The organism is Paenibacillus sp. JT22N7 (assembly GCF_059383875.1).
The window spans coordinates 230,686-461,371 of record NZ_JBXENY010000004.1; the positions used below are offsets into that span (position 1 = coordinate 230,686).

Here is a 230,686-nt window from a genome sequence, read left to right on the forward strand (position 1 = left end):
TGCTGAACAGCCGTTCATCCGTGCTTGCCAGCAGCTTTTTCGCCTGCTCCACACGTACGCCATTCAAATAATGCAGCGGAATTTCGCCTGTCAGCTCCTTGAATAGACGGGAATAGCGCCAGCGCACGATGCCTGCATGGTCAGCAAGCTTGTCTACCGTCAGCTCTTCCCGGAAGTTTTGCCGAATATGGGCAATGGACTGTTCCATCGCTCGCCTTTCGCCGCTTTCTGTGCGCAGAGGCAAGTTTTGCTGCATGATGAACAATAAAAGCTGCTGAAATCGGATCGCATGACGGAAAGCCTCCAGCTCGTCCTCCACGTCCCGCTTATCATGGAGCGCCTGCAGCTCACTCATGCAGTAGGAGAAGGGCTTGCAGGATACCTCGCCCAGACATGGAAAGGAGGCTTCCCCCGGTTCCGCTCCAATTCCATCAAAGGCAATATAGTAGAACGACACCCCCTCTTCTCCGCCCTCAAAACCACCAGCTGCAAACTCCATCCTCGTACCCGGGCCAAAAATAAAACAGGCTCCATGGCCCAGAGCATGCTGCTCTCTATTCACGTACAGCGTTCCCGATCCACCCGTCACTATCATGATGATATGTTCATCAGCGGTGGGCAGCACCTGCTCCTGCCCATTTTTTACGTTCCTATATTGTATCGCAGCCAGCCTATAGAAAATTGCATGGCGCAGCTGCGGCTTATTCCCCTCGTTGCTCACTTCATATCCCCCTTAGGATGTTTTGGCAAACAGCACGCGTTATGCCCGCACATGCCAAAGTAAATGAGAATGATTTTCACAACTAGTATAAATGAAAAAAGAAAGCCCATCAATGCACCGATGGGCCTTCCCTCTTTATTTCTTGAATAGCGCACTTGCTAGAGCGCTGCTTATTTCACGAACATTTTCAAAATATCATCAATTTTCATCGAATTTGCTGTTATCGCACCAGATTGCCAATACGATCTTTCCACTCGGTGTACATGCCCTGCCTTCACTGCGGGAATAGCCTTCCACATACTGCTGTCCAGAAGCTTCAGCGCTTCCTGATTTTCAGGTGAATCCCAAGTTCCGTTGGACAGTAAAATAATAATGTGGTCGGCATCCAGATCCGGCAGGCTTTCCTCTGATAAAACCTGTTGAAATTCTTCCATTTCCTTCGACCATGTATTTGGCGTAAGACCCAACTGGGAGTATAGAGAGCCAATAAAACGGTTGTTCACACCGAACAGCGCGAACGTACTATCATCGACATTCAAACGTATGACCGCTACGGACTCATCGCCAAGCGCTGTATTGAGCTTGTCCTTGGCATCGGCTATTTTCTGCTCGTAAGCATTAATCACCGTTTCTCCCTGTTCCTTCATATTCATTACATCTGCAATGGTGGTCAAAATCGCTTTAGAATCAAACAAAATATTTTCTGGCAGCCGGTAGGTAGGCGCTATTTTAGAAAATAAATCGTATTTGGCCTTGTCTGCCCAGCCGTCCAATATAATCAAGTCCGGCTCCATATCAAGCAGCACTTCAATATCGCCCGTAATATCAAACGTCGGCAAATCCAGCTTCAAATATTCCTGCGTTCCCCAAAGCGGGTGATACCACTGGACAACTGGCGTTACGCCAAGCGCCGTCAAATAGTCCTCCAAATAAAGTGCCGCTACGCGCTTCGGATGCGCCGGAACTGTTACCTCGCCAAACTCGTCCTGGAGCACTCGCGTTTCCGCTTCCTGCTCCGCAGCTGCCGGCTCATCCGCTGCCGCAGGAGATGGGCTAACAGTGGCCGCTGCATCGCTAGCCCCCTTATTAACAGCTGTCTCGCCTTGCGAACCGCAACCCGCGAGCGCTATGATAACGGCTAACGCCACTAACATGAGCGCCGTCATTTTACTTTTAAACCTCTTTTTCCCCCATCGCAACATCTCTGTTCGACTCCCCTCTAAATCAGTGATTATCATTATCAAACAACTTGATCAAGTGTAGCCCATCGCCCGTCCTGCCTACAATGCACATACGCTACAATTTTCTTATACAAACGCTAACCGCTTACCCTATCCGTCCAGATACAGTCCACCTAATCCATTCCCTGCAAAATTTTTGTTAAAAACATGCATTTATGGGTATGCAGCCGCGCTTTCATATGACATATGTCATATAGCTGAACTGACGTTTATGACTTATGGCGCATGACGTTTCTCTTTACAATATAAATATAGCTAGCAGGATGCAGGCACCTTGAACAAAGGACGTACATCCCGTTATTGAAGGAGGAGCTTCATTATGGATCAGAAAGCCAAGCAAGCGAGCTTGAAAAAGAGCCTTGCCCCTTACGAAAAAGTGAATATGAAAACCAGCATACAACAATTAATCAATACTTTACTCCCACTCGGCTTTTTCTGGTACGCGGCGTATGCCGTCATGCCGATCTCCTATTTGCTCACGATCGTTTTTTCCTTAATTACTGCAGGCTTTGTCATTCGGACCTTTATTATTTGCCATGATTGCTGCCACGGTTCTTTCTTTAAGAGCAAACGGGCAAATGCTATCGTCGGCACGATTACAGGGATCATTACTCTCGTCCCTTTCCAACAGTGGAAATACAGCCACTCCATCCATCATGCAACGAGCAGCAATCTCGACAAGCGTGGTATTGGCGACATTTGGATTATGACCGTAGATGAATATATTGCAGCAACGCCTTTGCGCCGCCTTTTCTATCGGATTTACCGCCATCCGGTCGTCATGTTTGGCCTTGGCCCGATTGCCGTGTTTCTGATCCAATACCGTTTCAACCGTAAAGGCGCTAGACGTCAGGAACGCCTCAACACGTATTTGATCAATGCTTCAATTGTTGCTTTATATGCAGGTCTTAGCTGGCTTCTGGGCTGGCAGGCATTTGTCATGGTACAGCTGCCCGTTATGTTTCTCTCTGGACTGTTCGGCATTTGGCTGTTCTACGTCCAGCATCAGTTCGAGGATACGTATTTTGAAAATGAAGATGAGTGGAGCTACGTGAAAGCAGCCGTCGAAGGCAGCTCCTATTACAAGCTTCCCCGTCCATTGCAATGGATTACCGGCAACATTGGCTTCCATCATGTGCATCACCTGAGCCCGAAAGTGCCTAACTATTATTTGGAGGATGCGCACAACTCCTCCGTTCCCCTTCAGCAGGCAACGACAATTACTCTTAAAACAAGCTTGACTGCCTTGCGTTTTCGCCTGTGGGACGAAGAGAATAAAATGTTCGTCAGCTTTAAAGGCTTGAAGCACCGTCTGCGCAAGCCGCGTGCGGCAAGCACCAAGCTCGATACTCGGCGCGTAGGCTAGCAGGTACGAAGATACAAGCACGAAAGAGGCTGCGCGGAACCAAATGCGCGAGCCTCTTTTATGTTAAAATAGCTTCAAAGCAGCTCTCATTGCTGCAACAGCGATTTAAAAAGGCGGGACGCATATGCAAAAATGGCATCATATTTTTCATAAAAATACGGGAATCAGCCCTTACGTATGGGTTGTTTTCTACATCCTGCCCTTCTACTTTATATTCCGCAACTCATCGCCCTACCAAGCGACGTCCGGCATTGTGATGATCGTTTTATTTTTCATCTGTTATATGCTTTCCTTCGTATCCAAGGGCTGGCAGGTTTATTTCTGGACCAGCATCCAAATTATTATTTCCATTGCGATGACGCTCATGTTCGGTTATGTGTATTTCTCGATTTTTCTCGCTTATTTTATCGGCAATATCCAGAACCGCATCGGCTTCTTTACGCTGTATTCCATTCATATCGTCACGACCTTCCTGAGCATCAACTTTGGGCTGGCTGTGCAAAATCCGGTCTTTCTCGCCCAGTTCCCCTTCGTGCTCATTAGCTTGATCGGCGTTATTCTGCTTCCGGTCAATACGTACAACCGCAACAAGCGGGACAAGCTCGAAGGGGAGCTTGAGCATGCCAACAAGCGGATTTCAGAGCTCGTCAAGCTGGAGGAGCGGCAGCGGATCGCCCGCGACCTGCATGATACGATTGGACAGAAGCTGTCGCTTATAGGGCTGAAAAGCGATCTAGCGGGCAAGCTGATGCAGAAAAACCCCGCCAAGGCGCAGGAGGAAATCGATGATGTGCGCCAAACGGCGCGCACCGCGCTCAAGGAAGTGCGGGAGCTTGTCACCGAAATGCGTGGAACACGGCTTGAGGATGAGCTTTTTCGGGTAAAGCAAATTTTGAAGGCTGCCGATATTCAGCTTCTTGTAGAAGGCGATCCGGCGCATACCGACACTTCACTGCTTGCCGAAAATGTCGTCAGCATGTGCCTCAAGGAAGCTGTTACTAATATCGTCAAGCACAGCTCCGCCACCAAGTGCCTGGTCGAGATTGAACCGACCCGCACAGAGCTCATTGTCCGCGTTCAGGATAATGGCACGGGCATTGCTACAGGCGGCAAGGAGTCGCGCAGCTATTACCGGGGAAATGGCCTTAGGGGCATGAAGGAAAGACTGGAGTTTATTAATGGCAGCCTGGACATTATTTGCGGAGACGGCACGATGCTCGTCATTAAAGCGCCCAATGTCGTCCAGAAGCCGGAAAAGGAGCCCACGCTATGATCAGAATTGTTATCGCCGAAGACCAGCGGATGCTGCTGGGGGCACTTGCTTCCCTGCTTGATCTGGAGGATGATATGACCGTGGTTGGCAAAGCTGGCAACGGTGAAGAAGCGATCACGCTCGTCCAGCTTCACAAGCCGGACATTTGCATTATGGACATTGAAATGCCGGTCAAGAGCGGGCTGGAGGCAGCGGAAGAAATGCGCCAGTTAGGCTGTAAGGTCATCATTTTGACCACCTTCGCCAGAAGCGGCTATTTCGACCGTGCGCTCAAGGCCGGCGTGTGCGGCTATTTGCTCAAGGACAGCCCTAGCGAGGAGCTGGCGAGCTCCATACGCAGCGTCATGACAGGCCGCCGCATTTATGCGCCCGAGCTGGTGGACGACGCCTACGGGCAGGAAAACCCGCTCACCGAACGGGAGAAGGAAGTTCTCGGCCTCATCGCCGACGGCAAAAATACGAAGGAAATCGCCGACCAGCTTTATTTGACCAATGGCACCGTGCGCAATTATATTTCGGTCATTTTGGATAAGCTGGGCGTGAGCAATCGAATTGAGGCGATTACCCGTTTTAAGGAGAAGGGCTGGTTTAAATAAAAAAGCATGTTCTTTCCCGCAGCAGCGGTACGGAACATACTTTTCAAGGGTTCGCCGAGCTTATCTTGCCGTTTGGCCTCTTTTATTTTTAAAAAGCTGGCACAACCGCCACGCCGTATTTGTCCTGAATGAACTTTTTCACCTCGGGCGACACGAGCACCGCATCCAGCTTCTTAATTTCTTCGCGGTTCTCATCCCCGCTGCGGACGACGATAATGTTGGCGTAAGGCGATTCTGCATCCTCGCGGAACAGCGCATTGTTCGGATCAATGCCCGCCTCCAAAACCAGGTTCGTGTTGATAATGGCGCCATCTACGTCAGGCAATACCCTTGGCAAAGTTGCAGAATCCACTTCCTCAAACTTGAGATTTTTAGGATTGTCTACGATGTCCTTCGGCGTTGCCTCGTACGTATTTTCCAAGCCTTCCTTCAGCTTGATCAGCCCTTGCTGCTCGAGCAGCACCAGCGCCCTGTATTCATTCGATGGGTTGTTCGGAATCGCAATCGTTGCGCCATCCGCAATGTCATCCTTCGCTTTCAGCTTCTCGGAATAAAAGCCAATCGGCTCGACATGCACCTTCGCGGTTACCGCAAAATCATACCCCTTCTCCCCTTTAATCGAGTCCAGATACGGAACGTGCTGGAAGTAGTTCGCATCGATCTGCTTCTCAAACAGCGCCGGATTGAGCTGGCCTTCATCATCGAGCACAACGACTTCCAAATTAACGCCCTGCTCCTTCAGCAACGGCTTTACAAACTCCAATATCTCAGCATGCGGCACTGGCGCAGCACCTACTTTAAGCGTAACTGCCTCTTGCGGGGCAGCCGAAGCAGAAGCTTCCGGCGACTGGGTTTGCTCGGCAGGGCTTGCAGCTGCGCTCGCTTCCGGCGAGCTTGCCGGGGCATTATTTGCTGCGGTGCCGCAGCCTGAGATGATAAGGCTGAACATCAGAATAAGGGCGGATATAAAGGTCCATTTCGTTGTTTTCATGGTTATACTCCTGCTTTCTCTATTTAGGTTTGAGGGCCGCTATAGCTACCCTAGATGACGCTTTTTCAAAATCGCTTTAGCTACGCTATCGCCTGACAGCTGAATCGCCTGCACTAACAAAATAATGACGATAACAGTCGCAATTAAAATATCTTCGCGGAACCGCTGATAGCCGAAGCGGATCGCCAGACTGCCAAGTCCCCCTGCGCCAATCGCTCCTGCTACCGCTGTAAATTCCGTAATCGCAATGACAGCGATGGTCATCCCCCGAACAAGCGCCGGAAGCGCTTCGGGAATCAGCACGCGGAATATAATGGTTAGCGGCGTCGCTCCCATCGCTTTGGCCGCTTCTATTTTGCCCGCGCTCACCTCCTTTAAGGAGTTTTCAATAATGCGGCCTAGAAACGGCGAGGCCCCAATCGATAAAGCGACGATGGCTGCTGTCGGGCCAAGCGAGGTGCCTACAATTAGCCGGGACAACGGCAGCAGCAGCACGATTAAAATAATAAAGGGCAGCGAGCGCACGCCATTAATCGCCGTCCCAATGATTTTATTGATGATCGGCGCCTCCAAAATGCCGCCCTTCTCGCTGACGACTAGCGTAATGCCTAGCAAAATGCCAATGATTAAAGCAAATACCGAAGACCAAGCAACCATATACAGCGTCTTCAGCAGTCCCTCCCATAGCAGCTCGAACAGATCATCTCTCATATTCCTGCTCCCAGCCCCTCCATGATCGACCGTTTGTCACGATAATAATCGATGATGCTGACGAAACGCCGGGCGGTGTAGCTGACGGGGTTCATAAACAGCTTGTCGACCGTCCCTGTCTCGACGATAGAGCCATGCTCGATGACCGCCATATGGCGGCAAATATGCTGAAGCACATCCAGCTCGTGTGTAATTAAGACGATAGTCAGCTTCAGCTTGCGGTTAATATCCTGGAGCAGCTCCAGAATGGAGTAGGTCGTCTGCGGATCAAGCGCCGAGGTCGCCTCATCGCTGAGCAGCACATCCGGCTCATTCACAAGCGCCCGGGCAATGCCCACCCGCTGCTTCTGGCCGCCGCTGAGCTGGGACGGATACATATGCTCCTTGTCGGTCAGCCCGACCAGCTCCAGCATCTCCCGCACGCGCTCCCGAATGAACGGCTTTGGATAACCGGCCACTTGAAGCGGAAACGCGACATTTTGAAACACATTTTGTGAATCCAGCAAATTAAACTGTTGAAAAATCATTCCAATCTTCCGCCTAGCCAGCCGCAGCTCCTTGCCAGACAGATCCGTCAGCACCTTGCCGCCAATTTCGATCGAGCCCGAATCAGGCTCCTCGAGCCGGTTCAGACAGCGGATCAATGATGATTTGCCTGCCCCGCTAAAGCCGATAATGCCGAATATATCCCCCTTATCAATCGTCAGATTAATGTCATTCAAGGCGGTAATCGTGCTGCTTCCGCTTGTATAGGTTTTGTGCAAATCCTTTATGACGATCATGCGGAAAAACTCCTCTCCTCCCTGATAAGGTGAAACGGCTGTCACCTGTCACCGTCCTTTGGCGGCGCGGCGCGTTTCAGTCCGAGAAATATAGAGAAAGTATGGCGAAATCATATACTTTCCTATATTTAAATAAAAAAAACCAAACTTCAGCACCGTTCAATCTGCTCGGTGGAGAGTTTAGTTTCCAGTGTTCTGGTCAACTAGTTATGGGCTGATCGCCCAAAAACCAACTATTCCTATTTGATTTATAAATTTAAAGCAATTGCCTGGCGGTGTCAACTTCTTTTTTTGGCAATAATCGGGATTGACGCTAGAAAATGAAGGTGATAAATTAAAGCAAACTATTCCACCCTGTTCACTTATATTATACATATTTATCAAGGAGGAGCTTGACATGTCCCAACAAACTGCGGGAAAAAGCCGGCAAATAAAATTATCTGCTTATTTGGTTGGCACAGGCATGCATGTGGCGGGCTGGCGCCATCCCTATGCACAGCCGGATGCCAGCATCGATATCGACTATTACCGGAAGCTCGCCCAAACCGCTGAGCGCGGGAAATTCGACATCGCTTTTATCGCGGACAGCCTGGCGATTAATGAGCAGTCTCATCCAAACATACTAAACCGGTTCGAGCCGATCACACTGATTACAGCTTTAGCATGCGCCACGACGCATATCGGCGTAGTCGCCACCGCCTCAACCTCTTATATTGAGCCGTTCAATTTGGCTCGGCTGCTTCTGTCTGCCGATCAGATCAGCAAGGGGCGGGTTGGCTGGAACATCGTAACTACAAGGGATCTGTCAGGGAATACGGCGCGCAATTTTGGTCGGGATGAGCATTTCGAGCATAGTCTTCGCTACAAGCGGGCGGAGGAATTTCTCGAGGTTGTGCAAGGGTTATGGGATTCTTGGGAGGACGATGCCTTCGTCCGCGACAAGAAATCAGGGCAGTTTTTCCACAAGGAGAAGCTGCATCGGCTTCAGCATCAAGGCGAGTTTTTCTCGGTGGAAGGGCCGCTAAATATTAGCCGCTCGCGGCAGGGGCATCCTGTGCTCGTGCAGGCCGGAAGCTCTGAGGCCGGGCAGGACTTCGCCTCGCGAACGGCGGAAGTCATCTTCTCTATCAAGCACAGCAAGGAGGAAGCACAGGCATTCTATCAATCGTTTAAAGGGAAAGCTGCTAAATGGGGGCGCGCACCTGAGGATATATATATTTTGCAAGGCATATCGCCGATTATTGGCGATACCGAGGAGGAAGCGCGGGCGAAGCTTAAGGAGCTTGAAGCGTTGATTACAGAGGAGCAGGGCATCGGCTTTCTGGCGGATTATTTTCAGGCAATCGATTTCTCTGGCTATACGCTGGAATCACGCGCTCGCGAGGTCGGGCTCGACCGCATTAAGCTGAACAAAACGGACTACCTCAAGCACCAGCCAGTTATTGCAAGGGAAAACCCGACGCTGCGCGAGGTGTATTCCTTTCTCACAGGCTCGTTCAGCGGGGATCATCTCGTCGGCACCGCCGAGAAAATCGCGGACACTTTGGAGGAATGGTTCGCCGAGCAGGCGGCTGACGGCTTTATGCTCATGGCTCCGCTGCTGCCGGATGGGCTGGAGCTGTTTGTCGACCTTGTCGTGCCGATTTTGCAGCAGCGCGGCCTTTTCCGCACTGAATATGAAGGCGCTACCCTGCGGGAGCATTTTAACCTGCCGCTGCCGCGCAATCGCTTTACTAAAGCAACGAGCCATTGATACGCAAAACCGCCGCCCCCTAGGTAGAGCTAAGGAAATCGGCGGCGGTTATTTATATTTGGAGCTGGGGAAGCCTAGCCAGCCCCAAATAGCCCTATCGCTTCGGCTCTGCAAGCCCTTCGTTAAAGCTGTCGCATAGCTGAAATAGCTCATCCGCTCGCGCAAGCTGCTCCAGCCAATGCGAGGGAATGGACGACAGACCATAATAGATGCCTGCAAGACCGCCTGTTACCGCACCTGTCGTGTCCGTATCCTCACCCAAGTTAATAGCGCGAAGTACCGCTGCATCAAAGCTGTCGGTCGTCAGCAGGCTCCAGATGCTGGCTTCCAGCGTGTGCATGACATAGCCTGACGAAGCAATGCTGTCCTCCTTCAGGCTTGCCAACTGCCCGCTAAGCAGACGTTCAAAACGATCCAGATCGCTGTGGCCCGCATAAAACAGCTGGATTGTCCGATTCGTTGCCGCATAACTCTCCTGAGGGCTGTGGCCCTTCAACAATTGCACGGCATACTCCGTGTAATAGACACAGGCCATAATCGATATAGGATGCCTGTGGGTTAGCGATGAAACCCTGCCAACCGCAGCCGACCGTTCCTCTATGCTAGCATCATGCATCCAATAGGCCATCGGCAAAATACGCATCAATGAACCGTTGCCATTGCTGTATTCGCCGCTGCCGCCCGCCAATTCAGGCTCTGCCCCACGCGCAAGACGGTCGATCGCCTCGCTAGTCGCTATGCCAATATCAAATACCTCGCCATGCGGCGTCCAGCGCTCGCCCCGCTTCCATTCCACGAAGCGGCTCGCAATATCATGCACCTCTACGCTTTTGCAATAAGCAAGGCTCTCCACCAGACATAAGGTCAAGGAAGCATCATCCGACCAAGTGCCCGGCGGCTGCTGATGCGAGCCATAACCGACCATGTCCGTTAAAGGTGCTTTCTCTAGTGCCTTTCGATTGCAAAACTCCACAGGAACGCCTAATGCATCCCCAATACAAAGCCCTATTAACCCTGCTTGAATAGATAGATTCATTTCGTAAACCTCCTGCTGCTGCCAGCTTGGTCTAGCGGTTTCGTAAATCAGCTTCGCTTACTTCCCAACAAGACCATTATGCACAAGCCCGCGAAAAAAAGGCAAATGCTGCGGATGGCATGCAATGAGGTATGGCTCACTGCTCATGCCCGCGAATGGCCTGCCATCATAATCGGTAATGACGCCGCCAGCCTCGCGCACCATAAGCATCCCCGAATAAAGATCCTCGCCCTCCGAGTTGTACAAAATAATCGCATCCAAATCGCCCTTCGCCAGCATGCTCCATTGCAAGGTAGGCGCCCACAACCGCATCATTCGCTTCGTGTTTGCATCAATATGCTGGCGCAGCCTTACTGCCCGCTGCTCCTGCTGTACTTTATGCCCTTGAATCCAGCCGACCGTCGCTCTCTTGAAGGGACGCGGCTCGCCCATTCGAATGATTCGCCCATTGCAGCGAAAGCCGCCGCTTGCCACCGCCTCATACAAGCGGTCCGTCAGCGGCTCATAAATGACCGCCATAACCGCTTCGCGCTGATACATGAGCGTAATGGATACGGCAAATAACGGCATCCCGACCGCGAAATTATTCGTCCCATCCAACGGATCAACCAACCACAGCCAGTCACTGGCCAAGCGGTTGTCCCCCGCCTCCTCCGAAATCACTTGATGTCCCGGAAACGCCTGCTTAATTTTGCCCAAAATGATCGCTTCCGCCCTGTGGTCGGCTTCGGTCACCAAGTCGCCGGAGTCGTCTTTATGCTGAAAGGCACTGGAATCCAGCTTTTCAAAAAGCTTTTTCAGCAGCGCTCCTGCCTCCCTCGCCGCCAAAGCTGCCACTCGCTGTGCTTCTCTTACAATCGTTGTATCCAAATGTAATCCCCCTATTTTCGTTTATTGGTTGAACTGGACACCCAGCATCTAAGAGAACAAAACAAAATCCTTCTTGCAGATCAGAAGGATTTCATGGTTGAGATTATTTTCGGACTCCTATTTCGAATAGAGGCAATGAATCCAAACGGCACCTACGTATTGTTGTTTTGATCAGGGCCTGTAGGCAGATTGGGCAGTGGAGGCGGCGTCATATTGGATTGCGGGCTCGCGCTTCCAGAGTTGAACGGGCTGTTAATTGGGCTGCTGGACGGGCTAAAATTGGACTGCGGCCCCGGCGCATAGCCGTTTCCTGCTGGCCCCTTCGTTAAATCCAGCTCTGTCTTCTCTTCGACGATCAGCTCCAAGCCGCCGAATTTCTTGGCCAATACGCCGTACAAAAGAGCAACCAACATACTAATTGCACCATAAATTCCGATTAGAAAAACCGGCATCAGTATATACGGAACTCCTATTGCCAGTAAGGTAGGCTCTTGAGCGACTACTCCTATCAATGTAAAAATAATACCGAGTAAAAATAACAGCACAGAAGGAATAATCATCATATACGCCGTCGCTTTAAAAGCACTGACCGTACCTATCCCTTTAATTTCCAATTTTTTCATCATTTCAGCTCCTAGTTATGTTTTTGTGCTTTCTTTTTTTCGCAGCAGCCACTAGGTAAAATTCACCAAAAAGTGACAAATTCCTGCTTGCGGCTCAAAAAAAGCAAAAAGCCGCGAACACCACCCATAAGGCAGGCATTCACGGCTTATCCTATTGCTCGACCGCTGTTATTATGCTTTCGCTGGATCGAAAGAGCTTTTCAGCGAAACGATGCGGTTGAAAACAAGCTTCTCCGGCGTCGTATCCTTCGGATCCACATTGAAATAGCCGTGGCGGAAAAACTGGAACTTCGCCTGTCCTTCGGCATCCTTCATGTTCGGCTCTACGAAGCCTTGAAGCAGCTCCAGATTGTTCGGGTTGATGCATTCAAGGAATGGCTTGCCATCCTCTTCTGCTTCATTCGTAATCAGAGGCTCGAACAAGCGGAAGTCCGCAGGCACCGCCTGCGACGCTTCAACCCAGTGAATGGTTCCCTTCACCTTGCGGGCGTTAAAGCCCGAGCCGCTTTTCGTTGCCGGATCGTATGTGCAGCGAAGCTCAATAACGTCGCCGGCTTCATTTTTCACAACCTCTTGGCAAGTAATGAAATATGCATGCTTCAAACGCACCTCATTGCCAGGGAACAGGCGGAAATATTTATTTGGCGGATTTTCCATAAAATCGTCCTGCTCAATATAAATCTCGCGGCCAAACGGAATTTGGCGCATGCCCATTTCTTCGTTCTCGGCGTTATTTTCTGCATCCAGCAGCTCGGTTTGGCCTTCTGGATAGTTCGTAATGACGACTTTGAGCGGTCGCAATACAGCCATCGTACGAAGCGCCTTAAGCTTAAGATCCTCGCGGATAAAATGCTCCAGCATCCGCTCATCGACCGTGCTGTTCGCCTTGGCAACCCCGATTTCGCGGCAGAAGGCGCGAATCGCTTCCGCTGTAAAGCCTTTGCGGCGCAGACCGCTAATCGTCGGCATGCGCGGATCATCCCAGCCAGTTACAACTTCCTCATCCACAAGCTGCTTCAGCTTTCTTTTGCTCATCACGGTATTAGTAACGTTCAGACGAGCGAACTCGTATTGACGAGGCACCGCCGGCATCTCGCATTCAGCGACCGCCCAATCATAGAGCGGGCGGTGATCGGCGAACTCCAGCGTACAGATGGAATGGGTAATGCCTTCAATCGCATCGCTGATCGGATGCGCATAATCGTACATCGGATAAATGCACCACGCATCGCCAGTCCGATGATGGTGGGCATGAGCGATACGGTACAGCACCGGATCACGCAGATTAATATTCGGCGAAGCCATATCGATCTTTGCTCTCAGCACCTTGGAGCCGTCAGGAAATTCTCCGGCACGCATACGGGCAAACAGATCGAGATTTTCTTCTGCGCTGCGCTCACGGTAAGGGCTGTTTTGTCCCGGCTGCGTCAGCGTTCCACGAGTCTCGCGAATTTGCTCGGCGGACAAGTCGCATACGTATGCTTTGCCTTTGTTAATGAGCAGCACCGCCCGATTGTAAAGCTCTTCGAAATAGTCCGAGGCAAAACGAAGCTCGTCCCAATCAAAGCCCAGCCACTTCACGTCCTCTTGAATCGAATCGACGTATTCGGTATCTTCCTTGACCGGGTTCGTATCGTCAAAGCGCAGATTCGTTCTGCCTTTGAAATCGTCAGCCAGCTCAAAATTCAGACAAATCGACTTCGCATGTCCAATATGCAAATAGCCATTCGGCTCCGGCGGAAAGCGCGTCACGATTTCCTGGACATGGCCGGTCTTCAAATCTTCGCTCACAATATTTTTTATAAAGTTAGAGGATGACAGCTTTGTGTCCACGTTGTTTTCCATTGTGACCAACCTTTCCCACGAAAAATAGATATCTTTCTATAATACACAAAATCCCGCAAAATTATAAGATCATCGGACCGGATAATAAAATAGATGGCATGTGATCAACCTTTGTTTTCATAGGTTCTATTAATCATGTATTTGCTCGCGGCACGGCGTGCGCTGCCAGAGGCTGGGGCAACCTGAACGGATGGTGAAGACATCATGACTGGGAAGCCGATCGTTATTTTTCCCTACAGCCGTTTTGGAGCGTTCCCGGCGGCGGAGCGCGATTGGCTGGCTAAGCTCGGAAAGCAGCGCCAAATCTACATGGTCGCCGAGGATGCGCTCCCTGACTGGGCAATCGCCGCAGCAATTGCTCCCCTATCGCTCGCTCGTCTGCCTGAGCTGGATTGGGACAGCACTTGCGCGCTAGTGCTCCATCCTTGCTGGACGCATATTGCAGCACCGCTGGCAACGCGTTGCCTGATTGCCTACTTTCCCGATTCAGAGCCCCAGGAAGAAGAGCGATGGCGCTCCTACCGCAGTTGGCTGTGCGCGCGGGCGACGCTCGTCATTGCCTATACGGAGGCATATTATTTGGAGCAGGCCTTTTGCCGTGACGATGTTTTTCTGCTTGATGGCACCGACGAAACGTCCGATCTGCTGGCGAGACAAGCGATTGAATGGCATTTGGACGGCTATGCCTCGAAGACGCTCATACGGCTGCAGCAGCGCTACCGCGCGATTTGGCATGAGGAGCAAGCCGACAAGACGCGTGCGGCTGGCCCGTCTGCTGCAGGAAAAGAGCGGCTGGCGGATCAGCTTTTTTCCCATGCGTTATACCGTTACTTGATCGGCGAAAGCTTGCGAGCGCAGAGCGAGCTGCTCGCCGCCTTCGAGCAAGCAGTGCTGGATGGGCGCGAGCAGGCGCTGCAGCATATTTATCGGTTTCGTTCCGCCATGCAGCTCGAGCTGGGATTGACGGATGATGCGGTGCGCACCTATCTGTATACTGCGCTCACCGAAGAGGAGCAGCGGCAGGGCGAGCGGCTGCTCCGATGGCTGGATGGTGGCAAGCGCCTATTAGCCAAGGCGCTGCTGTACCGGCTCAACGATGATTATCGCTCCGCGATTGCCCTGCTTGAGCCACAGCAAGCCGAGCCGGAAGCCCGCAGGCTGCTTGCGGAGCTTTATTTGCAAAGCGGCAGACTGGAATGTGCCTACCTGCTGCTGGCGAAGGAACCGCTCGGCAGCATAGCTGAACGCGAGCAGTTTCAACTGATGACCAGCACGGTGCTGCTGCTGCAGGGCAAGCGCCATGAAGCGATTCACAGCTGCCTTATCGCGGCGGAGACTAACAACAAAGCACTTAGCAGCATCATTGAACTCGCCAAGCTCGATAGCATCGTAATGGAGCAGGCGCACCATCACGGCAGGGAGGTTCAGCCATGAGCGGCTTGGAGCCATTTCGTATTCCGCGCAAAATATCAGGCAATAAGCTCACCGCTATCATGCAGGTACGCAATGAGGAAGGCCGTTATTTGGAGACGCTGCTTGCCGACCTGTCCAGCTTCGTCGATGAAATTGTCATTGTGGACGATGCCAGCACCGATGCAACCGTCGCGATATGCAGCGCCAGCCGCAAAGTCGTGAAGCTGGTAGAAAACGAGGAGCGGTTGTTCGGCTGCGAATGGCGGCTGCGCCAAATGCTCTGGCGCGCAGCCGAAGAAACCGAGCCGGATTAGCTGCTTGCGGTCGATGCGGACGAATTTTATGAGGATGCTGCCAAGGCTGAGATGCGGAGCCTGATTAATCAGGGCGAGTACGACTGGTTTGCTTTTCGAAAGTATGATTTCTGGGGCTCAGCAACGCATTACCGGGAGGATGCCTTGTGGAATTTGCATCAACGTCCGACGGTGGCGCTCGCTCGCTACTTGCCAGGCTACCATTATGCCTACCCGCAATGGGCGCAGCATGCGCCTCGTCTTCCGCTTACCTGCTGCGCGCTTCCCGGAGCGCAGACCGAACTGCGCATCAAGCATTTCGGCTGGGCAGGATGCGCGGGGGAGCGCCTTCGCAAATATGAGCGGCATATGCAGCTTGACCCGGATGGCAAATGGCGCAGCCTTGCCCACTATGCCTCGATTCTTGATGCGAACCCCCGGCTTGTTCGCTGGGAGGAGCGAGGGATATCAAAGGGAGAATGACACGGGCAGCCTAGCTCCAAATCATTGACGATATAAAACCTTTTCAGAGGTCTTTCCCTGGCTTTAATAAGGAAGCGACCTCCGTCCGATGAAACTTAGGACGAAGGCCGCTTCCTTTTTTTATTGCAGCATTTTTATAGCAGCTTCTCAATATCTTCCTTCATGCTGAGCGGCTCCTCGGTCGATTCGAAACGCTTGACGACACGGCCTTCACGGTCAATGAGGAACTTGGTGAAGTTCCATTTGATCGAGTCTCCATCCATAAAATGCGGCAGCTTTTCGGTCAAAAATGCGCTTAGCATTTTGCCGCTTGCTTCCGTTGTATCAAACCCGTTAAACGGCGCCTCTGCCGTCAAATAGTTGAATAGCGGGTGTGCTGTTTCATCACGCACATCCGTCTTCGCGAACAGCGGGAAGGTTACGCCGTAGTTCAGCTGGCAAAAGCTTTGTACATCCGAGTTTTCGCCCGGCTCCTGCTCGCCAAATTGATTGCTCGGGAATCCGAGTATTTCCAGACCTTGATCCTTGTACTGCTCATAAAGCTTTTGCAAATCAGCATATTGTGGCGTAAAGCCGCATTTGCTTGCCGTATTAGCAATAATAACAACCTTGCCTTTATAATCCTCCAGGCTAACCGTCTTTCCTGTTATCGTATCCGCTTGATAAGTGTAAATAGACATGAATGCACACTCCTATTAGTAGGTTTATTTTTCTGTCTTCCAACCTGTTTTCCCGTCTGCCTCCACGCTTGGCAGCTGTTGCGGAGCACACTATCCGCTAGTCCGCATTGGACTTATTGCCCAGCCAATCTACAAACAGCCCATAATCCTGCTCCACTTGATCCGCATAGGACATCGCCCACTCTGCAATGAAGCGGCTAAAGGCCTCTTCGTCACTGCCCATCGCTTTAACGATTGCCTGCTCGCTGTGATAATCCAGAACGCCGCTTTGCACATCCCGATCTGCACGGGCATGCAGCTTCGCGGTCAGCTTGCCCATCGTCTCTGTCACGATTCGCATATCCTCAGCGGTCTCCAGCGATTCGAGCTTGAGCCGCTTCTTATAAGGGGAGCGCTCACGCACATAAAACTGCCTGTTGCCAATCGTCAGGTGACCGAGATACGGATCAGCCTCATGGTGCATCGCCTGCTGGGTCATCGTCACGCGTTTGCCCTGATGCTCAAACGCTGTCCAGAACGAATCATCATAGGGCAGAAAATAAGCCGGAACCGCAACGCGCACCTCTTTCACTTCCAGCACAATATCATCCTCGTGCCCTTGCTCGCTGCTGCCCGCTTCAATCAGTACATAAAAACGGTCCAGCCCGATCGAGGCTGTTCCAGAGCCATGCTTAACCGCTATATCTTTAATGTGATAATGGGCAGCCTCCTGCGCATCATCAGCATGCAGGCTTTCCACATATTGCGGCCAAGCCTCAAGAAGCGCAGCACGCTCTTTTTCCGTTGGAGCGACGATTTCTTCCGTATGGGCGAACTTGCGATGCTCCTGAACGAGCGCCGTAACCTTTTCCAAAAAATGCTGCTCCTGACGCTTCTGCAGCTTGCGAAGCAGCTTCCTGACCTTGCCGCTTGCCCGCCCTTCATCCATCGTGAACGAAGCCGGATCATCCTTGCCCTTAACGAATTTCCACATTTGTTTTACATAGGCGCGCAGATAAGCTTCCATTTGCTCCTTCTGGGCTTCCTCCGACTCGCCTTTCATGCGGCCCACAAGTGCGATGCTGACCGACATGCGCAGCAAATCATATAAATACGAGCCCAAATAGCCCTCGTCAAAATCATTCACATCATAGACAAGCGTCCCCTGCTCGTTACGGAAAGCCCCAAAATTTTCGAAATGCAAATCTCCCTGAATCCAGGTTGGACGCTCTGCCGGCGTGTGATAGGGAAACCATTCCCTTGTGACATCCATATAAAATAAATAGGCGCTGCCGCGAAAAAAGGAAAACGGGCTTAGCGACATTTTGCGGTACTTTTCCTCGCGCTTCTCGCTGCCCAGTCTCATGATTTTATGATCAAATTCAGTAAGAACGGCGGTAATCGTCCGTTTCCGAAGCCTCTTTTGCGTAAGCTTTACACGTTCTGTCAATGATCCGTCCATTTCGGTTCCCCCTTAGGCAGCTCTACCCTTTATCCGACTCCATCTATGAAGAAAGCTTGTACAATCTGAGATAATCATTGACCATCGCCAGCCGCCACGGAATAATCATGCCGAAGGCCACGAGATAGAACATCGCCCCCGTCTGCGGAATCGACATATATTGCTCCACAACGCTGTGCAGTGCCATTCGAATAATGAATAAGGTCAGCATGATGAAAATAAAAGCTTTGGAACGCCTGACATAAATATCGGCATCAATACGCTCCAGCCGGGTCGATACGACCAGCGGAAAAGAAAATATCAATAGGCCTGTCCCGAATGCCGCGACCCCCCAGCCCCATGGAATATGAGTCATAGGTGCCAGGAACATCATAAAACCGGTCGACATGCCGACTGGCGGGATAATGATTTTACGAAGGGTAGTCGGCTGCTTGCCTGCCCGGATACGCAATAAGATGAGCATAAGCCCTGCGATAGCCGACATTATAATGAAGCCTACCTGAATCGTTTCAGTAGACAGCTGCACCGCCCTTTTCCCCCTTGCTCTTAAAAGAATGCCTTTTCTTTCTTTATCCTACTTCAAAAAACAGGCCGCTGCAAATATTGTCTAATCTCTTAAAACCGCTGGTTCTAGCGCGTTCTGAATGAAGCGGTCAACACCTCGGATGGCGTTCATTTGTGACAAGAGAAATAAGGAACCCAGGGCGGTTGTGAGACAAACGCCCCGCTTTGGCGCCAAAATCGTATTCGCGAACAGGCCAAATTCACAGCATCTATGCGCCTGCCGAGCATCCATACGGCACGGTTCACAAAACAGCAGACGATGCATACCGCGCCGAGCTGACCGAGCTGCTGGAGGATGATGATTAGATAGGGCCTTTATTTGTAACAACAGCATTGAAACCACAAATAATAGAAAAAGCTATGCAATCAACGCTCACTTATTCAACTGGTGCGCGTTCATTCAATCCGTTAAACCATGGCAATCATTTTTAATTAAAAGACAGAGTAATGCGCACATTGTATTCATAATGTACATAATATATAATACACTGTAAATAATATTAATAGAAAGAGGTGTTGAAAATGGCACAAACCAATATCAATATTCGTATGGATGAAGACCTCAAAAAAGAGGCGGAGTCTCTATTTTCGGATTTGGGGCTGAATATGACTACGGCGGTAAATATCTTTGTTCGTCAGTCCATACGCCAAGGTGGAATTCCTTTTGAAATCACAACCCAAACAGATCCTTTCTATAATCCGGCCAACCTGAGAAGGTTGAAGCAATCCATCCAACAAATGGAGCTATGAAGGGATTGGAAAGCCAGAGACGCTTCGCGGGGATCTATCCGGATATTGGAGTCGTCGCATTGATGATACCAATCGCTTAGTCTATCGGATTCAAAATGGCATGATTGAATTTTATGCTTTTCGCACACATTATGGGGATAAATAGTGCTTCAACAAATAATAGAAAAAGCTATCCCTGAAGCCGTTCAAAAACGGTGTAGGGGATAGCTTTTGTCATGGCCTGCCTTGTATTCAATGCTAGCTCTAGGCAGTATTTATACGAATCTAATTATAGTAATTAACGGTAGGCGCAGGCTCGATTCCATTTGCATAGTAGAAATTCAAGTCGCTGACAAAATCAATAACCTTGTTCGTATTCAAGTCATAAACTAAAATTTGGGGATTTCCGAGCATGTCCAGCAAGCCAAATCGTCTTGGCGTTGTATACCCTTTCGTATCAACAAAGGTTTGAAAATACTGCGTTGGAGGGCCAGAGGCGAAGGACGAATAGTGATACGTGAATAATGTATCTTCCTTCAATACTATAAGTACGGCATTGTTGGAGCTTGCATAAGTAGAATGATAGTCTACCGCCGTTGTAATATAATTCACTCGTGCATCTGAAATGCTATGAGTGCGTGATTGATAGTTGCCTCCATAAGAAAAATAATACTCTCTCTCCCAATCCAATTGCGGGTTCGTATTCGCAGCATAGGTCGTATTGGCAACCTGCTTATTGTTGAGATATAAATCATTATTCGAATACTTCCATACCACGGATTGCAAAAGATTTGAAACGCTATTATATGATATGGCGCCATTTGGAGCGGAAGCATTGGACTGGATAGTATAGGTGTCTCCTACTGTGCCCATAGAAGTAACTAATAGTCCAAAGTCGGCAGCCGGCAAATTGTTGGCAGCTGACAGATTGCCGCTTGTATTGCCGATGCCTGTCGGATAAGCCGTTCCCGTACTCCAATCAATCTGGTACAAATCTACACGGTAGCTGGCATTGGCAGATTGAGTCCGAAAAATGATGCTGCGTGCTGTCGCCAAACTAAAGAAATAAAAATTTTGCGGATTGCTCGCCGTTAATGAGCTGCTATGGAACAGGATATCTCCTTCCACATTATAATTTAAGCGGCTTGCCGCATTTGCTGGATTCGGTTTTTTCAAAAGATCGGACGCACTGAGCGCTACACCGCTTTCCCAATCGGTTTGAATGCTTTCTACTTCCCCGATTAAATCAGGTTCTGCTTGAACAGCGGGCAGCAATTCCGGTTGATTAAAAGTGACGGCTTCGGCTGAAATAGGAAGAGCCATTACGAAAAACAGCATGAGAACTAAAAAAGGCGTAGTCACGTACTTTCTTTTCATTGTCTTTTCCTCCATCTTTTTCGATTTTTCATTTCCGTAAAATTCCCATAAAACTACCATAACTGATTATTCCCCATTAAAAAAATATACCCCTCCCTTATCTGCCTATTAGGTTCCAATCAATTATGTTATAAAATAAGGAAATTATGTTAATCTCAATTCATATTTTAATATAGTTACCAATAACATTCAATACAAATTTATACAAAAATACTTTTTATAATACCACAATGATTACTAGGATTAGGCTGCATGACGCTAAGGATAAAGCTTGACGGCGGTTCCAGCCTCGTTTTAAAATATAGTTAGTCGACAAACTAATTTCTGCATGATGTTCAAAAAGAGAGGGGTGCCGCTATGCCATTTCGCAGAGGGCCTGACCATATTACGCGGATTTTCCGCCATTTAACCCGTCAGCATCAGAAGCAGCTGCATGCCCAGCTCCAGGATTATGATCTTTATCCGGGGCAGCCGCCGCTGATGTTCGCCTTGGAGCGTGGACCGGGACGAAGCCAGAACGAGCTGGCACAGGAGCTTGATATTAAAGCGGCAACGCTGACCGTGATGCTGAACCGGATGGAGAAGAACGGCATTGTCCGCAGGGAAGCCGATCAACGAGATCAGCGCGTATCGCGCATTTTTATGACCGACAAAGGAAAAGCGATGCTTGGCAAGCTGCGCGAGACGCTTCACCTTCTAGAGGAGCAGTCGCTGCAAGGCTTCAGCGAGGAAGAAAAACAAATCCTCAAAGGGATGCTGCACCGAATTGGCGATAATATAAACGCGATGAACCCTGCCGAGGGAAATCAGGATTAGAGGAAGTGGACGATGTTCAAGCTTGCGCGATATTTAAAACCTCACTGGGTCGCTGTATTGCTTGCCCCATTGCTGATGGTTTTGGAAGTATGCATGGACCTGCTCCAGCCTAAGCTGATGGCGAGCATTGTCGATGAAGGCATCATTAAAGGCGATTTAAGCCATATCAAAATAACAGGCTTATATATGCTTGCAGCCGCATTAGTTGGCCTGATTGGCGGGGTTGGCTGCACCGTATACTCCAGCATTGCCTCGCAAAAATTCGGAGCCGATCTGCGCGGCGATTTATTCCGCAAGGTACAGACGTTTTCCTTTCGAAACCTGGATGAGCTTAAGACCGGATCGTTGATTACGCGGCTTACGAGCGATATTGTCCAGCTACAGACAATGGTGCAAATGCTGCTGCGCATTTTTGTCAGGTCGCCAATGCTGGCCATTGGCAGCATTATTATGACGATTACTATTAGCCCGAAGCTGGCGCTCATTCTGGCCATTGTCGTTCCGCTGCTGTTCATCGTTATGTTTGCGCTGATTCGCTCTACTCTGCCGCTGTTTGCGAGCATGCAGTCGAAGCTGGATGCGGTAAATACGGTGCTGCAAGAAAACTTTACCGGCATCCGGGTCGCCAAAGCATTTGTCCGCTCCACCTATGAAAACGAGCGGTTTGGCCGTGCGAATCGGGATTATACGGGCTCGGCTATTAAGGCGATGCAATTGGTCGCCATTAATATGCCGATTCTCACTTTTATTTTGAATGCGGCGATTGCTGCCGTGCTCTGGTATGGCGGTCTTGATGTGCAAAAAGGTACGCTGCCCGTCGGCGATTTAATTGCTTTTATTAATTATGTGACACAGGTTATGATGTCGCTGTCGATGATTGGGATGATGCTCGTCCGCTTCTCGACGGCGAAGGTTTCTGCACAGCGCGTGCAGGAGGTGCTTGACACGTCATCGGAAATTCGCTCAGCCGAATCGGCTGCCCAACATAACGATACAACGGGAGAAGTGGCGTTCGAGCATGTTTCATTCGCTTATGCGGGCATAGCTGCGGCAGAGAAGGCGTATGAGCTGCGCGACATTAGCTTTACAGCTAAGCCGGGACAGAAGCTCGCTTTGATTGGAGCAACCGGATCAGGCAAGTCTACGCTGGTCAGCCTGATTCCTCGGTTGTACGAAGCCACACAAGGGCGCGTGCTTCTGGACGGTGTTGATGTGCGCGACATTGAGCTTAATAGCCTGCGCAGCCATATTGGCATCGTGCTTCAGGAGTCGATTTTGTTCACGGGCACCATTCGTGAAAATATTTGCTTCGGCAAGCCAGAGGCCACCGAAGCCGAAATGCTTGCCGCCGCCAAGGCAGCGGCGGCGCATGATTTTATTACCCGCCTTCCCGAAGGGTACGACACGCAGCTTGGCCAGCGCGGCGTCAATTTGTCCGGCGGGCAGAAGCAGCGGCTGTCGATCGCTCGTGCGCTGCTGCTCCAGCCATCGGTGCTCATTCTCGATGACAGCACGAGCGCCATCGATATGAGAACGGAGGCGCAGATCCAAGCGGCGCTAAGGCAGCTGATGAAAGGACGCACCAGCATTATGATTGCGCAGCGCATTTCCTCCGTCATCGACGCCGATCATATTATTGTGCTCGATGATGGGCAAATTGCCGCAGAGGGCACCCATAACGAGCTGCTGCGCACCTCTGAGCTTTATCAAGAAATTTACCAGTCGCAGGCTGGCAAGGAGGCGACCGTTCATGGCTGATTCTAAGCATTTCTCTCCTAGTGAGCGCCCGCCAGCGTCAGCGCCGGCTCTGCCGAACCTTGGGATGCGCGGCGGTCCTCCGGGCATTCCAACCGCAAAAGCCAAGCCCAAAAATACGCTCCAGACGCTGCGCCGTATTTGGAACTACTTGAGCCGCTACCGCACAACGTTAATAAGCGTGCTGCTTGCAACAATAGGCGCAACGCTACTGTCTCTCGCCGCGCCGTATCTCATTGGCCACGCCATCGACCAATACATCATTCCGCGCAGCTATGACGGACTGCTGTCGCTATGCTTCCTGCTGCTTGCTGTATATGCAGGCAGCTCTGTGCTGACCTGGCTTCAGCAGAAGCTGGTTGTGAGCGCATCCCAAAATACGGTGCTGGACATGCGCCGCGACCTGTTCGGCCGACTGCAGCTGCTGCCGCTTCGCTTCTTCGACGGCAAGACGAACGGCGAGCTGATGAGCCGGACAACGAACGATATTGAAAATGTGTCCAGTACGCTCAGCCAAAGCGTCACGCAGCTGTTGTCCAGCGTCATCATGCTTGCCGGATCACTCGCCATTATGCTGTCGCTCAATCTATGGCTGACCCTGCTTAGCATGGTAACGATACCGTTCGTGCTGTTGTTCACTAAGAAGGTGGCGGGCTTCACCCGCCGTTTCTTCTCCAAGCAGCAGCAGCATTTGGGCGAGCTGAATGGCTTTATTGAGGAAACGGTAGCCGGGCAAAAGGTGGTGCAGGTGTACCGCCGCGAGCAGCGGGCTGCGGAGCAATTCGATAAAATGAACGGCGAGCTGACGAATGCGAGCATTCAAGCGCAAATTTATTCAGGAACAATCGGCCCCTTCATGAACGTCATGAACAATCTCAGCTTTGCCCTTATCGCTGCCGTTGGCGGCTGGATGGCGCTGCATCACTGGACGACCGTCGGCATCATTGTCAGCTTCCTGAACTACTCGAAGCAATTCCAGCGCCCTTTGAACGAGCTTGCGAATCAGTTTAACTTGCTGCAATCTGCTGTGGCGAGCGCCGAGCGCGTATTTGAGCTGATCGATACCGATACGGAATACGAAGGCGATGGCACCAAGCAGCTTGCAGCATGCAGCGGCCATGTCCGCTTCGACGACGTATCGTTCAGCTACCGCGAAGGCCATCCGATCTTGAGCCATGTATCGCTCGAGGCCAAGCCTGGACAGATGATCGCTCTCGTTGGTCCGACCGGAGCCGGCAAAACAACGATCATTAATTTGCTAACGCGCTTTTATGATATTGACCATGGCAAAATTACAATCGATGATGCCAATATTCGCGAGCTGGACCGAAACAGCCTGCGCCGCCAGCTTGGCATTGTGCTCCAGGATGCCTATGTGTTCTCCGATACCGTTCGTGAAAATTTGCGTTACGGTCGGCTGGACGCCTCCGACGCGGAGATTGAGCAAGCAGCGCGGCTGGCGAACGCCCACAGCTTTATCAGCAAGCTGCCTCAGGGCTATGACACGCCGCTCACCGCTGGTGGCGGCAACCTCAGCCAAGGGCAGCGGCAGCTGCTGACCATCGCCCGCGCTGTGCTTGCCGATCCGTCCATCCTCATTCTGGATGAGGCGACAAGCAGCATTGATACGCGGACGGAAATGCATATACAGGCCGCCATGCGCAAGCTGATGGAAGGGCGCACCAGCTTTGTGATCGCCCACCGTCTCAGCACGATTCGCCAGGCGGATCAAATTCTCGTCATTGCGGACGGCGGCATTAAAGAGCGCGGCACGCATGACGAGCTATTAGAACAGCAAGGCTTCTACTATGAGCTGTATATGAGCCAGTTCCAGCGCAGCGGCTAGAGCCGCAAGCAAGGGCAAAGAAGGCGAGCGGAGATCACTCCGCTCGCCTTTGCTTTATTTTCAGCATGGTTTGCCTATTTGATAAAATCGTTCTCAGCTGCTTCTACTTTTTTAACCCGCCTGACAAAATGAGCAGCAGCTGCCGTTTGGGAAGGAACATATGCGCGGCCACATACAAGAGCAATGGCGGCAGGGCAATCCAATAGCCGTACAGCCCCCCAATTGTTCTCATGACTGCCTCTCCTGATTGGCTGAGTATCTCCGCGCTTCGTGTCATTTGCATAAACATCATTACAGGCGACCGATGAGTATCTGTAATGTACAGATAGGAAGGCACGAAGTTGCCGTAATTCAGTGCTGTTTGAAGCAGCAGCATGCCGCCTGCAGCGGACAGCAGCGTGAGAATAGACAGCTTGGCCTCCAGCCGCAGCACAGCGGCGACCGCCCAAACTGCCGCTGCCGAGAAGCTGGTGACTGTTACAACGGCAAACAACGTATTCAACATTCCCATCTCTCGAATGGTCATATAACTGGATATTTTAAACGGTTGAATGGTTAACAGGGTAATAATTGAAAGGGCAATAGAAGCTGACCACACGATTATTTTTTGCTTGGATCTAAAGGCCCCAGCCATCGCCATTGCAATCACGGCCGGCGGAATCGCTCCTGCCAGCGAAATGAGGAAATATAATAAAATAGAGGAGCCAAAAGACGGCCATCCCTGCTCTGGCAATGGCTCAAACGAGCCGCCTTCCACCCAATAAGGCAGAAAATAAATGATTGTAAATAGTGCAAAAACCACAGCTGCTGTAATGGCGCGTCCCGCATAACCAACCTTTTTCTCTAGCTCTCGTTCTCCGCAGAAAGTCGCCTTGTAAAGCAGGCGCAGCGGAATGAACAGGAGCAGCAAAGACACGGCTGACAGCAGCATTTGCAGTACATTGGCGGCGGCGCTGGAACTGAAGTTGGCCTGCATCAGTCCTGATCTTAATATATACATGTCCAACACATCCGTTGAGCCCATAGTCACCGGATTCGACAACAGAAAGGTCATGGAAAACAAACCGCTGCCTATAAAGGCAAGCGATGAGAGGGCAAACAGGCCTGCCCCTTTGACTGGCAGCCAAGCATCCCTGCGGCTCCGGCCCTCACCCGCAGCAAAGATGATAGCGATAGGTATACCCGCATATTTCAAAGCGCTGAGCAGCGGATGCAGAATGCTCATTACCGATTCCTGCAAAAATGGCTCGCTGCCAAGCACATACATCCACCAATGGCTGTAGACGCTAGCAGGTACAAAAACAATCAAGGCTCCCAGCATAACGACTCCCTGCCGCACCTTGGAAGGCAAGGCAAGCAGGGCATACCCCGCTAGAGCCCCAAGCACAAATACGAGGCCCGCAAACTTCAGGTTAAAGGTGACTGTGTTGCCTACGACATGCATAAACTCAGATGATTCCATTAAAGCTCGCAAATGTTGAAGCCCCACCCAAGCCGAGTCCGTCATGCCAGCAAACGGTTTATAATCCTTCATGCTCATCATGATTTCTTTTCCAAAGCCAACCAATGCCATCAATAAACCGATACCCAAAACAATCAAAGAAACTAGCGTATAAACCTTTGATCCTGTAGTCTCGCTATCATTATTGGTTGGAACTACATGCCCGGCATACGGGTTCTCAGTACTCATCGCTGTTCACATCCCGTTCTTTTATAATCGCCATTTCCGAAACAATATTAACCATAAAACGCATTTATTACAACACCTTTATAAAGTTTGTGAAAATAGGAATTTTGATTTCCGCCCCTTCGCGATGGAAGCATTGCTCCTTAGTGGAGTACTCATCAAAAAACCTGTCCACTCCAATAAATGAGCCTTTTCCCGATATTGATCAGGAGAAGGCTCGTTGATTTTTTGCTATAATCTATTGAGGGAAGCGCCTTTCGGCAGCTTCTGCGTTCAAATTCATCAGTGGGAGTGTTAACTCGGCATGATCATCAAATTCATTCGTTTGCGTTAATGAGAGGTACAGAAGGATGAGCCAAGCTTTTTTCGTGCAAAGGAGCTAGGTTTATTTATCTGTGCCTACTTTCATTTACTCAAATCAAATGAATGAGGTGCTTTTTGCAATGCGTGAAAATAGAAAAAAGCTCGCGGTGGCGTTAACCTCCCCCGCTTATTCCAATTTGCTCCGCTGCCCGATGTGCACAGGCTCCATGCAGCTGCGGGACGGCCGAAGCCTGGTGTGCAGCAGCAAGCATAGCTACGATCTTTCGAAGCATGGCTATGTCCATTTTCTAAGCCGCCCTGTGCGTACAAAATACGAAAAAACGCTATTCGAGGCGCGGAAAAAGGTGATGGACAGCGGCTTCTTCGCTCCCGTCCTCTCCCATATTTCCGAGAGCATAAACGGCTCATGGCAGGATCGGACTGGGCCTATCAGGCTGCTGGACGCTGGATGCGGGGAAGGCTCGCATTTGTCCGTGCTTCAGCAGCAGCTCAGCCGCAATTCAGATACTGCGGTGCTGGCGGCAGGCCTAGATATTTCCAAGGAGGCAATAGCGCTTGCTTCGAAAAATAACGGCGAAGCATTCTGGTGCGTCGCAGACTTGGCTTACAGCCCATTTGCCGACCACTCCTTTGATTTCATCGTCAATATCCTATCACCTTCCAATTATGCCGAGTTCCAGCGGCTGCTTGCTGATACAGGCAATGTCATTAAAGTTTTTCCTGGACCTGATTATTTAAAGGAGCTGCGCTCCTTGCTATACAACAGCACGGATAGCAGTCACAGCACGAATCTTAAGAGGAACGTTTACGATAATCTTGCGACTATAGAGCGTTTTAGCGAATATTTTGAAGTGCTGGGCAGCCGGCGGCTGCACTACCGCTTTCTTTTGCACCAGCCGCTGATTGAGCCTTTCATTGCTATGACGCCATTGTCCTGGAGAATGAAAGAATCGCTTGTAAAGCAAATAAAACAGAGGCCTACGCTTGAAGTAACAGTCGACTTGACGGTCATCATTGGGGGGAGAAAAACGGCTGTTTACTAGCAGCTGCAGCATAATTTCCCAACTGCTTGATGCAGGAGGAAAATAAATAAAAGCAAACAGGCGGAGCCCCCATTGATCAGGGTACCCGCCTGTTTTTCTTGCCTTTTTTCTGCCATTTGTCTGCTGCTTCATTCTTCTATTCCATATAAAAGCATCCTTTTCCGCTGTACCCTGAGTCTGCTTAACGCTGCGGCATATGCTTGCGAATATCTACGCCCAGCCCTTCAGACAGTCTCATCCCCAGCTCCACGTTGGCCCGGAAAAAGTTGCAAATGGCACGCAGCTGAATATCCGCGTTCGTCTGCCCCAAATCATTGATCAAATTTTTCACCAAGTTGTCCTGCTGTGGTTCCGCAAGGGAAAGATAACGTTCGCCTGCCTGCGTAAAATCATCGGTTTTATCGATTTTCTGGCGACCGGCAAAGCCGTGAACAGGAACAGCATGGTCGGCGTGGTCCTGCCCAGCTTCCTGCGGGCTTGTGCTCAAGCTGTTCGGCTCATAATTGACGCTGGAGGAATCGGCTTTCATCGTCATCGCTCCGTCACGCTGATGGTTGCGGGCAGGCGCATACGGGCAGTTGACTGGAATATGCAAATAATTCGCGCCCAGACGGTAACGCTGCGTATCCGGATAGGAGAATAAACGGCCTTGCAGCAATTTGTCCTCCGACGGCTCAATGCCCGGCACCAAAGCGCTCGGCGAGAATGCCGACTGCTCTACCTCGGCAAAATAATTTTCCGGGTTGCGATCAAGTGTCATCGTACCGACTTTATGCAGCGGGTACATATCCTCCGGCCACGTCTTGGTCGGATCGAGCGGATCAAAGGAGTAGCGCTCCATATGCTCAGGAGGCAGCAGCTGCACATGCAAATCCCATTCCGGGAAATCTCCTTTTGCAATGGAATCGTGCAAATCCCTTGTCGCATGGTTAAAATCGCGCCCTTGCATCTCCGAAGCCTCCTCAGCGGTGAAATTGCGCACCCCCTGCTTCGATTTCCAGTGGTATTTCACGTAGGTCAGCTTGCCTTCGGCATTAATCCACTTGAACGCATGCACGCCAAAGCCATCCATTTCCCGGTAGGTCGCAGGCGTGCCATCGTCGGAAAACAGCCATGTCAGCATATGCGTCGATTCCGGCGACAGCGTCATAAAATCCCAATAGCGGCCAGGCTCCTGCACATTCGTCTGCGGCGACGGCTTCAGTGAATGCACCATATCCGGAAATTTCATCGCATCGCGAATGAAGAATACCGGAAGATGGTTGCCCACAATGTCCATATTGCCCTCTTGCGTATAAAACTTCACCGCAAAGCCGCGCGGATCACGCGCCGTCTCAGGTGAACCCGTTCCATGAATGACGGTCGAAAACCGGACAAATACCGGCGTCTCCACTCCCGCCTCCTGCAAGAAATGAGCTTTCGTATGAGCAGCCATGCTGTTCTCTACGCGGAATACGCCGTGCGCGCCAGCGCCTCTGGCATGGACAACCCGCTCTGGAATACGCTCGCGGTCAAAATGCGCCAGCTTCTCCAGCAGATGATAGTCCTCCAGCAGCGTAGGGCCGCGCTGTCCGGCCGTGCGCGAATTTTGGTTATCGGCAACAGGCGCGCCTTGATTGGTCGTCATGTAGTTCGCATTAGATTGATGATTCGTATTCGTTACATTCGTCTTATTGGTCATCGTTATTACCTCCGAGTTGGATTTAGACTTGGTCTAAATATTTAACCTTATTATAGCGAGACCAAACGATGCCTGTCATGAATTTTAGATGAACGTATGATGAAGATCGGATGAACACCATTTCATATAAAAAATACCACTGAGGGCTGCTATACCCCCAGTGGTATTTTCATTAAGATGAAGCTGCCTCATCCGCCAGCCGATAGCCCGCGCCGCGCACCGTCACAATATATTTCGGCGCTACTGCGCTGTCCTTCAGCTTCTTGCGGAGCGACTTAATATGCACATCTACTACGTTGCTGCCGCCGAGAAACTGGCTGCCCCATACGGAATCGAACATCGTCTCGCGTGAGAGCACGGAGCCGTCGGACGTAATAAACATGAGCAGCAGATCGTATTCTGTCTTTGTCAGATCAATGCGCTGCTCGCCGCGGAAAACGGCCATTCTTTTCAGATCGACCGTCAGATCTTTATAATGGTAGCCGGATACGACCACTGGGCTCGATTGCGGCTGCTGCTCCATCATGCGGTTGATTTGGTTAACGGCCTCCTGCGGCACTGCCGGCCATTCAATCATAGCTGCGGCATCAGGCAGCAGATGGCGGATCACCCCTGCCGAAGCGCCTGCGAGGAACAAAATCGGCACTCCCTTAAGATGGGCCGTGTGCTGCAAAGCAGCCTGCAGCGCTTCTACCGCATCCGTGTGGCCTTGGACATACGGCGTCGCATCATAGATCAGCAGCTCGGGCTGCAAACTATGCACGAACGCTCTATTCAAATCGTGCAGCGTAAATAGATCAAAGCAATCTGCGGCAAGCAGCTGCAGAAGGCTATGCACCCGCTGCGGGAACGGACTGACAACCATAACCCGCTTCGTCATGGAGCAGACCGCACCTTCCAGCAGCATATCTGCGTCCGCCTGCTCCGTGAAACCCGGCTCAAAGCCGTCCTGATTCAGCCCGGCAAGCTTATTTCCATTTAAAGCTGTCTGTTTGTCCTCATTCGTTACGATTGGCTCGCGCATGACTCGCAAACCCCCTCTAACACAATATGTGAATGGTGAATAATGAACCTCGTTTCCTCCGCAACTCGGCGCGTCCATTCCTGCGGCACCTCAATCATCACTTCTTCAATACGCCCACATTTGCTGCACATGACATGCTGGTGCTCTTCCGTACGCCCATCGTAACGGCTAACCGCCTCACCAAGCTTGAGCTCGCGGATCACCCCTGCATCGGTTAAATAACGAAGCGAATTGTATACCGTTCCGTAAGCAAAGTTAAAGCCTTTGCTCCGCAAACGTTCAATAATATCAGCTGCTGCCGGATGGTCGTGAGATTGCTGGATCACGTCCAAAATCGCCTTGCGCTGAACCGTTAAGTTTAGTTTTGCCATAAGGCCTTCATTCCTTCAATTTTTGATTTAGACTAAGTATAATTATGTTGTCAAAATCAGTCAACCCCACCTCTATGCCCTTATGGCCTATTGCCAAAATCAAGCTGAATCCAAGTGCTCAAGACTTTGGAATCATTTTGCGAAAAATAAGGAATTGTAATATTCTGAATATTTACAAATTTCAAATAATAAGATATGATGTACCTATCCTAATCGAGAGGGGATAGCCCGTTGGAGTAGCGTAAGCGAAGCATGTCACCCATTTAAACGGAGAGGAGATTGCAAGGATCATCCGGACATGCGGGAACTCACCATAATGAGCAAGCGAGAAGGTTGCACCGTCACCCAGTCTAGCAATACCAATAATTCAAGCAATACTTAACTTTGATAGTTTGGTTTTCAATGAGAGTTCATTCGGTTATGGCAAGTGCAATAATGAATGGAAGTTGTACATGGAAATGCGAACTTTGGAATGGAGCGTTTGAATAAATTGAATAGAAGTGAGTCAGAAAGTTAAAGGGATTCCGGTTATCATCGATAAGCGGAATCCCTTTATGCTGCCTACAGAATCGGTGAGAGCAGCCGGCTGATCGACTCCTTGAAGCGTTCAAAGAGCGGACGCTTTGCAAACTCGTCTTTCTGTAGCTTGATACTATTTTCAATATCCACCTCGAAAATCTCCTTTAATTGTCCCGCTGTACTTTCCTCATAAATAAAAGCGTTCATCTCAAAATTCAGCTTAAAGCTGCGAATATCAATATTCGCTGTTCCCACCGAAGCGATCTTGCCATCGATGACAATTGTTTTGGCATGCAGGAAGCCTTTTTCATACAAATAGCATTCAATGCCGCCTGCCAGCAGCTCGGCAATATAAGCGCGGGTCGCCCAATAAACAAAGAAATGATCGCGTTTTTTCGGAATCATAACCTGCACCTTCACACCGGATTGGACGGCAATTTTCAGGGCGGTCATTAAGCTTTCGTCTGGCACAAAATAAGGCGTCTGCAAGCAAATCGACCGTTTTGCCGAATAAATCATTTTAATATAAGCATCTTTAATTTGCTGATCCTCGGAATCTGGGCCGCTGGCTACAACCTGCATCCCAATGCCGCCGCCTTCTTTGATTACCGGAAAATAGCTGCTATTCAGCTCCACCGTGCCTGACGACGCGAGATTCCAATCCATGAGAAACTGTGCCTGCATTTGATGCACCGCATGTCCATTCACCCGCAAATGCGTGTCCCTCCACTCGCCGAAATGCTTGTCCAAGCCCAAATATTCGTCTCCCACATTAAATCCGCCAATATAGCCGGTCATGCCGTCGATAATAGCCAGCTTGCGATGATTGCGATAGTTCAGCTTTAAATTTACATAAGGAATGCGCGAGGGGAAAAAGGCTTGCGCTTTGCCGCCTGCTTCCCGCAGCTTGTTGAAAAACGACCGCGGCAGTCCCGAGCTCCCGATGTGATCATAGAGAAACTTGACCTCTACGCCTTGCTGCGCTTTCGCTACCAACGCTCTGAGCAGCCTGTTGCCCAGCACATCATTACGCACAATGTAATACACCAGATGAATATGATGCTCTGCGGAGGAGATATCCGCAATCAGCGCGTCGAATTTTTCGTTGCCCTCGGTATAAATGCGAATGGCGTTATTTTGCGAGAACAAGGCGTAGCTGCTGACCAAATTCATAAAAATCATATCCCGGTAGTCGTTCGTCTCGGCATCATGAAAAACAGTATTGCGATCCTGAAGCTGAAGCTTCTGCCGATCCACGGTATCTTCTATGATGCGCTGGCTGTCTCCGAGCAGCTTGAACAATTTGCGCTTGCGCAGCTGCTGGCCGAGAATCAAATAAAGAATAAAACCGAATACAGGAATGAAAGATAATACCATAATCCAAGCCCAAGTAGAGCTGACGTTGCGTCTCTCCAAGAAGACAAGGGCGAAAGCGAGCAATATATTCAGCAAGGTGAAGATGAAATAAAAGTCTTGATACGTAGTCATCGCTAAAGCTCCCTCGTTATGCCATTTACAACATGCACATTTTTTTATAATTAATCAAATCATACTCTATGGGCGGTATATGTTCAAACATGAAAGTATGCTACAATTTTTCAAAAGAACTGCTGGAGCGGCATGGGAGGAACAACAATGGACTTACGCAAGCTACGATTGGACGAACCTGCGCTGGGAACTTTCAGTGAAGAACGAGACGAATATGAACGGGACTATGCCCGCTTGATTCAATCCCCCGCTTTTCGCAGGCTGCAGGGAAAATCACAGGTGTTCGGCGCTGGTTCTGGCGATTATTACCGCACGCGGCTGACGCACTCGCTTGAAGTTTCCCAAATCGCCCGTGAGGTTGCGCGGAGACTGGGCAAGCAATATGCCTTTTTAGCTAAAAAAGAACATCCCGGCCTGATGCTCGATCCCGCCGTCGTCGAAATTGCGGCGCTGGCCCATGATCTGGGCCATCCGCCATTCGGCCACAAAGGCGAAGAGGTGCTCGATCACCTGCTTCATGAAGAGCATGGCATGACCTATGAAGGTAATGCGCAAAACTTCCGCATCCTCATGTTTCTGGAGAAGCGCGCCGGCAGCGGCAGCGGGCTTGATCTGACCGCAGCCGTGCTGCTGGCTACGAATAAATACCCTTATTCGCTGGATGAGCCCGGACGTCTTAAAGGGCTGTACAGCTCCGAATGGGCAGATATTGAGCAGCTGCGCCATTCTTGGAAAATGCCCAAGGGCCGTTCCACCCTCGAAGCACAGCTGATGGATTTATGCGATGATATCGCTTATTCCACCCATGATATTGAGGATGGCATCCGTGCAGGCAAAATCCAGATGAATCGTACGTTTTTTGAAGATCAGCGCCTGATTGACCATCTGGTACAGGAAATTGTTGAGGACCAAGGCAATATGGAGGTTGGCTGGCATCAGGTGGACATTCCCGCGATGGTGAAGAAGGTGCTCGCCGCTTATTTGGAGCAATGGGAAGAGCTGTATGCGCTGTACGATCAGGAAACGTCGCGCACGCGCAGGGAGATGAAAGCGCGCTGGGTCAGCGTTTTTGCCGGAAAGGTCGGCATTATTGACTCCTCTACACCAGGCTGGAAGAAGGTTACCTTCGTCAAGGACGGACAGCAGGATCTGGAGCTGCTGCGGACGATGGAAATTCTCAAGAAGCTGGCATGGGTGACGCTGATTAAAGATTTCCGCGTCCAGCGTCTGCAAAAACGCAGCGAAATTATGATCCGCAGACTGTGGGAGAGCTTCCGCATCCCCGAGCACGGACGGCTCATCATTCCGCCAGACTGGATTGCCAATTATGAGCAGCATAAGCAAAACTGGACTTGGCCGCGCTTCGTCGCGGATTATATTTCCGGCATGACCGATGCTTATGCGGAGAAGGTCTACGCTGAGCTTTATGCTAGTAAATCGGGCTCGATCTATGAAATGGACTAGCGTTAATTTAAAGCGTCGTTCTAGCATTGGTGAAAAAAGAGGCTGCGCTGCATGAAAAGATTGGCTTCCGATCGTCATTGCCCTTGAATGTCATCGAATGAGCCACCACAGGTGGACATTCAAGGGCAAAAACGAACGTTAACGCTTCTACAGTCCAACCTTTTCATTCCGCTCCGCCTTTTTCACCATGCTTCTAGAAAAAACATTTTAAATATGCCGCTTAAGTGTGTTACTTAAGCAAAAAAGAGATGAAGCGCGTCAGCCTCATCTCTTTCTTTTTTCCAAAATGAATTCGGAAGCCTCTTCATATTAATAAACCGCACGACAAGTCTTGAAACGTTTTATTCACAGTCACTCTTACATTGTAAGATGCAGCAAAAACAATGCAGCAAAAGCAAACCAAGTATCCTTCCTGTTTCTAAAATTTCCGCTGGACAGCCTTCTTAAGCCGGATTAATCTCAGCGCTGCAAGCCAGCTCCGTTATATAGTCGAAGAAACGCTCCGGCTCCACATCGTACACGAGGCTGACCGGACGGCCATCCGCCGCTTCTATGGTGCGCCCTTGGCTGGGGCCATGCGCGATCGCCTTGCTGTGGACCGTCTTCATCGAGACGAGGCTTGAATCGCCCACCGTTGCCGTTGTTAGAACATCCCACAGGTAATACGTCGAATTCGTCTCCATATATACAAGCGGCGGACAGGCGGCGTAACATTGCCCGACAAAATCCATACCCTCATGACGGCGCAGCGAAGCCCAGCGATTGCGAATCGGCACCGTCAGCGGCACCTTATTCGTGCTTTCCAAAGCAACGAGGAAGATCGGAATTTCGCTGGCCCATACCCGCTCTACCGCTTCCGGGTCCCAGAACGCATTCCACTCTGCGGTACCATCATGCTCCGGCTCCTGCACATTGCCTTTCTCATTGAACGTTCCGCCCATCCAGACGAGCTTCTCGATTTTCGCTTCAATATCCGGGGCCTCATCTAATGCACGGGCTAAATCCGTCAGCGGTCCAGTGAACAGCAGCGTTGTTTTCTCATCCGAGGCGCGAATCGCTTCAATCATATTAAGATGGGCCGGCAGCTCCGCCTCACGCGTCTTAATCTGCTCCGGCTCGTTAAGGATCGGCAGCGCGTCGACGAAAAAGGTATGCATCCGCCATTCCGCAGGAAATGGATTGCGCCCGCGAGAATTGGATCTCGCTACCTCGACGCTTGCCGAGGCATCGCCGCGTCCAAAGCGGTCAATGATTTTGCGGCTGGCTTTCATGCCGGGCTCCAAATAGCCATCAGCCGGGATGACCGATACACCGACTAGCTCTACCTCTTTCATTTGCAAAACTAGAAATAAAGAAACGAGATCATCTACTCCCGCATCATGATTGTAATAAAGCCTGGTTCCCATCAGCATCCATTCCCTTCACTTGTATAAATTGATCCTTAATTTGTCCATCCTATAGCTGAGGAGGTGAGCTGTCAATGGCAAAGGACGTATTGTGCTTTCGTCAATTCCTGCAAGTTCTGAACCGCCGGCAACCACTGCGGAGCTGCTTCGATTTTTGTAGCAAGCAACCGCGGCAAGCGGGCGTCCGAATCTGCGGAAACAGACTGCCGCACATTCGAGGCAAAGATCTAGATATCGTTCTGAAGCGGATAGCAAAGCGGCAATATTTTCACAGAAAAAAGCAGCGTCTACCCGCCTGAGCTCATGCCCAGACTCGGTAAACGCTGCATTTCCGCTATTATTTGCTTACTGGAATGGCGTTGTAATATTCCTCCAGCGTCTCGTCGTTATCCGTCAATTCCTTCGCCAGCGCCTTGCCTACATAACGAAGATGCCACGGCTCGTATTTATAGCCGGTAATTTTATCTTTGCCTTCAGGATAACGGATTATAAAGCCATATTCATAGGCATGCTTGCCCAGCCATACCGCCTCATCCGTACCGCCAAAGCAGCTTTCGGCTGCACATTTGCCGTCGCTTCCAGACACGTCAATCGCAAGCCCAGTCTGATGCTCGCTCGTCCCCGGGATAGCGCTGTACGTTCTGGCTTTCTCCAGGCCATCCTTTTTCACATAACGATCGAACAGCGCCTTTTGGGTCGCTTGCGAACGGTAGGCCGACACACCAGCTAAATAAATTTTGTCCTTCTTCGCTCCTGCAAACAGCTCTTCCAAAGCGTCCGCCGCTACTTTGCGCATTTTGCGCTTATCGATTTTCTCGCTGAAAATAAATGCCACATCCGGATATACCAGCTCGGAAGGCTCGTAATCATCCGGCAGCTTGTTTTGCTTATTCACTAGCGCCGTGACGCTTTCCGGCTCCGCTACAACGGCTAAGCCTTCATCCAAATCGCCAGAAGAGCTGCCGCTGGAAGGCTTTGCTGTTGCCTTCGGCGTTGCTGTCGGCTCTGGGGTCGGCTTCACAGTCGGAGATGGTGTAGGAGCAGGCGTTGCCTCTTGCGTTTCTTCTGCTGTTGCCGTTTCTGTCGCCTCCGGCGTCGTACTTTCCTCGATCGGCGATACGGATGGCGAAGCGTCCACCTCGGCACTCGCTTCCACTGTTGGCGCAACAACTGCCGCTGTATCACCTGGCGCTTGAGCCGCCGTTTTATCAAACTTCACAATTACTATAACAGCCATCGCAATTAGGCATAAAGATAACAAAATAACGACCGCTCTTCTGCGTTTTCTCTTCATGATGCACTCCTTATATGGTTTAATTTACAGGAAAAAGGGTAATAAACGATTAGTCTGTTCTTTTTATACTATACCTAATAGACTTCAATCTGTCTTAAAAGGTTGCCGAAATTTCCTATGTAATTTTTGTGAGCCTCCTCCGCGAATATGCGGCATAGGGCTAATTTTGCATTTTGACATTCTACTATAGGAAGAGGCATAATAAGTATGAATTTATCGTAAATTTACGAGGGACTCGGCCTTAATTTGTCGAGGGAAGGTAGGCGATACTTTGACTTTATCTGCACCAAAACGTCTGTTCAGCACCAGACCGATTATTGTTTTCTCCATTATTGTTCTTTTCAAAAGCTTTCTTACTTGGATGGTTGTATTCGGAAGCCCGTCGTGGAGCACCTTGTTCAAGGAGGTTCCATTTGCGTTAATCGTCTTTTGCCTCATTGAGTGGTTCGCAACAAAACGCAAGCTGACGTATTATTTAACAGCGAATTTGCTAATAACAGCCATTCTCTTTGCTGTGCTGATGTACTATAAATATTACGGCGTCATCGTCACCACCTCTGCCCTAAAGCAGGTCAATCAGGTAACGGCGGTTAGCAACAGCGTATTTTCACTGATGGACCCGTATTATTTACTCGTCTTTATTGATGTAATCCTTATGTTTTATTTTCTCGTTCGCAAGCAGAAGGCGCAGTATTGGAAAACCGCCAGCCAGACTCGTGTGAGCAAAAGAATGCTAACGACCGTCTTCGCGGTATCGCTCGGCCTGTGCCTATTCAACATTTTGCCGAATAGCGCGAGCATGAATGAAATTGTGAAAGCCGAGCAAATGGGCATCCTGAATTATGAGGCCTATACGATTTTTGGCAAAAAAGAACCCGAGCTTGTTGATTCCTCTACCATTACGCAGGAGAAGATCAACAGCCTCAAGACGCTTGAGCCTGTCGCTGCGCCGCAGCTGCAAGGGGCTGCCAAAGGCAAAAACCTAATTATTATCCAGCTGGAATCATTCCAAAATTTCCTCATCGACCTCACCATTGACGGCAAGGAAATTACGCCGAATATGAATAAGCTGGCGAAGGACAACTATTATTTCAAGCATTTTTACCAAGGCGTGGGTCAGGGCAATACGTCTGATGCTGAATTCATTGTAAACACGTCCTATTATATTCCGCCTAATGGCGCAGCTACCCAAGTGTATGCTGGCAAGGTGCTGCCGAGCCTGCCGCGGGTTTTGACGGAAAACGGCTATGATACGGCGACGTTCCATACGAATGTCGTGGAGTTTTGGAACCGTGGCGAGCTGTATCAGGCGCTTGGCTTCAATCGCTATTATGATAAAGCCTTTTTCGGTGAGGACGATACGGTGTTTTTCGGCGCTTCCGATGAGGTGCTTTATAAGAAAACAGCGGCTGAGCTGGAGAAAATGGATAGCAAGGAACAGCCATTTTATGCTCAAGTCATTTCGATGACCGCTCACCACCCCTTCACCATACCGGATACGAAGTATAAAATGGAGCTGCCTGAGCGTTACGAGGGCACGTTCGTCGGCGACTACATTCGCGCCCAGAACTATGCGGATTACGTGCTTGGCCAATTTATTGACGATCTCAAGCAGCGCGGCCTCTGGGATGACAGCCTAATCGTGTTATACGGCGACCATCTGGGCTTGCCGATTTATTCGCTGGATCGCGATGATAAAGCGCTAATGGAAGAAATTTACGGTTATGAGTACAGCTATACCGATATGATTAATATTCCGCTTATTATTGCTTCTCCGGGCATTACCTCGCCGAAGGAGTTTGACCAGCTTGGCGGGCAGGTTGATTTGCTGCCGACGGTTTCGAACTTGCTTGGTGTTTCGCTGGATAAGCAAATTCATTTCGGCCAAGATCTGCTGAACAGCAGCTCGTATAACCTGCTGCCACAGCGCTATTATTTGCCGACAGGCTCCTTTGTCAGCAGCAAAGAGCTATTCCTGTCCGGCAGCGGCTACGACGATGGCACCCATCACCCGCTCGCAGGCGATGGCATGGAAAGCGCCAAGAAAGCAACCGAGGATGAATACAACCGCGCGCTGGAGCTGCTCCAGCTCTCCGACAGCTACGTTAGCCAGCTGCCAGACCGCGAACCGCAGAAATGACGCAAATAAGCGGCAGGCGGGATCAGAGCATAATGCTCTAATCCTGCCTGCCGCTTTATTTTTCACAAAATCGCTTGTCATCTATCATGCTGTTTGCCTGCCGCGCCTGTTAGGCCTGTTTCGCCGCCTCCAGCACTTCCTGCACATGGCCCTCAACGACGACACTGCGCCATTCTTTCGCCAGCTTGCCCTCCTCGTCGATCAGAAAGGTTGAACGCTCGATGCCCATAAATTCCTCGCCATTACGGCTGCGCAGCTTCCATACGCCAAACTGCTCGGCAACCTGATTTTCCGTATCCGAGAGCAGCAAGAAAGGCAGCTCATGAGCAGCAATGAACTGATCATGTGACGCCAGATCGTCAGGGCTGATGCCTATGACTTCGGTATTGAACGTCTTGAATTGTCCATTGTAATCTCTAAAGTCACACGATTCCGTCGTACAGCCCGGTGTCATATCCCGCGGATAAAAATAAATGACCAGCTTCTTGCCCTTATAGTCCTGCAGCGATACGTCCTTGCCATTCGAGGCTGGCAATGTAAAATTCTCAACCTGTTGTCCAATTTGCACTTGCGTCATGTTCAATCAGCTCCTTCGTATTGGATATTTCCACTTGCTTTGCTTACTCAAACAACGATAGCATGTCCATCAGCGAGATGCTACAAACTCATAGAAAAGCGGTGTGTTCATCACAAACTCGCGAATTTGCTGCTTATCGGCATAAAGGGAATAAGCAAGCGTCAGCTTCATAAGCGCCGCGTCCACCGACATATTTTCGATAAAGGCCACTCCCGCCTGCTGCAAAGCGACCGACGACGCGTATAGCGTCTCCGAGCTGTCCTTGAGCGGACACAAATACAAGTCTACGCTATGCTGGGCACAATACCCGGCGAATGCAAGCAGGGAATGGCGCTCGCTCGCACTCGTATTCGCCGTGCTGGAGTGGAACAGATCGTGAACGACAGCCTTCGGCGCTTTTTGCCCAAAATCAAAATAGTCATAGGTCATGCCCAAAAACGGCTTCACATACAGCAGGCCCGATTGCAGCTTATCCTTGCCAGCGGTGAACGGGCTCGGGGCAGGCTTGCGAGAACGCAGCTCCTGTGCAGATGGGTTGTAAGGATGCTCGTTGACGATCAGCTTGCCCTCGCTCATGATGCCGTAATGCACGTCATACGGGCATTCCAATTGGTCCGTGAACGACACCGCTTGCGTGACGCGTGTACCCAAATACACGATAGCCTCGCCTGCACTATTTTCATAGACGACGTAGACGCCCTTCAGCTTCTCGCCATCTATGAACTCAACGGCCGAGGCGAAGTTGCGCAGTCCATTGCTGCGCGGATCGCCAAGCGGATAGTTGCTGGCCACCAGCACAATCGGGATGGAACTATCACACAGAATATAGCTAAGCATTGCAGCCGAATAAGCAAGCGTATCCGAGCCATGGGTGACGATAATGCCGTCATATTGGGACAAGTCCGCGCTGCGGATCGTTTCAATCAACACATTCCAATCGTCTGGCACCAGATTTTCGCTGAGAATATTCAGCGGCTGCACACATTCCAGCTTTACAGACTCGCGGTAACGGGGGCCCGATTGATAGCCTTCAATAATCGCATAGGAGCCTGCTTCACGCACGCTAATCGCTCCTGCGCCAGATTTGCTGCCAATCGTCCCACCCGTGAAAATAACTAGAAGATTGCTCACTTGGTTTCCTCCATATCCAGCAGCTTTGAAGGTCGCCCTTCGCACCAGCCGCCTGTTCATACCAGTTCCCATTCATTCTACTATCTTCTCCGCAAGCTGTCTAAACCTATACGATCCTACAGGAAAAACAGGATAAGTTACCCGCTTTTTGCCGCGATACCCCGATTTTTCGCAGCGCCTGGCTTTTTCTTGACGGTCGCCCGTCCCAAAAACAAGCCTACAGTAACGATTAACGTCGCACCATACATGAACTGCACAAGGCCAAGCTGTGTATCCGTTCCAGCCAATATGCCGTGAAACAAAGCCAATAAATAGATCGGGTAGGCGAGCATATGGATAGCGAGCCACACTTTCCGCTTCAGCTTCGGACGCAGGTCCGAGGTCAAAATCAGCACGAGCATGCCATAAAGCGCAAGCGTACCTATGCCATATATCACCGGATGATCATGCGCGGTAAAAGGAATCAGCAGCTCGCCCCATGTAAATGGCGTGTACGTATCAATGACGAGCACCGCCATATGCAGCAGCGCCAGCAGCGTTCCCCCATTCGTGAAACGGATATGCCAATTGTACACGCGGGCTTTGCTGGGTCCTTTCACAAACGGATAGCTGTACAGCATGCCCAGCGACATGCCGACGAACAGCATCAAGTAAGAGCCAATGCCGAGCACCCGCGTCATTTGCCATGTCGGCCAGCTCAAAATCCATTCTGTCATGCTGACTCCTCCTTTTCGCATTCGATTTCGCTTCCGCTGCTGGCTCTACCCCTAGCCTCCGCGGTTCCCGCTCTATGCAGCGGCTCACGGATATTCCACTCCAAGCCGGACTTGCGGCTTTTACCATATTTCACAATCTCGCCGCCGCTCATGAAAATAACGGCTTCACAGTCACGCGCATGCTCGTCCATCAGCCGCAAGCCTTGATCGCGGCCGGCGATGCACAGCGTCTTCGCCCATATTTCACAAGCGACGGCATCGGGACCCGCAACCGTCGCCTGAACGACATCGCTGACGCTTGGCTGCATCGTCAGCGGATCGATCAAATGATGCGCGGCCGAGCTGCCCGTTCCCCACTGCCTGCCCAGCGTCCCTGAGGTCGCAACTGCGCCGTTAGCCAGCAGCAGTTCCCCAACCGTTGCTCCAGCTTCCCATGGATGCTGGAGATCAATAATGGCTGGCTGCGCCGCTGCGTCCCCGCTGTTCCACGCATACAGATCGCCTCCGGCATTGACGATGCCTGCCGGAATCCGCCTGCTGCGCCTCAGCCAATCGGCGAGCTTCTGCACGGCCCAGCCTTTGGCGATGCCGCCGGCGTCGATACTCGTTCCCTCGGCGAGCTTCACCGCCTTCATGCCATAGTCCAGCTCCAGCTCGCCAGCAGGGCTCAGCTTCCGCCGCTCAGCCCCGCCAGCTCCCGCCTGGAACTCCGCCGCGTGCTCGAAAGATTCCGTATAGCCGGACGCTTCCAGCCCCGGCAGTATCCGCAGGTCGAACACCCCTGCCGTCAGACGGCGATAGCCTTCCGCCGCTGCAATAACCTCAAACAGCCAGTCCGACACGACGACCCAGTTGCCTGCCGAGCGGCCAAGCCTGCACCACTCGCTATCCGGGCGGAAGCGGCTAAACCGCTGCTCCACTGCCTCAAACCAGTCGCGAGCGCGGTCTGCATAATAGGCCGTTGTGCGGCGCTCATCCGCTGCATAATCCAGTATAATCTCGACATTCGTATTCATCGCCCGAAACCGTATCGTCCCCCGCCCGCTCATCGTTAGGACCTGCCTGACTGCGAGCGCATGCCGCCCGAGCTGCTGGAGCTGCCGCTTCCACTGCTGCTCCGATTGTCCACGCTGCCGCGATTGCCTGAGCTGGAGCTATCCGATCCACTTTCGCTGGAGCTGTCTGACCAGCTGCTGCCGTTATTCCAATCCGAGCTGCCGCTGCCGCTGTCGCTAGATCCCGTGGACATCCACTGGTCCACCGTATCCTGCTGATCGCCCTGCTGCTCCGTTCCGGAGGTTGTGCTGCCTTCGGCCGCCGCTGTTTGCGCCGCCTGAAAAGCTGCTGTATTTTGCACCGTACTGAATAATATAAAAATGCCCGCCGCGCCTGCGGCTCCAAGCTGCCATTTTAACCATTTCGAATTTCCGCTCATCCTTCTCCACCTACCCTACTCGTTGTAGTTTAGCTAAGTATAGGAAGGCAAGATGAAAACAGCGTTAAATGAATCTGAAGAAATGCTAAAAGAAAATACTGCTGCTCTACGACACGAATTAAACCTGTATATAACAAAAAAAAGAATGCGGCCCCAAGACCGCATTCCTCACCTAGAAAGCAAAAACTTCTCCTGCCACTGCCTCGTCAAATCGCCGCGCCCCTACTTCTTCGCCACATACTTGCGAATATCAAATGCAACCGCAGCAACAATAATCATCCCTTTAATAATGAGCTGCCAGTACGGGCTTACGCCGACAAAGGTCAGACCGTAGTTGATGACGCTGAAAATGAGCACTCCGGCGAGTATGCCGCGCACGCGCCCGACACCGCCTGCGGTCGATACGCCGCCGACGACGCAGGCCGCAATCGCATCCAGCTCGTACATATTGCCGTAATTGTTCGTGGCTCCCCCCGTGCGGGCAGCCTCCAGCACGCCTGCCAGCCCATACAGCGCGCCAGCAATCGCATAAATATAAATCAAATTGCGCGATACATTAATGCCCGATACATTAGCCGCTTGGATATTGCCGCCGATGGCGTACATGTTTTTGCCCAGCCGCGTGTTGTTGAAGATGACCCAGACGATAAACGAGACAACAATCGCTATGATGACGATATACGGGATCGAATACGTGCCGTTCGGCCCGATATACCCGGTCCCCAGCTTGCTGAATTCCTTGCTTAAGCCTCCGATTGGCTGCGACTGGTTCGGCTTCATATCGAAGTAAAACGAGTTTACGCCATATACGATAACCATTGAGCCAAGCGTCGCAATAAACGGTGGAACATGAAATTTTGCGACAATAATGCCGTTGATCAAGCCAAAAATCAAACCGACGACAATCGCCAGTATAATCGGCACGATAATCGGCAGCTCCGGCAAATTTGGGAAAAACTTGCGCGGATAATCCGACATTTGCAGCATCGACGCAGAGACGACGGCGCTCAGGCCAACTATCCGCCCAGCAGACAAATCCGTTCCGCCCGTAATCAGCACAAACGCTACGCCTAGAGCGATTATGACCCGCGTCGACGATTGCAGCAAAATATCCCGCAGCGTCGTAATGCCGATAAAATTCGGGTCAGCAACTGCTATGCCAATAATAAGCAGAACCAATATAATATAAATCGCATTTTGGGAGAAAAAATGCTTAACTCCTTTTGCATCCAGTGCATTCATCGTATTCACTCCTCCAAGTTGTCCTGCCCGCTACTACTGTGCGGCAAGCCGCATAATTTCTTCTTCCGTCGCCGCTTTGCCGTCTACGATGCCGGATATGCGCCCCTCGCGCATGACGATGATGCGGTCGGACATGCCGATCAGCTCCGGCATTTCGGAGGAAATCATAATGATGCTTTTGCCCTGCTTGGCAAGCTCGATCATGAACGAATAAATTTCATATTTCGCTCCGATATCGATGCCGCGCGTCGGTTCGTCCAGCAGCAGCACCTCCGGGTCGGTCAGCAGCCATCTGGCGAGCAGCACCTTCTGCTGGTTGCCGCCGGACAAGTTGCGAATGAGCTGCTTGGTCGATGGCGTTTTGACCCGAAACTTCTCTACGCTCTGCTGCGACACTTCGCCTATCCGCGCATTGCTAATTAAACCATAGGGCGTCTTGAACCTGCCCAAGTTCGCAATGACTGTATTTTCCGCAATCGTCAGCACCGGAAAAATCCCCGTCACCCGCCGCTCCTCGGTGAGCAGCGCAATACCCTGGCGAATGGCGTCCGATGGCGCCTTCAGCTTTATTTTTTTGCCATGCAGATGAATGCTGCCCCGCTTAAGCGCCCGCATCCCGAACAGCGCTTCTATCACCTCGGTCCGCTGCGCTCCTACAAGCCCGCCGAGTCCCAAAATCTCGCCCTTGCGCAGCTCGAACGAAACATCCTTAAACGAATGCGGATGCACGGAGGTCAAGCCTTCTGCCCGCAGCAGCACCTCGCCCGGCACGTTCGTCCGCTCTGGATAACGATTCGATAAATCCCTGCCCACCATGCGGGTAATGATTTTATCAATCGTCAGCTCCTTCGCTTCCCATGTGCCGACATGCTTGCCATCTCGCATAATGGTTACATCATCTGAAATACGCAATATCTCTTCCATTTTGTGGGATATATAAATAATTGATACACCGCGCCGCCGCAGCTCATTAATGATGCGGAACAGCTGCTCCACTTCATTTCCGGTGAGCGAGGAGGTCGGTTCGTCCATGACGATGACCTTCGAGTGGAACGATACCGCTTTGGCGATTTCCAGCGATTGAATTTTCGATACGGACAAGTCGCCTACCTTTTGTTTCGGATGAATATCCATCTCCAGATCTTTGAGCAGCTTCACCGTATCCTCCTGCATTTTGCGGTGGTTGATGAATTGCAAAGGCCCTAGACCTCTGGTCGGGAATCGCCCGAGCCAGATATTTTCCATGACGTCGCGCTGCGGCACCGGGTTCAGCTCCTGATGGATCATCGACACCCCGAGAGCCAGCGCGTCCTTCGAGCTGTTGATGTGCACATGCTGCCCGGCAAGCATGATTTCGCCGCCATCGGGCTTGTAGATGCCGAACAGGCATTTCATCAGCGTCGATTTTCCTGCACCATTTTCACCCATCAAGGCATGTACCGTACCGGGGCGCAGCTTCAGCGTCACATCGTCGAGCGCCTTCACGCCGGGAAAAGATTTGGAGATGTTATTCATCTCTAGCACATAAGCCGGATGCTCTGGCATTTGTATAACACCCCTTTACAAACAATTAAGTTAAAGTTATCCAGTAAATAACCGTGTTTAAACGGCACTGCCAGCCTTTGGAGGCAATGCTCGTTTTGCTGCAAGCGTAAACGGCTGTCGCCCTCTGACGGCAAAGCTACGTTTCGCGATGAAATATAGAGAAAGGATGAAAAACCATATGCTTTCCTATATTTCAAGCGTAAACGGCTGTCGCCGTCCTCTGACGGCAAAGCTTCGTTTCGCGATGAAATATAGAGAAAGGATGAAAAACCATATGCTTTCCTATATTTCAAGCGTAAACGGCTGTCGCCGTCCTCTGGCGGCAAAGCTACCGTTTAAAAAAAGCAAGGGCAGCGCCAGCCTTATGCTTCCCTTGCTCCTTTCGTACCGCTTTATTCCGCTCGCCCTCTCAGGCGACTATTTCAGCACTTGATCCTTGTTCTCGCTCGTTACCTTCTGGTATGGAATCCACACGTATTTGCCATCGGTAATGTCGAAGCCGGTGTTATCCTTGCTCGGCGTTTCGCCAGCAGCCAGTACGCGGGACAACTCGACCGTCGCCTTGCCTTGGTTCACCGCATCGTTGAGCACTGTGCCGAGCAGCGTGCCTTCATCCAGCGCCTGAATCGCAGGAGCCGTAGCATCTACGCCGACAACCGGAATATATTTATCGCCTGTAAAATAGCCCGCCGCCTTCAGCGCTTCAATCGCACCGAGCGCCATATCATCGTTGTTGGCGAGGACGGCTTCGATTTTATCGCCATGGGAAGCGATGAACGCAGCCATTTTTTCCTGGCCTTTTACCCGGTCCCACATCGCTGTGTCCTCTGCCAGCTTCTCGACCTTGATGCCTGCATCCTCAATCGCCTGCACGGAAAACTTCGTCCGCAGCTCGGCATCCTGATGGCCCGGCTCGCCCTTGAGCATGACGTATTGCAGTACGCCGTCCCCATTCTTATCCGCTTCCGGATGTGCCTTCCAGTAATCAACGATGAGATCGCCGGACATCGTGCCCGACTCCTCCGCCTTCGCTCCGACAAAATACACCTTATCCCATTTCGCCATATCATCCGCAAGCGGCTCGCGGTTAACGAAGACGACCGGAATGTCCGCTGCTTTGCCTTTATCAATAATGACGCCCGCTGCTGTGCGGTCTACCGGGTTAATGATCATCGATTTGACCTTCTTCGTGATGAATAGGTCAACCTTGTCATTTTGCGTCGGCTGCGAGTTTTGGCTGTCTACGATATCCACCTGCACCTTGCCTGCCGCTGCTTCCGTAATCGCGTTGCGGACGCCTGTCATAAACGTATCGTCAAACTTGTAAATCGCGACCCCAACCTTCGGCTGGTCGCCCTCGCTTCCCCCTGCGTTGCCGTTTGATGCCGAGCAGCCTGCCGCTACCGTCAATGCGCCGATCAGCAGCGCAGCCGTTACCTTTTTCATTTCATCATGACCTCCCCATTTTTAGTTCATGCTGATGAGCGTGTGCAGCTCTGTTTCTCTTTCGTGTCCTCATTATGGCTGAAACGGGGCCGGAAACGAATGTAAAATCCTCATCATTTTTATTAAAATCCTCCTTACTTCTGGATAAAGGGAAACAGCACCCGCTGATTTTCAGGCCAAAACATCGTGTCGCTATTTACCAGCTTGGCTTCCATCGCTACATGCAGTGGCACTTCCTCGCCCCGCAAAGCGAGTACGGCGTTTTTGATGCCAAGATAGCCGATGCTGAACGGATTTTGCACCAGCACCGCTTGCAGCTGATCCTCCTGCAGCAGCTCAAGCAGCTCCATGGAGCTGTCAAAGGCGACAATTTTAATTTTGCCGCCGAGCCCCCGCTGCTTCACCTCAAGGGCAGCTGATACGGCGGCTTGGACATTAAGCGCCAATATGCCATCCACCTGCTGCTCGTCCAGCAAGCTGCTGACGACGCTTCGGCAGTTGCCGTCAGCCTCCAAGCAGGGCTCAATGCCGATAAGCGCCATGCCGCTTTCCTCGGCAAGCGCCTCCTTAATGCCCTCTTCGCGGCGCAGCTGGTTGTTGTCCCCAAGGCCGTCCGTCAGCAGGGCGACGCTGCCTTTGCCTGCCAGCAGCTCGCTCATTTTGAGGGCAACCGCTCGTCCCGCCTGATGATGATTAATCGTGATGCTCGAGCTGATGCCCGCTTCCTCCGTCTCCGTGTCAATCGCAATGAGCGGAATCCGTGCTGCCTTGCTAGCCTCGACAATGCCGGTCGTAACCGCTTCGTCTCCGGAGGCAAATACGACCGCATCAGGATGATGCACCAGCGCAAGCTTTGCCGTCTCCAAAAGCTGCTCCGGGCTGCCCTGCTTATCCGGTCCGGAAATATGCAGCGTCACATTAAACTCCTTCGATGCGGCTTCGGCGCCCATGACGACGGAGTTCCAGTAGTCGCCGTCCAGCCGCTTGAGCAGCAGGCTGATGTCGATATTTTCACGCTGAATGGCATTGTCCTCTGCCGTATGCGTCGTGCAGGAGCCCAGCAGCAGCGCACCCATAGCCACCATGCACAGCATAGTGATCCGTCCCAACCTGCGTTTTACGCTCATCCTTCCTCACTCCTCTCGTCGGCTTCAGCACCGGCTGGCTTGAACGGGAAACGTATCGTCACGGTCGTTCCCTCCTCCAGCTCGCTCTCAAACTGCAAGCCATACGGCTCGCCGTAAAACAGCCGAATCCGCTCATGCACATTGCGCACGCCTACGCCGGAGCCCGCGCCGGAAGCCGCACTGGATGCAGAACTCGATGCAAAATTGGCGGAGGTTGACCTTTTAGAAGCCTCTGGAGCAGCCCCTCCAATGAAGCCGTCACGATCAGCCTTACGGTCTCCAGCATATCCAGACGGCTTGGCGGTACTACCGCTGGTCTCTCCCGTGAGCAGCGCCGCCAGCTGCTCGCCGCTCATCCCGAGCCCATTATCGCTCACCTGCAAGTACACTTGCCCAGCCTCGATCCATGCCCGAACGGTAATCAACCCTTTATCGACAGACGGCTCAATGCCGTGCATAATGGCATTTTCCAGCAGCGGCTGCAAAATCAGCTTGAGCGACAAGCTGGGCAGCGCGGCCTCTTCGACGTCAAACACATAATCGAATTTATTTTTGAAACGGATATTTTGAATGATGAGATAGTTCCGCGCATGCTCCAGCTCGCTCGCCAGCGGAATCATCGGCTTGCCTTTGCTAAGGCTGATGCGGAACAGCTTCGACAAGGAGGTAATCGTCGTCACCACCTCCTCGTTGCGGTTCATGCCGACCATGCGCACGACCGTATTGAGCGTGTTGTATAAAAAATGCGGATTAATTTGCGATTGCAGCGCCTCAAACTCATATTTGCGCTTCGCCTCCTGCTCCACAACAATTTGCTGCATCAGCTCGCGGATTCGCGCTACCATCAAATTGAAGCGTCTGGACAGCTGCTCTACTTCCAGCGGCCCGCGAATGGTCGTCATCGTATGGAAATCGCCGCGCTCGACATTTTTCATCGACTTCTCCAGCTGCCGGATCGGACGGGCAATAATGCGCGAAATAAGCCACGACAGCGCAATGACGAATACAAGCAAAAGCAGCAGCAGATTCAGCAAATAATCGTTCAGCTCGCGCTTTGTCGTAATAATCTCATCGGTAAAGGACACTCCGACCACCTTCCAGCCGATGTTGCCGATCGTTTGCACCGTAATCATTTTATCCTCGTCTCCGGATTCGTCATGAAAGCTGCCGAACGTATATTTCAGCGCCTGCTCGACGTTTTCGCTTTTCAGCCCGGCGTAGATGAGCTGCTGCTGCGGATGGTACACCATATTGCCCGCACTTTCGTCCACAATGTAGACGTAGCCCTTCTTCCCGAGCACAACCCGCGAGGACAGCTGATTGATTTTGTTAAAATTGACGTCCAGCAGCAGCACGCCATGCTCCGTTTTCCCGCCCCTTACTACGGTAATGCCTTTGCTCAGCGAGACAACCCATTTGTACTGCATTTTGTACATGTTCTGCACATGCGGCAGCGAGTAGCTGAGATGGTTCGGCGTTTGAAGCGCGCTCTGGAACCAGCGCTGATTGTAAAGACTCAAATTTTCCTTGAGCGCAACGCCGGGAATGCTCATCATCACCTCGCCGTCATGCCCGATGACGGCCAGCGACACAATTTCTCCCCGAATGCCGATGATCGTATTCAGCTGGCTGCGCAGCTCTTCTTCGTTCACATCGCCGCTGCGGCTGATTGTATCGTGGAGAACGCCGTAAATTTCCGACATGCCCTGGATATAATCCTCCAAATTGTAGCTGACCTGATCGACGACCTGCTGGGTATTGCGCAGCGCATTCGTCTCTGCCGTCTGCGAAAACTTGTTGAACAGCAGCACGCTGACCATTATAATCGCCGCAGCCGCAAATACCGACAGCGCCACTGAAATGAGAAACTGGATGCTGCGCTTCCTCATGGCGCATCCGTATTCATCGCCTGATTGCGATAATCCTTGGCAGAGACGCCGACATTTTTCTTAAAGCACAGTGAAAAATAATTCGGGTCCGAGAAGCCGACCTTCTCGGCAATTTCGAACGTCTTCAGCTCCGTCGCCCGCAGCAGCTCCTTCGCCGCCTCCATCCGCAGCTGAAGCAAATAACCGCCGAAGGTAAGCTTCACCTCCTTCTTGAACAGGCTGCTGAAATATCCCGCGCTAATATGCAAATGGCTGCACAGCCGGGCAATCGACAGCTCACTGTCATGGAAGTTTGCTTTCGTGTAACGCACCGCTTCCTCGACCAGCTGCTTGTAGGAGCTTTGCCTGCGGCTGGCGATATGATGGCGAATTTTCTCGCAGAGCGACATGTACCAGCTTCTCGTCTCCGCCAGCCCGCTAAGCTGCTGCAGCTCCGCATAAATTTGCAGCTCGTATCCCACAATATCGTACAGGTTCAGCCCTGCCTCCCTCACCAGCTTCATGACCGCCGTCATCATCTCCAGCATGTAAAGCTGGTATTCCCGGTAAGCGGCATGGACGCCTTCAATCTCGTCAAAAAGCGCAGCCAGCAGCTGCTCCAGCTCCTCATGCGTGCCTACGCGCAGGCAGCGAATGAGCGCCTGCTCCTTGAGCTCGTCAAATTGCAGCTCCTCCACATAGCGCGTCTCTACATCGTCAATGCAGATGATCCGGTTGCTGCCCACCAAATTATGATAATCGAGCGCCTGCTGCGCCTCCTCATAGCCCTGCTTTAGCTGCGCGACATCCGCCAGCGTTGAGCTGACCCCAATCGTCACGGGAAAACGCAAGTATTTCTGAATATTTTGCAGCATTTCAGCAAGCCCGCCCAGCGTCCGCTCCATCAGCTCTTGCGCGCTTCCTCCCCGTCCAACTGCGAGCAGCGCCACCCGATCCTGATGCAGAAAAACTTTGCCCAGCCCGAGTCTGCCCCACACCTCTTCCGCCACATTGCGCAGGGCAAACAGCTTGAGGTCGAGATCGCTGGAGGCCGCAAGCGAGCTTTCCGCTGCGCGGAGCGGCAATCCGGGAAGCGCTTCCAATACATGCGTGTGCAGCACGGACACAATGTACGCCTCTCCCGCTAAATCCAGCTCATATTTCTCTAGCTTCTCCTCAATATGCCGCAGCGGAAGCTTGCGGGTGAGCAGCGACGACAGGAACAGCTCCTTTACGACCGGCAGGCTCGTACGGTAATGCTCCTGCAAAAGCTGCATATTTTCCCGCTTCTCGCGCTCATCGTTCAGCCGCTCCTTCACCTTGTCCATCACCTCAAGCAGCTGCTGCGCGGAAAATGGCTTTAAAATATACTCATCCACCTGCAAGCCGATCGCCTGCTTCGCATATTCAAATTCATCATAGCCGGAAAAAATAACGATGCGCGTCAGCGGATACGTCTTCCTCGTCCATTCCGCCAGCTCCAAGCCGTTCATATACGGCATGCTAATATCCGTCGCTACGATGTCCGGTTCCAGACGCTCAATCAGCTCCATCGCTTCCCTGCCGTTCGCCGCCGTATCTACAATTTCAAAGCCATGGCGCTCCCATGCAATTTCGTGCAGCAGCCCGCTGCGCGTCTCTTCTTCATCATCTACCAGCAGCACTTTATACATCGTTCATCCCCCCGCTATTTAAATACGCGGCCGAGCAGCCGCAAACACCTGATTCTGTCAGCATGCTATTTATCATATTCGTTTCCTTGTTTTCTGGAAAGAGGGGGTGCTTTGAGTAAACAAGCGTAAACGGCTGAAGCCGTCCTTTGGCGGCAAAGCTACCGTTTCGCGATGAAATATAGAGAAAGGAAGAAAAAAATCATATGCTTTCCTATATTTTAAAGAAATCGCGAGATAAATCGACCTTGCTAAAGATAAATCTCGTTGTAAGCGTTTAAAATCAAACTAATCCGCTGCATTCGCTCTCTTTTGCGGCGTAAGCTTCCTTTACAGCAATCGCGGCGGGGGAGTATGATTCATAGCATGCATGAACCTTTTTTTGAAATATAAGAATTTATAAGTTTTGCACTTATAAATAGGCTTATATTTCTCGGACTGAAACGCGCTGCGCCGCCAAAGGAAGGCGATAGCCGTTTCACCTTGAAATATAGGAAAGTATAGGTTTTCGTTATCCTTTCTCTATATTTCTAAGGGCAAAGCTCTTCGCTCGTCCCAGAAGGACGACGAAGTCGTTTTTGCTTGATCGCTGAGTCTTCGCCCAATAGGCGAAGAGCGGGGGAACCAAACGCACTGCAGCCATCCGATGTGAGAGTCGGAAGCTGGCAGCGCAGGGGTGAATCGTTTGCAGGAGTGTCATGAAACTTCAGGCAAATGTAGGGCGACTCTCACCGCCCGAATCCGACAGCTAACCTCGTAAGCGCAGGTGTAGAGAGGAATGGTGAACGATTGTGACCTTGTAAATCAGGCCACAGAGCGTCATACGCCTCTGTGGTTTTTTGTTGTCTTTTTTTCGAAAATAACACTCGCAACATCGGCAGGCATTTTGTTTCAAACGCTGAGTTCTGCACTGCCGCAGAAACGGGGGAACCATCGACGGCTCTCTGTCGTTGTCCAATGGACAATTGCAGGGAACGTCACGGGGTGAATCGCAAGGGCACGATAAGTGCCAAGCGTAGGGCGTCTCTCGCGCCCGAATCCGACAGCTAACCTCGCAAGCGTCAACGGGAGAGGCCACACTTACACTTATCGCAGGCGAATCAGGGGCGTATGATGCCCGGATGAAGGAAGCTGCGGGTGAAGAGTCCTCTTTGCCCAAGGCTTCTTTTTTGCTGCCTTTTTTTCCAAAATGACTAGGGATAAAACGAAATAAGGAGCGCTGCAGCTATGCTGGATATCGGAATGGCTTTGACCTTAATCGCAGCTTTCGGGCTGATTGCCGGATTTATACGCTGGTGCGATCGGTCCATTAGCGAAACGGAGGAACGGGGATGATTCTCATATTGCTCGTTACAGGAGCTTTGCTGGTGTATCTCGTCTACGCCTTGCTCCATCCGGAAAAATTTTAGCAAATAACGTTTCATCATTTATAGCAAGGGAGGAACAGCTGTGGACGTCTTGCAAATGGCGGTAGTCGTCGGCATGATCATGCTGATCGCAAAGCCGCTTGGGCATTATTTATATTCCGTGTTTTCAAACGTTCCAAACCGTACTGACAAGCTGTTTGGACGAATCGAAGCGCTCATATATGCAGTAATCGGGCTCAAAAATCGCCAAGGCATGAGCTGGAAAAGATATGCGCTCAGCTTTATTACACTCAATTTCGTGCTCGTAGCTGTCAGCTATGTACTGCTGAGGGTGCAAAGCGGTCTGCCGCTTAACCCGAATGGAATCGGCGGCATGGAGCCGACACTCGTCCTAAATACGGTCATCAGCTTTATGACCAATACGAATCTCCAGCATTACAGCGGCGAATCAGGGCTGACGTATTTTGCGCAAATGGCCGTCATTACGATGATGATGTTTACGTCCGCCGCTACCGGCTTTTCCGTTGCTGTCGCCTTCGTGCGCGGCATTACGAGCAAAGGCGGAACGCTCGGCAACTTTTTCGAGGATTTCGTCAAAGCACATACGCGGATTTTCTTCCCGCTCGCTATTATCATTACGCTGCTGCTTGTGGCGCTGCAAGTGCCGCAAACGCTTAGCCCTACCTTGACCGTTACGACACTCGAGGGCGCGGTTCAGCATATCGCCATCGGGCCAGTCGCCTCGCTGGAGTCGATTAAGCATCTTGGCACGAATGGCGGCGGTTTTTTCGGAGTCAACTCCGCCCATCCGTTCGAAAATCCCAACCCGCTGACGAATGTCATTGAGATTTTGTCCATGTGGGCACTGCCTGCCGCGCTGCCCTTCATGTATGGCCGGTTTGCGAAAAGCAGCAAGCAGGGCTGGGTTATTTTTTCGGCGATGATGGCGCTGTTTCTGATCTTTCTTACGATTTCCTATACGGCTGAAAAAAGCGGCAACCCGCTGATCGCCACACTCGGCATCGACGCTTCGCAAGGCAGCATGGAGGGCAAGGAGGTTCGCTTCGGCATCGCCCAGTCCGCGCTGTTCACGACGGTGACGACGGCGGCCACGACCGGCTCGGTCAATTCGATGCACGATACGCTCACTCCGCTTGGCGGGCTCGTTCCCCTTGCCCAAATGATGCTGAACGTCGTCTTCGGCGGCAAAGGCGTCGGGCTCGTCAATATGCTGATGTATGCGATGCTGACGGTGTTCATCTGCGGGCTGATGGTCGGACGGACACCAGAATTTCTCGGACGAAAAATAGAGCCGCGCGAAATGAAGCTCATTGCCATTGCCATTCTCGTGCATCCGTTTATTATTCTCGCGCCAACGGCAGCGGCTTTTCTAACCGACCTGGGGCAAGGCGCTATATCCAATTCGGGCTTTCATGGCATTACGCAGGTGCTTTATGAATATACGTCCTCGGCCGCCAACAACGGCTCCGGGTTTGAGGGGCTGGCCGACAATACGCCGTTCTGGAATATAACGACCGGGCTTGTGATGTTTTTCGGCCGATATATGTCGATGATTGCGCTGCTTGCTGTTGCCGGATCACTCAGCCGCAAGCAGTGGGTGCCGGAGACGATTGGCACGTTCCGAACGGACAATTCGCTGTTTGCGGTTATGCTAATGGGCGTCGTTATTTTGATCGGCGCGCTCACGTTTCTGCCCGTCATTGTCACAGGGCCAATTGCCGAGTTTTTAACGATCCGTTAAAGGGAAATGAGGGGTAAGCGTTATGAATGACCAACGTGCTAAAAAACTGTTCACCGGACCGCTCGTGACTGAGGCGCTAAAGATGAGCCTCCTCAAGCTGAATCCGGTCCATATGATGAAAAATCCGGTCATGTTCGTTGTCGAGATTGGAACGCTGATCGTTCTGCTCATGACCCTATTTCCAGGGTACTTCGACTCGCAGGATCGCATCGGCTTCAACTTGACTGTTTTTATTATTTTGCTCTTTACGGTGCTGTTCGCGAACTTTGCCGAAGCGTTAGCCGAAGGCCGCGGGAAAGCACAGGCTGGCTCGCTGAAAAAAACGAAGCAGGAAATTATGGCGAATAAGCTGCTGGGCGACAGCATTCAAATCGTCCCTTCTACGGAGCTGCGCAAAGGGGATATCGTTATCGTCTCGCAAGGGGAAATGATTCCCGGCGACGGCGAGGTCATTGAAGGCCTCGCTTCCGTCGATGAATCGGCTATTACCGGCGAATCGGCACCCGTCATCAAGGAGGCGGGCGGCGACTTCAACTCCGTGACGGGCGGAACGCGGGTCATCAGCGACCGCATCAAAATGCGAATCACGAGCGAGCCCGGTGAAACGTTCATCGACCGGATGATCGCGCTCGTCGAAGGCGCGAAGCGGCAGAAAACGCCGAATGAAATTGCCCTGAACACGCTGCTGATAAGCCTGACGATTATTTTCCTCATCGTCGTCGTCACGCTTGGCCCGATTGTCGCTTATGTGGACGTCAATTTGGAAATTCCCGTGCTCATCGCGCTGCTCGTCTGCCTCATTCCGACGACAATCGGCGGCCTGCTGTCCGCCATCGGCATCGCCGGCATGGACCGGGTCACCCAGTTCAATGTGCTGGCCATGTCCGGGAAGGCGGTCGAAGCAGCTGGCGACATTAATACGATGATTTTGGATAAAACCGGAACGATCACCTTCGGCAATCGGATGGCTAGCGAAATCAATCCGGTGGGCACTGCTGGGGCAGATGAGGCAGCGGCATGGGCCGCTATTTCCTCCCTGCAGGATGAAACGCCGGAAGGCCGCTCGGTGCTGGAATGGATGAAAAAGCATGATAAAACCTACGATGCCGCGCTTGGCGAAGGCGGTCAATTCGTTCCCTTTCAGGCCGAGACGCGGATGAGCGGCATCGATTTGGCCGATGGACGGCTCGTGCGCAAAGGAGCAGTTGAAGCGATTCGCAGCTGGGTGCTCGCCCAAGGAGGAGACATACCCGCTGATTTGGCTCAGGAGACGGAGCGGATTGCCAAGGAAGGCGGCACGCCGCTCGCTATCGCCGTCGATCAGCACATATTCGGCTTGATTTATTTGAAGGATACGGTCAAGCCTGGCATGAAGGAACGGTTCGACCAGCTGCGAGCGATGGGCATCAAAACGATTATGTGTACGGGCGATAATCCGTTTACGGCGGCAACTATCGCCAGAGAAGCGGGCGTCGACGATTTTATTGCCGAAAGCAAGCCGGAGGATAAAATCGCCGTCATCCGGCGCGAGCAGGCGGAAGGCAAGCTCGTCGCCATGACGGGGGACGGGACGAATGACGCGCCCGCACTCGCGCAGGCCGATGTCGGCCTGGCGATGAACAGCGGCACGACGGCGGCGAAGGAAGCTGCCAATATGGTGGATTTGGACTCCGATCCTTCCAAAATTATAGAGGTCGTTTCGATCGGCAAGCAGCTGCTTATGACGCGCGGCGCGCTCACGACCTTCAGCATTGCCAATGACGTAGCCAAATATTTCGCCATCATTCCCGCGATGTTTATGCTGGCGATTCCGCAAATGCAGGCGCTGAATGTGATGCAGCTTGGCTCTCCGCTGTCGGCGATTTTGTCCGCGCTCATCTTTAATGCGATCATTATTCCGCTGCTCATTCCGCTAGCGATGAAAGGCGTCGCCTATCGTCCGCTCAGCGCCGCCCGCCTGCTCAGCCGCAATTTGCTCATTTACGGGCTCGGCGGCATGATCGCGCCGTTCATCGGCATTAAGCTCATCGACATGATGGTTCATATTTGGATTTAACGCCGTCCAGATCGGCTGCGGCCTATTAATGAAACGAACCTTTAATTAGAAAGAAGGGAATTGTGCTATGCATGCTATTTTAAAAGGAAAACGTCCATCGTCACCTATGCCATCCGCTTCGTCTTCATCAGTGCCGCCCTCCCCATCTTCCGTAATCGGGATGTCGCTGCGCGCCAGCCTGCTGTTTCTGCTCCTTTGCGGTATCGTGTATCCGCTTGTGAGCACAGGCGCCGCGCAGCTGCTGTTCCCGGCCCAGGCCAATGGCAGCCTGCTCAAGGACAGCGCAGGCAACGTCGTTGGTTCGTCGCTGATCGGTCAGCCTTTCACCGATCAGCGCTATTTTCAGGGGCGGGTGTCGAGCATTGACTATAAGGCGGAAGCTTCCGGCTCTAACAACTATGCCCCTTCGAACCCGGAGCTGCTGGCTCGCATGAAAGCATCTATCGCCCAGTGGCAGCAGGATAATCCCGAGGTGCCGATTGCTCAGCTGCCGCTTGCATTAATAACGAACTCCGGCTCCGGGCTTGACCCGGATATTACGCCGCAGTCGGCTATCGTACAAATTGCAAGAATTAGCAAGCTGACAGGACTGCCGAAGGCAGAGCTTGAAGAACTTGTGCACGCGCATACGAAAGGACGCGAGCTCGGCCTATTCGGTGACAAGCGCGTAAATGTGCTGGAGCTGAATCTGGCTTTATCCACACGAATCGCCAAATAAAAAAGAAGGCGGGAGCAGAATGCCACCGTATCAACGCAAGACGCCAGAGGAGATATTGGCTTCTATCTCCCGGCTGCATAAGGGACGCCTGAAAATCATTATTGGCTCGGTCGCAGGCTCCGGGAAAACGTATCATCTGCTGCAGGAAGGCCAGCTGCTGAAGCAGCAGGGCATTGATGTCGTCATTTGCGCCTTAACGCCAGCTCCAAGTACAAATAGGAATCAAGCCGCGCTTGAGTCTGAGCTGGAGCATGTCCCGAGCATTAAGTGGCAGCGCGATGGCAAGGAGCAGCAGGATTTGCCGCTGGAGACGCTGCTCGCCCGCAACCCGGAGGTCGTGCTCGTCGATGGCCTCGCCCATCGCAACCGTACGTGCGCCCGTTTCCAGACGCGGCTGGAGGACATTCAATATTTGCTGGAGCATGGCATCAGCATCATTACGACGATTAATGTCTACGAGCTGGAGGGCGAGGACGGGGTTATTTTCAAAATGACGGGCATTCGCGCGGAGGAGACGGTTCCGGCGGACACGCTGGAATGGGCCGATGAGGTTCGCCTCATTGATGTCTCTCCTGAGACGATGCTGAGCCGGATGGAAGAGGGACTGCTCGGCAGCTCCCTCCATCCGGCTATGCGGCTGCCCGGCAATCTGGCTGTTCTGCGTGAAGTCGCTCTCTGCCTCATGGCAGAGGGTGTTCACGAAACGCTGGAAAAGCACCGCGAAGCGCTGGGCTTAAGCGGCCCATCAGGAGCAGCCGAGCGGATTGTCGTATCAGCGCAATATCACTTCAATGGCTCCCTATATGTGCGCCGGGGCCAGCAAATTGCCAAGCGGCTGCATGGCGAGCTCGCCGTTGTCACCTTTCTGCTGCCGGGCCGCAGCTTGTCGAAGGAGCAGCAAACGATCAAACGCTCGATGCAAAAGCTGGTGGCGAAGGTCGGCGGCGCATTCGAGGAGCTCCCTCTGGCGCATGCGCGCAAGCTGCCTGCCGCACTTGTGGCATATGCAACGCGGCAGCATGCGACGCGCATTGTGATGGGCCATTCCAAGAAGAAAGCATGGCAGGAGCGTCTGCAAGGCTCTATCGTCAACCGCGTGCTCCGCAAAATACGGAACATCGACGTGTTTGTGATGACGGATCGGGCGGAGCATGAGGGAGAGCGGATTTTGCCCGTTAAAACCCGCTGGGGCGGGCAGGAGGCGCTTTTTCATCGTCTGGACTCCCGCGAGATGGAGGAACAGGCCCAGCGCATGCGACGCGGCACGTTCAAAATTTATATCGGAGCCGCTCCTGGCGTCGGGAAAACGTACAAAATGCTCCAGGAGGGCAACATTCTTAAGCGTAAAGGCGTAGATGTCGTCATTGGCTGGCTGGAAACGCATGGACGCAAGGAAACGGCCGAGCAGGTCGGCGACTTGGCGATTTTGCCCCGGGCAGTTATTCCCTATGGGGCAGCGCGGCTTGAGGAAATGGATACAACGGCTGTTATCGCGCGCCGCCCCGAGGTTGTGCTGGTCGATGAGCTTGCCCATACGAATGTGCCGGGGAGTACGCTTAAGAAAAGGTACGAAGATATTTTGCTGCTGCTGGAAAACGGGATTTCCGTTATTTCCACCGTGAACGTGCAGCATGTGGAAAGCTTGAATGACGCGGTGGAGCAATTGACCGGTGTGCGGGTGAGAGAAACGGTGCCGGACGCGATTTTACAAATGGCGAATGAAATCGAGCTCATTGACGTTACGCCCCAAATGCTGGCGCAGCGCATGCGCGACGGCAAAATTTACAAGCAGGAAAAGGTGGAGCAGGCGCTGGGCTCTTTTTTCAAAATCGGCAATTTGATTGCCTTGCGAGAGCTGGCGCTGCGCGAAATTGCGGATGATGTCGATGAACGGCTGGAGTCGTGGGAACGCGGCCCTTCGCTTCGGGGACCTTGGCGCAAGCGCGAGGTGATTTTTGTATGCATCGATTTGGGTGATCAGGCGGAAAGGCTGATTCGCCGCGGCTTTCGCATCGCTCATCGCTTGAAGGCAGAATGGCATGTCCATTATGTGCACAGCCGTAAAATTCAGCAAACCGAGGTGCAGCAAAAGCGGCTTGATGCGCTGCGGCAGCTGTGCGAGCGGCTTGGCGGCCAGCTGGCGGTAAGTGCGGCAGATAGACGCCAGGAAATTAGCGGAATTTTGCTGAAACAGATGGCTGACCTGCAAGCGACCCAGCTCATTATTGGACAATCGAGCCGGCCGCCGTGGCAAATGCTCGTCCGCAAAACGATTGTGCAGGATTTGCTGCGCTCCGCCAGACATTTGGATATGCTCATTGTCGCCAAATGGGAAACAGAGCCCATGCCGCCTAATCTCGGCACAGGCCCTGTTGATGATTTATAAACAGGCTTACTTACGGGGGACGACTATCCTTCCAAACGCTAGGCTCTGCGGCTCAGGCTCAGGTTCAAGCTAAGGCTTAAGCTAAAGCTTAAGCGGCATTGCCGCGTCTTTTTTTGGAAGGATTGCCTAATAAGCCGTGTTTCCGGATTGACTGGTTTTGCCGGATGCAAAACCTTTGAACAGCGTCGGCACGCCAGAATAGCGCGTGTTTGTTATTTTGCCCGTTGTGGAGCTGCTGTCTGTACGCAAAATGGAATCCTTCACCTTGGAAATATCGCTATTTGAAACATTCATGGATACCGAATAAGAGGTGCCGCCATTTTGACGAACGAGCTTGCCGATGTCATTGGCCTTGAAATTTTTAATATTGATCGTGCCGGATGCATTCATTTGGAACACCTTGTCATAGGCTTTATATGCGCCGCCGCCTGTAATATTAACGGTACCGGAAGATTTTAGAGTCAAAGCGTCCTCGCCTACATCCTGCCAAGTCACATTCTCAATATTGCAGCTGCCATAGCAGTGAACGCCGTCGGCAGCAGGAGCGCCGATAATGACATTTTTCAGCGTTGCGCCTGCCTCCAGACGGAATACCGGCTTCTGATTCTCAGCCTGGCTGCCATCCCCTAACGTACTCGGGTTCGCGACAAAAACTTTGCCTTTGCCGTCATAGGTCGTATTTTTAGGAACAATAATGGTAGCGTTTACAACTTCTGCCGCTGATACAGGGGCAGGCTGCACACCAGCAATTGCAATAATAAGGGCCAAAGATAATAGAGCACCAATCCATTTTTTCATCGAATAAACTCTCCTTTATTCCATTTAATTTGGTTGTGGTGAAGCCTCATTCTTTAATGCCGCTATATTTATGCAAATAGATGTGCACCTCCGTTTGCATCTACAAGAAGACTACCTAATTTTTGCCATTACAGGAATAATCATTAGCTCAGTAGTTGTCCACTCCGCCGGGAATCCCTTATTTCTGTAACAATTTTCGCCTTTACCTGTGAGGAATGTCACAATCGACTGTGTCCCTCCTGTGTTATTCTAACCTCAGTAAGCAGCAAGAGGAGTGAATGCTCATGGAAACTGAACCGCTACGCAAGGTCGAGCAACTCGCACACAAGAAGCATATGATTTTTCAGCAAAGCCGCATCCGGTATATTTCCAGGTCCATGCTCGCCAGCATGTTCATTGGCTTTGGCGTTATAGTCGCCTTTAAGACGGGTAACTTTTTTTACGCCGAGCATTCTCCACTCGCTTATCCGATGGCCGCGCTAACGTTCGGAGCTGCGATTATTCTCATCGCATACGGCGGCGGCGACTTGTTTACCGGCAATACGTTTTATTATTCGTTTACCGCGCTCCGGCGCAAGCTCAAATGGACCGACGCCATCAAAATGTGGCTGACCAGCTACGCTGGCAACCTGCTTGGCGCAGCCGTGTTCGCCCTGCTCATTATGACAACCGGACTGTTCGACAGCGAGAAGGTCAATACGTTCCTGCTCAGTGTCGTCGAAGCGAAAATGCATACGTCGTCGATGGAGCTTTTTTTCCGGGCGATTTTATGTAACTGGCTAGTCTGTCTCGCCTTTTTCATCCCGATGGGCATGAAGCATGACGGGGCAAAAATGTTTTCCATGATGCTGTTCGTCTTCTGCTTCTTTATTTCGGGCTACGAGCATAGCATTGCCAACATGTGCACCTTTGCTATTGCACTAGTCGTCGACCATCCAGACACGATTACTTACGGCGGCGTCATTCACAATCTTGTGCCTGTCACACTGGGCAATCTGATTGGCGGCGGCGTATTAATGGGATATATGTATTATTTCGTGAACAAGCCTTATTTCGACAAAGAGGATCACGCGCAAGAGCAAGAACAGAAGGAATTGCAGAAGTAATTCAGGAGTAATGGCAAAAGCAAAACTAGAAGCAACTACACCATTAGACGGGGAGAGATCGGAAATGAAAAAATCAAGAATTGTTGTCATTGGCGCTGGGGCTGTAGGCTCAACAACCGCTTATACACTGCTGCTTCGCAATCGCATGGATGAGCTGGTGCTTATCGATGCCAATGAGAAGAAAGCGATCGGCGATGCGCTCGACATGAACCACGGCATGCCGTTCCTTGGCGGCACGAAGGTATGGGCAGGCACTTACGAGGACTGCAAAGGCGCGGACATCATTATTATTACGGCCGGTGTGGCCCAGCGTCCAGGCGAAGAGCGTATTCAGCTGCTGAAGCGCAACGTAGCGATTTTTGACCAAATTATTGATGAGGTCTTGAAATATAATGACGATGGCATTCTGCTGATCGCCTCGAACCCAGTGGACGTCATGAGCTACTTCTCCTTGCGAAAATCGCGCTGGCCCGTTAACCGCGTCATCGGTTCAGGCACGCTGCTCGACAGCGCACGCTTCCGCTATCTGATTGGCGAAGAGCTGAACATTGATCCGCGCAGCGTCCACGCCCCAATTATCGGGGAGCATGGCGATTCCGAGCTGCCGGTATGGAGCCTGTCGAACGTTGCGGGTACAGAGCTCGGACTGAACGACGAACAGAAAGAACGGATTTTCACCGGCACACGCGATGCCGCTTACCAAATTATCGAAGCAAAAGGCGCGACGTATTACGCCATCGCTCTGGCACTCGACCGCATCTGTACCGCGATTCTGCAAGATGAAGGCGCCGTGCTGAACGTATCGACCCTGCTCGACAACTACCTCGGCGTATCCGATGTATACATCGGCGTTCCATGCGTCGTTGATCGCAGCGGTATCCGCAACGTTCTGGAGCTGACACTGTCGGACGAAGAAACGGCGCTGTTCCAGAAGTCGGCGAACAAGCTGAAAGGCTTGATTGAGTCGATTCGGGATGAGATGGAATAGAACAGAATAAGAAATACAGAACAGTCTGCCGCTTAATATCGGCAGACTGTTCTTAATTACAATAGTTTTAATTAATTCGACATTTATCGATGCACGATCCGATCCAATCGTTCTGAAATCCCCTCTACGTATCGTGTATCGATATCGTCATTCATTTTTTCAATCATTTTCAAATATTGCCGATATTGCTCGTTAAGCTCTCTCATTCGCCGCTTGCTCCGAAGCATACACAAGCCTTGAAAAAACCAGTCGCGTTTCTTCCACTTCACCGGTTCAATCCGAAATAACTGATGTTTGTCCAAATACTCCTTCTGTATGTCGAATTGGGCATACGTCCGCAGCCTGTCTTCCATTTCCAGCTTAATCTCCTCCAGCCTAATTGCGAGCAGCTCGTAATCCGGGTTTGGGCGATACGCTCTGGCACTTAGAAGATGCCGCTTGGCAGATTGCGCTGCCTCCAGTATCTGCTGTCTGTTCGCATATCTGTGTTTCAGCAACACAGCCACCTTTCTTGCAATGAAATAACGCTGCCGTCTATTCCGATTTACATATAGACTAAACTTATCCCATAACCCTAGTTGTGGGTATTGAGCAATAAATGTAATCGCTGCAAACCGTTCGCTGCCCCCTTGACCGGAAAGCTGCTTGTCGTCAAGCTGCTGCTCCACCTCCGTAAAATAGGCATGTAAATGATGGAAATACCGCTCCAGCTCCTGCTCGGCATATACGCCTCTACCCTTCGCCCAACTAAGAAACGTATAAATAATAACATCGACTATTATAAATGTAGCAAAAACACTATTGATCTCGTTCATAATCTTAAATGAAGACTGAATCGTAAAAGCCAAAAAAGCAATTGTGTATACGACTATGCGCAAGTAATTGTAGCTGAAAATGGTGTTTAACCGCAGAAACTTTCGTACAATTCGATGGCCACCAATTTTTAAGAACAGTGGACTGTATACGAACTGTGTCATTATTTTAATGCAATAAGCAAATAAGATAACGAAAAACGTAATCGATTGATAGCCCAAAATATCTGACGCTTTCAGCTTAGCCGAATCCACCAGAAATGCAGAGGCATTAAATTCGAGAGCGAAAAAGGAAAACAACAACTCCATCGACCGTTGAAACAATATAGAAATTGCTGGAATCACACTGTAAAGCCCTATAACTAAAAGCACGGAGACTAGCAGCAGAATCGTACTGTTCATGCTGATAATCAATATGTAATAAATAAAATGAATCGCGTAAGTCAAAATATTAATAACAATTTTATGTACTGGTGCCCACCAGATAATAAATTTCTTATATGATTCGACGTGGTCTTCGGCCCATTTGGATAGCGTGGCCAGTATATACCAAAAACCAATTAACCAAATGACAAGCCCAGCCATACTTCGGAACATATGCCAAATGCCAAGCAGACGTTTCCCCGTCCCCAATTCTTTATTAAACATCTGCTTTATGAAGTCCGCATACACTTCCTGAATGCCAAACAACTGCTTCATAATTGGAATGCAGGATAATACGAGCAAGATGAACACGAGTATCGGCACTATTTTTTTAATGCTCCCATTCCATTTCATACGCGAGCCCCCTTTATAGAAATATCGCGACGCCGTCGTTCTCTCCTCAATTTCATTGTTAGTCTACGGCAAAAAGCTCCTGCGTTCCTTCACCATCCGAATTTCTAAATAACTGCCGATAAACCAAGCAACAGAGCCTGCGGCAACCCAAACAATAATAGACCAGGCCGAAAACGAGCAAATAACGAGCCAGAAAGCAAATACTATTTCGGATAAGAGAATAGCAAAGGCGTTGCCATGCTCGCGCAGATGCCTGTAAGATTCAATATATTCGCTCAAATGACGACTGCCCTGCCATTCATCGCTGATCTCTTTCTCTTTCCCTTTTCCTGTCACCTTCCTTTCTCTTTCGGAACGCAAACGGCTTAACTCCACATAGAAATAAAAGAGCTTGCTCAAAGCTTTGAATTTTCGCATTCCCGGATAAATAATCAGCCGTACTGCATGCAAAATCAAAATCAACATACTGGCGATATACATGTAGAGAAAGCCAAAAACAGCAATAATAATTGCGGCCAGCACCGTCAAACCATCCGTTTTCAAGCGAATTTCCCCTGATCCCGTTAATGCCTCAGCCTTTTGCAACTCCACTTTATTGCCACCGATGGTCAAATCAAGCTCATTAATGTCTATGTCCCTCGTTGTTTCAAACAAGAGGCTGTAAAAGTAGCTAAGATCGGGCTTGCTATCATCGTTGTGTGCTTTGGGAAAATAAGCCCGATTCATTTCGTTCTGATAATTCATAGCTAGAATAAATAAAATCAGTGCGCCAAATATAGTTCCTGCCAAATACCGAATCAGATAAAACTCCCAAAATCGATTTCCCATCGCCTATTATCCTCTTTCTGCCTGAAGCTGGTTTCTGCAAACAAATTTATTCATGACCGCGCGTTAAATATGGAAATTCTACATTTTATACCATAAACCCTTTTTCTTATAGTTCGAAAGGACGATGTTTCGGCAATATTTTGTCTATTACTGTCGGACTGATTTCCTATAAAAACCCTCTGCAAGCCAAAAAACGATACCTCTTTTTTAGAGATATCGTTTTGTATAGCTATTTTACGCTAAGCTTTATTCGTGATCTTCACCGTCGCAGTTGCCGCATCCCAAGCCGCATCCATATCCAGCCCTTCGGAAATGAATCTCACTGGCACGAGCGTCCGGCCGTTCACCACCGAAGCGGGAACATCCAGCGTCACCGCTGTTCCATTCACATAAGCCGTCGTGCTGCCAATCGTGAGCGTAACCGTGCGGTCGTCCTTGACCGCTGTAATTTTTTTCGTTGCTGCATCCCATTTCACTTCAGCGCCAAAGGCTTCGAAGATGCCGCGAAGCGGAACGAGCACCCGCCCTGATTGATTAACCGGCTCCTGTTTGTCGAAGCTCACTTTGCTGCCATTTAAAAGGACGGAAATAGCTCCCGCTGCTGTAACTGGAGTCGTTGTCGACGGCAGTGGCGTCACGGCCAGCCCCAGCTGCTCCTGCAAGTTAGCCAGTCTGTTGAGCGCAAAAGTCATCAGCGACCCAGCCGCCATCGAGCCCATTCCTTGACCGCCTTGCCCTTGGCCTGCTCCTTGACCTGGACCCTGTCCAGCAGCAGCTTGTCCAGTTGCTGTACCATTGCCTGCGGCAGCATCTGTCGCAGTCGTATTACTAGTGCTTCCTGTCGCGGTTCCCGCATTGTCCGGTCTAGCTGCAGTCGTGCCATCCGGCATCGTCGGCGGTGTCATACCAGCATCATCAGGAGGCGTCATGCCTTCCATTGCTCCACCGCCTGTAGCAGAATAAGCTACATTAGATTCAAACTGCTCTACCGTATAAAATTTAGTCGGATCAGCCGTTACGCTTGGCCGAATAATATCAGCCAGCTCGGTAATGCGATCCTCGATTCCGCCCAGATAGTCCACCAGCTCATTTACATAGGTCAAATATTTGGCCTTATACTCTGGCACTTCCAGCAAATTCCCTATCATGGGGACGCTGTCCATGCTGATGCCCAAGACAGGCACATCAACCGAGGCAGTTGTCGCATTTGTATTGGTAGCTGCCGTCGTTGTGGACGTCGTTGTTGCCGTGGATGTCGTAGTTGTGGTCGCAGTTCCCGCAGTTCCCGCTGCTGCCGCATTGCGACCGGCCCCGCCTCCGCCACCGGAATAGCCGTTAAATGACATATTGAAATCCCATGGCAGGACACTGAATTTTCCATCTGCATCGCCGTACAGCATATAGTTATGGCCCTTATCGCCATTATAGCTGTCGTAGTTGCCCAGTACAGCGTTGCCCGCAATGTATTTCAAGGCCGAGTCTACATCGAGTACGTCCTCGATATTCCCTTTCTCGCCAGCAGGCATATCATTCAGCACGCTAATAAAATTTTTCAACGATGCTTTATCATCCTCTGTGCCAAGCTCATACGTCAGCGTCTCATAGTCGCCGTCTTCCTCATATTGCAGATAGCTTTTCTCGTCCGTATCGTAGAGCACGCCATCGTTGTAATCTTCGCCATAATTTCTTTCCATATAGCTGTCATCAATAGCTTCAACACCTACATAGAAGCCATACAATTCACCATTGATATACAGGTTCGTAAACACTGTCAGCGGGGCATCCAGCCCGATCGAGCGCAAAGCTTCGTAATGCAAATATTCACGTAAAAAAGAAGGATCTGCGTAGCTGTTGTTCAGCACCATTTTATCCAGTCCGAGCAGCGTTTGTTCTTTATCGTATTTGTCGAATTTCAAGCGAAAGCTGTAGCGGTCGGAATCCGTCATGCTGGCAACGGCCTTCAAGGTCAAATTGCCTTTGGTCGAAAATCCTACGTTGCTCAGCACATTGCCGTCTACGTCTACCGTTACCTTTTTATACTCCTTATCCAAGGGGCTGGCCAAAATGCTTTCCCAATCGTCGTCCGCGATCGTCACGTTCACATTAATGATTTTGTCCCCTTCAAATAGAGACTCATATTTTTGCGCAATGCCCGTCTCTGCAGCATAAACCGCCGACTTGCTCCCGATTGCTCCAAAACCCGATACGGCAATCGTTAGCGACAGAGCGGTAACCGCAACCTTCTTCCACATCTTTTTCAAATTCATAATTTGGATGACTCCTCCTTCAAACCAGATTTCAATTCCAGTCTTAAGGCTAAAGTATGAAGATTAAGTAAATCTTAGGTGAAATTGAAGGTTTGCTGAAAGTTGCTGGTACGCGGCGAAAAAGGCAGGGGGAGCGGCGGCTGTACGCAAAAAAACTCAAGCAGCCGCTCTGCTTGAGTTTTTAGCAATGCCTAGCCTAAGCTTGTTAAGCTCAGGTCGGGTCGAACCAGGGCCTGCTGGGTCAAAAAAGCGGCGAGCCCGCTTTGACCGGATGCAGCAGCGGCTCAAAGCCGGCAACACGCGCCTCGATGACGTCGCCATCGCGAATGACGGCTGCGCCAGGCGTCCCTGTCAAAATCACATCGCCGGGCAGCAGCGTCATGACCTGCGAATGAAAGGCGACGAGGAACGCCGGCTGATAAATCATGTTAGCCAGCACATTGCGATGGGCAAGCTCGCCATTATGCCAGGTTTCCACTGCCAGCTGGGGCAAGTCCGCGATTTCATCTCGCGTAATCAGCTCCGAGCCGAAGCCAAAAAAGGTATCAAAGCTTTTGGCCCGCGTCAGGAAACGCTGATGCTTGGCATGAATATCCGCTGCCGTAACATCGACTGATACGGCAAAACCTGCTACGCAGTCCAGCGCCTCGGCTTCGGTTATATTTTTGCATGTACGCCCGATAATGATTGCCAGCTCAGCCTCCGCCGTCACATGCTCCGTCTGCTGGGCAGGCAGCTCAATTGCTGCATTTGGGCCGATAAGCGACGTATCCGGCTTCATAAAGCTGACCGGATCAGCTTCAGCGAATAGTATCTCGCGCTCGGCCGCTTCCTTCACATAATTCATGCCGATACCCCAAATTTTTCGGGGATGGCGGTATAATGGCGCAACTGCCAATGCTTCGCTTGGCACTGATTCCAGCTGCGCAAGCTTATTGCTGCCTCCATCGTTATACCATGCCGTCAACGCATCCAGCTGCCCCTCTTGCAGCAGATCAAACACGTTGATGGGCCAATGCGTATGCTCCAACTGATTAATCGTATGGAGCCGCACATAGCGACCGTCAATGTTGATGCACGCTTGCTCGACACCCTCGTAATGGATCGTCACCAGCTTCATCTATTTTGCCGCCTCCCCTTCGTTTCCGCTGCCTGGCTGTTCGCTTCGTTCCCATAATTCCGCATGCTGCGCTATCCATCGCAGCAGCTTCAAATCCTGTCCTGCCCCTGCAATAATGGATAAACCAATTGGCGCTCCATCCACCTCGCCAACCGGCAGCGTTACTTGCGGCAAGCCTGACAGCCCTGCTATACAGCACAGCTGCATCGTTAGAGCACGCTGCTTGTCTGCCGCTTCTCCACTAATGTCGCGGTCCGGCGCCGTTCCGGGAATGGTTGGGATAACAAGCAGGCTATCTGTTCCGAGCAGCTCTCGCAGCTTGGCACGAATGCTGCGCTGTTCCTCTACCTTTTGCTCGCCATCTTCCTTGCGCAAAGTGCTTGCCCATCGAAATCGCTGCGCTATCCCCGGGCCAAAAGCAGGCTGCTCGCGCGTAATCCAATCGCCATGTGTTTGCCAAATTTCCAAACCTTGAATCGTGCGGAACGCTTCAAGCCATTGCTCCAGCCCTTCAGGGGCAAGCGTCAGCCGCTCGGTATTTGCGATAACGGCCTCCAGTTCAGCAACGAGTGGTCTCAGCTGTAGTGCGCTAGCAGAATCCGCCTTGCTCCATGCATCTTCTGCGATCAGCAAGCGGCTGAACAGCTTTACATTCGCAGCGTCCGCTGCGTCTGTTGTTTCCGTTTTGTCCGCTGCCACCTCTGCACGCTCGCTCGCCACTCCTAATGCCGGCTCACCAGTCTCCACGGCATCCGATTCCGCAGCAGCAGCTGCACCGCCCTCCACTCGGGTGGCCGCCTCCGCAGCAAGCAGCAGCTCGCCAACCTTCAGCAGCAGCGTGCTGTCCCGTGCCATCCAGCCTACCGTATCAAAGCTCGGAGCCAGAGGAATGACGCCATCCATCGCAACTGCGCCATGCGTCGGCCTAAAACCATAGACGCCGCAATAGGCGGAGGGTACGCGAACCGAGCCGCCTGTATCCGTCCCGAGCGCAAAATTCACTGCCCCCGCTGCAACGGCTACGGCAGAACCGCTGGAAGAGCCCCCCGGTATGCGACCCGGCGCAAGCGGGTTAATCGGCGTGCCGTAATGGGCGTTTTGCCCATTGATGCTGTACATTAATTCATCGGTATGCGTTGCTCCGGTCAGTGCCGCTCCCGCGTCAAGCAGCCGTTCTATGGTTGAGGCGGTATGCTCTGCCGCTTCGTGCGTGCGCAGCCAGTCGGGGTTGCCCGCGCTGCTTATATGCCCTTTAATCGCGAACACATCCTTAACCGCAAAACGGAGGCCATCTAGTTTGCCTGTATGAGTTGCTGGAAGCGTGAGCTCCGGCTTAATAAAAGCATGGAATGTATCCATAATTTTATGCTGCATGATTGCTGTCTCTCCTGTCCAACCTGTTCCGCCTATATTCTAGCGATCAGGCCGATTTCGGTATCTTTGCCTACAACCAACTCCGCACTCGCGGCTGAAAAATGGGCTGCCCATTACAGCCGATCTGCTTTACTCTTTGCCATACGTTTTGCACACACTTCCGAGTCGAGCCGCTTACCAGCCAATTGCCGCGCCATCGCTGCGCGGATCAGCTCCGCCGCTAAGGACGCCGTCCTTGCTAATCGTGATCGCATGGGCGTGGCCCATAATGCCGTCAAACTCTTTCATGCGGCGAACATCATGCCCGGCTTTCTCAAGCTGCTCCGTAACCTCGTCTGCTAGGCGGCTCTCTACTTTCAGCTCCTGTGTTTGCGCTCCCCATGTGCGGCCCCACACCCAGCGCGGCTCATTCACCGCCTGCTGCGGATTCATGCCAAAATCAATCATCCGCGTAAGGATCGCCACCTGTGTCTGCGGCTGCCCTTCGCCGCCCTGCGTGCCGAACAGATGGCTTGGCTTGCCATTCAGGCACGCCATGGCGGGCATCAGCGTATGGAAAGTCCGCTTGCGCGGCTCCAAACGGTTCACGTGCTGGGGCTCCAACGAGAAGAAGGACCCTCTATTTTGCAGCAAAATGCCCGTATCCCCAGCTACAACGCCTGAGCCAAACTCAAAATACAAGCTCTGAATGAAGGAAACCGCGTTGCCCTCCTCATCCACGACCGCCGCATAGGCCGTATCATTGCCGACAGGCTTCGTATCGATGGAGCAGGCCTCATCCAGCTTAATAGAAGCTGCAAGCTCCGCCGCATAGGCAGAGCTCAGCAAGCGTTCGAGCGGAATTTCCGCAAAAGCAGGGTCCGTCAAAAATAAATTGCGGTCGCGGAAGCCGAGCTTAAGCGCCTCAATCATAAGATGATAATACGTGTATGAGCCATGCCCGTAGCTTTTCAGATCATAGTTCTCCAACATTTGCAGCGCCATCAGCGCCACAAAGCCTTGCGAGTTCGGCGGCACCTGGTACACGTCATGCCCACGGTAAGAGCCTTTAAGCGGCGCAACCCATTCGCCCGCATGCACGGCAAAATCTTCCTTGGTCAGCAGCCCGCCGCTGCTCTGCAAATAAGCAGCGATCCGCTCCGCAATATCGCCTTTATAGAAAGCATCGCGCCCCTGCTCCGCGATAGCGCGAAGACTCGCTGCGAGGTCGCGCTGCACAAAGCGCTCCCCCGCCTGAACAACGCGCCCTTGCGGCAGGTATACCGCCGCAGTAGCTGGAAATTGTGCCAGCATGTCCGCATGCTGCACCGTATTTTCATATTGATCCAGCGACATCGGAAAGCCGTCTTCCGCATATCCAATAGCCATATCTAACACCTGTGCAAAAGGCAGACGCCCATATTGGCTATGCACGGCATGCCAGCCGTCCACCATGCCCGGAACTGTAATAGCGCTGCGCGGCCCGCGTACCGGAATCGCAGCTTCGCCAGCATAAGCCTCGCGCGTTGCAAAACTGCCGGATCGCCCGCTAGCATTATAGGCTCTCACCTGCTGTTCCTTATGTTCGTATGTGAGCCAAAACGAGTCTCCGCCAAGTCCCGTCATATGCGGATAGACGACAGCTAGACAAGCGCTGACCGCAATTGCAGCATCAAAGGCGTTGCCGCCTTGCTCTAGTATTCGCGCCCCTGCTGCCGAAGCCAGATGGTGGGGGCTTACAACCATGGCCTTCGTGCCGATTATCGGCTTGTTCATGCTATTCCACCCTTTATAAGTCAAGTTATCTGACATGATCTATTGAGTATTAAAGTAACATGGCAGCTCGGCTAGTGGCAACTATAAAATTCTTTTTGCCCACGATTGACAAATTTCATATTGATAAGGAATGAATTTGGTTATATATTTATTCATATCGTAATCGAATCGAACTTATCACATACGTTTTGATATTCTCGCTCGAAGGAGTAAAAGGAGCTTTTCATATGCAATCCAAAATGCCGCCCGCCCAGGCGGAGCACGCCATTGACGATATTGATCGTAAAATCATCGCTGCCCTGCATGTTAATGGAAGGATATCTTACACCGACTTGGCCAAGGATATTGGTTTATCCCGCGTTGCTGTGCAAGCCAGAATCAACACCCTGCTGGAGCAAGGCGTTATAGAGCGCTTCACAGCCGTCATCAATCCGGAGAAAATTGGCGTGACGGTATCGGCTTTTTTCAATGTCGAGGTGGAGCCTAAATTTCTGCATGAAGTAGCCGATCGCTTATCCGAGGAGCCCGTCGTCACTAGTCTGTATCACATGACAGGCCCCAGCAAGCTGCATATGCATGGCCTGTTCACCAGCAATCAGGAAATGGAGCTATTTTTGAAAGAAAAACTGTACCCGCTGCCCGGCATCATGAGCGTTGATTGCCAGGTTTTAATCAATCGCTACAAAAGTAGAATGGGAATGAGGCTGTAAAAAATGGAGACGACAACAAGCGCCAAAGCATATGGACAGCTTTCCTTGGCGATGTTTAAAACGGGCATTTTCGGCTTTGGGGGCGGCCCTTCTGTTATTCCTTTAATTCGGCATGAGGCGGTTACCCGCTACGACTGGATTAATGATGAGGAATTTGCTGAAATTTTGGCACTGGCCAACGCATTGCCCGGACCCATAGCCACCAAGATGGCCGCTTATCTCGGCTACCGGCTGCAAGGCTGGCTGGGCGCGCTCGCCGCTGTACTTGCTCATATTTTGCCTTCGGCCATCGCGATGATCGCCTTGCTGTCCGCTGTACAAATTCTTAGCGGCTCGGCTGTTGTGCAGGGAATGATCGCCGCGGTTATTCCCGTTATCGCAGTCATGCTTGGCGTAATGGCATATGAGTTCGGCAACCGTGCGGTGAAGGGACTGGGCTGGGTAACTGGGCTCATCAGCTGTGCGCTCGCTTTTCTGCTGCTGCAGGTCGTGAATATTCAGGATGCGGTCGTTATTGCCGCCTTCCTTCTCTATGGGGCGATGCATTTCAAGGCTGCCGCATGGGTGAAGAAGTGGAGAAACAATCGGCGCGATAAAGACAACAATACGAGCGCGAGCGCATAAGGAGCAGTCACTATGGATTGGTTGGATTTAATTATTGGTTTTTTTCTCGCAAATATTTTAGGCTATGGCGGCGGTCCTGCCTCCATTCCGCTCATGTATCATGAGGTCGTGGACCGTTACCACTGGTCAACCGATGCTGAATTTTCAAACATACTCGCGCTTGGCAATGCCCTTCCGGGGCCGATTGCTACGAAAATCGCCGCGTTCGTCGGTTATGATGTATACGGCATTCCAGGCATGGCAATCGCGCTTGCAGCAACGATTGTACCTTCGGCTGTGGCGCTGATTTTTCTGCTTAAGCTGCTGCAAAAGCATCGCCAATCTCCCATCGTCAAAGGGATGACGCTGCTCGTGCAACCCGTTGTCGCCATCATGATGCTGCTGCTCACTTGGCAAATGGCAAGCACAGCCGTGCAATCCGCCGGCCTTTGGCAGACACTTGCCATTGCCGCCGTCGCCTACTGGGCGATGGAGCGCAAGAAGATCCATCCGGCGATCGTCATCTGCGTCGCCTTCGCTTACGGCGGCATCGTGCTATCGCAGACGATGGCATAAGGAAGCAGCATACAACCTTCTGCCATTCATCATGAAGAAGAAGCGGCCCTGCACATTCGCCAACGCGTTTGTGCAGGGCCGCTTATTTTTTATCCTATTCTCCGCTGCTGCTACTGAGCTTTAACCGGATACACGCCATCATCCAGGCAGATAATATAATTTATCGCCAAGTATGGCTGTATATTATTGTGTGCTTGAGACCCCCCGCTTGCAGTTATAGCATTCACATGCATGTTGGCATTCGGCTGTTCTTCATTATACACACTAACTGTAGTACCCCGCGGTGTAGTGGCCCAAATATTATTGATTGTATCCGTCGTATTTCCCAATGTCTGAGCGTTCAACTGATGTGTATGATTCGGCATTTCAAAGGTGGTAATCGTTTCTGTCATGCTGCCGCCCTTTTCATAGCACTTCCTCGGAGTCAGATCTACCCCGCTGCCTTGATGTATCGGCACTAGGCCCCGCAAATCAGGCAATGTAAAATACGTTTTATAGTCCGAGCCAAACGCACCTCCTATTATCGAGTACAATGGTTGATTGTACGGGAGAGAAACCTGCTGTCCATGACAAAAGGCCCAGCCCCGCGGAGCGAAGTTTCCTGTAAATAAGCGAATTTCTCCAATAAAAGCGTCCATGTCAAGCCTCGCTTTCTGATTCTAATTAATTTTTCGGTGGATAAGTCCCTGTCATTGCAATGCAAAAATTTGCGACCACGTAGGGCTGCATATTGGAATGGGCCTGTCCCGCGCCCGTCATCCCGATTGCCTGAGGCGACATGTACCCGTTCGCCGTCTTGCTGTAGGCCTTTGCGCTGCTTTCACTCCATACATTGGAGGCAGCCGCGCCCTTTGTACTTGTGGCTGAGCTGGCAGACAGCGAATGCGTGTGCTGGGGAATTTCATTTATCGTCAAGGCATGCGTTTCTGTTCCGCCGTTCGAATATACAGGGAATACTTCGTCTGTTGTTGGATTTAGGGCAGCCCTTCCCTGCAAATTTGGCAGTTGGAAAGTGGCTTGGCCATCCCCACCGAATTTATTGCCAATTATCGAGAATAAAGCTTGGTTCTCACTCACTTTAAGTATTTGTCCATTGCATTGGGCCCATCCTACAGGAGCGTAGTCGATTGCAAACAAACGTATTTCGCCAAGAAACCATTCTTCCATAAACGCCTTCCTCCTCTTGATTAGCTATTGTCTTATATGCTTAAAACTGCCTCATCGGATAGGTGCCTCGCATACAAATAATATAAGTTAGTGCCATGAAAGGCATCATATTGTTATGTGCCTGATTGCCGCCTACCGTGGACAAAGCAGTTTTGTTCATCGCGGCGTTAGGCGCTGCTGTTCCTTCAAAATATTGCTTGACCGTGCTCGCCGCCCAAAAATGGCCTGTCGGAGACGCCTCATCGCCTGCGGACTGCTGGGCTGCCGCCATATGCGTATGGGCCGGCAGCTGTGCCTGCGTCAACTGAACCGTCTCCTTACCGCCTTTATCTTTCAGAGAAAATTTGCTGCCCGTTGAGCTGGTCCCCATATGAATGGGAACCCGGCCCCGATAATCCGGTAGGGCGAACGTCGTTTGCCCGTCCACTCCGTAGGTTGCCCCGAGAAGGCCGAACAGCGCCTCATTATTCTTAATCGGCAGCACTTGCCCGTTGCATAGTTCCCAATCCTGCGGCGCGTACGTGCCGACAAACAGCCTGATTTCGCCTAAATATGAATCTGCCATTTTAATTTCCTCCTCGGATTATTTGTTCTGTGCCGATTGTTTAGCAGACTACCCGTTGATTAAATCAGCCTGCAGCAGAAGTCTGCGAATGAGTGCAGCAGCCTCCGCACGGGTAATGTCGTCCTGCGGATGCAACTGTCCGGAATTCCCCGTCACAATTTGAAGCTCAACCGCAGCGGCCATAGCATCTTTCGCCCAACTGCTGATTTCATTCTGGTCCACGAAAGCGGACAGCTTATCCATAGATCCCGAAGCACTCAGCTTCGTATAAGCTACAGCTCTTGCGATAATCGCAATTGCTTCCTCGCGTGTAATTGTCTTTAGGGGGCCAAATGTGCCGTCAGCATAGCCGGTAATAAGACCATAAGCCGCAGCTGTTTCCGTATAACCGGCATACCAGCTTCCGGCCTGTACATCTGAAAACTTACTTTGCCCTTGTAGAGCCGCTGGGCGCAAGCCTAAACCACGTACGATAATCGCCGCAAACTCAGCGCGGGTAATAGAAGCATCCGGAGAGAAGGCCGTCTCGCTCGTCCCTTGTACAACCATGCGGGAGGCCAGGTCGTTCACCTCATCGCGGCTCCAATGCTTCGCCAGATCCTGCATCTCCCGCGGGTGCCAAATGACGGAGTACGTACTGTTCGTCAGGCTGTTGATCACTGCATAATACTTCCCGTTCAGCTTCGTAATATTGGTTGGTACATGATAGAGCTGTCCATCGGAATGCAGCACGACTCCTGTCGTAATACGACTCGCATCAGCGCCCTCCGGCATTGGAATCATCATTTGCACATAGCCGCTGAAAGTGGAGACAGCCGTCTGCTTTCCGTTGTAAGAAGCTGAAATATGGAATTCCAGCGGCGAGGCGGCAATCTCCATACCTTGGCCGGATGCCGCAGCATATACTTGATCAGACTCCGATTTTGCCGATTTTGCTATTGTGATGCTGAAAATAATGTCCTTTAAGCTGTTCTGCGCTCCTAGCTCCTTGGCAATCGCATCCACAGGGATAAGCGAAGCCGGGAATACATAAGAGGCTGAGGCCGTTTGAATTTCAAGCGTCGCCGTTTTATCTGTCATTACCTTGAGCAGTTGACCATTCAATAAGCTGTTCACGCTATCTGCGGCTTCTGTATACGGAATCGTGACTTCGCGATTGGATTCGGACTCTAGCTTTTTAATGATTTTGTCGTTATCGAGCGTTACTGTCGCATAGCGCAGCTGATTGCTGGTGAACGTCTGCACCGTAGCCGTCTGCTCTTGCTTCACTCCGTCTACATATACTGAAATGCCGATTCCCGCTGCCACTGTCCCCGTTTGTACGGAAGTGCCTGTTGAAGGAGTTGAACCTGAGCTTTGCTGGGCGCGGGTCACTTTCACCAGGTAAGTACGGCTCGGCTTTGTTGAGTCAGCCGCCATAACCGTGACCGGAATTTCATTCAGACCGACACTTAACTGCACTGTAACCGGATTTTCTGCCGATTGGCCGTTTATCGTTACCGTCGCAAGCGGATCAAAGGCTTCAGCTGTAATCGTCGTTGCTTCAACTGCATAAGCTACATTTTGCTCGTAGCTCAGCGTATCCTTGTGGAAAGTAGGAGAAAGGCTGCCCGTGCTGGTCGAAAGCGCCCCTAATTCGCTAATTCCATAAGGTGTAATATTTACTGTAATAACGGCTGTATCAGAATCCTCCTGTCCGTCCGAAGCTACATATGTGAAGCTGTCTGCCCCTAGCTGACCAGGACTCGGCACATAAACAAACTCATCGCCGTTAATAATCGTCACGCTGGAGGACTTCGTACCGGTTGTGAGCAGGCGGAAGGTCAATGAATCTCCATCCACATCCGTTGCATGCAGCTTTTGGGTCAAAGATGTCAGACTTTCTACATCGTAGCTTGCATTCTCAGCTGCCGGCCGGTCATTCACCGGCGTGACCGTCACCTGGACCGTAACCGGATCGGATTCATCCACCCCGTCAAAGGCCTTTATTGTAAAGCTGTCGTCCCCGTTAAAATCCTGATTCGGCGTGTAGGTGAGTTGATTGCCATTGATAATAACCGCTTGCCCGTGCTCCGCCTGATCGTCGACTAGGAAGGTCAGCGCATCCTGATCCTCATCCGTACCCGACAGTGTCAAGCCCAATACATCGTCCTCATCCATTTGCTGAGGAGCAATCGTCGTCACAACAGGCTTGGTGTTCCCCACAGTCACCGTAAAGCTCGTTGTGCCTTCCGCCAGACTGCTGTCCAATACATGGATCGTAATGGCAGCTGAGCCTTGCATTCCTTGAGCAGGCTCCACGGTAACCGTGCGCTGCTTCCCGCTTCCCGCTAGTGTAATTCCGCTGAGCGGAACAAGAGCGGTATTGCTCGATTCTGCAGTTACTGTAAAATCGCTCGGCTCTGCGTCAGGATCTGTAATAGTAAAGCTTAGAGCCTGCGTAGCTGTATTTCTGCTTATGCTTTGATTGGCAATCGCACTTACCGTCGGGATGTCATTCACCGACGTCACAACCAAAGAAGTCTGACTGTCCACAACTGGCGCAGCTATCCCGTCATCCACCGTCACAGTTAAAACAACGGTCTCCGTCGTTCCCGGAGCAACCCGGTTCGCCTTCGGCGCAAATACCAATTGGCGAATGGCTATAGTCAGATCATCGGCTGTTCCGCTTGCCTCGTATTGACTGCCAACCAGACTGAAGCCGGATGCCTGAAGGGAGGCAGCGGTAAATTCGCCTTTTGCCGCAGTATCCAGTGCGATGCTGACCGTTAGCGTCTGATCGGGATCCGCATCCTCTATCGATACGCCAGTAAAGGGTTGCTCCGTATCCGTATCCAATAGCTCTAATGGAGTTGCGGCAATACCCGTCAATTCGGGAGCGTCATTTACCGGGGTAATCGTAACCGATATCGTACTAACCACCGTGCCTCCGTTGCCATCGCTTACTTCAATTTTAAATACATCCTGACCATAATAATTAGCGTCCGGAGTATATTCCCACGCTCCGCTCGTCGAATTAACCGTTGCGATTCCATGGGTAGCCTGCTGCAAAATGGAATAAGTCAGCGTGTCACCCTCCACATCGTTTGCCGATACTTGTCCGGTAACCGCTGTGTCCTCATCAGTCGTTACAGAATCATCCGCAGCTGTCGGCGGATCATTCACCGGCGTCACAGTTACGGTAATGGTGCTAGTCGCCGTACCTCCGTTGCCGTCGCTAACCAATATCTTGAATACGTCCTGGCCGTAATAATCCGCATTCGGAGCATACTCCCATGCTCCGGTCGACGGATTGACCGTTGCCGTTCCGCTTGCTGCCTGCTGCGATACCGAATACATCAACGTGTCGCCATCCGCATCCGTTGCGATTACCTGACCAGTCGTACTTGTATCCTCGTCAGTCGTGGCCGTATCGTCCGACGTTGTCGGAGCTACATTTATGTTTACAACCGTTACACTTATCGTACTCGTTGCTATGCCGCCGTTACCATCGCTAACCTCGATCTTGAATACATCCTGACCGTGATAACCCTCATCCGGGTTATATTCCCATGCTCCAGTCACCGGATCAACCGCTGCCGAACCATGAGCCGCCTGCTGCGAAATGGAATACGTCAGTGTATCGCCCTCAACATCGCTTGCCGTGGCCTGACCCGTCGTCTGCTCATTTTTATTGGTCGTCGCGGTGTCATCGCTCGTAACAGGAGGATCATTCACCGGCGTCACAGTTACGGTAATGGTGCTGGTTGCCGTGCCACCATTGCCATCGCTAACCTCAATCTTGAATACGTCCTGGCCATGATAATTCGCATTCGGACTATACTCCCATGCCCCCGATGACGCATCAACCGTTGCCGTCCCGTTCACTGCCTGCTGCGATACCGAATAGATCAGCATATCGCCATCCGTATCCATTGCCGTTACCTGACCAGTCATACTTGTATCCTCGTCGGTCGTGGCCGTATCGTCCGACGTTGTCGGAGCTACATTGACGTTCACAATCGTTACACTTATTGTGCTCGTTGCTATGCCGCCGTTGCCATCACTAACCTCGATCTCGAAAACGTCCTGGCCATAATAACCATCCATCGGAGTATATTCCCATGCTCCGGTCGCCGGATCGACCGCTGCCGAACCACGATCCCCCTGCTGCGAAATGGAATAGGTCAGCGTATCGCCGTCCACATCGCTTGCCGTCACCTGACCCGTCGTCTTCTCATTTTTATTGGTTGTCGCGGTGTCGTCGCTCGTAACAGGCGGATCATTCACCGGGTTGACGGTAATCGTAACCGTGCTTGTCGCCGTCCCCCCTTTGCCATCGCTAACCAACACCTTAAATACGTCCTGACCGTGATAATTCGCATTCGGATTATATTCCCATGCCCCCGTTGACGCATCGACCGTTGCCGTCCCATTCGCTGCCTGCTGCGACACCGAATAGGTCAGCATGTCGCCATCGTTATCGGAGCCAGCAATGTTACCAGTCACGAATTCGTCCTCATCTACCGATTCCGTATAGTCTGTCACGGTCGGAGCTTGATTCACAACGGTTTGTTCATAAACAATATACGGATCGGCATCAAACCGATACCGATCAACGTTGGTTCCATTCAAGCTTTCTGTGCCTGTCAGAAAGAATGTTAGCATTCCGTTCGAAGCATTATTGAAATAATTCGTGACATCGAAGGAAAGCAGCTTTCCAGCGACAATTCCACTCATCACACTATCCAATAGTTCGTACTTGCTGGGTGTATTCAGCACATCACTCATGCTAGGCCAGCCTGTATGCGCGTTCTCCACACTGGTTGGAAGGAGCGTCGTCTTGTATGCCCATACTTTGGCGATAGGCGTTCCACGAACGGCCAGACCTTCATCTCCACCACCAAGGTTATTGCCTACATTAATTCGCAAGTAAACCTTGTAACCGGCAGGTGCGCTCGCCGTTTTGTTGAATCGCACAAAAGCATGATACTCCTTCGTGCCTCCATCCTGAATACCAATATAATAAGGAGCCCCTACATAAGCGCCATACGTAAAATCATGCCCGGCTATAGCCGCCAGCGGCGGTCCGGCCAAGGAGCTTGCATGCACCGTTCCAGTTCCATATAGTCCGCCAAATATAAAATGGATTGCTATGATAGCGGTCAATAAACCTATGAATCCCTTCTTCTTCACGCTTTCCTCTCCTTATCCTTATGCTTTTTCCTATCCAAATCCAATTATTATCGCCCTAATTATACCAATTGCCTCTGAACGCATTCTGAACGAGGAGCCGCCCGCTGCATCTGCCAAAATAGCAATTTCACTGCCGCCCATACACAAAAAGCCTCCTTATCCAGTGGATAAGAAGGCTTAGTGAATGGTTCATATCTTAATCTTAGGAATGATGCGAAATATCCTTCGTCGTTGAATAACGAGCCTCGTGCTCGCTCTCATTCATAAACGGCCAGTAGTTGGCTTTGCCAAACATGCGCACCATGACTGGAATGAACAGCGGCAGCATAATGAGCGCGTACATGAACAATCCGCATAATACGAGTGTCGCGATTTGCAGCAAGGACATTACACCTGAAGGCAGCATCGCCGCAAAGGTACCACCCAGAATAATCGCAGCCGACATAATGACGCCGCCCATGCTCTTCATCGCTTTCAAAATCGCCTGGGTCGGCGAAAGATCGCGATATTCTCGGAAACGGTCCATTAGGAAAATGCTATAGTCGATGCCCAGCGCAACCAGCATAACGAAACCGAAGAACGGAACCGCCCAGCTGATGCCCGAGTTGCCGAGCAAGCGAACGAAAATCACTTCTGTTATCGCCATTGACGTATAGAAGGTCAACAAAAGCGATGCCATCAAATAAAGCGGCATAACTATGGAGCGGAACAACAAAATCAGAATAATCGTAATGCCGACCAGCATCAGCATCATCGTACGAGAGTAGTCCTCATTCGAAATATTGTTCAAATCATGGTTGGAGCTCGTCACTCCACCTACCGCATAATCAGCCTGCGCATAAGCTGTGCCTTGCAGCGCACGACCAACTGCGGCATTCAAATCTTCGATTTTCGCCATTGTCGCCATATCATACGGGTTGCCGCTAAAAATAACATCGAATTTAGCGCTCATCCGATCTTCGGACATATAAACATCAAGAGCCTGCTGAAATTCCGGCTTCTCAATCGCTTCCTCTGGAATAAACCAGCCCGTCATCTGCTTGTTTGGCGAGGAGCCGAGCTCGCTCAAATAGCTTTTCGCCGACCCAAGACCATCGCTTACCTGCGTGATGCCATCCACGCTTTGATCAAGTCCGTCCGTCAGCTGGCTGAGCTGACCGTTCAAATCGGCAAAGCCTGCTTGCAAATCGGATTGCCCGCTTGCCAGCTGGTCAGCACCCTTCGTTATGTCAGGAACCTTCGTTACAATTTGGCCCTGGCCAGCCGCGGCCTGAGCAATACCCTGCTGAAGCTGGGAAATGCCTTGTGCCAGCTTCTCCAAGCCTTTCGCAAGCTCGCCTTGGCCAGCTGAAGCTTGGGAAAGTCCCCCGTTCGCCTGCTTCAGGCCATCTGTAATGCCGCCCAGCTGTCCATTCATTTGCGTCAATTGCTCACTGAGCACTGTCGCCGTCTGTTCCATCTGGGAAGCTGCGCCTAGCACCTGCGCATAATCAGCATCGGCTGCCAGCTCAGGATACTTCTGACCCAAGCCGCTGATGCCTTTGTGAAGATCAGCGAGCCCTCCTGCCAGCTGCTGCTGCCCAGCCGCAATGCCGCCGTAGGCTTGTGATAGCTGGCCTACGCCTGCTTCCAGCTTTTCATAATTCGCCAACAGCTCTTTGCTGGCTGCTGCCAGTTGGTCGGCGCTCGTTTTCGCCTGCTTCAAGCCTTCAGCAAGCTCACCTGCTCCAGCAGAGCCATCATTCAGCCCTTGCTGAATGCGTTTCAAGCCATCTCCTAGCTGTACAATGCCGCTTTTCAAATCCTTCGTTCCCGCAGCAAGCTTGCCTGCGCCTTCCGCTGCTTCATTAAGCTTTGGCTCATTTTCGCTCAGCTTGGTGCTCGCTTCTGCAAGGCCACTGCTTATTTTTCCAAGGCCTTCCTCGCCTTTGTCGAGGCCGTCCTTCAGCGTGCCCACTTGATCAGATACCATGAGATCGTCAAGCTCTTCGCCTGTTGGGCGAGTCGCACTGCGTACAAGCGCCACGCCTTCCACCTTCGAAAGCTCACGGGTAATTTGTTCAATGGTAGCCAGCCCATCCGTTGTATCCATCGGTACAGCTGTTTTTACAACAACTGTCGAAGGCAGCGATTCACCAGGCCCGAAGCTTTCCGAAATGAGGTTAAAAGCTTTCACCGAATCGTATTTGTCTCCAATTTCATCGAGCGAGTTAAAGGAAACATTGCCTTTGTACGCCACTAGAAAAGGAACCGTCAGAACGATAACGACAACGAGCGCCCAAAGCGGCTTGCGCAGCGAGAAGCTGCCAACCGCTCCCCAGAGCCCGCTCTCCTTATGCTCAAGCGAGCCTTTCGACGGCCAGAACAGCTTGGCGCCAAGCACCGACATAAAGAACGGAACGATCGTAAACAACGCAATCAGCAAAATCGCAATGCCGATCGCTACCGCAACCGCCGAGCGGTACAGCACGAAGGTCGAAAAGCCAATAGAGGCAAAACCGACAAATACCGCAAGGCCAGAAAACAATACCGTTTTGCCCGCTGTCTTATAGGTTGCCAAAATCGATTCCTGAATATCTCCGCCCCGATGCGCCAGTTCTTCCTTAAAACGGCTGATCAGCAAAATGCAATAATCCGTACCGATCCCGAATAAGACAGCAACGAGGAAAATTTGCGTAAAATTCGAAAGCGGAAAATCAAAATATTCTACAAGAAAGGCAACGATGGATTGGGACAGCAAATAGGTAAAGCCCACCGTCAGCAAAGGTACAATCGGCGCCACGGCCGAACGGAATACGAGGAACAAAATAATCAAAATAAAGCCAACGGTAATAAACTCCGTCTTCTTCAAGCCCTCTTGTGCGCTCGACGCGACATCGTCACCGATAATCCAGCCGCCCGTGTAGTAGTGCGTTACTGGAACATCCGTAACGGCGCTGTACAGTCCGTCTCGTATCCCGGCCAAATCACCACTGGAAATATCCACCTTCACAAGCACCAGCAGTGTCTTGCCATCCTCGGACAGCATTTGCTTTTTAAGTTCTTCGGTATCAAAATGTGTCGTAACCGAGGTGATATGATACTGTTCCTTCCCAGCCTTCAGCTTCTCCACGCCTTGCTTGGCCGCCGCCAAGTCCGCATCGGATAAGCCCTCTGGATCATGGAAGACAAGCACGGTCGAAGAGCCATTACCCGCTTCTTTGCCGCCAATCTCCTCGATCATTTTCTCAGCAATCGTGGAAGAGTACCCTTGCGGGACAGACACTTGCCCCTTTTCACGAACGAGCCCTTCCATATTCGGCGCGCTCACCATTAATCCGACCGTGACAAGCAGCCATACGAGCATGAGTACCCATCTTAGCTTTATTACCGTCTTCATTGCTCTGTTTCTCCTCCTTCTATCCCGTACGTGCCAGACATAACTTTAGCCAGCTTCTCATAGGTAGTAATAAACTGCAGTGCTTCCTGCTCATCAAAATGCTGAATATGCAGAGCCAGCATCTCTTGAATTTTTATTTCGGATTGATCCGTCAATTGCTCGCCCGCAGGCGAAAGCTTCAAATAAGTAACCCTTCTGTCCTTCGAGTCCTGCTGCCGTTCAATGAGCTGTTTATCGAATAAACGTGTCGTTAGTGCCGTAATGGAGCTTCGTCCTACGCAAAACGTATCCGCAAGCTCGGAAGAGTTCGTCTTTCCCTGCTTCCGCAAATAACGAAGCACCGAATATTGCTCGACCGTAAGCCCCTCCGGCATCGCTTCCCGGAACAAGCTGTTTATTTGACGATTGACGGCAAAATAGGTCGCCTCATACCGCGCAATAATGTCCAGCAACAGTTTTTGATCTACCATCCCGCTTCCTCCTTTCCATTTATGCTTTCTCTCTAAAATGTTCGATGATGAAATAGTTCACCGATAGAACTATATCAAAATCAGCCTTACAACGTCAAGCGGCTATTTTCAAAAGAGGTATAGGGACTCGTCGCGTTTAAAGCAAACAAAAAAAGCCGCGAGGCGGCCAAAAATGACCGTCTCGCAGCTTCTTCCATCTTACATTTATGTTTTTCCACACCTTATGCTTTCCTATACCGTCAGCTTAAGCAGTTTGATCAGCAGCTGCATCCGTCGACTCAACTGCTGTATCACGCTTCCCATGCTTGCCTTGATGTCCCGCTTCGTCGCCTTCCGGCTTCTTGAACTCGCCGTTTACGAACTGGGTGACACGCGCGGTCAGCTCAGCGATTTTCGCATCATATTGCTCCTGTGTCAGCTTGCCATCAGCCAGTGCTTGATCCAGTCTAGCTGTTTCTTCGCTGACTTTCTGATCAATGACCTTCTGCACATCAACGCCTTTTGCAGCTGCGACGTCAGCGAGCGATTTTCCAGCTTTCAGTTCCGTTTTCAGCTCATCGACCGTCACGCCAAGAACGGCAGCCGTTTCCTCGCTTGCGAAGCCGCCTTTGCCGAATCCGCCTTTGCCACCGCCACGATGGCCGCCTTCACCGCCAAGACCAGCTTGGCCATTTGAATCTAATATTTTATCAGCTATTGCCGAGCTATCCCACTGCTTGTCTGCTTTTGTCGCATCGGACGCTTTGTCTGGATCTTCACTTTGAAGCTTTTCTTTGCGGGCAGCAGCCGCCGCATCCATCCATTCCACCAGCTTGGCCTTCAGCGTCTCGCGGTCTACGCCCTGAGCGGAGGCGACCTCGGCAAGCGTTTGCGTTTTGAGCTGCGTATCCAGCGTCGCTTCATCAAGCTTCAAATATTCAGCAAGCTGCGTTTTCCACTGTCCAAAGCCGAAAGATCCGCCCTTGTGCTTGCCTGCCTCACGCGTTGCTCCGCTTCCATCCGCGGCGCTTTGCGTGCTTGTATCCGTTGAAGCTGCATGGATGGCCGGTATAGCCAGCGCACCTCCGCCTACCACCAGCGATAATGCAATTGCGCTTGCGACGATCGTTTTCGTACCCTTCATGACTGTATTCCACCTTTCAGTTGAATTTGCCTTACATTTCCTATCATAGGCATCCATTATTAGCTCAGTTATAAACCTAGCTGAATATTACCTGAAAATCGTGAGGATTTATTCAGAAAACCAAGCGTAAACGGCTATAGCCGTCCTCTGGCGGCAAAGTAATTCTTATATTTCAACAAAAAAAGACGGAGCCTCATCAGCTCCGCCCTGCATTCTATACGATCCTGTTCCCTACTCTTGCTGAAAATAAAGCTTTCAGCCCTACGCCGTTACTGGCGCTCCCAGCTGCAATTGATACATCGCGAAGTATTTGCCGCTATGCTCCATCAATTGATCATGGTTGCCCCGCTCAACGATCTCGCCATGATCCAGCACCAAAATTTGATCGGCCTGGCGAATCGTCGATAGGCGATGGGCAATAACGAACGTCGTGCGCCCTTTTTTGAGCACATCCAGCGCCTTCTGAATAATCGCTTCCGTCTCCGTATCGATGCTCGCAGTCGCTTCATCCAAAATCAGAATCGCCGGGTCATACGCGAGCGCCCTTGCAAAAGAAATCAGCTGGCGCTGTCCCGCAGACAGCGTGCTGCCCTTCTCGATAACCGGCGCATCGATGCCGCCGGGAAACTGCATAAACATATCGTAGGCGCCTACATCGCGCAGCGCCTGCTCTACCCGCTCCCGGCTAATTTCCGGGTTGCCTAGGCTGACGTTCGACGCGATCGTTCCTGTGAACAGGAACGGGTCCTGCAGCACGATGCCCATATGCTGGCGCAGCTGCTGCTTCGGAATATCCCTTACATCGCGGCCATCAATTAAGATGCTGCCTTGTTTTAAGTCATAGAACCGGAACAGCAGGTTGAGAATCGAGCTTTTGCCGGAGCCGGTATGCCCCACGAGCGCTACCGTCTCGCCTTGACGAGCAACGAAGGAAATCTTCTTGAGCACATAATCTTCTTTTTTATAGGCGAAGGTGACGTCCTTGAACTGCACTTCGCCCTTGTAGCGCTCGATTTTGCCCGTTGCAACATCAATGCCTTCTTCATCCATCAGCTTGAAGACGCGCTCTGCCGATACGCGTGCCGTCTCCAGATTGGAGAGCTGGTTCACCACGCCGACGATCGGCTGGAACATCCGGTTCATGAGATCTATAAAAGCATACAGCGTACCGACGAGCAGCACTGTGCCGAACCAATTGCCCCAGAACATCCAGATGACCACAAGAAACATAATGTTGCGGATGACCTGAACCATATTATGCGAGGTGATGGAGTTTAAATGAAGCAGCTTGTTTTGAAATTTAAAATAATGATCATTCAGCTCATCAAACTCCTCCATCATCTCTTTCTGGCGGCGGAAAGCTTGAATGATCGGCATTCCTTGAATGGCCTCATTGATCATGCCGTTAATTTCGCTCAGCTTAGCTCGAATAACCTTATTGTAATGCGCCGCGTAACGGCGATACACCTTGATCCATACGAGCAGCAGCGGCACAAGCGGCAGCGCGAACAACGCCAGACGCCAGTCGAGCAGGAACAATGCCACATAAATCGCCGACATATAAATGATGGCCGAGAAAAAGTTCGCCAATACCGAAACATATAGCTCCCGTACCGCTTCGGTGTCATTCGTAATCCGTGATACGACTTGGCCTGCGGCCAGTGTATCGTAATAATTGACGGGCAGCCGCTGCGTATGCTCGAATACATCATTACGCATGCGGCGGACGATGCTGTTCGCTGACGTTTGCAGCAGCAGCCTTTGGCCATAAGTCAAAAATCCGCCTATGAGCAGCAGCACGCAATAAAGCGCCGCAAGCTTTATAATGCCAGGCGTCTCTGGCTTGTAGAAGGCGAACAGCTCTTTTGCGGACAATGCGGTTACAGGAAAAGCAACCACCTCTCCTGTCGCTTTGCTCGTGAAGGTCATCTGCTCCCCCTCTACCTTGCGCTTTCCATCCTCGAAGGGGAGCTGCCCTTCAAGCCAATAAAACGTTCTTCCAGACTGCAATATACGCACACTGTCACCCTTTGGCTCTCCAGCTGTAAGGTGATCCACGCGTTTGTACCATTTCCCATTATGCTCAACCGCGAAGCTATCCTGCTTCGCCGTCTCATACCATGTCTTCTCAATGCCAAGTATGTTCTGGTCGATCATGCGCTTGGCAATGAACGGTCCTGCGAGCTCTGCGGTTACCGCTAACAGCAGCAGCACAAGAGCTCCAATAATCGGCTTCTTATATAGCATGGCGTATTGAAACAATCGTTTACCTGTTAAGCCCATTGTCCCTAGCGCCCCCCATTTCCTTCACTTTTCGTCCGTTGCTTATTAGGACTCAATACTCGACTCCAGCTGCTGGCGATCATATTGCTCCCTGTACCAGCCGCCCGCTCGCAGCAGCTCCTCATGCGTGCCTTCCTGCACAATACGTCCTTCATCGAGCACGATAATCCAATCCGCATGCTGAATCGCAGACAAGCGGTGCGTCGTAATGAGCGTTGTTTTGCCCGCACGCTCTGTGCGGATGCCCTCAATAATTTCCGCCTCCGTCTTGCCGTCTACGGCAGACAGCGCATCATCGAGCATTAGAATTTCCGGATCGGCGATAAGCGCACGCGCAATACTCACACGCTGCTTCTGCCCGCCTGAAAGAGCAACTCCCTTCTCACCGACCATCGTTTCCAAGCCATCCGGCAAAAACTGAATATCCTTGGCAAAGGAAGCACGCTCCAGCGCACGCTGCAAATCCGCATCGCTGGCCTCACCCTTCTTCCCGAACCAAATATTGTGGCGAATCGAACGGGAGAACAGCACCGGCTGCTGCGGCACATAGCCGATCCAGCCGAGCAAGCGCTGAATTTCCAGCTTGTCGATGGGCACATTCGAGACGGAGATCTCTCCGCTGCCAATTGGATATTCCCTCAGAAGCTGCTTGAGCAGCGTCGTCTTGCCGCTGCCTGTGCGGCCAACAATGCCCAGCGTCTGGCCTTTGCGGATCGCGAAGGAAACATTGACCAAATTATCGACCTTCGACGAAGGATAGCGGAACGTCACCTTACGGAATGCAATCGTCTCCGGCTCATCCACTGCGACTAAATCTGCAGCATCCTTTACATCCGGTTTATAGTTCAGTGATTCGTTAACCCGATCAAGCGAAGCATTGCCCCGCTGCATAACGTTGATCAATTCTCCGATCGCAAGCATCGGCCAGATGAGCATCCCCAAGTAAATATTGAACGAAACCAGCTCGCCCAGCGTAATTTCACTCTTGAACACCATGTAGCCGCCATAGCATAGACCGATTAAATAGCTGAGGCCGATGAGAATTTTCATCGTTGGCTCGAACAGCGCATCGATGCGGGCAACCTCAATATTCTTCTCATACACTTCGTCTGTCTTGCGGCTGAACTGCTGCTGGCTCGCTTCCTCCTGTACGAAGGCGCGAATGACGCGCACGCCAGACACTGCCTCCAGCACCTGGTCATTCAGCTCGCCGAAGGAATCCTGCGCTTCCATGAAGCGGTGGTGGATTTTGCCGCCGAAATAGCTCATCGCCAGTGCCATAAGCGGCAGTGGCAGCAGCGCAGCCAGCGTCAGCTTGAAGCTGATTGTAGCGATCATAACCGCGAGAATGGTCACCATAAAGAAGGTCGAGTCAATGAGCGTCAATATGCCGAAGCCCGCTGTGTTCGACACCGCCTTCAAATCGTTCGTTGCCCGAGCCATCAAATCGCCAGTACGATTGCGCTCAAAGAAGGTCGGCGACATTTTCATAAAATGCTTCATCAGCTGGGAACGCATAATGCGCTCCAGAAGGAACGAGCCGCCAAACAATTGATAAAACCAAATATAGGACATGATGTAGCCTACAATGGTAATGGCAATCCAGCCGCCAATGATGAAATAAAACTCTTTGTCAGCAAGTGAGCCTTGCGAAATGCCATCGATGGCATAGCCCGTCATCCAAGGCGGAATAATATCCAATACGCCAACCAAAATCAGCAGCACGCCCGCTATCGCGTAGCGCTTCCAATCCATTTTGAAAAACCATCCAAGCTTCTTAAGTACGATAAACATAGCGCTGCTTTGATACCTCCCCATATCCATCCAAACGTTTATTTTTCCCATAAAAAAAAGGAAACGCATCGGTTACACGATACGCTTCCTTCACATGCATCACCGACCTCTAGCGGGTCGAAAAGCATTGAAAAAGGCGCACGGCTGCATCGAACGCAACCATACGCCTTTGATTTATGGGAAAGCTCCCTTATTCATCAAAGAGAATTAACGCACGGATGGATTACGCTCATTAAATTCATATTTACAAAATCAAATTTCTTTCCTAGATGTACAGTAAATTTACGCATGAGACATAATCCTCCTTTCCATTTGTTTAATCTTCTGCCACTTTATCACCGCTTGTAAATGCTGTCAATACCTTATACGTAAAATAGTTGTGCCCATTTTACGGGTTTTCAAGGTTCGTTTTACCTTAATAAACAATTTTCTACAGCAAACCTCTAAATTTCGCATGAATAAGTGTCGAATTTGCAGGATAGAAGGAATGGTCTGTCGAAGCTATTCAGCTAGCCATCTAACGGAGGCACCATTTTGGAAAAGAGGCAGATATGTTCAGTCTATCTTCATTACCCCGACATGATTCATCAAGCTGGTACCGCATTATGCTCAATGTGTATTGGGTGTTATGTATACTAGCGCTTACTTGTCAATACACGATATTTGCTCTCCAAAATACTTCAACGGAAGATACCTTTTTCACAAACCGACTATTTACTTATGACATCCTGGCGCAAAACATATTTCTGCTTGTCGTTATGGTATCCCTTGAAGTCATTATCCGCTATGCGAACCGCTTTATCGAAAAAGCACTCATTATCGGCGCTCATCTCATTACGATGAGCTTCTTATTTTTTTTAAATGCACAGCTTTTAACGGCACCCGCCTTGCTGCTGCTTCCGATGCTGATTACGATTTTATTTTTGCGGCCGTATTATTTATTTGTTTCGCTGCTCGTCTCGATGCTTTACCTGTTTTATATTTATTTTTCTTATTATTATGATGAAGGATTTACTGATCTCGATGCCTTCTTCTTCGCGGGTATTCTAATTACGACAGCGCTAGTAGGATTCGCCATTATTCAACGGGCAAGAGGCTTGCTTGTCACGCTCAACCGGACGCTGAAATCAGAGCAGGAGCTGCTGATCAAAAATATCGTGATGGATCGGATGTCGAAAATCGACCCGCTCACCGATCTTTATAACCATAAAACGTTTCACGAATATGCGGAAAAGCTCATTGAGTACCAAGAGGCTAATCCGTTCAACTTCCAGCTAGCGATTATAGACATCGACAACTTCAAGCATGTCAACGATACCTATGGGCATTGGGTTGGCGATATTACGCTGAAGCAGATGGCGGCGACGCTGCTGAAGCACTTGAAAACCGATGATTTTGCCGCCCGTTATGGCGGTGAGGAATTTATTCTCATCCTTCATGAAGAGAGTTTGGAGAAGGCGCTTGCGCTCGTGGAGGAAATTCGCGTTTCCATCTCTCAGACCAAAATCGCTGAAATGGATAACCATTCCGTCACCGTCAGCATCGGCCTGCATGAGCATCTCCCTGGCGAATCCAAAGGAACGAGCTTCCAGGAAGCGGATCAAGCCCTCTATGAATCGAAAAATAGCGGCAAAAATAAAACGACTATCCGATAACTTGCTCGGATAGTCGTTTTTGTGTGAGCTTCCAGCTAACTTGCGGTCCCCCTACGCGCCATAAACACATAGAACAGCACAGCAAGGATGCTCGATGCTGCAATAACAAGGCCCATCGGCAGCGCCGTGTGGCTGCCGCCCAGACCTACCATCGGCGCTGCAATTGCGCCGATGACGAAGGATAGCAAGCCGATCAGCGCCGAAGCGCTTCCGGCTGCTTTGCCTTGGCTTTGCATCGCCAGCGTAAAGCTCGCCGTCTGGATGACGCCGACGCTGGATACGACGAAGAATAGCGGAATGAGTACGGCAATCAGCCCGAGATCGGCTAATATGACGAGCAGCAGCGCTACACCGCCAATAGATGCCATGCTGAGCCCGACGATAAGCAGCTTCGTCTCGCTGACCTTGCCAGCAAGCCTGCCTGCGGTTTGGCTGGCCATAATGATGCCCAAACCATTGATTGCGAAGCATAAACTGAACATTTGCTGCGATACGCCAAAAATCTCCTGCAGGACAAACGGAGAGCCCGATATATAAGCAAACATCGCCGCGGTTACAAAGCCTTGAGAAAGCGCATAGCCCATAAATACGCGGTCCCGGATTAATGTGCCGAAAGTACGCAGCGTACTTTGAAGCCCGCCTTTCAATCGATTTTGCTCCTGCAGCGTCTCTCTAAGCCCGAGCCATGAAGCAAGCAGCATAACAAGTCCAATCGCACCGAGCACGAGGAAAACACCGCGCCATGACGTCCATTGCAGCAGCTGGCCGCCTGCTATGGGCGCAGCGATTGGAGCTACACCGTTCACCAGCATAAGCAGGGCGAAAAACTTCGTCATTTCGGGCCCCTCATACATATCCCGCACAATCGCTCTGGATAGCACAATTCCCGCTGCCCCGCCCAAGCCTTGAACGAGCCGCAGCAGCACGAAGGTCTCAATTGACGGCGCGACGATACATAGCACGGAGGCTATAACGTATACGATGAGTCCAATAATAAGCGGCTTTTTCCTGCCATAAACATCGCTAAGAGGGCCAATGATGAGCTGGCCTACAGCAATGCCGAGCAAGCAAGCCGTCAAACTCAGCTGCGCCATGGAGGTGCTCGCGCCAAAATAATTTGCCAGCTCCGGCAATGCCGGCAAATACATATCGATGGATAACGGAGCGAAGGCCGTTAAAGCGCCAAGCAGCAGCGCCATCCCTATTCGTGCCGAAGAAGCCGGTTTTTGCTGTGATGCCAGCACCTGTTGTTTCATCGAGCTATCTCTCCATTTCTATCGTCCATTTGCGTCCCTTCATGATGTAACAATTATAATTACAACTCGCGATAGGTGTCAATGCATGAACAGCAGCAGACGCTCTTCGGCGGTTTGCCCAAACAAAGGGCGCCCAATGGGCGCCCTTTGTTTGAATCCACCATTTATTCGGTTTATTCCGTAACGGGTATGCTGTTTTTCGCCCGATTTATATCATTGGAGTTGACGAGCTGTGGCAGCATCTTCTCCGATTCTTCCATAGGAGAATTACATTGCAGGCAAGTAGGCGACTGCTCGAACGAAAAGTTTGCACGCATCCAGCCATTGCAAACATCACTCGTACAAGCCCATATTTTCGTGCTGACCTCAGGGACTTCCTCTTGAAACTTTTTCCGACTATAGATCGTCAACGCCTCCTTTAATTGGACATGCTATTGCCATGATAATCCTGTTCCTGCTCCTAGCGTTTGATAATTCGCGAAATTCCATACATAGGAATTGGACGCAATTTATTACCAGCCGCCCGAGCCCAAGCAATGAATCGTTGTACAACTGATCGGTACGCCTGAATAAGTCAAGCCAAGGCACCCTGTCCTTCATTCGCATAAAGGATGTATATGCAGCAGCGAGCGATTTTATTAAAATATAAGAAAGTATAAGTTTTCTCTTTATACTTAGCTTATATTTCACCGCGAAACGTTAGCATTACCGCCAGAGGACGGCGACAGCCGTTTCACCTTGAATTCTAAGCATGTATAAGTTTGCTCGTTTGCCCCTTATATCCGCTTAGAATTCTAGGGCAAAGCTCTTCGCTCGTCACAGAAGGACGACGAGGTCGTTTTTGCTTGAAATATAAGAATTTATAAGTTTTACATCTATAAATACGCTTATATTTCTCGGACTGAAACGCGCTACGCCGCCAAAGGACGGCTTAAGCCGTTTCACCTTGGCCCTGCTTTACAGCTTGTAGCCGTAATTGTGTGGAATATATTCAATCAACGCCTTCGCCTTGAACGCAAGCTTGTGTTCATTAGCTTGAAAGCTGACGGATTGTTCCTGTACATAGAACCAAATTTTGACCGTTGGCTTATCCTCGTGCTCTTGGAAAAGAAAGACGTTCAGTTCTTCCTTCCACGCAAGCAGGTCAGCCAAATCAAGCTCCGGCGGCACAGTGACCGTGAACGCCCACAAATCAGCAGCCTGCTCAATGTGATAATGAACGCCATGCTTGCTGGAATCTACAAAGGTTCTTCCTCCAACCGCATGCTTGATTAATAACGTTTCCTTCATCGCTTTCTCCTCCTCGCGCAGAAACTTCCGTCCTTATGGCATATCAATGAGCATGACGAATGTATCTTCCTTCGCCTTGATTAGAATTTCCGGTTCAAACTCCGCACGAAGGCTGTCCTTCGCCACCATATTAAGATTGTTCACATCGGCAGCGCCCTCAATCAGCATGAGAAACACACGCCGGCCTGCCTTTTGGCTGTAATACAAACGTTTCCCTGCCTCAACGCGGCCCAGATGAATCGACATGTCCTGATGAATCATCGCTGTGCCATTCGTTCCTTCCGGCGTGACAATCGGCAGAAAAGCATTGACCAGCTTCTCCTGATCGTACCGATGCACCTCATAGGAAGGAGTCAGCCCGCGCTCGCGAGGCATAAACCACAGTTGAAGAAAATGTCCTTCTTCGGTATCCGAATCATTGTATTCTGCATGGACAATGCCGGAGCCCGCTGTCATTCGCTGGATTTCTCCCGCAGAGGTAACCTCCATATTGCCTAAATTATCCTCATGCTTGAGGCGGCCCTTCAACACAATGGTGACAATTTCCATGTCGCTATGAGGATGCGCTCCGAAGCCGCGGCCCGGCGCAATCTCATCTTCGTTGCATACACGCATGACGCCGAACTGAGCGTTATCGGGATCATAATAATCACCGAACGAGAAGCTGCGTGAGCCCCTCAACCAACCAATATCAAAAAAGTTCCGCTCGTTCGCAGGATAACGCTTAATCATCGTGCAAGGCCTCCTTTTTCCATTCCATTGTCCGCATGCCAAACTAAACCTTACACTTATTGTATCATAATAAAGTGCTTTATAGGATTTTCGACTTATAATCTTCTGCCTGCCGTTTTCTTATGCCTTAAAAAAATAAAAACAAACGCCCCGAGGGTTGAGAGCCCTCTGGAGCGTCTATTCCATAACCGGGTTAAGATTTGGCTGGCAGCTTCTTGTTTTTGGATTTCACTGGCGCTGGCTTCGCCGCCTCAACTGCCGAAGCGGCCGGCACTGTCGGCATTGGGTAAAGCCGCTTGGAAAGCATCGTCTGCAAAATCATAAACACGCCGCCTACAACCCAATACAACGGTACAGCAGCAGGCGCGGTAAAAGAGAAAATGCCCATCATGATCGGTGAAATGTAACCAAGCAGCGCCATCTGTTTTTGCTGGGCAGGGTCAATCCCGATTTGAGACACGCGGAACTGCACATAATAGATAGCAGCGGCGAGAAACGGCAGGATGTGATCCGGCGCGCCCAGTTGGAACCAGAGGAAGGAATGCTGCGCCAGCTCCGGCGTCATTTTGATCGCATAATACAGTCCTGACAAAATTGGCAGTTGAATGAGCATCGGAAGGCAGCCAATGGCAAGCGGATTAAACTTATGCTCGCCGTACAGCGCCATCGTTTCCTTCTGCATTTTCGACTGTGCTTCAGGCGATTTGTCGTTTTTGTATTTTTCCTTAATTTGGTTCAGCTGCGGCTGCATAACGCTCATCTTCTGCTTCATCACCTGCTGGCTCTTGGATTGGCGAAGCATAAGCGGAAGCAGGGCTAGACGGATAAGCAACGTAATCGCAATAATCGCCATGCCAAAACTGTCGTTAAAAAACTGCGCAATGTGTTGAATTAAATAAGAGATGGGGAAAACAACGTAATGGTTGAAAAATCCTGGCGTCGCTGAATCAATCGTTCCATTCGGCGCACCACAGCCGCTAATGATGAGCAGCAGCCCGATAATAAGGATAAAGCGGTATTTTTTAAGCATTTCCATTGTATATTTAGATAACATATATATCCTCCTCGTTTGTTTGGATGTTGCTTCACAAACGAGGAGCTGCAATCTGTGGGATCACCATCAGGCGCTTCTTTTCTTTTTACTTTTCGTACAAGCCAGAGCGCAACGGTATGAGCCCGTTGAACAGTTGGCAAAATACGTTCAGGTGCTGGCGTATGGACCTTGTCCTTCGACCAGCGGGACGGCTCGCTTGCAGCATGAAAAGTGAAATACGCTGCATAAGCGAACGTGCAGATAATGCTTACAGAGAAAAAATACGGTATAATATCATGCAGCTCGAGCAGCTTCTTCACCTCCAGACTCAAATCGGTTACTCTTGTAGTATAAAGCAACCATTCCTGATATTCCCTCGTCTAAAGTCTAGGTACTACCTGAACCAGAGACTGTTATAGCGAGGAGCTCGCAGGCGATAAAATATATCTAGTTATTATTATACTGGGAGGTAAGCTATTTTGTATATCACCTTGGTTCATCTTACGCTTGGTTGTTTATTCCTAGCGCTGCTGTTGTCTTGGATTGCCGGCAATAAGGCCTCCTCCCTGCTCTACAGCAAATCCGAGCAGCAGTTGCACCAGCGTGCCAAAAACTTGTTAATTTGGACAATTGTGCTGTCCATCCCAACAGCAGCCGCATTGGGCGGAGTCGTCACCATGGCCGTCAAGCTCCCTCCGGATTACGATTTGGGCATGCTCATCTGTGTACCGATCTTGACTCTGTCACTAGCGCTGCTGTGGGTCAGAAGCATGCCGAAGCTGCTCAGAATGCGGAAAAACACAGGACGGAAGTCCAGCGATCCATTGCCTGTGCGCATGCTGTATCGCGCTTCAGAGCCCGCATTCATTTTGCCCTACCAGCTGTTGTCGCTCTGTACGCTAACGATCTTTTACCTGACCTTATCAGTCGCCGTATCGCTGCATTCGATGCCGCTCACTATTCCGCTTTCCATGCTTGGCTTCGCCGCTGCCGTCCTCTGGATGATTCATGGCGAGCGCAGCAGCAGAGTGACCTTGCCGAAGGCGAAGCTCAATCGCCGCCCAAGCGAGCGGTTGGTGCGCAGACTCGCTATTGCCATTGCTATTGTGCTGCTTGCTGGAACTCCTTACTACAACGCCTTTGACAAAATCGATTTGCCGGAAGCGCTAACCATGACCAATAATGCGGACAACCTGCACTCATTCGGCTTTTACATTGAACAATAACAGATCCGCAGCAGCCGTCCTTCTATGGCGTACATCAGGACAAACCTGCGCATATGCATAAATAGCATCGCTCCAGTTAAAAATAACCCTCGCCTAATAAGGCGAGGGTTATTTTTTGCGAACAAAAAACCATCCAGCTGTTCTATTTATTAGCATGCGGCACTCTCCGAAGCAAAATCCCAAAGCGGGGAATGGGTAAAGCCTTCCTTAGCCCGTACAACATAAAACGGAGAAGCACCTTGCAATCCTGCACTAACGCTGCGGAAGCGGTCAGATACCTCCATAACGATCTTCTGTTCGCCAGAGGCATGATCGGCTCCTGCGGCAACAGCCGCCTCATAGCCAAAGCTGGTGGCGAAATGGATCGCACGTACCCGAATATCGGCTGCACAAAAGACTCGAAGCATATCTGCTGAGCGGTCGGTGCTGTTATCATTTACAAAAATCAATTCGTAATTCTCGCCAATAGGCGGAATAATTCGTTTTAGCCGCTTGTAGGTGTCGTAAAGCATTTGCTCATCATTATACACAGGAATGACTACGGAATAAGTGACTGGCTCACGCATAACAGGTCCCCTCCCGGCTTCGAATGCTGCCTAAACAGCTTGTACCTTTACTATACATGATTTATCTTAAGATTCCCTTAATTCTAACTAATCATTTTTCATAAAATTATGATGAATTTTGTCAGTTTGTTCCTTATTCACCCAAAGCAAACCAAGTTTCCACCGGCTTGAAATACAAATGACCATCGGGCCATGGCTGAAAATGCAAATCCATTCGCGATTCGCTCCAGTCCGCAGGCGTTCCGTTTGTCTTCAGCTTGCGCGGCAGCACCGGCTCCTCCACGATAGCTGGAAACTCCTGATAACCGAATAGCAAATTTTCGTGCAGCGCGATGATTTCATATTTGGGTCCATGAAATGCATGCTCCTCCTGCAGCTGGTAGTGATAATAAATGTAGCTCGCCACCATCTCCGGCTTCAAATGCGCCACGCGCCCGACACGCCGCTCCACCGCTTCCTTGCGCCGCCAATGCTCCGGGCTTGCTGGCGCATTGAAATGAAAAACATCAATCATCGGAATCCATAAGCGCTTCTCAGCCTGGCCCGGCCATGGCTCCAAGTAACAGCTCAAATCACGCATGAGCTCCTCGGGCGCTGGCGGTTCATCGATCAGACTCTCTACGTATAAGAAAAGATTACGCTCCCATTTAAATAAAGCAGCTGTCATAAACTTGCCCTGCTCAATCCAAGGAAGCAGCTGCTCTCTCAAGCGTTCTACAGAAGCGAGCGCTTTCATTTCTTCATCTGCAAGCAGCTGTGCCCGCGCTATCACTCTTTGCATCGTCGTCCCCCGCATTCTTATGCTATAGTGAAATAAAATCGTATTTTTAAAGAACTTATAAATTATTGTATTTAAAAAGATCGCCTTGGAGCAGCAGAAGAGCAAGCTACTGCCTAAAGGAACCAATTAAATGTTGAACGGAGTGACTTTAGCTTATGATCTATAAACGTCTTGGCACTAGTGGACTGAAAGCATCCTCTCTTGGCCTTGGAACTAATTCCTTCGGCTCGCGGGCGGATAAGCAAAGCTCTATTTCCATTATACATGCTGCGCTTGGCAGTGGGATAAACTTTCTGGATACTGCCAATATTTACTCGGGCACCGCATCCGAGACGATTATCGGCGAAGCGCTTAAAGGACGGAGGCATGAGGCCGTCATTGCCACCAAAGCCGGGCTGCCGCGCGGCAGCGGTGCGAATGAGCGCGGCTCGTCCCGCTATCATTTGCAGCTGGAGCTGGAGCAAAGCTTGCGACGGCTGCAGACGGATTATGTGGATTTATACCAAATCCACACCTTCGATCCGGAGACGCCGCTGGAAGAAACGCTGCGGGCGCTCGATGATATGGTGCGCGCCGGCAAAGTCCGGTACATCGGCGCATCGAACTATGCGGCCTGGGAGCTGATGAAGGCACTCGGCATCAGCGACCGCCTTGGCCTGAATCGCTATGTGTCGATTCAGACCAGCTATTCGCTCGCCGACCGGACGCCGGAGCGCGACATTACGCCGCTATGCCTCGACCAAGGCGTCGGCATTATCCCTTATTTTCCGCTTGCCGGCGGCCTGCTGACCGGAAAATACAGCGAGCAGCAAAGCGCGCCGGAAGGGTCGCGCTTGGACAAAAATCCGGACTTCGCCCGCTTCTTCACCGGCGAAGGCTTCACGCTCAGCCGCCAAGTCGGCGAGCTTGCGGCCGAAGCTGGCTGCACGCCAGCTGTGCTTGCCCTGCACTGGCTTATGCAGCAGCCCGCCGTGGCAAGCGTTATCGTCGGCGCGACGAGCACAGCGCAGCTGGAGGCCAATCTGGCTTCAGCCAGCCTTCAGCCTGAGCCGGCCGTCATGGAGCGGCTGGATGAAATCAGCCTGCGATTTAAGCATGGCGAGCCATTTGCGCTATACCGGCTAAGTTAGCCGATAAGCTTGAAGGGGAACATGCCATGGTGTGCGCTCAAGGCAGCGCAGCCGGTTATGGGCCGGGTGGCAGGGGCTATTTTTCATAAGAGGATGTTGCCCTATCGCTGCTGGACCCGGGTATTCCTAAGCCGGCTGCTGCGGCATGCCTTCGCGGGCACGTACCATTTCAATGAACAGCTCCGCCGCTTTCGTATGAAAAGCATCGCGCAGCGTAATAATCGAAAAATCTCGCTGAACAGGCTGGCCATCGATGGTCAGCCTGTTCAGCGTCCCGAGCGAAATTTCTTTGCGCACAGCCCACTCTGACAGCAAAGAGATGCCCAGACCCGCCTCCACAGACTCCTTAATAATTTGCGTGCTGCCAAACGCCATAGGGTTAAGCGGCCGAATATCGTATTGCTCGAACATTTTTTCCATTGCCGTCCGCGTTCCCGAGCCTTCCTCCCGCATAATCCAATGCTCGCCCAGCAGCGCCTCAGCCTCTATATCATGCTGCCGCGCGTAAGGATGCCTGACGCCAACAACGACATACATCGCATCTTTGGCAAAAGGCTCACATTGCAGCTTGTCCTGCTCCGGCACCGCACCCTCTACGATTCCAATATCCAGCTGGCGGGCTGCAACGAGCGCCGCAATGTCCTTCGTGTTGCCGATTGTAATTGTGGGCGTAATAAGCGGATACCGCACCCGCAAACAGGCTATCATATGCGGCAGCACATACTCGCCAAAGGTGAAGCTTGCGCCGATCGACAGCGCGCCGCTTGCCGTGTGAAGCAGGTCACCCAGCAGACTTTGCATTTTCGCATGCAATCCGCTGATTTCCTTCGCATGGCGATACACGATGTCACCCGCTTTATTCAATCGGACGTACTTGCTGCTGCGATCCAGCAGCTTGGTGCCTAAATCCGCCTCCAGCGACTGAATATGCTGACTGACTGCTGGCTGCGTCATATGCAGCGCTTCCGCTGCGCGAGTGAAGCTCCGTTCCTCAGCAACCGCAATAAAAACGAGCAGGGATTGATCCATCGTTTAAACACGCTCCTCTCTCTACATTTGCTGTATTTTCTATTTATGAAAATACCATAAGTATTTAGTTATGATTATAATCGTAACAATTTATTTTTCTTATCGTAAGCCATCCCTTATGCTTAATTTATAAAACAAGCAGGAAGCATGCACCCGCTATTGGCGGCATCGGCGTCGGAAGCAGTAGCAGCGGGCTTTTCGCTTACAGGATAAGGATGAGGTGACAGCTATGAAAGCAGAAATAAACGCGATGATGATGAGGCAGCCCTCTTCGGAAAAGACGGAGCCGCAGGGAGCGTTAAGCAGGCACGCCAAGGGGCATGCTGCGGCTTGGCTGGGCGGGGTTGCGCTGACAGCTGCTTTTGCCTCCGCTGCTTATGCGCTCGCCATGCTTCCCGGCTTCAGCCGCATAGGGCCTATGGCGATTGCCGTAATCGCTGCTGTGCTTTTTCGCCAAGTCGTTGGATATCCGGCTTTTCTCCGCGCTGGCATCCAATTTTCCTCCAAGCAGCTGCTGCGGCTTGCGATTATATTGTTTGGGCTCAAGCTGAATATGACCGTTTTGCTGGAGCAGGGGACCGGATTGCTGCTGCAAGCCGCAGCCACCATTCTCTTCTCCACCCTCTTCACCCTGCTTGTCGCCCGCAAGCTCAAAGCCGATATGCCGCTGTCGCTATTGCTCGGAATCGGCACAGGCATCTGCGGCGCGGCAGCCATTGCGGCTGTATCGCCGATTCTTAAAGCTCGCGGCGAGGACACAGCCGCAAGCGTCGGGCTCGTTGCGTTGGTCGGCACGATTGCCGCACTCGCTTACACCGCCCTCCAGCCGCTGCTGCCGCTGACTGCAGAGCAATACGGCATTTGGGCAGGCATCAGCCTGCATGAAATTGCCCATGTGGCGCTTGCCGCAGAGCCGGCCGGGCAAGATGCTGTCGCCCTGGCGCTGCTGGCGAAGCTGAGCCGCGTGTTTTTGCTCGTTCCCGTCAGCTTCATACTGATGGCAATCATGAACCGCCGCCACCGCGGGATGGGGGCTAGCGCCCAAGAGATGAAGGCTCGGCCTGAATTCCCATGGTTTTTGCTCGGCTTCATCGCCCTCAGCTTGTTCGGGAGTATGACTGCAGGCACAACGCTGGAACTTTCCGCTCGGACCTTAGGCAGCCTTCCCACGATTACAACCATCCTGTTGACGATGGCTATGGTCGGGCTAGGGCTGAACGTCAACTTGAGGGAGCTGCGCTCCCGCGCGCTTCGCCCGTTGCTCGCCATGACCATAACGTCGATTCTGCTGTCTATATTGTCTTTGCTGTTCATCATGTGGCGCTAGGGGGCGTGCGCAAACCAGATTCAGCCTGCCGCGCCTTGCTTTGCGCTTTTTCGATGCCAATATCATCAGACGATCATGGCTAGGTAGCCACAAGATGCAAATGCAGTTGAAAACACGTTTGCTTGGATCCCGCAGCTTGTATGCAGCCTGGCCGCCATTGGTACGTATTTGGTACCCAGTTGGTACGCAGCTTAGGATGCTCACTCCTTTTTTGGAGGACTGAGGTTCCGCTATTCTGGCTTATGATTGGATTTCTGTCCGTAAGAGGACAGGAAATCCGTTATTACCCTCTTCACCCCAGCAAAATGGCCATTTGCAGCGAATTAACGGCTCCTGAGTCCGCAGACTGTGCCATAGCCCTTGATTTAGATGAAATAGCTGCTGCTGTGTCCGCCAAATCTATCTTTGTGCAGGTGCATCCCTCTTAAACGAAGAGCAGAGAGCAGTCCATCGGCACGAATGGTCACATTCATGAGGTGTGATATACCCGGTAGTAGAAAAATTAGGTTTGACGCTGTTTTCTAACAGGGTCTGCCTCGTTTACGTTTGCATACACGCCCTAGCCCTAGTGCCGAACAATGAAAATCCCCGCCCCTTCTTTACATAAAGGGGTGAAGACTTTTTAGGTTATCCTTTTTTTCGGCTCCACAGAACCCTTAAGCAGAATCCTTAACCTGACTTCATAATCTGTCTTCTTAATCTCAACCTTTAATCTGAATTCTTAATCTGCATCTTTGATCTGAACCTTTAATCTGCATCTTCAATCTGATCCTTTAATCTGATCCTTTAATCTGATCCTTTAATCTGCATCTTCAATCTGATCCTTTAATCTGAACCTTTAATCTGAATCTTCAATCTGAATCCTTAATCTGAATCCTTAATCTGATCAGCTCTAGCGTATCTAATTTAGCAGCGCCTTGCGCACGCTCAAAATATATTTTGACTGATCCAACGGATTGACACCGCGCCGCTGGCGCTCGGCTTTCACATCAAGCGGGCAGGGCTCATAGCCAGCGAAAAAGGTGGCAATCGTCCCGCGTCCTTTCGTCAGCGAGCTGAGCTCCACCGCGTATTCCAGCGAAGTCGCTGCGGGTACGCGCCCTTCGATAATCATTCTGTCGCCATGCAGCACGGGTGCACCGAATGTGCCGCGCATTAACGACAGGTCGTTCATTACCCGGCCTCCCGCCTCCTCGGGCACGACGATGCGGAACTGGAGAATCGGCTCCAGCAGACGGGTGCCTACCGACGCGAGCCCACTCATAATGCCCATTGGCGTCGCCACCGCAAAATCCAGCGGATGCGTATGCCACACATGATGCTGCCCTTCAATCAGCGTCACTTTCAGGTCAACGACCTCCCAGCCGTACAGCCCTTGCTCCAATGCCTCCGGCACGCGCCGCGCCACCTCGCTCTGGTATTGCGGCAGCAAATCCTCGGAACGTACTACCGAAGTATATTGCAGCCCGCTTCCACGCTCGCCCGGCTCCATCCGAAACCGCAATACCGCCCAGCAAGGCTTGGGCATTAAATAGGAAATATACCCTTCCCCCACTTCCTCAAGCGTTTCCTTATAAATAACAGATGGCTGACCGAAGCGCACCGCAAGTCCATACCGCTGCTCGATAACACTCGTCAATATTTCCAGCTGTATCGGGCCCATTACTTTAACATGCAGTTCCCGCTCGTCCTGCAGCCACTGCACATTGAGCAGCGGGTCCTCATCGGACAGCTCCGTAAGCGCCTGTACCATTGCCGGATAATGCTGGGCATCGCCCCAATGGGCTTGAACGGTCAGCAGCGGAACAGCGAGCCGCGCCTCTTCGGGAACGGCATCCGGGCTGCCGATAATATCGCCGATCCGCACATGCGACATGCCGCATACGGCAGCAATGCCGCCAGCCGCAAGCTCTCCGGCGTCCTCGGAGCGGAAGCCGTCCATTTTGCGAATTTGCGTCACCTTCTCATCCATTTGCTGCGTAAAATTGCGAACGACATCGCGATTGCGGATTTTCCCTTGATATAGCCGGATGTAAGCCATCCTGCCCATCACCTTGTCACGCTCAATCTTAAAAACAATGCCTGAAGGCGGCGCCTCCGCCTCTCCGCCCGGCGCTGGCAAATATTCGATCATCGCGTCCAGCAGCGCTTGCACGCCAATGCCTTTGCTCGATGCGCCGTACAGCACCGGATAAACCTCCGCACGGCGCGCCTTCGCGGCGGCTGCCGCACGCCACTCCGCCAGCGGTACTTCCTCGCCGCTGACATACCGCTCCAGCAGGCGCTCATCCCGCTCCGCCAGCGCCTCAAGCAGCGCCGTGCGCGCATCTGCATCCGCGCCCTCCGCCCACAAATCCTCCGCGCCAGCGAACTGCTGCTCGCTGCCGAGCGGACGCTGCACCGCGAGCAGATCCGCCGTCAAATAGCTGCGGATATCAGCAAGCACCGCTTCGCAATCAGCGCCGACGCGGTCCATTTTATTGATATAAATCAGCGTAGGGATACGCAGCTTCCGCAGAGCATTCCAGATCAGCTCCGTCTGCGCCTGCACGCCCTCCACTGCGGACACGATCAGGACAGCGCCATCCATTACCCGCAGCGCACGCTCCACCTCCGAGAGAAAATCGACGTGTCCTGGGGTATCGACCAGCTGCACATGCGTACCGCGCCACTCCAATGCGGTCATCGCTGCCCGTACCGATATGCCCCTTGCCCGCTCAACCTCCATGGAATCCGTTATCGTCGTTCCTGTATCGACACTGCCTAGCGTCCGCGTGCGCCCGCTGACATACAGCATATGCTCCGTCGTCGTCGTTTTGCCTGCATCGACATGAGCGAAAATCCCGACATTGCGCCAATTCGCGCGGCTGTTTCCCATCCTTCTGCTCCCCTGTCCGCCTCAATCATCGCCGTACCGCATGGCGGCTTTATTTTGCTTTTAGCGTACCGCGATAGCGGTTTCACGTCAAATGCCGCGATGCCCCTCCATACGCAGCTTACCCACCAAAAAAAGTAAAAATAATAGGATGCTTTTCCCTTTCTATCGTTGTACAATCTTATTTGCAAGCGCTTACTTTCTTGTCACTCCTCTATCCACATAACCCGAGCAAAGCCTAAGCCGGGCTCCGAGCAGCTATGCGGTCCATGCTTACGCCGATGCTTGCGATGGGCTCATCACATTCCAAGGAGGTTTTTTATGATGAAAAGCAAGACCCGGCTTTTGCTCGCGTATGTGCTCACCGTCGCTTTGGCTCTTACCCTTATGACCGCTCCTGCGGCCGCTGCTCCTGTCACGTTCGACAATGGGATTCAGTTCAAAGACACCGCAGGCAATCCGATTCAAGCTCATGGAGGCGGAATTCTCAAGTCAGGCAGCTATTATTACTGGTTTGGCGAAAATCGCGATGGCGTCAATTACGTTTCCGTCTATCGCTCAGCAGATCTGAAAAACTGGGAGCTTCGTGCCAATGTCCTCAGCAAAACCTCGTCGCCCGAGCTGGCAACCGCCAACATTGAGCGCCCCAAAGTCATCTATAATGCGGCTACGAATAAATATGTGATGTGGATGCATAAGGAAAACGGCGTAGACTACGGCGATGCACAGGTCGCTGTCGCTTCCTCCACCAACATTGAAGGCCCCTATACGTATCACGGCAGCTTCCGTCCGCTGAACTACGATTCCCGTGATATGACGGTCTACAACGACAATGGCACCGCCTATCTCATCTCCGCTACCCGCGTCAACGCCGATTTAAATATTTATCGCCTGACCTCCGACTTCCTTGGCGTCGATTCGCTCGTCTCCACCCTGTGGGTCGGCCAATACCGGGAAGCGCCTGCCATGTTCAAGCGGGGCAGCACCTACTTCCTCGTCACCTCCGGGGCGACTGGCTGGGCGCCGAACCAAGCGAAATATGCGACGGCCAGCAGCATATCCGGTACATGGAGCGGCCTGACGAACGTCGGCAATGGCAACACCTACAACTCGCAATCTACGTATGTGCTGCCTATTGAGGGCTCGTCCACTACTTCGTTTCTATACATGGGCGACCGTTGGGCTGGAGCTTGGGGCGGAGCGGTCAACACCTCAGAGTATGTGTGGCTGCCAATAACCTTTCCTTCTTCTACTACCATGACGCTGGACTGGGCTGACCAGCTTACGATTGACGCGGCGACAGGCAGCGCCACCGGCACTGTAGCTCCGCCAGTCAATACGACGTCCTGGTACAAAATCGCGAACCGCGCCAGCAGCAAGCTACTTGGCGTCACTAGCGGCGGCACGACGGACGGCGTGCAGATCGAACAATACACCGATGGCGGTTGGACAAGCCAGCACTGGCAGTTCACCGACGTTGGAGGACGCTATTACACGATCAAAAACCGCAACAGCGGCAAAGTCATGGATATTACCAGCAGCTCGGTTGCAGATGGCGCTACTGTCATTCAATATACGAGCAACGGCGGGCTCAATCAGCAATTCCGCATTTTAAGCGCCGGAAGCGGCTATTTCAAAATCATGAACGTCAAAAGCCGTAAAGTGCTTTATATTACGGGAGGCTCCTCCGACAACGGTGCCGACGCCATCCAGTGGACGGACGATAACAACACGAATAAGCATTTTTCATTCACAACGACGAGCTAGCCCATACATTATAGATATAAAAAGCAGATGCTCCTCTAGATTGATAGGATCATCTGCTTTTTCCACTTCCTTAGTATTGAGACATGACTTATGCAGTTCATCCCAACTGATAGAAAATCTCCAAAAGTCAGTATATCGTTGAATAAATCAAGAAAACCCTCTTGACTTTTCTGAATCACCCAAATAATCACAAAGGATACCCTTTCAACCGGGTATATCTTAGAGGATTTTAGGTGATTTTTTTGAAAGAAACACTTGAGCAGCCACGGTTTCGCAAGCTAGATCATGATCATGTTGCGGGTGCTCCCATTTTACGAGAGTTATGGGATCGCTTCGACTTGTCTTTACTTCTCATGCAGTCAGGAATCTCTAAACGTAGTGGTGTTCCACCATGGTTACTTTGTTTTATGTATGTCATTGGGCTGGTTTCGAATTGTCCTTCCGTTAATCAGATGGCGTCTCTAGCTTCGAAAGATGCCTTATTGGCCATCATGTTTAAGTCTTTCACGGTGACTCAGTATACGATGAGCCGGTTTTTCTCAGCTCCGTATGACTAGGCTTTATTCGGTCAAAAACGAATGGCTAGACTTCAAGAAGATAAAGATATGGGCTTGCAGAATGGAGATTGTATGAACCTGGATGACACCCATATTGCATATTCTTATGCGAAGAAATTGCCTTTCTTATGCCGGCTATTTGACTCCTCAGCCAAAACGTACAGCTGGTGTATGAATCTGATTGTGATTCAAACTGTCCTCCAAAATGTCCTTGAATACCCGCTATCCTATCGGTTTTAGAAACTAACAAAAGATGATTCTGGATTAACCAAATATGATTTAGCCAAGCAACTATTATTGCAACTACGCCAATCGGTGTCCTGTCGACTTTGGGTAGCTATGGACCGATGGTATTGTAAAAAGGAGTTTTTGATGTTCCTACAGAACAATGGGTTCGATTGGATAAAGCTGTTATATCCTCTGCATCCGAAATGTCAACCGCATAACCTTCGCAAATGAAACCGGAAACCTCGCTACCGTCCGCCAGCATAACTTTACCTATCCCGTGCGGTGCCGGGATTTGGCACGGGAAATGATCCTAATATGAGCAAAGGCATGTCCCAAACTTCCAACCGCCGCGACGGATCAGCCCGGGCTTGGCAGGAGTTGTAGGCAACTTGATCATCCGCTAGAGTGGAACGATTAATGTCTCCTTCACTATTACCGCGTCCACAATGCTATACATAAATCCCGATTTTACGTTTAATTTCTTTTAAGAATGGAGTTGAAATCGCTCTTGCTTTCTCTGCCCCATCTTTTAAAATTTCATCTATCTTTTCAGGAGACGACATTAGTTCGTTATACTTCGCTCGTGGTTCTTCTAAAAATTTGTTCATAACTTCAAACAGTTCTTTTTTTGCTTCCCCCCAGCTAATGCCATTCAAATATTGTTCTTTCATCTTTTCAACTTCTGTAGGCGAAGCAAACTCCTTATAAAGCATAAACAGGATCGAAGTGTTAGTATCTTTTGGAGCCTCTGGTGGTAATGAATCCGTTTTAATTTTATTAACAAGTTTTTGCAGTTTTTTAGGTTCTTCAAAGAGCGGTATTGTATTATTATAACTTTTACTCATTTTTCGACCATCCAAACCAGGTAATACAGATGTATCCTCTTGTATTTTATAATCTGGTAATTTGAATGTCTCTCCATAATTATGATTAAAACTCTCTGCAATATCTCGAGCAATTTCAACATGTTGTATTTGGTCCTTACCAACCGGTACTATATCTGTTCCAAACATTAAAATATCAGCTGCCATTAGGATGGGATAATTATATAACCCCATATTAACTCCATCATCTAACTCGTTATTCAGTTTTTTGTTATTGTCAACAATAGATTTATATGCATGAGCTCTATTCATTAACCCTTTAGGCGCAAAACAGCTAAATATCCAATTTAATTCAAAAATCTCAGGAACGTCAGATTGTCTATAAAAAATTGCTTTATTAGCATCTAAGCCTAATGCTAACCATGTTGCTGCTATACCATATGACAAGTGTCTGAATTCTTCGGCATCATGAATTTGTGTAAGGCCATGATAATCTGCAACAAAGTATGCTGCCTTATAATTCTGTATTTTAGCTATTTCCAAGGCTGGTTTTATTGCTCCTATGTAATTACCAAGATGGATTTGTCCAGTGGGTTTTATTCCAGTCAAGATAGTTTTCTTCATAACTAACCTCCGTATTTTAAATACTAATTGAAAAAGGGCAACCCATCCTTAATATAAAAAGGACGAGTAGCCCGTGGTGCCACCTTCATTCGTTTACTGTTGTAAACGCACTTATCCATACTGAAACGGAAAAAGTGTTTCAATACTTCGTCTCTTTTATCGGTGAGACAATCCGCTAAACCTACTACTAATTCAGTCTAGTAGCTCGGAAGCCCATTCAACAGTAATCCGGCACTGATTTTCACCAACCATCAGCTCTCTGAGGCGTTCATATTGTTTACTCTTCTTCTTCATCGCATAAAAATATTCATTTAATATTAGTATAGTATAGATGATAAAAAGGTCAAGATTTCATGATGATAAAAATCATAATCTGCGATTGATAGTGAAAGTCAATCAGGATAAGACGCTACATGCACTGTCTTATCTTGGAGTCTAATTCAATGGACAGAAGCGATTCGTTTTTAATAACCCAAGAATCCCGCCCCTCAACGGGTTTAAAGTTTTTGCCATTGGAGAGTCACCGGAAATACTCTTGAACATTGTTAACGCTCACGCAGTTTGTCGGTGAATTTCTCACCTTCAATGACGTGAGCGTTTGATCGTCAATTACGTCATGCTGGCGAGTGGTCAAACGCCAATCATTCGGGGTCGGCGAAAGCGGCGGGTTACCCCGCCGAACCCCATTGCCGATCCATATCTGTGAGCACGCGCCCAATATGCATATCCTCTACAACCTTCGTGCTACCTCGCCCCATAATTGACGGGCTTTGGCGACGGAGTAAGGCGGCTCTTCATCCACATGTGCGAGTAGCTGCGCATAGAAGTCACGCGACTTCATATCCGCCATGCTGAGGTAGATCGGCAACGTTCGCATCGGATCCAGTGCTCCAAATAATCGTCGCAGCAGTGCAGACCTCCCGCTGCCGACCTCGCCACTCAAGACGCCAAGTAAACGGTGCTCCATGGCCATGTTTAATCGTTCGAACACCTCTTGGTGGGCTCCAAACGCATAACAAGGTGCCATCTCACGTGTAAACGGACGCAGGATCATCTGCCATCACCGCCCTTTCCGGCAAAGCGAAGCGTATTCGCGCTCCAGGCTGCTTGGCGCTTCCTTTCGGCGAGCTCCAGAAACGAGACCGAAGGGGCCTCGGTTGTATCTGCAGGCTCAGCAGCCACGGCCTTTAGGCTGCGCTTGTGGTTCAGTTCTACCGGCACGGCATTCGCATACCACTGCTCTCCGTCCCATACCTGCAGGCTCATTCAGATCAAACGGATCGTATCGAAGGGGACCGTCCAGCGCACAAGAATACTGTCCACCTCATAAATGTTGCCATCAAGCCGAATGCAGCCCGTCTTATCTACCTTCAGATCTCTTCCCACCAAAAGAGCTCATTGAGATCCACTAGCGGCATGCACTTGCGCGGCTTGCTACTCGCAACAAACTGCTCCCGAGGCGACTGCTTCGTGCTGCCATGTTCGCGCGTGTGGTACAACTGCACCGTGCTGCATTCAGCGCTTCGAGCGTGGTCACCTCACCCTTGTTCACGAGCGCCTGCACTTCGGGTCGGAAGCTCGAGTCTACGAATTGGAATAGCCGTTCGACCTTGCCGCATCCTTGCGGACGATACTGCTTGCTGCGGCTAAGTCGAATGCCGATCCGCCTACACATGCGCTGCAGATGCTGTGCGGAGAAAGCTGAGCCGTTATCGCAGTAAAAGGTTTCCGGAATGCCGTGTAGAAGTATCGCCTTCTTCAAGCTGTCTTCGAGGCGCGGCAGCTCCTCATCCCAATAGATTTGAGCATGCACGATGTAGTGGCTGTAATCGTCGAGAATCGCGAGCAGGATTGTCTTGCGCTTCTTCTTCGGGTCACGTGGATCCGGCAAGTAGACGAAGTGCTTTAAGTCTGCCTGTAGCAATTCCAGAATATCGGTTGCTTCAAACCGCCGAAACGCGGAGGTGGGAGCGGTTAAACGAGCTGCTTTCGGCCATGCCATGTGCCCGCAAGTGGCGGCTGAGCATGCTTTCGACAATCCGTCCCTTTTTGGCTGCTCCACGCTCCGCTCGGGGCGTTCCTGCCGCAAGGCCATCACTTGGCTTAGCAAACGTTCATCGAGCTTTGTCCGTCCTACCATACTTCGCTTCTTCGGCTTTAACGCGTCCCATCCGCCCTTGCGGTACGCTTCGAGGTAGCGTTCGAGCGTGTGCTCGCCCGCGGCTCTCAGGCAGATCATAGCTACGGCTTGCTGTTTCTCGAAGCCACGTTTTTAGCACCCCCCGGGGCAAGCGACGTCTGTCGGCTTACGATGGGGGCAATGAGGGCATATCGTGCTGCGGCAATCTGTTCGTCATTCTTCTCAAGCAAAGCGGTTTTCCTCCCGGTCATGATAAATAGAGGGGAACATGTCCCTCGTACCATTGAGACAAATGAGACTACGGTCAGCTATTGTGGGACGCTAGGGCTGTACCGTCACTTGAGGTTGAGGCGAGCGGCTGAGACAAAGCAGGGCGGAGAACAGGCTGCCGGGAGCGTCAGCTTGCCCCCAGGCCATGTGCAGCGCCTTCCAAGGAGACCGCCGTTCAAGGGGAAGCGAGTCATCCATGCCGCGACGGAACAGGATCGTCCACAACGCAGGCTGGGCAAAAGAAGGCAGTACGCTGCATGTGGCGCGGCAATCCGAACAGAGGATCCGGAAGATCGTGAGCGTGAGCGTCTCTGTTAACGTGAAGAGGAGTCGGGTAAAACTTCCATGACGATGCGGCATCCGCTTCGAATGACAGGCACAGCAACGCCTGGGGCGGTCTGCCTCCGGTAAACCGCCCGCAAACCTGTTCAAATAAGCCGTTACATCGGTGTCCCAATTCAACACGATAATGTTGGCGTAAGCCGGGAGATATGCAACAGGGAGACGAGGCCGCGAAACCTTACAGTCTCCCTGTCATCATTTTCAGACTCCGATCTATCACCTGCTCCTTATGATTGTCGGCAGGTTTATGCTGCACTAACGCCAATTCTATCGTTCACTCACCGACATCGTACATAACAATCGCTGCTCATCTTCCGTCAGCGGAAGTGAGCGGCGACAGAACATCTTTATTTGCACTTTTATTGTTCAAAATTTCATTAGTAAATTTTCCGTCTTCAAAAGTCAACACTCTATCAACATTGTTAAGACTTATTATTTTATGTGTAACAATGATACTTGTTTTTTCTTTAGCGATTTGGTTAATATTCTGGTTAACTTGAGTCTCCACTTTAGGGTCAAGAGCAGATGTCGCTTCATCAAACAAAAAAAGGCTACCATTTCTGAGTACAGCTCTAGCAATGGCTACCCTTTGCCTTTGGCCTCCTGATAAATTTTTCCCTCTTTCTCCTGCCTTCATTTCATACTGTTCCTTATTACTAATTATATAATCATGAATTTCAGCTTTTTGAACAGCCTCTATTACTTCCCTTTCCCCTACATTTTCTTTTCCTAAAGTTATATTTTCGTAAAGTGTGTAGTCAAACAGACCTCCATTTTGTGATATATAAGATATTTCATTTCGTATATCAAAGAGGTTTAATTCTTCATAAGGCGTGCCGTAAAATTTTATGATTCCTTGTTGAGGTTTATATATTCCTAGTATTAACTTGAGGATTGTAGATTTTCCACTGCCAGATTCCCCTACAAAGGCAATGGTTTCTCCCTTTTTTACTTTAAAACTAATATTCCTCAATGCTTGCCGGCCATTTGGGTAATTGAAGCTAACATCCTCAAACTCCAAAACCACCTCTGATTGCAAATTAATTCCCCCCCTTTTTGTTATTGATAACTCTTCTTTTGACTTATCCAGAATTTCAAAGCAACGTTTTGCCGCTACCAAACTAGGTTGAATATATTGAATAAATGTATTAGCTTCCATCGCTGATTTAGCAATTATATCAGCAATCGAAGCAGCAAAAACAACTTCGGATAAGGAAAAATCCCCTTGTTTTACCAAATAAATAGCAAATCCAAAACAAAGGGGTTGTGTAATATAGCCAAAAAAGTTCAACATAGCATATACATACCCGGACCATAAACTAAATTTTACTCTTTTATTAAGAATATCCCTACAGTTATCATTATATCCGCTTGTCAAAACCTCTTGTAAACCAAACACCCTTACAATCGGCATAGCCATAAGTGTTTCAATTAAGTATGTTATTGAACTTGCAGAAAGCTTTCTTGCCTCATTCTCTAAAAATCTAACTTTAGAATTGAATAATGCAGAAAAAACAATAGATATTATACTAAGTACAATAGCTAAAAGAGCCAACTCCCAATTAATACTTAACAACAAAAATGAACCTAACGTAAAGTAAATAAAAAATTTTACTAGAGCAATACTTGAATAGGAATTGAACATCCCTACTGTTTTAGATGCATCTGTACTTAAGCGGCTTAAATAATCTCCTATTTTAATTGTACCGATCTCGGACAAAGGTAAACTCTGTATATGATCAAACAGTTTCTTTTTCAAAACATTTATACCGTAAAGAGTTGTTATTCCTCTCAAGTACCCTCCTATACAAACCAGTGGTGTAAGCGCTAAAAAAGCTAAAAATAATATTAATAATTTCCGGATTATTTCATCTGAAAAGTTGTCTTCAACCATCAACACTAAATTCTTGTATATTAACGGAATAATAAATACCATAATAATTTCACAACAAGACATAAGCCAGCCCCATATGTATTTATGCCTTTCATTATCTAAAAAACTGAAAGACCTTCTCATTATTGAGGCTGTCTGAATAATTCCCAATCTGTGGTTGTCCAAAGTATCCCTCCTGCAAGGTTCAAGGCATTATTCTTGTGACATTTTGAATTTATAAAAGTAACCATTAGTTCTTAGTAGGCTTTCCGGAGTTCCCTCTTCCACTATCCTCCCGTTTTCCAAACAATAAATGTAATCAACGTTTTTGAGAATAGAATATCTATGGGAGATAATTAATGCCGCTTTATTTCCCAGCAACTTATCTAAAGAGCGCTGAACAACTTTTTCTGAATGCTTATCTAAAGAAGCAGTAGGCTCATCAAGTAATACTAAGGAAGCGTTTCTTACTAAAGCTCTTGCAATCGTAATTCGCTGTTTTTGGCCTCCTGATAAAAAAGAGCCACTCTCACCAATATACGTGTGTATTCCAGTATCTAAACTTTTAATGAATTCCCATAAATATACCTCTTTTAACGCATTTATCACCTCTTTTTCGGAGATATTTTCAGCACCGTATTTTATATTTTCATAAATGGTTCCATTAAATAAATATGGTTCCTGAGTAACAATTGAAATATGTTTTCTTAAATCGCGATATCCCCACTCATTTATTTCTTTCCCTTGGAATTTAAGACTTCCAAAATCATAATCATAAAATTTACATACAAGTTTAAAAATTGTTGATTTACCACTCCCACTTGGCCCAATCAAACCAACTTTCTGCGAATTACTGATCTTTAAAGAGATATTTTTCAGAGTTTGAATATCTTCACTATAGTTAAAATTAAATTTCTCAAAGCTTAATAGGCTACTGTATTGCTCATTAACTTTGTACTTCTGTGTAAGACCGACAGCTTCTTCTTCAATCTCGTAGTCAAAGAAATCATATAATCTACGTGATAGAGCATTTCCTTGCCTAAAAGTTTTAAAAATATTATCAGATAACTCTATTCCAGTGCGTACATATGCGCTTAAGCCAACAAAGGTAATAAATTCACCTATGGAGACTATATTAAACTTGATAAAAACCACGCCAATAAAAAGTAATATTGATAATAAAGTTAAACTCGTAATATATTTAATCAATGTCAATTTAATGCTTATTTTAATGATTTTTTTATTGCTATTACATGAAATATCTAGATGATGGGAAAACTTATTAAATATAAACCTTTCCGTTTGATAGGCTTTTACCACTTCTATATTATTTAAATATTCTGATGCAATATTCATTGCTCTGCCTTCACTTTCAACAAATTTTCTTTGTTGATTTTCGACAGGTTTACTTATTTTGTTAGTAAAATAAATAAAAAGCGGTACCGCACAAAAATAAAGAAGTGAAATTTCCCAACTTAATCGCAAACAAAAAACAAATGCCACAAGTGCATTGACAATGACTCCGGCAAACCAGTTTAAAATTGCAGAAAGTGAATCCGATAATGCCTCCAGGTTACTGTTTAATCGAGTAGATAAATCTCCTGTCCTTAAGTCTTTTTCTAGGATAGACATTTTAATACTGTTTAAAGTATTAAATGCTCGAATTCTATATGTCAGCATTATATTTTCCATAACTACCCTTGTCACTACGGATTGAAGAATGCTTAAAAGGCTTAATCCTAGTATTAAAAAAATTATAAGATACAATTGATCATAGATTCTTTTATATTCCCCAGAAATTCCACTATCAATCATATTCCCTAGTAAAGAAGCAGATTTTGAAATTATTAGTCCATTAAGGAATAAAATTGTAAGTTGTAACGCCATAATTGGCCACTGCTTGTTCGAGTCTCTGAAAACACATAGTAGGCTATTATCCCCTTTTATATTAACCACACCTTTGTCATCGTCTTCCAAGTATAAGTTTTGAACAAATAATATAAGTTTAATAATTTATTGTTTTTCAGTAACAAATGGAATAGACTCCGGATATTTTATATTTCCAAGATACTGGTCATAACAATTAGGCAGATGTCCTATATCAAGAGCTTGGTATCCTACCTTCATCAAGTCATAAGCTAACACAGTGGCCGTTGGTCCTGCAGATAACAAAAACAACTTGTCTTTATCCTGTTTTAAACATTCTTCTAGAATTTCATCATATTTTTCAAAAGCATTAACGGGTGGAGTAAGAATTGTTTTATAATTTCTAATATTATCAAATAGCTCTTTTCTTATTTCAAACCTTCCTTTGTTTCCAAACACAAAAATAATTTCCCTATTTCCCCATAGTGATTTGATCTTATCCAAATTATTTTCAACAAAGACGGAATTCCTAGAAATATCAGTATTTCCATAAAAATGATGTGAAAATAACCCGCTTAAATTTCGATACATCTTAAGCCAATAGTTTTCCCAAAAGGATATTTCACCGAAGCAATTGAAAATATTATTATTTTTTGAATTAAACTCCGGAAGGGTTATCAAGATATTATCATCACTACCATATTTGAGTATTTCATTGAGCCGTAGTGATAATTCTTCAGAGGATTTCTGAAAGCCTATATTTTTACCGTAACCAAGGTTTAATTCTCCATCACCAAACCGAGCAAGCGAACATCTATTCTTCACTATATAATCTATACTTTCTGTTGTTGATAAAATTGTAGGATATGATTTTTCTATTAGGGAAAGATTAAGTATCACTTCTGAGTTCCGCTCTATAAAAATATTTGTAATCATTTTTATCATGATTTCATTTTCATCTAAGGAATAAATGATCATATTGTTATCATCTATCCATACTCTATATAAATTGGAGACATTTTTTATTTTTTTAATACCTGAGTTCTCTTGTAAACTTAATATGCGAAAAGTTGTTTCGATATCTTTTTTTACACCAGGAAATTTATTTAAATATTTTTGTGTGGGTTTTTCGTAATGAATTATTACATTATCCATAATTAACTTTTCCTTATATACCTCCATATTATCTTTATGCTTGTTTAATTCTTGAACTATAAATTCACTTTCTTCATTAGAACACTCAATCGAGCTAATATAATTTTTGTTAAGCATATATCTCAGTCCTTTCGATAATTAACTAAATCATATAAATTCAATTCTTCAAACAAAGAAGATTGCTGATAGTAGATATTTTTGTTGTCTACTGGTTTGTACAATGATTTGTCCAGGATAATTGAATTTAATTCAAATGCCTTTTCATACAATTTTTGGCGTTTTTTAGGGTCGATAAAATGTAAGTTTAAATAATTATGAGGTAATATCGGATTTGTAATGATCGCCTTCTCGATGATATGGATGCTTAAATCGGGCATTTCTTTTTTATAAAAACACTTAGCTAAGACGACATTTGCTGAATCAATCATAAAGCGATATAGATTTTTTCTATCTAAGCCATTTTCTATTAAGTAATTGCAGTAACTTATTTGCTGATTTGCACATATAATGCTTTGTTCGTATTCCCTCATAAGGTAGAGCATTTGAGATTTAAAGAGCAATGCAGATGACTTTTTAGTTTTATCTAACTCTATCGCTTTTTCTATGGCATCGAATGCTTTATCATATTCATTAAGTGCAAAATACTCCAAAGCTAAGAATGAGAATAATTTCTCAGACGGGCTCTCCTTTAATTGCTTTGTTAGCCAAAATATATTCCTTTCTCTTTTCAACTCATTTCTGTCTTCAGAGATCAGAGCATCAAAGTGATGAACAGGACAATAAAAGAATGCAAAGCCGCCTCCTATGGAATGAATAGACTTTCCCACAGAACCATGAATTGGATTATCCACGAAAATGTTCTCATTATTCCTTGTCAGCCTAGATCGATAAAAGGTCGCCCAATGCCCCATATTAATATATTGAAAACTTGGCATAATGACGGCCATAGTATTTTGGGGAGCAGATCTTAGAAAGTTCTTTAGCTGATTTATGTGAGTTTCTAAAATAACCTCATCTAAATCTAAAGTGAGAATCCATTCTCCTTTGGCATTTTTAAGATAATCATTCCGTACTAAATCAAAAGAAGGATTAGTGTTTATTAAAACATTACACCCCAACGCTTTTGCCTTTTCCACAGTATCATCTTCGCTACCGTTATCAACGATAACAATTTCATCTGCATATTTACTTACACGTTTCACGTATTGTTCAATTAAATTGCTTTCATTCTTTACTATTGTGCAAACTGATAACAACAAAATAATCACCTCTAGAAGTCGACTAAGATTATTCGGCAAAGTGCCCTGCTGCAAATTGATATTCTCTACAGCACGTTGCTTCACAATCTATCCTTTTAACTTAAATTATGCCCTAATGTACCAATACATTAGTTTGAGTTTGTGGAATTATTTGCTGGATAATTGTTGATGTAATATCGTTGATGGGTAATTGTGCGTTTATAGTACTTGGCTTATAAAAGCTGAACTTGTTTAGATAATAGTTTTGCATAAAGGCTAAAAACTGCTCGTCCTGGATCTCTTTATCTCCTCGTTCGACTATTCTTCTCTTTGCCTCTTGTATTGGGAGGGTAATCAAAAACGACCACCTTGGTTTTATTATTTGGGTAAACACTTGATTAAAAATAACTTCGCCATCTATCAATTCTGTGGCTTTACCACACAAACTTTCTAAATATCGATCCATGATGACATAGTATTGTTTATTTAAATAAGGGATAACAAATTTATCAATTTTGCTTTTAAGAGTTAGGCACTCCTTAACAAATTTCATTCTATCCTTCATAATAGGTAGTCCTAATCGAACTAAAACCTCTCTACATGTAGATGTGGAAATTTCTGAATCCAGCTCAAGTTCGGATAGTTTTAATCGAATAACCTTGTAATTTGCTGCTTTTAAATTTTTTTCAAGAAGTTTGCTTAGCGTTGTTTTCCCGGATCCGTCTACACCCATTAAGACAACAAGTTTTCCATACACTTCATATGATTTCACAGCCTTATTTAAGATATAATACTTTTGCCATACACTTTCAGCAGTGACTGGGTTGGATTTTCCATAAAACAAATACTCGGTTGATTCCAAAATATCTTTTGCCATCTGATTATTGCATTTGTTCCATAATGTCATTAAAGCTTCATACACTCTATTAATTTCTTTATCTTTGTACTCTAGTTGCTCCTTCGATTCTTTATTCTCCAACAGAAGTTTATTAAACAAGCGAGTGGTGGTAAATAGATACTCTTTTATCATCTCTGCTGGATCAGGATTATATTGTATAAACAGCTCCCATAAATCTACCTTCGTGTCACCCAAGATAAGTATTGGTTTATATCTGTCATATGAGTACATTGTTAAGATCCGCATCGCATTATTCGAACCTTTAACAAGAGATTCTACTTCGCCAACGAATACTTGTGGAGAGATTTTATAATTAAGTTCGTTACCTTTTTCCAGGTTAAGCATGAAATTCTTCATTTCATTGATATGGGGTTCTTCATCAAAAACCAAACAGATATCTATATCAGAAGAAGACTGCAAATTTTCTTTTTGCCAGAAACTACCAAAACCTATGCAAATCGACGGTGTTTTCTTGAAACTATTATGAATAGATGACCTAATATTTTTTAAGGTAGTTATCTTCGTACTGTCGTTGAACATTTTATTCGTCACTCCCTTTTCCCACGAATGCCTTACTTACATTTATTATATCCTGTTTAATATTTTTAATTATTCTCGCAGGGTTCCCAGCAATAAAAGAATATGGTGGATAAGAACCTGTTTTGACTAAGGAGTGCGCTGCAACAACACAATTATTCCCTAAATGAACATTTGATTCGAAACAAGCGTATGGGCCTATCCAACTGTTACTGCCAATAGAAACAATCCCGGTTTTTGTGTTTCCTTTTTTCCAAGAAGGGATAGCTTCTTGAATCATGCCAATTTTCCAATCATGATAATAGGTAGAAATAAAAACACCTAATGCTATCATCACATTATTCCCAATTAGTACCCAGCCCTCATTTAAAATCGTAACATCATCATTTATTTGGCAGTTCTCCCCTATAATAATTCTATCTGGATGTCTTACCTCAAAGTTACTACCAATTCTCGTATTTTCCCCACAATGATAAAGCAAGTAGTCTCTATATATTTGCTGCCTTAACTCTCTGTTGACTATTCCTTTTGCCAGACTTCTTATTAAATAGGCAAGCTGACTTAGATCAGAATCAGTTCTTTCTGCTCCCTTAGATCGACTATAAGTAGACTTTGGTAATATATCTAACAACGACTCTCGTTCCAATAAATTCAGAACCTCATCTGTTTCGTTAATAACTTCATCGCATTGTTTAAGCACATCTGTTTCTATTAACTGGTTAAAAGTGACAAAAATTGTTTTCCATCCATGAACTTTGCTGGATATAATGTCATCATTAATGTCATTTCCAATTATAACTGAGTTTTCTGAAGGTATTTTGCATACATCCGAAACTATTTTATAAAGAGAATGCTCACTATTTGTTTTTCTAAATCCAAAGTTGTTAGAGATAAAGTGTGCATCAAACAAATCATACAAATTCAACTTTTTTAAAGCGTAATTTGTCATTTCTCCTAGCATGTCAGATATGGTAACGACCATAAAACCTCTTTGTTTCAATTCTTTTATGATTTTCACCAGTTTTTTTGAGTTTAATGATATATCTACAGACAGTTCCATCCATATTTTTATAATCTTTTTATGCTGCTCCTCATTCAATGTATGATTTATTTTGATGTTTATTTTGTTGAATATATATGTTTTATAAACTAATAATTCGTTCAATTCTTTTTGATGTATTTTTCGTTCTTCATGATACTCATTAAAGCCCATAGAAATTGCTTCTATCAATTCTTCTTCGGTAGTGGAAATAGAGCGCTCTTTAAGAAATTGAACTATTTTCTTTGCAGCTCTATATGTCGTGAATTCATTAGTTGTATATTGTATAAGTGTTTTACTTGTATCAAAAGCTACTAATTTAATTTCCTTTCTATCAATTTCATTTTCGATAAATAGTAGTTGCTGAAGTTCATTCAATTTGTCGTTGATGTTTTCATTATTTAAAAGCTGTATATCAAGATGTCTTTCATTTTTAATATACTTTTCTATGTTTAATTTTATTTCTTTGATTTCATCTTCATCTATTTTCCAAGAAGTAATTTGATAATTATTATGATCCCGTAAAACTTCATCTATTTTTTCTAATTTTGCTTTATCTGTACTGAATAAATCTAACACGGTTTTCCCTCCCTCCCTTAACTAACACTCTCTTAAATCAAATATCCGAGTTGTTTTCTTCTCATATCTAGGCAGTACGCCAAAATCTACACCTTCTACTTCTACATTTATTCCAGTAATATGCTTAAATCTTTTTTTAATTTCATATTCTATTTTTTTCCGTTCTTCGCCGAATGCTGTAATTTCAAAATAAAGTTTCATTCTGTCTTTATTGTTTGATTTATCAATCTGCACTTTATATTCACTAATAATTTCTTTATAATTTTTCAATATTTCATCAATCTGATCGGGGAAAATTTTTACTCCTTTTATCTTAATCATGTCATCCGTGCGACCTAAAATTTTTCCAATACGCGGGTATTTCCAACCACAAGAACACTCTTCTTCAACTAAATAAGTTCTGTCGTGTGTACGGTACCGAAAAAGGGGGGTCCCCTCTTTTTGCAAAGTTGTGATAACTAATTCACCTATCTCTCCAACAGGGAGCGCTTCCAATGTTTCTGGATCAATAACTTCGAAGTAAAAAAAATCATTAAAGTAATGGATTTTATCAGAACAATTACAGCTTATTCCTATACCCGGGCCATAAACTTCTGTTAAGCCATAAATATCATACAATTTTATATTTAAGATATCTGTTATCCGTTTACGCATTTTATCAGACCAATATTCAGAACCAATAATACCTTTTTTTAGTTGGATGGAAGCTTGCAAGCTTCTTTTTTCAATCTCCTCAGCTAAAAGTAAGGTATAGGATGAAGTAGCACATAGAACGGTTGAACCAACATCTTGCATAAATTTCAATTGTTTTTCAGTATTACCTGGCCCCATTGGAATAGTCATTGCACCTAAAGATTCTGCTCCAGATTGAAACCCTATACCTGCCGTCCATAATCCATAACCAGTAGCGATTTGTACTCGATCGTTAGAAGTCACACCTGCTATTTGATAGCATCTATTAAAGATAGTATTCCAATCAGCTAAATCCTTTTTCGTATACGGAATGATAATTGGTGCCCCAGTTGTTCCACTCGAAGAATGTAATCGAATAATATTTTTAGGCGGCACCGCCGTTATTCCCAATGGATTATTAGTGCGTAAATCGTCTTTGTCTGTAAATGGTAACTTTTCGAAATCCGCTTTAGACTGAATTTTTTTAATACTCACGTCAGTATATTTATTTTTATAGAAACCCGGCTGTGAAACCAATTCTGCTAGTTTATATCGAATATGAGCTAATGTATCCGAAGGAATAATCATTTCCATTTCTCTTTCACCCCTTTATATAATGCAATAGAAGAATAATAGAAACGTTTCGACAGTTTATAAAGTCACTCGTTTTACCACTCAATAAGTATGTATATGTAGACTTCTTTCTAATGATTATTTTACACCTCCCACTATAAATTAATATTTTCTCCGTTTTACTCGTTCATTCTTACGATTTCAGTTATCGACATTGAAAGAGGTTGGGGAAGTCTTGTAAGGAAACCATATTTTTCTGGTTAGAGCCAGTGTGGGGGCTAGAATGGATGTTGATTTCCATTTAGTGGATAATTATGATCGCACTATGGATCTTCACCATACAACCTTGGGGATTATCCTCCCATGTCACACCGGGTCGTTGCCCTTATGGTGATGTTACTTCGGCTTCTCCGTGCTTCCATTGTCTATCCTGCTTCTGCCTTTAAGATTGATTACTGTCCGTTGTTCTTTTCGTCTCGTCCCATCTACAGCCGTATTGATGATTTTCATCGCATGAAACTTGTCGTAGGTGATTTCAACATTCGGAAAGTAGTTCTTTGCACCGGCGATGAAGCTCGGAAACATATCCATGCAAAGCTCTTCAATGTCGTTGGGGTGACCACATTTCTGTAATAACTGCCCTTGAAAATCAAACAACGTTCGCCGATCCTTCCCTTCTGCTACGTGAAGCACTTTCCGTGTATCGAGGTCCATAACCAGAGATACATACGTATGCCCCTTGGCGCGGGAGGTTTCGTCAATGGCGATGCGTATGACTTATTCCCAGGTCTGTTCTTTCCGTGCTTCATCCACGTAAGGGTGCAAAATTGGCCACAAGGTGGTGCCATGTTCGCCGAGCAGTCTGGAGACCTCGTTCATCGGCATTGCTTTAGTCAGGAGCACCATAAACGCTTCAAAATACAGCGAATAGCCTGAACGCTCCCGTGCCCACGAAAGCTCAGCTGTTTTAGGTGTATTACACCGATTACATTCTACGTGTGGCGGCTTTCCAATTAGCACAGCTCGATATTGAAAGAAGTTCATATGCCTCCATTCGCGTTCCTCGCCATGATCATAGATCCAACAACTGGTTTTACCACAAGTACCGCATGTATGACCGCACGGATGTAAATACGTAATTCTTTTTCCTCCGCGTGAAACGCTACATTGTGGACTTCCCAACCCATCCCTAGGCTCTAGTAAATATCTCTTGCTCCATCATCCTCATTAGCTCCCTTCGAATCTCTACTACAAGGATTGACGGGTAATGGTCATGCTAAACTGCGAAGAACCCGTTAACTTAATATGGAATCGAAACGTTTCGATTCCATATTAAGTTATTTTACCAATGTTACTTTAATTAATCAATAAAACCCTTGAAAATTTCCAACTTCCATCTCCCTATTATATTCACTGTGTGTTACTACTTAGGTATGCCTAGAAGCTGAATTGACCGCGAAAAGCGGTAGCAAGTGAAGAGAGAATAGGTAGGTTTTGTTTTCGAAACGTGGAAATGACGCTTTGAAATCGGGCAAAACGCTCGGCACTAGCCTTCGTGCGATAGGACCCGGATATTTTTATTTTGATTTTCAGCATATGAATGGCTTTACTCTTTCTCTTCTTCCCTTTAGTAGGTACGGACGCTTCGATCTCTGGACTCGTCCATTCCGGATATCCAGCACTTAGAATATCATCATAGCGCTCTTCCATCGCTTGGAGACTTCCTCTTCGAGGGGGACACCTTCTTCCCGAGCAATCTTGACAATCTCCCAGCTATCTTGAAGAAGTTCTTTCATCAAGATTGCCCATTGCTGCCCATCGTACCTTTCAATTCCCATGCATTCTCTTAATCAATGAGCATTTCATAGGGCATGGACAAAACGATAACTAGCGCGCAAAGGCTTAAAAACATACCCACTTAATGAAAGCTATACTTTCAATAATTTCCCTTTATAGTTCCAGCGAAATGGTCTATATAAGTTGAACGACTGATTCGCATGAGGGCGATGGTCGTCACTACGAGAAAGGTTGGACTTCCGGCCGCTGTTGTTTTCTGATTTCTTGATTCTATTCCTCGATGAGGGTGAAATCCGAAAACAATAGTCCATGCTTACGAAGCGGCTTTCCTTCGGAAAGCTAGCTTTACTCTCTCCAGTTCCAACCTTTCTCTCCATTTCTCACCGGCCCCATTGCTTTCTTTAGTTCAACTTATATAGCACAGTGATAGTTTTTTGTTCGCACTTTATTATTCTTGAGCTGCTAGATTTACTTATCAACCAAAGCTCCCCATAAAATGTAATGCTGGCACACCTAACAATTCCAACTTGACAACCCATTTATAAAAGTACTAAGGAGACACTATTAAAAGCGGACCTCATACTTTCAATTAAAAAACACCCTTCGAGCATTCATCCAAACAGCCGTGGAAACCCATGGGCTGCAAGGACGAATGTCGAAAGGGTGTTTCTTCCTCAAATGGCTAGCGCCCAGGCAAGCGAGACTAAGCTCTGCCTATTTCGCTGCCGGAATCAAAATCTTCTGGCCAATGGACAGGCGATTTGGGTTCTCCAGCTTATTATAGGCGGCAAGCTTCTGCCATGTCGTGCCATGATTCAGCGCGATGCGGTAAAGCGTGTCGCCGCTCTTCACGATGTACACCGTATCCTGCGTCGTACCGGTCGCCGGCTTCGTAGGCGTCGTCGGAGCAGGCTTCGTCGGTGTTGTTGGTGTTGTCGGCTTCGTTGGGCCCGGCTCAGTTGGCTTCGTAGGCGTTGTTGGAGTTGTTGGAGTCGTTGGCGTTGTCGCGCCAGCTGACAAATTAATCTTGAACTCCGCATAACCATCATCGGTTTGGCCTACATACGACAGCGCATCGAGCGAATCCGCGAGCGTCTTGGCAGCAGGCGACGTTTTGAACGAAACGTTGACGTCCGCTTTGATCGCCGCAAGCGACCAGTTGCCGTCGGCAGCAGGGTTAATCGTCTTGTTGGAGCGAATGTAATCAATGACAACCTGACGGTTCTCGTCCGGCGATGCCAAAACAATTCGCTTGCCATCCGGGTTAGCAAACTTGCTCGACGATGCCCGGTAGTTATTCGACGCTACGATGAATTTCTGCTTTGGATCAATCGCTTTGCCGCCAAATTGCAGATTGACGATCCGGCTCGATTTTTCATGAACGGTTGTGCCTTTAGCATCGTATTTGGCTGGCTGTGTCACGTCAATTTGGTACGTTACGCCGTCAATGACATCGAAGTTGTAGGTCGGGAAATCCAGGTTGACCAGTTCCTGCTTCGCTGTCGACTTGGTATCGATTTGGTTGAATTGTCCAGCGGACCATTCCAGCCATTCCTTCAGCTCGGCGCCTGTTACTAATACAGCGTTAACGGTGTTGGAGTACAGATACAGATCGGCTACGTTTTTGATCGCAATATCGCCTGCAGCAATATCTGTGTAGTAGTTCGGGCCTTGGCGTCCGCCTGCCTTGAACGGCGCTCCTGCGGATAATACCGGAATACCCTCGTATTCCGTGCCTTGCATTTGCTTTTCTACGTACCATTTTTGCGCATTCGTTACGATTTGGATCGATGGATCATCCTGTACGAGCGCGAACCAGCTATTGATAGGCGCCGTCGTCTTGCCTACTGGGCCGCGAATGTAATCGAGCGTATGCTCATGGTCATCTTCTACGGCGTCCAGCACCGCTTGATCCGCTTCTACAAGCGGCTGCTTGTTCACCGCATCAAAGATCGGCTTAACCTCCACCTTGGAGTCCACAACCGACCATTTGCCATCTGTGAGCAACAGATCAAGGTCAATAATCCCAAGATTATTGCCCCAGAAGCCCGGCTCAACCGAAGGCACGCCGTTAATTGTTCCTTTTTCCAAATCAACGCCCTGCTTGCCCTCGAACGACTTGTCTGGAAACACTTTGTGGGCATGGCCGAACAAAATTGCGTTAATATCCTTGACCTTGCTGAGATACAGCACGGAGTTTTCCATATTTTCAGCCTGCGGAATATCCTCAAAGCCGGAATGGGGAATCGCTACAATAATGTCCGCGCCCTTCGCTTTCATCTCCGGAACGAATTTCTCCGCCGTTTTGATAATATCCTTGGCAATGACCTTGCCTTCGAGATTCGCCTTGTCCCACTGCATCACCTGCGGCGGAACGAAGCCGATAACGCCTACCTTGAGCTTATGTGTGGCGCCGCTCTCATCCTTCACTTCCTTGTCCAAAATCAAATAAGGCGTGAACAGATTTTTATCGTTTGACTCGTCTTTATCTTTATCATCCACATAGATGTTCGCATTGACGTAAGGAAAATCTGCCCCCGCCAGCGATTTATTCAGAAAATCCAGCCCATAGTTGAACTCGTGGTTGCCCAAATTCCCAGCATCGTAATCGAGCAAATTCATCGCTTTATACACCGGATGCGTCTCGCCCTGCTTCAATGGATTGATAACCGCCGTGTAATCGCCAAGCGGGTTGCCCTGAATCAGATCGCCATTGTCAAAAAGCAAGCTGTTCGTCGCCGCTTCGCGCGCCTGCTTGATGAGCGTCGCTGTTTTGGCAAAGCCGTACTCATCGGTCGGCTTGTCCGCAAAATAATCATAGTTCACCATGTTCACATGCAAATCGGTCGTTTCCATAATACGCAGCTTTACTGTGCTGCTGTTCTCAGATGCCGCTGTTGCAGTAAAGGGCATTGCGACCAAGCCTACAGTAACCGCAATAGATAGAGCATTTCTCCATACGACTGACGATCTCAACAAATGAATACCCTCCCCAAAATGACTAAAATCATGTAATGATCACGTTATGTAGGTCGAGCTTTTGGACGATCATTCCCATCATTCCATTTATTTTAGATGAATTAACCATTTTTGTCATGCAAAAAAAAGAGGGATTTCTCCCTCTTCGCGTTACATACATGTAAAGTTCTATTGTTGGGTCAAAATAAGCGGGCCATCCTTCGTAATCGCAATCGTATGCTCGTACTGGGCCGACAGCCTTCCGTCGCGCGTCCGCGCCGTCCATCCATCGGAATCCAGCTTGCTGAAATACGTGCCTGCATTCAGCATCGGCTCAATCGTGAATACCATGCCCTCTTTAATTCTTGGCCCTTTATCCGGTGGTCCATAGTGAGGCACCTGCGGGTCTTCATGCATGTCCTTCCCAATTCCATGGCCGATAAAATCACGCACGACCGAGAAGCCTTCCGCCTCAGCATAAGACTGAATCGCGTGAGACACATCGCCAATCCGCTTGCCGATCAGCGCTTGCTCGATGCCGAGATACAGCGATTTTTCCGTCACCGCCAGCAAATGCTTCGCTTCATCACTCACTTCGCCAACCGCATAAGACCATGCGGAATCCGCAAGCCAGCCATTCAGGTTGACGACCATGTCGATGGTCACGATATCGCCTTCTTTGAGCTTCTCCTTCTTCGGGAAGCCGTGGCAAATAATATCGTTTGTAGAAGCGCAGGTCGCGTATTGATAGCCGTTATAGCCTTTTTGCTCCGGCGTTGCGCCATTTTGCTTCATAAACTTTTCCGCAAACTGGTCGATTTCATGCGTCGTGATGCCAGGCTGAATGAGCTTGGCAATTTGCCTGTGGCATTCCGCCAATATTTTACCCGCCTCATGCATGCGGTTGATTTCCGCTTCGGTCTTAATAATGATCATTTCCGTTCCTTCTTTCCATCAATTTAACCCGGCTTCGTCCCGAGACTTCGCCAGAAGCTCCGCTAGAAGCTACATGCCTATGCCCATCGTAGCATATTATGATAAATATGCGAACATGGGCTGGCCCATGACGCTGCTTTTTCGCTCATATCTGTTAGGAAATTTGGTGAAAAAGAGTCGACACCGTGACGTTTCCTCCAGCTGCCTAGACTTTAGTCTAGTTTGCGGCTTTACCTCTAGCATGACGACATGCTGCGGGGGCCTGTGCTATGCTATTGTTGCTAAGAAAAGCAACGGATAAATAATTAAAAGAGGAGAGATAACAAAAAATGTTAAAGCGATCGATTATCGGCCCTGTCCTTATGCTGATTGGTGTATTTCTTTATTTCAACCAAGGTCAGTCATTTGGAGCGGGCGCTGTGTTCGCAAATTTTTGGGCCAGCATGTTCATCATCCCGCTGGGACTATTTTTCCACTGGCTGTATTTCGGCGTGACAGGTGGCAAAGGGGTCGGCCTGCTCATTCCGGGAGGCATTTTGTTCACTGTTGGACTCGTCTGCCAGCTCTCTACGTTATTCTCGGCATGGCATATTTTGTGGCCAGGCTTCATTATGGCGGTAGCCGTCGGCTTGTTTGAATTTTATTGGTTTGGCAGCCGCAACAAGTGGCTGCTTATCCCGATCAACATTTTAACTGTCCTATCGCTGCTGTTCTTCGGTGTCTTCTCGCTGAGCGCTGCCTCGGGACAACTTGCCACCGTACAGCCGCTGCTCGCCATTGCCCTTATTATCGTAGGAGCTTTCGCGATGCTGTCGCGCAAGAAAGAGCAATAATCGCATAGACCAGAGCCTCCGGCTCCGCTTGAAGGGATCGCCCTTCACCAGCGGAGCCGGTTTTTTTATGCCTGATGCTGCTAGCCCTTCTAACCTTCCACGTGCAGCGAATCCTCCGCAATGCTCATGCGAAAGAGGCAATCCGCCAGAAACACTTGCGGCTGATCGATAAAGATATAAACCTCACGAACGCTCCGCTGGCTGCTAAACAAGCCGTAGGCCACTAAGTTCTCCTTCAAGCGAATACTTACATTCGGCTCCACACCGTGCGGCTGAATGGCTGCCTGCCCTTCCTTCTCTCTCCGTTCCTTCAACTCCTCTGGCGATACCAATTTTACGGACGCTACATTATTGATGTCGATTTTCACCCGCAATTGAATGCCGTACTGGATATGGATGCTTCGATCATTCATTAATATCGGGCTCAGGCGCATTGCACGGTAGTTTGCCACCAGCAAAATGATAAACCAAACATTTCCTATAGAAAGTACCCAAGCCACCAAAGGCGACCATTGCGCCAACAGAAAGTGAACCACTGCGCCCTCCAGCAGCAATATTTTTGAGAGAAACAATACAATAATGAGTGAGTTGGAATTTTCATGATAAGTATAAACAGCTGTCTCCGAGCGGATATACGGCTTTCGTCGCCAAGTGAGAAAGGCGTAATAAACGACGGATATATCCTGCAGAAGCCATGCGGCTAAGCGTGGAGAACGAACAACAGTTTGCAGGCTGATCCTCATAGTATCCATCGGATGAACATCCGGCTGCCAATTGCTCTTGAATGCTCTAACAATACGGTACAGCTTATATAGCTCATAGCTGATGAAGGCAAGCTCCAGCGGCAGCAGCGTATACTTTGCGATCACAACAGCCACATTGTCTGTTTTCGGCATCAGCATCAGAATTGCGAAATAGCCTGCAATGGCGAGGGGCAGCACGCCCAGCAACGGCTTTTTTATTTTTCGATAGACAAGAAAATAGAGCAGCAGTGGTATGACCAGCACAAAATCTGCTACGATGGCAGTGCCAAGCACCTCAGCATGCTGAACGAATAATAGCGACTGCATAAGCAGAGCATCTGCCAAAACAATAATGGCGCTTACAAGCAGAAAAACAATGACATTGTTCTTCTTCAGCCTAAACATCGTGCAACTCCCCCCGTTTATGACTCTTTGACACCAATATAGAGCATTTATAACTATTTTCCAAATTTATTTTAAGCAGTAAAATAGTCTCTATCTCCTCTCACAAACAAGGAATTTGCCTTAAAGATGTCAAATAATACAGAAGCATCCGCGACCATGGCCAGGAGGAATAGGATTTGTCGATCAGAGCGAAGCTCGTTTGCCTCATATCGGTTACCGTTACCGTGATTTTGCTACTCAATATTACGATTTACTATATGTCCTCCAAGGGTGAGCTGCAACAGAACGCAGAGCAGCAAATGCGCTTTATTGGCAATCAGATAGCCGTCTCCATCGCCTCGGCCGAGCAGAACAGCCAGTTGACGGAGGACGCGCTGGGGGAGCGGCTGCGCGCTGTCGCGATTGCCATACAAAGCAAGCTCGATCCCGATATTAAAAATGTCCGCAACAGTGAGCTGGTTCAGCTGAGCAAGGAGCTGGGCGTTGATCACATTACACTGTGGATCAAGACGAAAGACGATATTTTATCGGTACGCTCGACGAACCCCGATGAGCTTTATATGAGTCCGAAAACGTGGAACTACTGGTATACCGCCTTTACCCAGCTATTCGAGAAGCATAATGTCACGATTCCCGAAGGACAGAAGCTGGAGCATTTTTGGGCGGGACCGATCAACTTCGGCACCTCCGACCCCGAAAAAGTGTTTAAATGGGGCAACTATTATGACGGCACGACCAACTATATGATCAATCCTTATATTCATGCGCAAACTTTTTTGGATAGCAAAAAGAAATATGGTGCGGATGCCATCGTGGCGCAGATTTTGCGTGATAAAAATAATATTCTCGAAGTGACCGGCTTCGATCCTGCCTACTTCGGCAAAGCGCCTGCTGTCAGCATTAAAAATGGGGCCGTTGTCTATAATCTCGATGTTCGCAACATTATTTTTGGCCAATATTATTACAAGGATTCGGATAATGATCACCTAAATACTCAGAAAGCGATTGAGAAAAACGAAGTCGTTACGATTGAAAGCAAGCTGAACAGCAAGCAGGTCATCAAGAGCTTTATTCCCGTCCAGGGATCGAAGCCGTACGTCATTAGCATTACCTTCAACAACTCGGCCCTGCAGCAGACGCTGATGCGTCAGGTTCTGACGCAAGGCGCAATATCTCTTGGCCTGATTTTGGCGACGGTGCTGTGCAGCTACTTTATTTCCGGCTTCATGGTGCGCTCGCTCAATCAAATCGTCAGCAAGGTCAATGAAATTTCCAATGGCAACTTCGGCGCCCGTATTTCCTTAAAGAGCAATGATGAATTCGGCGTATTAGCTAATCGCGTGAATGCCATGGGGCAAAACCTTCATACGTATATGAATCGGCTGACCGAATCAGCGGAAGAGCTGCGGCAGACGAAGCAGTATTTGGAATCGTTCGTCAATCATACCTCCGATGCAATTCATGTCTCCAATCTGCACGGCTCTGTCATTCAGATGAATAAAGCGTTTGAGAAAATGTATGGCTGGACGGAGGAGGAGCTCCTTGGCCAACCGCTTAACAACACACCGCCAGAGCTTGCAATGGAAGGCACCTTTATGCTGGAGTTCATCCAGCAGGGCGGCTCCGTTGCCGATTACGATACGATGCGTTATGACAAAAGCGGCAGGCTGCTCGATGTGAGCATCACCGTCTCTTCCATTCGCAATGAGCAGGAACAGATTATTGCGATTGCGACGATTTCGCGCAACATTACAGCGCGCAAGCAGACGGAAGAGGTGCTGCGCCGCTCGGAGAAGCTGTCCGTCGTCGGGCAGCTCGCGGCGGGTGTCGCCCATGAGGTACGCAATCCGCTAACGACGCTGCGCGGGTTTGTACAGCTGATGAAGAAAAATGGGCAGCTGGCGCCCGCCTACATCGATGTGATGCTGTCTGAGCTGGACCGGATTAATTTTATCGTCAGCGAGTTTCTTGTGTTCGCCAAGCCGCAGGCCAGCCGCTTCCAGCGCGCCAACATTCATGAAATTATGCGGGGCATCATTATGCTGCTCGATTCCGAGGCCAACATTAGCAATGTCCAGTTCACGACGCGCTTTGATACTGAGATACCTGAAATGAAGTGCGAGGTCAATCAGTTAAAGCAAGTATTCGTCAACATTATTAAAAATGGGATCGAAGCGATGCCGGAAGGCGGCGAGCTCGACATCGACCTGTCCTATACGCCTTCGACCGGCATCATTATCCGCATAACCGACCATGGCTTCGGCATTACAGAGGACAATCTGTCGCGGCTCGGCGAGCCGTTCTTCACAACGAAGGAGGAGGGCAATGGGCTCGGCCTGATGGTATGCTATCAGATTATTGCCAATCATCGCGGCTCGATGTCATTCCAAAGCAAGAAAGGCATTGGCACGCAAGTGGAAATTCGGCTGCCTGTCATTCAGGATGTGGCGCCGACCGGATAGCCGGCGGCGACTCGCATTTGCAAGGAGGAACCCTTGCATACCACTGCCTAGACACAATCAGCAAAAAAAGACGTGGCAGCTGTTCGTGCTGGCTGCCGCGTCTTTTTTTGCTTTTCCCCCACACCTTCATTTCCTTAGTAGCCATGCGAATCGCAGTAATCCAGAAAGGCTTTCATGTTGTGCGACGCGATGAGCGGCACCACCTTCTCAATACGTTTCGGCGGCCAATCCCACCATTTGATACGCAGCAGCCTGGCAATGACGAGATCGCTGAAGCGATAACGGATGAGGTTCGCCGGATTGCCACCTACGATCGCATAAGGCGGAACATCTCTCGTTACCGTCGCATTCATGCCAATGACCGCCCCATCGCCAATCGTAATGCCAGACATAATGGTCGCATGCGTGCAGATCCAAACGTCGTTGCCGATGACGACATCACCATTCGTTTGCGGATGGCCGGTAATGTGCAAATGCTTCGAAAGAAAGGAAGTAAACGGATACGTCGATACCCAATCCGTACGATGGTTCCCTCCGAGCATGACTGAAACGCCACCGGCAATACAGCAAAATTTGCCGACTGTCAGCTTCGTTCCCTCCCCCCAGGAGAAAACATTCGGTTCACCGACGGTGTATTCGCCAATTAGCGTATGCCCATCCTTTTGCTTTGCAGGGAATACCGTTCGCAGCAAGTCCATGTCCACTCTATCACTCCTTCCTACCATAAGGGTGAAACTTATAAAGACTTATATTTTAAAATAATATATTCAACAGCTTGCCTTTTTGCTTCCGCTCCTCTATAGAGTCAGGCTGGACTTCTAGCCCCGCCGCTTAGTATGATGGAGGAACAGGAAGCCTAGAGAGGAGCAGCTCACGATGACAATCCAGCCAGCAAGTCCGGTTCCCGGACTGCAAAATCTGCTGCTGCTTGACCGGATGAACGATTATTCGCAGACCGATCCGCTTTATCCCTTCGCCTTGGATGAGCTGCTGTGCCGCAGCACAGGGCAGGGCGGGCCAGCGATATGCCATATTTGGCGCCACGAGCGCGCCTTTATACTTGGCCTGCGCGACAGCAGGCTGCCGCTGGCGGGCGACGCCTCCCGCTGGCTTGAATCGCTCGGCTACAAGACGGCGGTGCGCAACTCTGGCGGCGCAGCAGTGCCGCTTGATCCGGGCGTCGTCAATATTTCGCTTATTTTGCCTAAGGCGAACACGCTCGACTTTCATTTTCATCAGGATTTTGAGCTGATGTACAGCCTCATTCGCTCCGCGCTTGCCGGGGCTGGCATGCCAGTCGATAAAGGCGAAATCGCCGGGGCGTATTGTCCGGGCGATTTCGACCTCAGCATCGACGGCTTTAAGTTTTGCGGCATTGCGCAGCGCCGCCAGGCCCACGCCTATATCGTGCAGGCGTTCATCGTCGCCGAGGGCGCAGGACAGGAGCGGGCGGCGCTAGTCCGCTCCTTCTATGAGCGGGCAGCGGGCGATGCCGAGCCCGGCGCGCATCCGCTCGTAGAGAGCAGCAGCACGGCCAGCCTCGAAGAGCTGGTCGGCTTGGCGCAGGGCGGCGGCGCGGAGCGCTTCGCAGACGCCGTCAAGCAAATCATCCGCAGCGGTCAGACGGCGGATGGTCTTGCCGCAGCGGCGGCTAGGCTCCAGATGCCGTCGCCTCAGCAGATTGAAGCCATGGCGCAATCGCTGCGCGGACGCTATGCAACTACGCAGGCGTAGCACTTTTGGCTAGGCTAGGTTAGACTAGACTAGACTAAGCAAGTTTAAAGCCCGTCCATATATACAAAATGCCTCTTGCCCTGCTGCGAAGCAGCATAAGCAAGAGGCATTATTATTGTCAGGATGATCGCGGCGATCTGCGAAATATAAGATAAACAACCTCGGAGAATACGAGCCCGATAGCGATGGAGCCAGAAATCATGAAAGCCTGCATAGCTAGCTCGACAGCTATGACGTATTCCTCCTGCACAATGTGACGCATCGCATCATAGGCGATTTTGCCCGGCACAAGGGGAATAATGCCCGCCGCACTGAAAACGATGATTGGCGTGCGATAATGCTTCGCCATTATTTGGCTAATAATCGTCACTACACAAACAGCCAGCAGTGTCGCGGGAATCGTCCTCATATCCAGCATGCTGCACACGGTATATGCAAGCCACCCCGATGCGCCAACCAGACCGCACTGCACCAGGCGATGCTTCTGCACACCGAAGATCAGGCTGAAGGCCGCGCAGGCCACGAAGCTGACGGCAAGCTGTTCAAGCAGCTGTACAACCATCGTTTCTCCCTCCTTTTCAAGCTACGAATAAACGGACAGCACGAAAGCAATGCCAGCACCGATGGCAAAAGCAATGAGAAAAGCCTCCGCTCCCTTGGACAAGCCGGAAACCAGATGCCCCGCCATTAAGTCCCTTACCGCATTCGTAATATGAAGGCCGGGCACAAGCGGCATAATTGAGCCGATAATGATTTTATCCAAATTGTGCCCAAAGCCAAGCCATACCATCAGGACAGCCAGCGAACCGCTAATAACCGCCGACAAGAAGCTCGCGAAAAAAGTAATCGGCATAATGCGGTGCAGCGTCAGCAAGCACAAGAAGCCGATGCCGCTCGCAAGCGCCACCGGAAGAAAGTCGTTCCAGCTGCCGCGGAACATAATTAGGAAGCAGCCGCTTGCGATAGCGGCAACCAGCACCTTGAGCCACGCCGGATAATCATCCGCCGCCTGCTCAATATCCTGCAATTGCTTATAAGCTTCATGACGCTGAAGGTTCCCTTGGCAGATGCGCCTGGAAATATCATTGACGAGCGTCACCTTCTTCAAATTCGTCGAGCGTTCCGAAATCCGGACAAGCCTCGTCGACTGCGCAGCGCCATCCAGCGCAAAAATAATGCCCGTGGGCGTCACATAGCTATAAGCATTAGCCACGCCGTAAGCCCCGGCGATCCGAACCATCGTATCCTCAACCCGGTACGTTTCCCCGCCATTTTGCAAAATAATCTTGCCCGCCAGCAAGCAAATGCTCGCAATATCCTGACCATCATTGTTAGCGTAATCCATACGTAGCCAGCCTCCCTAGCTTCGCAGCCTCAACACTTCATAACAGGATGAGCGGCAAGCGTATGTCCGCCCGCAAGACCCATTCTGCCATTAATGCGAGGCCGTATGCTCTACAAAGTCCGGTTTCACCAGCGCATGCCGTTCCCACTTCCGGCTCTTCCACCGGAAATACATAATGACCGCGCGCAACCACTCATCCGTCGCAATAGCCAGCCAAATGCCCGCCAGTCCCATATCCAGATGAAAAACAAGATAATAACCGAGCGGCACGCTTATGCCAACCATCGTAACCATCCCGATCCAGAGCGGAAACTTCGCATCCCCGGAGGCCCGCAGCGAATTGACCAATATAATATTGATCGTTCGCCCCGTCTCCAGCACAATGCTGTACAGCAGGACGTTCGCCCCCAGCCGAATAATGTCGGCATCATCCGTGAACAAGCCCATTAGCCGCTCGCGGAACAGCAGCACGAACACCAGCATCACCATCGTCGCTCCGCTGGCCCACAGCACGCTTGCCAATACCTGTTTGTACGCAGCGTCGCTGCGTCCGCCGCCGACGTAGCGGCCTACCATTATTGCCGTACCCATGCCGACCGCCATCGCGAATAAATAGATTAGCACCGATATATTCGAGGCGTACTGCCGGGCCGACAAGGACGCATCACCGAGAAACGTCACATAATACAGAAAGACCATTTGGCAGCTCTGGTACATCACCTGTTCAAAAGCCGACGGAATGCCGATCTTTAATATTTTGCGAATAAATTCCTTCGACATCTTGAAAAAATATTGCAGCTTCACCTTAAATACCATAACCCGATTCATCAGCCAGAAAAACACCAGCATCGCCAGCAAGCGGCTGACAACCGTCGAAATAGCTGCTCCTTCCACCCCAAGCTCGGGAAAGCCGAACTTGCCAAAGATCAGCACGTAGTTGCCGACCAAATGTATAATGTTCATTCCCAATGATACCAGCATGGCTTCCTTCGTGAAGCCGTATACCCGAATAATTGCAGAAAGTGAATTAATAATCGCCTGTAAAAAAATAAAGCCGCCTACAATTCGCAAATAGCTTTGCGCATAGGCCAATACTTCCCCTTGCAGATGCAAGCCTTGCAGAATAACATTGCCGAACAACAAACAAGATAAGCTCATCAGCAAGCCCGCCAACAGATTAAGCGAAATCGCCAGCGCTGACAGCTGTGCAGCCTCAACCAGCTTCCGCGAGCCTATATATTGCGCCACAACAATCGAAGCGCCGTTGCCGATAACCTCCATAACAAGCAGCATAATGTGCAAATATTGATTGGATGCGCCTACGCCGGAAACGGCATTGTCGGACAGCTTGCTGAGCATGAATGTGTCCGCTGTTCCCATCATCATAAACAAAAATAATTCCAAAAATATCGGCCAAGTCAAGAAAAAGAGACTATTGTCCCGATCCCGCTTAACCCCCAGCTTAAATCCCAAGATGTCACCTTCTCCAGCTCATAATCCTAAGGTGAAACGGCTGTCGCCGTCCTTGACGGCGTGGCGCGTTTCATTCCGAGAAATATAGAGAAAGGATGAAAAAAAATCATATACTTTCCTATATTTCAAGCGTAAACGGCTGTCGCCATCCTCTGGCGGCAAAGCTAACGTTTCGCGATGAAATATAGAGAAAGGATGAAAAAATCATATACTTTCCTATATTTCTAAGAAACTCAAGGTATCTTAGCATACTTGACTGGCAAATGCACGAACTAAGGAGCTGCGTGGAAATTAGTATCCGCTTTTATTGACAAAATCTCCACGGTTTTAGGAGTTTTGTCAATAAATTAGCGGTACCTTATTTCGTCGCAGTCTCTAAAGCGGGTTTTATCGGCCTTTTGCCACCCAAGAAGGATGAAAGCGGTTTATGCTTAACATTACCATTCAAATCGCGTATCCTTAAAGGCAAAAAATGTGATACCATTCTAAATAGATTGTTTAGCAACCTGAGAGCGCTTCATTGCAGCAATACCTAATTACTAAGGAGCTGTGAGGAAATTAGCGGTACTTTATTTCGTCGCAGTCTCTAACCAACTGGAGCCATACAACTGATGAATATGACTATCTCCAATTATATTGTTATTGTAACGATTTCCAGCGTGCTCAGCGCCTTGCTTGCCATTTACGGATATTTAATAAAATCCAGCTTTGCCGGAATGAGAGCCTATATCTGGACCTCGATTTGCTCAGCTATCTACACCTTCGGCTTTGCTTTTGAATTGGCAAGCGATTCGTTAGCCGAAATTCGCTTCTGGATTGGCATAGAATATTTGGGACTGCCATTCATCTCCCCCGCTACGCTAGTGCTCATTCTGTACTTTACTGGAATGGATCGCTTCGTTACCCGTAAGATGCTAATCTGGCTCTTTACGATTCCCTTTATTACTTTATTGCTGGTCGTCACAAATGAATGGCATCATATGTTTTACCGTTCGATATTTCTCCGTCCCAATGAATCGGTTATTGTCGCCGATATCGTCTTTGGAGAATGGTATATTATTAATGGCAGCTTTACGTTCGGCTGTCTGGTCGTAAGTGCTTACCTGCTGCTGCGTCAATGGAATCACGCCAAGATGATTTACCGCAAGCAGCTTTTAATGATGGCAGCCGGCATTTTTATTCCCATGACTGCCTCCTTTATGTATTTGCTTGACCTTACGCCACACGGCATGGACATCGTGCCTCCGCTTATGTTTATCACGTCGATTTTGAACATTTGGGCGATTTTGACGTCAAATATTTTGAAGGCTGCGCCAATTGCCAGAGAACGTATTTTCGAAAGCATGCGCGACGGCGTTATTGTGCTGGATATGAGCGGGCGGATTGTAGATTATAATCGGTCGGCGTCGCAGATGATCGCATCGCTGAGGCCTACGGCGATTGGGACGGCATTCAAGGATATATGGCTGTTCCATACGGGACAAGCTGCTGATTTTATTCATTATGATGAGGAATTCAAGCATCATGAGCGGGAAGTAAGGTGGATTCAGCTGCATACGAGCCTGCCGTCGTTCTACCTTGTGCGCTCATCCCCTGTCCACAGCCGCAAAGGCGAGCTGATCGGGAGGACGATTGTCTTGATGGATATTACGGAGAAGGCGATTCTGCAAGAGAAGCTGAAGCAAATGGCTACTATAGATGGACTGACTGGCATATACAACCGCGCTTACTTTTTAGAGCAAGCCCGCTTGCTGCTTCATCAATCGCTGCTGAATCAACAGCCGTTTTCACTTATTTTGTTTGATATTGACCATTTTAAAACGATAAATGACCGCTTCGGCCATGACATTGGCGATTTAGCCCTTTGTCATGTCGTAGCGGTCTGTCAGGAACAGCTTAGCGATAGCGATTTATTCGGGCGGTACGGTGGAGAGGAATTTATTATTTGCCTTCCATCTGCTGCGCCCGAAGAAGCAGGGGAGCTCGCCGAGAAGCTGCGCCGGGCCCTTGCTGGCAGCCCGTTGCAGACACAAGCCGGCACCGTTCCATTGTCAGCAAGCTTCGGCGCAACTGGCATAACAATTGCAGAGCATGCTGAACTGGACGAGATGATTCGCGAGGCTGATAAGGCGTTGTACCAATCCAAGCATATGGGACGCAATGCCGTTCATATTTTTAGCAAATGAGGGACATCACATGCAAATTACGATATTAGGCGCCACAGGACGCGTCGGGCGCGAAGTCATGCTGCGCGCCCTTGCAGATGGACATAGCGTCCATGCCTTGGTGCGTTCGATAGAGAAGCTTGAGCTTTCGCATCCGCAATTGAAAGCCATCGTTGGCGATGCCCGCGAAGAAGCTATGCTCAAGCAAGCTGTTGCAGGCAGCAGCGTAGTTATTAGCGCACTGGGCACGGACGGAGGAGATACGCTCTCCTCCTGCTTTCCGGGCCTTCTTGCCGTTATGGAGCAGCAAGCCATCCATCGTCTGGTGACGGTCGGAACGGCGGGTATTCTGGAGAGCCGCACCGAGCCTGGCCTGCTGCGCTATCAATCCAGCGAATCGAAACGCCGGTCTACACGGGCTGCCGAGGAGCATCATGCTGTACTGCGCCTGCTGGAGGCATCTGCCGAGCCATTAAATTGGACGCTCGTATGCCCAACTTATTTGCCGGATGGGCCTTATACTGGCGTTTATCGCAGCGAGCAGGACTATTTGCCAGAAGGCGGGCTGCAAATTACGGTAGGCGATACCGCCGACTTCACTTATAAGGAAGCGATTAGCGGAGCCTTCGCCCGCTGCAGAGTTGGCTTAGCCGAGTAGTTTTTTGATATCTTCTACGAGATCTTCCGGCTTATCATTCGGCCCAAACCGCTTGACCACTTTGCCATCCCGATCCACTAGAAACTTCGTAAAATTCCACTTGATCGCCTTCGAGCCCAGCACCCCGCGAGCCTCATTCGTCAGGTGCTGGAACAGCGGGTGTGCGCTGCTGCCGTTTACATCGATTTTGCCAAACAGCGGAAAGGATACCCCGTGGTTAAGCTCGCAAGCCTGCGCAATTTCCGCATCGCCCTCCAGCTCCTGATTCATAAACTGCCCGCTTGGAAATCCTAGAACTGCAAGCCCTTGCTCGCCATACGTATCCTGCAATTGCTGCAAGCCTTTGAATTGCGGTGCAAAGCCGCATTTGGTAGCTGTATTTACGATTAACATCACTTTGCCTTTATACGGAGCCAGCGTCTCCTGCGAACCTGTAATCTTCTTCACTTCGATATCATAAATGGACATCATAATAACCTCCTTTAAATTTAAAAAAACAACGGTCAGGCTGAAAATACAGCGATTGATTTTGATAAATTTAATTTTATACAATTTAATTTCAATTGTCAAATCGCTTTGCTGAAATTTGCTGCTGCGCATACCGCTTCTTCTTTTGACAGGTTCCGCAGGCAATGCTACAATAGCTTAATTAATTGTACACAACTGATTGCTGCGCATAACCTTGGTCCGGAGGGAGAGACAACTAACATGAATGAAGATGAATGGATGAAGCTCGATAATCAAGTTTGCTTTTCCTTATATGCCTGCTCGCGGGAAATTACAAAGCTTTACCGTCCTGTACTAACGGAGCTTGGCTTAACGTATACGCAATATGTCACCCTGCTGTCCTTATGGGAACAGGACAAGGTGACGATGAAAGAGCTGGGCGCGAGACTGCTGCTCGACTCTGGTACGCTGACCCCGCTGCTTAAGAAGCTGGAAGGCATGAACCTTATTACCCGCATCCGCGATAAAGCCGACGAGCGCAATCTCGTTATTCAGTTGACGGACGATGGCCGCGAGCTTAAAAAACGGGTTGCCGACGTTCCGAAACGCGTTTATGGCGGCCTGGACATTACACCCGAGGAGCTTCATGCTATTCATAAGCAGGTACGAGACCTGCTTGGCAAAATAGAAGCTGCACAGCAGCCGATTTAACAGAGGGCAGTCGGCCCATTTCACCCCAAAAAGGATAGAAGAGCAGATACCCTACTGCCTCTTCTATCCTTTTTTGTGTTTTTTCATATCGGCTGCCTATTGACGCATTGGTTGATCGCATGTATAGTTGGTTACATGAGTAACTAACCAGTTTGGTGGTGGACAATGTGAGCATAAGCATCGACGATAGCAGACCCATTTTCATGCAAATTGCCGAGCGCATCGAAGACGATATTATTCAAGGCCTGCTGCCGGAAGAGTCGCAGGTGCCTTCGAAAAATCAATTTGCAGCCTTTTACCAGATCAACCCCGCCACCGCAGCGAAAGGCGTCAATCAATTAGCGGATCAAGGCATTCTTTATAAGAAACGAGGGATTGGCATGTTTGTCGCAACAGGTTCCAGAGCGCTATTGATGGAAAAGCGGCGTGAGCAGTTTTTCGAGCAGTATGTGGTGACGATGATGCATGAGGCCGAGAAGCTGGGCATTACGCCGGAGCAGCTGTCAGATATGATCAGAAGAGGAGGAACCAAGCCATGAGTCCAATTGTCGAGCTGAAGCGGGTAACGAAAGCTTATGGAAATTTCAATGCCGTAAACGAAGTGAGCTTCGTGCTGGAGCCGGATAAAATATACGGTTTGCTCGGACGCAACGGCGCCGGGAAAACGACGATTATGCATATGCTGACTGCCCAGTTGTTCACGACGAGCGGCGAGCTGACGGTCTTCGGCGAAGCCCCTTATGAAAACAACCGTGTACTGAGCCAAATTTGCTTCATTAAGGAGAGCCAGAAATACCCGGACAATTACAGCCTGCTCGATGTATTGGAGCTATCCGCCTCTTTGTTTCCAAACTGGGACCGCACCTTCGCTAATACATTAGTCGAGGAGTTCCAGCTGCCCTTGAAGCGTAAAATCAAAAAAATGTCGCGCGGCATGCACTCCTCTGTCGGCATCATTGTCGGGCTCGCGAGCCGCGCCCCGCTGACGATTTTTGACGAGCCCTATTTGGGACTGGACGCCGTGGCCCGAAATTTATTTTACGATCATCTGCTCACCGATTATGCCGAGCATCCCCGCACGGTCGTGCTGTCCTCCCATCTCATTGATGAGGTCAGCCAGCTGCTGGAGCATGTAATCGTCATCGACAAGGGCAGCATTCTGATTAACGAGGACGCCGAGCTGCTGCGGGGTCGCGCCTACACAGTGGCTGGCTCTGCATCTGAGGTTGAATCGTTTCTCATCGGCAAAACCGTTATTTCCCGCGAGCCCTTTGGCGCCTTGCTCTCTGCCACAGTAGACGGCATGCTCAGCGCAGTTGATCGCAAGCAGGCGACGGCGAGAGGGCTGGAGTTCGGCTCCGTATCTCTACAGCAGCTGATTATTCATCTGACGAATGGCAAAACCGAACGAAAGGCGGCTGATTTGTTATGAATCGCACAATAAGCGTGATCAGGCTGCATCGACGCGATCGATTTAGCTGGTTTTTCATTCCTCTCTTCATTCTCGGCTCCAGTTTTATTGTGAATTTGCTCATTAGTTTATTGATTGACGATAAGGAGAATATGTATACGGGCGGAATCTCCTCTCTATTGGTCTATATATTCGTGCTGGGCATTATCGTCGTCGCACAGACCTTTCCATTTGCGATTAGCTTCAGCATTAGCCGCTTCAATTATTTTGCAGGTACCATCGTAATGGCTCTAATAATCAGCTTCGGCTCGGCGCTCCTGCTGCTGCTTATGTCTATTATTGAAAATCAGCTTACGAACCACTGGTGGTCGGGCTTGTATTTTTTCTACCTGCCGTATTTGAGTGACGGAAATTTGCTCGTACAGCTGCTTACCCTTTTCCTGATCGCTCTGCATTTGTTTTTGTGGGGCTTTGCCTTAGGCAGCTTCTATCGCAAATTCAAGAAAACCGGCATGCTGATTTTGTTTCTTGCATCCGGTGTCGCACTCACCCTTAGCTCCTATATCATTACTCAAAATCATGGGTGGCTCGATATTTGGGCGTGGCTCACCAAGCATACCGCACTCGGCCTCTCCCTGTGGCTCCTTCCTTTCATCCTGCTAAATGCTCTGCTATCCTTCCTTATGCTTAGAAGATCAACGATATAAAAGCTTACTTGAAAGGGGCCGCTTCATCACTCCAGACAGCTGGTGCAAGCGGCTTTTTTCTTGTTCACGCTGCGCCCTTCTAAGCTATGTATTTCCCCCGACTCGTGCATATGCGGTATCGGTATCAAGTTATGCTGCTGTTGAATACATCAATAGTAAACGGCATAACGGCTATGCACTTCAGCAAAAGGGAGGCTGCTATCTATGGACGGGCATAGCGTGAGCGCAAGCTTCGAAGGATTCGAGCAGTTGGACGTGATGGAGGATGCATCTAGCGGGCTCAAAGCGATTATTGCCATTGATCAGACCAAGCTTGGTCCGGCACTGGGCGGCTGCAGAATGTGGACATACGCCTCTGAAGAGGCGGCGATCAGCGACGCTCTTCGGCTGGCGCGCGGCATGACGTACAAAGCGGCGCTTGCCGATATCCCCTACGGGGGAGGCAAAGCCGTCATTATCGGCAATTCTGCCACAGACAAAAGCAGCAAGCTGTTCCGCTCGCTCGGGCGTTTTATTGAGCGGCTTAACGGACGCTATATTACCGGCATGGATCTGGGCACAACTCCGGGCGACATGGATGAGATCGCAAAAGAAACAGGTTATGTGACCGATGTTACCGGCTCGCTGGGAGCAACGGGAAATTTCACAGCGGAAATGACCGCCTATGGCGTATATATCGCAATCCGTATATCGCTTAAGCAAAAATATGGCTCTGAGCAGCTGCAGCAGCGAACGGTCGCTGTACAAGGCCTTGGCAAGGTTGGCTACGCCTTATGCCGCTATTTGCATCAAGCAGGAGCTCGGCTTATTGTCGCTGATTTGAACGACGGGCTAGTCAAGCAGGCGGCCGCACAGTTCGGGGCCACAGCTGTTTCCGTCAACAGCATTCATAAGCAAAGCTGCGATATTTTTTCGCCTTGCGCACTCGGCGGCATATTGACCGACGTGACTCTTCCGGAGCTGAAGTGCCCCATCATTGCGGGCGCCGCCAACAATCAGCTGGCGAATGCCAAGCATGATGCCGCCTTGCAGCAGGCTGGCATTTTGTATGCGCCGGACTATGCCATCAATGCGGGCGGCATTATTGTTACGGCGGCTGAGCTTGACGGCAGCTCCGCTACCTATGCCCGCAGCCAGGTGGAGCGCATCAGCGACAGGCTGGCTCATATTTATGCGCTATCCAGCACGCTTCCGCCAGCGGCGGCAGCGGACGCCATTACGCGGAAACTGCTCGCGAAATAAAGCCGCGCACACGATTTAATGTCAGCCAGCATTCCGCCATGAACAGCCGTCTAGCGTCGTGTCAGCTTCGGCGGAATGCGGCGGCGATCGGCTGGCGCTCTCTTTTTTCCATAATCGCACGTAAACTGTGCTTGAATCCGATTAAGCCCCCAAACTAAGATGTCCAACAATTAGGAAACCATGAACAAGCTCCATTCGTATGAAATAGAGCTGCGGTTATTTAACCGCCCTACATAATTCACCCCATGCATCCAGCTATTTTTCTACAGCATCTTATGCCTGATTCCCTCGATGGGACAGGCACACTCTAAAGGAGGACTGAATTTATTTTGAAAAAGCATTTGGCATCTACGATCGTATTTTCCTTGCTGCTCATGGCTGCATTTCCCGCTATGACAGCTGCCGCAGAAACTCTCAAGCTGCTCGTTAATGGCAAAGTCATCACGACGTCTGCTGGCAATGAGGCTTACTTGAGCAGCAGCGACGAGGTCATGATTCCGCTGCGCAGCGCAGCCGAAGGACTTGGTCTGAAAGTTACCTACCATAAAGCGAGCAGCAAGGTTCTGCTTGAAGGGCAGGACCTCAAGGTCACGTTCAGCTCCGGCAGCTCCGAAGCACTAGTGAACGGGGAGAAGCGCACCTTCGACACCGCTTCGGTTCAGCGGCAGGGACGCCTTTATGTCCCGCTCGCTTTTTTCAATAAAGTTCTGGGTTATCAGTACTATTATGAAAGAAGCAAGATGCAAGTCTCGATTGCTACCCCCTTGTCTGAAGCCGAGCGTTGGATAGATCGAGTTACTGCTGCTTTGGATAAAGGCGATTACCAAATGCTGTGGGACGATTACTTCTCGGATACATTCAAGGAACAGGTTTCTGTAGATGTACTAGGAAAATCGTGGGAAAGCGCAAAAGTTCAAGCAGGCAGCTACGTTCGCGCAGAGGATATTGTAGTATCTGGAGCGGACGAAGGGATGAAGATGATTACCGCAACTGCTGTATTTGAAAAGATTAGCTTTAACCTTACGCTTTACGTCAACATGGAGAGTACGCTGCTCGAAGGCATGCTCATTACGCCAAAGCCCATCGATAAAGAAGCGCCAGCTACGATTGTTGAAGAAGAGGTTACCGTTGGCGAGGGCACTCCTTATGAGCTCGGTGGAACGTTGACTCTTCCGAAAAATGCCACTGGCCCGCTGACAGCGGTCGTATTGGTCCAAGGCTCGGGCGCATCTGATCGCGATGAGACGGTAAGCGGCTATACGCCATTTCGCGATATTGCTTGGGGACTAGCTGAGCAAGGAATTGCGGTGCTGCGCTATGATAAACGCACATTTGTTTACGGCAGCAGCATGACGACAGAAGCTTTTATGAAAATGACGGTGAAGGAAGAAACCATTGATGACGCCATTGTCGCAGCCAAGCTGCTAAAGGCGGATAAACGGATTGACGCCTCCAAAGTGTATGTAATTGGACATAGCCTTGGCGGCATGCTTGCCCCGCGCATTGATGCAGAAGGCGGCGACTTTGCCGGGCTTGTGCTGCTTGCTGGCTCGCCACGCTCGCTATGGGAAATCGTCTATGACCAGAACCAGGCTTTTATTGCTGCCATGGATGATAAAGATCCCGCCAAAGCGGCAAATGCTCAGCTTATAGAAGCCGAATACAAGAAGGCGCAAGCGCTAGGTACGTTGACCGATGCGCAGGCGCAGGCGACGACGGTTTTCTCCCTGCCCGCCTATTACTTTAAGGAAATGGACAATCATCCCGCGAGCGGATATGCCGCAAAACTAACGAAACCGGTGCTTGTCCTGCAGGGCAAGGATGATTTCCAAGTATTTGCGAATAAAGACTATGTGCTGTGGGAGGAGCTGTTCAAAGGGAAATCGAATGCTTCCTTCAAGCTGTACCCAGGCCTTAACCACTTTTTCGTCGATTACAGTGGTGAAGGAGAAGGCACGTTAGCCGAATACAACCATCCAGGCAGCTTTGCTGAACCCGTCATTTCCGATATCGCCAAATGGCTGAAACAGCACGCTTAGCACTTATTATTCAACTCATACAACGAACCGCCAGCTTGGATTGGGAAGCTTTATGCTTCCTTGCTGCCAAGCTGGCGGTTTCTTATTGAAATATAGGAAAGGATATTCTAACGCCATCCTTTCTCTATATTTCTCGGAATGAAACGCGCCGCGCTGCCAAAGGACGGCGACAGCCGTTTCACCTTGAAATATAGGAAAGTCTATCGTAACGCTATCCAGGCTTATTCGCCTTTGAGCAGCTTCTGCATGCCTGCAGCGAGGCTGAGCAGCTTGTTCATCGTCTGCCAGTTCCGCGAAGTGGCAGCTACGCCGAGTTTTTTTTCCAATAAATTGTTCGAAAACATCGATTTGCGCACGCTTTGACGGCAATAAATATACACTTCGCTATCCTGCAACCGATAGTCGTCCACCTCGCTGCTGCATGCGAGCAGCCGCTGCTTTCCTTCTTCCGTAGGCGTGTCCGCGAGCAGCGCTACATAAATATTTTCACCCACCTGTTGCTGATTGGCATCAAAAGGGCTGTTTGCGACAATCGCGGCCAGCTCTGTATGGGTACGCAAGACGACTGGAACGTCAAATCCGAATACAGCCGTAATTTCCTGCTGGATTTGCAGGCGCAGCTGAGCTGCTGGAGCATCTGATTCGAACAGCACATTGCCGCTTTGAATATACGTTTTGACCTGCTGCAAGCCAAGCTGCTCGAACATCCGCTGCAAATCCTGCATTTTAATCAATTTATGCCCGCCGACATTAATGCCACGAAGCAACGCTATATAAATGGCCATCCAACAGCACCTGCCCTCTTCTCAATAATCCTAAGTATAGCATGTACGGCCCCGCGCGCGAACGCTGCTGTAATTGTGATAAAATAGAAATAAACCTAGAGATACATACAGACAAGGTGAAACGGCTGTCGCCGTCCTCTGGCGGCGCGGCGCGTTTCAGTCCGAGAAATATAAGCTAAGTATAAAGAGAAAACTTATACTTTCTTATATTTCAAGCGTAAACGGCTGAAGCCGTCCTTTGGCGGCAAAGCTTCCGTTTCGCGGGTGAAATATAAGCCTATTTATACGTGTAAACTTATAAATTCTTATATTTTGAAATAGAGGAAAAAGGAGCATGGAAGCATGAAACAGGAACTGATGGAACGCTTTATTTCTTATGTTAAAGTGAACACGCAATCGGATGACCGCAGCGAGACTTGTCCGACGACCCCGGGTCAGCTGGTACTTGCCGACCAGTTGGTGGAAGAGCTGATGAAGATCGGCATGGAGGAGGTAACTGTGGATGAGAACGGGTATGTGATGGCTACACTGCCTGCCAATACGGACAAAACGGTGCCGACGATTGGCTTTCTCGCCCATATCGATACTGCGCTGGATTTCACCGGTGAAAATGTAAAGCCGCAAGTGGTCGATAATTACGACGGCGGCGACATTGTACTGAACGAAGCGTCGTCTATCGTATTGTCTCCGTCCGCTTCGCCTGAGCTGAGTCAATATGTGGGACATACGCTAATTACGACCGATGGCACGACGCTGCTGGGCGCAGACAATAAAGCGGGCATTGCCGAAATTATGACGGCAATGGTGTATTTGATTCAGCATCCGGAAGTGAAGCATGGAAAAATCCGCGTCGCCTTTACCCCGGATGAGGAAATCGGCCGTGGGCCGCATCGTTTCGACGTTGCCGCATTCGGTGCAGATTATGCCTATACGATGGATGGCGGGCCGCTTGGCGAGCTGCAATACGAGAGCTTTAATGCAGCTGCCGCCCACATTATTTGCAAAGGCACGAACGTGCACCCTGGCACGGCCAAGGGCAAAATGGTCCATTCGGCGAAAATCGCCATGGAATTGCACGGTCAGCTTCCTGCCGATGAAGCGCCGGAGTTCACCGAAGGCTACGAAGGCTTCTATCATTTGATTCAAATGAGCGGCGATGTGGAGAAGTCCGAGCTGCGCTATATTATCCGCGATTTTGACCAAGAAGGCTTTGCGGGACGCAAGCAGAAGCTGGCGGACATCGTCAGCGGGCTAAAGCTTAAATATGGCGAGTCGAGCATAGAACTGAACATTCGGGATCAATATTTTAATATGCGCGATAAAATTGAACCGGTTATCGGCATCGTAAATCAAGCGAAGCTGGCCATGGAGAATCTCGGCATTAAGCCGGATATTAAACCGATTCGCGGCGGGACTGATGGCTCGCAGCTTTCCTACATGGGGCTTCCTACGCCTAATGTGTTCACCGGCGGGGAAAATTATCATGGCCGTTATGAATACGCTTCGGTCGACAATATGCTGAAAGCCGTTCAGGTTATCGTGGAAATTACTAAGCTTGCGGAAGCAGAAGCTTAATAGAGCTCCTGCAGCATTGGCTTACACTTTCAAAAGTAAAAGAACCTTCGCTCTACACCGATACGGTGTAGTCGAGGGTTCTTTTACTTTGCAGTTTCAAGTGTCAAGCTTGCAGCTCTCATCTGCTGCCATTTTTGGTCAAACAGATACAACGAATATCTGCATATGTGTATTCCATCACGAGGTTGGACGGTCAATGGAAAAACGTGCGCCGAGCCCTGCATAATCGCTGCCTGCAAGTCTGGCAATAGGCGCAAGCTGGTCGGCATCAATATAACCGCGCTCATCGTAAACCGTCTCGTCGAGATGATAAAATACGACCTTGCCTATCAATAAATCGCAGGCAGGCGCATCGTCCGTTCCGCCGAGCGGAATGGCCTTCTCCAAGACGCATTCCATCCGGATTTTCGCTTCAGCTACACCAGGCACGGCAATCCTCACGCTCGGAACCGGCGTAAGCCCTGCTGCTGCAACCTCGCTTTCCTCTGGCGGCAAATTAGCCGCCGTTACATTCAGCTGTTCAATATACGATTGGTCGGCAATATGCACGACGAACGCCCCTGCCTCTATTGCATTGCGGGCAGTATCCTTCTGCTGTCCCCCCTGCTTCCGCTGTACCGAAACCGATAGCAGCGGCGGATTGGACGATACGACATTGAAATAGCTGTATGGCGCAGCATTGAGTACGCCGCCTGAAGACAGCGTCGTCACGAAAGCAATTGGCCGTGGTATAATGCTGCCCGAAAGCAGCTTATAATTGTCGCGGGCCGAGCGTTCAGACGGATCAATCGTTACCATCATGGGCAAATGACCTCGGCATACCAAGCTGCGGCTGCTTCAACTTCGCTGCCCGTCAACTGATGGCCGTAGTTTTCCCAATGTACGCTAACCGCAGCTCCCGCGCCGGACAGCATCGCTTGCAGCTCTTCCGTCTCTTGCGGCGGGCACATCTGGTCATTGCGGCCAGCTCCGATGAAGCAGGAAATGCCGGTCATATCGGGAAGCTCTACGCTGCGAAGCGGAACCATCGGATGATGCAAAATCGCTCCGCGGAAAGCATCCTTGTAATGGAACATCAGGCTGCCCGCAATGTTGGCTCCATTGGAGTAGCCGATAGCAACGAGATTTTCACGATCGAAGCCATAGTCGACTGCCGCCTGGTCCAGAAAATCATGGAGCTCCTTCGTGCGGAGCACCAAGTCCTCCTCGTCAAAAACTCCTTCGGCTAGTCTGCGGAAATAACGGGACAACCCATTTTCCAGTACATTGCCTCTAATGCTTAGCACCGATGCTGTAGGGTCAATTCGGCCAGCCAGCGGCAGCAAATCGCGCTCCGTTCCTCCGGTACCGTGCAGCAGCACCAAAACTGGCGCTGCTGCGTTCGTGCCTTGCTGATAAATATGTTTCATTGTCCATTCTCCTCTCATTCACGGTACTTGGATAGGCGGAAGCAGCCGCACAATATCCTCGCGATGCTGTTCAAACCATTCTGGCAGCATCAGTTTTTCACCGAGATGTTCCGGCTCCTCGTCACGTGCAAAGCCTGGAGGATCAGTTGCAATCTCGAATAATATGCCGCCTTCTTCGCGGAAATAAATCGCATGGAAATATTGTCTGTCGATTATTGGTGTAGGATGGTAGCCATTAGTCTCCACATGGCTTCTCCACAGCGCATGCTCTACATCGTCTTTCGCACGCCATGCAATATGATGGACCGTACCGGAGCCGCCGTGTCCGGGCTCCACACGCTCAATCGGAAGATCAATGATATTGCCGATATCTGCGGATGATCTGAAACGCGCATAACCAGCATCCTCACCGATTTTGCTTAGTCCCATCACCTGTTCCAGCAAACGGAACGTTTTCTCTGGAGCCGAGCTGTACAAAATCGCTCCGCCAAAGCCTTTAATGGCTTTATCTGTCGGCACTCCTGCGTAAGACCAATCGCTTAGCGGGCCTTCCTCCCGGGCTACAAGCTCAAGCTGCAAGCCATCTGGGTCAACGAACTGTACATACGACTCGCCGAACCGCTCCGTTTCGGTGAACGGAACCTCATATTTTGCCAAACGCTCTTTCCAAAAATCAAGCGCCCCCGCAGGAACAACATAAGTGGTTACCCCAACCTGTCCTCCGCCAATCACACCTTTACGACCGTGTGCAAAAGGGAAGAAGGTCATGATCGTGCCTGGGCTGCCGGCTTGATCTCCGAAATACAGATGATACACTTCTGGAGCATCGAAGTTGATTGTTTTTTTCACGAGCCGTTGGGCAAGTACGCCCGCATAGAAAGTAACCGTTGCCTGTGCGTTCGATACGAAAGCTGTAATGTGGTGAATGCCTGCTGTTTGTTGTGTCATTATAAACACTCCTCTATTATATCATGGATTTGAGAATCTTTAAATTAAGATATTGGGGCTGAGTGATAGAAAGAAGTGACGATACAGGATACCAAGCCTCTTCTACTTAAAAGCATCCTGCGCGTGTCTGCCGAGCTTCTTGAGCAGCTCGCTTGCCAGCTTCTGTTCCTCTGTCGTCAAGCCGCTAACCGCTTCTGTAATAATGGTTGCATGTGCCGGGAATACTTCCTCAATAAATTGCGTCCCTTGGCTCGTTATTTCTGCGAAGATGAGCCGGCGATCATCAGCTGAAGCTCTACGCTGCACAAGCTGCTTCTTCTCAAGCTTATCTATGACGTAGGTAATGTTGCCGCTGCTCATCAGCACCTTGCCGCCAATTTGCTGCAAAGGCTGTGGACCTTTGTGATACAGCATTTCCAGTACGCCGAATTCCGTACGATTCAAGCCATGCTTGCGAATGTCCCGGTCGCCGTGGGCGTTAATCCATTGGCTGGCCCGGTTGAGCGCAATGTAGAGCTTCAAAGCACTGTCTTCGGCTTCCTGCTGTGACACTTTCATCTTGCTGGCTGCCTCTTTCATTGCCCTCACCTCCTTGCATTTATTATCTTAAATTTAAGATACTACAATTAAAGATAAATTGCAAGCTTTTGTCGTAACTTTTTTCATCCCCTTTTTCACACCAGCCTGTCTGCTCTATCCTTGGCGTTCATTATGATATAATGGAGAGTATGACCTACAAGTCAATTTACAGTATAGGAGGTTGTTGTTATTATGACCCATTCACATACCGTTCCTCTTTCTATCCTTGATCTCGCTCCCGTTGTTGAAGGCGGCAATGCAACCGACGCTTTCAAAAATACCCGCGATCTCGCCCAGCATGCTGAGCGTTGGGGCTATCAGCGCTATTGGCTGGCTGAGCATCACAATATGCAAGGCATTGCCAGCGCTGCTACCTCTGTACTCATCGGCTATGTGGCCGAAGGCACGAGCACGATCCGCGTCGGCTCCGGTGGTATTATGCTGCCCAACCATGCGCCGCTTATGATAGCCGAGCAATTCGGCACACTCGCCTCGATGTATCCGGGACGCATTGATCTTGGACTCGGGCGTGCGCCAGGCTCAGACCAAGCCACTGCCCGCGCGCTGCGCCGTGGACTTAATAGCAATAACGGCCAAGACTTCCCTGAGCTGCTTGGCGAGCTTCGCAATTTTCTAAACCCTTCTATAGAAGAAGGAGTTCCTGCGGTTCGCGCGTTCCCAGGCGAAGGGCTTGATATTCCGATCTGGCTGCTAGGCTCCAGCGGCTTTAGCGCTCAGCTAGCGGGGCAGCTGGGATTGCCGTTTGCTTTCGCCAGCCATTTTGCGCCAGACTATTTAATGCAGGCTTTGCATTTGTACCGCAGCAGCTTCCGCCCTTCGGCGGTGCTGGAGCAGCCTCATGTCATGATCGGGGTAAATATTCTCGCCGCCGATACAGATGAAGAAGCACGCTTCCTTGCCTCCTCGCAGGAGCAGCAGTTCCTTAACCTCATCCGCGGCCAGACGAGCAAGCTGAAGCCGCCCGTTGCGAATATGGATGAACTGTGGAATGAACAGGAGAAGGTTGTCGTCCGCAGCAAATTCAGCTTCGGCGCAGCCGGAAGCAAGGAAACGGTCCGCAGCAGAATGGCCGACATTATTGAAAAGACAGGTGCTGACGAGCTGATGATTACCGGCTCTGCTTATGAGCATCAAGCGCGTCTTCGCTCTTTTGAATTAATTGCTGAGATTATGAAAGAGGGCTAAGGCTGATTCGTCTCTATAGCCCGTAATACGCCTTATCAAGAAATCCCCCTGAACGCTTTCGCGTAACCAGGGGGATTTCTTCTATATATAGGCTAAGACGAAACCATTCATCAGCAAAAAAACGTTAGTGTGGGACAATATCCTATGCCACCCAAACGATTGGCTGCTTATCATGAGATTGTACGCTGCTTGGCGGGGCCGCTAGAATACGACCCGGAATGTCGTCCCCTCCTCGCTTGATTCAATCTCGATATCGGCGCCATGATGCTCCGCAATGCTGCGGCACACCGCAAGTCCAAGCCCGGTTCCCGTTTCTTTCGTCGTATAAAAGGGAGTGAAAATCGCTTCAATATGCTCCTTCGGGATGCCATGGCCTTGATCGGCCACTTCCAGTATAACGCTGCCTTGATTCATTCTCGTCCGAATGGTAAGCTCGCCGCCGCTTTCCATCGCCTCTATCGCATTACGCGTCAAATTTAGCAGCAGCTGGCGAATTTCCTTTTCTTCCACGTTAACCGGAGATGTAGCATGCAGATCAAGCACAATTAAAATGTTGGAGTAGGCCGCATCCGCTTCTAGCAGCGGCAGTATATTCGAAACGAGAACATCCAGCTGCTTCTGTTCCTTTTGCACAAAACGGGTATTCGCCAGCGATAAATATTCTGAAATAATGCCGTTAGCGCGATCGAGCTCGCTAATCATTAAATTCAACGTATCGCGGTAAGAGGCGAGCGTCGTATTTTTCTGCATCAGCTGTAAAAATCCTTTAATCGTCGTCATCGGGTTGCGTACCTCATGGGCAATGCTTGCCGCCATAGAGCTCAGCAAATTCAGCTTGTCCATGAGTAGAAGATGCTTTTTGGCTTTGCGCAGCTCCGTAATATCGATAGCAAAGGCGAGAAAATAACGCTTATCCTTCAGCTCCAGCACCTCGCCCGATATAACGCCATAACCCGTATCTCCAGACTGCCGCAGGAAGGGAAGCTCAATATTCTCTAATAACCCCTGAGCTGGAATCGCTTGCATAATACTGCTTACAAAATGGGAATAATGCCCCCGCCGAATCGTCTGCGAGAACTTCTGATTCATCTCTATAATCGTCGCTGTTTCCAAATCTATGAGAAAGTTCATTGTTGCATTCGTGTGAAAGGCACTCGTAAATTTCAGGTTTGAAAGCTCCAGATGCTCCTGAGCCCGGCGGTATTCGGTCACATTGCGCCAGCTGCAGGCGAAGCCATCACCCATTTTATAATAGAGCACATCATAGCTTTCCTCATCCGTCAGCCACTTATTGTATACCCGCTCCTGCCTTAAAACGGGTTTGCCGCTGCTCGTCACCTGCTTCAGAACCGCCCTGATCTCTTCTGTAAAATCAGGAAAAAGCTGCGACCACAGCCGGCCCACAGCTTCATCTTTCGAATAATTCATCATGCGGCAAAAGGTATCATTCATGTACTCCGACCGATAATCAATAATATCGCCGTATTCATCCCGGATTGTCTTGTAATAGCTGAAGCCATCCAGCAAATTGTCGAGGCAGGAACGATACCAAAGCTCCTGTGCCGCCAGATGCTGCTCGAAGCTTTTCTGATGATGCACATCGCGACCTATGACATAAAAATACATATTGATTTGATCCAGCGAGACATTCCATTGCAGCCATTTATAAGAGCCGTCTGCGCAGCGGAATCGATTCAAGTATCCGCTCAGCTCTCTACCCTGTATTAATTGTGGGACCAAAGCATCCATTGAAGCTATATCGTCGGGATGCATATACGAATAAAAATCTTTCATACTATTCAATAAGACAGGATAGCCCAGCATCTTCTGCAAGCCACTGTTATAGTGCACAACGCGGCCGTTGCAGTCCATGACCACAAGCATGTCAAAAGATAGCTCAAATAAATTTTTGAAGTGATCCACCGCCGCAATCTCCTTTTCGCAACAAACTGTTTTCCTGCCTGGCAGGCAACTAGCGCACACGCTTCAACCCGATATTTATCGATTATTGTTATATTATAGCTTATTTTCACGCTCTATGAGTTCCTTTATTTAGGCGAACTAAACACCCCTGTTCTACTAATAGAACAGGGGTGTTTAGGGTGCTGTATCGTTATTCTACTTTAAATTCGCCAGCTGCTTGCGCAAGCTCATTGCTCAAGCTTTCGATCGTTTCAACCATCTCTGCAAGGTTCTGTACCATTGCCGATTGCTCCTGTACCGTTGCTGTTACTTCCTCCACGGAAGCGGATACCTGCTCAATAATTTCGCGAATATTATCGGTAATGTAGCCAAAGGTCTGCTGCGTCTGCTGCACACTGCTGTTGTGCTGCTCCGAGATGGACTCTATCGCCTTCACGCTGCGATCGCTTCGCTCTACGTATTCAATCGTCTGGGCGACGATTTTATTAATATCTTGGGATTGCAGCGAGGTCTGCTCCGCCAGCTTGCGAATTTCCGAGGCGACGACTGCAAAGCCGCGGCCCTGCTCTCCAGCTCTTGCTGCTTCAATCGAGGCATTTAATGCAAGCAGCTGCGTCTGAGCCGCAATATCGGAAATTGCTCCAGTAATTTGGCGGATGCCCGATGAGCTTTCCGCTAGCTGCGCGGTGACCTCGGAAATGTTGCGCACCTCCGACTCGCTGCGATGATTGATTTCCACCAAAGCCTCGATAACCTCATAGTTGGCTTTGAATACCTGCGCAACGGAGTCTGCCTTCGTTCTAATTTCCTGCGACTTGCTGCTTACGTCAGCAATTTTGCCGCCGACCTCCAGAAACTTGTCTACAATCGATTCCGTATCATTGGCCTGCAATTCCATCGCCTTGGCAATTTCCTGCGTCGTTGTGGAAGTCTCAGCGATTGAAAGATTCGTTTTCTTCGACGTTTCATCCAGCTCTGACATGCTGGTCTTCAGTACGGCAATCGAGCTATTTATGCTCGTGATCAGCTGTTTATTGCGCAAGGCCATGACGTCGAAGCTGTCCGCCAGCACCTTGAATTCACCGCTGTATTTCCCTGTAGCTGTTACCGTCAAATCGCCCGTGGCCATCGTTTTGAACAGCCTCGTCAGACGGCCGATTGGCCGCGTAACGAGCATGGAAATCAAGATGCCGGCCGCGATTGAACCATGACGAGTATCGTTTCTGTACCCTGCATCCCCTTGATGCTCGTTGTTAATTGCTCATTAACGCTATTCATCCATTCATTGTCAGCTGAGAAAAACTGTTCCTCTGTCATGGAATTGCCATTATGCAAATTAACGACATCTAAAATCGTTTTTTGTACAGAGAGCAAGTATACCGACTGCTGAGCCAACTCCATATTTGAATACAGCTCTTCTCCAATTCGGTCCGAGGTCGAACGGATTTCATGCTTGCTGTTTTCCAAAGTCATAATTGCAGCAATGCGATAGCATAATATACATGTGCCTGCGAGTACAATGCTGACTAGTAAACAGATCATGACGGGAAGCTTAATTCGGAAAGACATTTTTGTAAAAAATTGCTTTGGATTGGCTCGATTTATCTCGTCATACCCCTCTTACTTTTAAAGTTAACCTATATTACTTGTTATATCGGTTAACGGAATCAAGTTTATAAGTAGCAAGTATATAGGTTTTGCAAATTTTATTGTAGAATAGTTCTGGGATATTCACCCTTAATTGAGAATATCGAACATGGAAAAACAAGGCATAAGGACTTTTCTCGTCCCCATGCCTTGTTTATCGAATGCTGCTTGGCAGCATCTATAGAGCGTTTCCCCTTCTACATCGAGGAGCCGAATTGAATCCACGCTTGCTGGATTTCGGTAATCGTCTGCTCCTTCGTTTTCCCGCCACTAATGTAGCTCTGCATCAGCTCGCCAAATTTTTGATGGAATGTGTCGAGGGAATAGTTGACCGAAAGGTCACCTGATTTCTCCGTCTTTAAAATCTCTTCCATCTGCTTCGGCATATCCAGATCCGGCAGCGCTGCATCTTTAATCGGCGGAATGACCTTCGCGACTTCCGAGAACCATTTTTTACCGTAGTCGGACGTGTACAGCCAGTTGAAAAATTCAATGGTTTCTGCCGCAACAGCGGAATCCTTGTTAATGCGCAGCGCTTGGTCTGCTCCCGTTACAAGCAGCGCTTGCTCCGGCTTATCGCTTACCGGGTAGCCTGCAATGCCAATCTCGATGTCAGGCGTAATTTTCTTGATCGCTTCCTCGTCCCATGCGCCCTTGCCGGTCATGAAGGCCGCTTTGCCTGAAGCAAAGTCACTTACTTCGGCGTTGCTGTCACGCTCCAGCGGCTTGTCTGTTCCATGCTTCACAGTCAGATCGATGAAATTAAAGAAATTGTCGCTGAGCACGGGATGGTCTTTAAATGTCGTTTCACCCGCGATGAACTGGTCAACCAGCGCTTTCGGCGTAGTGCCTGCATCTTCCGCCGCAGCGTTGACGAAGTTTTGGAAAATATGCTTCCATACCCACCACTCTTTGTAGGCGTTGGCAAATGGCGTGATGCCCTTCGCTTCCAGCTTGGCAATTGTATCCTCAAGCTCCGCAGTCGTCTTCGGAGCGGCAGCAATGCCGGCATCCGCCAAAAGCTTTTTATTATAAATCATCATCATTAAGTTGCCCTTGACCGGAAGCCCAAGCACCTTGCCATCGCTCGACGTCATATTCACACGGACCGCATCCATCATGGCTGCCGCAAGCGGCTCATTCGTCAAATCAGCGCTGTATTCGGCAAAGGTGTCAATGTCGCCGCCCGCCGTCGTCTGGAATACATCCGGCGTGCTGCCGGCAGCGATTTTCGACTTCAGCACCGTATTGTAGTCGGCTTGCATAATTTCCAGATTGATTGTGACGTTCGGCTTCACTTTTTTGTATTCGGCAATGTAAGCATTAAACGCATCGGTATATTCGGGAGAAGCGGTGAACATGTTGATCGTAACCGGTTTAGCCTCATTCGCAGCGCCGCCAGCATCAGCTGTGCTGCTCGCTTCTGGCGTAGTGCTGTTAGTGCTGGTAGTGCTGCCATTGCCGCTGCCGCAAGCAGCCAGCATGACCGAAGCCAGAACGATACTGGTGGACATGGACATGATTTTTTTGAACATGGTAGGGCCCCCATTTCTTTTCGCTTGGAATACAAGTCTTCGCTGCTTATTCTAAAGAAAAGGATAGGAGATAAAAATGCAGATAAGTGGTGTATTAAGGGTAAAAAAGTGGTGTATGACGATGGGGCTCCCCTAACCACTCCCCTTGCTGCTTCGATATTCGGAAGGCGACAGGCTGTAATAATTGCGGAACGCCTTGCTGAAATAGTTTTTGTCCTTGTAGCCTAGCAGCTCGGAAATATCTTGAATTTTGAGCGCCGAATCGTCCAGCAGCTCCCGCGCTTTATCCATCCGCACCTTCTGTACATATTCATGAATGCCGCAGCCAAACTGCTGCTTGAACAGCTTCATCAAATACTCGCGGCTAAGAAAATATTTATCGGTATACAGCGAGATTTTAATATCCTCAAAATAATAACGGTCGATATGGGCTTTAATATCGGCAATATCGAACGGCTTCTGCACAGCCTGCGCTGCCCGCAGCTGCTCATGGTAAAAGCCCAGCAGCCGCTGAAGCAGGGCGGCGAACTGCTCGAAAGTGGCAAAATCGAGCGAAAGCCCCCAGCTGCGCAAGCTTTCCTCGCTGCCGGCCGGCAGCCGCTCCTGCGGAACGCCAAGCTCAAGCGCAAGGTCGCCGAGCAGCACGATGCCCTCGCGAATGATGCGATCGGCCTCGCCCAAGCTCAGCCTGTCCGCCTCCTGCCAGCTGCGGGCCAGCTCGCTGATGATGCTGCTCGCCTGCTGGAGGTTGTCGCCCGCCAGCGCCTGGCGAATGGCCGCCATCCGCCCAGGCAGCGACAGCCCTTCCTTCTGCTGCCTCTTCTCTGCGGCTGCGGCGGCTCTAACGGCTGCTGCTCCATTCAAACGCAGCAGGTCCATCTCGCCCAGCGCTGAGCGCGCTTCTTCGAAGGAGGCGGCCATGTCCAGCGCCGCCTTCACCGGGCCGCCGATGCCTGCGGCGACCCTAATGCCGAATAGCCGCTGAAGCGTAGCGGCTATGGCATTCACCTGATGCAGCGCCCGATAGGCTGCATCGGCAGCGCCCCCGCCATTCATCGTCAGAATGGCGAACAGCTCGCGCTCCTGCTTCGGATTTGCGAAGCTGAACGCTTGGAAGTGCGCGCCCGCCACCTCATTGACGACGTTGCTGGCGGCGAAATGCAGCAGCTCCGTATCGCCGTGGAAGCGGCTGCGCCTGATCTGGTCCAGATTGAGAATGCGCAGCAGCACAACGACGAAGCGATTGGACTTGTCGTCGGCGCCAATCAGCGGCAGAAACGCTTCATTCGCCTGCTGCTTAAAGCTGCGTTCGAGAATGGACAAATACATCTTCTCCTTAAGCCCGGGCAGCGAAAGGTTGAGGGTAATATTTTGCGCAATAAAATCGCTCTCCTGCCTGCGCTTCGCCTCCAGCACGTCCATCGCCTTGCGCAGAGCCTGATTCAGCTCGATTCGATTGACAGGCTTAAGCAAATAATCGACGACTTTGGAGCGAATCGCCTGCCGCGTATATTCAAAGTCATTGTAGCCGCTGACGACAATGGTCAGCAGCCCGGGATACTGCTGCTGGACAGTTTGCAGCAGCTCAGCCCCGTTTAGGCCAGGCATTTTCATATCGACGATAGCGAGATCTACCTTCTGCTCCGCTAGCATGCGAAGTCCGCTTAACCCATCTGCCGCCTCCAGCACCTGCCCTACGCCAAGTCCCTCCCAGTCGCCAAGCAGCCGAATGGCCTCGCGCAGCGGCTCTTCATCGTCAATGATCAGCACCGTATGCTTCATGAACCGTTTCCTCCTCGGCGGGGCAGCCGCATCGCCAGCTCCGTCCCCGCATGATCGCTCTTGATAAGCAGCTGCGCCTCTTCTCCGTACAACAGCTTCAGCCTCGTGTACAGGTTGACGAGCCCAATGTTGTCGCTTTCCCGCTGGCCCCATTCGCGCCGCAGCGAAGCCTCCACCTGCCCAAGCCTTTCTTGCGTAAAGCCCGGCCCGTCATCCTGCACCGAGATCAGCGCTGTTCCATCCTCCTGCAGGCATGCCTTAATGCCGATGGTGACGGTGCTCGTCACCTTCTCCAGTCCATGCTTAATCGCATTCTCAACCAGCGTCTGCACCGACAGCTTCGGAATCTCAAGCTCCATTAGCGCTTCCTCCCACTCATAGACGACCTGCAATCTGGCGCCGAACCGCGCCGTTTGCAGCGCCATATAACGCTCGATATGCTTCAGCTCCTCGCGCGCAAACACAATATCCTTCCCGCTGATGCAATAGCGGAACGTCAGCGCCAGCGCATCGATCATATCCGCGACGTCGTACGTTTGATGCTTGAGCGCTTTCGTGGAAATCGCTTGCAGCGCATTGTACAGAAAATGCGGATTGATCTCCGCCTCCAGCGCCTTTAAAATCGCATGATTTTCCGCCAGCTTCATTTTGTAGCGCTCATTAATCAGCTCATTTGTCCGCCTGACCATCAAATTGAAATGACGCGATAAATAAGCAATTTCGTCGCGGCCCTTCACCTCCGCCTCCGCATCAAAGCTGCCTGCGCTGAACCGGCTCATTTGGCGGGACAGCTTCTTGAGCGGCTTCGTGATCGCACTCGACATCAAGCTGACGAGAATGACGGCGAGCAGCAAGAACAGCACGCCGATAGCATAGTTCAGATTGCGCGTCTTCGTCGCGGCCTCGTAAATTTGCGAATAAGGAATCGGCTTAATCAGCTTCCAGCCGCTTTTCTCCGCCACATTGTAAATAATTAAATATTTCTGCTCCCCCTGCACCCAAGTAAACGGCCCACTGGAGGCCCCAGCCTGCTCCGCCTGCTTGTTTTGTCCAGCTTGTCCGGATGGTCCAGCCAGCCCTGCTCCTCCGCCCAGCTTTTGCAGCACGCCCGCGCCTTGAAGCTCGGTATAGAACGCTTCATCATCCAGCTCGAACGGCTCATTGTCCGGGCTGACATACAGCAAATGCTGGCCTTCGCTAAACGGAATATCCTTCACAATCTCGTCCTTGACTGAAGCATTGTAATAAAAAGAGAGCACCGCCTGCGGCTTGCGCGTCTTAATCGAACGCATTACCCGGTGGTACGCCATAAAGCTGGACCGTTGTATTTCAGCCGAATAACCGGAATCCGCCTCCACATCAGGTCCCGACAGCGATTGATAGGCTTGATTGCTCGGGTCGGCCATCGCCTTCGCGTACCAGGGCTGCTCTGCAATGATGGTGTTCGTCCCCGTCCGAACCGTTATATTGTAATTTTCTCTCGTAATCGCATAATACTTCTGCTTCTCAACGACATACAAGTAGATCGCTTCCAAGTCGCTGCGGGAATAAAACAAATTGCGCAAATAATTTTCAACATACATCTTGGAAGAATAGTCCTCCGATTCATGCATAATGGCATAGGTAATTTCATCGTAGCCGATTTGCGGCAATGATATTTGCTCGATGCCCTTCAAATAATCCTCCAAATTGCGGCCAACGAGCAGCAAGTTGTTCGTCGTACTATCAATGCTGTTGCCGACCGACTCCTTCTCAAGCATCTGGTAGGAGATAAAGTTCAGCGAAGCCACAACGAGCACAATGACACCCGTAAACAGTAAAATCAGCTTATTGACCAGCCTCCGGGCAACCAGCTCCCGCCAAAACGAAAGCAGCTCCCAAACCTTGCCCGCAATCGCTTTCATCATCGTTTCACGCTCCGCATACAGTTCACCTTTTTACCCCTAACTGTTTTCTATAATCCATTTTGACGGGCAACCGTCTGCTCTATAATACACATTAAAGCTAAATTGGAAAATGCTTTTTCCAGCGTAAGCGGCTGGCGCCATCCTCTGGCTGCAAAGCTCGCTGGCGTGGATACAATAGACGAATTGGGGTGCATCATATGTTCAAAGCATTAGGTAAAAAGTGGGGCGGGAAGCTGGAATTCACCTTGTTCAGCCTGCCTGTTCTGATTTGTATTGCCGTTGCCTTTTATATTCCATTTGCCATGACCATCCGTTATTCCTTGACCAAATGGAACGGCATTTCCAAGCACCCGAAATTTATTGGGCTCGATAATTTCAAGCAGATTTTTATGAATGATGCGAATTTCACCAGCTCGGCATGGTTTACGATCAAATACGCGGTGCTGTACATCGTGCTAGTCAATGTGCTGGCGATAGGGCTTGCGGTTCTGCTCGATATGAAGCTGCGCACGACGAATTGGCTGCGGGCTGCCTTCTTTATTCCGTACATTTTGAGCCTCGTCATCGTCGGCTTTATCTGGAAGTTTATTTTCATGCAGGGCTTTGAATCGCTGGGCGAAAGTACGGGCTGGGCAATTTTCGACTTAAGCTGGCTTGGCACGCCCGGGCTTGCCTTTGTTTCGATTTTGCTCGTATCGATCTGGCAATCGATTGGCTTCTACCTCGTTATCTATATCGCGGGACTGCAATCGGTACCGGGAGATTTGAAGGAGGCGGCAACGGTAGACGGCGCGGGGCCGTTCCGCACCTTTTTCAACATTACGCTGCCCCTGCTTGCCCCATCGATTACGATTGCCGTCTTTATGGCGCTGACGAATTCGATTAAAGTGTTTGATGTCATTTTGTCGCTGACCGGCGGCGGGCCGGGCGGCTCGACCTACAGCATCGCCTATGACATTTACCGCGATACGTTCCAGAACAATCTGTATGGCTACGGTACAGCGAAAGCGCTCATTTTGTTCGTTGCCGTGCTGTTCATTACGATCATTCAATTAACGCTGTTCAAGCGCCGGGAGGTAGAGGCCTAATGAGAAAAAATCGCCCAGTCGGACGCTATGCGCTGGAAGCCGTCATGCTTTTGCTCTCGCTGCTGTTTCTATACCCGCTGTTTCTGGCTATTAACAACTCGTTCAAAAGCTTTGGAGAAGTGATGAGCGATGTTATCGCGCTGCCTGAGAAAATAATTTTTGAAAACTACGCTTATGTGTGGCAGTTTATCAATTATCCGAAGCTGTTCATGAATAATCTGGTCATTACGGTCGTCGGCCTCGCGGGCATTATTCTCGTCTCATCTATCGCTGCCTATAAGCTGGCGCGTACAAAAACGCGGATGAGCGGCCTGATCTATCTGCTCTGCATTATGCCGATGCTCATTCCGTTCCAATCGATTATGCTGACGGTGCTCCAGTTCGCCAAACAGCTGCATTTGTCGGAGAGCACCTGGGGACTTGGCGTGCTGTATTGGGGCTTTGGCGCCCCGCTTGCCGTCTTTATCTATCACGGCTTCGTGAAAGGCATCCCGCAGGAAATCGACGAAAGCGCGACGATGGATGGCGCATCTGGCTTTCGGCTGTTTTTCCTCGTTATTTTTCCGCTGCTGCAATCGGTCACGACCACTATCATTATTATCGATGTGATGTGGATCTGGAATGACTTCCTGCTGCCGCTGCTCATGGTGAACGGCTCGCCGGACACGAAGACGCTGACGCTTGCCGCGTACACGTTCGTCGGCCAATATACATCCGACTGGCAATATGCGATGACGGCCATGGTCATGGCGGTGCTGCCTTCAATTATCGTATTTATCTTTCTGCAAAAATACATCGTCAAAGGCGTCGTTGCCGGAGCGGTGAAAGGCTAGTATATGCATAGGGAGAAAGCCTGTCCTTTACGGAGGATGGGCTTTTTCCTTATTTTTCTGTTTAGTGATTTAGTTTTGTCTTCCGGAAGCAATCATGTTAAAATGCTTGAACACTGCGCGGAATGAAAGCGCTATAATCGGCAACTACTCCCTCGCATTCAGGAAAGGGTGGGCAAATTGGGACGCTGGAGAAACGCACGCTATCAGACAAAGCTGCTCATTTTATTTTTTCTGCTCAGCAGTATACCCGCTTTCATTATAGGAGCTATCGGCTCGACGAAGTCATCGGGTACATTGGAAGCGCAGACGACGCAGGACTTGAAGGTCATTTTGGCGCAGTTCAATGCTTCGATCGAACGGCAAATTAGCGACTTTGACCGCTTCAGCATGCTGCCTTATTTTATGCCGGAGGTGTTTTCCTTTCTGAACAAGCCTGCACTCTCGCCTGAACGGTGGGGGACCGAAGAAATCAATGCCCAAAAAACGATGGCCCGGCTCATGAGTGCCTATCCATCCATTAATTCATCCATTAAAGGGCTCATGATTTATGGCATGAACGGGTCGATTAATGGTTATCGGCTAGATGGGGACAGCACCATTAATGGGAATTATGACGCCAAGGACGAGGATTGGTATCAAGAGGTAATGGCGGGCAAGGGCCATTTTTCCGTGACGGGCATTCAGAACATTCAGCAGTTCAAAACCAATTCCTTTGACGCTATTATTGGTGCCCGGCTATTGATGGACGAGGACTATAAGCCGCTGGCCGTCACGACGATGTTTATCTCCCCGCGCTTTATTTCGAATCTTGTCGATTCGCTCGAGCTGCCAAATGCGCAGGTCATCGTCGTCGACCGGGACGGCCATTTGATTTATGCCTCGAATGCAGCGCTGGCAGCTGAACTCCAGAAACACGCAAGCCAGAATGTACCGCATGACGAGTGGGAAGTTGCCATTGAAGAACAGGCCGGAAGCAAAACCTTTAGCGGTGTTTCCTTGAAAAGCGATTATCTGGAGTGGCAAATTTACATGGGCGTAGATAAGGACGCTATACTGCAAAGCAGCCGTTCCATTCAGAGCTTTACGATCGTGATTATTATTTGCGTTGCTGTGCTGGCGGCCGTTGCCTCCCTCTTAATCGCGCGCGGATTTTCCCAGCCCATCTCCAGACTTATACGCTCGATGCGCAAAGTAGAAAAAGGGCAGTTTTTCACGCCCGAGGCGCATGGCCGCGCCGACGAAATCGGCCAGCTGGAAAGCAGCTACGGCCGAATGGTCATTCGACTGCAAGAGCTCATTCAATCGATCGAAGAGAAGGAGCGGCAAAAACGGCATGCCGAGCTTTACGCGCTGCGGGCCCGTATTCAACCCCATTTTTTATACAATACGCTCAATTCTATTCGCATGCTGGCTGTGCTCCAGCAAGCTGGGCAAATCGCCAAGCTGATTCAATCGCTGAATAAGCTGCTCCATGCGAATATGAAGCTCGACAGCGAGCTCGTTACGTTTGAGGAAGAAATTCGGCTGCTGCGCGACTATGCGACGTTAATGGATTTACGCTATACGAATGTATTTGATATGGAGTGGCATATTCCGCCCGAGCTGAATCAAGCGTCCATACCGCCCATGCTGCTGCAGCCGCTGCTGGAAAATGCGATTTTTCACGGGGCCAAGGGGCTGGAAAGAAAGCTGCATATTACGCTGGAAGCCCGGCTCGAAGGGAAGGATAACCGTCTGCTGGTCATTGAGCTGCGGGATGATGGAAGCGGCTTCGACCAGCAAGCCTTGGAGCTGCTGAAGCGGCCGCAAAGCGATACCGGCACCCAAAATATTGGACTGCGCAATGTGCAGGACCGCATCCGGCTGCGTTTTGGCGAGGAATACGGCTTATCCTTTGAGCGTTCAGCGACACATACGATCGTGACGGTTAGAATGCCTTATAAGGTATTAGAGAAGGAGGAGAATGCGGATGTGGAATCTGCTCGTCGTTGAAGATGAATCGATTGCAAGACTAGGACTGCGCCATATGGTAGATTGGGAAAAATACGGCGTTCATTGGAAAGCCGAAGCCTCAAATGGGGAAGAAGCGCTGCTTGCTATGGACACCCAGCAGCCTATCCATATTATCCTTACGGATATCCGAATGCCCGGCATGGACGGGCTCGCTTTTGCCAAGAAGGCGCTGGAGCGCTATCCGGGCGTACAAATCATTTTCATCAGCAGCTATGATAATTTCACCTATGCCAAAGAGGCGATTCGCCTCGGTGCCGTCAACTATTTGCACAAGCCCACGATGGATGAAGAGGAAATTGGCGCTTCCCTGCTTAAAGCTGCGGCGAAGCTTGCGCTCACTTCCGCTCCCCAGCCCTCCTATACAGAGGAGGAGAAAAATCAATATCTGCTGTCGCTGCTCGATGAGCATACGTTTCCTGAGCAGCCGCTGCTGGCAGAGCTGGAGCAGTCTGCTTTTGAGACAGGCTTTCGGCTAACCGTCTTCCGTAAACGTGATGATGCCGCACCTATGCAGGATGCCCGGCATTTGCGCTTCCGTTCCCTCCAGCATCTCATTGCCGAATTTGTTACGAAGGAATGGGGCGGGCTTGTCTTTCATCGCAATTACCGCGAAGTGATCTGGCTTTGTCCGCAATATGCGGGCTCAACCGATGCTGCCCAGGCTCGGGGGCATGGTGAACACGGCGATACTGGCAAAGAGGGCATAAAAAGCCCCGCCGAATTAAATAAGCTGCTCGATATGGTACGGCAGAAAACGCTGGAGCTGCTGAACGTTGCCATTATCTGCTCGGTCAGCTCGAGCTACAGCTCCCTTCAAGAGCTGCCAAAAGCATATATGGAAACGCTGCTGCAGCTGCCTTTAAACGAACAAAGCGATAATTTTATCGTTCGAAAGTCGAAGGCTTTTATCGACCAGCATTTGCTGGAGGACTTATCACTCGTAAAAGTAGCGGCTTCTATCCATGTCAGCCCAAGCTATTTAAGCCGCATTTTTCAAAAGGAGATTGGGGAAAGCTTCAGCGAATATGTCATTCGCCACAAAATCGAGCATGCGCAGCAGCTTCTGCGCACGACAAATTGCAAAGTTTATGAAATATCCGCTGCTATCGGTTATATGAACCCGCATTATTTTAGCAAGCTGTTCAAAGAGCGCACCGGCGTTTCTCCATTAGAATATCGCAATCAATAAGCTTTTTCTAAAGCCTTCTGCCTTCTGCCTTCTGCTTTTCGCCTCCTGACTCTTCCCTCCAAGAGAAGGACACAGGGGGCTTTTTTGCCTTGCATTCGGCTCTCCGTTTGTCCCTATTGCAGCATATGGGCATAAAAGCATAGGAAAAAGCATCGTTCGTCTACTTACAGATACGTATTGGCAAGCTTAGCACATGCAAAGAGTCATATTAATGCACAAAAGGATACTTGGGACAGCTACGAATGGGGGACAGCATCCTATAAAATGAAGCCATTCACCAGATACCATGTACTTTTATGATCAGAGAAGGAGGAACAGCATGACTCGCATATGGTCAGAGCCTTTCGAGGCTGAGCAGTGGAATCGTTTTGAGCTTCGCATAGAAGGGCCGCAGGAAGGAAATCCCTATAAGGAAGTTGTACTCGGCGCCGAATTTCAATTCGGGCATCGGAGCATTAAGGTTGACGGCTTCTATGATGGCGATGGACAATACGTCATTCGCTTCATGCCGGATTGCACGGGCACATGGTCCTTCACTACGAGCAGCAGCACGGCGCAGTTGGATGGCCTGCAAGGAACGCTCATCTGCATCGCCCCCACGTCGGCCGAAAATCATGGACCTGTGAAGGTTGATCAAATTTTTCATTTCAGCTATGCCGATGGAACACCCTTCTATCCGGTTGGAACAACGGCTTATGTCTGGAACCATCAGGGGGAGCAGCTTGAACAGCAAACGCTGCGCTCGCTGAGCAAAGCACCGTTCAACAAAATTAGAATGTGCGTGTTTCCCAAGCATTATGATTATAACGCCGCCGAGCCGGAACATTTTGCTTTCGCAGGCTCCTTGCAGCAAGGCTTTAATTGGGAGGCGTTCAATCCTGATTTTTGGCGCCGCCTGGAATCGCAGCTGGAGCAATTGCAGCTTCTCGGCATTGAAGCAGATCTGATTTTATTCCATCCCTATGACCGCTGGGGCTTCTCGCGCATGACTGCTGAATCGGACGATTATTATTTGCGGTACGCGCTGGCAAGGCTGGCCTCCTTCCGAAACCTATGGTGGTCGCTTGCCAATGAATATGATCTGATGTTCGAGAAGAAGATGACGGACTGGGATCGGTTTTTCCGCATCATTCAGGAGCATGACCCTTACCAGCATCTTCGCTCCATTCATAACTGGCATAATCCCGAGATCCATTATAGAAGCAATCTGCATTGGTATGATCATGGTAAGCCTTGGGTGACACATGCCAGCATCCAGCATGCTGACTTGAATTTCGTAACAGAATGGCGCGAGCTTTACCGCAAGCCGATCGTCGTGGATGAATGCCGCTATGAAGGCAACCTGAATCATGGCTGGGGCAATCTTACCACAGAGCGAATGGTAGAATGCTTCTGGGAAGGGATGGCCCAAGGCGGCTATGTCACGCATGGAGAGACGTATGTACACCCCGACGATATCATTTGGTGGTCGCACGGAGGCGAGCTGCATGGCAGCAGCGCGGAGCGGATTGCGTTTCTGCGCAGCATCATGGAAGAAGGGCCAAGACTCGATACGAGCGCCATTAATTTCAAATGGGATGCTTCTGCCGGAGGCGTGGAGGGCGAATATTATTTGATTTATTTTGGCGCCAGCCGCCCTGCCTTCCGCAGCCTATCGCTTCCGGAAGGCGCAGCATTCCGCATCGATTTAATTGATACTTGGGCGATGTCGATATCGCCGCTAGATGGAGAATTTACAGGAGAATGCAAAGTCCCGCTTCCAGGCATTCCTTATCAAGCGCTGCGGATCAGCAAAATTTAAGCTTAGCAGCTATTTTGATGGGCCAAAATTTGATTAACCACTGTTTGAATGAACATTAGTTGATTGATAATTATTTGATTGACCACTAGAGGGGGATTCTCATGACAAAAAGATGGCAAGCCTTTGTTGGCTTATTAATCATCGCGCTTATTGCAGCTGGCTGCTCATCCGGCGGCGGAACAAATTCAGAGGCTGGCAGTACGAGCGGTACAAGCAGTACAGGCAGCACAAAGAAAACCGTCGTTTCCGTGTGGGCTTTGCAGGAGCATACATGGATTGACGGAGCTGCTGCTGACTTTAATGCAGCTAACCCCGATATTCAAATCGAGGTTAGCAAATATGCCGTTGATCCGATGAAAGAAGCGTTAAAGGTAGCCGCTAATTCGGGAACACTGCCTAATATGTGGTCTACATGGGGCGGTTCCCTAGGCTCCTTTTATGCCGATAATGGGCTTACAGCTGATCTGACCCAGATTGCCAAGGATCATAATTGGCCTTCGCTTTACAATCAAGCGGCCATTGATATGGGAACCTACAACGGCAAAGTATCCGGCATACCCTATCACTTAAACGCCGTCGATACGTGGTACTCCAAAATAGCCTATGACAAGCTCAAGCTTACCGCTCCTACTTCCTTTGAAGAGTTTGAAGCACAGCTGCAGGCGATGAAGGATGGCGGTATTACACCGCTATCGCTCGGCGGCAAAAACGGCTGGCACGTCATGCGTCTGACGGAGCAGCTGCTGGAGCATTTCGCAGGACCCGAGCTGCATGACAAGCTGAACAGCCTGACTGCCTCGTGGAACGATCCAGCTGTTGTTCAAACGTTCGCAAAGCTCAAGGAATACAACGATAAAGGCTATTTTCCTAAGGGCTATGTCGCCCTTGATCCGACAGAGGCCGTCAATCTCTTCTATCCGGGAACGTCGGGATTAGATATTGATGGAACATGGCTCGATGGCAATATTGCAGCAGCCGGATTTAATGTCAATGATTTTGGCGTATTCAAGTTCCCAACCGGCCGTTCCTCCGTATTTGCCGAAATGTTCCAAGTAAGCGCCGACCTTGATCAAGCAACGCTTGAGGCTACCATTAAAGTAGGGGAATATTTGACTAGCGCTGAAGTGGTCAATAAATATATCGATTCTTACGGCACCCCTGCTGCTCTTAATGTCACTTATTCGGAAAACACGCCCCACCTGAAGCCGCTGCTCGATATGGCGACGAAAGGCAGCTTCCTCATTACCGACCAAGCGCTTCCGCAGGAAGTGGTACAGAAGCTGTTTGAGGCGCAGGACAAGGTCGCTCTAAAAGAATGGACGCCTGAGCAGGCTGCGGAAGGAATGGAGAAGGCCGCTGCTGACTATAAGGCTAAAAATAAAACAAGCTAAGAAGCATCCATGAAGCGCTGCAAAAGAGAAGAGAGATGGGGCGCGGCCGCTTTGCCCGCCCGCTCCATCTTGATTCGCAAGGAGGAATGAAGCTTGAAAATCGGCGTATTAAAGCCCTGGCTGTTCGTGTTTCCCGCTCTTTTCATTTATATAGCGATTATCTTTATCCCGACGCTCTACACGCTGTATCTCAGCTTCTTTAACTGGAACGGCGTTGCGCCAGTGAAAACCTTTGTCGGCTTAAGCAATTATACTGATCTTTTGCTGCACGATTCCGTCTTTCCAAGAGCGGTCGCCAACAATCTGTTATGGACGCTCGGCTCTTTGACAATCATTATGGGCATCGGCCTGATGCTGGCGATTTTATTGAATCAGAAGCTGAAGGGACGCATTGTGTTTCGGGGCATTTTTTATTTCCCTTACGTATTATCCGGGGTCATCGTCGCGACGATCTGGACCTGGATGTACAATCCCATGCAGGGATTATTCAATAAAGCGCTGGAGCTGATCGGGCTCGGCAGCTGGGCGCAGGCTTGGCTGGCGGAGCCGAAATTCGCCCTCTATGCCGTGTTCGTTGCTGCTGTCTGGAATGGCGTTGGGCAGCCGATGGTGCTGTTTCTCGCTGGACTGCAGACGATTCCCCAGGACCCCTATGAAGCGGCGACGATTGATGGTGCCAAGCCGCGGCAAATGTTCTGGTTTATTACCGTTCCCCTGCTGCGGGAAACGTTTGTTATTGTCATCGCCATCACGATGGTATCGTCCATGAAGGTATACGATTTGATTTATGCGATGACGGGCGGAGGCCCGGCGGAAAGCACCCATGTGCTGGCTTCGTGGATGTATATTCAGACGTTCAAATTTGCCAATATCGGCACAGGCTCAGCCATTTCCATGTTTTTAGTTCTCATTTCGCTGATCATTATTATTCCGTATGTTTATTACACGACTAAAAAATCGCATTTGTAATATAGAGGAAGGATGGTGTCCAACCGATGGAACAGCGCGTTCATCCCGTCAGTAAGGCACTTAAATATGCCCTAATCGCAGTATTAGCAGCCATCTTTCTGCTGCCCGTTTTATTCATTGCCTTTACGGCGCTAAAGTCGAGCAGCGACTTGCTGACACGTCCTTTTTATATGTTCCCCGAAAAGCTGCAGTGGCACAATTTTGTACAAGCTTGGGAGCAAGGGCGCATGAGCATGTATATGAAAAATACAGCGTTTATCGCCTTAATAAAGGTTCCCCTCGGCATTTTAATCGAAGCGCTCGCCGCCTTTGCTCTGACGCGGCTGGCTTTCAAGGGGAGCGAGTGGCTCTTCGCCTTGTTTCTCATCGGCATGATGGTTCCGATGCAGGCTACCCTCGTGCCGCTCAATATGATTCTCAACAAGCTCGGGCTTGTCGATACGTATCCCGGCATCATTCTTATTTATTTGGGCTTCGGCATCCCGTTTGGCATTTTGATTTTGCGCGGATTTTTCCGCACGATCCCCAAGGAAATTGACGAGGCTGCCCTGATTGACGGCTGCGGGGTCATGGGAAAATTTTTCAAAATCATTATTCCACTATCAATGCCCGCCATTGCAACGCTGTTTATCTTTGATTTTATGGCAACGTGGAATGAATTTTTGCTGGCCCAAATTTTTATTACAAAGGATTCGATGCGCACCATTACGACAGGGCTGCTGGCATTCCGCGGCCAATATTCGGCGAACTACCCGCTGATGAACGCAGGCGTGCTTATTTCGGTCGTGCCCGTACTCATCGTCTATGTCGCGTTTCAGAAATACTTCGTATCCGGCCTTGCTGGATCGGTCAAAGGCTAGAACTGCCCTATGCGGGGAGAAAAAGTCTTCGCTGCGCGAAAAGGGATTGCTTCCAATCGCCATTATCGCTGCGTTTCCTCGAGCCTAAACGGATAAGCCGTTGAAACGCAGAGATAAAAGCGCGTGCTCACGCTTTTACTACTCCCCCTTTTCACTCCGCTGCGACTTTTTCATCGCCATTAAAACCGACGCAATCATTTTTGGAGTATACTGGAGAAAAGACCCGGCTGTGAAAAAAATAAGGAACGGAGAATTCGATGAATGTGCATGAAGAAATAGAACGGTTGAAATATCAGATGAAGCTCATGAGGACGATTATTTCCAAAGATGAGTTTCCCTTCTACCTTTTTCTATTGGATCATGATTTTACGGAGCAGCAGACAAGAGCCCTGCATGATGTGCTGTATATATTAAATCATCGCATGAAGGGTCCTGCCGCCGCTAGGGATGAGCATAGCATCAGCTTTTATAACGCAAAGGTTGCCGACATAAAGCAGCGTAACTCGTTATTTTCCAGTCCAAACCACCCTTTGTTTTCCGACGCTCCACCATCCTATCGTGAGTTTGCTGCCTACGCTTCGGCTGTTGTGCCGCAGGATGTAAACCCCGATTATTTGCTGATGGCTCTGAACAATCAGGTCGTTTATCCCGAGCTATGCCAGCTGCTATTAAGTGAAAAATAGTGCCTTTCTCAGCAATTAGCCGAAAAACCGCACCCTGCCTTTAAAAGCGATGGCGCCAGCGGCTCTATCGTCAGCTAGCGCGCTCGGATTTTGCAAAATAGCTGTGGAATTGTGCCATTGGTAAGGGTCCAGCCTTTTTAGCTGCTCCAGCGTACTCAGCCTGCGAATTTCCAAGACCGGGCCGGTAAGCACCCATAGCTCATCGTTTTGTTCGTGAATAGCAAGCTTGGAAGCGACAGAGCGCTCAATGGCGGCCGTATGCAGCTGCTGTGCCCGCTCCACATCCCAAACGCTGAGCAAGCCTTGTTTCCAGCGGCTATGATCCTCTGCCGAAATGAGCGTTCCTCCATCTTCACTGAACGTTATGGCGCTGACCGTAACGCCTTCCTCCAGCACAATCGCCCGCCGCTGAATCGTATAAACGCCGCCCCATTCACTCATGCTGATTAATTTAATCGTATGATCGCTTGCCGGATAAGCAAGCATGGAGCTGCCATGGGCAAAAGCAATCGTATTCGCCAAAGCCATGCGTCCATGGTCTTGCACCGTTACAAAATCATGATCGAAATAGACGAGGCTGCCGCTCCTCAGCTCCCATACAGCAACCTCCTGGCCAATAACCCCGACCGCCAGCATCCGCTCATCCTCGCTGAAGGCAACCGCACCGATTCGCCCTTCGCGAAACGCGTGCTGCAGCACACATCTTCCGCCGTTTATCTCTATTACAAATATAGTATGGAAGCACGACATATCCGCCCCATCTGCATACGGAGTCACATCGCCCTCTGCTACCGGAATAACGACGGCATAACGTCCATTGCTGCTAAAGCTGACATGCGAATACAAGCCATGAACATGCCCGTCAACATGCGGGGATTGAATGTCCGTACAGAGCTCCCAGTGCTGCTCCAGCTCACCGCTATGCACATGAAAAAGATCTACGACACCAATTCTACTGCCAACCGCCAGCAAGCTGGAGTCTGGACTAAAGCACAATGCCGCTCTAGCCGCTCCTTCTTTGCTTTCTGGACGCTCGCCTACAGCTTCGCCATTTCCCCTATAAATTACAGCTTGAAGCTGGCCATCCGCTGTATGCCACACGCGGACGATGCCGTCTTCATAGAGGACGGCTGCCAAGCTGCCCTCGGCATTCAGCGCCAGCTCGCAGATTTCGCTTTCTTGTCCGCCTGCAAGCTCCCCGAATTGCTGGAAGGTTGAGCTGCTGCGATCAAGCTGCTCCCACTCCATCCGGGCTTCGCGAATGGCAATCCACTGCTCCAATTCGTCTAACCGCTTTGCAATGAAAGGCGTACAGCCTTCCTCGCGCTTGGCTAAGTGCAGCTTCTCTCCCGCATCCACCACGTTGTAATCCTCATAATCCATCAGTGAAAAATAATAATAAATCGCCGCCCGCAGCTGCGCATCAAGCTGTGCGCCATATTCCATTAGCCTAGCGAAGCCGCGCACGGCTGCCAGCCTGCTGCCCAGCGCATAATCCAGCGCTGAACGGATGAAATTCAGCTGATAATTGGCGGTATAGCTGTGACTATAAATGCCATTCCACGTATACAGCAGTGATTGAAGCGCTGGGTAATGCGCCTCTGCTTCCTCCGCATGCCCGCTGTAAAGCTGCGCTTCCACATATAAGTAAAGCGTATCAAAGCCTTCCTGGCAGCCCGCTTCACTTCTAATATCAGCGGGAATGGCTGCGGCCTCCTGCAGCGCTTGAATGGACCGATGAAATTCACCGGTCCTGTTCCATTTTTTTATTTGTTCCAGCTCGCTTCTGTTGACCATTCGCCTTCCCCTTCCAATCTATCCGTTATCCTCTCATCCTGCATAGGCACACCTGCACACAGCCAAGCTTGCCGAGCAACAAGGAAAGGCGATTCATCCAGTGGCGGGGCATACGGCAATTACATGACGCATTCGCGTCTAACGTAACGCTTCACAGCATTCAGCTTTTGATGGCGATATAAATACGAACGACTGCTTCCCCGTCCTGATAATCGTTTTGATCATACCGCTCAAAATCGCCCGTATACGCCCGCTGCTCGGCAGCTGTATCATAATAAGCCCAAATTTCCTGCCAAGCTTCAATGACAACCTGCGGCATAGGCCCTCTTCTCGTCTCGAAAACCCGGTACAGGGAGCTCGGCACAACGATTTGCTGCATGTTTGCAGCGGCAGATGCCCCTGCTGTTTCTGTTGCTATTGGCAGGTCTAAATCATAGGTATGTCCGATGAAAGCCGTGTAAGCGCCGCTTGCATCCGTTTCATAATCCGTATATACCCCATAAATAAAATCATCTTGAGCTTGGGCCTTATTGGCGTATGCGCCTTCCAGCTGAAAATATTGTGTCCAGAGCGCAGGAATGCGCCCATTCGGCCCCGCTTCCTCCTGATTCGTTGTCCGAACGCCAATGCCCGTCAGCTTCAAGGCCTCTTGCTGCTCCAATATCGATTTCATCATGTCATTTCCTCTTTTCCGTAAGCAAGGCGGCTAAGGCGTGCGCCGTTCACCATGCTTACCTAGATTTACCCAAAGTTTATCGCACCTTATCAGACAGCTATATGTCCGGATTATAAATTAATATATTTCAAAAATAAGCTGCGCTCTGCGCTTTATCTCTTCAGCAGCCCAAGAGGGCTCCAGCACCTTAACATGCTGACAGAAGCTTAGCAGCAAACCGTAAAACCACTCATCCAGCGAAAAAGAGCCCGTCACCTGCAAGCTGCCATCTGCCAGCTCGGTAATAAACACGTTTGGAAAAGCATCATATACGCGATGCTTGACCTGCGGCTGAAAGTGCATAAGCATCGGCGTCTCCTGGTCTGCCCCCCAGTCGCTGCGCCAGATCAGCCCTTCCAGCTGCGGCGACTGCCGCGGCTCAAAGCCCTCCAGCAGGAGCGACAGGCTCAGTATTCGCGTCAAACGAAACATGCGAAAGCCCTGCTTCCTGCGGCAATACGCCTGCAAATACCAAATCGAGCCTTTCATGATAAGGGCTGCCGGCTCAACCTCCCGCTCGCTTTCTGTCCCCGCCGAGCTGGCATAACGCAGGCGAGCCACCTTGCTCTCTGTAATCGCTTGTTGGAGCAAGGCCAGCTTGGGCTTCAATTCCAGTCCCGATCCCCACGACTGCAAATCGAATACGAGTTCCTCGCCCTGTCTGGCATGCTCTTCATGCGCAGCTTGCGGCAGCAGGGCATTCACCTTGGCGAGCAGCTCATGATAAGCTTGATCATCTAGTGCCGAAGCAATTCCCTTCACTGCAGCAAGCAGCGCCTTCCATTCCTTCGCGCTCGCAAGCTGCCGATTCAGCGTGTATTGCTCCATAATTTCATAGCCGCCGGCTGCGCCGTGATGCGAGGCCACAGGAATGCCAGCTAAACCGAGCGTCTCCATATCCCGGTAAATCGTTTTTACAGATACCTCAAAACGCTCAGCAAGCTCGGTCGCATTCCACCGCTTCCTGCCAAGCAGCAGGACGACGATGCCGAGCAATCGATCTATTTTCATATGTACCCACCTGACTTATTGCATTCGCCCGCTTATTAGGGCTTATTTGTATTCCGGTTATTGACAGCTTTATAATGGAGAGGAGAAATGAGAAGCAATTCCCCTAAAGAATGGAGAGATTAATGATGACACTAAGCGGAAAAACAGCGATCATTACCGGCGCGGGCAAAGGCATCGGGCTTGCTATTGCCCATGCATTCGCGAAGGAGGGCGTAAGCCTTGGACTTATTTCCCGAACCGTATCCGATTTGGAGACGCTCGCCGATACGCTGAAAGCCAGCTATTCTATACAGGTCAGCCTTGCGGCTGCCGATGTATCGGTTAATCAAGAAGTACAGGCAGCTGTTGCTTCGATTACAGAGCAGCTTGGCCCTATTGATATTCTAATCAATAATGCAGGCATTGCCAAATTCGGAACCGTGCTGGATATGGACCCGGAAGAGTGGAAGAGCATGATGGATGTCAATTTATATGGCACCTACAATGTGACTCGCGCTGTACTGCCAGCGATGGTTGCCAGAAACAGCGGCGAAATCATTAATGTGGCTTCCACAGCGGGAGAGCGCGGCTTCGCAACGGGTTCGGCTTATTGCGCTTCCAAGTTCGCGGTGCTGGGCTTTACCGAATCGCTGCTCCAAGAGGTGCGCAAGCATAATATTCGCGTAACGGCTCTTACGCCAAGCACGGTCAATACCGAGCTGGCTACGAAAGCTGGCCTCAAAATCGGTGATGAGGATCGCATGATGCAGCCTGAGGATGTTGCAGCTCTGGCGCTCGCGGCTATTTCGCTTCCGCCACGCGTCTTCATTAAAACAGCGGGTATTTGGACGACGAACCCGCAATAAAGCTGTTTCAGCAGGATTGATTGGCGTTGTCCAATGAAAATAAAGCTTTAGACAGACCATAAAAATGAAACAGCGGCGGACTAAGACTGAAAAATAAAGTCTTAGACTACCGCTGTTTTTATTGAATTCACATATTCGTCAGCTTAATCCTATGGAACACTAGCTTGAGGCTCTGCAACCCTATTGATCCTTCACAATTCGCTGGCAGATTTGGCGCCTTGACTATGCAGCCATTGAACCAGATCAGTAGCAGAACTACGTTGCGCTGCGTCCAGCGGGGTCAATCCATCCCAAACCGAAATCCAGTTCAGTTCAGCACCTCGGCCGAGAAGGTACTCTGCAGGGCGCTGTTGTCCGCCGTGGCAAGCGCACCAGAAGGCTACGGTAATCTTGCCTGGTGGTGAAGAGCGACTTGCTCCCCAAGGGTATCGCTCTGAAAGTGCGGAACCGGCGAAGTAAGCCTCAATTGCAGCCAATTGTCCTAGCGCAGCCGCATGCCAGAGTGCGATTTGCGCTCCACGTTCAACCAACCTATGCGCTGCCCGCCACTGTGCGAATGCTACTGCGTCGTCTAGTGGTGTACCGCCTGCGATCACTGCACCTGGCGCTTCGATATCGGCACCAGCATCAAGAAGCGCGTCAAGCACTTTAATGTCATCGCAACTCGCAGCCCAATGAAGCGGTGTCTCGGTGTGCGATCCAGTGAACCGAGCGTTCACCTCCGCGCCGAACTCGACTAACGTACTTACAGTAGCCGCACCGTTAGGAAAGTGACCGGGCCAGTCGGTCACGACATGCAAAAGTGTTCGAGACGTTCTACAACTATTGTCTTCGTTGTTATTGTCTCTACCGATAATTCTTGCCGCAGCCAAGCCCGGGTTCTCTTCAAGAAGTCGTTTCAACGATGGGGTATCGCCAGTGTGGATCGCTTTAACAACAGTTACTGCCAGCGTTTCATCTTCGTAAATAAATGCCATATCCAAATCTCCTCACACAAATTTAAGCCTCGTAAATTCGCCATATTTGAAGTATTCGTGGAATGATAATAATGTCCTGCCCATTGGCTTAACGCCCATATCTTGTTCATGCGGATATTCGCAGCCGCGGCATGGCTCCATTCGCACAATTGTGGGCTAACAATCGTATAACGACGCAAAAAAAGACAAGGGGCGAGGGATTCACCCTCTTCCTTGTCTTTTTCCATGTCTATTTCATAGCTATCTTAGGCTGATGGTTCCTCTTACTCTAAATGTTATGCTTCCGCTTCCTTTAGGCTTAAAGCGCTCTTGAGCTTGAGGCTATTCCAGCCATTCAAACCCCGCTGCCAGTGCCGCTCTTGAGCTTCCGCCTACGTACACCTTAAATTGCCCAGCTTCCACCTCGTGGCGCATAGCGGCGGTCGTAAATTTCAAATGCTCTTCCGAAAGGGTGAAGGCCACTTTACGACTTTCTCCCGCCTCCAGCGTCAGCTTCTGGAACCCTTTCAGCTCCTTCACCGGACGAACGACGCTGCCGTGAACGTCCTGAACGTACAGCTGTACGATTTCTTCCCCAGCTCTGCTGCCTGTATTCGTCACCGTGACGGCGACCTCCATCGTATCACCCGCCCGCAGCTCAGAACGGCTAAGCGCAAGCTCTGAATAAGCAAATGTCGTATAGCTGAGGCCGTAGCCAAATGGATACAAGGGCTCATTCGGGCCATCGATGTATTTAGAAATAAACTTCTGGCCGCTATTGCTCTCCGTCAGCGGACGGCCGGTTCGGTAATGATTGTAATACACGGGCACTTGCCCCGTCTTGTATGGAAAGCTCATCGTCAGCTTGCCCGATGGATTGTAATCGCCGAGAAGAATATCCGCTAAAGCATGTCCAGCTTGTGAGCCGAGGAACCAGCTTTCCACTATCGCAGCCATGTGGTTATCAAACCACTCCAGCACCAATGGACGGCCATTGGTCAAAAGCAGCACGACAGGCTTGCCTGTCTGCGCTATGGCCTTAGCCAGCTCCAATTGGGCTTCCGGCAGCGTCACATCCATACGCGATGCCGCCTCGCCAGACATATCGCTGCTCTCGCCCAGCGCCAGCAGCACGATATCTGCTTTGCGCGCCTGCTCCACTGCCCGCTCGATGCCTCCGGCAAGCGGCTCATGCACGCCGCAGCCTTCCGCATACAGCAGCTGCTCCGGTGCGAAGCCCTTCGCTGCCAAGCCTTGCAGCAGCGTTGCCGTTTCGCTCGCATAATTGGAAAACTGCCACGGCCCGAGCAAATCCCGGCTTGCCGCGAACGGTCCGATAACCGCCAGCTTGCGGTCATACGCAAGCGGCAGCACGCCGTTATTTTTCAGCAGCACAATGGATTTGCGGGCTACGTCACGGCTTGCCTCCAAATGCTCGGCTGACAAATAATGCTCGTATGCTTCTTCCGGCCTCACATAACGGTAAGGGGCATCCATAATGCCGATTTTAAATTTATAGGTCAAAATCCGGCGCACCGCCGCATTCAGCTGCTCTTCCGTCACTTTCCCTTCTGCCAGCAGCGCTGGAAGATGCTCCTCATACAGCCTAGTCACCATTTCAATATCCATCGTCGCATGCAGCGCTTGCGCAGCAGCCTCTTTGCCATCCTCAGCAGCGCCATGAATGACCAGCTCATCAATGGCCGCATAATCAGAGATCAGCATGCCCTCAAACCCAAGCTCCTCGCGCAGCAGATCGCGCAAAATGCGGGCATTTCCAGCAATCGGGATGCCGTCATACAAATTAAAAGCATTCATGACCGATCCGGCTCCCGCCTCAATGCCCGCACGGAATGGCGGCAAAAACACGTCACGCAGCGTACGCTCGGATATATCGACCGTATTGTAATCACGGCCTGCCTCCGCTGCTCCATAAGCAATAAAATGCTTCAAGCAGGCAATCAGCGTGTCCTGATCCAGCAGGCTTTCGCCCTGAAATCCCTCTACCTGCGCTTTGGCTATAGCAGCGCCCAGATACGGGTCCTCGCCCGCTCCCTCGACTACCCTGCCCCATCTGGCATCGCGTGTAACATCGACCATCGGTGCATGATTGTACGTAATGCCGGAAGCGGCGGCTTCTTTGGCCGCAATGGCGCAGGCTTTGCGAATCGCCTCCATATCCCAGCTGCACGACCAAGCTAGCGGCACTGGAAAAATCGTCTGATAACCGTGGATCACGTCGGCATTAAACAGCAGCGGAATACGGAGCGGCGACTGCTCGACCGCAATTTTTTGCAGCTCCAGCACCTGGTTCATATCGAATGCGCCCAAAATGGAGCCAATCTTCCCTTTTGCGATCAGCACCTCAACCGGCTCGCTCTCCACATCTCCGCCGAACGAAAAGTTGGACGCGCCGACCTGGCTCATTTGCCCGATTTTCTCCTCCACGCTCATTCGGCCCAGCAGCAGCTCTACCTGCTCGCGAATTTCCGCATCCGTTCGCTCAATGACTGCCCCGCCCTGTACCTCAGCAGCTTTCGCTAGAAGTGATGCATGGCGGAAGGTCGGCTGTCCCTTCCTGCCTTCAAGCGGAAATGGACCGCCAAACGGCAAAGTCACCGCGCCTGTGAGCAATGTTTCTCCAAATATAAGCTGAACCGTCATATCTGCTCCAAACATCCCCAGATATCCGGCTGCCTTAAGCTCATTGCCGCTGCTTCCCTCCGCTTTCAGGCCGCCAGCCTCAAAGCTGTATATGCCCGGTACCGAATGCACCGAAAGCCTGTAGTCGCCAGCCCACTCCTCTACCGTAAAAATAAACAGTGTGGAAGCTTCCCCCATTTTCACATGCCCATGCCATACGCCCTTCATCGCTATCGTCCTCTCTTCATTGAAAGTGCTGCATTAGATTAGTTTGACTATAACCCGTATGCCTGCGCACTCACTACCGATGAGACGACTTTTTGCTAGCACAATTGCGACTAGAATGCGGCATAAGCAAGCCGCCGCACCGCCTGCCCAGATAGAATGCAGCTAATTATATATTTTCAATTGAATATTGGTATTATAGCTGTCCACCAAAGCAGAGACTTGTCTGTCATAAGTGGCAAGAATATCGTTTTGGCCGCGTGCTTTCACAGAGCCTTTGCTCAAGCTGTCGATTTCCGTATTGCCCTTCTTGAGCGTTTCTAAAATTTGTGCGGATGCGGTTTTGACATTTTGCAAGCTGTAATCAAACACCTCAACCGTTGTCCACGCCTCCTTCTTCCGGCGCTCATCATCCTTCGCATATTCGTAAAAATGGTCCATATCCTCAATCAGCTGCTTATGCAGCTCCTCGTAGGCCTTTAAATCAAAATCGAGAATATGATCCATATCTATATTTTGCTTATAAAAAGCATCCTGAATGTCCTGTGCGCGTATCAGGGTACTCATTGCATAATAACGGATCAGGCTGTCCGCCTCTTTCAACGCCTCCAAGCTTTCCTGCTTGCTCTGACCCGTGACCTCTTCCAAGTCGGTTAAAAAGCTTTCCACAAGCAGCTCAAACTGCTCATTCTGCTCAAGTAGCCGAGCATGCAGCTCTCCCCCCTGCTTAAAGCTGTCCTGCTTGTACGTTCCAGCATCATAATAATCGCTGATCTCATTCAACGTATTCATCATTTCGATCATATGTGGAATCAGCTCCTTGAGTGATTCGTCCGCCGCTCCAAAGGAGGGTTCGGCAGAAGCGAGCTCCAGAGTTGCCTTTTTCGCTTCAATAGAGGAAGGGGGATACGGCATATTTTTGTAGTCGCCGAGATAATTTTTCGTATCCAGCTGCTGTCCCGTACCGAAAGTGTTGAAATATTGCTTGAGTGATAAGGCAAAAATACCGCCATTCACTTCATTGGCAAGATCAATGTAGGCATTATGTTTTTTCGTCTCCTGTGCATCGGCTGCTGCTTGCCCGGCACTTCCTTTACCCTCTGAGGTTACAGAAACTCCGCAGGCCGTTAATGTGAATAGCGTAATACCTAGAAATAAAACCATTATCTTTTTCATAATTCCAGTAATCCCCTCATTATCATCTTTTAAATACATTATTATGTATCGGTTGGGGATATTCATTTATTTATTCATTCATAAAAAATGCACATTTATATTAAATGAAATTTCATTGCTTTATATTAAAAAAGCTTCCGAAGTCGCCAAAATGGCGCTTCGAAAGCTTCATTTCCTTATGCTGCTTAATCAACATAACCGGCTACGCCTTGATCCATCAAATATTCCATTTCCAGATCAAGAATCGTCTCAACCGCAAGCTCGTCCAGCTTCACATCACGCTGCTTCAGGATGTAATCGACCAGCTCATCGCTGTCAACTTCGACCTCGCCAGAAGCATTCTCCTGCGCGTTGTTAATGAAGGTCATCTCATGTTTAAGCACAAGCTTTACATCCGCTTCGGATGCCTTCGCTTTACTCGTTATGTAGGCGATCAGCTGTTGCTCGTCGATTTGGTCATTTCCTTGCTCGCTCATCTGTCATCATCTCCTTATGGGCTATCTCTGCCATTGTATCACAATGGCCCCTTCGTATCTAAGCATGCTCAGCAGATACACAACTTAAGCCTGCTCCTTCTCAAAAGTAAACTTCTGAATCTCGCCCCGCAGCACATTCGCCATATGGCTCAGCGCTTCGGCCGAAGCTGAAATTTCCTCCATTGATGCCAGCTGCTCCTCGCAGACGGCAGCTACGCTTTGAGAATTGCCCGAAATGTTATTCGCAAGCACGACCAACTGCTCCTCGGTCGCTAGCTGCTGCTCTGTCGAAGCAGCCAGTTCCTCCGCCGATGCCGATACTTCCTGTACTTGGCTGGTTACCGTACGAATAGCCGCATACACTTGCTCAAAAGCTTCGCCGGTCTGATTCATATAAGCAGTGCTGGACTCAACCTCTCCAGATCCCTTCTGCATGGAAACAACTGCGCCGTTCACCTTGTCCACGATAGCACGAACAGAAACCGCGATTTTATCGGATGCTTCGCCTGTCTGCTCAGCCAGCTTTTTCACCTCGCCTGCAACGACGGCAAAGCCTCTGCCGCCTTCCCCTGCCCGTGCCGCCTCGATGGAAGCATTCAGCGACAGCAGGTTTGTCTGATTGGCAATCTCGCGAATAAACTGTGTAATTCCCTCGATCGCCCGCGATTGCTCGCCAAGCTCGTAAATGACAGCAGCGGATTGATCAATCGTCAGGTGGAGCTGCTTCATTTGGCCAATCGTCTCGCCGAGCAGCGCACTGCCGCGTTCTGCCTGCTGCAAGGCAAGCTCGGACGATTCCGAAGTAACCGCAGCCGAATCGGCAATACGCTGAATGCTGATGGCGCTCTCTTCAATCGCCTGCTTATTCTCATTAATGCTGGTTGACTGCTGATCCGATGCTTCCGATACCTGCTGCACGGACTCTGCTATATGGTTGGAAGCCATTACCGCCTGCTCCGCCCCGCCGGACAGCTCCTTCGATGCCGCTTCAACCTCCATCGCGTTATGATTGATGGTCAGCATCAGCTGCCGCAAATGATGCTTCATTTTATTAAAATCCAGAGCCATCGCCCCGATTTCATCCTTCTGGCGCAGCACAATATCCGCTCCCGTCAGGTCGCCATCTGCAATTTGCCGCGCTGCTAAGGCTACCTTCTGAACAGGACGGGCAATCATTTGTCCAATGAGCACCGCCAAGGCGATACCTAGGACCATAGCAACGACGATTGTCGTCATAATAATCGATTGCACTTCCCCTACTTCCTTCGTTAAGGCTGCTTGGCCTTCACTCAGCTGCGACTGCTGATAATCTACCAGTTGATCCGCTGCCTCCATCAATTGCTCCGCAATGGGCGAGCCCTTCGTCTCTACCAATGTTACGACTGCATCCATATTATCCTGTTGCTTGGCAGCAATCATTTCCTCTGATACCGTATTGTATTCCGCCTCCAGCTGCTTGAGTTTCGCTGTCAGCTCTATCGAGACGGGATTGTCGATCGATGCTTCCAATAACTTCATCGTTTCAGTAAACAGCACCCGATCTTCTTCATATTTATCTAACTGCATGGAGTTTCCAGTAATGATATAACCCCGTACACGATTGGCTTGAACTGTCGATTGCTGCTTAAGCTCGTTGACCCACAATATTTTCTGCACATGATCACTCAGCAAATTCTGGTAAGCCTTATCCAGTGCCGTAAACTGAAACCAGCTAATCATTCCGACTGCCAAAGTAAGCAATAATACTGCTGCAAAACCTGTAATTAGCTTTTTTCGAATGTTCACAAGAGAGCGCTCCCCTTTATCATATGTATTAGTTCTCTTTACCTATTAAACCACTTAAAACATGCCGAAACACCTAAATTCAACAAAGTTCGACTTTTGGACACGAATTATACCCTTTCTTCTTGTATAGAATTCAGTTAGAATGTTTCAATGTGCGTTAGAAGTCGGCGAATACGCATGAAACAAAGGAAATCGCAGGATTATTGGAGGCTTATATGCAAAAGGAATCATCGAACGTCAAAATTATGAATGCTGATCCGAGTGCCCTAGGCTTATTCGGACTAGCAATTGTCACCTTGGTTGCATCATCTCAAAAGCTTGGAATTACGACGGGCTACAGCTTCGTCATCCCATGGGCCATCTTCCTGGGCGCATTCGCCCAGTTATTCGCTTGCATTCAAGATTCCAAGCGGAACAATACATTTGGTACGACCGCTTTCGGCGCTTACGCCTTTTTCTGGTTCGCAGTCGCCACAAGCTGGATGTTTAAAATGGGTGTCTTCGGCACCGCACTCGCAGGCGATGTCGATGGCAAGCAGCTCGGCTTCGCATTCGCCGGGTATCTCGTATTTACGCTGTTTATGACGATTGGCGCGGTGGAAACGAATCGTGTGCTGCTGATCATTTTCTGCTTGATTGATCTATTGTTCCTAGGACTTACGCTCGATGCTTTCAGCGTTGCACCTGAAATTTTCCATACGCTGGCTGCCTACTCCGAGCTCGCCATTGGCATCGTATCGCTTTACGGCTGCGGCGCTTCCGTGCTGAACGCTCATTTCGGCCGAAGCTTCCTGCCGATTGGCAAGCCGTTTGGCATTTTCAAGCCGCGCGCTTAGCTGCGCTCAAGGTGAAACGGCTGTCGCCGTCCTTTGGCGGCTCGGCGCGTTTCAGTCCGAGAAATATAAGCGGAGTATAAGGGGGGGAATCTTATACTTTCTTATATTTTCATTAAACCGCCTCCCGCGCCGATTCGCGAGGGGCGGTTTTTTTGGTTTATTTTCAAAACGAATCAAACTTGGGTATAACTACGTATAAGCATTACAGCCTGCATTTGCGGGATTAAAGTCTGGATGGTTGAGGCTATGAAGCTGTTAAGCAATAGATGGATTTTAACGATGAAAGGGGCAAATGATAATGGATAACTTGATTACAGGCCAGCCTTACCGCTTTAAGGATGAACAGGAGCAGCAGACAGCACCCGAGGATACGCCGAATGTCAATGAATGGACGTCCAAAATTGGCGATTCCACCAAACAAGAAAAGTATGTGAAGCAAGGCTTTCTGCGGAAAATTAAAAAGCATGCCAAAAAGATCCCATTTGCGAAGCATGCCGTCGCCATGTACTACTGCGCCATTGACGCCAATACGCCTACTTCGGCTAAAGTCATTGCCGTTGGCGCGCTCGCTTATATTTTGATGCCGATTGACTTGATCCCGGATTTCGTGCTCGGCATCGGCTACACCGATGATGCAGCAGCTTTCTGGGCGGCTTACCGCAGCATCAGCATGCATGTGACAGACGCGCATAGCGAGATGGCGGAGCAATGGTTTGCGAAATAAACGCAAACCGGACAATGGCGGCTTAGCCCGGGCGCTTGCCCTCGCTGCTGCCATTGGTGCAGGGGCTGGCGTGCTGCTTGGATTGTATATGAAGGCGGTTCAGCAGTTGACTGGAGAGACTGTCTATACGCTGCTGCTCAATGTCGATTATATTCCGCTGCTGAACGAGCTGGCGCTATCCGAGCTAGGGGAATTCGCCTTGCACTTGGTCGTATCTGCGCTCGTCGGCATCGGACTAGCTCTCTTCTTTAGGAGCGTTCGCTGGTCTGCGGTTCGGCAAACCTATGCGGTAATTGCGATCAGCCTGTTGATCGGATTGGTGCTTTTTCCGACTACGCTTCTGGCGGATCGCACACCGTCCATCGGAAGCGGTGCCGCGTGGACTTGGTGGCTCGTTGGCCATGCCGTTTATGGCTGGGTGCTGGGGGAGCTGCTGGGACTTCTCAAGCGTACACGCAGTTACTAGTACTAATACCAGTACCTAAAGTTGTCAATCTGTATTCCGTACACATCAAAAATGCGGCCTCATGGGCCGCATTTCTTCGTTATTTTATAAGCACCCTGAAAATATAAAGACGCTACAATTTACAATTGCCTATGCCTACTTCATTTCTTTCAGTGCCCGCTCATTATGCGAAAGCCCCGAGCGATCAAAATCCACATCCTCAATAAACTCAATAACCTCGCCATTTGGGCTATAGACGAGTGCATTTCGTACGAGCAGCGGCGGTTCCCCAAGGGAAAGCTCGCTCGGTTCGATATACGCCGTGGCACCGTGGGCAAGCGACTTCTCATAGATGACATCGACTTGCTCGACATAAAAGGCCAGATGCAGCAGCGCCCCATGAGCTATTTCCTCGTCAGAAGCTGCTTTTTTCCCTTGTGCTGGAATGACGGCCTCATTATCGAAAATTTCCAGACAAGTCCGTCCATCAGGCGAGATCAGCATCGAAGCTTCTTCAATCTGAAAGGATGGCAAGCTCCAATGATGCCCCACCTTAAAACCTAAAGCGAGCGTGTAAAAAGCAATCGTTTCTTGATAATTTTTAGCTTGAATTGCTACATGGGCAAGTCCTTTTATAGTCATCTGCCATCGCTCCCGTTTCGAATATGCCGTTTATTTTACGGGGAATATAGCAATAAATACATAGGATAGAAGAGGATTTTCGGGTAAAATGGTTTATGTATCGCAGTTAATTAAGCGAAATGAACTTATTTTTTAAAGTACAGCTTGGGGGGTGCTTATAATGGATCATCAACTTGATGAAATTGATAAAAAGATTATGCAGCTGCTTCAGCAAAATGCAAGAATGCCCATCTCACAGATCAGCAAACAAATCGCCATGTCTTCTCCTTCCGTTAAAGAAAGAATAATGAAGCTGGAAGAGAAAAATATTATCGCTTCGTACACAACCGTGTTTCGCTTGCAGGAGCTGGATCGCGGAATGACCACCTTTATTCTGGTGAAAACAGAGCAATGCCAAGAGCTGGTCGATTTTTGCCACAACGCTGGCGAAGTAACGGATTTATTTCGAATTAGCGGGGAATATAATTATTTAATTAAAATACAGACCGCCTCTATCGGAGAGGTTGCCGCATTTCAAGACACACTGGCCCAGCTTGGAGCATCCAAATCCCATATTAGTATGAAAAATATAATTGAGAACAGGGTTTTGCTCTAACGCTTGCTGTTGGCTGCTAGCTGCTGGCTGTTCGATGAGTATACTACATGCCTGTTTACGAAAAAAAGCCATCCCGCTAAGGATGGCTCGATTTGCGATTAAACGATGTTCAGTTCCACTTTAATGTTTCCTCTTGTTGCTCTCGAATACGGGCAAACCTGATGCGCTGCTTCAACAAGCTCCTTCGCCACATCCGCATCTACTCCGACTACGGAAATGTCCAGCTTCGCCTCCAGGCCGTAGCCGCCATCGTCTTCTTTGCCGAGCGTGACATGCGCTGTAACCTGCGTCTTCTCAACCTTGATCTTTTTCATTCTAGCTACAACGTTCAACGCACTTTCAAAGCAAGCCGCATAGCCGCCAGCAAAAAGCTGCTCTGGATTCGTTGCGCCGCCTGGGCCGCCCAGCTCCTTAGGTGCGCGAATCGCTAATTCCAAAATGCCGTCCTCGGATTTAAGCTGACCGTCTCTTCCGCCTACTGCTGTTACTGTTGCTGTGTATAAATTTTGCATATCAATAGCCTCCGTTATTGTTTTGGTGTAGAAAGCTTAAGTTCTGGCGGTGCCGCCAATACGCCGCGGGCAAAGCCAGCAAATGCTGTGTAATGCGCCGATTCATTATGCTCGTCAATCGCCTGCTGATCCCGCCATTCCTCCAGCATGACAAAATGGCCCCGCTGCTCTGCATCCTCATACAGCTTGTAGCTTATATTGCCCGGCTCCTGCTGCGTCGCGGCGATCAGAATCTTCGCCTGCTCGATAAAAGCCTCACGTGCATCTGCTTGTACCTTCAAAAATGCTTGTACAATAATCATCTGTGCCTACCTCCATGCTGTGTGCTGCGACACCCTACTTTCTTATTACCCAAAATGCTAATTGCTATCCCAATAAATTGGAAATGCAAGTAGATATGAGATGGGATCGCTAATAAATTGTATAAAATTTAATTTGATAAAACCAATATTAACGCATCGCTGTGCCGCTGTCAACTGCCTTAAACAAAAAATGCTGCAAGGAACACGATTGCTGGGCTTCAGCAGTTGGGCTTCAGCAGCTTGCACTTAGTTCGGACGCCCACTTCTTTTCAAGGACTGAGATTCCGCTATTTTGGCTTTTGAATCGATTTCGGGCCGTAAGCGGACAGGAAATCCGTTATTGCCCACATTATCTCTGAAAAATGGCCATTTGCAGCGAATTAGCGGCTCCTGAGTCCGCGACCTATGCCTTAACCCTTGATTCGGTTGAAATAGCTGCTGCTGTGTCCGCCAAGCCTAGCTTTCTTCGCTAGGAGCAGACCCATGAAGCAAAGCGCAGGAGGCTGGCTGCTTTTCAGTAAGTACGTTCACATATACGTATGTTCATATTCACAAATATTCACATCCATGAGTGGTGACATTCCCAGCAGGAGAGGAACTACGGTTGACGTGGGCATCGATCAGGATCTGGCTCACTTACGCTTACGATTACGCTTACGTTAGCATCCACGTCCTAGCAACAAAATCTCAAAACAAACGTTATACATATATAGGCAAACGAATAGGGAGGGTTTACACTGAATTTTTGGGAAAATACGCAGCTGCGCAGTAAAGCCGTTATTATTGCCGTCTTATTGGCGGCTACTATAGCAAGCCTCACTTTGGCGGATCACTTAAGGGCGGTAACAGGCCGCGAAATTTATTTATTTTTGGATTGGGATGTGTTTCTGGCGTGGGTTCCACTGGCGCTCTCCTTAATCATTGAGCTGGCAGCTTTTTATTTGAAAAAGAAGCATACAGCGTTGAAGACACTAATCATACTGCCTCTAGGACTGGTATGGCTGCTCTTCTACCCAAATTCCGCTTATTTGATTACGGACATGCTGCATCCCTTTATGCGGGTTCAGGCCGATGGGGGCGGGCATTTTGTGCAGACGATGGAATTTTGGAAGCATCTTTTTATTTTTCTGACAGCGGCTTCGGTTGGCGTGCTGCTAAGCGTCGTCTCGTTATATTCGCTGCATCAGCTTGTCAGGCAAGCCTTTGGCGCTGTTGCTGGCTGGCTGTTCACTGTTGGCATTTTGCTGCTCAGCAGCTTCGGCATCTATATCGGCCGGTTTGTCCGCTGGAACACTTGGGATGTATGGACAAGACCGCATGTCATATTCGGCCAGCTTTATGAGATTGTAACGAATGCGAAGGCAGAGGTGCTGCTTATCCCCTTCACGTCGTTGATCTTTGCTTTCACTTTATTTTTTTATGTGGTGCTTTATGCATTTACTTGGATGAGGCGGTAAAGAGCAATTATCCGCATGCCTAGCTGCCTATAACCCCCTGTCCGATTTGGGCTAGGGGGCTTCTTGTCCTTCCTTGAAAAAAGCAAGCAGCTCCGCAGTCATGCTCTGCACAGCATCCTCTTGGGGCATGCGGATAAAACGGCTGATCCGCTTCATTTCCGGCTCGAAAAATCGGATCAGCGCAAGCGTGGCCTGCTCGTCATTTTGCCGAACCAAGTCGAGCAGCCTCAGGAACTCATCATCTGACATAGCTGCTTTAGCGTCTTTTGCTTCCATTTATTCACCGCCTGCTGGCTCATGTTCAGCGCCTTGGCTACCTGCGCTTCCGTCTTGTCCTGCAAATACAGCTCACGAATAACCGTTCGGCCCAGCGGTGAGGGGAGCGCAGCAAGCAGCTGCTTCACAAGTATTTTCTGCTCCATCTGGTCGGAACCGCTATATGGCCGTACGGGATCATAGGTGAGCGAGCATTCATGCTTGCGCTGCTTTTTCGCCTGGTACTGGATGCGCCAGCCGATGCGGTAGAGTTCTTTTTTATAAAAATCAATAACCGTCCTCGCCTCATCCATCTGCTTAAGCCTCCTCTATCGCCATAATCATCTCATTTGTTAGGATAATTATAACAATTTTAGAGCTTTTTCAGCGGACATCTACCGGACAAATTGGGGACAGCGAACGGACCAACATGGATCATAAAAATAAGTACTACGAAAGTTAGAACTGTGGGAATGTTTAAATAAAGGTTATATTTACGCTAGAGAAGCCATTTGAAGATGAATGAATAATTAGGTGGAATAAAAATTATGAAGCGTTTAGGTATATATTTTCTAGTTGTTAGCTTCAGTTATTTATGTGGAGTGTTTTCTTATAAAGCAGCTTATACTGTGCTTTCAATTTCTGAACGTAGCGAATATGATCTACTCTATACGGGAATCAACTTATTTTTTATTTTCTGTGTCGTTCCTGCTTATTTTTTAATCGTTCTCATCCTAAAGTCTGTGAATATCCAGTCTACTGCGGTTTACGCCTTATTATTGACCATTTTCGGGTTCATCCCCTCCATGCTCGTCCCTTTCATGGGCGGGTTCGGCTTTATTTTTCTAACGCCCGGCTACTATATTTCTGAGATGGCTATTCTGCTCTATGCCTTTTTCACGGGGACAGCCGTCTCCTTTTCCTTAGGAATAAAAATATTAAGGCATTACCCTACATTACTGAAATGAGTTGTGAACTTTCGCCATGAAAAAAATATTCGGTATATTTTTCCTATTATTAGGCCTCTGGGTCGCCGTCGCCTCGCTGAACCCGATTTATTTGTTGAATAGAGAAGGCAGAATAGCCAAGTCAATATCCAGGCAATATACAATTGATCAGCTCGATATGATCGGAAACCATGGTCAGTTGAATGGAAACGAGGTTGAAATTGTAACGAAGCCACGCGGAAATCGATACGAGCTGCAGGTGCTGCTGAACGATGCTCCTCTTATTGGGCCGATGAACGTTCCTGTCCATGAGAATGGAAAATTTTATGAGGGAGCTTGGATTGATGTGTTTCGCCTTCATAACAATGATGAGCGTGGACATAAGCAGGATCAAATAGCTATCGTACAAACGATGCCTGAGAAAAAATCATTCCATCTTGTCTATATCTCCCCCGACCAGCAAGTAACCGCTAGTTCGGTTGATATAGACAAGCATACAGATAATTATCTGGATATCGCCCTGATCAAACGAAGCGGTTACTATGAAATGGGTTATAAATTAGCCGTCGTTCCCGTTACCGCTAACATTCTCGGATATGTGTTTCCTTGGTTTTTCGTCCTTATTGGCTGTATTCAAATGTTAATAGGCGTGATTTTACTGGTTAAAGCCCGTTCAGCCACTAAGCGCCAGCTTGCTACTGGTACTTCTTCGTCTCCTTGAAATACGCCAAATTGTTCACGATAAACAAAACTAACAGGATGAGGAACGGAAACAATTGAAAGCTGCTTAACGCGGAGTAGGCAAAGGTGACAAATACGAGCGCATACAGCGTATTGTTGATCATGTTGAAGGCGCGATATGACGCTTTATACACAATGAATTTCTCCGCCTCATCCAGCTTGTCCATATAGGCCTGCTTCGCTCCAAAAGGACGTCCGGTATCAAAAACCCGCTTCGGAAAATTGCGGTTAAACACTTTAAACAACAGCGATTGCAGCCGAATATGCGCCAGCACCAGCAATATCGAAATAATCAAAAGGGCGAGCACTGGCTTGCCGTGCAAGTCCTCAATGATCATCTGTGAAAGCAGCGTCATGCTTCCAACGATTGCCGTATACGTACCGAACGTGTTCAGCATCATGCTGGAGCTAAGCAGTTTCTCTCCCGCTTCCTTATCCTCCTCCTGGTTAAACTTCAGGCAGTACCTTACGCTCGCAGCCCAAGTTCCTACAGAAGCGACCAGAAACAGCATATGGATGATATCAAGGCGAAAAAGTCCCACCGATATCCCTTCGAAATTCAACTTCCCTGCATTCGACATGCCAAAATAACTAACTCCAAATCCTAATAGTCCACTAAGGACAAAAATAAGCACCCACTGCAGCTTCCGTGATTTCCCCTTGCTCATTGAAGTTCCTCCTCCTCATCATTCAATATGAAAATAAATTCCACAGGCTCCTTAAACAGCTTCGCCATCTTTAACGCTAGAACCACTGACGGGGAATAGTCGCCCCGTTCAATTAAGCTGATCGTTTGCCGAGAGACATCGATGGCTTCCGCCAGCTCCGTCTGGCTCATTCGAAAACGAGCCCGTAATTCGCGAACCCGATTATCGAGCTTCATACGGCCACCTCCATGCGTTTAATATACAGGATTCATGACATAATGTAAACTAAAGTTGTCAAAATAATAAATAAAACTTACACACCCTTCAACTTTTGAACATGCGGGCCTGCCTCCTCTCCAAAAAATGGTTGACGAATTCCCAAAACGAGGTATACTCATATCTATCAAATAGATATATCGATTAGATACATTATAAACAAATTCAAATACCTGAATGGAAGTGAATCACGATGCTAGAAAACATAATATTGGGGCTGTTGATGGAGCAGCCAATGAGCGGCTATGACATGAAGAAGACGATTGACCATTCCGTCGGCATTTTCTATCGGGCGAGCTTTGGAAGCTTGTATCCCGCCTTAAAGCGTTTGGAGACTAAGCGCTGGGTTAGCGTATCGGCGGAGCTTGATCATAGCAAAAATAAAAAGCTCTACACACTGCTGCCAGAAGGCAAAGCGACCTTTCTCGCCTGGCTGGCGGAACCGATTCAGCTGTCGCGAAGCGAGCTGCTGCTCAAGGTTTTCTTTTTTGACTATTTGGATGAAGACACCCGCCAGCAGCGCCTTAGTGAATACCAAATGCGTTTAGGTCAGGAAATTGGCAGGCTGAAGGCCACCTCCGGCATTGTTGCTGGAGAGCTGGAGGAAGTGCCTAATCCGGAGAACTACTATTACCGAGTGTCCGTGCTGTCCTACGGGCTCGACTATTTTCTAATGGAGCAGAAGTGGATTCAAGCGATTAAAGAGAGGAAGGATTTAAATGATGACCGCAACGAACACCAATCCCCTAAATAAACCCGCTTTTTCTGAAAAGAGACCTGTGCTCGCAATCCTTATTATCCAGCTGCTGCTGCTGTTTGCTGTCTCTGCTGCCGGAGCCTACGCCACCATTAAAGAACTGGCTTATACCGCACCTGTGCTGCTCTCTTTCATCCCTATTGCGCTTGCCTTGATCATCTACTTAACTTTGCGAAAAAAATGGGGCTTTGCCGGCTTTCGCCCGCTGTCTGCCATTCCGCAAGGCGGCTGGAAGTATTACCTTCCGCTCGTAGCTGTGCTGGTCGTAATTGGCACGAATGGGCTCAAGGCGCTTACACCGGGCGAAATTTATTTCTTCATCTTTTTCACCTTGCTTGTCGGCTTTGTAGAGGAGACGGTTTACCGCGGCCTTATTCTAAACATCCTGCTGCGCAAATCGGCTTCCACCGCGGTCATCGTGTCCAGCCTGCTGTTTGGTGTCACTCATATTTTGAACGCTTTATCGGGGCAAAATGCGGTAGATACGACGATTCAAATCGTTTACTCCTTGGCAGTCGGCCTTTCCCTTGCGTTATTAATGGTGAAAAATCGCAATATTGTGCCGCTGATTCTATTCCATTTTGTCCATAACCTGATTCAGTTTCTGGGCAACGATCGCAGCGCCATCGGTCCGGATCTGCTTATTATTGCAATTCTCGCGGCGCACTGCATATGGGTAGGCATGAGCCTCAGAAAAGGGAAAGCAACAGCTTAACGCAACACCTTTTTGATATAGCTAGTTCTCTCCATGAGCTTGCAAAAATAAAGAGACTTCCGTAAGCAGCAGCTGCTTGAACAGAAGTCTCTTTATTGATTTGTATGCAACCGGACCGACTGTGTTCCCGAGTCAGTCCGCCCGCGCCTCCGGCTCATACTCGCCGTTTAATATGCGGTCGATGAACGCTCCCGGCTTTTTCCGCAGCTTCGCCCATGTCGCGTCCGGCAGCAGCATCAGCTCCTGATGCTCCACATCGTAGCTGGCGAATTTCTTATGTGCCGGCACCCAGACGAACATGCCCAGCGCCGAATAATTGTCCATATCAACAAGTAAATTAAGCAGCTTGAGCCCCCCATATTCCAGTTCCGAGACGTCCAATACCGAACCAAATTCAATATAGGATACCTGCTCACAATCCGGCATTTCAACCCGGCTGCTCGTCTCTCCCAGGTCGCGTATAATGGCGGCGGGAAGGCCTGCTTTTTTCAATTGAGCCGCTCGGTTATCGAAATCATGCAGCTCCTTCGGCTCGTATGAATAGATGAGTTCCATCACTTCTTTATGCTTATAGCGCTTCGCATCGGTGTAAGCCCGCTCTCCATAGCTGTCCTTAATAGCTGGATCAGCACCTGCCTCCAGCAAATAACGAACGATTGGCAAATGCCCGATGCCGGCAGCTGCTTGCAGCGGTGTTCCGCCATACGGGCGCACCATGTCCGGCACATTAAAATTAACAGGCGCTCCTGCCTCTACCAGCATCTTGACCAAATCCAGACGCCCGCCCGCCGCACCGCGCAAAGCAAGGCCGCCATGCAAGGCGACATCAATGCCAAGTGCCAGCAGCGCTTCTACCGCCTTAGCATTTTCCCAGCTGATGGCATGAGACAAGGCCGAGCTGCCTAGATGATTCACCGCATTAATATCCGCGCCCTGCTCCAGCAAAAACTCGAATACGGGGCGCTTGCCCTGTTTTGAAGCTGTAACGATAGCTGGATTGTTTGAATCATTCAAATCCATGCCTTCGGAAATCAGCGTTTTGATCGCTTCTATATTCCCGCTCTTGCTAGCTTGCATCATACGCTCGTCCCATTCTGTTCCCATTAAAATTCCCCCGCTTTCCCAAGCGTAAACGGCCGAAAGCCGTCCTCTGGCGGCAAAGCTACCGTTTCGCGATGAAATATAGAGAATGGATAAAAAAATCATATCCTTTCCTATATTTCAAAAAAATTCATTACTCCTCTCTCTATTTTACCCTTAAACGCTACTACAAGTGTATATGACGCTGCTGTCCTTTGGTGTTAATGGCCGTTTTATGCAGCCGAAACATCCGAAACAGAAAAATACCGCTTCTCCCCACTATCGCCGAGAGAAACGGTACTTTGCGCTGCTTATTGGTTTTAGCATTTATTCCGCACCTGCCGTGCCGGATTTTTTCCGTTTGCCCGTCAGCTGGAATTGCTCGATTTCCTTGCATATTTCATGCTGCCAATCTACATCCTTGCTCATTGAAGCAAGCAGCGACATATTCGCCAAATAAGCGGCTTCGCTGACATAATTCACATTGAGCTGCTGGCATTGCTCCAGCTCTGCAGCTTCGCTTGGCGAAAGCGGTCTTTTTTTGCTTTGCAGCCACAGCTCCGCCATTCGCTGATGAAACGGGGTTACCACTTGCGACCACCACCCTATACGAGCCAGCGTACCCTTTTCAGCCGCAAAATATGCTTTGCACGTTTCTATCCTTCAGCCTTAACCCTCATGACGCGTACGCTGTCACCCGTTTTAATGCTGCCTTCGCATTCAACGGAACAGACAATTCCCCTGCGCTTGCGGGCGGCAGGAACAAATTTGCTGTGCAGCCCTGCATGTCCAATTGCCTCCTCGATGACCTTGCCGGGGGCGATGCACGGCAGATTTTCACCTTCACAAATTAAGCCTGTACCATCTGGAAACAGCAGTCTCGTCCCTACCGGAAGCTCCGTCAGCTTCTCGATGCCGCTAATAAGCAGGTTAGCCCCTAGCCACTGCGGTTTAATAAGCGGCAAGCCCATATTTTCCGCGATAATCGCACACTCTTCTGCCGACACAATACTGATCTGCCTGCGGTTTGCAATCATCGTGCCGCGAGAATAAATTTTTTGCCGAGAATCCGCTGGACGGAGCAGTCCATAATGACGGTCGCCCGGAATACCGCCTAGCTGCACTTCAATGCTTGGCACCTCGCGGGTTACGAAGGTCCCCTTCTCCTCCGCTAGTAAAACCTGCTTTACCACAACCCCAGCACCCATATGCGCTCCCCCTTTTCACCAATTAGTATTTATATGTTTCGCTCGAATTAATCACCGTGTGGGTTCATTAGCAGGCCGGGCTTGTAAAGGAGCGGTTTCCACAGTTCTATTTGATCAAATCAATCATTATAAAGTTATTATATTTCATTTTTTCGTCTTTTTATTTCAGCCGTTTTGCGCCATTGTACTGCGCGGGTACGTGCTTTCTGCTAAACTAATATTAGGTATAGCGCTTTCATTTTACTTGCTTTCCGGAATTTCCAGCTATTGACTAAGCGGTCATTCGATCGTATTATCGTTGATAAACCGCAGAAGTGTTGACGGCATCATTATTTGCATAAGATGGGGAGGAAGCGTACTTGCGTGTAGATTTTCATTTTTGCTTGAAAAATAAACCTGATTCGTTTACCCGTCTGCAGCCGCTGACGCCACTCTTCGGGAAAGGAGATTAACATGACGAACGCCGTTTCTTCCGTATGGGAAATCAGCTATTATGAGCTGACCATTCGCCTGCTGCTCGCAGTCGTGCTTGGCGGGCTTGTCGGCCTGGAGCGCGAATTCGGGGGCCATTCCGCAGGCTTCCGTACGCATATTCTCGTATCTCTAGGCTCTTCTACCGTCGTATTGCTATCCATGTACGGATTCGCTGCATTCGCGAACGAGCCTCGTGTTAGTCTCGATCCGGCAAGGCTCGCGGCGCAGGTCATCAGCGGCATCGGCTTCCTGGGAGCCGGCACCATTCTCCGCAAAGGCAATGGCATATCAGGCCTGACAACGGCAGCTTCTTTGTGGGTTGTAGCAGCCATCGGTCTATCGGTTGGAGCTGGATTTTATGTTGCAGCAGCTATCTCTACTACATTGGCGGTGATATCTTTGTTTGTGTTCAACAAACTGGAAAAAACATTTTCACGGGCAAAACGCATTCATGAAATTAGATTTAAGCTGGCGAAGCACTCTTCCGGCTTGCAGGACATAGTCGCCACTTTCCATGAGCACGGCATGAAAATTCATAAGCTGACCATATTGGATGACGACGACGACTCCTCTGAGCAAATGGGCGGTTCGAAGACGATGAATGTTATTATTCAGGTGAAATTCAAAGGAACAAGCCTTTTCAGCGATCTAACGCTCGTCATGGCTTCCATGGATGGCGTTCGGGGCATGGAAATTAGCGGTGAACCGCTTTAATTATAGTTGGCAAGCCCGTTATAAACCAAGCTTAAGCTAAATTTCTTTACAATTATGATCATTAACCAAAAAGAAGCAATTCCGAGTATTAACCTCTCGGGATTGCTTCTTCTTTTATTGCGTCCTCATCATTTTAATGACAGTGATCATTGACAGCATGATAACGGGAATGAGAACAGCTACAGCCTTATTAGCACCATCCAACAGTAACCAAGTACTAATACCTAACAATAGGAATAAAACTGCTAAAATCCAATAACCCGTATGTGTTATCTTACTTTTTGACTTTTTCCTTATTATGAATGTGATCAAAAGAAATATAACAACATAAAAGAAGAGGAACCCATAAATTAGAATATTGCCCAATATCATATATCACGCAACTTTCTAGTTAGACGTAGATTCAAAGTAAGGGACCGGGAGCGCCCTCAGCTCTCGAGATTCGCGGATATGGCCGATGCCCTCCTGGCACATGCCGTACGGCTGCCATGGGCAGTCCGAGCATAGGCGGTTAATATCGTCAGGCACAATGCGGCTTGCGACTGACTCGCACACATCGGACCATTTTGCCACACTGCCTATCGTTAAACCAACTTCCTTCAAAATGGCTTGGTCCTTCTGGTAGACGCTCGTATTCTGGCAATGGGACGGCTTATCCGTCGGGAACGCCTTGCAAATATCGTCAGGCCCGTCAATAATTTCGATGACCGTATCCGGCTGCTGACGCAGCTGCTCATAAACGGCTGTCATATTGACGCAGAAGCCCTCCGAGTAGCCCTTGCCTCGATAACCGAGCAGACAAAATAAATGATGGCCCCGCAAACGAATGTTCATGACACTTCCTCCCGCTTCTCGCTTTCACTGTTAACCAAATTATATCACGAAGGTTAACATACTTGCGAGCAACAAGCGGCGAGTGCACAGGACGTACTAGGTGAAGCGGTATTCAAAAATTTGTCCGCTGGGGCGAAAGCCAATATTGCGATACGCTTTATTTGCGGCAGGATTTTGCACATCCGCATACAGCATCGGTTCTAACCCCCCTGCCACAATAATGGTGCTTACCTCTGCGACCAATGCACTGGCAAATCCGCGATTTCTTGCATCCAGCCCCGTATAAACCGCATTAATTCTCGCATGCCTTGCCGTCCGATGGGCTATCGCTGCCATGGATACAAGCTTCTCCTCCTCCACCCACACATATAATTCACCCGATTCTACCATTTCCGCAGCAGCCGGAATTTGGCTAGCTACCTCCACCTGCTGGCCGTATGCCTCCTGCGTGAACGCAGCGATGAAACCAGCCACCGTCTTAATATCTTCCGTTCTCGCTTTCCTTATGGCGCCCGCTATGCCTGAAGGCGGCCGTACGACGGGGCACCGATAAGCCTCCAGCTTTATATGCAGACGCTGGCTCTGCCCTGTTAACGGCGGATACACTCTGGCGAAAAGTCCGGCCAGCTCTGGGCTGCCCGATATCCCCGTCACCTCGATGCCTTCTCTATACAGCTGCCCCGCCAGATTTCGAGCCATTTTCTCACGAACCGCGTCCGGCAGCCCGGGCGCCATCCACAGCCAGCCGCTATTGCCGGGTGTTTTTGCAAAAATCAACGTATCATCCGCCGTCTTCCAGCAGAGCTTCGTCTCCGAATCACAAACTCGGTAAATGATATTATAGGCGACTTCATCGGCGAGGAATGAAGCCTGCTCCAGCACCGTATCATCGCCTTCAAACCTTTCCAGCATCAGCCTCTTCTCCTCTTTATAAAATCACTTTATTGCTTCGTTTTTGCCAGCAAATCAATCAATTCTGGCAGCCAACCATCTATGTGCTTAAATGCAAATCCTGCCGATTCCGCCTTGCTTGTATCCATATACCATGAAGCCGGCACTCCAAACGGCGACTGATGTTGTTCGGATGCTTTTTCAACAATTTTTGCACGTTTACCCACATTTCTTTCAATAAGCGACATGATTTGATTCAAGCCGACTTTTCCTTGAGAGCAAGCATTAATCGGCCCTGTAAGCTCAGATTTACCAAGCCAATCAAGGAATTCAGCCGCTTCATTTGAGTGAATGAACGAAAGCTTCGCTGCGGGAGCAGGCATGCCAATCGCTATTTCTTTTTGCACATGTTCAATATGGAAGTGCAGCCGGCGGGTGTAATCATCCGGCCCGAGGACGATCGGAAAGCGAACCGCTGCTACCGGAAACGGCGCCTCTTGCATAAAAACCGCCTCAACTAGCCGTTTTCCGTCGGCATAACTGAGGGAGGAGAATGTATCTGGCTCGGGCAACTCGCAAGTATAAGGATCAAAAACCTGCTCCGTGAGCGGTTCCTCACCGAATGGATATACGCTCATCGAAGAAGTGACGATATATTTGCTCGTGCGACCACTAAATAGGTGAACGGCCTCCCGCGCTTCCTTAGGCGAGAAGCAAATATTGTCGTAGATGACGTCGAAGCTTGACCCGCCAACAGCTTCAGCTAATGCGGCCGCGTCAGTTCGGTCGACACATATGCGTTTTACCATGTCGCCAAAAGGGTCAGGCTTAATGCCGCGAGTAACGATCGTCACTTCCGCCTGCTGATCAATAAGCCGCTGCACAAGCTTTTTTCCGAAAAACTGCGTTCCTCCCAGAATCAATACCTTCACCATCCGTACCTCCACGCTTTGAATTTTTGTATAGTTCCTGTATTGTAACATTATCGCAAATGCTACAGTTAGAAATATAAGGAAATTCTAATTCATTCGCTTTATTCAGGAGGTTACGATGAAAACGCTGCTTGTAGTCGACGACGATCCCCATATTCGCACGCTGCTGAGGCACTTTATGACGAAAGAAGGCTATCGCGTCGTTGAGGCAAAAGAGGGAGAGGATGCTTTGCATAAGCTAAAGGAGCATTCGGTAGATCTTGCGATACTAGATGTCATGATGCCGCGGATGGATGGACTAGAGCTGTGCGGGTACATTCGGACGAATTATGATATTCCTATTATTTTGCTGACGGCGCGGGAACAGCTGACCGATAAGGAGCAGGGTTATTTGCGCGGCACTGACGATTATGTCACCAAGCCGTTTGAACCAGAGGAGCTGCTGTTTCGCATCAAGGCGCTGTTTCGCCGTTATTCCATTTCCTCCAGTGACAAAATCCAGCTCGGCCGCCTCACCATTGACCGTAGAAACTACGAGATTGCCGATGGCGATGCGATGCTGCTGCTGCCGCTTAAGGAGTTTGAGCTGCTGGCGCAGCTTGCCGAATACCCAGGACGGCTGTTTTCCCGCGAGGAGCTTATACGGCTCGTATGGGCGGCGGATTATGAAGGGGATGAACGGACGGTGGATGTGCATATAAAACGGCTGCGGCAGCGTTTTGCCGCTCATGATCAAGATTTTCGCATTACGACCGTGCGGGGCATCGGTTATAAGATCGAGGCGGCAGCGCCATGAAGTCGCTATACTCCAGAGTATTTCTAGTGGCAATGGCGGCGATTATTGGCAGCAGCCTGCTCGGGTTTCTGGTCTCCAATCTTTATTATCATAACAAGCTCAAGCCCTATAACGATGCCAAGCTGACGAGCATCGCCCTGCAAATGCAGCAGTTCGCTGAAGCCCAGCCGGAGCTGGCCACCGCTTACTTTGCCAATGCAGCCGAGCTCGGCTATGAGATATTGCTGGCGGACGGTCAGGAAGAGGAGCTTTTTTTCGGGCGTGCCTTTCGTGAAAAAGAGCTGGCGGATGACGTGCTGAGCAGCGTACTTGCCGGCGGGCAATACCACGGCATCGCAGAGTTTCCCAATCAGCCTTTCATTACGGGCTTTTTCGATAACACGCTCAGCAATACGGTTGGCGTTCCGCTGCAATTGGACGGCAAGCAGTACGCCCTGTTCATACGCCCGGATGTCATTTTGCAATTTGGCGAGCTGCGCAGCTTCTTCGCGATGATCGGACTGCTGACCGTCGCCTTCAGCCTGCTCTGCTTCCTGCTCAGCACCCGCTATTTGGTCAAGCCCGTCACGAGGCTGACGGAAGCAACGAAGCGAATTGCCCAAGGACACTATGCCTTGTCCCTAAATACGAATCGGCGGGATGAAATCGGGCAGCTCGCCGCCCATTTTACAACCATGAGCCAGGAGCTGGAGCGGGTAGAGCAAGCGCGGCAGGAGTTCGTCGCCAACGTCTCGCACGAAATCCAGTCGCCGCTTACCTCCATACAAGGCTTTGCCCAAGCTTTGGCGGAGAAGGATGTGCCAGCTGGGGAACGCACCCATTACGCCGCTATCATTGGCGAGGAAAGCCGCCGCCTTGCGGCACTCACCAAGGAGCTGCTGCTGCTCTCCTCGCTGGACCAGGCAGCGGATGTGCTTCAGCGCAAGCCCTTCATTCTGCGTACTCAGCTGCGACAGGTTGCGCAAGTGATGGAGTGGCAGCTGACGGAGAAGGAGCTTGCGCTCAAGATCGCTGTCCCCAGCTCTCTCATGCTCGATGGCGATGAAATGCTGCTTAATCAGGTGTGGATGAATCTGCTGTCCAATGCTGTAAAATACACGCCGGCAGGAAGGGCGATTGAGATTGAAGCCAAGCTTGAGCGAGGATGCTGTGTCATTCGGGTCACCGACACGGGAGATGGCATCAGCAAGGAGCAGCTGCCGTTTTTGTTCGATCGCTTCTACCGCGCCGATCGGGCCAGAGAACGAGGGATCGGTGGAGACTCTGGCCCACACGACCGTCCAGATGACTCGGTCGACTCGGGCGGCTCTGGGCTAGGGCTCGCCATTACCCAAAAGATCGTCCACCTGCATAACGGGACGATTGAGGCTGCAAGCGAGCCCGGTCTAGGCACGACCTTCACCGTGACACTTCCCCAACCCTAACTTATCGTTTTATGGTTATCCTCATTTGTAATTTGCCGTTCATACGCCGTTCATTTTCACTTTCTACACTTGTGGCATCACAAGTAGGAGGGATGAGAATGTATTTGGCTCTTAGAGAAATGCGTTTTGCCAAAACCCGTTATTTGCTCATTATGGCGATTATGCTGCTCGTTTCCTTTCTGGTCCTGTTCGTAACCGGACTTGCGGGCGGGCTCGCTTATGCGAATGCCTCTGCGGTTGAAAATATGCCTGCTACCCATTTCCTTATGCAGCAGGACGCGAGCCAGCGCTTCGCCCGCTCCATCGTTGGGGAGAAGGAGCTTAACACCGCCCGTTCGGTCGTTGGCGACGTGAATGCCCAGCGGCTTGGCGTGCAGATGACGACGGTAACCGGCGGAACAGACGGGATGAAAACAGACATTACGTTATTTGGTGTGGACATGGGCAGCTGGCTCGCTCCGACGGTCGTCTCCGGCTCAGCCGTCACAAACACGGGAGCCGGGGAAGTTGTCGTAGACCGCAAGCTGGCGGAGGAAGGCATTACCGTCGGCAGCTTGCTGCATGACCAAACGACGGGACTCACGTGGACTGTTAGCGGCTTTACGGAAAATCAGTCGTTCAGCCATACGCCTGCCGTATTTATGAACCTGCGCGACTGGCAGCAGCTGAAGCAGCAAATGGCAGGCCGGGCTGCGGCTGATCCCTCATTTGCCGCTCCCTTCAACGCCATCGCCATTCAAGCAACGGATGCAGAAGCGGAGCTGCTTTCACAGCAGCTTGAAGGTACGGAAATGATTACGAATAAACAAGCGGTAGCCAGCATTCCCGGCTACAAGGAAGAGCAAGGCTCGCTAATGATGATGATCGGCTTCCTGTTCGTCATTTCCGCTTTCGTGCTTGCCGTCTTCTTCTACGTCATTACCATTCAGAAGACAGGCCAATTCGGCATCCTTAAAGCAATTGGCACCAAAACCATCTATTTAGCCCGCAGCGTTGTGGCTCAAGCACTTGTCCTCGCTGTCGCAAGCTTAGCCGTAAGCTGCATGCTGGTCGCGGTCATGCAGGCGGCGCTGCCTGCTTCCATGCCATTTCAGCTATCGCCAGTGACAATCGGCTATACTTGCCTGCTGTTTATCGCCATGTCGCTGCTTGGCTCGCTTGTTTCAGTCCTTCAAGTGACGCGAACCGATGCGCTTGATGCGATAGGGAGGGCTGCAGGATGACAACGACAAAGCTTATGCTGAATGAAATTACACGGGTTTATCATGATGGCGATACCGAGCTGACCGTGCTGGATAAGCTATCGCTTGAAGTAAAGGCGGGAGAGCTCGTCGCGGTTATGGGGCCTTCCGGCTCAGGCAAAAGCACCTTTCTATCCATCGCAGGGGCGCTTCTGACGCCGACAAGCGGCGAGGTGCTCATCGACGGCGAATCGCTTGCCGGCAAAAACGGGCAGCAGCTCAGCAAGCTGCGGCTGCATAACATCGGTTTTATTTTTCAAAGCGCTAATTTGCTTCCATATTTGAAGGTGGAGGAGCAGCTTATGCTCGTCGCCAAGCTGGCTGATAGGGATAAACGAGGGGCTCAGGTACGATCAGCGATACTGCTGGAGCGTCTGGGATTGCTGCATCGGCGGTCAGCCTATCCGAATCAGCTCTCTGGCGGAGAAAAACAGCGTGTTGCCATTGCGCGTGCCTGGATGAATGACCCGGCTATTTTATTTGCCGATGAGCCGACGGCGAGCCTGGATGCGAGCCGTGGACAAGATGTTGTGGCGATGCTCGCCCGTGAGGTGAAAACACATGGAAAAGCCGCCGTTATGGTTACCCATGATGAGCGTGTACTGCATTTATGTGACCGCATTTTACATTTGAAAAATGGCGTATTAGTCACCGCTTAAGCTGTGGCATAATGACCATATGACCGCTGTATGAGCTGGATTTAAGCCCACAGCCCTAACCGCCCTGCCCAAGAACAGCCCCTCCGGCGGACGGCTGCTCCTATCCTTTTTGGTATAATTTTCTTATAGCTGTGCTTCGTACCGAAAGGATGATAAGATGATCGCCAAGATTGGAGATATTTATGTTGTATATGAAGAGCGGCTTCAGCAATATGCCGCCTGTCAGGTTATTAAGATAAAAGAGCAAGCTTCGAGCCGTCACAAAGTTTTGGCCGCCGTCCTGGAACTGGATTGGCACAGCGACCAGCTGCCGACCGAGGACGAGCTTCAGCATATAAAGCCACTCGTATGCAATTATTATTTTTGGAACGACCGCTGGGATTACAGCTTTGTGGATGCCAATGTGCCCAAGCATTATCGCTTGGTCGGCAATATTCCTCCGCTTATTGAAGCGGAATGCAATAGCTATGCCAGCTGGAGGACGGGAGGCAGCTTATATCGCCAGCTCCAGTGGGAGGCGATTCCAGCTGAGCTTCGCGCCCGTTTTAAAGCAGCAGCGGGCTCCGACGAACAGGTGGACATTGCCGGATTTCCGGCAAAGCTGTCAACAAGCACGATACGCCAAGGAGCGCTGGAGCAGCTGGGGGATTGGTCAGAGCTGCATAAGCTGCCCTGCTTAACTGCGATTCATACCTCGCACCCGTATAAGCCGGAACTGATCGACTATTTGCGAGACACACCGTTTATAACTGAGCTGAGCTTGGACGATCCCCGCGCTACAGAGCTGGATTTCACAGGCACGAGCTTAAACCGCCTTATTTTAAAGGCTGATGATGTAGAATCGCTAACGCTTCCTAAAGGGCTGAGCCAGCTTTCCTTGGTCGGCACCGTTTCCGAGAAGCTGCGTATTTACGCGGAGCATGATGGCAAGGAGCTTCTGCTCATGGTGGATAAACAAGCGACAAGCCATTACGGACTGAGCCAGTTAGGGGCACTGAATATTCGCGGAGTGGCGGACATCGATTTGGCCGAGCTCGCCGGGCAGTTTCCTCATTTGCACGAGCTGCGGATTTGGGGAGCGCCAGGGTACGCTGCCAACATGGGCAAAATCGTCAAGCTGATAGGCCTGCACACCTTTACAACCTATGATCTATTCGGCTTCACCGGCGAGGAGTTTCCGCTGCCAGATACGCTGCCGCAGCTCAGCATGCTATGGCTGGACAGTCTTCCGGCTGATGCCGCCAAGACGATCAAAGCCCGCTACAAAAAAGCGGCTGCCAATGGTCTTGATCTATCCGTCACCAAGCCCCGCAAGCCCGAATGGATGGCTGAAAATTTGACCAATCCGTTTCGCGACTGGGACGGCCGCGAGCATATTACGAGCACCAACGCCAAAAAAGCGATGAATCTCTATAAAAAAATGCTGGGCGAGCTTGGGACGCTGGAGAAGCAAGCCGCTGCCGGCATGAATGCCGCGGAAGTGCACGCTGCTCTGGCGGCGCTCGTGACGGATTTTACAGCTACGCTCAATAAAATGGACAGCCGCAGCGGCTTCATTGAAACGATAGAGCGCGAGGAAATATACGAGGTGCTGCACGATCTGTTGAAAAATGCGAAGGTGAACCTCGCCGAATCCGGCATCGAGGTGGATTTGGACAAGCTGATCGACATTTTTGACGCTGAGCGGGATTTTTAAATCGCAGATCCAGCGTATGCTGGACGCGAAAAACCGCCTGCCTCCAGAATTCCGGGGAGCAGGCGGTTTTTCATTATTCGCATTTTCAGAGCCTGTATTCAGCATATTTCTAGTCGCTGTTGAGTTATTTATTCATCATCGCCTATATCGCCCTCATAGGTCGAAGCCGCCCGTCTCCCCACTCGCGATTTGGCAGACACGCGCTTCTCAGCCTGTTTTTTCGTGCGCCTGTTCACCGATTCCTCTTTACGTGCCATATGAGCGAGCTCCTTCTCCATCTTCTTGAAGTTGGCGAAGCGGCGCTGCTCCAGCGTTCCATCTGCAATCGCCTGCTTGACCGCACAGCCCTCCTCCCTTTCATGACGGCAATCTTGAAAACGACAGCTGGCAGCCAGCTCTCCAATATCGGAAAAGGTAGTATCCATCCCCTCATCCGACTCCCATAATTGCAGCTCCCGCATACCTGGCGTGTCAACGATAATCGCGCCGCTCGGCGTCACAAACATTTCGCGGTGCGTCGTCGTATGACGTCCTCTGGCGTCGCTTTCGCGAATGTCCTGGACGCGCTGCTTCTCTGCATCTGCCAGCCAGTTAAGCAGCGTTGATTTGCCAACACCGGATGAGCCGGTTATCGCAATCGTCTGCCCGGGGAGCAAGTACTCGGATAGCGCCTCCCGCCCCTGATTTTCAAAAGCACTCACGGCATGGACGGGAACGCCGGGAGCTACCCCCTCCACCAGTGCAGCATAATGATCCGGGTCATCGCAAAGATCGGCCTTGGTCAACAGCACAACCGGCCTCGCCCCGCTTTCCCAGACAGCGAGCAAGTAACGCTCTATTTTCCGCAAATTAAAATCCTGATTCAAGGCGTTCGTTATAAAAACATAATCCAGATTGGCGCTGATCACCTGCACATCGACCCGCTGTCCCGCCTCCTTGCGCACCATCGCTGAGCGGCGAGGCAGCAGCGCATGAATAACGGCCCTCGCTTCACCGGGAAGCGGCTGCACCAGCACCCAATCGCCTACCGCTGGAAAATCACCGCGATTGACCGCTTCAAACTCGAACTTTCCGGTGACAACGGCCGCCTGCTCGCCTGCCTCCGTCACAATTCGGTACTGATGCGAAAACTGCGCTACTACACGCGCCGCCACCAGCGGTACACCTCCTGCTCCTGCTCCTGCTCCTGCTCCTGCTCCTGCTCCTGCTCTTGCACGCTGCAGCTCCGCTTCCCAATGCTCATTCCAGCCATAGGCTTGCAGCAGCGTTTTTTGTTTCTGTGTATCCGGTTGTTGCTTGATTTCTTGATTTTCTGGTTTCAATGTCAAATCGTATTCCTCCGTTTGTCGAATGATTATTTATTTAGGTACAACAAAAAAAGACCACAGCATGATCCTGCGGTCTTTTTCTCGCACAGCGATGCTGGGGAGCAGCATCCGTATGCACAAGCGCAAAGGGCTGTCTGTCTCCACCTTTCGGCGGCCAGAGCCCCTTTCGCATGAAAAAAAGTCCGCAAGACACCAACCTGGTCTCCTGCGGACACAAAAAAGCTTCAAAAGCAGCCCTGCTGCGCCTTGCCCAGCATAAGCCTAATGCTCTATCCGTCTTCTTAGCTTAAGTCCGTAGAGACCGACGCCATAACAACCAATCCTCTGCTCATTGTGCTCATATAACATCAGCCTCCTTCTTCAAATTAGTTCCAGTATAGACTTGGATGACCAGCCAGTCAAGCCGGGCAGCTGCCTTTTTATTGCTACTTTAATTAGAGACGTAGTAGAATAAAGCTTAAAAACGTGCCTTAGGCACGAAGGAGAATGGGAATGGACGAGACGACAACTGGGAAACTAAAAGTATACATGGCGGGCTTTGAGGTGTTCCGCACCGATGCTGTGGAGCTGGGCAAGCAAATGAAGGAGCTGTGCGAAGCATACGGCTTTGAAGGCATTTTCCCACTGGATAAAGATATTAAGCCTTCACCGACAAAATGGGAGACGGCGCAGGCGATATTCGCTGGCAACGTCAAGCTTGTGCAGAAGGCCGATGTCATCATCGCCAACTTGAACCCTTTTCGCGGGCATGAGCCGGATTCCGGCACTGTATTTGAGTGCGGGCTTGGCTACGCGATGAATAAGAAGCTGTACGGCTTCGTCAGCGATAAGCGCACACAGGCAGAGAAGCTGCTGCCGGGCATCAATTCGCAAACCGGACTGTATCAGGATGGCATGCAGGTAGAAAACTTCGAGCTGCCAACCAACCTCATGCTGTCCGTCCCGCTTACGATTGTTGAAGGCGGGCTTGAGGATGCGTTGAAGCAGGCACGTCAGGACCTTTTGTAAATCAAACGGCTCAGGCACGCTGCTGCTTGGAGGCTAATAAAAAACAGCCGCTGTTCCCTTCCTTAAAAAGGGGGCAGCGGCTGTTTTGGCTTTATTTTATAAATATAGAAGTGCGTTTGGACGCTGTTCGATCTTACTTCCCGTAGTAGCTTTTCAAAGCTTCAATTATGCCGAGCGGGTTTTTGCGCAGGTCTTTGGCACTGAAATAAATATCGCCCTTCACCTCAGGATGCTTCGTATTGTATTTCAGCTGCTTGATCAGTTCCTCCGAGGTTTGCCACCCTGTTTCTTTCGTTCCCAGCTTGTAGGCGGCATGGCCGATATAAAGATCGACACCCGTGTTCGCCACTTGGGCTGCCCACCAATCTACCACTTTATCGTAACGCGCTGCGGAGAGGGACATGCTCCAATACACTTGAGGAGCGACATAATCGATCCAGCCCTGCTTGACCCATTTGCGCACATCAGCCGACATGCTGTCGTAGGCAGTGACTCCAGCATTCGTATCGGAGCCGTTCGCATCCTGCGATTTGTTGCGCCATACACCGAATGGGCTGATGCCAAAATCAACCGTCGGCCTGACGCTATGAATCGACTCGTCGAGCTGCCTTACGAATTCATCAATGTTGCTGCGTCTCCATTCCGCCTTGGTCGCCAGCTTCTTGCTGTTATAGGCCTTGAATGTGGCATCATCGCTCAGCGTAATGTTGGACGGATAAAAATAATCGTCCAAATGCACGCCATCGATATCGTAATTGTTCACAACTTCCATAATGACATCAATCACATGCTGGCGTGCGGCCGGAACGCCCGGATTAATGAGCAGCTGCGAGCCGGAGGTCAGCACCCAGTCGGGATGCTCCACCGCTACATGATTGGAAGCGAGCTTGCTCGTATCTGTATCCGTATTTGCCCGGAATGGATTGAACCAGGCATGGAACGTCATGCCGCGGCGATGCGTCTCATCCAGCATAAATTGCAGCGGATCGTAGGTAGGCGCTACTCCTTGCTTGCCCGTAAGCACCTTCGACCAAGGGACAAGCGATGATGGGTAAAGCGCATCAGCCGATGGACGAACCTGTACGAATACGGCATTCATCCCCATCGCCTGCACATCATCGAGCAATGCTTTAAATTCCTTCTCTTGCACAGCCTGTTTTCCATAGGAAGCCGTTGAAGGAAAGTCCAAATTGTAGATCGTCGATACCCAAACTCCTCTTAGCTCGGTGCCCGCAGCGGGAGTCGGTACGACTACCGGCGGCATCGGCTCTGTTGTAGCAGCAGGAGTTGGGGCCGGTGTAGAAGTTGGTATCGGAGTCGCCGTTGGACTCGGCTTCGCGGTAGCCGAGGGTGTTGGAGCAGGCGTTGCGGCCGGGCTCGCTGGCGTGCTTGGTACCGGACTAACGGTATCCTTGTACAAATTAACGACCTTGGCTTCATTATCCCATCTCACAGCAACGCCCAGCTGATTGCTGACAAAACGAAGCGGTACCATGACACGGCCGCTCACGGTCTGAACCGTCGCATCGAGCGTAATGACGCTGCCGTTCACGAATGCGCTATTTTGCCCCGAAACCATCGTAATAATCGTATCATCCTGACTAATCGTTACTTGCTTAGCCGCCTGCGACCATCTCACCTGTGCGCCCAGACTTTCGCTAATGACGCGCAGCGGCACCATCGTTACGTTCAAATCCTCCCGCAAATACGGCGGGACATCGCTGCTTACCACTTTGCCATCCAGTACAATTTGAATCGTCGGCGCTGCCGCAGCTTGTACAGAAGCTGGCGCTACGCCTGCCGGGATCATCAATATAAATAATAAGAGGAGCAGAAGCGCCCGTTTGAATCTCATTTCCTTAAAACCTCCAGATTTTTTAGTCATTTTTTCCTCTGATATGCTGAAAATATAGACGCTTCCTACTAAGATGAAGTTGCGTTTTACGGTAAAAAAGCAAGCCGACGGTATAGACCGCTTAATCGATAACGGCGATTTTGTAGCCGCCTTCTTTGTTTTTTTGGAAGGTGTAGGTCATTGCGCTGTTCTCTTCGAAACCTGCCTCCGACCATAAATTGACCTTTACAACTACATTGATATTGCCAGAGTCAAAGTAAGTGACATCTCCGATTCCCGTAAAATAATATTGGTAATAGCTCAAATAAAACTGAAACGGCTCCGCATGCGCCTGATCAAGAAAGGTGCTGTTAAATGCCTTCTGATCCTGCTTCAGCAGCGCCTCCAAATTCGCGTGCAGCGCTTCCGCCATCCCTTGCTCCTTCAGCTCGGATTGAGCCGCTTCCCAATCAATGTCCATCCCCGGTTCAAAATCGGCGAGCGTGTTGGCGGATGCATCAGCCGTTTCACTCGGGCTTGAACCCGCGGAAGACTCTGGCTCCAGCGCCGAACCAGCTTCCGGCACTTGCGTCGCTTCAGCTTCAGGTGATGCCGTGTTGGCGGATGCCGCTGTATCGGACTGCGGCGCATTCTCGGCTGCGGAGCAGCCTGTGAGCAGCAGAATACAAACAGCTGCTGCCTGCACTATTTTCAGAACCATTAGAAACCAACCCCTTCTCTCATTCCATCTACTCCTATGATCTAAACGCCAAAATCAGGAAAATAGTTTCGAGCTGCTGTTAGGCGATTCGGTACTATAAAAAGTGAGTACTAGTTCGCTGGCAAATAGGAGAATATAATGAGGCGTATACTTCCAGAGAAAGGCAAGTGAACGCTATGCTGCGTATAAACATGATAAGAATGGGCTTCCTGATGGGCATTGCATTGCTGCTTGCGGCTATTTTCTATTTATTCGCTGCGAATTGGAGCGGACTCAGCAGCTCTCACAAAATGCTGACCTCCGGCGGATTCGTTTTATTTTTCTATGTGCTGTCTTTCGGCTTCTCCCGGAGCAAGCTTCCGCTTGGCTTGTCCGCTTTTCTAAGCGGCATCCTCCTCATCGCAGGCTGCATCGCCTTTGGAGCAGCCGCAGCGCTTGCTGACCAAATATATAATCTGCATCAGCCTCCTTACGTCATTTGTCTCATTTCAACTCTGCCGAGCCTGCTGCTCGCTTGGATAACGCGATACAAGCCGCTATATGTGCTGACTTATATACTGGCGCATTTCACGCTGTATTTTTTATTCGATTATCGTTTGTTTACGCCTAATGTAGAGATGAACACCCTGCTGGCCGATTCCACTTATGTGGCGTTCAATCTAGCTCTGTTCCTGCTGGCACAGACAAAGCGGCTTGCTTCTGAAATCGTTCGTCTGGCAAGCTTTGTAATGCTGCATATTTCGCTGCTCAACCTCGCTGGCGCCTTTGACCATGCCGGCCTATCGCTCTTCATGAATGTTTTGGATATCGCCGTCATTGCGACCTGCTTCTATTACTTCATGCGAATACGGCTTGATAAAACGATGCTGACTCTTACCGCACTAGCTGCATCCGCTTATACGGTGGCAAAATTCATTCGTTTCTCGTTGGAGACCGAGTCCGTCTTCCGTTTCGTGCTAGGCATCTTGTTCGTTATCGTGCTGCTTACGGCAAACGTGCTGTTTTTCCGCTATATGAACAAGTTAGGCAATAAAACCACTGCCGAGAGAACGACAGAGGGGGTTAAAGAGTCTGCTTCGGAAGCTGCTCAGCAGTCCGTGAATACTACAGCAGAAAAGACCACTGACCACCATCTGCTGGGCAGCATCGTCTCAACAGTCATTACGATTGTGGGCATCATCATCGGCAGCATTTCTGTTATTGGCCTTGTCGTGCTGCTAACGGATGAGAACGGGCCGCTGAAGACGCAATATGCCCTTTATGCCTTATCGCTGCTGTTCATCGTACCGATGCTATTGCTGCCACGCGTAAATGCGGTCGTTCGCTACACGGTGTTTACGGTTGGCTTCGCCATGGGGCTCGTATCCATCGCCTGGATCGGGAAAGCGCCGCTGAGCGTCATTTTCTTGGCTATTGCCGTCATCAGCTGGCTTCGCCTCCAAGGACGGATGCAGCATTTGATCACCTATATGCTGATGAATATTGCCGCTGCGATTGTGCTTTATCAGCTATTCCAAAACATGCACGATGCTTATTCGATCATCATCATTTCCTTGACCGTGCTAAATGCAGTGGTATACGGCAGCTCATTCGCTGGTTTGAGTGGCGAGCGGCGCGCCCATATGAGGGAGGGCAGCCTGCTGTTCAGCTATATTTTTCTCTTATGGATGACATCGCTGGACCCGGTATTTGCTTATTCAGTAGCGCTGTTTAATGTGTTGGCCTTCATTCTGCTGACGGCTGCAGTATTCCTGTTCATCAAGCGTGAGCAAACGCTGGAAACAGCGGGAAGCTTCTTCTTCTGGCTCCTCTTTCTCACAATCAAATATTACGATTATTTGTGGACGCTGCTGAACAAATCGGTCACGCTTGCGCTGCTTGGCATTGTCGCACTCGGACTGTCCTATTGGTTCGCAAGCCGCCTGTTGAAGAGCGGGGGCCACTATGAGGGAAGCGATAAACCCGGATTTTTCATTGGAAAAAGGGTTTGGCTCATCGCCATAGTCGTGCTGCTACAGCTAGGCTTCATCGGCTATGAGACAGCTGCCAATGAGCGGATACCTAGCGCTAATAACCATGCGACAGCCCTTGCCGCTCCGGCCAACGATGCGGTTGGCACCGCCACTATTTCCGCCGCACGGTCTAGTGATAGCAACGCTGGCTGATCATAGCCGCATCGGCTAGCAATTCCAGCAAGCAGTTTAATTCTATGCCTATGTGCATTACAAATAGCGCCAAGCCTGCCGGCTTGGCGCTATTTCTTTATTTGCCACGCGATCGTGGTTATCTGGAGACAGGGCGGAACACCCGGCGCTTGTTCATTCTATCGGACACGAGATCCACTATTTGAAGAAAAGTGGAACAAAATCTGCTTGAGAGGACTACAAATCAGTTATTTCACCGAAACGGCGTATAAAGAAGAGGAAAACAACAAAATAAGGTCATTGGTGTCCGTGAAAATCCCAAAATCGTTATTTTCCCGAAAATAACGGCTCTGGTGTCCGCCAGCAGCGGGAATACGGCAGAATCATTCGGATTCGTATTCAGATTCGCATTCGCATTCGGATTCGCATTCGTGGCACACTGGTACCGCGACTCCGCTCGGCTACGGCTTCATTTTTCCTTCCTCTTGCTGGCTCCCAAGGACTGAAGCTGGCATGGATGCGTCGCACTCCACGCGATTCGCAAGCGGGAAACGGTTAATAACGAGCTCGCCCATGCCCCTCGTTATTTTCACCTCCGCTGTTTCCTCTGGTTGAAGAAACACGAGCATCGCCTGAATCGCAACATGAGGATCGACGGTATCGCCACAGGTGTAGCAGTCAAGCGCAGCAAAGCCCTTCTCGGGATACGTATGGATCGACATATGGCTTTCCGACAGCATGACGAGCACTGTCGCCCCCTGCGGCTCGAACTGCTCCGCTTGTACGGATAAAATCGTCGCGCCACTCGCCTCTGCTGCTTGTACCATCTGCTGACTCAAAAGATCAGCGGCGTTCAAATGCTCGAATGCAATGCCCCAAGCGTCCATTGCGACATGGCGGCCATACGTTGAATATTCCATCTTCAGCACTCCCTCAGCAGCCTATTTTCTTGGTGTTTATAAAGGTCAGGACGTCTGTCATAAAAAGGAGCGACCATACCCTGCTCCCGGTTTGTGCGCAGCATGGAAAAATCCAACTCGGCCATCACGAACATGTCCTGATTCAGCTCGCCCGTCTCCAATATGCCATCCTCGGCAAAAGGAACATCGCAGGGCGTGAACAGCCCCGCCTGGCAATAGCCGCGGTCGACCTGCGGACGATCCTCGCCCAGCTCCCCAACGATACCGCTGAGCACAACGAACAGCTGGTTTTCAATCGCCCGCGCCTGCGCGCAAAGGCGCACCCTGTAATAGCCGAAGGAGGTGTCCGTATAAGACGGACATAACAGCAGCTCCGCGCCTTGATCGGCAGCAAGCCTAGCCAGCTCGGGAAACTCGATATCGTAGCAGGTCAGCATCGCCAGCTTGCCCCAGCTTGTTTCCACAATATTGAGGCTGTTCCCTGCCGCCAGCGGCCAGCGTGTCTGCTCCTCAGGCGTGAGATGCAGCTTGCTTTGCGTCTCTATCCGTCCATCCGGGAAGAACAGGAAGGCTTTATTGTAAAACTTCCCGTCTTCCTTGCAAATATGGGTGCCGCCCAAAATCATCAAGCCCTGCTCGCGGCTGTTTTTTTGCATCAAGGCCATATAATCCTCGGTATAGCTGTCTAAGTAACGGCAGGCTGCCTCATGATCCATTTCCTCCGTAAAGCCCAGCAAATGTGCGGTCATGTATTCGGGAAACACGATAAGATCCGCGCCCCGTCCTGCGGCCTCTTGGATGGTAGCCGTGATTTTTTGCCAAAATGCTTCCTCGGCCGTAATGCCCGTCAAGCTATATTGCACAGCTGCAACCAAAAATGGCCTCATAAGCGCCTCCTATGCTACGAATGAATTTGCAAGGAATAGATATCCGTCCTGCGATCGCGGAACGTCAGCACATCCTTGGACTTGCGGTAGCGCTGCAAAATTTCCATGTCGACTTCGACCATGATAATCGTCTCTGTATTTTCACTGCACTCTCCGGCAATGCCGTCGCGCGGGAATGAGGAATCAGCTGGCGTATATACACCAGACTGCGCATATTGAATATCGACATTGTCCACATGCGTCAAATTGCCGACCGTTCCCGAGGTGACTGTAAACACCTGATTTTCGATCGCCCGCGCCTGCGCGCAATATTTAACCCGCAGGAAAGTCTGGCGATCCTCCGCACAGAAAGGGATAAAAATCATCTGCGCACCGGCTTCCGCCACTGCGCGCGACAGCTCGGGATATTCAATATCGCTGCTCAGCTGAATGGAAATTTTGCCGCAGTCGGTATCGAATACCTCCAGCCGGTCTCCGCCGTTAATGCCCCACCATTTGCGCTCATTTGGCGAAATATGCAGCTTGTACTGCTGCTCGATCGTCCCATCGCGGCGGAATAAATGCCCCACATTGTATATGCGATTATTTCGCTCCACAAAATGCGAGCCGCCGATAATATTTACATTGTATTTAACGGCAAGCTCCGTAAACAGCTCCACGTATTCCGCTGTGAATGTCGTCAGCTTGCGCACCGCAAGGCTGGGCGACCGATCATCGAGGAAAGAGAGCAGCTGCATCGTCACATTTTCAGGAAACACGACAAAATCTGATTTGTAATCGGCCGCTACATCGACGTAATGCTCGCACTGTGTCGCAAACTCCTCGAAGGAGTCGATTTTTTTCATCATATATTGCACGACGCAAATGCGCACCGGAAACGAGAGCTTATAATGGATTTTGCTGCTGCTCGGCTTGTAGTCGATATTGTTCCATTCCAGCAAGGAGGCATAGCTCATCGAATCGTCATCATCGGGCAAATAGTTCGTCAAAATCCGCTTGAGCGTAAAGCCGTTCATCATTTGGAACGTCAGCACCGAATCATAAATGTTCTGCTGCAGCACTTCCTCCGCATATTCCCGCGGCGTCAGCTTGTCGCTGTATTTGTGATAGCCGGGAATACGCCCCCCGACGATAATGCTTTTTAAATTAAGCTTCTCGGCCAGCCGCTTGCGCGCTTCATACAGCCGTCTGCCGATTTTCATCCTCCGGTACTCGGGGTGCACCATAACCTCCATCCCATACAGGCTCTCGCCACGCGCGTTATGGTTGCGGATAAAGCCTTTATCCGTAATTTCCGAATACGTATGCTGCTCCAAATAGTCATCAAAGTTGACGATGAGGCTGGAGCAGGAGCCAATAATTTCGCCATCCAGCTCCACGCAAATTTGCCCTTCTGGAAAAATGCGAAGATGGCTTTCAAGCTGAACTTTTTTCCATGGGGCCATATTAGGAAAGCAAATGAGCTGCAGAGCAATAATCTGGTCGATATCTGCCGTTTCTATATTGCGGATGATCATCTTCTTCTCAAATTGAGCAATCGGATCGGCTGTCATAGAACGCCTCATTTCATTATTTGTCCTTAGTATACGTTTGAAAGTTTATAGCTGTATTAGAGTACGGTAAATGCTTTGTAAACTTCGTAATATTAGCATTGCCGTTTTTTTCGAAAATATGGAGCTTGGTTTCAATATCGGCCGTGAAATGAGAAAAAGCCCGACGCACAGGCTGCTTTCCCCACAAGGGAACGCTTTCTGCGCGCCGGGCTTTCGCCACGGCAACTCGGTATGGTGTAATGGAAGGCTAGGCAGTCGATTCCAGTCCGGCCGCTTTGCGCCTTAGTCGATTTTAATAACGCGACCTTTGTCATCCACAATAAACTTCGCTTTTCTGACTGTATCCTCTTTGACCATGCGTACGGAACGAATCGCCGGATCGGAATGATCCAGCTCCGTCTTCCAGCCAGCTGTGTTCACCAAAGCCAGCACCTGCTCGAAATCCATATCCTTGTAGCCAAAAAAGCCGCTCTGTCCCGCCCATTCCTTGAGCAGCACCGTTAGTTTATGATTCAGCTTGTCTTCTACCGTCGTATGAACGATTTTTTTTCTAGCCATTGTCCATTTCTCCTCTATTTGACCACGAATAAGTTGGTGCGTTACGCCTTAATTTCGAGCAGCTCGTATTTAATGATGCCCATTGGCGCGTTCACGCTAATAATGCTGCCTACTTCTTTGCCCATCAGCTCTTTGCCGAGCGGGCTTTCGTAGGATATTTTATTGCTTGCAACGTCAGCCTCTTCTGTGCCGACGATTTTGTATTCCAGCTTTTCCGCGAACTCCACATCGTTCAAAATCACGGTGAAGCCAATGTTGACCCGGCTCGTATCCAATGCTCCCACATCAATGACGCGTGCCTTCTTAAGCATTTTTTCCAAAATAATAATCCGGGTTTCCATGAAAGACTGGTCGTTTTTAGCTGAATGGTATTCGCTGTTTTCCTTCAAATCGCCGTAGCTGATGGCCAGCTTGATCCGGGCTGCGAGCTCCTTGCGCTTCACATATTTGAGATCGTCAAGCTCCGCTTCCAACTGGGCAAGCCCCTCTTGCGTTAATATAATTTCTTCTCTATCTTTCGACATCTTAACAGCTCCTGTCCAGCATTCTATTGTTCATTCTAACCTAATTTGCGTCAAGTTGCGAAGACTGCCTTTCATTTATCGCTGGTTCCGGCTGTCGCCAGCCTTTGGTGGTGCGGTGCGTTTCAGTCCGAGAAATATAAGCCTAGAATAAGTGTGAAACTAATAAATGCTTATATTTTAGAAAAAGCACTTCCTGCCGCCTGTAAAAAAGCAGTCGGAAATGCCCGTATGCCTTGCTGTTATATGCCTATATGCCTGCTATGCTCTATCTCGCCGCGCTTTCCTGCGGCACTTGATCCTTGGACGCCTTGATCTGCTTGCTGCGAAGCTGTCCGCAGGCTGCGTCAATATCCGTGCCATGCTCCAGACGCACGCTGCAGCTAAGGCCATTTTTCTTAATCGTATCATAGAACGCCCGGATCGACTCCGGCTCGCTGCGCTGATATTGGCTATGCTCATCGACTGGATTGTACGGAATGAGGTTTACATTCACAAGTGACCCTCTATCTGCAATCAGCTCGACCAATTCAAGCGCATGCTCCACCTGATCATTCATATCCTTGAGCAAAATATATTCGAGCGTAATTCTCCGCTTCGTCTTCGCCAAATAATAATCGATCGCTTCCATCAGCTTCTCAATCGGCAATGCGCGATTGATCTTCATAATGCGCGTGCGCAGCTCATTATTCGGCGCATGCAGCGAAATCGCCAGATTAACGCCAAGATCGTTGTCGGCGAAATCCATAATCTTCTTCGTCAAACCGCTTGTCGACACGGTAATATGCCGCGGGCCAATCGCCAGCCCCTTATGATCCTTGATCACTTGCAGAAAATCGACCAAATTCGTATAGTTGTCGAACGGTTCGCCAATGCCCATTACGACCAGATGGCTGACGCGGTCGCCCTGCTGCTCCTTATCCAGATACAGCTGCGCCTTCATCACCTGCTCAACGATTTCTCCGCTCGTCAGGTCGCGGCTCTTCGCCAGCAGTCCGCTCGCACAGAAGCTGCAGCCGATGTTGCAGCCTACCTGCGTCGTCACACAGACGGATAAGCCAAACTTATGCCGCATCAGCACCGTCTCGATCAGATTGCCGTCGCTGAGCTTGAACAGGAATTTGCGCGTTCCATCAGCCGACTCCTGAAGCGTGTGCTCTGCCAGCGTCTGGATAGCAAAATGCTCTTCGAGCACCTTCAAGCATTCCGGATTCACATCCGTCATTTCCTCGAAGGACGTAACCCGTTTCCGGTACAAATATTCCCACACCTGTGTCGTGCGGAACTTCTTATGTCCAAACTCCAGCAGCCAGGCGGTTAGCTGCTCAAAGGTTAATCCATAAATGGATGGTTTCATCATGATTGTTCCTCTTTCCACTGCATTGAACGACCGATCCGTTCTTCTTTATCATTATTGTCCCAAAAATACTACCCGAACACAAGGGGCATGGAGAAAATGGCTCCGTGGCGGCCGTAGGTAAAGATTACTTTATAGTAATATGGGTACTTTAAAGTACGTACTGTTTATTTCGGGTGTAAGGGTGCATAATTACAGTTGTCAGCCAGCAACGAGCTAAACGCTGCAAATGACATTGCGGCTCAAGTATACATTTTATTTTTCAGGAGGAGAGTTCATTCATGACAGCACAACATTTGCAGGATACGGTCACGCTTCATAACGGCGTCAAAATGCCTTGGTTCGGACTTGGCGTATTTAAAGTAGAAGACGGCGAGGAAGTCGTCAGTTCGGTTAAAGCCGCGATCAAAAATGGCTACCGCAGCATCGATACCGCAGCCGTATATCAGAACGAGGAAGGCGTGGGCCAAGCAATCAAAGAAGCGATGGAACAGTACGGGGTTGCCCGTGAGGAACTATTCATTACTTCCAAAGTATGGAATTCCGATCTTGGCTATGAGACGGCAATTGCCGCATATGAGACTAGCCTTGCAAAGCTTGGACTAGCGTATTTGGACCTTTATTTAATCCACTGGCCTAAGCCGGGCAGATATAAGGAAGCTTGGCGTGCGCTCGAAACCTTGTATAAAGAAGGCCGCGTGAAAGCAATCGGCGTCAGCAACTTCCATGTCCATCATCTGCAAGATGTGCTGGATGGCGCGGAAATTGTGCCGATGGTCAATCAGATTGAGCTTCACCCCCGCCTGACGCAGCAAGAGATCAGAAGCTTCGCAAGCGAGCACGGTATCGTTATTGAAGCTTGGTCACCGCTCATGCAGGGAAAATTGCTCGATGAGCCGGACAAGCATGGCAAATCGACGGCTCAAGTCATTTTGCGTTGGGATTTGCAAAATGGCATCATCACCATCCCTAAATCGATTAAAGAAAATCGGATTATCGAAAATGCCGCCATCTTCGACTTCGAGCTTTCCGCAGAAGAAATGGCACAAATCGACGGCTTGAATCAAAATGTGCGCGTAGGTTCAGATCCAGACAACTTCAATTTCTAATCTACTTAAAAAATGGTATAGATGACCGCGCGAGGCGGTGCGAGCTGCCTTTGGGCCATTAAGGAGGGGAATAGTCCCCTCCTTTTTTGCTGCCCCTATTTTCCAATGAAAACGAAAATATATTTCAAATCGACAAATAGCGACGAACTGTCTAAAATGAGGTTAGATGTTTGCAGCGCATGCAGATCAGATGAATCCGGAAGGGGCAGAGAGGCCTTGAGTCTGTCGGAAGTATTAGTTTCACTGGGTGCTTACTTGCTCCCGATGCTTTTATTTTTCTATATGGGTCTGGATGTGCTGTACCGCAACCCGAAGAAGATCGAGCATCAGCTCGTCAGCCTTATTATCGCTTGTTATTTTATTTTGTTTATGGAGGAGTATGTTCGGTTTCTGCTTCCCATTGAATACAGCCCAGCTCTTACAGCGTTGTGGTTTTCTAACGTTGGCATCGCCATACCTGGAATTGGCGTACATTTCATCTCCAAATTTTCCGGCATGGACAAGCGGCTTCCGCGTTGGATTTATCCCTATATTTTCTACATCCCACTGCTGATTATTCCCTTCAACATTTTTAGTAGCCAAAAATACATTTCCTCCCAAGATTTCGTTCAAGTTGGCATTTGGAAATATCCCGTATACAATTTCCCTTATTTCGCCGCCATGACGGGCAGCATTCTGATTGCCATTGTCTATCTGGTTTTTCTATTGCTTGGTCAAGCCCGGGTTAGAGCTTCTCAGGATCGCGAACGTGAGCCTATTTATCGGCTTATGATTGCCGGCACCATTATTACGATGCTTTGGGTTGGTTTCTTTGGCTATTTCCAATTCGAAAATACACTGCCCCCTTACTCTTATTTATACGGCGGTCTTGTCTGGTGCTTTATGCTGCGACTCGCTATGCAGAGGTTTGAGTTTCTCAATTGCAATAAACAGCGATATGAGCGACTATTCAATTTAAATCCAGCCGCGATTTTGCTCGTTGAGAGCTCCGGTAACATTAAGGAAGCCAATCCAAGTGCAAAGCAGCTGTTTGACCATTTGCAGCTGGAGCATACTGGACTGGATGCGCTAGCTAGTGCCGAGCTGAAAAAACGGCTCAGAAGCCAGCTGGAAATTAAAGAGCTGGAGACGAAAATTCATAATGGAGAAAGAGAACTCACGGTGCTGATTGATGGGGATTATATAACGGTAGATAATGAACCGCATGTCATTCTTATTTTCCGCAATATTACGCTGATCAAGGAGCATCAGGAGCAGATTGCCTTTCTCGCCTACCATGATGCGCTGACCGAATTGCCAAACCGCCGCTTCTTCTATGAAAGGCTGGCGGCAGCTATTGCGGAAGCTGCGCGGAAGGAGCATCAGCTCGCTGTCGTGCTGATTGACCTGGATGAATTTAAAGAAACGAATGACCGCTTCGGGCATGATGCAGGCGATGCTTTGCTGCGGCATACGGCTGGGCTCATTAAAGAAAGTGTCGGTGGTCAAGGCATGGCAGCTAGGCTGGGAGGCGACGAATTCGTCCTATTTATCAGCCCGCTCCCTGCCACCGATTGCGTCCACGAGATTATTCCTGAAATAGAGGAACGTTTTGCAAGCCGAGCGCTGAGCTATGGCAATGAGCAGTTGTTCGCGAAGCTCAGTATGGGGATCAGTATTTATCCGCAGGACGGACTAGATGGGGATTCCTTGCTGAACCGTGCAGATAAAGCAATGTACAAGCTTAAGCGCGAACGCAAGCTGCGGAAGCACAATATGGACCAGCTCCCGCAGTCGCAGTCGACTCTTTAGCTGTTAAATCGAAGCAACGAAGGGCTTCAAGCGCTCCAGCTGGCGCAGATGATGGCGGAAATGCATTTCTACGAGCAAGAACCATTCCTTAGCGTTCATCTCGCCAAAACCCGGATGCGGAACCGTCTGATGCTCAGGTGCCTGTGCAACCGCTGGCTCCAGCTCCTTCATGCGGTGAAGCACCTCTGCCATTCCTTGGATCAGCTCTTCTTTGCTGCTAGGCTGAATGGGTGTATATCCCGGAAAAGGATCAACGTGAACGCGAATTGGCGGCAAGCTGCCTTCGGCATAAATGGCGTTTTTCCTTTCCTTCATTTCCTTTATTTCCTTCATTTCACTAGTTGAATCACCAGGGCTATCGGAAGCTGGCGACTCCCCGCTCAAGCATTGCTCAGCAGAACTAAGCTGCATGTATAGCGCACTGTTGATTAGATGGACATAAACTTGACCGATCGACCATTCAGCTTCAGCCGGCTTTTTCTGCAGCTGTTCGAGCGTGAACAAGTCCAGCTCCCGTTCATATTGCTCCTTCAATGGTTCAAATTGCTTCAAAGATTGCAGCGTATTTATCAATTTGCACAGCCCCTTTAAGTAAGATAGCCCCAGTATAAGAAAAAGCTACTGACATCAGTATGTCAGTAGCTTTTTCAGTAGCTTTCCAAGATTTTAGCAGCTTCCTCCCGAACCTGATGGCGCAGTGATTCCGGCTCCAGCACAACGACGCCTGAACCCCAGCCAAGTATCCAATGCAGCAGCTCCTCCTGCACACGAACAAGAAAATTCACGTACAAGCCGTCCTCGTTCTCCTCAAATGATTCCATATAAAAGTTATTTTGTTCCTTCACTTTATCCGCTATAGAGGGATTTACCCGTATACGCACAGGCAGCTTGCGGTCATTTTCGGGTACATAAGCATGCAGATCAAAGTCCTGTGGCCGTCTGAAGCGCTCATCCAGCAAAGCAAGCTGCTCCATGCGCGACAAGCGGAAATGGCGCAGCGATGCCCTTAGCTCGCAATGGGCCAGCAGCAGCCAATTGCCCTGCGAAAGCACGAGTCCATATGGCGAGACTGTCCGAGTGCTATGCCGGGTTCCGTCCTCATCAGCATATATTTTCTTATAATGGAGACGTATTTTACGCTGTTCTAGTATTGCGGTGCGCAAAAGATTGATTTTCTGTTTATCCAATCCGCCCGCAAGCGGATCATAGGGTGCCAGCAGCTTGATGGCTGCACTGGTGCGGTCCGCTTCCTCACGGACACGCTCCGGCAATATAGCCTCGATCTTCCCGCGAGCGACTCTCGCCTTCGACGTATATCCCTCATCGAACTGCTGCTCGACAAAAACCGTACCAATCAATAAGGTCACGGCTTCCTCCACGGTAAAGCTAATAGGCGGCAGAAAATAACCCTCCATGAGCGAATAGCCGACACCCGGCTCTCCGATAATCGGGACACCGGATTCACTGAGCGCCTGCATATCTCGATAAATCGTGCGAACGCTCGTCTCAAATACCGCAGCCAAATCCTCGGCGCGCATCATGCCTTTACGCTGGAGCTCCAGTAAAATCGCTAACAATCGCTCTGTTTTATTCATAAAGCCAGCTTGTCCTCATCGTAGACCCTCCTATTTTCATATTGGACGAAACCAGTTGCCGATTTTATACGCTCTTTACAAGTCTATTAAAAGCTCTTTATAAGCTCTTGAGCTGCTCTTTATACTCCGTCGGGCTGCATCCTGCATATTCCTTGAACACTTTGGAAAAATAGTGCTGGTCGCTGAACGATAGCACATCGGACAGCTCTTTAATTTTCATCTCCGGCTTCGTTTCCAGCAGCCGGCACGCCTCCTTGATTTTCAAATTCAAGTAGTAGTGGACGAAGGTTTTCTCCGCATATTTCTTCATAATTCGGCTGATATAGGAGGGACTGACATGAAATCGCTGCGCAAGATCGGCAATGGACACATGCGAATACATGTTCATCTGCACGTACTCGTCAATTTGCTGAAACAGCTCGGAGCCGCTTTTGCGATTTTGATTTTGCAGCAGCTCAAAGCATTGCTCGGTCCAGAGCAGCAGCTGCTCGGTAAAGTGTGCAAAGCTGTCCAACTCCAGCAGCTTATTCGCCTGTTCCGTCAGCTTGAGCCTATTCCACGGGTCCTGCTCAGAGAGGGAGCTGCCGAAAGCCTCGGTCAGCAGCACCAGAAAGCGCTCCAGCTCAGCCAGCCGAACGTTGCTGCTCTGCCACTTTTGCAGCTGCTCTGCCAGCTTTAAGGCGAAGCGCTCCTTCTGGCGCTGGCGAATCATGTCCACGAAGCTGTTCGAGAGCAGCTCCGTCATCGCAGAATCAGCGCCAAGCGGCAGCGCCGAATAGCCTTTATCCAGCAGCAGCGGGCCCGTGATAGATAGCTGTTCCTTCATAAGCCGCGACATTTGCTGATAAAACTCCGCCAAGCGGCCGTCTGGGATTGCTTGCAGCTGGCCGCATAGCGAGGCATATAAGCCTTCCTTCAGCAAGCCGCTGCGCGCCGCCTCCATGCATTCATAAGCGGAAGGGTATTTATCCTTTACCGAAAGATTAACGAGGACAAAAAACTGATAGGGCTGCTGCGTTGGAAAAACCCAACAGCCGTGCGGAGCAAAAACCTCCGTCAAACCGGCTTGCAGCACGCTCAGCTTCCATTGCTCCTTATTCGGCGAGAAGGGCTGCTTATGGATGAGAAAAGGCGCTTTCGTCTGTTCCCGAAATTCCGGCCCCAGCCTAAGCTCTGCATGAAAATCGGGATCAACGATATCTTTGAAGCTCCCGGCCTCCCCCGATTGCTGCTCTTTCAGTTGGACAATGATCCGCTCCATAACCTCTTGCAGCTGATGGCGCTCAACAGGCTTGAGCAAGTAGTCGAACACCTGCAAATTCAGCGCTTTGCGCGTATATTCAAAATCGTTGTAGCCGCTGATCAGCACAACCTTGAGCTGCGGATGAAGCAGCTTCGCCTGCTCGATAAGCGCCAGCCCATCCATTTTCGGCATCCGAATGTCCGTAAGCAATATGTCGATGCGATGCTGCCGCATAGCTGCCAGCGCTTCCTCGCCATTCGCCGCTGTTGCGGCAATATGAATGGGCAGCTCGGTTGCTTGCAGCAGCGCTTTAATATTGCGAAGGATCGGCTTGCTGTCTTCTGCAATTAAAGCCTGGTACATCGCTTATCCCTCCTCATCAGTAAAAATCCTTCGTCAGTGATGCAATAATTTGAATCGTTGCGCCTTTGCCCGTTTCTGCATTGTTGTAAACATTGAAAAAAAGGCGGTTTTTGTACATCAGCTTGAGCCGGTTAACCGTATTCACCATGCCCATATTGCCAATGCCCGTGCTGTTCATTTTCAGCTCAAGCGCTCCCGAATCGGAATCATCAATGTTCCCGAGTATTTCTTTGATTTTATCGTCGGCGAGCCCTTCGCCATTATCGCTAATCTCAATCGCCCACAATCCGTTATACAGCTTGAAGCGAATCGATATTCGCCAAGGCGGGTCTGTATTTTCGAATGCATGCTCAATGCAGTTTTCAACAAACGGCTGAATGACGAGCCGCGGAAGCTGGATCAAGCCCGTCAAATCATCATCAGCTTCAATGTCCCACTCCAAATCATCCTCGTATTTCTGCTGGACGAGCGATAAATAATTGCGCGTATATGCCAGCTCGTCCGACAGCGATACATGCTGATAGGGAGAGGATACAACATAACGCAGGCTGTCCGACAGCTGCTTGCACATATCCTGAACGACCTGATCCTTGCCCTCCTGGGCAGCAATACTAATCAAATACAGCACATTATGGATAAAATGAGGCGCGATTTGCGCTTGCAGCGCGGAATTGCGCGCTTTAATTTCCTCATGCAGCGCCAGCTTCTCGCGCTCAATCGATTGCTGCAGCCGCTCCAGCAGCTCCTGAAACGACTCATTGAGCAAAATCAGCTCATTATTATGCGAGCGGCTGTCCACCTTCACATTCATATTGCTGTAATTGACACGCAAAATTTGATTGCGCAGCTTGCGAATCGGCAGCAATAAATTTTTGGCGGAAAAATAAATGTAAAAAAAGGAAAACAGCATCAGCGAAGTAATGAGCAGGATGGAAATGTTGCTGATCGAGCTGACGGGGCCGAGCACCGCTTGTTTTGGAGTGACAATATAGGTCGTCCAATCGGAGCTGCTGGATTTGTAATACGTAATGTAGTTTTGTTGATGATCCATATACATGCCGCTTGCTCCCGACCGCGGCTCCAGCGTAGACAGCAGTTTGTCGACCTCTGCATTTTGCGAGCTTGAGATGAGCTGACCGTCCTGCGCCAAAACAAATACCTCGCTGTCTGCCAGCCCCTCCGCCGGCATTTGCAAATAAGCTTGATCCAGCTGGATCGACAAATAGCCGAAAATTTCACCATTTTGATTGATAATCGGGCGAATAAACGAGACTTTTCCTGCCTCCTCCCGATTGAGCAAATAGCCGCTTCTGCTCCAAATCGCTGAAGTTTCGCTGTCTGCCAGCAGCGGCTTTAAAGAAGGCGGCGTTCGGTCGTAGCCTATATAGGAGACCAATGCAGAGCCTTCGAGGTTGTAAATAATCATATCCTGAATGTTCAAGCTTGGCCCAATCGCCTGAAACATAATATCCTTCAGCTTGCGGCTGCGGGACAATCCTTCAAACGTTTGGGAAGCGGCGTCATCGGCCAGCAAAATATAAACATCTTTATTGGACAAAATACGTTGGGATAGCTGATTTTGGCTATCGATATAAATATCGAGCTGATCGCTGACCTTCTCTGCTGACATCAGCTTTTCATTTTCGGTCTTCTCTTTAAGCGGTTGTATAACGACGAGGTTGACATAGACCAGAAAGCTGCCAAGCACGATAAGCAGCAGCACAACGAACGTTAGAAAAAACTTGGTCTGTAGACTCGCTTGGAATTGGTTTTTACCGAACTTGCGATTCATGATAGCCAGCCCTATTCCTCCTTGAACCTTTTAATGCTCCTACTGTACCATTTGCAGATATCGACGGACAAGCGGTGAATGGCTCAGAGTGGACGGTTCAGAATATTACACATGAAAGGTAAATGCCAAACATGTACCTATCTGGCTCTAAAGTCTATAATCGAACCTGTAACCGCATTCAGAATGATTCACATACATTTCAATACGGGGGGATATAAAAATGAATTACAAGATGAAAAAAGCTGCAACGGGCGTCATCGCAAGCTTACTGGCTTTGTCACTGGCGGCATGCGGATCAAACAGCAATAGCCCAGCAGGTACAGCAACCAACGGAGGAAGCGGCAGCAGCGGCGGTAAAGTAACGCTGGAGCTAGCCATTTCCAAGAGCTCGCAGGACTCCGCTTTTGTAGCGCAAGACCTTCTTGATGCTTTTGAAAAAGAGACAAACATTAAAGTTAATCTTCAACTGCTTCCAGCTGAGCAGACAGCAACCGTGCTGCAAACGAAGCTGGCGGTTGATGAAACTCCAGATATTATCCAGTACAACCTGGCAAGCGCCGTAACCGACCTGAACTTGGAGCGCAACTTTGAAATTTTGGATAGCGAGCCATGGGTTGGCCGTCTGTTGAACAAAGATGTGCTGTCCGCTAATGATCATGTATACAGCTTCCATGTCAGCCAAGACACAGGCATGCAAGGCGTTGTGTACAACAAGGATATGTTCAAGGAGCTGAACCTGTCGATTCCGACAACCTTCGAGGAATTCCTTGCGGTATGCGAAGCGATTAAAGCAAGCGGCGTAACACCGGTATTCATGCCGTTCAAGGATAATTGGGCAGCCAACATCTGGCCAGCAGCCGCATTCGCAGATTATGCAGCGAAAAATGACCCAACGTTGTTCGATGATCTGAACAGCAATAAGAAAAAATGGACAGACATCCCTGAGTTCGCAACTTTGCTGGACCAGCAGTACCAAGTATTCAAAAAAGGCTACACGAATCCTGATATTTTGAGCGACAGCTACGATATGGCCGTTGGTAAATTTCTGGACAAAGAAGTGGCTATGATGTTCATGGGCGACTGGCTGATCGAGAACGTAGCGGAAAAAGATCCTAGCATCCACCTTGGACTGTTCGCGATTCCTTCTTCCAAAGATGCAAGCCTTGGCGCAAGCCCGCTTGGTGGACAGCTGTTCATTCCTAAAAAAGCGAAGCATATGGCTGAAGCTAAAAAATTCCTTGAGTTCATCGCTTCCAAAGAGCAGGCACAAAAAATTGTTGATTCACAGGGCTATGTTTCCAACTTCAACGATGTGACGACTCCTAAGCTGCCTGACTACAAGCAGGAAATCGTAGATAACTACATTACACCGAAGAAAACCGTTCTGACTACAGATGCGCATATGCTGGTAGACCGCAGTGAGCTGTACAGAAACCTGCAGGATCAGTTTGCTGGTGCCAAAACACCGGAAGAAGTATTGTCTGCTTGGAACGACAAGTTTGCACAATTGATGAAAGATAAAGGCGTTGCCGGATTTTAATTGATAGAACACTAGGCAGAATAAGGTCCTTCAGGGCTTTATTCTGCCCAAGCTGTTATGGAGCGTGATTACAGATGAAGACAAAAAGCTTGTATCCTTATTATCTAATATGGCCGGCCCTGCTCGTTTATTGTGTATTTTTCGTATTGCCTGCCCTCATCGGCTTGTTTTACTCCTTTACGGACTGGCGGCTTGACCGCGAAACGCTTAAATTTATCGGTTGGGACAATTTCAAACAGATTTTTTCCGACAAGACGCTTATTTTAGCCCTGAAAAATACTTTTATTTTCGCGATTGTTACGGTTATCGGAAAAAACGTGCTTGGTATCGCCTTAGCCATTGGCCTCAACATGCGACTGAAATCCAAAAATCTGCTGCGCGCGATTTTTTATTCGCCGTCGATTTTGAGCGTTCTCGTTATCAGTATTGTGTTCACGCCAATGCTGCGTACAGATGGCACCATCAATAAATTTCTGGAAGCCATCGGCCTAGGTGTCTTTGGCCAATCGTGGCTGACCAATCCATCCATTGTAATCTGGACCGTTGCCCTGGTGTCGATCTGGCAGCATACCGGCTTCCAGATGGCGATTTATTTGGCCGGGCTCCAGTCTATTTCCAAAGAATATTATGAAGCAGCGACGATTGACGGAGCAGGCGTGTGGAGCACGTTCAGCAAAATTACGCTCCCGTTATTGCTGCCCGCTATCAATATCAATCTCATGCTGACGCTCATTGGCGGCTTGAAGGTATTTTCCGAAGTATTCGTCCTTACAGGCGGCGGACCGGGCAACGCTTCCCAGGTTGTCGGAACGATTATTCTCCGCGCTTTCGGAGAAGGCAACTGGGGCATGGGTACAGCGATCAATACGCTGCTGTTCGCGGCGGTTACCGTTATTTCCATTCCACTGCTGATCTTCATGCGTCGTAAGGAGGTTGCTGAATAATGAGCTACACACGCAAACTTGCGCTTCGCAACTATATTGTCGAAATTTTTCTGCTGATCGCTTCCCTGATCATTATTGTGCCGTTGCTCATGATGATTTTCGGTTCCTTCATGACCAGCTCCGAGGTGCTGCGATTTAAGCTCGCGCTTCCGGACAAGTGGATGTTCACCAACTATACGCAGGTTTTTAAAGAAGGCGGCCTCGGCCGTGCCTTCCTGAATGGGCTGCTGATTACTGGCGTATCTTCCATCGTCAACATTATTACCTCTTCAGCCGCTGCTTTCATTCTGGTGCGAAGAGAATCAAAGCTGTCGAGCTTCCTGTATATGTTTTTCTTTATGGGACTTATTGCTCCGATGTCGATTATTACGACGATTCGTGTCGTACAATGGCTGGGCTTCTATGGCAGCATTACGAGTGTTATTTTCATTTACGCCGCTTTGAACGTCGCGTTCAGCGTGTTCCTGTATAGCGGATTTATCAAATCGATACCGAGAGCTCTCGATGAAGTAGCTTTCCTGGAAGGCGCGAGCATGCTTGCTGTATTCTTCCGCATTATTACACCGCTCATCGTTCCGGTGAACGCGACTGTGGCGATTATGGTGTTTATGTCGGTATGGAATGATATTACGATTCCGCTTTATTTCCTCACCGACAGCTCCGACTGGACGATGCCGCTATCCGTTTACAATTTCTACGGCAAATACAGCCGGGACTGGAACCTGATCTTCGCCGATCTCGTTATGACTTCGCTCCCTGTGCTTGTGCTTTACCTGTTCGCACAGAAATACATCGTCAGCGGCCTTACAGCTGGCGCGGTCAAAGGTTGACCGCCACACTCCCCCCAAGCCCTCGCGCCGGATTGCCATCTCCTGCGCGGGGGCTTTTTACATGGACCGTTGTATTTAAATAGAGCCAGTCTTGAGCTGCCAATAGCCGAACAACCGTCTGGGGCGAGAAACATAAAAAGAGAAGAAACTCAGGTTTCCCCGATTTCCTTCTCTCTGCCTTATGCGACCTGGGCGCTTGCTAATTACTTACTGCGAATTCAAATATGCAATGCCAAGTCCGCCCGTTACCGGATTTTTATAAATTTCGCAATTGACGTCGAATACGTCGCCGATCATCTCTTTCGTCAGTACTTCTTCTGGCGTTCCGCTCGCGTAAATTTGCCCCTGCTTAATGATATACAAATAATCGCAATACTCTGCTGCCAGCGTCAAATCATGAAGGGCGGCTAAAATGCCGATGCCCAGCCCTTTGACGATGCTCAAAATTTGCAGCTGGTATTTAATGTCCAAATGATTCGTCGGCTCATCCAAAATCATAAACTTTGGCTGCTGTGCAAGCACCCTCGCCAGCACGACGCGCTGTTTTTCCCCGCCTGAGAGCGACATGTAGCTTCGTTCCGCATAA

At 49.8% G+C, this 230,686-nt stretch carries 204 protein-coding genes, 2 riboswitches and 1 other annotated feature (2 of these 207 running past the window's edge); of the genes, 78 read left to right on the forward strand and 126 right to left on the reverse strand.

Features of this window, described 5'->3' with window-relative positions; all coding sequences use genetic code 11:
* Both AC50Y5_RS12580 and AC50Y5_RS12585 read right to left on the reverse strand, forming a co-directional pair.
* Positions 1-721: the 5' end (the start) of a helix-turn-helix domain-containing protein gene (locus tag AC50Y5_RS12580; protein ID WP_494861003.1), read on the reverse strand. 872 nt of this gene lie to the left of the window's left edge; 721 of the gene's 1,593 nt are visible here — the first part of the coding sequence; its start codon is at positions 719-721; the stop codon falls past the left edge of the window.
* A gap of 170 nt (positions 722-891) precedes the next feature.
* Complete coding sequence (locus AC50Y5_RS12585) at positions 892-1,887, reverse strand: ABC transporter substrate-binding protein (protein ID WP_494861007.1); 996 nt, start codon at positions 1,885-1,887, stop codon at positions 892-894.
* A 394-nt stretch (positions 1,888-2,281) separates the two neighbouring features.
* Between AC50Y5_RS12585 and desA the strand changes: the two genes are divergently transcribed.
* The 3 genes from desA (at position 2,282) to AC50Y5_RS12600 (ending at position 5,197) form a co-directional block, all read left to right on the forward strand.
* Positions 2,282-3,328, forward strand: coding sequence for a Delta(5) desaturase DesA (gene desA / locus AC50Y5_RS12590; RefSeq protein ID WP_494861010.1), 1,047 nt, complete (start codon positions 2,282-2,284; stop codon positions 3,326-3,328).
* A gap of 124 nt (positions 3,329-3,452) precedes the next feature.
* The gene (locus AC50Y5_RS12595) at positions 3,453-4,601 is read left to right on the forward strand and encodes a sensor histidine kinase (protein WP_056036684.1); all 1,149 of its coding nucleotides are present in this window, start codon (positions 3,453-3,455) and stop codon (positions 4,599-4,601) included.
* Positions 4,598-5,197 carry a response regulator transcription factor gene (locus AC50Y5_RS12600; protein ID WP_056036682.1) on the forward strand — a complete coding sequence of 200 codons (600 nt, stop codon included), beginning with the start codon at positions 4,598-4,600 and terminating at the stop codon, positions 5,195-5,197. Before AC50Y5_RS12595 ends, AC50Y5_RS12600 begins: the two co-directional genes overlap by 4 nt.
* A gap of 88 nt (positions 5,198-5,285) precedes the next feature.
* Here the strand turns inward: AC50Y5_RS12600 and AC50Y5_RS12605 are convergent, their stop codons facing one another.
* Genes AC50Y5_RS12605 through AC50Y5_RS12615 form a run of 3 tightly spaced genes read right to left on the reverse strand, consistent with a single transcriptional unit; the run spans position 5,286 to position 7,681 of the window.
* Positions 5,286-6,188, reverse strand: coding sequence for a MetQ/NlpA family ABC transporter substrate-binding protein (locus AC50Y5_RS12605; protein ID WP_494861012.1), 903 nt, complete (start codon positions 6,186-6,188; stop codon positions 5,286-5,288).
* A gap of 45 nt (positions 6,189-6,233) precedes the next feature.
* Positions 6,234-6,899 carry a methionine ABC transporter permease gene (locus AC50Y5_RS12610; RefSeq protein WP_494861014.1) on the reverse strand — a complete coding sequence of 222 codons (666 nt, stop codon included), beginning with the start codon at positions 6,897-6,899 and terminating at the stop codon, positions 6,234-6,236.
* A complete protein-coding gene (locus AC50Y5_RS12615; RefSeq protein WP_056036678.1) occupies positions 6,896-7,681 on the reverse strand; it encodes a methionine ABC transporter ATP-binding protein in 786 nt (261 codons plus the stop codon). Before AC50Y5_RS12615 ends, AC50Y5_RS12610 begins: the two co-directional genes overlap by 4 nt.
* Before the next feature lie 397 nt (positions 7,682-8,078).
* Here AC50Y5_RS12615 and AC50Y5_RS12620 point away from each other — a divergent pair, with 397 nt between their 5' ends.
* A complete protein-coding gene (locus tag AC50Y5_RS12620) occupies positions 8,079-9,434 on the forward strand; it encodes an LLM class flavin-dependent oxidoreductase (protein ID WP_494861016.1) in 1,356 nt (451 codons plus the stop codon).
* A gap of 94 nt (positions 9,435-9,528) precedes the next feature.
* Here the strand turns inward: AC50Y5_RS12620 and AC50Y5_RS12625 are convergent, their stop codons facing one another.
* The 4 genes from AC50Y5_RS12625 to AC50Y5_RS12640 all read right to left on the reverse strand — a co-directional run bounded on the left by AC50Y5_RS12625 (position 9,529) and on the right by AC50Y5_RS12640 (position 13,808).
* Positions 9,529-10,470, reverse strand: coding sequence for an ADP-ribosylglycohydrolase family protein (locus AC50Y5_RS12625; RefSeq protein WP_494861018.1), 942 nt, complete (start codon positions 10,468-10,470; stop codon positions 9,529-9,531).
* A gap of 57 nt (positions 10,471-10,527) precedes the next feature.
* Entirely contained in the window at positions 10,528-11,340 is an 813-nt protein-coding gene (locus AC50Y5_RS12630; RefSeq protein WP_494861020.1) for an inositol monophosphatase family protein, read from the reverse strand.
* Between the two features lie 152 nt (positions 11,341-11,492).
* Complete coding sequence (locus AC50Y5_RS12635) at positions 11,493-11,966, reverse strand: hypothetical protein (RefSeq protein WP_494861022.1); 474 nt, start codon at positions 11,964-11,966, stop codon at positions 11,493-11,495.
* Positions 11,967-12,134: 168 nt separating this feature from the next.
* On the reverse strand, positions 12,135-13,808 hold the full coding sequence (locus AC50Y5_RS12640) for a glutamine--tRNA ligase/YqeY domain fusion protein (RefSeq protein WP_494861024.1): 1,674 nt from the start codon (positions 13,806-13,808) through the stop codon (positions 12,135-12,137).
* A gap of 204 nt (positions 13,809-14,012) precedes the next feature.
* Here AC50Y5_RS12640 and AC50Y5_RS12645 point away from each other — a divergent pair, with 204 nt between their 5' ends.
* The 3 genes from AC50Y5_RS12645 to AC50Y5_RS12655 are packed head-to-tail and all read left to right on the forward strand — an operon-like array spanning position 14,013 to position 15,997.
* A complete protein-coding gene (locus AC50Y5_RS12645) occupies positions 14,013-15,242 on the forward strand; it encodes a hypothetical protein (RefSeq protein ID WP_494861026.1) in 1,230 nt (409 codons plus the stop codon).
* Positions 15,239-15,535, forward strand: a complete 297-nt coding sequence (locus tag AC50Y5_RS12650; protein WP_494861029.1) for a glycosyltransferase — start codon at positions 15,239-15,241, stop codon at positions 15,533-15,535. The genes AC50Y5_RS12645 and AC50Y5_RS12650 overlap by 4 nt, the downstream gene beginning before the upstream one ends.
* A gap of 51 nt (positions 15,536-15,586) precedes the next feature.
* Positions 15,587-15,997: a hypothetical protein gene (locus AC50Y5_RS12655; RefSeq protein WP_494861035.1), complete on the forward strand. Its 411-nt coding sequence runs from the start codon at positions 15,587-15,589 to the stop codon at positions 15,995-15,997.
* Between the two features lie 134 nt (positions 15,998-16,131).
* On the opposite strand, the gene AC50Y5_RS12660 is transcribed toward AC50Y5_RS12655, so the two are convergent.
* From AC50Y5_RS12660 to AC50Y5_RS12670, 3 genes are all read right to left on the reverse strand, one after another.
* The gene (locus tag AC50Y5_RS12660; protein ID WP_056036666.1) at positions 16,132-16,677 is read right to left on the reverse strand and encodes a glutathione peroxidase; all 546 of its coding nucleotides are present in this window, start codon (positions 16,675-16,677) and stop codon (positions 16,132-16,134) included.
* A 97-nt stretch (positions 16,678-16,774) separates the two neighbouring features.
* Complete coding sequence (locus AC50Y5_RS12665) at positions 16,775-18,118, reverse strand: DUF2252 domain-containing protein (RefSeq protein ID WP_056036664.1); 1,344 nt, start codon at positions 18,116-18,118, stop codon at positions 16,775-16,777.
* Between the two features lie 43 nt (positions 18,119-18,161).
* Entirely contained in the window at positions 18,162-18,644 is a 483-nt protein-coding gene (locus AC50Y5_RS12670; RefSeq protein ID WP_235533186.1) for a CcdC family protein, read from the reverse strand.
* A gap of 203 nt (positions 18,645-18,847) precedes the next feature.
* Between AC50Y5_RS12670 and AC50Y5_RS12675 the strand changes: the two genes are divergently transcribed.
* From AC50Y5_RS12675 to AC50Y5_RS12685, 3 genes are all read left to right on the forward strand, one after another.
* Positions 18,848-18,988, forward strand: a complete 141-nt coding sequence (locus AC50Y5_RS12675) for a hypothetical protein (RefSeq protein WP_494861038.1) — start codon at positions 18,848-18,850, stop codon at positions 18,986-18,988.
* A gap of 216 nt (positions 18,989-19,204) precedes the next feature.
* Entirely contained in the window at positions 19,205-19,432 is a 228-nt protein-coding gene (locus tag AC50Y5_RS12680; protein ID WP_494861043.1) for a type II toxin-antitoxin system RelB/DinJ family antitoxin, read from the forward strand.
* 4 nt (positions 19,433-19,436) lie between these two features.
* A complete protein-coding gene (locus tag AC50Y5_RS12685; protein WP_494861523.1) occupies positions 19,437-19,577 on the forward strand; it encodes a Txe/YoeB family addiction module toxin in 141 nt (46 codons plus the stop codon).
* 119 nt (positions 19,578-19,696) lie between these two features.
* On the opposite strand, the gene AC50Y5_RS12690 is transcribed toward AC50Y5_RS12685, so the two are convergent.
* The gene (locus AC50Y5_RS12690; protein WP_494861047.1) at positions 19,697-20,788 is read right to left on the reverse strand and encodes a hypothetical protein; all 1,092 of its coding nucleotides are present in this window, start codon (positions 20,786-20,788) and stop codon (positions 19,697-19,699) included.
* A 357-nt stretch (positions 20,789-21,145) separates the two neighbouring features.
* Between AC50Y5_RS12690 and AC50Y5_RS12695 the strand changes: the two genes are divergently transcribed.
* The 3 genes from AC50Y5_RS12695 to AC50Y5_RS12705 are packed head-to-tail and all read left to right on the forward strand — an operon-like array spanning position 21,146 to position 25,205.
* The gene (locus AC50Y5_RS12695) at positions 21,146-21,604 is read left to right on the forward strand and encodes a MarR family winged helix-turn-helix transcriptional regulator (RefSeq protein WP_056036661.1); all 459 of its coding nucleotides are present in this window, start codon (positions 21,146-21,148) and stop codon (positions 21,602-21,604) included.
* 12 nt (positions 21,605-21,616) lie between these two features.
* Positions 21,617-23,362 (forward strand): ABC transporter ATP-binding protein, encoded by a 1,746-nt coding sequence (locus AC50Y5_RS12700; protein WP_494861050.1) that lies wholly within the window; start codon positions 21,617-21,619, stop codon positions 23,360-23,362.
* Positions 23,355-25,205, forward strand: a complete 1,851-nt coding sequence (locus AC50Y5_RS12705) for an ABC transporter ATP-binding protein (RefSeq protein ID WP_494861052.1) — start codon at positions 23,355-23,357, stop codon at positions 25,203-25,205. Before AC50Y5_RS12700 ends, AC50Y5_RS12705 begins: the two co-directional genes overlap by 8 nt.
* Positions 25,206-25,308: 103 nt before the next feature.
* Here AC50Y5_RS12705 and AC50Y5_RS12710 read toward each other — a convergent pair whose 3' ends face one another.
* Positions 25,309-26,895, reverse strand: a complete 1,587-nt coding sequence (locus AC50Y5_RS12710) for a hypothetical protein (protein WP_494861054.1) — start codon at positions 26,893-26,895, stop codon at positions 25,309-25,311.
* A gap of 440 nt (positions 26,896-27,335) precedes the next feature.
* On the opposite strand from AC50Y5_RS12710, the gene AC50Y5_RS12715 reads away from it, so the two are divergent.
* Entirely contained in the window at positions 27,336-28,259 is a 924-nt protein-coding gene (locus AC50Y5_RS12715) for a methyltransferase domain-containing protein (RefSeq protein WP_056037072.1), read from the forward strand.
* A 181-nt stretch (positions 28,260-28,440) separates the two neighbouring features.
* Here AC50Y5_RS12715 and AC50Y5_RS12720 read toward each other — a convergent pair whose 3' ends face one another.
* The 4 genes from AC50Y5_RS12720 to cls all read right to left on the reverse strand — a co-directional run bounded on the left by AC50Y5_RS12720 (position 28,441) and on the right by cls (position 33,342).
* Positions 28,441-29,940: a catalase gene (locus tag AC50Y5_RS12720; RefSeq protein ID WP_494861056.1), complete on the reverse strand. Its 1,500-nt coding sequence runs from the start codon at positions 29,938-29,940 to the stop codon at positions 28,441-28,443.
* A 172-nt stretch (positions 29,941-30,112) separates the two neighbouring features.
* Positions 30,113-30,964 carry a winged helix-turn-helix transcriptional regulator gene (locus AC50Y5_RS12725; protein WP_494861058.1) on the reverse strand — a complete coding sequence of 284 codons (852 nt, stop codon included), beginning with the start codon at positions 30,962-30,964 and terminating at the stop codon, positions 30,113-30,115.
* Complete coding sequence (locus AC50Y5_RS12730; RefSeq protein WP_056036648.1) at positions 30,946-31,335, reverse strand: Fur family transcriptional regulator; 390 nt, start codon at positions 31,333-31,335, stop codon at positions 30,946-30,948. The genes AC50Y5_RS12725 and AC50Y5_RS12730 overlap by 19 nt, the downstream gene beginning before the upstream one ends.
* A gap of 561 nt (positions 31,336-31,896) precedes the next feature.
* Positions 31,897-33,342 (reverse strand): cardiolipin synthase, encoded by a 1,446-nt coding sequence (gene cls / locus AC50Y5_RS12735; RefSeq protein ID WP_494861060.1) that lies wholly within the window; start codon positions 33,340-33,342, stop codon positions 31,897-31,899.
* 147 nt (positions 33,343-33,489) lie between these two features.
* On the opposite strand from cls, the gene AC50Y5_RS12740 reads away from it, so the two are divergent.
* Complete coding sequence (locus AC50Y5_RS12740) at positions 33,490-34,806, forward strand: deoxyguanosinetriphosphate triphosphohydrolase family protein (protein WP_056036644.1); 1,317 nt, start codon at positions 33,490-33,492, stop codon at positions 34,804-34,806.
* A 443-nt stretch (positions 34,807-35,249) separates the two neighbouring features.
* On the opposite strand, the gene AC50Y5_RS12745 is transcribed toward AC50Y5_RS12740, so the two are convergent.
* Entirely contained in the window at positions 35,250-36,212 is a 963-nt protein-coding gene (locus tag AC50Y5_RS12745) for a nucleoside hydrolase (protein ID WP_494861525.1), read from the reverse strand.
* Between the two features lie 150 nt (positions 36,213-36,362).
* On the opposite strand from AC50Y5_RS12745, the gene AC50Y5_RS12750 reads away from it, so the two are divergent.
* Positions 36,363-36,443, forward strand: coding sequence for a hypothetical protein (locus tag AC50Y5_RS12750; protein ID WP_442952536.1), 81 nt, complete (start codon positions 36,363-36,365; stop codon positions 36,441-36,443).
* Between the two features lie 106 nt (positions 36,444-36,549).
* On the opposite strand, the gene AC50Y5_RS12755 is transcribed toward AC50Y5_RS12750, so the two are convergent.
* Positions 36,550-37,506 carry a M15 family metallopeptidase gene (locus tag AC50Y5_RS12755; protein WP_494861062.1) on the reverse strand — a complete coding sequence of 319 codons (957 nt, stop codon included), beginning with the start codon at positions 37,504-37,506 and terminating at the stop codon, positions 36,550-36,552.
* Positions 37,507-37,777: 271 nt separating this feature from the next.
* On the opposite strand from AC50Y5_RS12755, the gene AC50Y5_RS12760 reads away from it, so the two are divergent.
* Positions 37,778-39,646: an LTA synthase family protein gene (locus tag AC50Y5_RS12760; RefSeq protein ID WP_494861064.1), complete on the forward strand. Its 1,869-nt coding sequence runs from the start codon at positions 37,778-37,780 to the stop codon at positions 39,644-39,646.
* Between the two features lie 109 nt (positions 39,647-39,755).
* On the opposite strand, the gene bcp is transcribed toward AC50Y5_RS12760, so the two are convergent.
* The 11 genes from bcp to AC50Y5_RS12815 all read right to left on the reverse strand — a co-directional run bounded on the left by bcp (position 39,756) and on the right by AC50Y5_RS12815 (position 52,406).
* On the reverse strand, positions 39,756-40,223 hold the full coding sequence (gene bcp, locus AC50Y5_RS12765; protein ID WP_494861066.1) for a thioredoxin-dependent thiol peroxidase: 468 nt from the start codon (positions 40,221-40,223) through the stop codon (positions 39,756-39,758).
* A gap of 69 nt (positions 40,224-40,292) precedes the next feature.
* Complete coding sequence (locus AC50Y5_RS12770; RefSeq protein WP_494861068.1) at positions 40,293-41,354, reverse strand: asparaginase; 1,062 nt, start codon at positions 41,352-41,354, stop codon at positions 40,293-40,295.
* Between the two features lie 137 nt (positions 41,355-41,491).
* A complete protein-coding gene (locus tag AC50Y5_RS12775; protein WP_494861070.1) occupies positions 41,492-42,070 on the reverse strand; it encodes a ferric reductase-like transmembrane domain-containing protein in 579 nt (192 codons plus the stop codon).
* A complete protein-coding gene (locus AC50Y5_RS12780) occupies positions 42,067-43,119 on the reverse strand; it encodes an FAD:protein FMN transferase (protein WP_494861072.1) in 1,053 nt (350 codons plus the stop codon). Before AC50Y5_RS12780 ends, AC50Y5_RS12775 begins: the two co-directional genes overlap by 4 nt.
* A 2-nt stretch (positions 43,120-43,121) precedes the next feature.
* Entirely contained in the window at positions 43,122-43,505 is a 384-nt protein-coding gene (locus AC50Y5_RS12785) for a hypothetical protein (RefSeq protein WP_494861074.1), read from the reverse strand.
* A 222-nt stretch (positions 43,506-43,727) separates the two neighbouring features.
* Positions 43,728-44,747, reverse strand: coding sequence for a galactose/methyl galactoside ABC transporter permease MglC (gene mglC / locus AC50Y5_RS12790; protein ID WP_056036623.1), 1,020 nt, complete (start codon positions 44,745-44,747; stop codon positions 43,728-43,730).
* Positions 44,748-44,780: 33 nt separating this feature from the next.
* Entirely contained in the window at positions 44,781-46,292 is a 1,512-nt protein-coding gene (locus AC50Y5_RS12795; protein ID WP_099518125.1) for a sugar ABC transporter ATP-binding protein, read from the reverse strand.
* A gap of 417 nt (positions 46,293-46,709) precedes the next feature.
* Positions 46,710-47,738 (reverse strand): galactose ABC transporter substrate-binding protein, encoded by a 1,029-nt coding sequence (locus AC50Y5_RS12800; protein WP_056036619.1) that lies wholly within the window; start codon positions 47,736-47,738, stop codon positions 46,710-46,712.
* A gap of 134 nt (positions 47,739-47,872) precedes the next feature.
* The gene (locus tag AC50Y5_RS12805; protein WP_494861077.1) at positions 47,873-48,865 is read right to left on the reverse strand and encodes a substrate-binding domain-containing protein; all 993 of its coding nucleotides are present in this window, start codon (positions 48,863-48,865) and stop codon (positions 47,873-47,875) included.
* The gene (locus AC50Y5_RS12810) at positions 48,862-50,754 is read right to left on the reverse strand and encodes a cache domain-containing sensor histidine kinase (protein ID WP_494861079.1); all 1,893 of its coding nucleotides are present in this window, start codon (positions 50,752-50,754) and stop codon (positions 48,862-48,864) included. Before AC50Y5_RS12810 ends, AC50Y5_RS12805 begins: the two co-directional genes overlap by 4 nt.
* Positions 50,751-52,406, reverse strand: coding sequence for a response regulator (locus tag AC50Y5_RS12815; RefSeq protein WP_494861081.1), 1,656 nt, complete (start codon positions 52,404-52,406; stop codon positions 50,751-50,753). The genes AC50Y5_RS12810 and AC50Y5_RS12815 overlap by 4 nt, the downstream gene beginning before the upstream one ends.
* A gap of 574 nt (positions 52,407-52,980) precedes the next feature.
* Positions 52,981-53,181, forward strand: a riboswitch (cyclic di-AMP (ydaO/yuaA leader).
* A 108-nt stretch (positions 53,182-53,289) separates the two neighbouring features.
* A riboswitch (cyclic di-AMP (ydaO/yuaA leader) is annotated at positions 53,290-53,479 on the forward strand.
* Positions 53,480-53,734: 255 nt separating this feature from the next.
* Here AC50Y5_RS12815 and kdpF point away from each other — a divergent pair.
* From kdpF to AC50Y5_RS12840, 5 genes are all read left to right on the forward strand, one after another.
* Positions 53,735-53,812 carry a K(+)-transporting ATPase subunit F gene (kdpF, locus tag AC50Y5_RS12820; RefSeq protein WP_494861529.1) on the forward strand — a complete coding sequence of 26 codons (78 nt, stop codon included), beginning with the start codon at positions 53,735-53,737 and terminating at the stop codon, positions 53,810-53,812.
* Between the two features lie 40 nt (positions 53,813-53,852).
* Positions 53,853-55,532: a potassium-transporting ATPase subunit KdpA gene (kdpA, locus tag AC50Y5_RS12825; RefSeq protein ID WP_056036611.1), complete on the forward strand. Its 1,680-nt coding sequence runs from the start codon at positions 53,853-53,855 to the stop codon at positions 55,530-55,532.
* Between the two features lie 22 nt (positions 55,533-55,554).
* A complete protein-coding gene (gene kdpB, locus AC50Y5_RS12830) occupies positions 55,555-57,588 on the forward strand; it encodes a potassium-transporting ATPase subunit KdpB (protein WP_056036610.1) in 2,034 nt (677 codons plus the stop codon).
* A gap of 106 nt (positions 57,589-57,694) precedes the next feature.
* Positions 57,695-58,306, forward strand: coding sequence for a potassium-transporting ATPase subunit KdpC (kdpC, locus tag AC50Y5_RS12835; RefSeq protein ID WP_056037065.1), 612 nt, complete (start codon positions 57,695-57,697; stop codon positions 58,304-58,306).
* Positions 58,307-58,325: 19 nt separating this feature from the next.
* Positions 58,326-60,692 (forward strand): histidine kinase, encoded by a 2,367-nt coding sequence (locus AC50Y5_RS12840; RefSeq protein ID WP_494861083.1) that lies wholly within the window; start codon positions 58,326-58,328, stop codon positions 60,690-60,692.
* 126 nt (positions 60,693-60,818) lie between these two features.
* On the opposite strand, the gene AC50Y5_RS12845 is transcribed toward AC50Y5_RS12840, so the two are convergent.
* Positions 60,819-61,490: a pectate lyase gene (locus AC50Y5_RS12845; protein ID WP_056036605.1), complete on the reverse strand. Its 672-nt coding sequence runs from the start codon at positions 61,488-61,490 to the stop codon at positions 60,819-60,821.
* 284 nt (positions 61,491-61,774) lie between these two features.
* Here AC50Y5_RS12845 and AC50Y5_RS12850 point away from each other — a divergent pair, with 284 nt between their 5' ends.
* Both AC50Y5_RS12850 and AC50Y5_RS12855 read left to right on the forward strand, forming a co-directional pair.
* Complete coding sequence (locus AC50Y5_RS12850; protein WP_494861085.1) at positions 61,775-62,596, forward strand: formate/nitrite transporter family protein; 822 nt, start codon at positions 61,775-61,777, stop codon at positions 62,594-62,596.
* Positions 62,597-62,660: 64 nt separating this feature from the next.
* The gene (locus tag AC50Y5_RS12855) at positions 62,661-63,584 is read left to right on the forward strand and encodes an L-lactate dehydrogenase (RefSeq protein WP_099518115.1); all 924 of its coding nucleotides are present in this window, start codon (positions 62,661-62,663) and stop codon (positions 63,582-63,584) included.
* An 83-nt stretch (positions 63,585-63,667) separates the two neighbouring features.
* Here AC50Y5_RS12855 and AC50Y5_RS12860 read toward each other — a convergent pair whose 3' ends face one another.
* The 6 genes from AC50Y5_RS12860 to ggt form a co-directional block, all read right to left on the reverse strand.
* Positions 63,668-65,173 carry a hypothetical protein gene (locus AC50Y5_RS12860; protein WP_494861088.1) on the reverse strand — a complete coding sequence of 502 codons (1,506 nt, stop codon included), beginning with the start codon at positions 65,171-65,173 and terminating at the stop codon, positions 63,668-63,670.
* 63 nt (positions 65,174-65,236) lie between these two features.
* Positions 65,237-66,001 (reverse strand): hypothetical protein, encoded by a 765-nt coding sequence (locus AC50Y5_RS12865; RefSeq protein WP_494861090.1) that lies wholly within the window; start codon positions 65,999-66,001, stop codon positions 65,237-65,239.
* A gap of 239 nt (positions 66,002-66,240) precedes the next feature.
* The gene (locus AC50Y5_RS12870) at positions 66,241-68,268 is read right to left on the reverse strand and encodes a CotH kinase family protein (RefSeq protein ID WP_494861092.1); all 2,028 of its coding nucleotides are present in this window, start codon (positions 68,266-68,268) and stop codon (positions 66,241-66,243) included.
* Between the two features lie 241 nt (positions 68,269-68,509).
* Positions 68,510-69,388, reverse strand: a complete 879-nt coding sequence (locus AC50Y5_RS12875) for a fumarylacetoacetate hydrolase family protein (RefSeq protein ID WP_494861094.1) — start codon at positions 69,386-69,388, stop codon at positions 68,510-68,512.
* Positions 69,389-70,762 carry an amidase family protein gene (locus tag AC50Y5_RS12880; RefSeq protein WP_494861096.1) on the reverse strand — a complete coding sequence of 458 codons (1,374 nt, stop codon included), beginning with the start codon at positions 70,760-70,762 and terminating at the stop codon, positions 69,389-69,391.
* A gap of 174 nt (positions 70,763-70,936) precedes the next feature.
* Complete coding sequence (ggt, locus tag AC50Y5_RS12885) at positions 70,937-72,517, reverse strand: gamma-glutamyltransferase (protein WP_494861098.1); 1,581 nt, start codon at positions 72,515-72,517, stop codon at positions 70,937-70,939.
* Between the two features lie 227 nt (positions 72,518-72,744).
* On the opposite strand from ggt, the gene chrS reads away from it, so the two are divergent.
* Genes chrS through chrA form a run of 3 tightly spaced genes read left to right on the forward strand, consistent with a single transcriptional unit; the run spans position 72,745 to position 74,406 of the window.
* Positions 72,745-73,227, forward strand: coding sequence for a chromate efflux transcriptional regulator ChrS (chrS, locus tag AC50Y5_RS12890; RefSeq protein ID WP_494861100.1), 483 nt, complete (start codon positions 72,745-72,747; stop codon positions 73,225-73,227).
* Positions 73,228-73,230: 3 nt separating this feature from the next.
* On the forward strand, positions 73,231-73,851 hold the full coding sequence (gene chrB, locus AC50Y5_RS12895; protein WP_056036574.1) for a chromate efflux transporter ChrB: 621 nt from the start codon (positions 73,231-73,233) through the stop codon (positions 73,849-73,851).
* A 12-nt stretch (positions 73,852-73,863) separates the two neighbouring features.
* Entirely contained in the window at positions 73,864-74,406 is a 543-nt protein-coding gene (chrA, locus tag AC50Y5_RS12900) for a chromate efflux transporter ChrA (RefSeq protein WP_056036572.1), read from the forward strand.
* A gap of 110 nt (positions 74,407-74,516) precedes the next feature.
* Here chrA and AC50Y5_RS12905 read toward each other — a convergent pair whose 3' ends face one another.
* The 9 genes from AC50Y5_RS12905 to AC50Y5_RS12945 all read right to left on the reverse strand — a co-directional run bounded on the left by AC50Y5_RS12905 (position 74,517) and on the right by AC50Y5_RS12945 (position 90,362).
* Positions 74,517-75,044: a phage tail protein gene (locus AC50Y5_RS12905; protein ID WP_056036570.1), complete on the reverse strand. Its 528-nt coding sequence runs from the start codon at positions 75,042-75,044 to the stop codon at positions 74,517-74,519.
* A gap of 25 nt (positions 75,045-75,069) precedes the next feature.
* A complete protein-coding gene (locus AC50Y5_RS12910; RefSeq protein WP_494861103.1) occupies positions 75,070-75,573 on the reverse strand; it encodes a phage tail protein in 504 nt (167 codons plus the stop codon).
* Between the two features lie 40 nt (positions 75,574-75,613).
* The gene (locus tag AC50Y5_RS12915; RefSeq protein ID WP_494861105.1) at positions 75,614-76,138 is read right to left on the reverse strand and encodes a phage tail protein; all 525 of its coding nucleotides are present in this window, start codon (positions 76,136-76,138) and stop codon (positions 75,614-75,616) included.
* 48 nt (positions 76,139-76,186) lie between these two features.
* Entirely contained in the window at positions 76,187-81,313 is a 5,127-nt protein-coding gene (locus AC50Y5_RS12920; protein WP_494861107.1) for an Ig-like domain-containing protein, read from the reverse strand.
* A 202-nt stretch (positions 81,314-81,515) separates the two neighbouring features.
* Positions 81,516-84,692, reverse strand: coding sequence for an MMPL family transporter (locus AC50Y5_RS12925; protein ID WP_494861109.1), 3,177 nt, complete (start codon positions 84,690-84,692; stop codon positions 81,516-81,518).
* Positions 84,689-85,162 (reverse strand): MarR family winged helix-turn-helix transcriptional regulator, encoded by a 474-nt coding sequence (locus tag AC50Y5_RS12930; protein WP_046231224.1) that lies wholly within the window; start codon positions 85,160-85,162, stop codon positions 84,689-84,691. The genes AC50Y5_RS12925 and AC50Y5_RS12930 overlap by 4 nt, the downstream gene beginning before the upstream one ends.
* Before the next feature lie 244 nt (positions 85,163-85,406).
* On the reverse strand, positions 85,407-86,285 hold the full coding sequence (locus AC50Y5_RS12935) for a hypothetical protein (protein WP_494861111.1): 879 nt from the start codon (positions 86,283-86,285) through the stop codon (positions 85,407-85,409).
* A gap of 261 nt (positions 86,286-86,546) precedes the next feature.
* Positions 86,547-88,568, reverse strand: coding sequence for an ABC transporter ATP-binding protein (locus AC50Y5_RS12940; RefSeq protein WP_494861113.1), 2,022 nt, complete (start codon positions 88,566-88,568; stop codon positions 86,547-86,549).
* 45 nt (positions 88,569-88,613) lie between these two features.
* Positions 88,614-90,362: an ABC transporter ATP-binding protein gene (locus AC50Y5_RS12945; RefSeq protein ID WP_056036552.1), complete on the reverse strand. Its 1,749-nt coding sequence runs from the start codon at positions 90,360-90,362 to the stop codon at positions 88,614-88,616.
* A gap of 605 nt (positions 90,363-90,967) precedes the next feature.
* Here AC50Y5_RS12945 and AC50Y5_RS12950 point away from each other — a divergent pair.
* A complete protein-coding gene (locus AC50Y5_RS12950) occupies positions 90,968-92,017 on the forward strand; it encodes a GGDEF domain-containing protein (RefSeq protein ID WP_056036550.1) in 1,050 nt (349 codons plus the stop codon).
* Between the two features lie 35 nt (positions 92,018-92,052).
* On the opposite strand, the gene AC50Y5_RS12955 is transcribed toward AC50Y5_RS12950, so the two are convergent.
* The 5 genes from AC50Y5_RS12955 to yidC all read right to left on the reverse strand — a co-directional run bounded on the left by AC50Y5_RS12955 (position 92,053) and on the right by yidC (position 96,349).
* Entirely contained in the window at positions 92,053-93,273 is a 1,221-nt protein-coding gene (locus AC50Y5_RS12955) for a Bcr/CflA family multidrug efflux MFS transporter (protein ID WP_494861115.1), read from the reverse strand.
* Between the two features lie 173 nt (positions 93,274-93,446).
* Entirely contained in the window at positions 93,447-93,683 is a 237-nt protein-coding gene (locus tag AC50Y5_RS12960) for a cold-shock protein (protein WP_442952533.1), read from the reverse strand.
* A 547-nt stretch (positions 93,684-94,230) separates the two neighbouring features.
* Entirely contained in the window at positions 94,231-94,563 is a 333-nt protein-coding gene (locus tag AC50Y5_RS12965) for a hypothetical protein (RefSeq protein ID WP_494861117.1), read from the reverse strand.
* A gap of 33 nt (positions 94,564-94,596) precedes the next feature.
* Positions 94,597-95,295 (reverse strand): pirin family protein, encoded by a 699-nt coding sequence (locus AC50Y5_RS12970; protein WP_056036544.1) that lies wholly within the window; start codon positions 95,293-95,295, stop codon positions 94,597-94,599.
* Between the two features lie 193 nt (positions 95,296-95,488).
* Positions 95,489-96,349, reverse strand: a complete 861-nt coding sequence (gene yidC / locus AC50Y5_RS12975) for a membrane protein insertase YidC (protein ID WP_056036542.1) — start codon at positions 96,347-96,349, stop codon at positions 95,489-95,491.
* Between the two features lie 458 nt (positions 96,350-96,807).
* Here yidC and AC50Y5_RS12980 point away from each other — a divergent pair, with 458 nt between their 5' ends.
* Positions 96,808-97,554 carry a hypothetical protein gene (locus AC50Y5_RS12980; RefSeq protein ID WP_056036539.1) on the forward strand — a complete coding sequence of 249 codons (747 nt, stop codon included), beginning with the start codon at positions 96,808-96,810 and terminating at the stop codon, positions 97,552-97,554.
* Between the two features lie 149 nt (positions 97,555-97,703).
* Here AC50Y5_RS12980 and AC50Y5_RS12985 read toward each other — a convergent pair whose 3' ends face one another.
* Together AC50Y5_RS12985 and AC50Y5_RS12990 are read right to left on the reverse strand one after the other, a co-directional pair.
* Positions 97,704-98,120 carry a glycosyltransferase gene (locus AC50Y5_RS12985; RefSeq protein WP_056036537.1) on the reverse strand — a complete coding sequence of 139 codons (417 nt, stop codon included), beginning with the start codon at positions 98,118-98,120 and terminating at the stop codon, positions 97,704-97,706.
* 133 nt (positions 98,121-98,253) lie between these two features.
* A complete protein-coding gene (locus tag AC50Y5_RS12990) occupies positions 98,254-98,901 on the reverse strand; it encodes a hypothetical protein (protein ID WP_494861120.1) in 648 nt (215 codons plus the stop codon).
* A 155-nt stretch (positions 98,902-99,056) separates the two neighbouring features.
* Here AC50Y5_RS12990 and AC50Y5_RS12995 point away from each other — a divergent pair, with 155 nt between their 5' ends.
* Positions 99,057-100,031: an aldo/keto reductase gene (locus tag AC50Y5_RS12995; protein ID WP_494861126.1), complete on the forward strand. Its 975-nt coding sequence runs from the start codon at positions 99,057-99,059 to the stop codon at positions 100,029-100,031.
* A gap of 126 nt (positions 100,032-100,157) precedes the next feature.
* On the opposite strand, the gene AC50Y5_RS13000 is transcribed toward AC50Y5_RS12995, so the two are convergent.
* Complete coding sequence (locus AC50Y5_RS13000) at positions 100,158-101,060, reverse strand: LysR family transcriptional regulator (protein ID WP_494861129.1); 903 nt, start codon at positions 101,058-101,060, stop codon at positions 100,158-100,160.
* Positions 101,061-101,289: 229 nt separating this feature from the next.
* Here AC50Y5_RS13000 and AC50Y5_RS13005 point away from each other — a divergent pair, with 229 nt between their 5' ends.
* Positions 101,290-102,387, forward strand: coding sequence for a YeiH family protein (locus AC50Y5_RS13005; protein ID WP_494861131.1), 1,098 nt, complete (start codon positions 101,290-101,292; stop codon positions 102,385-102,387).
* A 901-nt stretch (positions 102,388-103,288) separates the two neighbouring features.
* Here AC50Y5_RS13005 and AC50Y5_RS13010 read toward each other — a convergent pair.
* Entirely contained in the window at positions 103,289-105,265 is a 1,977-nt protein-coding gene (locus AC50Y5_RS13010) for a GTP-binding protein (protein ID WP_494861133.1), read from the reverse strand.
* A 321-nt stretch (positions 105,266-105,586) separates the two neighbouring features.
* On the opposite strand from AC50Y5_RS13010, the gene AC50Y5_RS13015 reads away from it, so the two are divergent.
* Entirely contained in the window at positions 105,587-107,029 is a 1,443-nt protein-coding gene (locus AC50Y5_RS13015; protein ID WP_494861532.1) for an RICIN domain-containing protein, read from the forward strand.
* Positions 107,030-107,923: 894 nt separating this feature from the next.
* On the opposite strand, the gene AC50Y5_RS13020 is transcribed toward AC50Y5_RS13015, so the two are convergent.
* From AC50Y5_RS13020 to AC50Y5_RS13045, 6 genes are all read right to left on the reverse strand, one after another.
* Positions 107,924-108,106, reverse strand: a complete 183-nt coding sequence (locus AC50Y5_RS13020) for an allophanate hydrolase-related protein (RefSeq protein ID WP_494861534.1) — start codon at positions 108,104-108,106, stop codon at positions 107,924-107,926.
* 157 nt (positions 108,107-108,263) lie between these two features.
* Positions 108,264-109,262, reverse strand: a complete 999-nt coding sequence (locus tag AC50Y5_RS13025) for a tryptophan--tRNA ligase (RefSeq protein ID WP_494861135.1) — start codon at positions 109,260-109,262, stop codon at positions 108,264-108,266.
* A 55-nt stretch (positions 109,263-109,317) separates the two neighbouring features.
* Positions 109,318-109,565: a binding site (T-box leader), on the reverse strand.
* 427 nt (positions 109,566-109,992) lie between these two features.
* The gene (locus AC50Y5_RS13030; RefSeq protein ID WP_494861137.1) at positions 109,993-110,229 is read right to left on the reverse strand and encodes an AAA family ATPase; all 237 of its coding nucleotides are present in this window, start codon (positions 110,227-110,229) and stop codon (positions 109,993-109,995) included.
* Between the two features lie 83 nt (positions 110,230-110,312).
* Positions 110,313-110,528, reverse strand: a complete 216-nt coding sequence (locus AC50Y5_RS13035; protein WP_494861139.1) for a hypothetical protein — start codon at positions 110,526-110,528, stop codon at positions 110,313-110,315.
* A 142-nt stretch (positions 110,529-110,670) separates the two neighbouring features.
* A complete protein-coding gene (locus tag AC50Y5_RS13040) occupies positions 110,671-111,501 on the reverse strand; it encodes a DDE-type integrase/transposase/recombinase (protein ID WP_494861141.1) in 831 nt (276 codons plus the stop codon).
* A gap of 2 nt (positions 111,502-111,503) precedes the next feature.
* Positions 111,504-111,632 carry a hypothetical protein gene (locus AC50Y5_RS13045; RefSeq protein WP_494861143.1) on the reverse strand — a complete coding sequence of 43 codons (129 nt, stop codon included), beginning with the start codon at positions 111,630-111,632 and terminating at the stop codon, positions 111,504-111,506.
* 109 nt (positions 111,633-111,741) lie between these two features.
* Here AC50Y5_RS13045 and AC50Y5_RS13050 point away from each other — a divergent pair, with 109 nt between their 5' ends.
* Entirely contained in the window at positions 111,742-111,990 is a 249-nt protein-coding gene (locus AC50Y5_RS13050) for a hypothetical protein (protein ID WP_494861145.1), read from the forward strand.
* Positions 111,991-112,321: 331 nt separating this feature from the next.
* Here the strand turns inward: AC50Y5_RS13050 and AC50Y5_RS13055 are convergent, their stop codons facing one another.
* From AC50Y5_RS13055 to map, 12 genes are all read right to left on the reverse strand, one after another.
* A complete protein-coding gene (locus tag AC50Y5_RS13055; protein ID WP_494861147.1) occupies positions 112,322-114,073 on the reverse strand; it encodes an ABC transporter ATP-binding protein in 1,752 nt (583 codons plus the stop codon).
* A gap of 27 nt (positions 114,074-114,100) precedes the next feature.
* Positions 114,101-115,774: an ABC transporter ATP-binding protein gene (locus AC50Y5_RS13060; protein WP_494861149.1), complete on the reverse strand. Its 1,674-nt coding sequence runs from the start codon at positions 115,772-115,774 to the stop codon at positions 114,101-114,103.
* A 126-nt stretch (positions 115,775-115,900) separates the two neighbouring features.
* Complete coding sequence (locus AC50Y5_RS13065) at positions 115,901-117,025, reverse strand: GT-D fold domain-containing glycosyltransferase (RefSeq protein ID WP_494861151.1); 1,125 nt, start codon at positions 117,023-117,025, stop codon at positions 115,901-115,903.
* A gap of 5 nt (positions 117,026-117,030) precedes the next feature.
* Complete coding sequence (locus tag AC50Y5_RS13070; protein WP_494861152.1) at positions 117,031-118,251, reverse strand: glycosyltransferase; 1,221 nt, start codon at positions 118,249-118,251, stop codon at positions 117,031-117,033.
* 28 nt (positions 118,252-118,279) lie between these two features.
* Entirely contained in the window at positions 118,280-119,584 is a 1,305-nt protein-coding gene (locus tag AC50Y5_RS13075) for a dTMP kinase (protein WP_494861154.1), read from the reverse strand.
* Between the two features lies 1 nt (position 119,585).
* Entirely contained in the window at positions 119,586-121,199 is a 1,614-nt protein-coding gene (locus AC50Y5_RS13080; RefSeq protein WP_494861156.1) for an HAD family hydrolase, read from the reverse strand.
* A 21-nt stretch (positions 121,200-121,220) separates the two neighbouring features.
* A complete protein-coding gene (locus AC50Y5_RS13085) occupies positions 121,221-122,465 on the reverse strand; it encodes a phenylacetate--CoA ligase family protein (protein WP_494861158.1) in 1,245 nt (414 codons plus the stop codon).
* A gap of 375 nt (positions 122,466-122,840) precedes the next feature.
* Positions 122,841-123,218 (reverse strand): transposase, encoded by a 378-nt coding sequence (locus tag AC50Y5_RS13090; RefSeq protein ID WP_494861536.1) that lies wholly within the window; start codon positions 123,216-123,218, stop codon positions 122,841-122,843.
* A 3-nt stretch (positions 123,219-123,221) separates the two neighbouring features.
* Positions 123,222-123,626 (reverse strand): helix-turn-helix domain-containing protein, encoded by a 405-nt coding sequence (locus tag AC50Y5_RS13095; protein WP_494861160.1) that lies wholly within the window; start codon positions 123,624-123,626, stop codon positions 123,222-123,224.
* Between the two features lie 255 nt (positions 123,627-123,881).
* Positions 123,882-124,154: a hypothetical protein gene (locus tag AC50Y5_RS13100; RefSeq protein WP_494861162.1), complete on the reverse strand. Its 273-nt coding sequence runs from the start codon at positions 124,152-124,154 to the stop codon at positions 123,882-123,884.
* Between the two features lie 801 nt (positions 124,155-124,955).
* A complete protein-coding gene (locus AC50Y5_RS13105) occupies positions 124,956-127,154 on the reverse strand; it encodes a bifunctional 2',3'-cyclic-nucleotide 2'-phosphodiesterase/3'-nucleotidase (RefSeq protein WP_494861538.1) in 2,199 nt (732 codons plus the stop codon).
* Between the two features lie 234 nt (positions 127,155-127,388).
* The gene (gene map / locus AC50Y5_RS13110) at positions 127,389-128,135 is read right to left on the reverse strand and encodes a type I methionyl aminopeptidase (protein WP_056036524.1); all 747 of its coding nucleotides are present in this window, start codon (positions 128,133-128,135) and stop codon (positions 127,389-127,391) included.
* 329 nt (positions 128,136-128,464) lie between these two features.
* On the opposite strand from map, the gene AC50Y5_RS13115 reads away from it, so the two are divergent.
* Entirely contained in the window at positions 128,465-128,968 is a 504-nt protein-coding gene (locus tag AC50Y5_RS13115; RefSeq protein ID WP_056036522.1) for a hypothetical protein, read from the forward strand.
* An 89-nt stretch (positions 128,969-129,057) separates the two neighbouring features.
* On the opposite strand, the gene AC50Y5_RS13120 is transcribed toward AC50Y5_RS13115, so the two are convergent.
* On the reverse strand, positions 129,058-130,116 hold the full coding sequence (locus AC50Y5_RS13120; RefSeq protein WP_494861171.1) for a hypothetical protein: 1,059 nt from the start codon (positions 130,114-130,116) through the stop codon (positions 129,058-129,060).
* Positions 130,117-130,292: 176 nt separating this feature from the next.
* Here AC50Y5_RS13120 and AC50Y5_RS13125 point away from each other — a divergent pair, with 176 nt between their 5' ends.
* Positions 130,293-132,578 carry an ATP-binding protein gene (locus AC50Y5_RS13125; RefSeq protein ID WP_494861174.1) on the forward strand — a complete coding sequence of 762 codons (2,286 nt, stop codon included), beginning with the start codon at positions 130,293-130,295 and terminating at the stop codon, positions 132,576-132,578.
* 134 nt (positions 132,579-132,712) lie between these two features.
* On the opposite strand, the gene AC50Y5_RS13130 is transcribed toward AC50Y5_RS13125, so the two are convergent.
* On the reverse strand, positions 132,713-133,276 hold the full coding sequence (locus tag AC50Y5_RS13130; protein ID WP_056036516.1) for a CatB-related O-acetyltransferase: 564 nt from the start codon (positions 133,274-133,276) through the stop codon (positions 132,713-132,715).
* 178 nt (positions 133,277-133,454) lie between these two features.
* Here AC50Y5_RS13130 and AC50Y5_RS13135 point away from each other — a divergent pair, with 178 nt between their 5' ends.
* Entirely contained in the window at positions 133,455-134,312 is an 858-nt protein-coding gene (locus AC50Y5_RS13135) for a lipoate--protein ligase family protein (RefSeq protein WP_494861176.1), read from the forward strand.
* Between the two features lie 118 nt (positions 134,313-134,430).
* Here the strand turns inward: AC50Y5_RS13135 and AC50Y5_RS13140 are convergent, their stop codons facing one another.
* The 3 genes from AC50Y5_RS13140 to AC50Y5_RS13150 all read right to left on the reverse strand — a co-directional run bounded on the left by AC50Y5_RS13140 (position 134,431) and on the right by AC50Y5_RS13150 (position 137,130).
* Positions 134,431-134,874 (reverse strand): threonine/serine exporter family protein, encoded by a 444-nt coding sequence (locus AC50Y5_RS13140; protein ID WP_056036513.1) that lies wholly within the window; start codon positions 134,872-134,874, stop codon positions 134,431-134,433.
* A gap of 21 nt (positions 134,875-134,895) precedes the next feature.
* Positions 134,896-135,657, reverse strand: a complete 762-nt coding sequence (locus AC50Y5_RS13145) for a threonine/serine exporter family protein (protein WP_056036511.1) — start codon at positions 135,655-135,657, stop codon at positions 134,896-134,898.
* Between the two features lie 90 nt (positions 135,658-135,747).
* Complete coding sequence (locus AC50Y5_RS13150) at positions 135,748-137,130, reverse strand: MATE family efflux transporter (RefSeq protein ID WP_235533184.1); 1,383 nt, start codon at positions 137,128-137,130, stop codon at positions 135,748-135,750.
* Between the two features lie 611 nt (positions 137,131-137,741).
* On the opposite strand from AC50Y5_RS13150, the gene AC50Y5_RS13155 reads away from it, so the two are divergent.
* Both AC50Y5_RS13155 and AC50Y5_RS13160 read left to right on the forward strand, forming a co-directional pair.
* Positions 137,742-139,316: a histidine kinase N-terminal 7TM domain-containing diguanylate cyclase gene (locus tag AC50Y5_RS13155; protein WP_494861179.1), complete on the forward strand. Its 1,575-nt coding sequence runs from the start codon at positions 137,742-137,744 to the stop codon at positions 139,314-139,316.
* Between the two features lie 10 nt (positions 139,317-139,326).
* Positions 139,327-139,953: an NAD(P)-dependent oxidoreductase gene (locus AC50Y5_RS13160; protein WP_494861180.1), complete on the forward strand. Its 627-nt coding sequence runs from the start codon at positions 139,327-139,329 to the stop codon at positions 139,951-139,953.
* Here the strand turns inward: AC50Y5_RS13160 and AC50Y5_RS13165 are convergent.
* Positions 139,942-140,421 (reverse strand): glutathione peroxidase, encoded by a 480-nt coding sequence (locus AC50Y5_RS13165; RefSeq protein WP_494861541.1) that lies wholly within the window; start codon positions 140,419-140,421, stop codon positions 139,942-139,944. The genes AC50Y5_RS13160 and AC50Y5_RS13165 overlap by 12 nt on opposite strands.
* A 240-nt stretch (positions 140,422-140,661) precedes the next feature.
* Here AC50Y5_RS13165 and AC50Y5_RS13170 point away from each other — a divergent pair, with 240 nt between their 5' ends.
* The 6 genes from AC50Y5_RS13170 (at position 140,662) to AC50Y5_RS13195 (ending at position 146,510) form a co-directional block, all read left to right on the forward strand.
* Positions 140,662-141,111 carry a MarR family winged helix-turn-helix transcriptional regulator gene (locus AC50Y5_RS13170; protein WP_056036504.1) on the forward strand — a complete coding sequence of 150 codons (450 nt, stop codon included), beginning with the start codon at positions 140,662-140,664 and terminating at the stop codon, positions 141,109-141,111.
* Between the two features lie 167 nt (positions 141,112-141,278).
* A complete protein-coding gene (locus tag AC50Y5_RS13175; protein WP_056036502.1) occupies positions 141,279-141,650 on the forward strand; it encodes a GntR family transcriptional regulator in 372 nt (123 codons plus the stop codon).
* Positions 141,647-142,543 carry an ABC transporter ATP-binding protein gene (locus tag AC50Y5_RS13180; RefSeq protein ID WP_494861182.1) on the forward strand — a complete coding sequence of 299 codons (897 nt, stop codon included), beginning with the start codon at positions 141,647-141,649 and terminating at the stop codon, positions 142,541-142,543. Before AC50Y5_RS13175 ends, AC50Y5_RS13180 begins: the two co-directional genes overlap by 4 nt.
* Entirely contained in the window at positions 142,540-143,229 is a 690-nt protein-coding gene (locus AC50Y5_RS13185; protein WP_494861184.1) for a hypothetical protein, read from the forward strand. The genes AC50Y5_RS13180 and AC50Y5_RS13185 overlap by 4 nt, the downstream gene beginning before the upstream one ends.
* A 204-nt stretch (positions 143,230-143,433) precedes the next feature.
* The gene (locus tag AC50Y5_RS13190; RefSeq protein ID WP_056036495.1) at positions 143,434-144,471 is read left to right on the forward strand and encodes a Leu/Phe/Val dehydrogenase; all 1,038 of its coding nucleotides are present in this window, start codon (positions 143,434-143,436) and stop codon (positions 144,469-144,471) included.
* A 329-nt stretch (positions 144,472-144,800) separates the two neighbouring features.
* The gene (locus AC50Y5_RS13195) at positions 144,801-146,510 is read left to right on the forward strand and encodes an alpha/beta fold hydrolase (RefSeq protein WP_494861191.1); all 1,710 of its coding nucleotides are present in this window, start codon (positions 144,801-144,803) and stop codon (positions 146,508-146,510) included.
* Between the two features lie 221 nt (positions 146,511-146,731).
* Here the strand turns inward: AC50Y5_RS13195 and AC50Y5_RS13200 are convergent, their stop codons facing one another.
* Positions 146,732-147,295, reverse strand: coding sequence for a DUF1697 domain-containing protein (locus tag AC50Y5_RS13200; protein ID WP_494861193.1), 564 nt, complete (start codon positions 147,293-147,295; stop codon positions 146,732-146,734).
* 342 nt (positions 147,296-147,637) lie between these two features.
* Between AC50Y5_RS13200 and pepT the strand changes: the two genes are divergently transcribed.
* Positions 147,638-148,870, forward strand: a complete 1,233-nt coding sequence (gene pepT / locus AC50Y5_RS13205) for a peptidase T (RefSeq protein WP_494861195.1) — start codon at positions 147,638-147,640, stop codon at positions 148,868-148,870.
* A 177-nt stretch (positions 148,871-149,047) separates the two neighbouring features.
* Here the strand turns inward: pepT and AC50Y5_RS13210 are convergent, their stop codons facing one another.
* The 4 genes from AC50Y5_RS13210 to AC50Y5_RS13225 form a co-directional block, all read right to left on the reverse strand.
* Positions 149,048-149,668, reverse strand: coding sequence for a flavin reductase family protein (locus tag AC50Y5_RS13210; RefSeq protein WP_056037046.1), 621 nt, complete (start codon positions 149,666-149,668; stop codon positions 149,048-149,050).
* Positions 149,668-150,279 carry an alpha/beta hydrolase gene (locus tag AC50Y5_RS13215; protein ID WP_056036490.1) on the reverse strand — a complete coding sequence of 204 codons (612 nt, stop codon included), beginning with the start codon at positions 150,277-150,279 and terminating at the stop codon, positions 149,668-149,670. The genes AC50Y5_RS13210 and AC50Y5_RS13215 overlap by 1 nt, the downstream gene beginning before the upstream one ends.
* Positions 150,280-150,297: 18 nt before the next feature.
* Entirely contained in the window at positions 150,298-151,227 is a 930-nt protein-coding gene (locus AC50Y5_RS13220) for a ring-cleaving dioxygenase (RefSeq protein ID WP_056036488.1), read from the reverse strand.
* Between the two features lie 102 nt (positions 151,228-151,329).
* On the reverse strand, positions 151,330-151,806 hold the full coding sequence (locus tag AC50Y5_RS13225) for a MarR family winged helix-turn-helix transcriptional regulator (protein WP_235533183.1): 477 nt from the start codon (positions 151,804-151,806) through the stop codon (positions 151,330-151,332).
* Positions 151,807-151,998: 192 nt separating this feature from the next.
* On the opposite strand from AC50Y5_RS13225, the gene AC50Y5_RS13230 reads away from it, so the two are divergent.
* Positions 151,999-153,012 (forward strand): LLM class flavin-dependent oxidoreductase, encoded by a 1,014-nt coding sequence (locus tag AC50Y5_RS13230; protein ID WP_494861198.1) that lies wholly within the window; start codon positions 151,999-152,001, stop codon positions 153,010-153,012.
* Positions 153,013-153,213: 201 nt separating this feature from the next.
* Here AC50Y5_RS13230 and AC50Y5_RS13235 read toward each other — a convergent pair whose 3' ends face one another.
* The 6 genes from AC50Y5_RS13235 to AC50Y5_RS13260 all read right to left on the reverse strand — a co-directional run bounded on the left by AC50Y5_RS13235 (position 153,214) and on the right by AC50Y5_RS13260 (position 161,806).
* The gene (locus AC50Y5_RS13235; RefSeq protein WP_056036484.1) at positions 153,214-154,935 is read right to left on the reverse strand and encodes a PAS domain S-box protein; all 1,722 of its coding nucleotides are present in this window, start codon (positions 154,933-154,935) and stop codon (positions 153,214-153,216) included.
* 190 nt (positions 154,936-155,125) lie between these two features.
* Positions 155,126-156,112 (reverse strand): methyl-accepting chemotaxis protein, encoded by a 987-nt coding sequence (locus AC50Y5_RS13240; RefSeq protein ID WP_494861201.1) that lies wholly within the window; start codon positions 156,110-156,112, stop codon positions 155,126-155,128.
* A 5-nt stretch (positions 156,113-156,117) separates the two neighbouring features.
* Positions 156,118-156,504 (reverse strand): hypothetical protein, encoded by a 387-nt coding sequence (locus AC50Y5_RS13245; protein WP_494861203.1) that lies wholly within the window; start codon positions 156,502-156,504, stop codon positions 156,118-156,120.
* A gap of 275 nt (positions 156,505-156,779) precedes the next feature.
* Positions 156,780-158,117, reverse strand: a complete 1,338-nt coding sequence (locus AC50Y5_RS13250; protein ID WP_056036479.1) for a type 2 periplasmic-binding domain-containing protein — start codon at positions 158,115-158,117, stop codon at positions 156,780-156,782.
* A gap of 132 nt (positions 158,118-158,249) precedes the next feature.
* Entirely contained in the window at positions 158,250-159,899 is a 1,650-nt protein-coding gene (locus AC50Y5_RS13255) for a response regulator (protein WP_494861205.1), read from the reverse strand.
* Positions 159,896-161,806 carry a sensor histidine kinase gene (locus tag AC50Y5_RS13260; RefSeq protein WP_494861207.1) on the reverse strand — a complete coding sequence of 637 codons (1,911 nt, stop codon included), beginning with the start codon at positions 161,804-161,806 and terminating at the stop codon, positions 159,896-159,898. The genes AC50Y5_RS13255 and AC50Y5_RS13260 overlap by 4 nt, the downstream gene beginning before the upstream one ends.
* A 197-nt stretch (positions 161,807-162,003) precedes the next feature.
* Here AC50Y5_RS13260 and AC50Y5_RS13265 point away from each other — a divergent pair, with 197 nt between their 5' ends.
* The 9 genes from AC50Y5_RS13265 to AC50Y5_RS13305 all read left to right on the forward strand — a co-directional run bounded on the left by AC50Y5_RS13265 (position 162,004) and on the right by AC50Y5_RS13305 (position 172,633).
* Positions 162,004-162,894, forward strand: a complete 891-nt coding sequence (locus tag AC50Y5_RS13265) for a carbohydrate ABC transporter permease (protein WP_494861209.1) — start codon at positions 162,004-162,006, stop codon at positions 162,892-162,894.
* Entirely contained in the window at positions 162,894-163,727 is an 834-nt protein-coding gene (locus AC50Y5_RS13270) for a carbohydrate ABC transporter permease (RefSeq protein ID WP_099518046.1), read from the forward strand. Before AC50Y5_RS13265 ends, AC50Y5_RS13270 begins: the two co-directional genes overlap by 1 nt.
* Before the next feature lie 168 nt (positions 163,728-163,895).
* A complete protein-coding gene (locus AC50Y5_RS13275) occupies positions 163,896-165,719 on the forward strand; it encodes a cache domain-containing sensor histidine kinase (protein WP_494861212.1) in 1,824 nt (607 codons plus the stop codon).
* A complete protein-coding gene (locus tag AC50Y5_RS13280; RefSeq protein WP_056036468.1) occupies positions 165,697-166,929 on the forward strand; it encodes an AraC family transcriptional regulator in 1,233 nt (410 codons plus the stop codon). The genes AC50Y5_RS13275 and AC50Y5_RS13280 overlap by 23 nt, the downstream gene beginning before the upstream one ends.
* A 319-nt stretch (positions 166,930-167,248) precedes the next feature.
* On the forward strand, positions 167,249-168,730 hold the full coding sequence (locus AC50Y5_RS13285; protein WP_494861214.1) for a DUF5605 domain-containing protein: 1,482 nt from the start codon (positions 167,249-167,251) through the stop codon (positions 168,728-168,730).
* A gap of 101 nt (positions 168,731-168,831) precedes the next feature.
* Entirely contained in the window at positions 168,832-170,121 is a 1,290-nt protein-coding gene (locus tag AC50Y5_RS13290) for an ABC transporter substrate-binding protein (RefSeq protein WP_494861216.1), read from the forward strand.
* Positions 170,122-170,214: 93 nt separating this feature from the next.
* On the forward strand, positions 170,215-171,090 hold the full coding sequence (locus AC50Y5_RS13295; RefSeq protein WP_056036462.1) for a carbohydrate ABC transporter permease: 876 nt from the start codon (positions 170,215-170,217) through the stop codon (positions 171,088-171,090).
* Positions 171,091-171,116: 26 nt separating this feature from the next.
* Entirely contained in the window at positions 171,117-171,950 is an 834-nt protein-coding gene (locus AC50Y5_RS13300; protein ID WP_056036461.1) for a carbohydrate ABC transporter permease, read from the forward strand.
* Between the two features lie 257 nt (positions 171,951-172,207).
* A complete protein-coding gene (locus AC50Y5_RS13305; RefSeq protein WP_494861219.1) occupies positions 172,208-172,633 on the forward strand; it encodes a DUF1878 family protein in 426 nt (141 codons plus the stop codon).
* A gap of 15 nt (positions 172,634-172,648) precedes the next feature.
* On the opposite strand, the gene AC50Y5_RS13310 is transcribed toward AC50Y5_RS13305, so the two are convergent.
* The 3 genes from AC50Y5_RS13310 to AC50Y5_RS13320 form a co-directional block, all read right to left on the reverse strand.
* Complete coding sequence (locus AC50Y5_RS13310) at positions 172,649-174,430, reverse strand: WD40 repeat domain-containing protein (protein ID WP_494861221.1); 1,782 nt, start codon at positions 174,428-174,430, stop codon at positions 172,649-172,651.
* A 160-nt stretch (positions 174,431-174,590) separates the two neighbouring features.
* Entirely contained in the window at positions 174,591-175,106 is a 516-nt protein-coding gene (locus AC50Y5_RS13315) for a GyrI-like domain-containing protein (RefSeq protein WP_494861223.1), read from the reverse strand.
* A 117-nt stretch (positions 175,107-175,223) separates the two neighbouring features.
* On the reverse strand, positions 175,224-176,156 hold the full coding sequence (locus AC50Y5_RS13320; RefSeq protein ID WP_494861225.1) for a helix-turn-helix transcriptional regulator: 933 nt from the start codon (positions 176,154-176,156) through the stop codon (positions 175,224-175,226).
* 125 nt (positions 176,157-176,281) lie between these two features.
* On the opposite strand from AC50Y5_RS13320, the gene AC50Y5_RS13325 reads away from it, so the two are divergent.
* A complete protein-coding gene (locus AC50Y5_RS13325) occupies positions 176,282-177,001 on the forward strand; it encodes a 3-ketoacyl-ACP reductase (protein WP_494861543.1) in 720 nt (239 codons plus the stop codon).
* Between the two features lie 191 nt (positions 177,002-177,192).
* On the opposite strand, the gene AC50Y5_RS13330 is transcribed toward AC50Y5_RS13325, so the two are convergent.
* From AC50Y5_RS13330 to AC50Y5_RS13350, 5 genes are all read right to left on the reverse strand, one after another.
* The gene (locus tag AC50Y5_RS13330) at positions 177,193-177,978 is read right to left on the reverse strand and encodes an ankyrin repeat domain-containing protein (RefSeq protein WP_494861227.1); all 786 of its coding nucleotides are present in this window, start codon (positions 177,976-177,978) and stop codon (positions 177,193-177,195) included.
* 321 nt (positions 177,979-178,299) lie between these two features.
* Positions 178,300-180,828, reverse strand: coding sequence for a glycoside hydrolase family 3 N-terminal domain-containing protein (locus tag AC50Y5_RS13335; RefSeq protein ID WP_494861229.1), 2,529 nt, complete (start codon positions 180,826-180,828; stop codon positions 178,300-178,302).
* 162 nt (positions 180,829-180,990) lie between these two features.
* Positions 180,991-182,001 (reverse strand): DUF3829 domain-containing protein, encoded by a 1,011-nt coding sequence (locus tag AC50Y5_RS13340; RefSeq protein WP_494861231.1) that lies wholly within the window; start codon positions 181,999-182,001, stop codon positions 180,991-180,993.
* A gap of 185 nt (positions 182,002-182,186) precedes the next feature.
* On the reverse strand, positions 182,187-182,477 hold the full coding sequence (locus tag AC50Y5_RS13345; protein WP_494861233.1) for a hypothetical protein: 291 nt from the start codon (positions 182,475-182,477) through the stop codon (positions 182,187-182,189).
* Positions 182,478-182,561: 84 nt separating this feature from the next.
* A complete protein-coding gene (locus AC50Y5_RS13350; protein WP_494861235.1) occupies positions 182,562-184,262 on the reverse strand; it encodes a methyl-accepting chemotaxis protein in 1,701 nt (566 codons plus the stop codon).
* A 215-nt stretch (positions 184,263-184,477) separates the two neighbouring features.
* On the opposite strand from AC50Y5_RS13350, the gene AC50Y5_RS13355 reads away from it, so the two are divergent.
* The 3 genes from AC50Y5_RS13355 to AC50Y5_RS13365 all read left to right on the forward strand — a co-directional run bounded on the left by AC50Y5_RS13355 (position 184,478) and on the right by AC50Y5_RS13365 (position 186,288).
* Positions 184,478-185,098 carry an acetate uptake transporter gene (locus AC50Y5_RS13355; protein ID WP_099518027.1) on the forward strand — a complete coding sequence of 207 codons (621 nt, stop codon included), beginning with the start codon at positions 184,478-184,480 and terminating at the stop codon, positions 185,096-185,098.
* Between the two features lie 298 nt (positions 185,099-185,396).
* Positions 185,397-185,822 carry a YkvA family protein gene (locus tag AC50Y5_RS13360; protein WP_081418841.1) on the forward strand — a complete coding sequence of 142 codons (426 nt, stop codon included), beginning with the start codon at positions 185,397-185,399 and terminating at the stop codon, positions 185,820-185,822.
* Entirely contained in the window at positions 185,812-186,288 is a 477-nt protein-coding gene (locus AC50Y5_RS13365) for a hypothetical protein (RefSeq protein ID WP_494861238.1), read from the forward strand. Before AC50Y5_RS13360 ends, AC50Y5_RS13365 begins: the two co-directional genes overlap by 11 nt.
* Before the next feature lie 135 nt (positions 186,289-186,423).
* On the opposite strand, the gene AC50Y5_RS13370 is transcribed toward AC50Y5_RS13365, so the two are convergent.
* Positions 186,424-186,909: a VOC family protein gene (locus AC50Y5_RS13370; protein WP_056036440.1), complete on the reverse strand. Its 486-nt coding sequence runs from the start codon at positions 186,907-186,909 to the stop codon at positions 186,424-186,426.
* A 160-nt stretch (positions 186,910-187,069) separates the two neighbouring features.
* Between AC50Y5_RS13370 and AC50Y5_RS13375 the strand changes: the two genes are divergently transcribed.
* Complete coding sequence (locus tag AC50Y5_RS13375; protein WP_056036439.1) at positions 187,070-187,504, forward strand: Lrp/AsnC family transcriptional regulator; 435 nt, start codon at positions 187,070-187,072, stop codon at positions 187,502-187,504.
* Positions 187,505-187,602: 98 nt separating this feature from the next.
* Here AC50Y5_RS13375 and AC50Y5_RS13380 read toward each other — a convergent pair whose 3' ends face one another.
* Together AC50Y5_RS13380 and AC50Y5_RS13385 are read right to left on the reverse strand one after the other, a co-directional pair.
* The gene (locus AC50Y5_RS13380; RefSeq protein WP_099518023.1) at positions 187,603-188,016 is read right to left on the reverse strand and encodes an organic hydroperoxide resistance protein; all 414 of its coding nucleotides are present in this window, start codon (positions 188,014-188,016) and stop codon (positions 187,603-187,605) included.
* Between the two features lie 14 nt (positions 188,017-188,030).
* Positions 188,031-188,318 (reverse strand): putative quinol monooxygenase, encoded by a 288-nt coding sequence (locus tag AC50Y5_RS13385; RefSeq protein ID WP_494861241.1) that lies wholly within the window; start codon positions 188,316-188,318, stop codon positions 188,031-188,033.
* An 821-nt stretch (positions 188,319-189,139) separates the two neighbouring features.
* Between AC50Y5_RS13385 and AC50Y5_RS13390 the strand changes: the two genes are divergently transcribed.
* Entirely contained in the window at positions 189,140-189,775 is a 636-nt protein-coding gene (locus AC50Y5_RS13390; RefSeq protein WP_056036433.1) for a DUF1361 domain-containing protein, read from the forward strand.
* A gap of 51 nt (positions 189,776-189,826) precedes the next feature.
* Here AC50Y5_RS13390 and AC50Y5_RS13395 read toward each other — a convergent pair whose 3' ends face one another.
* Complete coding sequence (locus AC50Y5_RS13395; protein ID WP_235533179.1) at positions 189,827-190,051, reverse strand: hypothetical protein; 225 nt, start codon at positions 190,049-190,051, stop codon at positions 189,827-189,829.
* Positions 190,003-190,344, reverse strand: a complete 342-nt coding sequence (locus AC50Y5_RS13400; RefSeq protein WP_056036428.1) for a sigma-70 RNA polymerase sigma factor region 4 domain-containing protein — start codon at positions 190,342-190,344, stop codon at positions 190,003-190,005. Before AC50Y5_RS13400 ends, AC50Y5_RS13395 begins: the two co-directional genes overlap by 49 nt.
* Positions 190,345-190,578: 234 nt before the next feature.
* Here AC50Y5_RS13400 and AC50Y5_RS13405 point away from each other — a divergent pair, with 234 nt between their 5' ends.
* Positions 190,579-190,998: a hypothetical protein gene (locus tag AC50Y5_RS13405; protein ID WP_494861250.1), complete on the forward strand. Its 420-nt coding sequence runs from the start codon at positions 190,579-190,581 to the stop codon at positions 190,996-190,998.
* Positions 190,999-191,014: 16 nt separating this feature from the next.
* Positions 191,015-191,698: a hypothetical protein gene (locus AC50Y5_RS13410; protein ID WP_494861252.1), complete on the forward strand. Its 684-nt coding sequence runs from the start codon at positions 191,015-191,017 to the stop codon at positions 191,696-191,698.
* On the opposite strand, the gene AC50Y5_RS13415 is transcribed toward AC50Y5_RS13410, so the two are convergent.
* Together AC50Y5_RS13415 and AC50Y5_RS13420 are read right to left on the reverse strand one after the other, a co-directional pair.
* Positions 191,673-192,386, reverse strand: a complete 714-nt coding sequence (locus tag AC50Y5_RS13415; protein ID WP_056036422.1) for a DUF3169 family protein — start codon at positions 192,384-192,386, stop codon at positions 191,673-191,675. The two genes, AC50Y5_RS13410 and AC50Y5_RS13415, sit on opposite strands and share 26 nt — an antisense overlap.
* Positions 192,383-192,601 carry a helix-turn-helix transcriptional regulator gene (locus AC50Y5_RS13420; protein ID WP_056036420.1) on the reverse strand — a complete coding sequence of 73 codons (219 nt, stop codon included), beginning with the start codon at positions 192,599-192,601 and terminating at the stop codon, positions 192,383-192,385. Before AC50Y5_RS13420 ends, AC50Y5_RS13415 begins: the two co-directional genes overlap by 4 nt.
* Before the next feature lie 233 nt (positions 192,602-192,834).
* On the opposite strand from AC50Y5_RS13420, the gene AC50Y5_RS13425 reads away from it, so the two are divergent.
* Positions 192,835-193,395, forward strand: coding sequence for a PadR family transcriptional regulator (locus tag AC50Y5_RS13425; protein ID WP_494861255.1), 561 nt, complete (start codon positions 192,835-192,837; stop codon positions 193,393-193,395).
* Positions 193,361-194,113 carry a CPBP family intramembrane glutamic endopeptidase gene (locus tag AC50Y5_RS13430; protein WP_494861257.1) on the forward strand — a complete coding sequence of 251 codons (753 nt, stop codon included), beginning with the start codon at positions 193,361-193,363 and terminating at the stop codon, positions 194,111-194,113. The genes AC50Y5_RS13425 and AC50Y5_RS13430 overlap by 35 nt, the downstream gene beginning before the upstream one ends.
* 132 nt (positions 194,114-194,245) lie before the next feature.
* On the opposite strand, the gene AC50Y5_RS13435 is transcribed toward AC50Y5_RS13430, so the two are convergent.
* The 3 genes from AC50Y5_RS13435 to AC50Y5_RS13445 form a co-directional block, all read right to left on the reverse strand.
* Positions 194,246-195,217, reverse strand: a complete 972-nt coding sequence (locus AC50Y5_RS13435; RefSeq protein WP_494861259.1) for an ankyrin repeat domain-containing protein — start codon at positions 195,215-195,217, stop codon at positions 194,246-194,248.
* Positions 195,218-195,520: 303 nt separating this feature from the next.
* Positions 195,521-195,784, reverse strand: a complete 264-nt coding sequence (locus tag AC50Y5_RS13440; RefSeq protein ID WP_235533177.1) for a DUF7667 family protein — start codon at positions 195,782-195,784, stop codon at positions 195,521-195,523.
* 65 nt (positions 195,785-195,849) lie between these two features.
* The gene (locus tag AC50Y5_RS13445; protein WP_056036415.1) at positions 195,850-196,401 is read right to left on the reverse strand and encodes an MOSC domain-containing protein; all 552 of its coding nucleotides are present in this window, start codon (positions 196,399-196,401) and stop codon (positions 195,850-195,852) included.
* Positions 196,402-196,854: 453 nt separating this feature from the next.
* Here AC50Y5_RS13445 and AC50Y5_RS13450 point away from each other — a divergent pair, with 453 nt between their 5' ends.
* Positions 196,855-197,589: an MgtC/SapB family protein gene (locus tag AC50Y5_RS13450; protein ID WP_056036414.1), complete on the forward strand. Its 735-nt coding sequence runs from the start codon at positions 196,855-196,857 to the stop codon at positions 197,587-197,589.
* Between the two features lie 387 nt (positions 197,590-197,976).
* Here AC50Y5_RS13450 and AC50Y5_RS13455 read toward each other — a convergent pair whose 3' ends face one another.
* The 3 genes from AC50Y5_RS13455 to AC50Y5_RS13465 form a co-directional block, all read right to left on the reverse strand.
* A complete protein-coding gene (locus AC50Y5_RS13455; RefSeq protein ID WP_494861262.1) occupies positions 197,977-198,423 on the reverse strand; it encodes a DUF1284 domain-containing protein in 447 nt (148 codons plus the stop codon).
* 96 nt (positions 198,424-198,519) lie between these two features.
* The gene (locus AC50Y5_RS13460; protein WP_494861264.1) at positions 198,520-199,335 is read right to left on the reverse strand and encodes a GNAT family N-acetyltransferase; all 816 of its coding nucleotides are present in this window, start codon (positions 199,333-199,335) and stop codon (positions 198,520-198,522) included.
* Positions 199,336-199,364: 29 nt separating this feature from the next.
* The gene (locus AC50Y5_RS13465; RefSeq protein ID WP_494861266.1) at positions 199,365-200,249 is read right to left on the reverse strand and encodes an NAD-dependent epimerase/dehydratase family protein; all 885 of its coding nucleotides are present in this window, start codon (positions 200,247-200,249) and stop codon (positions 199,365-199,367) included.
* Between the two features lie 115 nt (positions 200,250-200,364).
* On the opposite strand from AC50Y5_RS13465, the gene AC50Y5_RS13470 reads away from it, so the two are divergent.
* The 5 genes from AC50Y5_RS13470 to AC50Y5_RS13490 all read left to right on the forward strand — a co-directional run bounded on the left by AC50Y5_RS13470 (position 200,365) and on the right by AC50Y5_RS13490 (position 206,062).
* Positions 200,365-201,042, forward strand: coding sequence for a response regulator transcription factor (locus AC50Y5_RS13470; RefSeq protein WP_494861268.1), 678 nt, complete (start codon positions 200,365-200,367; stop codon positions 201,040-201,042).
* A complete protein-coding gene (locus AC50Y5_RS13475; RefSeq protein WP_494861270.1) occupies positions 201,039-202,466 on the forward strand; it encodes a sensor histidine kinase in 1,428 nt (475 codons plus the stop codon). The genes AC50Y5_RS13470 and AC50Y5_RS13475 overlap by 4 nt, the downstream gene beginning before the upstream one ends.
* A gap of 98 nt (positions 202,467-202,564) precedes the next feature.
* Entirely contained in the window at positions 202,565-203,689 is a 1,125-nt protein-coding gene (locus AC50Y5_RS13480; RefSeq protein WP_494861272.1) for an ABC transporter permease, read from the forward strand.
* On the forward strand, positions 203,686-204,366 hold the full coding sequence (locus AC50Y5_RS13485; RefSeq protein ID WP_056036399.1) for an ABC transporter ATP-binding protein: 681 nt from the start codon (positions 203,686-203,688) through the stop codon (positions 204,364-204,366). Before AC50Y5_RS13480 ends, AC50Y5_RS13485 begins: the two co-directional genes overlap by 4 nt.
* A 157-nt stretch (positions 204,367-204,523) precedes the next feature.
* Positions 204,524-206,062 (forward strand): hypothetical protein, encoded by a 1,539-nt coding sequence (locus AC50Y5_RS13490; protein WP_494861275.1) that lies wholly within the window; start codon positions 204,524-204,526, stop codon positions 206,060-206,062.
* Between the two features lie 128 nt (positions 206,063-206,190).
* On the opposite strand, the gene rsgA is transcribed toward AC50Y5_RS13490, so the two are convergent.
* Positions 206,191-207,384 (reverse strand): ribosome small subunit-dependent GTPase A, encoded by a 1,194-nt coding sequence (gene rsgA, locus AC50Y5_RS13495; protein WP_494861545.1) that lies wholly within the window; start codon positions 207,382-207,384, stop codon positions 206,191-206,193.
* Between the two features lie 498 nt (positions 207,385-207,882).
* Here rsgA and AC50Y5_RS13500 point away from each other — a divergent pair, with 498 nt between their 5' ends.
* Positions 207,883-208,398, forward strand: a complete 516-nt coding sequence (locus AC50Y5_RS13500) for a nucleoside 2-deoxyribosyltransferase (RefSeq protein WP_056036396.1) — start codon at positions 207,883-207,885, stop codon at positions 208,396-208,398.
* A 133-nt stretch (positions 208,399-208,531) separates the two neighbouring features.
* Here the strand turns inward: AC50Y5_RS13500 and AC50Y5_RS13505 are convergent, their stop codons facing one another.
* Positions 208,532-210,253 carry a family 10 glycosylhydrolase gene (locus AC50Y5_RS13505; protein ID WP_494861277.1) on the reverse strand — a complete coding sequence of 574 codons (1,722 nt, stop codon included), beginning with the start codon at positions 210,251-210,253 and terminating at the stop codon, positions 208,532-208,534.
* Positions 210,254-210,374: 121 nt separating this feature from the next.
* A complete protein-coding gene (locus tag AC50Y5_RS13510; protein ID WP_056036392.1) occupies positions 210,375-210,953 on the reverse strand; it encodes a prolipoprotein diacylglyceryl transferase in 579 nt (192 codons plus the stop codon).
* Between the two features lie 176 nt (positions 210,954-211,129).
* Here AC50Y5_RS13510 and AC50Y5_RS13515 point away from each other — a divergent pair, with 176 nt between their 5' ends.
* The gene (locus AC50Y5_RS13515) at positions 211,130-213,118 is read left to right on the forward strand and encodes a DUF2157 domain-containing protein (RefSeq protein WP_494861279.1); all 1,989 of its coding nucleotides are present in this window, start codon (positions 211,130-211,132) and stop codon (positions 213,116-213,118) included.
* 440 nt (positions 213,119-213,558) lie between these two features.
* On the opposite strand, the gene speD is transcribed toward AC50Y5_RS13515, so the two are convergent.
* The 6 genes from speD to rlmN all read right to left on the reverse strand — a co-directional run bounded on the left by speD (position 213,559) and on the right by rlmN (position 218,896).
* A complete protein-coding gene (gene speD, locus AC50Y5_RS13520) occupies positions 213,559-214,017 on the reverse strand; it encodes an adenosylmethionine decarboxylase (protein ID WP_494861281.1) in 459 nt (152 codons plus the stop codon).
* A gap of 2 nt (positions 214,018-214,019) precedes the next feature.
* On the reverse strand, positions 214,020-214,904 hold the full coding sequence (locus AC50Y5_RS13525; RefSeq protein WP_494861283.1) for a carbon-nitrogen hydrolase family protein: 885 nt from the start codon (positions 214,902-214,904) through the stop codon (positions 214,020-214,022).
* Positions 214,905-214,918: 14 nt separating this feature from the next.
* Complete coding sequence (locus AC50Y5_RS13530) at positions 214,919-216,469, reverse strand: GNAT family N-acetyltransferase (RefSeq protein ID WP_494861285.1); 1,551 nt, start codon at positions 216,467-216,469, stop codon at positions 214,919-214,921.
* Between the two features lie 270 nt (positions 216,470-216,739).
* Positions 216,740-217,015, reverse strand: coding sequence for a hypothetical protein (locus tag AC50Y5_RS13535; RefSeq protein ID WP_056036385.1), 276 nt, complete (start codon positions 217,013-217,015; stop codon positions 216,740-216,742).
* A 41-nt stretch (positions 217,016-217,056) separates the two neighbouring features.
* Positions 217,057-217,539, reverse strand: coding sequence for a transcription elongation factor GreA (gene greA, locus AC50Y5_RS13540; protein ID WP_494861287.1), 483 nt, complete (start codon positions 217,537-217,539; stop codon positions 217,057-217,059).
* A 265-nt stretch (positions 217,540-217,804) separates the two neighbouring features.
* Positions 217,805-218,896: a dual-specificity RNA methyltransferase RlmN gene (rlmN, locus tag AC50Y5_RS13545; protein ID WP_494861289.1), complete on the reverse strand. Its 1,092-nt coding sequence runs from the start codon at positions 218,894-218,896 to the stop codon at positions 217,805-217,807.
* A 278-nt stretch (positions 218,897-219,174) separates the two neighbouring features.
* On the opposite strand from rlmN, the gene AC50Y5_RS13550 reads away from it, so the two are divergent.
* Complete coding sequence (locus AC50Y5_RS13550) at positions 219,175-220,002, forward strand: aldo/keto reductase (RefSeq protein ID WP_494861291.1); 828 nt, start codon at positions 219,175-219,177, stop codon at positions 220,000-220,002.
* 216 nt (positions 220,003-220,218) lie between these two features.
* Entirely contained in the window at positions 220,219-221,793 is a 1,575-nt protein-coding gene (locus AC50Y5_RS13555; protein WP_494861293.1) for a diguanylate cyclase domain-containing protein, read from the forward strand.
* A 3-nt stretch (positions 221,794-221,796) separates the two neighbouring features.
* Here AC50Y5_RS13555 and AC50Y5_RS13560 read toward each other — a convergent pair whose 3' ends face one another.
* The 4 genes from AC50Y5_RS13560 to AC50Y5_RS13575 form a co-directional block, all read right to left on the reverse strand.
* Positions 221,797-222,363 (reverse strand): DinB family protein, encoded by a 567-nt coding sequence (locus AC50Y5_RS13560; RefSeq protein ID WP_056037032.1) that lies wholly within the window; start codon positions 222,361-222,363, stop codon positions 221,797-221,799.
* A gap of 77 nt (positions 222,364-222,440) precedes the next feature.
* The gene (locus AC50Y5_RS13565) at positions 222,441-223,388 is read right to left on the reverse strand and encodes a helix-turn-helix transcriptional regulator (RefSeq protein WP_056036377.1); all 948 of its coding nucleotides are present in this window, start codon (positions 223,386-223,388) and stop codon (positions 222,441-222,443) included.
* Positions 223,389-223,485: 97 nt separating this feature from the next.
* Positions 223,486-224,994: a response regulator gene (locus AC50Y5_RS13570; RefSeq protein WP_494861296.1), complete on the reverse strand. Its 1,509-nt coding sequence runs from the start codon at positions 224,992-224,994 to the stop codon at positions 223,486-223,488.
* Between the two features lie 16 nt (positions 224,995-225,010).
* Positions 225,011-226,786, reverse strand: a complete 1,776-nt coding sequence (locus tag AC50Y5_RS13575; protein WP_056036373.1) for a sensor histidine kinase — start codon at positions 226,784-226,786, stop codon at positions 225,011-225,013.
* A gap of 220 nt (positions 226,787-227,006) precedes the next feature.
* Between AC50Y5_RS13575 and AC50Y5_RS13580 the strand changes: the two genes are divergently transcribed.
* The 3 genes from AC50Y5_RS13580 (at position 227,007) to AC50Y5_RS13590 (ending at position 230,100) form a co-directional block, all read left to right on the forward strand.
* On the forward strand, positions 227,007-228,326 hold the full coding sequence (locus tag AC50Y5_RS13580; RefSeq protein ID WP_056036370.1) for an ABC transporter substrate-binding protein: 1,320 nt from the start codon (positions 227,007-227,009) through the stop codon (positions 228,324-228,326).
* Positions 228,327-228,400: 74 nt separating this feature from the next.
* Positions 228,401-229,270, forward strand: coding sequence for a carbohydrate ABC transporter permease (locus AC50Y5_RS13585; RefSeq protein ID WP_056036369.1), 870 nt, complete (start codon positions 228,401-228,403; stop codon positions 229,268-229,270).
* Positions 229,270-230,100: a carbohydrate ABC transporter permease gene (locus tag AC50Y5_RS13590; RefSeq protein WP_494861303.1), complete on the forward strand. Its 831-nt coding sequence runs from the start codon at positions 229,270-229,272 to the stop codon at positions 230,098-230,100. The genes AC50Y5_RS13585 and AC50Y5_RS13590 overlap by 1 nt, the downstream gene beginning before the upstream one ends.
* 207 nt (positions 230,101-230,307) lie before the next feature.
* Here AC50Y5_RS13590 and AC50Y5_RS13595 read toward each other — a convergent pair whose 3' ends face one another.
* Positions 230,308-230,686, reverse strand: the 3' portion of a protein-coding gene (locus tag AC50Y5_RS13595; protein ID WP_494861305.1) for an ABC transporter ATP-binding protein. The gene runs 389 nt beyond the window's last position; the window shows 379 of its 768 coding nt (coding positions 390-768); its start codon lies off the right edge, out of view; it ends in the stop codon at positions 230,308-230,310.

What these genes read in the sequence shown, in the direction of transcription:
- AC50Y5_RS13330 (WP_494861227.1), bottom strand. Translation starts at nt 177,978, where the DNA reads ATGGCATTTATTTACGAAGATGAAACGCTGGCAGTAACTGTTGTTAAA.
- AC50Y5_RS12695 (WP_056036661.1), top strand. Translation starts at nt 21,146, where the DNA reads ATGCCATTTCGCAGAGGGCCTGACCATATTACGCGGATTTTCCGCCAT.
- AC50Y5_RS12700 (WP_494861050.1), top strand. Translation starts at nt 21,617, where the DNA reads ATGTTCAAGCTTGCGCGATATTTAAAACCTCACTGGGTCGCTGTATTG.
- AC50Y5_RS12725 (WP_494861058.1), bottom strand. Translation starts at nt 30,964, where the DNA reads ATGCGCGAGCCAATCGTAACGAATGAGGACAAACAGACAGCTTTAAAT.
- rlmN (WP_494861289.1), bottom strand. Translation starts at nt 218,896, where the DNA reads ATGATGAAACCATCCATTTATGGATTAACCTTTGAGCAGCTAACCGCC.
- AC50Y5_RS13415 (WP_056036422.1), bottom strand. Translation starts at nt 192,386, where the DNA reads ATGAGCAAGGGGAAATCACGGAAGCTGCAGTGGGTGCTTATTTTTGTC.
- AC50Y5_RS13140 (WP_056036513.1), bottom strand. Translation starts at nt 134,874, where the DNA reads ATGGTTGTACAGCTGCTTGAACAGCTTGCCGTCAGCTTCGTGGCCTGC.
- AC50Y5_RS13130 (WP_056036516.1), bottom strand. Translation starts at nt 133,276, where the DNA reads ATGGACTTGCTGCGAACGGTATTCCCTGCAAAGCAAAAGGATGGGCAT.
- AC50Y5_RS12870 (WP_494861092.1), bottom strand. Translation starts at nt 68,268, where the DNA reads ATGAATTTGAAAAAGATGTGGAAGAAGGTTGCGGTTACCGCTCTGTCG.
- AC50Y5_RS13180 (WP_494861182.1), top strand. Translation starts at nt 141,647, where the DNA reads ATGAGTCCAATTGTCGAGCTGAAGCGGGTAACGAAAGCTTATGGAAAT.
- kdpF (WP_494861529.1), top strand. Translation starts at nt 53,735, where the DNA reads ATGATTCTCATATTGCTCGTTACAGGAGCTTTGCTGGTGTATCTCGTC.
- cls (WP_494861060.1), bottom strand. Translation starts at nt 33,342, where the DNA reads ATGACTACGTATCAAGACTTTTATTTCATCTTCACCTTGCTGAATATA.
- AC50Y5_RS13270 (WP_099518046.1), top strand. Translation starts at nt 162,894, where the DNA reads ATGAGAAAAAATCGCCCAGTCGGACGCTATGCGCTGGAAGCCGTCATG.
- AC50Y5_RS12845 (WP_056036605.1), bottom strand. Translation starts at nt 61,490, where the DNA reads ATGAAAAAATGGATTGGTGCTCTATTATCTTTGGCCCTTATTATTGCA.
- AC50Y5_RS12605 (WP_494861012.1), bottom strand. Translation starts at nt 6,188, where the DNA reads ATGAAAACAACGAAATGGACCTTTATATCCGCCCTTATTCTGATGTTC.
- AC50Y5_RS12840 (WP_494861083.1), top strand. Translation starts at nt 58,326, where the DNA reads ATGCCACCGTATCAACGCAAGACGCCAGAGGAGATATTGGCTTCTATC.
- AC50Y5_RS13370 (WP_056036440.1), bottom strand. Translation starts at nt 186,909, where the DNA reads ATGACTATAAAAGGACTTGCCCATGTAGCAATTCAAGCTAAAAATTAT.
- AC50Y5_RS12935 (WP_494861111.1), bottom strand. Translation starts at nt 86,285, where the DNA reads ATGAAGGGTACGAAAACGATCGTCGCAAGCGCAATTGCATTATCGCTG.
- AC50Y5_RS13210 (WP_056037046.1), bottom strand. Translation starts at nt 149,668, where the DNA reads ATGGTAACGATTGATCCGTCTGAACGCTCGGCCCGCGACAATTATAAG.
- AC50Y5_RS12615 (WP_056036678.1), bottom strand. Translation starts at nt 7,681, where the DNA reads ATGATCGTCATAAAGGATTTGCACAAAACCTATACAAGCGGAAGCAGC.
- AC50Y5_RS12795 (WP_099518125.1), bottom strand. Translation starts at nt 46,292, where the DNA reads ATGCCAGAGCATCCGGCTTATGTGCTAGAGATGAATAACATCTCCAAA.
- AC50Y5_RS13565 (WP_056036377.1), bottom strand. Translation starts at nt 223,388, where the DNA reads ATGAATAAAACAGAGCGATTGTTAGCGATTTTACTGGAGCTCCAGCGT.
- AC50Y5_RS12855 (WP_099518115.1), top strand. Translation starts at nt 62,661, where the DNA reads ATGAAAAAATCAAGAATTGTTGTCATTGGCGCTGGGGCTGTAGGCTCA.
- AC50Y5_RS13510 (WP_056036392.1), bottom strand. Translation starts at nt 210,953, where the DNA reads ATGGTTCTGAAAATAGTGCAGGCAGCAGCTGTTTGTATTCTGCTGCTC.
- AC50Y5_RS13355 (WP_099518027.1), top strand. Translation starts at nt 184,478, where the DNA reads ATGCAAAAGGAATCATCGAACGTCAAAATTATGAATGCTGATCCGAGT.
- AC50Y5_RS12710 (WP_494861054.1), bottom strand. Translation starts at nt 26,895, where the DNA reads ATGAGTACTGAGAACCCGTATGCCGGGCATGTAGTTCCAACCAATAAT.
- AC50Y5_RS12810 (WP_494861079.1), bottom strand. Translation starts at nt 50,754, where the DNA reads ATGAGGAAGCGCAGCATCCAGTTTCTCATTTCAGTGGCGCTGTCGGTA.
- AC50Y5_RS13060 (WP_494861149.1), bottom strand. Translation starts at nt 115,774, where the DNA reads ATGGCGTTACAACTTACAATTTTATTCCTTAATGGACTAATAATTTCA.
- AC50Y5_RS13145 (WP_056036511.1), bottom strand. Translation starts at nt 135,657, where the DNA reads ATGGATTACGCTAACAATGATGGTCAGGATATTGCGAGCATTTGCTTG.
- ggt (WP_494861098.1), bottom strand. Translation starts at nt 72,517, where the DNA reads ATGAACAAGCCGATAATCGGCACGAAGGCCATGGTTGTAAGCCCCCAC.
- AC50Y5_RS13105 (WP_494861538.1), bottom strand. Translation starts at nt 127,154, where the DNA reads ATGCCCTTTACTGCAACAGCGGCATCTGAGAACAGCAGCACAGTAAAG.
- AC50Y5_RS12850 (WP_494861085.1), top strand. Translation starts at nt 61,775, where the DNA reads ATGGAAACTGAACCGCTACGCAAGGTCGAGCAACTCGCACACAAGAAG.
- AC50Y5_RS12645 (WP_494861026.1), top strand. Translation starts at nt 14,013, where the DNA reads ATGACTGGGAAGCCGATCGTTATTTTTCCCTACAGCCGTTTTGGAGCG.
- AC50Y5_RS12635 (WP_494861022.1), bottom strand. Translation starts at nt 11,966, where the DNA reads ATGATGAAAAAATTGGAAATTAAAGGGATAGGTACGGTCAGTGCTTTT.
- yidC (WP_056036542.1), bottom strand. Translation starts at nt 96,349, where the DNA reads ATGTTATCTAAATATACAATGGAAATGCTTAAAAAATACCGCTTTATC.
- AC50Y5_RS13285 (WP_494861214.1), top strand. Translation starts at nt 167,249, where the DNA reads ATGACTCGCATATGGTCAGAGCCTTTCGAGGCTGAGCAGTGGAATCGT.
- AC50Y5_RS13340 (WP_494861231.1), bottom strand. Translation starts at nt 182,001, where the DNA reads ATGAAAAAGATAATGGTTTTATTTCTAGGTATTACGCTATTCACATTA.
- AC50Y5_RS13170 (WP_056036504.1), top strand. Translation starts at nt 140,662, where the DNA reads ATGAATGAAGATGAATGGATGAAGCTCGATAATCAAGTTTGCTTTTCC.
- AC50Y5_RS13420 (WP_056036420.1), bottom strand. Translation starts at nt 192,601, where the DNA reads ATGAAGCTCGATAATCGGGTTCGCGAATTACGGGCTCGTTTTCGAATG.
- AC50Y5_RS12865 (WP_494861090.1), bottom strand. Translation starts at nt 66,001, where the DNA reads ATGGGAAATCGATTTTGGGAGTTTTATCTGATTCGGTATTTGGCAGGA.
- chrB (WP_056036574.1), top strand. Translation starts at nt 73,231, where the DNA reads ATGGAGACGACAACAAGCGCCAAAGCATATGGACAGCTTTCCTTGGCG.
- AC50Y5_RS13305 (WP_494861219.1), top strand. Translation starts at nt 172,208, where the DNA reads ATGAATGTGCATGAAGAAATAGAACGGTTGAAATATCAGATGAAGCTC.
- AC50Y5_RS13120 (WP_494861171.1), bottom strand. Translation starts at nt 130,116, where the DNA reads ATGTTTAGGCTGAAGAAGAACAATGTCATTGTTTTTCTGCTTGTAAGC.
- AC50Y5_RS13570 (WP_494861296.1), bottom strand. Translation starts at nt 224,994, where the DNA reads ATGTACCAGGCTTTAATTGCAGAAGACAGCAAGCCGATCCTTCGCAAT.
- desA (WP_494861010.1), top strand. Translation starts at nt 2,282, where the DNA reads ATGGATCAGAAAGCCAAGCAAGCGAGCTTGAAAAAGAGCCTTGCCCCT.
- AC50Y5_RS13460 (WP_494861264.1), bottom strand. Translation starts at nt 199,335, where the DNA reads ATGCTGGAAAGGTTTGAAGGCGATGATACGGTGCTGGAGCAGGCTTCA.
- AC50Y5_RS13015 (WP_494861532.1), top strand. Translation starts at nt 105,587, where the DNA reads ATGAAAAGCAAGACCCGGCTTTTGCTCGCGTATGTGCTCACCGTCGCT.
- AC50Y5_RS13585 (WP_056036369.1), top strand. Translation starts at nt 228,401, where the DNA reads ATGAAGACAAAAAGCTTGTATCCTTATTATCTAATATGGCCGGCCCTG.
- AC50Y5_RS12990 (WP_494861120.1), bottom strand. Translation starts at nt 98,901, where the DNA reads ATGCAAAGAGTGATAGCGCGGGCACAGCTGCTTGCAGATGAAGAAATG.
- AC50Y5_RS12595 (WP_056036684.1), top strand. Translation starts at nt 3,453, where the DNA reads ATGCAAAAATGGCATCATATTTTTCATAAAAATACGGGAATCAGCCCT.
- AC50Y5_RS13160 (WP_494861180.1), top strand. Translation starts at nt 139,327, where the DNA reads ATGCAAATTACGATATTAGGCGCCACAGGACGCGTCGGGCGCGAAGTC.
- AC50Y5_RS13005 (WP_494861131.1), top strand. Translation starts at nt 101,290, where the DNA reads ATGAAAGCAGAAATAAACGCGATGATGATGAGGCAGCCCTCTTCGGAA.
- AC50Y5_RS13190 (WP_056036495.1), top strand. Translation starts at nt 143,434, where the DNA reads ATGGACGGGCATAGCGTGAGCGCAAGCTTCGAAGGATTCGAGCAGTTG.
- AC50Y5_RS13255 (WP_494861205.1), bottom strand. Translation starts at nt 159,899, where the DNA reads ATGAAGCATACGGTGCTGATCATTGACGATGAAGAGCCGCTGCGCGAG.
- AC50Y5_RS13575 (WP_056036373.1), bottom strand. Translation starts at nt 226,786, where the DNA reads ATGAATCGCAAGTTCGGTAAAAACCAATTCCAAGCGAGTCTACAGACC.
- AC50Y5_RS13215 (WP_056036490.1), bottom strand. Translation starts at nt 150,279, where the DNA reads ATGAAACATATTTATCAGCAAGGCACGAACGCAGCAGCGCCAGTTTTG.
- chrA (WP_056036572.1), top strand. Translation starts at nt 73,864, where the DNA reads ATGGATTGGTTGGATTTAATTATTGGTTTTTTTCTCGCAAATATTTTA.
- greA (WP_494861287.1), bottom strand. Translation starts at nt 217,539, where the DNA reads ATGTCGAAAGATAGAGAAGAAATTATATTAACGCAAGAGGGGCTTGCC.
- AC50Y5_RS13450 (WP_056036414.1), top strand. Translation starts at nt 196,855, where the DNA reads ATGACGAACGCCGTTTCTTCCGTATGGGAAATCAGCTATTATGAGCTG.
- AC50Y5_RS13400 (WP_056036428.1), bottom strand. Translation starts at nt 190,344, where the DNA reads ATGGATGAGGCGAGGACGGTTATTGATTTTTATAAAAAAGAACTCTAC.
- AC50Y5_RS13280 (WP_056036468.1), top strand. Translation starts at nt 165,697, where the DNA reads ATGTGGAATCTGCTCGTCGTTGAAGATGAATCGATTGCAAGACTAGGA.
- AC50Y5_RS13315 (WP_494861223.1), bottom strand. Translation starts at nt 175,106, where the DNA reads ATGATGAAATCGATATTGGAGCAGCAAGAGGCCTTGAAGCTGACGGGC.
- AC50Y5_RS13480 (WP_494861272.1), top strand. Translation starts at nt 202,565, where the DNA reads ATGTATTTGGCTCTTAGAGAAATGCGTTTTGCCAAAACCCGTTATTTG.
- AC50Y5_RS13325 (WP_494861543.1), top strand. Translation starts at nt 176,282, where the DNA reads ATGACACTAAGCGGAAAAACAGCGATCATTACCGGCGCGGGCAAAGGC.
- AC50Y5_RS12600 (WP_056036682.1), top strand. Translation starts at nt 4,598, where the DNA reads ATGATCAGAATTGTTATCGCCGAAGACCAGCGGATGCTGCTGGGGGCA.
- kdpC (WP_056037065.1), top strand. Translation starts at nt 57,695, where the DNA reads ATGCCATCCGCTTCGTCTTCATCAGTGCCGCCCTCCCCATCTTCCGTA.
- AC50Y5_RS12650 (WP_494861029.1), top strand. Translation starts at nt 15,239, where the DNA reads ATGAGCGGCTTGGAGCCATTTCGTATTCCGCGCAAAATATCAGGCAAT.
- AC50Y5_RS12640 (WP_494861024.1), bottom strand. Translation starts at nt 13,808, where the DNA reads ATGGAAAACAACGTGGACACAAAGCTGTCATCCTCTAACTTTATAAAA.
- AC50Y5_RS13240 (WP_494861201.1), bottom strand. Translation starts at nt 156,112, where the DNA reads ATGCTCGTTACGCGGCCAATCGGCCGTCTGACGAGGCTGTTCAAAACG.
- AC50Y5_RS12775 (WP_494861070.1), bottom strand. Translation starts at nt 42,070, where the DNA reads ATGACAGAATGGATTTTGAGCTGGCCGACATGGCAAATGACGCGGGTG.
- AC50Y5_RS13580 (WP_056036370.1), top strand. Translation starts at nt 227,007, where the DNA reads ATGAATTACAAGATGAAAAAAGCTGCAACGGGCGTCATCGCAAGCTTA.
- speD (WP_494861281.1), bottom strand. Translation starts at nt 214,017, where the DNA reads ATGGAATATTCAACGTATGGCCGCCATGTCGCAATGGACGCTTGGGGC.
- AC50Y5_RS13185 (WP_494861184.1), top strand. Translation starts at nt 142,540, where the DNA reads ATGAATCGCACAATAAGCGTGATCAGGCTGCATCGACGCGATCGATTT.
- AC50Y5_RS13380 (WP_099518023.1), bottom strand. Translation starts at nt 188,016, where the DNA reads ATGCAAAATTTATACACAGCAACAGTAACAGCAGTAGGCGGAAGAGAC.
- AC50Y5_RS12715 (WP_056037072.1), top strand. Translation starts at nt 27,336, where the DNA reads ATGCGTGAAAATAGAAAAAAGCTCGCGGTGGCGTTAACCTCCCCCGCT.
- AC50Y5_RS12625 (WP_494861018.1), bottom strand. Translation starts at nt 10,470, where the DNA reads ATGAATCTATCTATTCAAGCAGGGTTAATAGGGCTTTGTATTGGGGAT.
- AC50Y5_RS12785 (WP_494861074.1), bottom strand. Translation starts at nt 43,505, where the DNA reads ATGAGCGGAAATTCGAAATGGTTAAAATGGCAGCTTGGAGCCGCAGGC.
- AC50Y5_RS12655 (WP_494861035.1), top strand. Translation starts at nt 15,587, where the DNA reads ATGCGGAGCCTGATTAATCAGGGCGAGTACGACTGGTTTGCTTTTCGA.
- AC50Y5_RS13500 (WP_056036396.1), top strand. Translation starts at nt 207,883, where the DNA reads ATGGACGAGACGACAACTGGGAAACTAAAAGTATACATGGCGGGCTTT.
- bcp (WP_494861066.1), bottom strand. Translation starts at nt 40,223, where the DNA reads ATGACGCAAGTGCAAATTGGACAACAGGTTGAGAATTTTACATTGCCA.
- AC50Y5_RS13230 (WP_494861198.1), top strand. Translation starts at nt 151,999, where the DNA reads ATGACCCATTCACATACCGTTCCTCTTTCTATCCTTGATCTCGCTCCC.
- AC50Y5_RS13290 (WP_494861216.1), top strand. Translation starts at nt 168,832, where the DNA reads ATGACAAAAAGATGGCAAGCCTTTGTTGGCTTATTAATCATCGCGCTT.
- AC50Y5_RS13065 (WP_494861151.1), bottom strand. Translation starts at nt 117,025, where the DNA reads ATGCTTAACAAAAATTATATTAGCTCGATTGAGTGTTCTAATGAAGAA.
- AC50Y5_RS12780 (WP_494861072.1), bottom strand. Translation starts at nt 43,119, where the DNA reads ATGAGCGGGCGGGGGACGATACGGTTTCGGGCGATGAATACGAATGTC.
- AC50Y5_RS12905 (WP_056036570.1), bottom strand. Translation starts at nt 75,044, where the DNA reads ATGGACGCTTTTATTGGAGAAATTCGCTTATTTACAGGAAACTTCGCT.
- AC50Y5_RS13300 (WP_056036461.1), top strand. Translation starts at nt 171,117, where the DNA reads ATGGAACAGCGCGTTCATCCCGTCAGTAAGGCACTTAAATATGCCCTA.
- AC50Y5_RS12915 (WP_494861105.1), bottom strand. Translation starts at nt 76,138, where the DNA reads ATGGCAGATTCATATTTAGGCGAAATCAGGCTGTTTGTCGGCACGTAC.
- AC50Y5_RS13320 (WP_494861225.1), bottom strand. Translation starts at nt 176,156, where the DNA reads ATGAAAATAGATCGATTGCTCGGCATCGTCGTCCTGCTGCTTGGCAGG.
- AC50Y5_RS13245 (WP_494861203.1), bottom strand. Translation starts at nt 156,504, where the DNA reads ATGTCTTTCCGAATTAAGCTTCCCGTCATGATCTGTTTACTAGTCAGC.
- AC50Y5_RS13035 (WP_494861139.1), bottom strand. Translation starts at nt 110,528, where the DNA reads ATGAGCCTGCAGGTATGGGACGGAGAGCAGTGGTATGCGAATGCCGTG.
- AC50Y5_RS12610 (WP_494861014.1), bottom strand. Translation starts at nt 6,899, where the DNA reads ATGAGAGATGATCTGTTCGAGCTGCTATGGGAGGGACTGCTGAAGACG.
- AC50Y5_RS12970 (WP_056036544.1), bottom strand. Translation starts at nt 95,295, where the DNA reads ATGATTAAGCGTTATCCTGCGAACGAGCGGAACTTTTTTGATATTGGT.
- AC50Y5_RS12945 (WP_056036552.1), bottom strand. Translation starts at nt 90,362, where the DNA reads ATGTTTATCGTACTTAAGAAGCTTGGATGGTTTTTCAAAATGGATTGG.
- AC50Y5_RS13505 (WP_494861277.1), bottom strand. Translation starts at nt 210,253, where the DNA reads ATGAGATTCAAACGGGCGCTTCTGCTCCTCTTATTATTTATATTGATG.
- AC50Y5_RS13165 (WP_494861541.1), bottom strand. Translation starts at nt 140,421, where the DNA reads ATGTCCATTTATGATATCGAAGTGAAGAAGATTACAGGTTCGCAGGAG.
- AC50Y5_RS12745 (WP_494861525.1), bottom strand. Translation starts at nt 36,212, where the DNA reads ATGGGAACCAGGCTTTATTACAATCATGATGCGGGAGTAGATGATCTC.
- AC50Y5_RS13200 (WP_494861193.1), bottom strand. Translation starts at nt 147,295, where the DNA reads ATGGCCATTTATATAGCGTTGCTTCGTGGCATTAATGTCGGCGGGCAT.
- AC50Y5_RS13265 (WP_494861209.1), top strand. Translation starts at nt 162,004, where the DNA reads ATGTTCAAAGCATTAGGTAAAAAGTGGGGCGGGAAGCTGGAATTCACC.
- AC50Y5_RS13515 (WP_494861279.1), top strand. Translation starts at nt 211,130, where the DNA reads ATGCTGCGTATAAACATGATAAGAATGGGCTTCCTGATGGGCATTGCA.
- AC50Y5_RS12930 (WP_046231224.1), bottom strand. Translation starts at nt 85,162, where the DNA reads ATGGTAGATCAAAAACTGTTGCTGGACATTATTGCGCGGTATGAGGCG.
- AC50Y5_RS12805 (WP_494861077.1), bottom strand. Translation starts at nt 48,865, where the DNA reads ATGAGCGTAAAACGCAGGTTGGGACGGATCACTATGCTGTGCATGGTG.
- AC50Y5_RS13375 (WP_056036439.1), top strand. Translation starts at nt 187,070, where the DNA reads ATGGATCATCAACTTGATGAAATTGATAAAAAGATTATGCAGCTGCTT.
- pepT (WP_494861195.1), top strand. Translation starts at nt 147,638, where the DNA reads ATGAAACAGGAACTGATGGAACGCTTTATTTCTTATGTTAAAGTGAAC.
- AC50Y5_RS13455 (WP_494861262.1), bottom strand. Translation starts at nt 198,423, where the DNA reads ATGAACATTCGTTTGCGGGGCCATCATTTATTTTGTCTGCTCGGTTAT.
- AC50Y5_RS13425 (WP_494861255.1), top strand. Translation starts at nt 192,835, where the DNA reads ATGCTAGAAAACATAATATTGGGGCTGTTGATGGAGCAGCCAATGAGC.
- AC50Y5_RS13135 (WP_494861176.1), top strand. Translation starts at nt 133,455, where the DNA reads ATGACAATCCAGCCAGCAAGTCCGGTTCCCGGACTGCAAAATCTGCTG.
- AC50Y5_RS12875 (WP_494861094.1), bottom strand. Translation starts at nt 69,388, where the DNA reads ATGAAGCTGGTGACGATCCATTACGAGGGTGTCGAGCAAGCGTGCATC.
- AC50Y5_RS12880 (WP_494861096.1), bottom strand. Translation starts at nt 70,762, where the DNA reads ATGCAGCATAAAATTATGGATACATTCCATGCTTTTATTAAGCCGGAG.
- AC50Y5_RS13025 (WP_494861135.1), bottom strand. Translation starts at nt 109,262, where the DNA reads ATGAAGAAAACTATCTTGACTGGAATAAAACCCACTGGACAAATCCAT.
- AC50Y5_RS13225 (WP_235533183.1), bottom strand. Translation starts at nt 151,806, where the DNA reads ATGAAAGAGGCAGCCAGCAAGATGAAAGTGTCACAGCAGGAAGCCGAA.
- AC50Y5_RS13445 (WP_056036415.1), bottom strand. Translation starts at nt 196,401, where the DNA reads ATGGGTGCTGGGGTTGTGGTAAAGCAGGTTTTACTAGCGGAGGAGAAG.
- AC50Y5_RS13525 (WP_494861283.1), bottom strand. Translation starts at nt 214,904, where the DNA reads ATGAGGCCATTTTTGGTTGCAGCTGTGCAATATAGCTTGACGGGCATT.
- AC50Y5_RS13010 (WP_494861133.1), bottom strand. Translation starts at nt 105,265, where the DNA reads ATGGGAAACAGCCGCGCGAATTGGCGCAATGTCGGGATTTTCGCTCAT.
- AC50Y5_RS12910 (WP_494861103.1), bottom strand. Translation starts at nt 75,573, where the DNA reads ATGGAAGAATGGTTTCTTGGCGAAATACGTTTGTTTGCAATCGACTAC.
- AC50Y5_RS12995 (WP_494861126.1), top strand. Translation starts at nt 99,057, where the DNA reads ATGATCTATAAACGTCTTGGCACTAGTGGACTGAAAGCATCCTCTCTT.
- AC50Y5_RS13220 (WP_056036488.1), bottom strand. Translation starts at nt 151,227, where the DNA reads ATGACACAACAAACAGCAGGCATTCACCACATTACAGCTTTCGTATCG.
- AC50Y5_RS12660 (WP_056036666.1), bottom strand. Translation starts at nt 16,677, where the DNA reads ATGTCTATTTACACTTATCAAGCGGATACGATAACAGGAAAGACGGTT.
- AC50Y5_RS12720 (WP_494861056.1), bottom strand. Translation starts at nt 29,940, where the DNA reads ATGACCAATAAGACGAATGTAACGAATACGAATCATCAATCTAATGCG.
- AC50Y5_RS12740 (WP_056036644.1), top strand. Translation starts at nt 33,490, where the DNA reads ATGGACTTACGCAAGCTACGATTGGACGAACCTGCGCTGGGAACTTTC.
- AC50Y5_RS13470 (WP_494861268.1), top strand. Translation starts at nt 200,365, where the DNA reads ATGAAAACGCTGCTTGTAGTCGACGACGATCCCCATATTCGCACGCTG.
- AC50Y5_RS12985 (WP_056036537.1), bottom strand. Translation starts at nt 98,120, where the DNA reads ATGCGTGAGCCAGTCACTTATTCCGTAGTCATTCCTGTGTATAATGAT.
- AC50Y5_RS13115 (WP_056036522.1), top strand. Translation starts at nt 128,465, where the DNA reads ATGTTAAAGCGATCGATTATCGGCCCTGTCCTTATGCTGATTGGTGTA.
- AC50Y5_RS13395 (WP_235533179.1), bottom strand. Translation starts at nt 190,051, where the DNA reads ATGGAAGCAAAAGACGCTAAAGCAGCTATGTCAGATGATGAGTTCCTG.
- AC50Y5_RS13430 (WP_494861257.1), top strand. Translation starts at nt 193,361, where the DNA reads ATGATGACCGCAACGAACACCAATCCCCTAAATAAACCCGCTTTTTCT.
- AC50Y5_RS13310 (WP_494861221.1), bottom strand. Translation starts at nt 174,430, where the DNA reads ATGGTCAACAGAAGCGAGCTGGAACAAATAAAAAAATGGAACAGGACC.
- AC50Y5_RS13260 (WP_494861207.1), bottom strand. Translation starts at nt 161,806, where the DNA reads ATGATGAAAGCGATTGCGGGCAAGGTTTGGGAGCTGCTTTCGTTTTGG.
- AC50Y5_RS13530 (WP_494861285.1), bottom strand. Translation starts at nt 216,469, where the DNA reads ATGAGGCGTTCTATGACAGCCGATCCGATTGCTCAATTTGAGAAGAAG.
- AC50Y5_RS13590 (WP_494861303.1), top strand. Translation starts at nt 229,270, where the DNA reads ATGAGCTACACACGCAAACTTGCGCTTCGCAACTATATTGTCGAAATT.
- AC50Y5_RS13435 (WP_494861259.1), bottom strand. Translation starts at nt 195,217, where the DNA reads ATGGGAACAGAATGGGACGAGCGTATGATGCAAGCTAGCAAGAGCGGG.
- AC50Y5_RS13485 (WP_056036399.1), top strand. Translation starts at nt 203,686, where the DNA reads ATGACAACGACAAAGCTTATGCTGAATGAAATTACACGGGTTTATCAT.
- AC50Y5_RS13250 (WP_056036479.1), bottom strand. Translation starts at nt 158,117, where the DNA reads ATGTTCAAAAAAATCATGTCCATGTCCACCAGTATCGTTCTGGCTTCG.
- kdpB (WP_056036610.1), top strand. Translation starts at nt 55,555, where the DNA reads ATGAATGACCAACGTGCTAAAAAACTGTTCACCGGACCGCTCGTGACT.
- AC50Y5_RS13040 (WP_494861141.1), bottom strand. Translation starts at nt 111,501, where the DNA reads ATGATCTGCCTGAGAGCCGCGGGCGAGCACACGCTCGAACGCTACCTC.
- AC50Y5_RS12965 (WP_494861117.1), bottom strand. Translation starts at nt 94,563, where the DNA reads ATGAAGGAAACGTTATTAATCAAGCATGCGGTTGGAGGAAGAACCTTT.
- AC50Y5_RS12665 (WP_056036664.1), bottom strand. Translation starts at nt 18,118, where the DNA reads ATGGACGGATCATTGACAGAACGTGTAAAGCTTACGCAAAAGAGGCTT.
- AC50Y5_RS13465 (WP_494861266.1), bottom strand. Translation starts at nt 200,249, where the DNA reads ATGGTGAAGGTATTGATTCTGGGAGGAACGCAGTTTTTCGGAAAAAAG.
- AC50Y5_RS12730 (WP_056036648.1), bottom strand. Translation starts at nt 31,335, where the DNA reads ATGGCAAAACTAAACTTAACGGTTCAGCGCAAGGCGATTTTGGACGTG.
- AC50Y5_RS13100 (WP_494861162.1), bottom strand. Translation starts at nt 124,154, where the DNA reads ATGGAAGAGCGCTATGATGATATTCTAAGTGCTGGATATCCGGAATGG.
- AC50Y5_RS12620 (WP_494861016.1), top strand. Translation starts at nt 8,079, where the DNA reads ATGTCCCAACAAACTGCGGGAAAAAGCCGGCAAATAAAATTATCTGCT.
- AC50Y5_RS13000 (WP_494861129.1), bottom strand. Translation starts at nt 101,060, where the DNA reads ATGGATCAATCCCTGCTCGTTTTTATTGCGGTTGCTGAGGAACGGAGC.
- AC50Y5_RS12690 (WP_494861047.1), bottom strand. Translation starts at nt 20,788, where the DNA reads ATGAAAAGAAAGTACGTGACTACGCCTTTTTTAGTTCTCATGCTGTTT.
- AC50Y5_RS12800 (WP_056036619.1), bottom strand. Translation starts at nt 47,738, where the DNA reads ATGAAAAAGGTAACGGCTGCGCTGCTGATCGGCGCATTGACGGTAGCG.
- AC50Y5_RS13155 (WP_494861179.1), top strand. Translation starts at nt 137,742, where the DNA reads ATGAATATGACTATCTCCAATTATATTGTTATTGTAACGATTTCCAGC.
- AC50Y5_RS13030 (WP_494861137.1), bottom strand. Translation starts at nt 110,229, where the DNA reads ATGGAGCACCGTTTACTTGGCGTCTTGAGTGGCGAGGTCGGCAGCGGG.
- AC50Y5_RS13410 (WP_494861252.1), top strand. Translation starts at nt 191,015, where the DNA reads ATGAAAAAAATATTCGGTATATTTTTCCTATTATTAGGCCTCTGGGTC.
- AC50Y5_RS13360 (WP_081418841.1), top strand. Translation starts at nt 185,397, where the DNA reads ATGGATAACTTGATTACAGGCCAGCCTTACCGCTTTAAGGATGAACAG.
- AC50Y5_RS13335 (WP_494861229.1), bottom strand. Translation starts at nt 180,828, where the DNA reads ATGAAGGGCGTATGGCATGGGCATGTGAAAATGGGGGAAGCTTCCACA.
- AC50Y5_RS12815 (WP_494861081.1), bottom strand. Translation starts at nt 52,406, where the DNA reads ATGTATAAAGTGCTGCTGGTAGATGATGAAGAAGAGACGCGCAGCGGG.
- AC50Y5_RS12680 (WP_494861043.1), top strand. Translation starts at nt 19,205, where the DNA reads ATGGCACAAACCAATATCAATATTCGTATGGATGAAGACCTCAAAAAA.
- AC50Y5_RS12940 (WP_494861113.1), bottom strand. Translation starts at nt 88,568, where the DNA reads ATGGGCTTAACAGGTAAACGATTGTTTCAATACGCCATGCTATATAAG.
- AC50Y5_RS12755 (WP_494861062.1), bottom strand. Translation starts at nt 37,506, where the DNA reads ATGAAGAGAAAACGCAGAAGAGCGGTCGTTATTTTGTTATCTTTATGC.
- AC50Y5_RS13345 (WP_494861233.1), bottom strand. Translation starts at nt 182,477, where the DNA reads ATGAGCGAGCAAGGAAATGACCAAATCGACGAGCAACAGCTGATCGCC.
- AC50Y5_RS13550 (WP_494861291.1), top strand. Translation starts at nt 219,175, where the DNA reads ATGACAGCACAACATTTGCAGGATACGGTCACGCTTCATAACGGCGTC.
- mglC (WP_056036623.1), bottom strand. Translation starts at nt 44,747, where the DNA reads ATGAATGCACTGGATGCAAAAGGAGTTAAGCATTTTTTCTCCCAAAAT.
- AC50Y5_RS13535 (WP_056036385.1), bottom strand. Translation starts at nt 217,015, where the DNA reads ATGGCTAGAAAAAAAATCGTTCATACGACGGTAGAAGACAAGCTGAAT.
- AC50Y5_RS12705 (WP_494861052.1), top strand. Translation starts at nt 23,355, where the DNA reads ATGGCTGATTCTAAGCATTTCTCTCCTAGTGAGCGCCCGCCAGCGTCA.
- AC50Y5_RS13385 (WP_494861241.1), bottom strand. Translation starts at nt 188,318, where the DNA reads ATGATTATTGTACAAGCATTTTTGAAGGTACAAGCAGATGCACGTGAG.
- AC50Y5_RS13490 (WP_494861275.1), top strand. Translation starts at nt 204,524, where the DNA reads ATGATCGCCAAGATTGGAGATATTTATGTTGTATATGAAGAGCGGCTT.
- chrS (WP_494861100.1), top strand. Translation starts at nt 72,745, where the DNA reads ATGCAATCCAAAATGCCGCCCGCCCAGGCGGAGCACGCCATTGACGAT.
- AC50Y5_RS12955 (WP_494861115.1), bottom strand. Translation starts at nt 93,273, where the DNA reads ATGAAACAACAGGTGCTGGCATCACAGCAAAAACCGGCTTCTTCGGCA.
- AC50Y5_RS12950 (WP_056036550.1), top strand. Translation starts at nt 90,968, where the DNA reads ATGCTCAATGTGTATTGGGTGTTATGTATACTAGCGCTTACTTGTCAA.
- AC50Y5_RS12860 (WP_494861088.1), bottom strand. Translation starts at nt 65,173, where the DNA reads ATGAAATGGAATGGGAGCATTAAAAAAATAGTGCCGATACTCGTGTTC.
- AC50Y5_RS13075 (WP_494861154.1), bottom strand. Translation starts at nt 119,584, where the DNA reads ATGTTCAACGACAGTACGAAGATAACTACCTTAAAAAATATTAGGTCA.
- AC50Y5_RS12925 (WP_494861109.1), bottom strand. Translation starts at nt 84,692, where the DNA reads ATGAAGACGGTAATAAAGCTAAGATGGGTACTCATGCTCGTATGGCTG.
- AC50Y5_RS12585 (WP_494861007.1), bottom strand. Translation starts at nt 1,887, where the DNA reads ATGACGGCGCTCATGTTAGTGGCGTTAGCCGTTATCATAGCGCTCGCG.
- AC50Y5_RS13085 (WP_494861158.1), bottom strand. Translation starts at nt 122,465, where the DNA reads ATGGAAATGATTATTCCTTCGGATACATTAGCTCATATTCGATATAAA.
- AC50Y5_RS13405 (WP_494861250.1), top strand. Translation starts at nt 190,579, where the DNA reads ATGAAGCGTTTAGGTATATATTTTCTAGTTGTTAGCTTCAGTTATTTA.
- map (WP_056036524.1), bottom strand. Translation starts at nt 128,135, where the DNA reads ATGATCATTATTAAGACCGAAGCGGAAATCAACCGCATGCATGAGGCG.
- AC50Y5_RS13475 (WP_494861270.1), top strand. Translation starts at nt 201,039, where the DNA reads ATGAAGTCGCTATACTCCAGAGTATTTCTAGTGGCAATGGCGGCGATT.